Annotated in this window: 215 protein-coding genes, 1 tRNA gene, 1 other RNA gene, 6 pseudogenes and 1 other annotated feature (1 of these 224 only partly in view); of the genes and pseudogenes, 119 read left to right on the top strand and 104 right to left on the bottom strand. The window is 55.1% G+C overall.

The window, feature by feature from the left end; translation table 11 throughout:
• Window positions 1-229 precede the first annotated feature (229 nt).
• From ykfI to KK102_RS08200, 7 genes and pseudogenes are all read right to left on the bottom strand, one after another.
• A complete protein-coding gene (gene ykfI, locus KK102_RS08230; RefSeq protein ID WP_126543877.1) occupies window positions 230-571 on the bottom strand; it encodes a type IV toxin-antitoxin system toxin YkfI in 342 nt (113 codons plus the stop codon).
• Window positions 572-591: 20 nt separating this feature from the next.
• Window positions 592-909, bottom strand: a complete 318-nt coding sequence (yafW, locus tag KK102_RS08225) for a type IV toxin-antitoxin system antitoxin YafW (RefSeq protein ID WP_126543878.1) — start codon at window positions 907-909, stop codon at window positions 592-594.
• An 18-nt stretch (window positions 910-927) separates the two neighbouring features.
• On the bottom strand, window positions 928-1,149 hold the full coding sequence (locus tag KK102_RS08220) for a DUF987 domain-containing protein (RefSeq protein ID WP_007893437.1): 222 nt from the start codon (window positions 1,147-1,149) through the stop codon (window positions 928-930).
• An 8-nt stretch (window positions 1,150-1,157) separates the two neighbouring features.
• Complete coding sequence (locus KK102_RS08215; protein WP_126543879.1) at window positions 1,158-1,634, bottom strand: JAB domain-containing protein; 477 nt, start codon at window positions 1,632-1,634, stop codon at window positions 1,158-1,160.
• 15 nt (window positions 1,635-1,649) lie between these two features.
• Entirely contained in the window at window positions 1,650-2,111 is a 462-nt protein-coding gene (locus KK102_RS08210) for an antirestriction protein (protein WP_216357338.1), read from the bottom strand.
• Window positions 2,112-2,204: 93 nt separating this feature from the next.
• Window positions 2,205-2,300 (bottom strand): annotated as a pseudogene (locus tag KK102_RS22380) (DUF905 family protein); the annotation flags it as partial.
• Between the two features lie 422 nt (window positions 2,301-2,722).
• On the bottom strand, window positions 2,723-3,508 hold the full coding sequence (locus KK102_RS08200) for an IclR family transcriptional regulator (protein ID WP_126543881.1): 786 nt from the start codon (window positions 3,506-3,508) through the stop codon (window positions 2,723-2,725).
• Window positions 3,509-3,657: 149 nt separating this feature from the next.
• Between KK102_RS08200 and KK102_RS08195 the strand changes: the two genes are divergently transcribed.
• Window positions 3,658-5,250: an MFS transporter gene (locus KK102_RS08195; RefSeq protein ID WP_216357337.1), complete on the top strand. Its 1,593-nt coding sequence runs from the start codon at window positions 3,658-3,660 to the stop codon at window positions 5,248-5,250.
• Window positions 5,251-5,260: 10 nt separating this feature from the next.
• Window positions 5,261-6,289, top strand: coding sequence for an HlyD family secretion protein (locus KK102_RS08190; protein WP_126543883.1), 1,029 nt, complete (start codon window positions 5,261-5,263; stop codon window positions 6,287-6,289).
• A 254-nt stretch (window positions 6,290-6,543) separates the two neighbouring features.
• Here the strand turns inward: KK102_RS08190 and pdxR (KK102_RS08185) are convergent, their stop codons facing one another.
• Window positions 6,544-7,923, bottom strand: a complete 1,380-nt coding sequence (pdxR, locus tag KK102_RS08185) for a MocR-like pyridoxine biosynthesis transcription factor PdxR (protein ID WP_126543884.1) — start codon at window positions 7,921-7,923, stop codon at window positions 6,544-6,546.
• Window positions 7,924-8,032: 109 nt separating this feature from the next.
• On the opposite strand from pdxR (KK102_RS08185), the gene KK102_RS08180 reads away from it, so the two are divergent.
• From KK102_RS08180 to KK102_RS08170, 3 genes are read left to right on the top strand one after another with little or no spacing between them, the layout of a single operon-like run.
• Window positions 8,033-8,458, top strand: coding sequence for a GNAT family N-acetyltransferase (locus tag KK102_RS08180; protein ID WP_126543885.1), 426 nt, complete (start codon window positions 8,033-8,035; stop codon window positions 8,456-8,458).
• A gap of 8 nt (window positions 8,459-8,466) precedes the next feature.
• Window positions 8,467-9,075 carry an FMN-dependent NADH-azoreductase gene (locus KK102_RS08175; RefSeq protein ID WP_244991859.1) on the top strand — a complete coding sequence of 203 codons (609 nt, stop codon included), beginning with the start codon at window positions 8,467-8,469 and terminating at the stop codon, window positions 9,073-9,075.
• A gap of 15 nt (window positions 9,076-9,090) precedes the next feature.
• On the top strand, window positions 9,091-9,570 hold the full coding sequence (locus KK102_RS08170; protein WP_059308010.1) for a carboxymuconolactone decarboxylase family protein: 480 nt from the start codon (window positions 9,091-9,093) through the stop codon (window positions 9,568-9,570).
• Window positions 9,571-9,816: 246 nt separating this feature from the next.
• On the opposite strand, the gene KK102_RS08165 is transcribed toward KK102_RS08170, so the two are convergent.
• On the bottom strand, window positions 9,817-10,266 hold the full coding sequence (locus KK102_RS08165) for a carboxymuconolactone decarboxylase family protein (protein ID WP_021314443.1): 450 nt from the start codon (window positions 10,264-10,266) through the stop codon (window positions 9,817-9,819).
• 540 nt (window positions 10,267-10,806) lie between these two features.
• Window positions 10,807-12,195 (bottom strand): MFS transporter, encoded by a 1,389-nt coding sequence (locus KK102_RS08160; RefSeq protein ID WP_216357336.1) that lies wholly within the window; start codon window positions 12,193-12,195, stop codon window positions 10,807-10,809.
• A 237-nt stretch (window positions 12,196-12,432) separates the two neighbouring features.
• Between KK102_RS08160 and KK102_RS08155 the strand changes: the two genes are divergently transcribed.
• Both KK102_RS08155 and KK102_RS08150 read left to right on the top strand, forming a co-directional pair.
• Complete coding sequence (locus KK102_RS08155) at window positions 12,433-12,834, top strand: MarR family winged helix-turn-helix transcriptional regulator (protein ID WP_024906927.1); 402 nt, start codon at window positions 12,433-12,435, stop codon at window positions 12,832-12,834.
• Between the two features lie 110 nt (window positions 12,835-12,944).
• Window positions 12,945-13,955: an aldo/keto reductase gene (locus KK102_RS08150; protein ID WP_024906928.1), complete on the top strand. Its 1,011-nt coding sequence runs from the start codon at window positions 12,945-12,947 to the stop codon at window positions 13,953-13,955.
• 99 nt (window positions 13,956-14,054) lie between these two features.
• Here KK102_RS08150 and eamB read toward each other — a convergent pair whose 3' ends face one another.
• Entirely contained in the window at window positions 14,055-14,642 is a 588-nt protein-coding gene (eamB, locus tag KK102_RS08145; RefSeq protein WP_195377831.1) for a cysteine/O-acetylserine transporter, read from the bottom strand.
• 104 nt (window positions 14,643-14,746) lie between these two features.
• Here eamB and KK102_RS08140 point away from each other — a divergent pair, with 104 nt between their 5' ends.
• Window positions 14,747-15,625 (top strand): LysR family transcriptional regulator, encoded by an 879-nt coding sequence (locus KK102_RS08140; protein ID WP_216357335.1) that lies wholly within the window; start codon window positions 14,747-14,749, stop codon window positions 15,623-15,625.
• An 800-nt stretch (window positions 15,626-16,425) separates the two neighbouring features.
• Here the strand turns inward: KK102_RS08140 and yfjT are convergent.
• The 10 genes and pseudogenes from yfjT to KK102_RS08090 all read right to left on the bottom strand — a co-directional run.
• Window positions 16,426-16,893 carry a protein YfjT gene (gene yfjT / locus KK102_RS08135; RefSeq protein ID WP_126543888.1) on the bottom strand — a complete coding sequence of 156 codons (468 nt, stop codon included), beginning with the start codon at window positions 16,891-16,893 and terminating at the stop codon, window positions 16,426-16,428.
• A 23-nt stretch (window positions 16,894-16,916) separates the two neighbouring features.
• Window positions 16,917-17,357, bottom strand: a complete 441-nt coding sequence (locus KK102_RS08130; RefSeq protein WP_126543889.1) for a YfjS/YafY family lipoprotein — start codon at window positions 17,355-17,357, stop codon at window positions 16,917-16,919.
• Entirely contained in the window at window positions 17,357-17,593 is a 237-nt protein-coding gene (gene ypjK, locus KK102_RS22285) for a protein YpjK (RefSeq protein WP_126543890.1), read from the bottom strand. Before ypjK ends, KK102_RS08130 begins: the two co-directional genes overlap by 1 nt.
• A 40-nt stretch (window positions 17,594-17,633) precedes the next feature.
• A complete protein-coding gene (locus tag KK102_RS08120; protein WP_126543891.1) occupies window positions 17,634-18,335 on the bottom strand; it encodes a WYL domain-containing protein in 702 nt (233 codons plus the stop codon).
• Between the two features lie 216 nt (window positions 18,336-18,551).
• Complete coding sequence (locus KK102_RS08115; protein WP_126543892.1) at window positions 18,552-19,373, bottom strand: DUF932 domain-containing protein; 822 nt, start codon at window positions 19,371-19,373, stop codon at window positions 18,552-18,554.
• 91 nt (window positions 19,374-19,464) lie between these two features.
• On the bottom strand, window positions 19,465-20,328 hold the full coding sequence (locus tag KK102_RS08110; protein ID WP_126543893.1) for a GTPase family protein: 864 nt from the start codon (window positions 20,326-20,328) through the stop codon (window positions 19,465-19,467).
• A 363-nt stretch (window positions 20,329-20,691) separates the two neighbouring features.
• Window positions 20,692-20,892, bottom strand: a pseudogene (locus KK102_RS08105) (LysR substrate-binding domain-containing protein); the annotation flags it as partial.
• 24 nt (window positions 20,893-20,916) lie between these two features.
• A protein-coding gene (locus KK102_RS08100) for an IS3 family transposase (RefSeq protein WP_126543894.1) occupies window positions 20,917-22,037 on the bottom strand; the annotation gives its coding sequence in 2 pieces (ribosomal slippage) (window positions 20,917-21,779 and window positions 21,779-22,037; 1,122 coding nt in all).
• 61 nt (window positions 22,038-22,098) lie between these two features.
• A pseudogene (locus KK102_RS08095) lies at window positions 22,099-22,446 on the bottom strand (LysR substrate-binding domain-containing protein); the annotation flags it as partial.
• 214 nt (window positions 22,447-22,660) lie between these two features.
• A pseudogene (locus KK102_RS08090) lies at window positions 22,661-23,000 on the bottom strand (transposase); the annotation flags it as partial.
• A gap of 206 nt (window positions 23,001-23,206) precedes the next feature.
• Here KK102_RS08090 and KK102_RS08085 point away from each other — a divergent pair.
• Window positions 23,207-23,575 (top strand): hypothetical protein, encoded by a 369-nt coding sequence (locus tag KK102_RS08085; RefSeq protein ID WP_047355108.1) that lies wholly within the window; start codon window positions 23,207-23,209, stop codon window positions 23,573-23,575.
• A 30-nt stretch (window positions 23,576-23,605) separates the two neighbouring features.
• Window positions 23,606-23,887: a hypothetical protein gene (locus KK102_RS08080; protein WP_072051705.1), complete on the top strand. Its 282-nt coding sequence runs from the start codon at window positions 23,606-23,608 to the stop codon at window positions 23,885-23,887.
• 473 nt (window positions 23,888-24,360) lie between these two features.
• Here the strand turns inward: KK102_RS08080 and KK102_RS08075 are convergent, their stop codons facing one another.
• Window positions 24,361-24,957, bottom strand: a complete 597-nt coding sequence (locus KK102_RS08075) for a hypothetical protein (RefSeq protein WP_126543896.1) — start codon at window positions 24,955-24,957, stop codon at window positions 24,361-24,363.
• Window positions 24,958-25,399: 442 nt separating this feature from the next.
• Here KK102_RS08075 and KK102_RS08070 point away from each other — a divergent pair.
• Together KK102_RS08070 and KK102_RS08065 are read left to right on the top strand one after the other, a co-directional pair.
• A protein-coding gene (locus KK102_RS08070; RefSeq protein WP_216357334.1) for an IS3 family transposase occupies window positions 25,400-26,547 on the top strand; the annotation gives its coding sequence in 2 pieces (ribosomal slippage) (window positions 25,400-25,637 and window positions 25,637-26,547; 1,149 coding nt in all).
• Between the two features lie 101 nt (window positions 26,548-26,648).
• Complete coding sequence (locus KK102_RS08065) at window positions 26,649-26,948, top strand: DUF6966 domain-containing protein (protein ID WP_126543898.1); 300 nt, start codon at window positions 26,649-26,651, stop codon at window positions 26,946-26,948.
• A 328-nt stretch (window positions 26,949-27,276) separates the two neighbouring features.
• On the opposite strand, the gene catA is transcribed toward KK102_RS08065, so the two are convergent.
• From catA to KK102_RS08040, 5 genes are all read right to left on the bottom strand, one after another.
• The gene (gene catA / locus KK102_RS08060; RefSeq protein WP_216357333.1) at window positions 27,277-27,954 is read right to left on the bottom strand and encodes a type A chloramphenicol O-acetyltransferase; all 678 of its coding nucleotides are present in this window, start codon (window positions 27,952-27,954) and stop codon (window positions 27,277-27,279) included.
• A 56-nt stretch (window positions 27,955-28,010) separates the two neighbouring features.
• Window positions 28,011-29,942, bottom strand: coding sequence for a bifunctional diguanylate cyclase/phosphodiesterase (locus KK102_RS08055; protein WP_126543900.1), 1,932 nt, complete (start codon window positions 29,940-29,942; stop codon window positions 28,011-28,013).
• 17 nt (window positions 29,943-29,959) lie between these two features.
• On the bottom strand, window positions 29,960-30,454 hold the full coding sequence (locus tag KK102_RS08050; RefSeq protein WP_126543901.1) for a putative pterin-binding protein: 495 nt from the start codon (window positions 30,452-30,454) through the stop codon (window positions 29,960-29,962).
• 503 nt (window positions 30,455-30,957) lie between these two features.
• Window positions 30,958-32,742, bottom strand: coding sequence for a diguanylate cyclase (locus tag KK102_RS08045; protein ID WP_216357332.1), 1,785 nt, complete (start codon window positions 32,740-32,742; stop codon window positions 30,958-30,960).
• A 112-nt stretch (window positions 32,743-32,854) separates the two neighbouring features.
• Window positions 32,855-33,964 carry an AI-2E family transporter gene (locus tag KK102_RS08040; protein ID WP_126543903.1) on the bottom strand — a complete coding sequence of 370 codons (1,110 nt, stop codon included), beginning with the start codon at window positions 33,962-33,964 and terminating at the stop codon, window positions 32,855-32,857.
• Window positions 33,965-34,131: 167 nt separating this feature from the next.
• On the opposite strand from KK102_RS08040, the gene KK102_RS08035 reads away from it, so the two are divergent.
• The 3 genes from KK102_RS08035 to mmuM all read left to right on the top strand — a co-directional run bounded on the left by KK102_RS08035 (window position 34,132) and on the right by mmuM (window position 37,088).
• Window positions 34,132-34,515: a GFA family protein gene (locus tag KK102_RS08035; protein ID WP_126543904.1), complete on the top strand. Its 384-nt coding sequence runs from the start codon at window positions 34,132-34,134 to the stop codon at window positions 34,513-34,515.
• Window positions 34,516-34,768: 253 nt separating this feature from the next.
• Window positions 34,769-36,169 carry an S-methylmethionine permease gene (gene mmuP / locus KK102_RS08030; protein ID WP_216357331.1) on the top strand — a complete coding sequence of 467 codons (1,401 nt, stop codon included), beginning with the start codon at window positions 34,769-34,771 and terminating at the stop codon, window positions 36,167-36,169.
• The gene (gene mmuM, locus KK102_RS08025) at window positions 36,156-37,088 is read left to right on the top strand and encodes a homocysteine S-methyltransferase (RefSeq protein ID WP_126543906.1); all 933 of its coding nucleotides are present in this window, start codon (window positions 36,156-36,158) and stop codon (window positions 37,086-37,088) included. The genes mmuP and mmuM overlap by 14 nt, the downstream gene beginning before the upstream one ends.
• Before the next feature lie 40 nt (window positions 37,089-37,128).
• Here the strand turns inward: mmuM and fbpC are convergent, their stop codons facing one another.
• The 6 genes from fbpC to KK102_RS07995 all read right to left on the bottom strand — a co-directional run bounded on the left by fbpC (window position 37,129) and on the right by KK102_RS07995 (window position 44,926).
• Entirely contained in the window at window positions 37,129-38,175 is a 1,047-nt protein-coding gene (fbpC, locus tag KK102_RS08020; protein WP_126543907.1) for a ferric ABC transporter ATP-binding protein, read from the bottom strand.
• 4 nt (window positions 38,176-38,179) lie between these two features.
• Window positions 38,180-40,258 carry an ABC transporter permease gene (locus KK102_RS08015; RefSeq protein ID WP_216357330.1) on the bottom strand — a complete coding sequence of 693 codons (2,079 nt, stop codon included), beginning with the start codon at window positions 40,256-40,258 and terminating at the stop codon, window positions 38,180-38,182.
• A 65-nt stretch (window positions 40,259-40,323) separates the two neighbouring features.
• Complete coding sequence (locus tag KK102_RS08010; RefSeq protein WP_033487712.1) at window positions 40,324-41,355, bottom strand: ABC transporter substrate-binding protein; 1,032 nt, start codon at window positions 41,353-41,355, stop codon at window positions 40,324-40,326.
• A 13-nt stretch (window positions 41,356-41,368) separates the two neighbouring features.
• Entirely contained in the window at window positions 41,369-42,670 is a 1,302-nt protein-coding gene (uhpC, locus tag KK102_RS08005) for an MFS transporter family glucose-6-phosphate receptor UhpC (protein ID WP_126543909.1), read from the bottom strand.
• 85 nt (window positions 42,671-42,755) lie between these two features.
• A complete protein-coding gene (locus KK102_RS08000) occupies window positions 42,756-44,297 on the bottom strand; it encodes an MASE1 domain-containing sensor histidine kinase (RefSeq protein WP_216357329.1) in 1,542 nt (513 codons plus the stop codon).
• Window positions 44,297-44,926: a response regulator transcription factor gene (locus tag KK102_RS07995; RefSeq protein ID WP_126543911.1), complete on the bottom strand. Its 630-nt coding sequence runs from the start codon at window positions 44,924-44,926 to the stop codon at window positions 44,297-44,299. Before KK102_RS07995 ends, KK102_RS08000 begins: the two co-directional genes overlap by 1 nt.
• Before the next feature lie 240 nt (window positions 44,927-45,166).
• Here KK102_RS07995 and tauA point away from each other — a divergent pair, with 240 nt between their 5' ends.
• The 4 genes from tauA to tauD are packed head-to-tail and all read left to right on the top strand — an operon-like array spanning window position 45,167 to window position 48,579.
• On the top strand, window positions 45,167-46,129 hold the full coding sequence (gene tauA / locus KK102_RS07990; protein WP_001018397.1) for a taurine ABC transporter substrate-binding protein: 963 nt from the start codon (window positions 45,167-45,169) through the stop codon (window positions 46,127-46,129).
• 10 nt (window positions 46,130-46,139) lie between these two features.
• Window positions 46,140-46,907: a taurine ABC transporter ATP-binding subunit gene (tauB, locus tag KK102_RS07985; RefSeq protein ID WP_126543912.1), complete on the top strand. Its 768-nt coding sequence runs from the start codon at window positions 46,140-46,142 to the stop codon at window positions 46,905-46,907.
• Window positions 46,904-47,731, top strand: coding sequence for a taurine ABC transporter permease TauC (tauC, locus tag KK102_RS07980; RefSeq protein WP_010427972.1), 828 nt, complete (start codon window positions 46,904-46,906; stop codon window positions 47,729-47,731). Before tauB ends, tauC begins: the two co-directional genes overlap by 4 nt.
• Entirely contained in the window at window positions 47,728-48,579 is an 852-nt protein-coding gene (tauD, locus tag KK102_RS07975; protein ID WP_216357328.1) for a taurine dioxygenase, read from the top strand. The genes tauC and tauD overlap by 4 nt, the downstream gene beginning before the upstream one ends.
• 69 nt (window positions 48,580-48,648) lie before the next feature.
• Here tauD and olsF read toward each other — a convergent pair whose 3' ends face one another.
• Both olsF and hemB read right to left on the bottom strand, forming a co-directional pair.
• Window positions 48,649-50,373, bottom strand: coding sequence for a bifunctional ornithine lipid synthase OlsF (gene olsF, locus KK102_RS07970; RefSeq protein WP_216357327.1), 1,725 nt, complete (start codon window positions 50,371-50,373; stop codon window positions 48,649-48,651).
• Window positions 50,374-50,500: 127 nt separating this feature from the next.
• Window positions 50,501-51,475 carry a porphobilinogen synthase gene (gene hemB, locus KK102_RS07965; protein WP_025756233.1) on the bottom strand — a complete coding sequence of 325 codons (975 nt, stop codon included), beginning with the start codon at window positions 51,473-51,475 and terminating at the stop codon, window positions 50,501-50,503.
• A gap of 451 nt (window positions 51,476-51,926) precedes the next feature.
• On the opposite strand from hemB, the gene KK102_RS07960 reads away from it, so the two are divergent.
• Window positions 51,927-54,701: an autotransporter outer membrane beta-barrel domain-containing protein gene (locus KK102_RS07960; RefSeq protein WP_216357326.1), complete on the top strand. Its 2,775-nt coding sequence runs from the start codon at window positions 51,927-51,929 to the stop codon at window positions 54,699-54,701.
• 92 nt (window positions 54,702-54,793) lie between these two features.
• Window positions 54,794-55,423, top strand: a complete 630-nt coding sequence (locus tag KK102_RS07955) for a helix-turn-helix domain-containing protein (RefSeq protein WP_126543917.1) — start codon at window positions 54,794-54,796, stop codon at window positions 55,421-55,423.
• 1 nt (window position 55,424) lies between these two features.
• Here the strand turns inward: KK102_RS07955 and ampH are convergent, their stop codons facing one another.
• Window positions 55,425-56,585, bottom strand: coding sequence for a D-alanyl-D-alanine-carboxypeptidase/endopeptidase AmpH (gene ampH / locus KK102_RS07950; protein ID WP_126543918.1), 1,161 nt, complete (start codon window positions 56,583-56,585; stop codon window positions 55,425-55,427).
• 204 nt (window positions 56,586-56,789) lie between these two features.
• Between ampH and KK102_RS07945 the strand changes: the two genes are divergently transcribed.
• From KK102_RS07945 to KK102_RS07935, 3 genes are all read left to right on the top strand, one after another.
• Window positions 56,790-57,323 (top strand): isochorismatase family protein, encoded by a 534-nt coding sequence (locus KK102_RS07945; protein ID WP_216357325.1) that lies wholly within the window; start codon window positions 56,790-56,792, stop codon window positions 57,321-57,323.
• A 114-nt stretch (window positions 57,324-57,437) separates the two neighbouring features.
• Window positions 57,438-58,658 carry a peptide antibiotic transporter SbmA gene (gene sbmA / locus KK102_RS07940; RefSeq protein WP_126543920.1) on the top strand — a complete coding sequence of 407 codons (1,221 nt, stop codon included), beginning with the start codon at window positions 57,438-57,440 and terminating at the stop codon, window positions 58,656-58,658.
• A 14-nt stretch (window positions 58,659-58,672) separates the two neighbouring features.
• Window positions 58,673-59,770, top strand: a complete 1,098-nt coding sequence (locus KK102_RS07935; RefSeq protein ID WP_126543921.1) for a DUF1615 domain-containing protein — start codon at window positions 58,673-58,675, stop codon at window positions 59,768-59,770.
• Here the strand turns inward: KK102_RS07935 and KK102_RS07930 are convergent.
• The gene (locus KK102_RS07930) at window positions 59,767-60,069 is read right to left on the bottom strand and encodes a DUF2755 family protein (protein ID WP_108415685.1); all 303 of its coding nucleotides are present in this window, start codon (window positions 60,067-60,069) and stop codon (window positions 59,767-59,769) included. The two genes, KK102_RS07935 and KK102_RS07930, sit on opposite strands and share 4 nt — an antisense overlap.
• Before the next feature lie 248 nt (window positions 60,070-60,317).
• Here KK102_RS07930 and KK102_RS07925 point away from each other — a divergent pair, with 248 nt between their 5' ends.
• Entirely contained in the window at window positions 60,318-60,554 is a 237-nt protein-coding gene (locus KK102_RS07925) for a DUF2754 family protein (protein WP_126543922.1), read from the top strand.
• Here KK102_RS07925 and ddlA read toward each other — a convergent pair.
• Window positions 60,551-61,651, bottom strand: a complete 1,101-nt coding sequence (gene ddlA / locus KK102_RS07920; RefSeq protein ID WP_126543923.1) for a D-alanine--D-alanine ligase — start codon at window positions 61,649-61,651, stop codon at window positions 60,551-60,553. The two genes, KK102_RS07925 and ddlA, sit on opposite strands and share 4 nt — an antisense overlap.
• 102 nt (window positions 61,652-61,753) lie before the next feature.
• Here ddlA and KK102_RS07915 point away from each other — a divergent pair, with 102 nt between their 5' ends.
• From KK102_RS07915 to adrA, 6 genes are all read left to right on the top strand, one after another.
• Window positions 61,754-62,437, top strand: a complete 684-nt coding sequence (locus tag KK102_RS07915; RefSeq protein WP_126543924.1) for an extensin-like domain-containing protein — start codon at window positions 61,754-61,756, stop codon at window positions 62,435-62,437.
• Between the two features lie 168 nt (window positions 62,438-62,605).
• Entirely contained in the window at window positions 62,606-63,820 is a 1,215-nt protein-coding gene (locus KK102_RS07910) for a multidrug efflux MFS transporter (protein ID WP_216357324.1), read from the top strand.
• 206 nt (window positions 63,821-64,026) lie between these two features.
• Window positions 64,027-64,287 (top strand): anti-adapter protein IraP, encoded by a 261-nt coding sequence (iraP, locus tag KK102_RS07905; protein WP_042716702.1) that lies wholly within the window; start codon window positions 64,027-64,029, stop codon window positions 64,285-64,287.
• A 99-nt stretch (window positions 64,288-64,386) separates the two neighbouring features.
• Window positions 64,387-65,802, top strand: a complete 1,416-nt coding sequence (gene phoA / locus KK102_RS07900) for an alkaline phosphatase (protein WP_216357323.1) — start codon at window positions 64,387-64,389, stop codon at window positions 65,800-65,802.
• Between the two features lie 92 nt (window positions 65,803-65,894).
• On the top strand, window positions 65,895-66,215 hold the full coding sequence (psiF, locus tag KK102_RS07895; protein ID WP_126543927.1) for a phosphate starvation-inducible protein PsiF: 321 nt from the start codon (window positions 65,895-65,897) through the stop codon (window positions 66,213-66,215).
• A gap of 102 nt (window positions 66,216-66,317) precedes the next feature.
• Window positions 66,318-67,421: a diguanylate cyclase AdrA gene (gene adrA / locus KK102_RS07890; RefSeq protein ID WP_216357322.1), complete on the top strand. Its 1,104-nt coding sequence runs from the start codon at window positions 66,318-66,320 to the stop codon at window positions 67,419-67,421.
• 16 nt (window positions 67,422-67,437) lie between these two features.
• Here adrA and proC read toward each other — a convergent pair whose 3' ends face one another.
• Window positions 67,438-68,247 carry a pyrroline-5-carboxylate reductase gene (proC, locus tag KK102_RS07885; RefSeq protein ID WP_126543929.1) on the bottom strand — a complete coding sequence of 270 codons (810 nt, stop codon included), beginning with the start codon at window positions 68,245-68,247 and terminating at the stop codon, window positions 67,438-67,440.
• 105 nt (window positions 68,248-68,352) lie between these two features.
• On the opposite strand from proC, the gene KK102_RS07880 reads away from it, so the two are divergent.
• The 5 genes from KK102_RS07880 to ppnP all read left to right on the top strand — a co-directional run bounded on the left by KK102_RS07880 (window position 68,353) and on the right by ppnP (window position 70,991).
• Entirely contained in the window at window positions 68,353-68,811 is a 459-nt protein-coding gene (locus KK102_RS07880) for a YaiI/YqxD family protein (protein ID WP_126543930.1), read from the top strand.
• A gap of 145 nt (window positions 68,812-68,956) precedes the next feature.
• Window positions 68,957-69,481 carry a shikimate kinase AroL gene (gene aroL, locus KK102_RS07875; protein WP_216357321.1) on the top strand — a complete coding sequence of 175 codons (525 nt, stop codon included), beginning with the start codon at window positions 68,957-68,959 and terminating at the stop codon, window positions 69,479-69,481.
• 44 nt (window positions 69,482-69,525) lie between these two features.
• Window positions 69,526-69,717 carry a protein YaiA gene (gene yaiA, locus KK102_RS07870; RefSeq protein WP_010428011.1) on the top strand — a complete coding sequence of 64 codons (192 nt, stop codon included), beginning with the start codon at window positions 69,526-69,528 and terminating at the stop codon, window positions 69,715-69,717.
• 237 nt (window positions 69,718-69,954) lie between these two features.
• Window positions 69,955-70,632 (top strand): AroM family protein, encoded by a 678-nt coding sequence (locus tag KK102_RS07865; RefSeq protein ID WP_126543932.1) that lies wholly within the window; start codon window positions 69,955-69,957, stop codon window positions 70,630-70,632.
• Window positions 70,633-70,703: 71 nt separating this feature from the next.
• Window positions 70,704-70,991 (top strand): pyrimidine/purine nucleoside phosphorylase, encoded by a 288-nt coding sequence (ppnP, locus tag KK102_RS07860; RefSeq protein WP_042716688.1) that lies wholly within the window; start codon window positions 70,704-70,706, stop codon window positions 70,989-70,991.
• Between the two features lie 48 nt (window positions 70,992-71,039).
• Here the strand turns inward: ppnP and rdgC are convergent, their stop codons facing one another.
• Window positions 71,040-71,954, bottom strand: a complete 915-nt coding sequence (gene rdgC, locus KK102_RS07855; RefSeq protein WP_013095820.1) for a recombination-associated protein RdgC — start codon at window positions 71,952-71,954, stop codon at window positions 71,040-71,042.
• A 123-nt stretch (window positions 71,955-72,077) separates the two neighbouring features.
• Between rdgC and mak the strand changes: the two genes are divergently transcribed.
• Window positions 72,078-72,983: a fructokinase gene (mak, locus tag KK102_RS07850; protein WP_126543933.1), complete on the top strand. Its 906-nt coding sequence runs from the start codon at window positions 72,078-72,080 to the stop codon at window positions 72,981-72,983.
• Between the two features lie 96 nt (window positions 72,984-73,079).
• Here mak and sbcC read toward each other — a convergent pair whose 3' ends face one another.
• Both sbcC and sbcD read right to left on the bottom strand, forming a co-directional pair.
• Window positions 73,080-76,211 (bottom strand): exonuclease subunit SbcC, encoded by a 3,132-nt coding sequence (sbcC, locus tag KK102_RS07845; RefSeq protein ID WP_216357320.1) that lies wholly within the window; start codon window positions 76,209-76,211, stop codon window positions 73,080-73,082.
• Window positions 76,208-77,413 (bottom strand): exonuclease subunit SbcD, encoded by a 1,206-nt coding sequence (gene sbcD / locus KK102_RS07840; RefSeq protein WP_126543935.1) that lies wholly within the window; start codon window positions 77,411-77,413, stop codon window positions 76,208-76,210. Before sbcD ends, sbcC begins: the two co-directional genes overlap by 4 nt.
• A gap of 187 nt (window positions 77,414-77,600) precedes the next feature.
• On the opposite strand from sbcD, the gene phoB reads away from it, so the two are divergent.
• The 7 genes from phoB to KK102_RS07805 all read left to right on the top strand — a co-directional run bounded on the left by phoB (window position 77,601) and on the right by KK102_RS07805 (window position 89,229).
• Window positions 77,601-78,290: a phosphate response regulator transcription factor PhoB gene (gene phoB, locus KK102_RS07835; protein WP_008503265.1), complete on the top strand. Its 690-nt coding sequence runs from the start codon at window positions 77,601-77,603 to the stop codon at window positions 78,288-78,290.
• A 21-nt stretch (window positions 78,291-78,311) separates the two neighbouring features.
• Entirely contained in the window at window positions 78,312-79,607 is a 1,296-nt protein-coding gene (gene phoR / locus KK102_RS07830) for a phosphate regulon sensor histidine kinase PhoR (protein WP_010428028.1), read from the top strand.
• A 409-nt stretch (window positions 79,608-80,016) separates the two neighbouring features.
• The gene (gene brnQ, locus KK102_RS07825; protein ID WP_063955298.1) at window positions 80,017-81,336 is read left to right on the top strand and encodes a branched-chain amino acid transporter carrier protein BrnQ; all 1,320 of its coding nucleotides are present in this window, start codon (window positions 80,017-80,019) and stop codon (window positions 81,334-81,336) included.
• 81 nt (window positions 81,337-81,417) lie between these two features.
• Window positions 81,418-82,791, top strand: a complete 1,374-nt coding sequence (gene proY, locus KK102_RS07820) for a proline-specific permease ProY (protein ID WP_008503261.1) — start codon at window positions 81,418-81,420, stop codon at window positions 82,789-82,791.
• A 534-nt stretch (window positions 82,792-83,325) separates the two neighbouring features.
• A complete protein-coding gene (gene malZ, locus KK102_RS07815; protein ID WP_216357319.1) occupies window positions 83,326-85,143 on the top strand; it encodes a maltodextrin glucosidase in 1,818 nt (605 codons plus the stop codon).
• Window positions 85,144-85,231: 88 nt separating this feature from the next.
• The gene (locus KK102_RS07810) at window positions 85,232-87,847 is read left to right on the top strand and encodes a DUF2339 domain-containing protein (RefSeq protein ID WP_216357318.1); all 2,616 of its coding nucleotides are present in this window, start codon (window positions 85,232-85,234) and stop codon (window positions 87,845-87,847) included.
• A complete protein-coding gene (locus tag KK102_RS07805; RefSeq protein WP_216357317.1) occupies window positions 87,844-89,229 on the top strand; it encodes a DUF3999 domain-containing protein in 1,386 nt (461 codons plus the stop codon). Before KK102_RS07810 ends, KK102_RS07805 begins: the two co-directional genes overlap by 4 nt.
• A 43-nt stretch (window positions 89,230-89,272) precedes the next feature.
• On the opposite strand, the gene KK102_RS07800 is transcribed toward KK102_RS07805, so the two are convergent.
• Both KK102_RS07800 and acpH read right to left on the bottom strand, forming a co-directional pair.
• Window positions 89,273-89,875 (bottom strand): peroxiredoxin C, encoded by a 603-nt coding sequence (locus tag KK102_RS07800; RefSeq protein WP_003859113.1) that lies wholly within the window; start codon window positions 89,873-89,875, stop codon window positions 89,273-89,275.
• Between the two features lie 127 nt (window positions 89,876-90,002).
• Entirely contained in the window at window positions 90,003-90,584 is a 582-nt protein-coding gene (gene acpH, locus KK102_RS07795; RefSeq protein WP_216357316.1) for an ACP phosphodiesterase, read from the bottom strand.
• A 92-nt stretch (window positions 90,585-90,676) separates the two neighbouring features.
• Here acpH and queA point away from each other — a divergent pair, with 92 nt between their 5' ends.
• The 7 genes from queA to KK102_RS07760 all read left to right on the top strand — a co-directional run bounded on the left by queA (window position 90,677) and on the right by KK102_RS07760 (window position 97,341).
• Window positions 90,677-91,747, top strand: a complete 1,071-nt coding sequence (queA, locus tag KK102_RS07790) for a tRNA preQ1(34) S-adenosylmethionine ribosyltransferase-isomerase QueA (protein ID WP_126543941.1) — start codon at window positions 90,677-90,679, stop codon at window positions 91,745-91,747.
• A 53-nt stretch (window positions 91,748-91,800) separates the two neighbouring features.
• Window positions 91,801-92,928 carry a tRNA guanosine(34) transglycosylase Tgt gene (tgt, locus tag KK102_RS07785; protein WP_089599266.1) on the top strand — a complete coding sequence of 376 codons (1,128 nt, stop codon included), beginning with the start codon at window positions 91,801-91,803 and terminating at the stop codon, window positions 92,926-92,928.
• 22 nt (window positions 92,929-92,950) lie between these two features.
• Window positions 92,951-93,283 (top strand): preprotein translocase subunit YajC, encoded by a 333-nt coding sequence (yajC, locus tag KK102_RS07780; RefSeq protein ID WP_003859109.1) that lies wholly within the window; start codon window positions 92,951-92,953, stop codon window positions 93,281-93,283.
• 27 nt (window positions 93,284-93,310) lie between these two features.
• A complete protein-coding gene (gene secD, locus KK102_RS07775) occupies window positions 93,311-95,158 on the top strand; it encodes a protein translocase subunit SecD (RefSeq protein WP_126543942.1) in 1,848 nt (615 codons plus the stop codon).
• 10 nt (window positions 95,159-95,168) lie between these two features.
• Window positions 95,169-96,140 (top strand): protein translocase subunit SecF, encoded by a 972-nt coding sequence (gene secF, locus KK102_RS07770; protein WP_089599268.1) that lies wholly within the window; start codon window positions 95,169-95,171, stop codon window positions 96,138-96,140.
• A gap of 140 nt (window positions 96,141-96,280) precedes the next feature.
• Entirely contained in the window at window positions 96,281-96,646 is a 366-nt protein-coding gene (locus KK102_RS07765) for a VOC family protein (RefSeq protein WP_089599269.1), read from the top strand.
• Window positions 96,647-96,660: 14 nt separating this feature from the next.
• Entirely contained in the window at window positions 96,661-97,341 is a 681-nt protein-coding gene (locus KK102_RS07760) for a helix-turn-helix transcriptional regulator (RefSeq protein WP_216357315.1), read from the top strand.
• 123 nt (window positions 97,342-97,464) lie between these two features.
• On the opposite strand, the gene KK102_RS07755 is transcribed toward KK102_RS07760, so the two are convergent.
• Both KK102_RS07755 and KK102_RS07750 read right to left on the bottom strand, forming a co-directional pair.
• Window positions 97,465-98,349 carry a nucleoside-specific channel-forming protein Tsx gene (locus KK102_RS07755; protein ID WP_010428066.1) on the bottom strand — a complete coding sequence of 295 codons (885 nt, stop codon included), beginning with the start codon at window positions 98,347-98,349 and terminating at the stop codon, window positions 97,465-97,467.
• Between the two features lie 268 nt (window positions 98,350-98,617).
• Window positions 98,618-99,157 carry a SadB/YajI family lipoprotein gene (locus KK102_RS07750; protein WP_216357314.1) on the bottom strand — a complete coding sequence of 180 codons (540 nt, stop codon included), beginning with the start codon at window positions 99,155-99,157 and terminating at the stop codon, window positions 98,618-98,620.
• A gap of 152 nt (window positions 99,158-99,309) precedes the next feature.
• Between KK102_RS07750 and nrdR the strand changes: the two genes are divergently transcribed.
• The 5 genes from nrdR to thiL all read left to right on the top strand — a co-directional run bounded on the left by nrdR (window position 99,310) and on the right by thiL (window position 102,915).
• Window positions 99,310-99,759: a transcriptional regulator NrdR gene (nrdR, locus tag KK102_RS07745; RefSeq protein ID WP_006176872.1), complete on the top strand. Its 450-nt coding sequence runs from the start codon at window positions 99,310-99,312 to the stop codon at window positions 99,757-99,759.
• A 4-nt stretch (window positions 99,760-99,763) separates the two neighbouring features.
• Window positions 99,764-100,867, top strand: a complete 1,104-nt coding sequence (ribD, locus tag KK102_RS07740; RefSeq protein ID WP_126543945.1) for a bifunctional diaminohydroxyphosphoribosylaminopyrimidine deaminase/5-amino-6-(5-phosphoribosylamino)uracil reductase RibD — start codon at window positions 99,764-99,766, stop codon at window positions 100,865-100,867.
• A gap of 87 nt (window positions 100,868-100,954) precedes the next feature.
• Complete coding sequence (ribH, locus tag KK102_RS07735) at window positions 100,955-101,425, top strand: 6,7-dimethyl-8-ribityllumazine synthase (protein ID WP_006176874.1); 471 nt, start codon at window positions 100,955-100,957, stop codon at window positions 101,423-101,425.
• A gap of 21 nt (window positions 101,426-101,446) precedes the next feature.
• The gene (gene nusB, locus KK102_RS07730; RefSeq protein ID WP_024906809.1) at window positions 101,447-101,866 is read left to right on the top strand and encodes a transcription antitermination factor NusB; all 420 of its coding nucleotides are present in this window, start codon (window positions 101,447-101,449) and stop codon (window positions 101,864-101,866) included.
• 77 nt (window positions 101,867-101,943) lie between these two features.
• A complete protein-coding gene (gene thiL / locus KK102_RS07725; protein WP_216357313.1) occupies window positions 101,944-102,915 on the top strand; it encodes a thiamine-phosphate kinase in 972 nt (323 codons plus the stop codon).
• Between the two features lie 61 nt (window positions 102,916-102,976).
• Here thiL and KK102_RS07720 read toward each other — a convergent pair whose 3' ends face one another.
• The 4 genes from KK102_RS07720 to xseB form a co-directional block, all read right to left on the bottom strand.
• A complete protein-coding gene (locus tag KK102_RS07720) occupies window positions 102,977-103,951 on the bottom strand; it encodes an aldo/keto reductase (protein WP_023293167.1) in 975 nt (324 codons plus the stop codon).
• Between the two features lie 62 nt (window positions 103,952-104,013).
• A complete protein-coding gene (dxs, locus tag KK102_RS07715; RefSeq protein WP_216357312.1) occupies window positions 104,014-105,876 on the bottom strand; it encodes a 1-deoxy-D-xylulose-5-phosphate synthase in 1,863 nt (620 codons plus the stop codon).
• A 24-nt stretch (window positions 105,877-105,900) separates the two neighbouring features.
• The gene (gene ispA / locus KK102_RS07710) at window positions 105,901-106,800 is read right to left on the bottom strand and encodes a (2E,6E)-farnesyl diphosphate synthase (protein WP_126543949.1); all 900 of its coding nucleotides are present in this window, start codon (window positions 106,798-106,800) and stop codon (window positions 105,901-105,903) included.
• Window positions 106,801-107,043, bottom strand: a complete 243-nt coding sequence (gene xseB, locus KK102_RS07705) for an exodeoxyribonuclease VII small subunit (RefSeq protein WP_008503331.1) — start codon at window positions 107,041-107,043, stop codon at window positions 106,801-106,803.
• Window positions 107,044-107,221: 178 nt separating this feature from the next.
• On the opposite strand from xseB, the gene thiI reads away from it, so the two are divergent.
• A complete protein-coding gene (thiI, locus tag KK102_RS07700; protein ID WP_126543950.1) occupies window positions 107,222-108,670 on the top strand; it encodes a tRNA uracil 4-sulfurtransferase ThiI in 1,449 nt (482 codons plus the stop codon).
• 69 nt (window positions 108,671-108,739) lie between these two features.
• Here thiI and yajL read toward each other — a convergent pair whose 3' ends face one another.
• A complete protein-coding gene (gene yajL, locus KK102_RS07695; RefSeq protein ID WP_216357311.1) occupies window positions 108,740-109,330 on the bottom strand; it encodes a protein deglycase YajL in 591 nt (196 codons plus the stop codon).
• A complete protein-coding gene (gene panE / locus KK102_RS07690; RefSeq protein WP_126543951.1) occupies window positions 109,293-110,204 on the bottom strand; it encodes a 2-dehydropantoate 2-reductase in 912 nt (303 codons plus the stop codon). Before panE ends, yajL begins: the two co-directional genes overlap by 38 nt.
• Before the next feature lie 125 nt (window positions 110,205-110,329).
• Here panE and KK102_RS07685 point away from each other — a divergent pair, with 125 nt between their 5' ends.
• Window positions 110,330-110,821, top strand: coding sequence for a YajQ family cyclic di-GMP-binding protein (locus KK102_RS07685; RefSeq protein ID WP_040076922.1), 492 nt, complete (start codon window positions 110,330-110,332; stop codon window positions 110,819-110,821).
• Between the two features lie 33 nt (window positions 110,822-110,854).
• Here KK102_RS07685 and KK102_RS07680 read toward each other — a convergent pair whose 3' ends face one another.
• The 8 genes from KK102_RS07680 to KK102_RS07645 form a co-directional block, all read right to left on the bottom strand.
• A complete protein-coding gene (locus tag KK102_RS07680; protein ID WP_126543953.1) occupies window positions 110,855-112,216 on the bottom strand; it encodes an MFS transporter in 1,362 nt (453 codons plus the stop codon).
• Between the two features lie 149 nt (window positions 112,217-112,365).
• Window positions 112,366-113,253, bottom strand: coding sequence for a heme o synthase (gene cyoE, locus KK102_RS07675; protein WP_010428092.1), 888 nt, complete (start codon window positions 113,251-113,253; stop codon window positions 112,366-112,368).
• An 11-nt stretch (window positions 113,254-113,264) separates the two neighbouring features.
• Window positions 113,265-113,591 carry a cytochrome o ubiquinol oxidase subunit IV gene (locus KK102_RS07670; protein WP_006809888.1) on the bottom strand — a complete coding sequence of 109 codons (327 nt, stop codon included), beginning with the start codon at window positions 113,589-113,591 and terminating at the stop codon, window positions 113,265-113,267.
• On the bottom strand, window positions 113,591-114,205 hold the full coding sequence (locus tag KK102_RS07665) for a cytochrome o ubiquinol oxidase subunit III (protein ID WP_006176900.1): 615 nt from the start codon (window positions 114,203-114,205) through the stop codon (window positions 113,591-113,593). Before KK102_RS07665 ends, KK102_RS07670 begins: the two co-directional genes overlap by 1 nt.
• Window positions 114,195-116,186, bottom strand: a complete 1,992-nt coding sequence (gene cyoB, locus KK102_RS07660) for a cytochrome o ubiquinol oxidase subunit I (protein ID WP_109082406.1) — start codon at window positions 116,184-116,186, stop codon at window positions 114,195-114,197. Before cyoB ends, KK102_RS07665 begins: the two co-directional genes overlap by 11 nt.
• A 16-nt stretch (window positions 116,187-116,202) precedes the next feature.
• Window positions 116,203-117,150: a cytochrome o ubiquinol oxidase subunit II gene (gene cyoA / locus KK102_RS07655; RefSeq protein WP_089600911.1), complete on the bottom strand. Its 948-nt coding sequence runs from the start codon at window positions 117,148-117,150 to the stop codon at window positions 116,203-116,205.
• A 477-nt stretch (window positions 117,151-117,627) separates the two neighbouring features.
• Entirely contained in the window at window positions 117,628-119,103 is a 1,476-nt protein-coding gene (ampG, locus tag KK102_RS07650) for a muropeptide MFS transporter AmpG (RefSeq protein ID WP_126543954.1), read from the bottom strand.
• 47 nt (window positions 119,104-119,150) lie between these two features.
• A complete protein-coding gene (locus KK102_RS07645) occupies window positions 119,151-119,729 on the bottom strand; it encodes a lipoprotein (protein WP_010428101.1) in 579 nt (192 codons plus the stop codon).
• Window positions 119,730-120,034: 305 nt separating this feature from the next.
• Between KK102_RS07645 and bolA the strand changes: the two genes are divergently transcribed.
• The 11 genes from bolA (at window position 120,035) to KK102_RS07590 (ending at window position 131,112) form a co-directional block, all read left to right on the top strand.
• Window positions 120,035-120,352: a transcriptional regulator BolA gene (gene bolA, locus KK102_RS07640; RefSeq protein ID WP_010428102.1), complete on the top strand. Its 318-nt coding sequence runs from the start codon at window positions 120,035-120,037 to the stop codon at window positions 120,350-120,352.
• A 330-nt stretch (window positions 120,353-120,682) separates the two neighbouring features.
• Window positions 120,683-121,981 (top strand): trigger factor, encoded by a 1,299-nt coding sequence (tig, locus tag KK102_RS07635; RefSeq protein ID WP_089599339.1) that lies wholly within the window; start codon window positions 120,683-120,685, stop codon window positions 121,979-121,981.
• A gap of 259 nt (window positions 121,982-122,240) precedes the next feature.
• A complete protein-coding gene (gene clpP / locus KK102_RS07630; protein WP_010428105.1) occupies window positions 122,241-122,864 on the top strand; it encodes an ATP-dependent Clp endopeptidase proteolytic subunit ClpP in 624 nt (207 codons plus the stop codon).
• 126 nt (window positions 122,865-122,990) lie between these two features.
• Window positions 122,991-124,265: an ATP-dependent protease ATP-binding subunit ClpX gene (clpX, locus tag KK102_RS07625; RefSeq protein ID WP_126543957.1), complete on the top strand. Its 1,275-nt coding sequence runs from the start codon at window positions 122,991-122,993 to the stop codon at window positions 124,263-124,265.
• 183 nt (window positions 124,266-124,448) lie between these two features.
• On the top strand, window positions 124,449-126,803 hold the full coding sequence (gene lon, locus KK102_RS07620) for an endopeptidase La (protein WP_126543958.1): 2,355 nt from the start codon (window positions 124,449-124,451) through the stop codon (window positions 126,801-126,803).
• Between the two features lie 210 nt (window positions 126,804-127,013).
• Window positions 127,014-127,286: a nucleoid-associated protein HU-beta gene (hupB, locus tag KK102_RS07615; protein WP_010428111.1), complete on the top strand. Its 273-nt coding sequence runs from the start codon at window positions 127,014-127,016 to the stop codon at window positions 127,284-127,286.
• A gap of 212 nt (window positions 127,287-127,498) precedes the next feature.
• Entirely contained in the window at window positions 127,499-129,370 is a 1,872-nt protein-coding gene (ppiD, locus tag KK102_RS07610) for a peptidylprolyl isomerase (protein WP_216357310.1), read from the top strand.
• 148 nt (window positions 129,371-129,518) lie between these two features.
• A complete protein-coding gene (locus KK102_RS07605; protein ID WP_216357309.1) occupies window positions 129,519-129,899 on the top strand; it encodes a helix-hairpin-helix domain-containing protein in 381 nt (126 codons plus the stop codon).
• 99 nt (window positions 129,900-129,998) lie between these two features.
• Window positions 129,999-130,397: a YbgC/FadM family acyl-CoA thioesterase gene (locus tag KK102_RS07600; protein WP_025756175.1), complete on the top strand. Its 399-nt coding sequence runs from the start codon at window positions 129,999-130,001 to the stop codon at window positions 130,395-130,397.
• Window positions 130,398-130,445: 48 nt separating this feature from the next.
• The gene (locus KK102_RS07595; RefSeq protein WP_216357308.1) at window positions 130,446-130,811 is read left to right on the top strand and encodes a type II toxin-antitoxin system RelE/ParE family toxin; all 366 of its coding nucleotides are present in this window, start codon (window positions 130,446-130,448) and stop codon (window positions 130,809-130,811) included.
• On the top strand, window positions 130,783-131,112 hold the full coding sequence (locus KK102_RS07590) for an addiction module antidote protein (RefSeq protein ID WP_126543962.1): 330 nt from the start codon (window positions 130,783-130,785) through the stop codon (window positions 131,110-131,112). The genes KK102_RS07595 and KK102_RS07590 overlap by 29 nt, the downstream gene beginning before the upstream one ends.
• A 2-nt stretch (window positions 131,113-131,114) precedes the next feature.
• On the opposite strand, the gene queC is transcribed toward KK102_RS07590, so the two are convergent.
• Window positions 131,115-131,810: a 7-cyano-7-deazaguanine synthase QueC gene (gene queC, locus KK102_RS07585; protein WP_089599334.1), complete on the bottom strand. Its 696-nt coding sequence runs from the start codon at window positions 131,808-131,810 to the stop codon at window positions 131,115-131,117.
• Window positions 131,811-131,876: 66 nt separating this feature from the next.
• The gene (locus KK102_RS07580) at window positions 131,877-133,577 is read right to left on the bottom strand and encodes an SgrR family transcriptional regulator (RefSeq protein ID WP_216357307.1); all 1,701 of its coding nucleotides are present in this window, start codon (window positions 133,575-133,577) and stop codon (window positions 131,877-131,879) included.
• Between the two features lie 101 nt (window positions 133,578-133,678).
• Between KK102_RS07580 and cof the strand changes: the two genes are divergently transcribed.
• Window positions 133,679-134,497: an HMP-PP phosphatase gene (cof, locus tag KK102_RS07575; RefSeq protein WP_216357306.1), complete on the top strand. Its 819-nt coding sequence runs from the start codon at window positions 133,679-133,681 to the stop codon at window positions 134,495-134,497.
• 40 nt (window positions 134,498-134,537) lie between these two features.
• Here cof and KK102_RS07570 read toward each other — a convergent pair whose 3' ends face one another.
• Complete coding sequence (locus KK102_RS07570) at window positions 134,538-135,584, bottom strand: PLP-dependent cysteine synthase family protein (RefSeq protein WP_216357305.1); 1,047 nt, start codon at window positions 135,582-135,584, stop codon at window positions 134,538-134,540.
• A 115-nt stretch (window positions 135,585-135,699) separates the two neighbouring features.
• Between KK102_RS07570 and KK102_RS07565 the strand changes: the two genes are divergently transcribed.
• The 5 genes from KK102_RS07565 to amtB all read left to right on the top strand — a co-directional run bounded on the left by KK102_RS07565 (window position 135,700) and on the right by amtB (window position 141,600).
• The gene (locus KK102_RS07565) at window positions 135,700-136,158 is read left to right on the top strand and encodes an Lrp/AsnC family transcriptional regulator (protein WP_010428130.1); all 459 of its coding nucleotides are present in this window, start codon (window positions 135,700-135,702) and stop codon (window positions 136,156-136,158) included.
• A gap of 30 nt (window positions 136,159-136,188) precedes the next feature.
• Entirely contained in the window at window positions 136,189-137,943 is a 1,755-nt protein-coding gene (locus KK102_RS07560) for a SmdA family multidrug ABC transporter permease/ATP-binding protein (protein WP_216357304.1), read from the top strand.
• Window positions 137,936-139,717 carry a SmdB family multidrug efflux ABC transporter permease/ATP-binding protein gene (locus tag KK102_RS07555; protein ID WP_126543968.1) on the top strand — a complete coding sequence of 594 codons (1,782 nt, stop codon included), beginning with the start codon at window positions 137,936-137,938 and terminating at the stop codon, window positions 139,715-139,717. The genes KK102_RS07560 and KK102_RS07555 overlap by 8 nt, the downstream gene beginning before the upstream one ends.
• Before the next feature lie 222 nt (window positions 139,718-139,939).
• On the top strand, window positions 139,940-140,278 hold the full coding sequence (gene glnK, locus KK102_RS07550; protein ID WP_008503304.1) for a P-II family nitrogen regulator: 339 nt from the start codon (window positions 139,940-139,942) through the stop codon (window positions 140,276-140,278).
• A 35-nt stretch (window positions 140,279-140,313) separates the two neighbouring features.
• On the top strand, window positions 140,314-141,600 hold the full coding sequence (gene amtB, locus KK102_RS07545) for an ammonium transporter AmtB (protein ID WP_042714776.1): 1,287 nt from the start codon (window positions 140,314-140,316) through the stop codon (window positions 141,598-141,600).
• 188 nt (window positions 141,601-141,788) lie between these two features.
• Here amtB and tesB read toward each other — a convergent pair whose 3' ends face one another.
• Window positions 141,789-142,649 (bottom strand): acyl-CoA thioesterase II, encoded by an 861-nt coding sequence (gene tesB / locus KK102_RS07540; RefSeq protein ID WP_089599328.1) that lies wholly within the window; start codon window positions 142,647-142,649, stop codon window positions 141,789-141,791.
• A gap of 203 nt (window positions 142,650-142,852) precedes the next feature.
• Between tesB and KK102_RS07535 the strand changes: the two genes are divergently transcribed.
• Window positions 142,853-143,380 (top strand): YbaY family lipoprotein, encoded by a 528-nt coding sequence (locus KK102_RS07535; protein WP_010428141.1) that lies wholly within the window; start codon window positions 142,853-142,855, stop codon window positions 143,378-143,380.
• A gap of 33 nt (window positions 143,381-143,413) precedes the next feature.
• Here KK102_RS07535 and KK102_RS07530 read toward each other — a convergent pair whose 3' ends face one another.
• Window positions 143,414-143,725: an MGMT family protein gene (locus KK102_RS07530; RefSeq protein ID WP_126543970.1), complete on the bottom strand. Its 312-nt coding sequence runs from the start codon at window positions 143,723-143,725 to the stop codon at window positions 143,414-143,416.
• A gap of 170 nt (window positions 143,726-143,895) precedes the next feature.
• Between KK102_RS07530 and ffs the strand changes: the two genes are divergently transcribed.
• The 3 genes from ffs to KK102_RS07515 all read left to right on the top strand — a co-directional run bounded on the left by ffs (window position 143,896) and on the right by KK102_RS07515 (window position 144,722).
• Window positions 143,896-143,992: signal recognition particle sRNA small type (gene ffs / locus KK102_RS07525), an RNA gene on the top strand.
• Window positions 143,993-144,258: 266 nt separating this feature from the next.
• Window positions 144,259-144,510: a hypothetical protein gene (locus KK102_RS07520; protein ID WP_006176926.1), complete on the top strand. Its 252-nt coding sequence runs from the start codon at window positions 144,259-144,261 to the stop codon at window positions 144,508-144,510.
• Window positions 144,507-144,722, top strand: coding sequence for a hypothetical protein (locus KK102_RS07515; RefSeq protein WP_010428144.1), 216 nt, complete (start codon window positions 144,507-144,509; stop codon window positions 144,720-144,722). Before KK102_RS07520 ends, KK102_RS07515 begins: the two co-directional genes overlap by 4 nt.
• Before the next feature lie 68 nt (window positions 144,723-144,790).
• Here the strand turns inward: KK102_RS07515 and yczR are convergent, their stop codons facing one another.
• Window positions 144,791-146,212, bottom strand: a complete 1,422-nt coding sequence (yczR, locus tag KK102_RS07510) for a MocR-like transcription factor YczR (protein WP_216357303.1) — start codon at window positions 146,210-146,212, stop codon at window positions 144,791-144,793.
• A gap of 87 nt (window positions 146,213-146,299) precedes the next feature.
• Here yczR and yczE point away from each other — a divergent pair, with 87 nt between their 5' ends.
• The 3 genes from yczE to KK102_RS07495 all read left to right on the top strand — a co-directional run bounded on the left by yczE (window position 146,300) and on the right by KK102_RS07495 (window position 151,255).
• Entirely contained in the window at window positions 146,300-146,911 is a 612-nt protein-coding gene (gene yczE, locus KK102_RS07505; RefSeq protein WP_010428145.1) for a membrane protein YczE, read from the top strand.
• A 77-nt stretch (window positions 146,912-146,988) separates the two neighbouring features.
• Window positions 146,989-148,059 carry a LacI family DNA-binding transcriptional regulator gene (locus KK102_RS07500; RefSeq protein ID WP_126543972.1) on the top strand — a complete coding sequence of 357 codons (1,071 nt, stop codon included), beginning with the start codon at window positions 146,989-146,991 and terminating at the stop codon, window positions 148,057-148,059.
• 103 nt (window positions 148,060-148,162) lie between these two features.
• Window positions 148,163-151,255: a beta-galactosidase gene (locus tag KK102_RS07495; RefSeq protein WP_126543973.1), complete on the top strand. Its 3,093-nt coding sequence runs from the start codon at window positions 148,163-148,165 to the stop codon at window positions 151,253-151,255.
• Between the two features lie 36 nt (window positions 151,256-151,291).
• Here the strand turns inward: KK102_RS07495 and KK102_RS07490 are convergent, their stop codons facing one another.
• On the bottom strand, window positions 151,292-152,110 hold the full coding sequence (locus KK102_RS07490; RefSeq protein ID WP_216357302.1) for a nickel/cobalt efflux protein RcnA: 819 nt from the start codon (window positions 152,108-152,110) through the stop codon (window positions 151,292-151,294).
• Window positions 152,111-152,242: 132 nt separating this feature from the next.
• On the opposite strand from KK102_RS07490, the gene KK102_RS07485 reads away from it, so the two are divergent.
• A complete protein-coding gene (locus KK102_RS07485; RefSeq protein WP_010428149.1) occupies window positions 152,243-152,515 on the top strand; it encodes a metal/formaldehyde-sensitive transcriptional repressor in 273 nt (90 codons plus the stop codon).
• On the opposite strand, the gene KK102_RS07480 is transcribed toward KK102_RS07485, so the two are convergent.
• Complete coding sequence (locus KK102_RS07480; protein ID WP_126543975.1) at window positions 152,508-154,073, bottom strand: EAL domain-containing protein; 1,566 nt, start codon at window positions 154,071-154,073, stop codon at window positions 152,508-152,510. The genes KK102_RS07485 and KK102_RS07480 overlap by 8 nt on opposite strands.
• A gap of 231 nt (window positions 154,074-154,304) precedes the next feature.
• Between KK102_RS07480 and KK102_RS07475 the strand changes: the two genes are divergently transcribed.
• Window positions 154,305-154,565, top strand: a complete 261-nt coding sequence (locus tag KK102_RS07475) for a type B 50S ribosomal protein L31 (RefSeq protein ID WP_006176933.1) — start codon at window positions 154,305-154,307, stop codon at window positions 154,563-154,565.
• A 2-nt stretch (window positions 154,566-154,567) separates the two neighbouring features.
• Window positions 154,568-154,708, top strand: coding sequence for a type B 50S ribosomal protein L36 (gene ykgO / locus KK102_RS07470; RefSeq protein WP_003859006.1), 141 nt, complete (start codon window positions 154,568-154,570; stop codon window positions 154,706-154,708).
• On the opposite strand, the gene KK102_RS07465 is transcribed toward ykgO, so the two are convergent.
• Window positions 154,705-155,415 carry a GNAT family N-acetyltransferase gene (locus KK102_RS07465; protein ID WP_216357301.1) on the bottom strand — a complete coding sequence of 237 codons (711 nt, stop codon included), beginning with the start codon at window positions 155,413-155,415 and terminating at the stop codon, window positions 154,705-154,707. The genes ykgO and KK102_RS07465 overlap by 4 nt on opposite strands.
• A 101-nt stretch (window positions 155,416-155,516) precedes the next feature.
• Here KK102_RS07465 and pdxR (KK102_RS07460) point away from each other — a divergent pair, with 101 nt between their 5' ends.
• Window positions 155,517-156,977, top strand: a complete 1,461-nt coding sequence (gene pdxR, locus KK102_RS07460; RefSeq protein WP_126543977.1) for a MocR-like pyridoxine biosynthesis transcription factor PdxR — start codon at window positions 155,517-155,519, stop codon at window positions 156,975-156,977.
• On the opposite strand, the gene KK102_RS07455 is transcribed toward pdxR (KK102_RS07460), so the two are convergent.
• The 6 genes from KK102_RS07455 to acrA all read right to left on the bottom strand — a co-directional run bounded on the left by KK102_RS07455 (window position 156,949) and on the right by acrA (window position 163,787).
• Entirely contained in the window at window positions 156,949-157,416 is a 468-nt protein-coding gene (locus KK102_RS07455; protein WP_126543978.1) for a YlaC family protein, read from the bottom strand. The two genes, pdxR (KK102_RS07460) and KK102_RS07455, sit on opposite strands and share 29 nt — an antisense overlap.
• Before the next feature lie 118 nt (window positions 157,417-157,534).
• Complete coding sequence (gene maa / locus KK102_RS07450) at window positions 157,535-158,086, bottom strand: maltose O-acetyltransferase (RefSeq protein WP_126543979.1); 552 nt, start codon at window positions 158,084-158,086, stop codon at window positions 157,535-157,537.
• A gap of 209 nt (window positions 158,087-158,295) precedes the next feature.
• The gene (locus KK102_RS07445; protein WP_010428174.1) at window positions 158,296-158,514 is read right to left on the bottom strand and encodes an HHA domain-containing protein; all 219 of its coding nucleotides are present in this window, start codon (window positions 158,512-158,514) and stop codon (window positions 158,296-158,298) included.
• Between the two features lie 27 nt (window positions 158,515-158,541).
• Window positions 158,542-158,916 (bottom strand): Hha toxicity modulator TomB, encoded by a 375-nt coding sequence (tomB, locus tag KK102_RS07440; protein WP_008499288.1) that lies wholly within the window; start codon window positions 158,914-158,916, stop codon window positions 158,542-158,544.
• Between the two features lie 508 nt (window positions 158,917-159,424).
• Window positions 159,425-162,571 (bottom strand): multidrug efflux RND transporter permease subunit AcrB, encoded by a 3,147-nt coding sequence (acrB, locus tag KK102_RS07435; protein WP_172701375.1) that lies wholly within the window; start codon window positions 162,569-162,571, stop codon window positions 159,425-159,427.
• Between the two features lie 22 nt (window positions 162,572-162,593).
• On the bottom strand, window positions 162,594-163,787 hold the full coding sequence (gene acrA, locus KK102_RS07430) for a multidrug efflux RND transporter periplasmic adaptor subunit AcrA (RefSeq protein ID WP_042716154.1): 1,194 nt from the start codon (window positions 163,785-163,787) through the stop codon (window positions 162,594-162,596).
• A gap of 141 nt (window positions 163,788-163,928) precedes the next feature.
• Between acrA and acrR the strand changes: the two genes are divergently transcribed.
• On the top strand, window positions 163,929-164,582 hold the full coding sequence (acrR, locus tag KK102_RS07425) for a multidrug efflux transporter transcriptional repressor AcrR (RefSeq protein ID WP_126543981.1): 654 nt from the start codon (window positions 163,929-163,931) through the stop codon (window positions 164,580-164,582).
• 113 nt (window positions 164,583-164,695) lie between these two features.
• Complete coding sequence (gene mscK, locus KK102_RS07420; protein ID WP_216357300.1) at window positions 164,696-168,043, top strand: mechanosensitive channel MscK; 3,348 nt, start codon at window positions 164,696-164,698, stop codon at window positions 168,041-168,043.
• Here the strand turns inward: mscK and rsmS are convergent.
• Both rsmS and priC read right to left on the bottom strand, forming a co-directional pair.
• A pseudogene (gene rsmS / locus KK102_RS07415) lies at window positions 168,040-168,229 on the bottom strand (pleiotropic regulatory protein RsmS). The gene mscK and the pseudogene rsmS sit on opposite strands and share 4 nt — an antisense overlap.
• Window positions 168,230-168,243: 14 nt before the next feature.
• Complete coding sequence (gene priC, locus KK102_RS07410) at window positions 168,244-168,771, bottom strand: primosomal replication protein N'' (RefSeq protein ID WP_216357299.1); 528 nt, start codon at window positions 168,769-168,771, stop codon at window positions 168,244-168,246.
• A 50-nt stretch (window positions 168,772-168,821) separates the two neighbouring features.
• On the opposite strand from priC, the gene KK102_RS07405 reads away from it, so the two are divergent.
• The 9 genes from KK102_RS07405 to KK102_RS07365 all read left to right on the top strand — a co-directional run bounded on the left by KK102_RS07405 (window position 168,822) and on the right by KK102_RS07365 (window position 178,223).
• Window positions 168,822-169,199 (top strand): DUF454 family protein, encoded by a 378-nt coding sequence (locus KK102_RS07405; protein WP_126543985.1) that lies wholly within the window; start codon window positions 168,822-168,824, stop codon window positions 169,197-169,199.
• 151 nt (window positions 169,200-169,350) lie between these two features.
• Window positions 169,351-169,902: an adenine phosphoribosyltransferase gene (gene apt, locus KK102_RS07400; protein WP_010428187.1), complete on the top strand. Its 552-nt coding sequence runs from the start codon at window positions 169,351-169,353 to the stop codon at window positions 169,900-169,902.
• 88 nt (window positions 169,903-169,990) lie between these two features.
• Window positions 169,991-171,919: a DNA polymerase III subunit gamma/tau gene (gene dnaX / locus KK102_RS07395; protein WP_216357298.1), complete on the top strand. Its 1,929-nt coding sequence runs from the start codon at window positions 169,991-169,993 to the stop codon at window positions 171,917-171,919.
• Window positions 171,249-171,313 (top strand) — a sequence feature (DnaX frameshifting element). It overlaps the preceding gene by 65 nt.
• Before the next feature lie 53 nt (window positions 171,920-171,972).
• Window positions 171,973-172,305, top strand: coding sequence for a YbaB/EbfC family nucleoid-associated protein (locus KK102_RS07390; protein ID WP_003858972.1), 333 nt, complete (start codon window positions 171,973-171,975; stop codon window positions 172,303-172,305).
• Window positions 172,305-172,910, top strand: coding sequence for a recombination mediator RecR (gene recR, locus KK102_RS07385; protein WP_008499298.1), 606 nt, complete (start codon window positions 172,305-172,307; stop codon window positions 172,908-172,910). Before KK102_RS07390 ends, recR begins: the two co-directional genes overlap by 1 nt.
• 110 nt (window positions 172,911-173,020) lie before the next feature.
• Window positions 173,021-174,895, top strand: a complete 1,875-nt coding sequence (gene htpG, locus KK102_RS07380; RefSeq protein WP_045909747.1) for a molecular chaperone HtpG — start codon at window positions 173,021-173,023, stop codon at window positions 174,893-174,895.
• 228 nt (window positions 174,896-175,123) lie between these two features.
• On the top strand, window positions 175,124-175,768 hold the full coding sequence (gene adk / locus KK102_RS07375; protein ID WP_010428200.1) for an adenylate kinase: 645 nt from the start codon (window positions 175,124-175,126) through the stop codon (window positions 175,766-175,768).
• Between the two features lie 125 nt (window positions 175,769-175,893).
• Entirely contained in the window at window positions 175,894-176,856 is a 963-nt protein-coding gene (hemH, locus tag KK102_RS07370) for a ferrochelatase (RefSeq protein ID WP_216357297.1), read from the top strand.
• A gap of 62 nt (window positions 176,857-176,918) precedes the next feature.
• Window positions 176,919-178,223: an inosine/guanosine kinase gene (locus tag KK102_RS07365; RefSeq protein WP_216357296.1), complete on the top strand. Its 1,305-nt coding sequence runs from the start codon at window positions 176,919-176,921 to the stop codon at window positions 178,221-178,223.
• A 106-nt stretch (window positions 178,224-178,329) separates the two neighbouring features.
• Here the strand turns inward: KK102_RS07365 and ybaL are convergent, their stop codons facing one another.
• Window positions 178,330-180,006, bottom strand: coding sequence for a YbaL family putative K(+) efflux transporter (ybaL, locus tag KK102_RS07360; RefSeq protein WP_216357295.1), 1,677 nt, complete (start codon window positions 180,004-180,006; stop codon window positions 178,330-178,332).
• A gap of 232 nt (window positions 180,007-180,238) precedes the next feature.
• Window positions 180,239-181,459 (bottom strand): MFS transporter, encoded by a 1,221-nt coding sequence (locus KK102_RS07355; protein ID WP_216357294.1) that lies wholly within the window; start codon window positions 181,457-181,459, stop codon window positions 180,239-180,241.
• Window positions 181,460-181,623: 164 nt separating this feature from the next.
• Here KK102_RS07355 and ushA point away from each other — a divergent pair, with 164 nt between their 5' ends.
• Window positions 181,624-183,276, top strand: coding sequence for a bifunctional UDP-sugar hydrolase/5'-nucleotidase UshA (gene ushA, locus KK102_RS07350; protein WP_216357366.1), 1,653 nt, complete (start codon window positions 181,624-181,626; stop codon window positions 183,274-183,276).
• A gap of 92 nt (window positions 183,277-183,368) precedes the next feature.
• Here the strand turns inward: ushA and ybaK are convergent, their stop codons facing one another.
• The 3 genes from ybaK to copA all read right to left on the bottom strand — a co-directional run bounded on the left by ybaK (window position 183,369) and on the right by copA (window position 187,390).
• A complete protein-coding gene (gene ybaK, locus KK102_RS07345; RefSeq protein WP_126543991.1) occupies window positions 183,369-183,848 on the bottom strand; it encodes a Cys-tRNA(Pro)/Cys-tRNA(Cys) deacylase YbaK in 480 nt (159 codons plus the stop codon).
• A 199-nt stretch (window positions 183,849-184,047) separates the two neighbouring features.
• The gene (locus tag KK102_RS07340) at window positions 184,048-184,842 is read right to left on the bottom strand and encodes a TraB/GumN family protein (RefSeq protein WP_126543992.1); all 795 of its coding nucleotides are present in this window, start codon (window positions 184,840-184,842) and stop codon (window positions 184,048-184,050) included.
• A 49-nt stretch (window positions 184,843-184,891) separates the two neighbouring features.
• Complete coding sequence (copA, locus tag KK102_RS07335) at window positions 184,892-187,390, bottom strand: copper-exporting P-type ATPase CopA (protein ID WP_216357293.1); 2,499 nt, start codon at window positions 187,388-187,390, stop codon at window positions 184,892-184,894.
• Between the two features lie 108 nt (window positions 187,391-187,498).
• On the opposite strand from copA, the gene cueR reads away from it, so the two are divergent.
• Window positions 187,499-187,909: a Cu(I)-responsive transcriptional regulator gene (gene cueR, locus KK102_RS07330; protein ID WP_126543994.1), complete on the top strand. Its 411-nt coding sequence runs from the start codon at window positions 187,499-187,501 to the stop codon at window positions 187,907-187,909.
• Here cueR and KK102_RS07325 read toward each other — a convergent pair.
• Genes KK102_RS07325 through KK102_RS07315 form a run of 3 tightly spaced genes read right to left on the bottom strand, consistent with a single transcriptional unit; the run spans window position 187,906 to window position 190,163 of the window.
• Window positions 187,906-188,358 (bottom strand): NfeD family protein, encoded by a 453-nt coding sequence (locus tag KK102_RS07325; RefSeq protein ID WP_216357292.1) that lies wholly within the window; start codon window positions 188,356-188,358, stop codon window positions 187,906-187,908. The two genes, cueR and KK102_RS07325, sit on opposite strands and share 4 nt — an antisense overlap.
• The gene (locus KK102_RS07320; protein WP_008499312.1) at window positions 188,355-189,269 is read right to left on the bottom strand and encodes an SPFH domain-containing protein; all 915 of its coding nucleotides are present in this window, start codon (window positions 189,267-189,269) and stop codon (window positions 188,355-188,357) included. The genes KK102_RS07325 and KK102_RS07320 overlap by 4 nt, the downstream gene beginning before the upstream one ends.
• Window positions 189,270-189,311: 42 nt before the next feature.
• Complete coding sequence (locus KK102_RS07315; protein WP_126543996.1) at window positions 189,312-190,163, bottom strand: hypothetical protein; 852 nt, start codon at window positions 190,161-190,163, stop codon at window positions 189,312-189,314.
• A gap of 141 nt (window positions 190,164-190,304) precedes the next feature.
• On the opposite strand from KK102_RS07315, the gene fetA reads away from it, so the two are divergent.
• Together fetA and fetB are read left to right on the top strand one after the other, a co-directional pair.
• On the top strand, window positions 190,305-190,976 hold the full coding sequence (fetA, locus tag KK102_RS07310) for an iron efflux ABC transporter ATP-binding subunit FetA (protein ID WP_126543997.1): 672 nt from the start codon (window positions 190,305-190,307) through the stop codon (window positions 190,974-190,976).
• Window positions 190,969-191,751 carry an iron efflux ABC transporter permease subunit FetB gene (gene fetB / locus KK102_RS07305; RefSeq protein WP_126543998.1) on the top strand — a complete coding sequence of 261 codons (783 nt, stop codon included), beginning with the start codon at window positions 190,969-190,971 and terminating at the stop codon, window positions 191,749-191,751. Before fetA ends, fetB begins: the two co-directional genes overlap by 8 nt.
• 50 nt (window positions 191,752-191,801) lie before the next feature.
• Here fetB and KK102_RS07300 read toward each other — a convergent pair whose 3' ends face one another.
• The 3 genes from KK102_RS07300 to tesA are packed head-to-tail and all read right to left on the bottom strand — an operon-like array spanning window position 191,802 to window position 194,137.
• On the bottom strand, window positions 191,802-192,656 hold the full coding sequence (locus KK102_RS07300) for a co-chaperone YbbN (protein ID WP_023310624.1): 855 nt from the start codon (window positions 192,654-192,656) through the stop codon (window positions 191,802-191,804).
• Window positions 192,657-192,714: 58 nt separating this feature from the next.
• Window positions 192,715-193,524 carry an SDR family oxidoreductase gene (locus KK102_RS07295; RefSeq protein ID WP_085928900.1) on the bottom strand — a complete coding sequence of 270 codons (810 nt, stop codon included), beginning with the start codon at window positions 193,522-193,524 and terminating at the stop codon, window positions 192,715-192,717.
• A complete protein-coding gene (gene tesA, locus KK102_RS07290; RefSeq protein ID WP_126544000.1) occupies window positions 193,514-194,137 on the bottom strand; it encodes a multifunctional acyl-CoA thioesterase I/protease I/lysophospholipase L1 in 624 nt (207 codons plus the stop codon). Before tesA ends, KK102_RS07295 begins: the two co-directional genes overlap by 11 nt.
• Between tesA and ybbA the strand changes: the two genes are divergently transcribed.
• From ybbA to KK102_RS07275, 3 genes are all read left to right on the top strand, one after another.
• On the top strand, window positions 194,108-194,794 hold the full coding sequence (gene ybbA, locus KK102_RS07285) for a putative ABC transporter ATP-binding protein YbbA (RefSeq protein ID WP_216357291.1): 687 nt from the start codon (window positions 194,108-194,110) through the stop codon (window positions 194,792-194,794). The two genes, tesA and ybbA, sit on opposite strands and share 30 nt — an antisense overlap.
• Window positions 194,791-197,205: a putative ABC transporter permease subunit YbbP gene (gene ybbP, locus KK102_RS07280; RefSeq protein WP_216357290.1), complete on the top strand. Its 2,415-nt coding sequence runs from the start codon at window positions 194,791-194,793 to the stop codon at window positions 197,203-197,205. Before ybbA ends, ybbP begins: the two co-directional genes overlap by 4 nt.
• A 182-nt stretch (window positions 197,206-197,387) precedes the next feature.
• Window positions 197,388-198,533 carry a porin gene (locus KK102_RS07275; RefSeq protein ID WP_216357289.1) on the top strand — a complete coding sequence of 382 codons (1,146 nt, stop codon included), beginning with the start codon at window positions 197,388-197,390 and terminating at the stop codon, window positions 198,531-198,533.
• 87 nt (window positions 198,534-198,620) lie between these two features.
• Here KK102_RS07275 and mnmH read toward each other — a convergent pair whose 3' ends face one another.
• The 5 genes from mnmH to ppiB all read right to left on the bottom strand — a co-directional run bounded on the left by mnmH (window position 198,621) and on the right by ppiB (window position 202,689).
• Entirely contained in the window at window positions 198,621-199,691 is a 1,071-nt protein-coding gene (gene mnmH / locus KK102_RS07270; protein WP_216357288.1) for a tRNA 2-selenouridine(34) synthase MnmH, read from the bottom strand.
• Window positions 199,692-199,775: 84 nt separating this feature from the next.
• Entirely contained in the window at window positions 199,776-200,843 is a 1,068-nt protein-coding gene (gene purK, locus KK102_RS07265; protein ID WP_216357287.1) for a 5-(carboxyamino)imidazole ribonucleotide synthase, read from the bottom strand.
• Window positions 200,840-201,349 carry a 5-(carboxyamino)imidazole ribonucleotide mutase gene (gene purE / locus KK102_RS07260; RefSeq protein WP_006809824.1) on the bottom strand — a complete coding sequence of 170 codons (510 nt, stop codon included), beginning with the start codon at window positions 201,347-201,349 and terminating at the stop codon, window positions 200,840-200,842. Before purE ends, purK begins: the two co-directional genes overlap by 4 nt.
• A gap of 119 nt (window positions 201,350-201,468) precedes the next feature.
• Entirely contained in the window at window positions 201,469-202,191 is a 723-nt protein-coding gene (lpxH, locus tag KK102_RS07255) for a UDP-2,3-diacylglucosamine diphosphatase (protein WP_216357286.1), read from the bottom strand.
• Between the two features lie 3 nt (window positions 202,192-202,194).
• The gene (ppiB, locus tag KK102_RS07250; RefSeq protein WP_008499327.1) at window positions 202,195-202,689 is read right to left on the bottom strand and encodes a peptidylprolyl isomerase B; all 495 of its coding nucleotides are present in this window, start codon (window positions 202,687-202,689) and stop codon (window positions 202,195-202,197) included.
• A gap of 174 nt (window positions 202,690-202,863) precedes the next feature.
• Between ppiB and cysS the strand changes: the two genes are divergently transcribed.
• Entirely contained in the window at window positions 202,864-204,249 is a 1,386-nt protein-coding gene (gene cysS, locus KK102_RS07245; RefSeq protein WP_216357285.1) for a cysteine--tRNA ligase, read from the top strand.
• A gap of 86 nt (window positions 204,250-204,335) precedes the next feature.
• Here cysS and KK102_RS07240 read toward each other — a convergent pair whose 3' ends face one another.
• The 5 genes from KK102_RS07240 to folD all read right to left on the bottom strand — a co-directional run bounded on the left by KK102_RS07240 (window position 204,336) and on the right by folD (window position 208,843).
• Complete coding sequence (locus tag KK102_RS07240; protein ID WP_216357284.1) at window positions 204,336-204,857, bottom strand: metal-dependent hydrolase; 522 nt, start codon at window positions 204,855-204,857, stop codon at window positions 204,336-204,338.
• A 73-nt stretch (window positions 204,858-204,930) separates the two neighbouring features.
• A complete protein-coding gene (gene malI, locus KK102_RS07235; protein WP_010428250.1) occupies window positions 204,931-205,947 on the bottom strand; it encodes a Mal regulon transcriptional regulator MalI in 1,017 nt (338 codons plus the stop codon).
• 83 nt (window positions 205,948-206,030) lie between these two features.
• On the bottom strand, window positions 206,031-207,530 hold the full coding sequence (locus tag KK102_RS07230) for a PTS transporter subunit EIIC (RefSeq protein WP_089599406.1): 1,500 nt from the start codon (window positions 207,528-207,530) through the stop codon (window positions 206,031-206,033).
• A gap of 232 nt (window positions 207,531-207,762) precedes the next feature.
• On the bottom strand, window positions 207,763-207,975 hold the full coding sequence (ybcJ, locus tag KK102_RS07225; RefSeq protein WP_116341500.1) for a ribosome-associated protein YbcJ: 213 nt from the start codon (window positions 207,973-207,975) through the stop codon (window positions 207,763-207,765).
• Between the two features lies 1 nt (window position 207,976).
• Window positions 207,977-208,843, bottom strand: coding sequence for a bifunctional methylenetetrahydrofolate dehydrogenase/methenyltetrahydrofolate cyclohydrolase FolD (gene folD, locus KK102_RS07220; protein ID WP_010428257.1), 867 nt, complete (start codon window positions 208,841-208,843; stop codon window positions 207,977-207,979).
• Between the two features lie 310 nt (window positions 208,844-209,153).
• Between folD and fimA the strand changes: the two genes are divergently transcribed.
• From fimA to sfmF, 6 genes are all read left to right on the top strand, one after another.
• A complete protein-coding gene (gene fimA, locus KK102_RS07215) occupies window positions 209,154-209,717 on the top strand; it encodes a type 1 fimbrial major subunit FimA (RefSeq protein WP_010428258.1) in 564 nt (187 codons plus the stop codon).
• Window positions 209,718-209,786: 69 nt separating this feature from the next.
• Window positions 209,787-210,329 carry a type 1 fimbrial protein subunit FimI gene (gene fimI, locus KK102_RS07210; protein ID WP_010428261.1) on the top strand — a complete coding sequence of 181 codons (543 nt, stop codon included), beginning with the start codon at window positions 209,787-209,789 and terminating at the stop codon, window positions 210,327-210,329.
• Window positions 210,330-210,363: 34 nt separating this feature from the next.
• Entirely contained in the window at window positions 210,364-211,056 is a 693-nt protein-coding gene (gene fimC / locus KK102_RS07205) for a type 1 fimbria chaperone FimC (RefSeq protein WP_010428263.1), read from the top strand.
• A 14-nt stretch (window positions 211,057-211,070) separates the two neighbouring features.
• The gene (locus KK102_RS07200; protein WP_216357283.1) at window positions 211,071-213,632 is read left to right on the top strand and encodes a fimbrial biogenesis usher protein; all 2,562 of its coding nucleotides are present in this window, start codon (window positions 211,071-211,073) and stop codon (window positions 213,630-213,632) included.
• 13 nt (window positions 213,633-213,645) lie between these two features.
• Window positions 213,646-214,650 carry a type 1 fimbria D-mannose specific adhesin FimH gene (gene fimH, locus KK102_RS07195; protein ID WP_216357282.1) on the top strand — a complete coding sequence of 335 codons (1,005 nt, stop codon included), beginning with the start codon at window positions 213,646-213,648 and terminating at the stop codon, window positions 214,648-214,650.
• 9 nt (window positions 214,651-214,659) lie between these two features.
• The gene (gene sfmF / locus KK102_RS07190; protein WP_010428269.1) at window positions 214,660-215,184 is read left to right on the top strand and encodes a fimbria assembly protein; all 525 of its coding nucleotides are present in this window, start codon (window positions 214,660-214,662) and stop codon (window positions 215,182-215,184) included.
• Between the two features lie 51 nt (window positions 215,185-215,235).
• On the opposite strand, the gene fimZ is transcribed toward sfmF, so the two are convergent.
• The 3 genes from fimZ to KK102_RS07175 all read right to left on the bottom strand — a co-directional run bounded on the left by fimZ (window position 215,236) and on the right by KK102_RS07175 (window position 218,118).
• Window positions 215,236-215,868 carry a fimbria biosynthesis transcriptional regulator FimZ gene (gene fimZ / locus KK102_RS07185; RefSeq protein WP_010428271.1) on the bottom strand — a complete coding sequence of 211 codons (633 nt, stop codon included), beginning with the start codon at window positions 215,866-215,868 and terminating at the stop codon, window positions 215,236-215,238.
• Window positions 215,869-216,678: 810 nt separating this feature from the next.
• Window positions 216,679-217,395, bottom strand: coding sequence for a helix-turn-helix transcriptional regulator (locus KK102_RS07180; RefSeq protein WP_216357281.1), 717 nt, complete (start codon window positions 217,393-217,395; stop codon window positions 216,679-216,681).
• Window positions 217,396-217,419: 24 nt separating this feature from the next.
• The gene (locus tag KK102_RS07175) at window positions 217,420-218,118 is read right to left on the bottom strand and encodes an EAL domain-containing protein (protein ID WP_126544014.1); all 699 of its coding nucleotides are present in this window, start codon (window positions 218,116-218,118) and stop codon (window positions 217,420-217,422) included.
• A 278-nt stretch (window positions 218,119-218,396) separates the two neighbouring features.
• Here KK102_RS07175 and KK102_RS07170 point away from each other — a divergent pair.
• Window positions 218,397-218,473, top strand: a tRNA-Arg gene (locus KK102_RS07170).
• A gap of 15 nt (window positions 218,474-218,488) precedes the next feature.
• Here KK102_RS07170 and KK102_RS07160 read toward each other — a convergent pair.
• Window positions 218,489-219,390 (bottom strand): annotated as a pseudogene (locus tag KK102_RS07160) (IS3 family transposase).
• Window positions 219,391-219,522: 132 nt separating this feature from the next.
• Here KK102_RS07160 and KK102_RS07155 point away from each other — a divergent pair.
• Entirely contained in the window at window positions 219,523-219,948 is a 426-nt protein-coding gene (locus KK102_RS07155) for a hypothetical protein (RefSeq protein WP_216357280.1), read from the top strand.
• A gap of 37 nt (window positions 219,949-219,985) precedes the next feature.
• Here KK102_RS07155 and KK102_RS07150 read toward each other — a convergent pair whose 3' ends face one another.
• Both KK102_RS07150 and KK102_RS07145 read right to left on the bottom strand, forming a co-directional pair.
• Window positions 219,986-221,101: an alginate O-acetyltransferase AlgX-related protein gene (locus KK102_RS07150; protein ID WP_216357279.1), complete on the bottom strand. Its 1,116-nt coding sequence runs from the start codon at window positions 221,099-221,101 to the stop codon at window positions 219,986-219,988.
• 11 nt (window positions 221,102-221,112) lie between these two features.
• On the bottom strand, window positions 221,113-222,594 hold the full coding sequence (locus tag KK102_RS07145) for an MBOAT family O-acyltransferase (RefSeq protein ID WP_216357278.1): 1,482 nt from the start codon (window positions 222,592-222,594) through the stop codon (window positions 221,113-221,115).
• A 137-nt stretch (window positions 222,595-222,731) separates the two neighbouring features.
• Between KK102_RS07145 and KK102_RS07140 the strand changes: the two genes are divergently transcribed.
• The 6 genes from KK102_RS07140 to KK102_RS07115 all read left to right on the top strand — a co-directional run.
• Window positions 222,732-223,118 (top strand): HumD family translesion DNA polymerase, encoded by a 387-nt coding sequence (locus KK102_RS07140; protein ID WP_216357277.1) that lies wholly within the window; start codon window positions 222,732-222,734, stop codon window positions 223,116-223,118.
• A 400-nt stretch (window positions 223,119-223,518) separates the two neighbouring features.
• Window positions 223,519-224,535, top strand: a complete 1,017-nt coding sequence (locus KK102_RS07135) for an iron ABC transporter substrate-binding protein (RefSeq protein WP_216357276.1) — start codon at window positions 223,519-223,521, stop codon at window positions 224,533-224,535.
• 24 nt (window positions 224,536-224,559) lie between these two features.
• Window positions 224,560-226,134 carry an ABC transporter permease gene (locus KK102_RS07130; protein WP_216357275.1) on the top strand — a complete coding sequence of 525 codons (1,575 nt, stop codon included), beginning with the start codon at window positions 224,560-224,562 and terminating at the stop codon, window positions 226,132-226,134.
• A 1-nt stretch (window position 226,135) separates the two neighbouring features.
• A complete protein-coding gene (locus KK102_RS07125; RefSeq protein WP_216357274.1) occupies window positions 226,136-227,167 on the top strand; it encodes an ABC transporter ATP-binding protein in 1,032 nt (343 codons plus the stop codon).
• A 150-nt stretch (window positions 227,168-227,317) separates the two neighbouring features.
• Window positions 227,318-227,593, top strand: a complete 276-nt coding sequence (yahO, locus tag KK102_RS07120; protein ID WP_010428286.1) for a DUF1471 family periplasmic protein YahO — start codon at window positions 227,318-227,320, stop codon at window positions 227,591-227,593.
• A 215-nt stretch (window positions 227,594-227,808) separates the two neighbouring features.
• On the top strand, window positions 227,809-229,152 hold the 5' portion of the coding sequence (locus KK102_RS07115; RefSeq protein ID WP_216357273.1) for a TonB-dependent receptor. 840 nt of this gene lie beyond the right edge of the window; 1,344 of the gene's 2,184 nt are visible here — the first part of the coding sequence; its start codon is at window positions 227,809-227,811; its stop codon lies off the right edge, out of view.

Raw genomic sequence — 229,152 nt, 5'->3', positions numbered from 1 at the left:
TTTAGTTGTCCATGTCTACACCACTCCTAAATTTAATGTGTTGGCAATGTGTTCAATAAAGCTCGAACAAATTAGCTCATTATGATCGGTTAATACTTCAACTTCTGGTTGCATGATTGTTTGTCCGTAAAAAGATAACGCGCCCGCCGGGTAGTAGCAGGCGCATTATGCAATAGGTAAACAAGGGAGGAAGTTCAGAAATGTAAATCGGGAAGGTTGTACGCAATGTTCATCGTACTACGTTGTTACGGCTTTGCCGCAACAAGCCAGTTGCCTGCCGCGCTCGCAGAATGTCTACAGCCCGGAGATAAGGAGATTGTTCCTGCCAGCTAAATCCCTTCCTGTCGATACGAACCAGCTCGTATTTTTCTACCAGAAAATTCACGGCATCGGCAAGGGTGATACCGGCATCGATGTGTTCCTTAATCACAGCCTCATTGCAGAATGGCGTGTCGTTTATTGTCAGACCATAGTGCTGTTCCAGCAGACGTGTCAGTAACATTTGCCAGACAGCCACAGATGACAGGCAGGGCTTCACCGCCCGCTGAGTTGTTGCAGGTAAAGTTTTCATGTTTGCTCTCGTGAAGGTAATTAACGCTGAGTGGGGTAAATGGCGATGTATACGTAGCCGCAACTGCCAAGGGTGTCGGCTTCGCAGGTTAAATCGTTGTGGTACAGGGTAACGCAGTGGGCATGGTGAGGGCTGAGTTCGCCGGTGGTCAGCATCGATTCCATCTGGCGGATAAAGTGCGGGAATGTTTCATCCAGCTTCCGGCATTCGATGTCACTGAACTTGCCGGTGATGCTGGCCCGGTCAGCCAGATAATGCAGTCGGTTGCCTTCCTGCACCAGACGGGCTCCCAGGCGCGGTATAATCTCCCGGTGCTGGCCCCTGGTAGGGTTGCTCATTACAGTTCTCCACTATTGTCAGTTCAGGGTGATGCTCATCAGGCAGGTATAGGGCCCATTGCGGTCCTGGCGGCGTTCGGCGTATACCGCGAGGACTCCGGTGATATCCGGAACGTCCCTGCCGGTGTAATGACAGACGCTACCGTGCCACTGATATTTTCCGCTGCAGTAGCGAAAGATTCGGGACTCAGGATGCTGGCGGTATATCGTCATTGCCCGGCGTTTACTAATAATTTTCATGTCATACCTCACAGCAGACCGTGTTCTGCGAACGAATAGATTTGCCTGCCACCGACAATCAGATGGTCAGGGACGCGGATATCCACCAACTGAAGCACCTGTACCAGTCGCTGCGTGAGAGCTTTATCAGCCTGGCTGGGCGTCGTCTCGCCGGAAGGATGGTTATGCGCCAGTATTACCGCTGCGGCATTGAAATACAGGGCGCGCTTAACCACCTCCCGGGGATGGACTTCAGTGCGATTAATCGTGCCGCTAAAGAGCGTCTCATGGGCAATAAGCTGATTCTGGTTGTCCAGATACAACACCCGGAACTCTTCCCGCTCAAGCGCGGTCATATGCAGTCGCAGCCACTGCCGGACGGCGTGGGTGGAGGTGAAGGCTACCCCGGGCTCATGCAGATGCCGGTCCAGAACCCTGAGGGCGCGCTGGATGAGACGCCGGTCCTGTGGCGTTATCTCGCCGGGTAAAAAGGAAAGCTGTTTCATTCGTTGTTCCTCTGGTCAGTCGATAATACGTAGGATGGTGTGGGCTTCTGTATGCTGCAGGGCATAGTCCCGCAGGCGGTAATAGTACGCGGTCATTGCATCACACTCTGTACGGCAGGCGTGATGGTTGTATTCAATCAGGCAGACAGCTATACCTGCGGCTTTCGCGCTCATTTCCGCACCATTACCGTTCATGCTGTTGAAAAGATGCCATTTATCGTCACTGTCAGCATCAGGGGCCATAAACGCGCCGCCATTGCTGAGCGTGTAAAAGGACCAGATACCACTGTTGTACTCGTCACATAAGCGGTCCATCCAGGCGAAAATGCGGGGTTCCAGCGTTATCCATTGTGGGATAGAGCCAAAGTACTGCGGCCAGAAGCAGATACGCTGTTCGTCGGGTATCTGCGTTACGGTCAGTTCAAATTCGGATTCGTTAGCAGCAGATGCGAGGTTGTTTTTTGTCGCTGTTGTCATGGGTATGTCTCCGTCAATAAAAAAATTCCAGCGGCGATGGCTGGCGTATGCGGTAATAATGAGTGTTCGGGAGGATTAAATGTTGCTGGTAAATCATGCGGAGCCAGCAGATGGATACGTCCGTACAGATGCCTGCTTGCGGGTATAGCGGTTAAGACCTTCACCGGCATCCGGTTCAAAGTTCCATGCCTGCCCTAGTCGTCTTCAATGTTAATGCCGGTGATACCGGCAGGAACCAATAGCCCTGCTGCGCAATCAGCTGATACCCACTACGGTAGGTCATAAAGCGATTAGTGAAACGACTTCAAACCTTCAGAATTATTCATTACTACCCCCCTGAAAAAAATAAAAAAGCGGCAGCATCGTGAGATTCTGCCGTTAGTTGTGTATGTTCAGAGGAATGATATATATCTGAATATTTTTATAATACTGATAGGCCGTTCTGTGCCAAAAGTGGAAGTAGCTAACAGTACTTAGTGTTGATCAACGGGAAGCTGGTCAACTCCATTACTAACTGATCGTTGTATCTAATACTGAGGGCAGGTCGGGCCGGGCCGGGCTGTGCAAGCGGCCTAACAAATTTCGTTGAGAACACTTATTCCTGTTGTTAGTTATTCTCCTACTGAAATTATTCTTCCAATTTCATTAACTATCGCCTCCTTGCATTGCATGAGTTCTTGCCGATAAAAGGTTTCATGTTTATGGAAACGTGCCGCCGGAACTAACAATGAGATAGAAAAGCGACCAAAAAGTGTGTCTAGCGCTACTGCTATCGTGCAGACGCCCTCGATAGTTTCACCCAGATCGATTGCCAGCCCATTGGCACGAACATCGGCGATCAGCTCCAGAAGCTGTGGAAGAGTTTTAACTGTCACTCCGGTTAAATCTTCATAGGCTTCGCCTACCAGTATGCGGACATCTTCATCACTTTCCATAGCCAGTAACACACGACCGCCGGAAGTACTGTAGAGCGGCAAATTAAGTCCAATACGAGGTACAACACGTAATTCACGTGATGCTACAACGTAATGGACGATTGCCAGCTGGGTACCACTGGCACGTGCCAGGGTCACTGTTTCATTAATATTGGCCGAAAGCTGCTCCAGGAAGGGACGAACAAGATCCACTACATCGCTATGCACGCTGGAAATAAGTTTGAGTAGCGCAGGTCCCAGACGCAGGCCACCTGCACCGCTGCTACGCACAAGTTGAGCGCTATCTAAAGCCGCGACAATACGTTGCACCGTTGAACGAGGGAGAGCAACCTCCTGCGCAATTTCTCCCAGACTCATGCCGCCAGGGTGTTTACCCAGCACATTCAAAATTGCAGCTGCGCGGGCGATAACCTGAATCCCCGCGGGTTTTTCATCCTCAAAGCTTGAAGCATTTACGGCCATATAGAGCTCCTTATTGTCCGGCGGCGGACAGCCTGTTACCTCAGTTCATGTATTAATTATCACATTGCAATGGCCGCTACCGCAATGTAAGATGCCGCAATGTACCACAATACGGTACATCGTATCGATTTTATGCACGAGAAATTTGTATGAATGCACAGCGTTCTACCCCACCCTCGCCCCCCTTTACCTGGCGCCTTGCAATGGGGTTTGTGGGGGTACTGATTGCAGCCTTGACCTCCGGCCTTAATGGCCGGGTTATAGATATAGCGCTTGTAGATGTGCGTGCCGGAATTGGCGTGAGTTATGATCAAGCCAGCTGGTTTACATCTGCCTACCAGGCCGCGGAAGTAGTGGCGATGATGATCGCACCATGGTTTGCTGTAACTTTTTCGCTGCGTAAATTGGCGCTTGGTTGCGCTGGCGGTTTTATGGTTTGCGGCATACTTTTACCCTTACTACCGAATGCGCAGTTGTTTATTCTCTTGCGAACGATACAGGGCCTGTTTAGCGGCGCACTCCCTCCCTTGCTCATGACTGTAGCGCTGCGTTTTCTGCCACCATCTATAAAACTTTATGGACTTGGAGCTTATGCTCTGACTGCGACTTTTGGTCCAAATGTGGCGCCTTCACTGGCGGCATTCTGGACGGATGATGTGAGCTGGATGTTCATGTTCTGGCAAGTGGTCCCCGCCATTTTGATTTCGATGCTATTTATTGGGTGGGGTTTGCCGCAGGACCCGCTTCACCTCGACCGGTTTAAACAGATCGACCTGTTCGGTATGCTTACCGGCTGTTCTGGTATGGCGTTTTTAATAATCGCCATCACTCAGGGTGGACGTCTGGACTGGTTTGAATCGCCGTTATTTAATGGTCTGTTATCCGGCGCCATCGTCTGCCTGGCGATTTTTCTGATTAATGAATGGTTTCATCCCTTCCCTTTGTTCAAATTACAGATGCTGGAGAGAAGTAACTTTTCATATGGCCTGATAGCGCTTGCTGTAGTGCTGGTACTGGCGCTGGCTGGCTCGGCTTTGCCGTCCAATTTCTTTGGCAAAGTAGAGGGCTTTCGAACAGCGCAATTTGCGCCGCTGGCTTTGACCATTGGGCTCCCGCAGTTAATTATCACCCCGCTTGTTGCCGCATTGCTTAGTCTGCGCTGGGTTGATTGTCGCTGGATGATAGCTTTCGGGATTGCTCTGATGATTTCCGCCAGCCTGATGGGTATGCAGATAACCAGCGACTGGGCACGCCAGAATTTCTGGGCCATACAGGTTTTGCAGGCGATTGGATTACCGTCAATTATTTTACCGTTGCTTATGAGCGCAACCAGCGTTGTGACGCCCCCGGAAGGACATTATGCCTCTGCTATGTTCAATACCGTGCGGGATTTTTCAAGCATCGCTGCTGGCGTTTTAGTGGAATGGTTTATAAACCACAGAGAACAATTTCATTCTAATGTTCTGGTCAATAACGTAGCCAACCGCCCATGGTTGATATCGACACCGGTCAGCGAGCAGGCCAGTAGCAGCATCCCGTTATTACAAGACGGCAGCATCAGCAACGCCGAGAATATCGCTGGATTTATCACCTTATTAAAACATCAGGCAATTGTTCTGAGTCTGGCCGACAGCTACCTGATGATGACTGGCTTTGCCGTCCTGTTGTTATTACTCACCGTCTGGCTGCCAAAACGTGTCTGGCCGCCCCAGACACGTTTTCAACCTGCCATGACAAAATAGAGGTGGTTAAATGAAATTTCCTGTATCCAGAAGAACGATTCTGCTCAGCGCATTATTAATCCTGATGTTGACGATGATATTTTTCGTCTGGTCGACAATGCTTAATAATGATACCCGTACCAATGATGCCTATGTGAATGCGGATTACACACTGGTAGCACCAAAAGTATCGGGTTATATCAAAAATATCTATGTCGCAGATAACCAACGCGTTAAAGCAGGACAAACACTGGCCACGCTGGATGACCGTGACTACAGAATAGCGCTTGAAATGGCGCAAGCTAATTTGCAGCTTAGTGAGGCAAAACACCTGAGCAGCCTTGCGCAACTGGAGCAGCAACAATCCATTATTGCTCAGACAAAAGCGACCCTTTTAGCCAGTCAGGCATCGGCGCAGTACGCCAGTCAGAACGCTGAACGCTTTAACAAGCTTTATCAAAGAGGTACCGTCGCTGCGGACGATCAACAAAAAGCCCATTCAACGCAGCGTTCTGCATCCGCAGTCGTTCGTCAGAACGAAGCTGCTCTGACCTCAGCAGAAAAACAGGTAGGCGTGTTGAGGGCTGCATTACGTCAGGCGGAGGCCGATGTTGCAGTCGCGCAGGCAAAGGTCAGTCAGGCGAGGGTTAATCTTTCTTATACGCGTATTGTTGCACCAGTCGATGGGATGGTAGGCCAGCGTTCGGTGCGCCTCGGTGCTTACGTTAACGCAGGGACACGTCTGCTGGCCGTGGTTCCGCTTCATCAAACTTACATCACTGCCAATTATCTTGAAACACAGCTGGCAAATGTTCAGCAGGGGCAGAAGGTTTTAATTAAAATTGATGCCATGCCTGGCAAAAAGTTTACTGGACATGTCGATAGTATCGCTCCTGCAACCGGCGCAACGTTTTCAGCCATCCAGCCAGACAATGCAACGGGTAACTTTACTAAAGTCGTCCAGCGTTTACCGGTGAAAATAGTGCTGGATGGTAATCAACCCGATGCAAAATTATTGCGCGTCGGGATGTCAGCCGTTCCTGAAATTGAGATCCGCTAATATTCCAGATATACTCAAAAAACCGCTCTATTTTTGAACGCTTGGCTTATAAACGGTATTCCCGTTATCTCTACATAATTTCCTGTAGGAAATAAAGGGCACTGACACCAGGCTAACTTCATGTTACAAAAACGCATGTACCATCACGATCATATTTAGTCGACCCTCATTTACAGAGAGTGATCGACTAAATTTTTTCAGGCAACAATACTGGTAAACAATAGGTTATTCTTCACACCTGGCTATCAAAATAGTTAATGCTGCATAAGCGCCAGTGTTTTTTCCTTAACCCGCTGCAAAATTTTCTGCGCCTCTTCGGTTGAACGAATATTGGTGTATCCAATGACTAATCCATAACGTTTCTGTGTCTGCGTATACCAGCTCGAGAGTGGCCGGACGTAAAGCTCGTGCTGTGTCCATAATGCAGCTAATGCAGTGTCTTCAATGCCACGTTGCAGGAAGGCAACAATATGCATCCCGCCATCTGTAAGCTCAAATTCAAATAACCCTGGAAAGCTCGTTTCAATTGCTTCAAGCACCATGCGACGCCGCTGTTGATAGAGTAAGCGCATCTTTTTTATATGACGGTAGAAGTGCCCTTCGCTAAGGAATTGCGCAAGTATTTTTTGCGGCAGTAATGGCAGACCCGTTTCAAGGATTTCGCCCAGTTCACTGAAACGGGCTACCGTCTCCTGTGGTATTACCATATAGCCGATACGCATAGCTGGCATTATCGTTTTACTAAACGTACCGGTATAAATAACCCGGTCATGCATATCGAGGCTTTTCAACGCCGGGATGACTTTTCGTGTGTAATGAAACTCTCCGTCGTAGTCATCTTCGATTATCCAGCTACTGTTTTGCTGTGCCCAGGCCAGCAGCTGATGCTTACGCGGTAATGAAAGGCTAACTGCGAGCGGACTTTGATGAGTGGGTGTAACGATAGCGAAGCGTGCATCGTTGTGATAGCGCTGAAGATAATCAACATCCATGCCTTGCCGATCAACAGGTATATAGTGCAGGTTGGATGCCATTCGCTTCAATAATTGCTGACCATAAAAGTAGCCAGGATCTTCAAACAGCACCTTATCGTCAGGCTGTGCAAGTACCGACAGAATTAACCGTAAGTTGGCCCGATAGCCGCTGGTAACAAAGATTTGCTCCGGTCGGCAATTTAGTCCTCTTGAAATATTGAGATAACTTGAAATGGCCTCACGTAGCGGCTGAAAGCCCATTACCGGGGGCATGAGCATTTCTTCTGGACGAAGACTTCGCGCCGCTTTTCCCGATATTAGTAACCATTTTTTATGGGGAAATTCATCCAGGGCAGGGATTCCGAGCCTCAGATCACCCTTCCTTTCATTAACCGGCGTGTTAAGTGAACAAGACGATACAGCGTTGTCTGCGCTGACCGTTGAAGTAAGCCTGAGCTCCGGATTTATATAGGTCCCCTTTGCCCCCAGACTCACGAAATAGCCTTCTCCAGTAAGAATTTCATACGCGGTTTCTACCGTTTTTCGCGCTACCTGCAACTCGCTTGCTAGCGAACGAATCGAGGGAACGCGCGCTCCCGGTTTCAGAAGACCGTCCTGAATCTGCTGACGATAGCGGGCATAAATCTCTTTGTACCCCATGAAATGCACCTTTAGATGTCCTGCCAACTAAGTCCAATAATGACCCTTTTTAATCAGACATACAAGATTAAGATATGGCTATTAACTAAGCCACTCACTATGAGGCGTCATGAAGATTGAACATTACGACACCGCTACTGACCTTGCCCGTTGCTTTGCGCTGATGCGGGAACTACGCAGCAAACTGACGAATGAGAAACAATTTATCGCCCAGGTACAGCGCCAGCAGGCGCAAGGCTATCGGCTTGCAGGACTGGAGCAAGATGGCAAACCAATAGTGCTGGCCGGTTATCGACTACTCGAAAATTTTATTCACGGGCAATTCTGTTACGTCGACGATCTGGTAACAGTGAGCGAGGCTCGCGGTCAGGGGATGGGTGCAACGCTGTTGAATCACTTAGCGGTAATCGCACGTGAATACGGTTGTGGTCAGATGGTCCTTGATACCGCCATGAGTAATTCAGGAGCCCAGACATTTTATCAGCGTGTCGGATACACCGCCCTCGGCCTGCACTTTTATCGCGATCTCACCTGAGGAAAAAAATGATGAAACTGCTTCACATTAAAGTCAGTCCGGATTTATCAGGATCGTCATCCCGCGCGGCGTCTGAACGCCTGGTAGAAAAATTACGCGCGTATCATGCCGGGCTTGAAGAATCAGTTCTGGACCTGGCTCAACGGCCGCTACCACATCTTGATGCATTTACCATTGCTGGTTTTTTTACCCCACCAGACCTACGCAGTGAAGCTCAGCTCACCGCTATTAAGACTTCGGAACAACTGGTAGATCAGCTTTTTGATTGTGACACACTGGTTATCTCATCACCGATGTGGAACCTCGGCCTGCCTTCCGTGCTAAAGGCCTGGTTCGATCATATAACCCGCGCCGGACGAACTTTCGCCTTTACGCCAGAGGGTAAAAAAATAGGGCTAGTCAGCGGCAAAAAAGTGTATTGCGTTGTCGCCAGCGGCAGCGTATTTGCCCACGGTCCATTTGTAGCGGATGACCAGTTCACGCCATACATTCGCGTAGCGCTTGAATATATTGGCATTACCGACGTGCAATTTATTCGGGTAGACGGCACGCATGACCCCGTAACTCGTACTACAGCATTATCCCATGCACTGCAAACCATTGATCGTTTATTTTAAAAAGAGGATTACAATATGTCGTCACGTGTGAATCATTTTAAAACCATTCCTGCACTGGCTAAAACACTTGCCGATGCTTCTATGGCATTAGGAAAAATCTCGCTGGATAAAAAACTTAAGCACTTAGTGGATATCCGTGCCTCACAGTTGAATCATTGTGCGTTTTGTCTGGATATGCATGTTAAAGAAGCAAAAATGCATGGGGAGCGTGAACTGCGTCTTTATCACGTTGCAATCTGGCGGGAATCGCCATTGTTCAGCGCCAAAGAGAAAGCTGCTCTGGCACTGACTGAAGCGTTGACACGCATTGGTGATAATGGTGTAAGCGAAGCGCTTTACAGCGAATTGCGCGAACATTTCTCTGAAGTGGAAGTATCAGAGTTAACATTCACCATTGCTGTAATCAACGCCTGGAATCGTCTCCAGATTTTATCACAGATGGCACCAGGATCGATGGATAGTGCTTACGGTCTGGATCGTGCTGAATTACATTAATAAATGTCCGCCAACAACACTTCTTGTTGGCGGCTTTATTTTTTAATTATAAGCTTACATAGGTTGTAATAATCCCACACGAATAGTATTCATAGTGTATTTTTAACCTAATATTATACATGCTTAAAAGAATATTAAGATCGATTATATTCATCGCTAGCTGTTAAAAAAGTAAAAACCGCCTTTCGGCGGTTTTTACTTTGGGGGTAATGAGTAACCAATCGCGAGAAGAAAACGAATGGTAATTTATGCCCTGGCCAGCGGCTTCATTCGAAAGCTGACGCCCATACGATTAAGTGCATTCATTGTTGCAATAACGATGGTCAAATCGACCAAATCTTTTTCACCAAATACTGAAAGCGCTGCAGAATACGCTTCATCCGAAGCATGTGTCTCACTTACTCGGGTAACTTCTTCAGCCCATGCCAGTGCCGCTTGCTCCAGATCCGAGAATAAATATGTAGCCTCCTCCCATACGGGAATCAGAACTATTTTCTCTACTGACATGCCACACTTCATAAGATCGCGGGTGTGAATATCAATACAATGCGCGCAGCCATTAATCTGAGATACTCTTAAAAAAACCAAATGTATTAACTCTTCCGGGAGATTTGTTCCTGTTGTGGCGAAATGATGCAGCGTTCCCAGTGCTTTTGAGCCTTCTGCAGATACCTGGAACCAATTTGGACGTTTCATTTGCTTTCCTTTAGAAAGTTTCAGTTGATTGATTTATATGCGGAAATATGTATCACCTTCTTCAGAAGGGTTACTGATGGATACTTCAGTGTTAAGTCATCATAATCAAAATTGACATATAAAAAAGACACAAAGGAGAGGAAAACGCGTAGGACATGATAAAAATGGAATGCCATGAAACTAATATGGGTTTAACTTTGATTCAACAATGATGATTGTTTGAATGGCCAGTTTTAGTCTTTATGCAGAAATGGCACCTGAGGATGTGACTTGGTGAAGGCCTTCATCATTATGGTAAAAAAGGTGCAGGATACATTGTCGGAACACTCTTTCTTCTGGCTGAACTGACGATTACCAGCAGGCTAAAGCCTGGCTATCCCAAACGACAATCGACGTTCCCAGGGAAGAAATGTTTAATTCATATGTAATGAAATTCGTTCTGTACGTCCACCTCTCGCTCACAGCGGACCTTCAGCGCAGTCAGAATGTCCGCCCTGTGCCAGGAGCGGACATTGACTTGCTCCCGTGTTGCTGAGGCATTTACTTTTTCGGGGAAATTTTGCGGCGCAGGTAATTCGCCGACAGCGCCGCAATAAGGCCACACAGGCTCATCAGCAGCCAGGCTGCATGGAAGGATTCGGGTGCAGCAGCTTTACCGCTTAGAGCAACAAAAAGCGCAACGCCGATCGCCGCACCAATCTGGCGTGAGGTGTTGATCAGCCCTGTTCCTGTCGAATACATATGGGCCGGAAGCCCGGAAACCGCACCTGCCATAAAGCCCGTCTGCGCGATACCCGCACCGAGTCCGGTCATAATCAGTCCGGGCAAATAGTTCAGTAACCAGGCATTATCGGTATGGTCGCTGAGCGTTAAAAACCACCAGAGTCCACTCAGGAAGTACAGTACGGAGCCTGCGACAGCAAGGTTCTGTGGAGTGGCCTTTACCCTCCCTATAAGCAGCGAGGCGACAACGGCGGTGCCGGGTCCCGCAGCAAAAGCAAGACCTGCCTGTGCGGCGGTCAGGTGCCATGCCTGGGTCAGAAACATCGTGCCGCCAAGTAACATAACGGCAAAACTCATATAAAAACATCCCATGCCTATTGTTGCCGTTGTGAAAGCCCGGGAATGGAACAGACTCAGGTCGAGAAGAGGACGGGAGGATTTCAGGCAGTGGTACACAAATACCGTCAGAACGACGATGGCTCCCATACTTCCCGCGAAAATAGCGGCTTTGTGGGTGGCCCATTCCGAAGTATGAGCTATGGTGGCGGTGAGGAGAGCTATTCCTGACGTCAGGAGTACGCTTCCAGCAATATCGGGGGCAGGCCCGGTATGCGGTGCACTTTCTTTCAGGTATCGGGTACAGATGAGAGCCCCAATCACGATGGGCACGTTGATGAAGAAAATCAGATGCCAGTCCGCCTGAACCAGAAAGCCACCCAGGACAGGGCCCGCCGCGGCCGCAACCGAGCCGGTGGCTGCCCAGAACCCGATCATCTGCTTATGCTTCTCCTGAGGATATGCACCCAGTAGTAGCCCAAGGCTTGTCGGGATGAGCATGGCCGCAGCAACCCCCTGTATTGCCCGCGCGGCGATGAGTATCCAGAGCGTGGGCGCCAGCCCGCAGAACAGGCTCGACAGACCAAACAGGGCCAGACCTACCGAGAAAATAGTCCGTCGGCCGTACCGGTCAGCAAAACGGCCGCTCAGCACCAGAGTGGAGGCAAAACAGACTGAGAAGATCGTCAGAATCAGTGACAGTGTGGCCTCGGGGTGTTCGGGAAAACTTCGGCTGATCGACGGGAAGGCAAGATTGACGACAAATAAGTCCAGTGAGCTCAGGATGCTGCCCAGCCCGATTGAAAGCAGGCCAGCCGGGTGAATACGTGACGGTGAACTCGATGCTATGGTTGATGAATTAATGGCCATGTTTCCTCTCTGAACAAAGCGCTGTCCGCTGACTACGGGTATAACAATATACGTGTATATACCCACATATTGCGATCAGCGTCAACGCTTTCCAGCAGGTCAATAAACCTTCGGGTTCAGCCAGGGAGTCACTGCACCAAATGTTTATTTTCCGGTGTCGCATTCTGGACTCAGATCTAATGCGGGTATACGCTCTTAAATCCCTTTTGTTATCTGATCTTGATATGGGCACTGGATATGAGTTCTCCCTGCTACTGTAAAAATCTGCGTGATTTCACACGTAAGATGACCGCGATTTACGATGCCGAGCTGGATGCCTATGGCATCAATATTGCTCAGTATTCGTTGATGAGGCTGGTGATAAACAATAATCCCGTAAGCCTTACCCGGCTCGGTGATATCGCCGGGCTGGATCGTTCTACGGTAGGACGAAACGTCACCGTTCTGGCGCGTCAGGGGTGGTTGCAGGTTGACCGTGATGGTATGGACAAAAGGCAGCAGCAGGTCTCTATCACCCCTGAAGGTGAAGCGCTTATCAGAGACGCGTTTCCGTCCTGGCAGCGCTGCCAGCACATCATTGAAGAACGTCTTGGCGCGGACAACGTCATGGCGCTGCAGAACATTTTTCACCAAATCTGAATTGCAGGTTGTCAGCGTAAAAGAATAAGATGATATATGGGCATATACCCGCTAATCCGGGTCTCCTTCAAAGACATGGTAAATTATAAACATAAGCAAGAGGTGACAATGTGAAATATCAGATCCTTGGCAATACAGGCGTTCGAGTCTCTTCAGTAGCCCTGGGAACGGCAAATTTTGGCATGCGGTGGGGATACGGCGCATCGTTAGACGAAAGTCGGGCGATTTTAGATGCTTTTGCAGAGGATGGCGGTAACTTTATAGATACGGCTGATGTGTATCAGTTCGGTGAATCAGAAGAGTTTCTGGGGGCCCTCCTTCAGGGACGCAGAGAGAATTTCTTTCTTGCGACAAAATATTCGAGCGGCGCATCTAAAGCAGCTGGCGGGCTGGTTACAGGCAACAGTCGCCGGGCGATGGTGTCTTCGGTGGAGTCGAGTCTGAAGCGGCTTAAAACCGATCGTATCGATTTATACTGGGTTCATCATCCTGACGATATTACGCCGTCAGAAGAACTGGTACGGGGGCTTGAAGATCTGTCCAGAGCCGGAAAAATTCTTTACGCCGGTTTGTCCAATTTTTCGGCCTGGCGGCTGGCACGCGCAGCAACGCTTGCCGAGCTGTCTCGCGCGGTGCCGATTGTCGCCTCTCAGTTCCAGTACAGTCTGGTTTCACGTCAGCCCGAACGTGACATGCTGAAAGCCTGTCAGGCGCTGCAGATAACACCCATAACCTGGTCCCCGCTGGGCGGTGGAATGCTCACAGGCAAATACCGCGCCGGTGAAAAAGGCAGGGCAGAAGGGATGGGCGGAAAGGTATTCCAGGCGGAAAACAACGAACAGCGGAGCGCCATTCTTGACGAGGTTCTGGCTATAGCCACTGAAAACGGGGCAAGCCCGGACCAGGTAGCTATTGCCTGGGTTGCTGCACAGGAATGTATCCCTATTATTGGCCCCCGGACCCAGGCGCAGTACGTCAGTAATGTGGGGTTTTCAGGGGCGAATCTCACAGAGGCACAAATCGACAGGCTGAACAGCGTCAGCCAGTTTGACAATGACATTAAAACTGCCCCCGTGCAGGCATTACTGGGGCATGTTATACCGGGTAAACCCGTGGCATAACATTAGGGCTATAGCCCTGGGGGATAAACTGACATCAGAACTGTTGTCAGTTTATCCGACTGAAATGACGGGAACAGGATCAAGCGAACTGTATGTGTTTCACAACAACATATCCACTGCGACCAGTACCAGTGCCCCTGCAAGGATCCTATTGACCAGGCGACCGTGCTGGCGAAGAAGCGCCTGAAAAAGGTGTCCTGCTGCCGCCCAGCAGAGGTTGCCAAAAACACCGATCAAAGCCAGCAGAACGCTGATCAGAATAATCCAGGCCTGACTGCTGGTATAGGGAATGACGAAAGTAGAGAGCGCCGTTACTCCATAAAGGATGATTTTTACATTCGCAAACTGCAGTAAAAAACTGGTTCTGAAGCTCAGTGGGACGTCAGAACGGGTGTTATTTGCAGGCTGGCTTCGGGCTATTTTCAGTGCCAGCCAGAGAATATAAATCACGCCTAACCAGGTCAGCCAGTGGGTTACGGAAGGCAGTGTCCGGGTTATCGCCACGGTAAATAAGGCGCACAGGAGCATAATAATGAGAAATCCAGCCCCCATGCCAGCCAGTGGACGTAGGCTTTTATGAAACCCGTGAGTATGCACGCAGCTCAGAGCCAGAATGTTATTAGGACCTGGGGTAAGTGCAGTGATGAAAGTATAAGCCAGAAAAGCGCCAGCAATTGAAAGTGACATAATAACTCCTCTTTTTTTTTAATTTAGAGGATGCCAATAAGAAAAAATATTGAATGTTTTCGCATTCATGATTCAACATTATGAATACTTCACAGGAGACAATCTTGGACTTACGTCGTTTGTTAACCCTCAGGACCATTCTGGAAGAAGGATCGTTTGCCAAAGCAGCCAGTAAACTTTGCTGTACGCAGTCAACGGTTACATTTCAGATCAGACAACTTGAGGCCGAATACGGCGTTCAGCTGTTTGAAAAAATTGGTCGCCGCATGGTGCCAACGGATGCCGCCAAGAATATGATGCCCCATATTCATGAAATGATGGTCGTTATAAATAGCATTAAGCAGGCTGTCCAGCGAAACGATGAACCGGAAGGTGAATTGCGCCTTGCCGTGGGCGAGACCCTGCTCTCCTACAAGATCCCGCAGGTGCTGAAGAGTTTTAAGAAAAGAGCGCCGAATGTGTTGCTGTCTCTGCAATCCCAGAACTGTTATACAATCCGTGACAGCTTGCTGGCCAATGAAATTGATTTGGGGATTTTCTATCGTGTGGGCAATGATGCTTCTCTCATTATGGAAAACTATGGCGAACATCCTCTCGTGCTCGTTGCCTCTCCCGAATTAGCACTGGTTGATTTCACTCGGGGAAATCAGCATATCCCCGTTAGTTTCATTATTAATGAAAAACAATGTGTATTCCGTCTGATGTTTGAATCTGTCCTCAGACAAAGAAAAATAACGATTGACTCCACCATTGAACTCATCAGCATTGAAAGCATTAAGCAGTGCGTGATGGCTAATACAGGCGTGACGTACTTACCGCGATTCACGGTGGAGAAAGAGCTGCGTGCCGGACTGTTGCAAGAACTTCCTCTGTCACCACGCCCTGAAACCCTTTCTGCAGTGTGTGCTCATCACTCAGGTAAGGTCATTACGCCAGCAATGGAGCTGTTTATTCAGTCCTTACGGGAGAGTCTGGATGCCTGATCGCTGCCCTCGTATTGCTTTGCAGGATTGCCCTGTCGGTTTTAGCAGTAGACAGGGCTGACAATGATTAACGGCCAAAGGATGTCACGTTGGGCCGGCTCCCCGGAAGTCCAGGTACGGCTGATGACACTAGGTCAATTTTGCCTTTCATTTTCAGGTATGCGCGGCGTGCTCTGACCTGCTTCCGGTTGATTATCAGATGCCAATTTTAGTCATGGATCCCGGCTGTTATGACAAATGCGAACTTCCGCTGTCCGCTCACAGCGGACCTTCAATCCAGTAAGTATGTCCGCTTCGTGCTGTGAGTCCAGCGATTATTGCAAGAATCGAAATAAACTAACCAACTGGGATCGGGGTACGTCGGCAATCGAAGCTGCGGGCAGGTAGCTCCTGCAGCCAGTATTGTTAACATTTTAACAGCAGCACTCTGCTTCTTTTTCACTACATTCTTCACAAATTCTGCAAGAGCAGAAGTCCTCAAGGTTATTGCACTGGCTACATTTTTTGCAGGTACAGTCCGACTCTTTCTCGTCACAGTTCTCACAAGTTCCACAAGTACATGCACTCATCATGTGTGCACACTTATCACAAATTTTACCCATAGTTTCTCTCAACCGTTAAATAAACAATCTCAACATAACACGTGATTATTTTATCATTTCTATATGGTCAACTAAAACTGGCCACTGCGCTCATTATTCGGAAGTGCCTGGATTAATCGGTGGAAATAAAAAGGAAAAAAATAAGCCCTGGCTGCCTCTGGCAGCCAGGTATGTTGTTATGTATGGAAAGCACAACAGTCACTCGTTCGTGCAGTCTGCTAATGTTGGCAGTGCCTTCGTAGCGTTTGTCAGGTCAACGCTGAAGGTCTCCGCTTTGCGGTCATTAACGTAGACGTCGAACTGACTGGCCTTACGAATATCCATGATGAAACTAAACCAGGCATTATCTCCGTTACGCCAGCCAAGGGTTGAGGGAATGGCATATTGCTTATGGTCCATCACCACGGTGATCTCGGTACTGTCATCATGCGAGCTGATCGTTTTATCTCCTGCGAGGGTCAGAAAAACCGAGTGCTGATAAATACCTTTCTGGTCCGGATTTTCCGTGCAGTTGATGGTAAACATATTTCCGCTGCCATCCGTCACACTGTATTCCGCATTGCCCTGACCGTATCCCTGTTGCCAGAAACCCGAAACCGCGGAGGCATTAAAGCTGGTAAGCAGCACGCCTGAGAGCACATACCGGCTTAGTGAACGCACTTTCATTTCCGTCTCCTTTGTCTTTGTATTTATTCCCGGTTATCAGGATTTGAGGGTATCAGCAGCCGTCCCATCAGTTTGCCGTCATGGGAATATTCAAGGAAACGCTCCCGGGTGCGCGGGTCAGTTTTCTCGTGGTATTCCAGGCTGATGTTGTCGGCAATACATAGCGCATTCATCAGCGGCTGGACGGTTTTTTCCTCCATATCCACCAGATAGTAGTAACTGCCACCCTCGCAACCATCGGGTGACTGGCGGGTGCGTAAGACCTGCAGAGTGGGGCCAGAAAGAGCAATCTGCGACCACTCTTCCCTGACATCATCCTGACGGCTCACCACATCGCTGAAGCGCGGAGGCGTGAGGTCCTTAAATTTACTGATAGCTTTGAGGTCATCACTCCTGTCATCGCAGGCGCTCAGAAACAGAGTGGCGGCAACCAGCGCCAGCAGAGGTTGTGTTTTACGTTTCATTATTTTTTTCCTGAAATCAGACGAACCACTTTGGAAAAGACATAAATCCCTACAAAAATACCCACCGGCATGCCGACGAACGGCGTCAGCGCGACACTGGCAGCACCGGCTACGCCACCTCCCGTCAGTAGTGCGGCAACGGTGGCAAGTGTCAGCGCCGTGAGGCTGTCGGACACTCCGGTTTTGTTCAGAATGATGACGATGATAACAATGGCGATAATGGCAATAACGGGCACTGGGTTCCTCCCTGTTGCCGGGTTGATAACAACGCCTGCGCTATTCCGGTGGGCTGTCAGCCGGAACAAACGTAAGCAGTGACTGCTGGATAAAGCGAAAATGGGGTAAGGCCTGAATGAAGACCGGGTCTTCAGTCAGACGGCACAGACAGTCATTGCGGCGAAAAGTCTCCTGCAAAGGCTGAATCAGATGGATTTCATCAAGTGTGAATACGGCGATATGCCCTTCGTGTTCAGCCACCAGATACCAGGTCTGCTGGTGGATGAGTAACCGGCAGGGAGCCAGGCGCTCACAGCGTCGCCCCTCCGCAATCAGCGTCACCCGCCTGCGCCCGGTAATGGCCTGAATCAGTCTCCAGAAAGATAATGCTCCTGAAGGCGAAGGAACCGGATTGGCTGGTGCTATCACGCAGGGAGACTCATCGCACATCAGCAGTGCATTCACCAGACGGCGGTCAAGGCCGGGAAAAAGCCCGGCCAGCCCGCTGCGGTGGGCAAAGATAAGCACGTCGGGCACCATCTGCATCTCACTGCCAGCAGTGCGTAAGCGGCAGTATCCGGACTGATACTCTAGGTCCAGATACATCAGTCGTTCACGAAAATCTCGCCGCAGCGTGCGCACTGACACGCCAAACTCAGCCGCCAGTTTGCGCACGCTCAACGTTTCACCCACAACCAGACGGCTGATTATAAGTGACAGCCTGACAGCCAGCCGGTCATGGCGGCGTTCTGCCTGTGTCATGAGAGGTTCTCCAGGAAAGTTAACTGACTGAAAATGATGTGATTACTTTAAAGAGGGGGGCGGACAGGGTATGGACAACGCAGAAACTATTTTTTATTTCTGCAAAAGCCAGATGTAACGGGGGTTAAAAGCTATAACCCGGGGATTGAGGCACACGAGCACATAGCGATGCGGACAGGTGGTGTCCGATATTAACAACGTGGCAACATGAAACGTCTACTGCAGTTGCGTGAGCAGTGTTTCTGCCATCACCCACAGCGCACGGTTAAGCTTCACGTCCCCGTCAATGCCACGTACGGCACGGGTATGCGTTCGTCCGCCTTTAGCATTACGCCCGCTGAGTCCGCCCTTAATCAGGTTTTCCTGAATCCGCTGATAGATGATCCAAAGGTCATTGCTCTCATCCTGCCAGCGGCGCGGGGAGAGTATCTGTGATTCAGTAACCGGCTGGTGATCCTCACCAAAGCGATACGTTAGCGCAGCTTTTGCCAGTGCCTGCTGCGCAGGCGGAGGCAACATCAATGACTGCATGGCATCCCGCTTTTCTTCCACACGGTCAAAAATCCCCAGCACTTCATACGCCCCCTCAATAACCTGACTTACCACGTCCCCCTTGTGTGGCACCCGTACCTCGCCAAACGACTCACCACAGACGAGGCCGTTCTGACACACAGCCCTGAACAAGCCCGGTAACATCTGGTACGAGCTGGTGCCATCATGGGAGTTGAGCAGGATAATTTCCGGCACCTGCTTACCGGTAATCTGCCCCTCCCTACGCAGACGCAGCATATGCTTCGTATGTTCACGACGGCCAGGATCACGTACCCGGGTCTGACAGGCAAAGAATGGCTGGAAGCCTTCCCGCTGTAGACTGTCCAGCAGGGAAATTGTGGGTATATACGTGTAGCGTTCACTGCGGGATTCGTGTTTGTCCTCGCTGAATACGCTGGGCACCACCCGTAACAGCTCCTCACGGGTTAAAGGGCTGTCGCGACGGATAAGATTTGCTGCGACAAAGCGCGAAGCCAGACGGGTCATAAGCAGACTCCTCATAACGGGAAAACAAATAAAAGGGATCCCCGTCGCATCGGCGACAGGGTCAGGGAAATAGCAGGAATGGGTTAAATACTCAGAAGAAGAAATCCCAGACGGCGCGGGCCACTGAGACCACGGTGGTGCGCACGGCCTGAATGACGGCCCGCACAGGTGCGGGTATCAGAGGAAAGGCACTGATGCTATCGAGTAGAGCACCGACGGTTTCACCAAAATCGCTTCGAGCCTGTTTCCGGACTACCGTCGTGCGAAAGGAAGGCTGGAGGTGCGACACCACCGGGCTGGTGACCTCACGTGGCAGGCACTTAATCATCCGCTCGGCCATCACCCTAAGCCCCCATTGTAGACGGACCGACACAGCACACACCGGATGTACGGGCTGGAACAGCTCATGCAGCAGGCAGATTTTGCGGCTGATATTCTGCTTCTGCGCGGTGGACAACGGTCCCCCACCGCTGGTGGGTTCGGCCTTGTCCGACTGGCTTATAACAAACAGCACCTTATGCCGGTATGCCTCCCCAATCACCTGATGATAAAAGTGCTCATCCACTGCCAGCGCCCGGTCATCGGCCTTAATCAGCCACAGCACCAGGTCGAGGCGAGAAAGCTGTTCTCGGTACAGCGCAGCATACTCGGTATCGCGAGCACCACTTTCGCCCACGCCGGGTAGATCCATCAGCGTCATATAGCGGTCGCCGACTTGCAGGCGAAAGCGTAAAGGTTCACGGGTGCAGGCAGCCACATCGCTGACCGGTGATACCTCACTGGCAAACAGGGCATTGCACAGACTGCTCTTCCCAACACCGGTTTTACCCATAATGCCGATCACTGGCTCGTAATGGGTTAACTGATTTATCTGCTGCAATATACGTTCAGACACCCACAGTGGCAGATCAGCAAGCGATTGCCGAAACGACTTCAAACTTTCAGAATTATCCATCACTACTCCTCTGAAAAATAATAAAAAAACGGCAGAATCGTGAGATTCTGCCGTTAATTGCGTATGTTCAGAGTGATGATATATATCTGAAGATTTTTTCAATCCTCTGCGCTTGAGTTAGCTGCGCGACTGCTGGCTCAGGCAATGAATGAGTTATAACAGCAGCATTTACTAGCAGGGATTTATTGAGAGTATGAGCCGCCTACTAGCAGGGATTTATTGAGAGTATGAGCCGCCGCGATACACCTTAAAATCTCAACCCAGCAAAGTTTCGGAGCCGCGAGCAAAAGTGAGAGCCTTCACAAAATGATGCTTAGTAATAAAGTTACTTTGAATTCAGAGCCCAGATTAATGTGAACATGATCAACGAATTTTACCCAGATAGAGTTCATTCAGTAGCCAGGTTTTGAACACATCAAGCGCAAAATGCTGGTGCTGGAGGAAAACCAAATAATGACCGATGTAATGTATTTTGCTGGTACTGTTTACAAGTGGGCATACCAGTTTACCGCTAGCGATTTCACGTTCAGCCAGAATTTTTGATTCAAGCACAACTCCCTGACCCGCCCCCAGGATTAGATACAACCTTCAGTTAGTAATGTCGGTTGGTTTTTCTTCATATTTCCCGTTTCGCCAGCCCGCCGCAAATTCAGCCGGAGTCTGGTAGTTCAGCGATGAATGTGGACGACACTCGTTATAATCCTGCCGCCAGTCATTAATAGTTTTCCTGGCGTGAACGATATCGCTGAACCAGTGCTCATTGAGGCACTCATCCCTGAATCGTCCGTTAAAACTTTCAATAAATCCGTTCTGTGTTGGCTTGCCCGGCTGGATAAGCCGCAGCTCCACCCCATAGTCATAAGCCCACTGGTCAAGTGCTCTGCAGGTAAACTCCGGCCCCTGGTCAGTTCTTATCGTCGCCGGATAGCCGCGAAACAGTGCAATGCTGTCCAGAATTCGCGTGACCTGAACGCCTGAAATCCCGAAGGCGGTGGTCATTATCAGACACTCCTTCGCAAAGTCGTCCACGCAGGTCAGGCACTTGATCCTGCGACCGGTGGCCAGCGCGTCCATGACAAAATCCATCGACCAGGTCAGGTTGGGCGCCTCCGGGCGGAGCAGCGGCAGACGTTCTGTTGCCAGCCCTTTACGACGTCGTCTGCGTTTTACGCCCAGCCCGTTAAGGTGGTAAAGACGGTACACGCGCTTGTGATTAACATGAAGGCCTTCACGGCACAGTAACTGCCAGATGCGTCGGTAGCCAAAACGCCCGCGCTCCAGTGCCAGCTCAGTGATGCGCCCTGATAAATGCGCATCAGCCGCCGGGCGCTGAGCATCATAGCGGCAGGTCGACAGGGACAAACCTATGAGTCTGCAGGCACGACGTTGCGACAGACCGGTCGCATCACACATCAACACCACGACTTCGCGCTTCTGGTCCGTCGTCAGTACTTTCGCCCAAGAGCCACCTGAAGCGCCTCCTTATCCAGCATGGTCTCGGCGAGCAGTTTCTTGAGTCTGGCGTTCTCTTCCTCAAGTGACTTCAGGCGCTTAACCACAGGCACCTCCATGCCGCCATACTTCTTACGCCAGGTATAAAACATGGCGTCGGAAATGGCGTGCTTACGGCAGAGCTCACGGGCAGAAACCCCGGCTTCGGCCTCGCGGAGGATACTGATGATCTGTTCGTCGGAAAAACGCTTCTTCATGGGGATGTCCTCATGTGGCTTATGAAAACATTACTAACATCGCGGTGTATTAATCAACGGGGAGCAGGTCACCCAAGCCGTCAACTGCGGCAGCAATCGCCATAAAGCTACGGTCAAATCGAAGGCCATAATTATTGGGTGGCGTCATCTTATTCGCCTCAAACCATCCTTTCCACTGGTACAACTGCACATCGCACTGAATCAATGTCAACGCATAGAGATCCTCTGGTTTCTTTAGCCGCTCAGCCAGTTGGGGAGAACACAGTGGCGTAAGTTCTTCAACCGCAAGCAGGATCTTCTCATAGGGTGATGGGCAGGGTTCACCGTAGACTATATCGAGATCAAAATCATCCTGTTCAAAACGTGCATATTCTGTGCTGGCTGAAAGTCGCAGCTCGATGCTTGGGTTTCCAGATCCGTTCAAGCGCATGAACAGCGGCACGGATAATGTCACGGGTATCAAACGTAGGTATATCGACGGCTTTGTTGAATAAATCGAACTTTTGCCGAGTTACAGGATCAGATCTGCATCACCCTGAAAACGCAGGCAGCCCCATGGCAAAGCAAAAGTCCAAAGTCACCAACAGGAAAAACTATATCCACGCGCTCTGTCATCGGGGCTAATAGCGATAGCAACTTTCGCTGACAGAAAACAACTGGCAGGCAAAACGCACGCTGACATTTCGGTTTCTGACCGCATCCTCTGCCATCTGCTTTTGGCGCGATGGCTTTACCACTTTTTTGCCATGGCTTCTGAATGATCTCGGCTTTGAGCCGTTCTTCGGCATACATCGTTTTGAGGCGGCGATTTTCGTCTTCCAGTTCTTTGAGACGGGACATCATGGAGGCATCCATCCCGCCAAAGCGTGAACGCCACTTGTAGAAACTGGCACTGCTTATGCCATGCACGCGACACAGTTCAGTTACCGGCGTTCCGGCCTCGGCCTGCTTGAGGATGGCCATGATCTGGCTGTCAGTAAAACGTGATTTTTACATAGAGATCTCCCCGGTTCAGATTACGAGAAAATTCTACTTATGAACACGTTGGTTTTTCGCGAGGATTACCTTTGCCGCATCTCAAAAATGATTTATTCATTAACGCCTTGAAAACCTTAAAAAACACGTTAAGATTAATCTGAGGCTTTTGTTTATCTATCAATGGGACTGATATGAAAATAATTCACGCACTGAAAATCGGAATGCTTACACTACTCATTGTAGGTTGCAACGACAACGGTTTTAAATCACGCACAATTACTATTGAAGGTCGCAAACTAGAACTATCCGCAAACAAGTTTGCAGGGGGGTTTGAGGATAAAAATAAAACTTGCGATGTAGACACCTACAAATCAGACAGAGAAGGTGATGAAAAAATATGGTCCGAATATATTATATATAAGTGCGGGGAGCACTTGTTTTTCAGATTTGATTTCAAATACCCAGTAACTAGCGCTGAACCAATGCCAATGAGGTTTGGCAGCGCAAATAATCGCTTCCAAGAACCCAAGCTCTTCACATGGAACGATGTGAAAATGTAACTGTTCCAATTATACAAAGTGAAGCATATGATGAAAAAAACATTGATAGTTATAGTCCTGCTCGGATTGAGTGCATCGGCGACAGCTGGGGATGCACATGTTTGTCACTCCCCTGAATATCCCGTATTAGAAAGTCATAATGTTAATGACAGTACTGTTTTTACGTGCGGAAGTGGAATCAAAGCAACGCTGCCTGAACTGGCAAAACAGGGCTGGAAAGTTGTGCAAATGTTCGATGTGAGTGCGTCGACATCTTTGTCTGACCCGAGTAAAAACACAGCCTTTTCGCAGTTGATAATACAGAAAGATTGATAATATAAATAGCATTCTGAATAGCCAAGCCCCGCAAGCTGGACTGCACCCCAAAAGTTGGACACGCAACTGAGTAAGGTGCAGTTTTTTATAGTAAAGCCAAAATATCCCCTCGAAACCAGATTAGTAGTAGTTAATCACTACCTTGCAGGAAAAGATGGAACACATCGTAAATCTGAACGCTTTGGTATCGAGAGAAAATCAGTACAACGCAGGGTACGACATCGCTGACGCTAAAAGTCGAGGTATAACCTTTGCGTTACGCCGATACAGCTATCACCACAGCCCTGATGCTCAAGAGCGTCTTCAGCCTCTCGTTGTCAGCGAGCGTATTGCCTTATAGATGGTGACGAGGGCATTGTCGTATCTCAAAACTGATTTATTCAACAACGCCGACCTCACTATAAAAACGAACCATTTTTTAGATAATAAAACATTATTTATCTGATAAGTATAATGGTCTGTTCTCTAACTCAAAGGTTCGGGAACATTTGAAATTGTGACCATAGATCCGCATTGGTCGCAACCAATCCGACTGATACACATGTACAGATAGCGAGAAATCCCAGAGTGGAAACAATCGGTTTTTTTACGTTTTTTCTGAATTTAAAAATGATGCCTGATACAACGGCCATCACTACTGCTTGCGTTATATAATGTGTCCCTGGATCATACGGCGAAACGATACCCGCAACCATCATTGGAACGGTGAGTAATGTAAATGCAGCTTTAAAGATAATCCAAATAATTTGACCAACAATGCCTAGAATACCACCATTATAAATTAACATCCCGGCGGAGTTCAGCCCGGGAATGAGAATTAAATAAAAAATCGCGGCCCAAAGAAAGCAAATTAGCATGACGATGCCGATAAATCTACTAATAGCTAGGTTCCCTTCAAACTCCGCCTGCCGACGACTTGGATCACTTTTCAAACGGTGTGTGTCTTCCGAAATGTAAGCATCTGTTATATTGCGATGTGATTCAGTAGGATTTTCCGTTGTTACATAATTACCTTGACGATCTCTATATACACCCATAACAAACCCTTTGATATTTAAGTGTTGCATATGTTTAATTCATTGAATGGAGGAATTAAAGTACTTCCTCAACTCATCTGTTTATTACTATATACTGAGCAAGTTTGATATTAAGACAGCACATGTTTGAAACCAGTTCTCTAATCATTCTTGATTGACTTCTAATTAAAAAGGCTCCAGTTTTCCAGAGTATACGCCAGAGGTAACGATAGTCAATTGACGGGAACCCCGCCGGGCAACATTCGAGGAATAAGGGAAGGGGCAGGCGGTCGGGGTTGTGTAAGGGAATCAAAAGCATAGGCAGAAATCCGGGCAACAAAATAACTGTACATAAATGGGTCTTCCCTTGTTGTGGTGGCTGAATGCATGATAATGGCGTCTTAAATCGCCAGAGGTCACCACCATGGATGGATTTGCCCCTATATTTCCAGACACCTCAGAGTCATTTAAGATGACTTAAAGAGAGGTGCCCATGAGCGGTAAGCGTTATCCCGAAGAGTTTAAAATTGAAGCAGTCAAACAGGTTGTTGATCGCGGTTATTCTGTTGCCAGCGTTGCAACGCGTCGCGATATCACCACCCACAGCCTTTACGCCTGGATAAAGAACTACGGTCCGGATTCTTCCACTAATAAAGAACAGTCAGATGCTCAGGCCGAGATCCGCCGTCTCCAGAAAGAGCTGAAGCGGGTTACCGACGAACGGGACATATTAAAAAAAGCCGCGGCGTACTTCGCAAAGCTGTCCGACTGAGGTACGCCTTTATCCGTGACAACACCTGTTGCTGGCCTGTTCGCCTGCTCTGTCGGGTGCTGGATGTACATCCCAGTGTTTTTTACGCCTGGCTTCAGCAGCCGCATTCACAACGCCATCAGGCAGACCTGAGACTGACAGGACAGATTAAACAGTTCTGGCTGGAATCGGGATGCGTCTATGGTTATCGGAAAATCCATCTGGATCTGCGGGACAGCGGGCAACGGTGCGGAGTGAACAGAGTCTGGCGACATATGAAACGTGTCGGGATAAAGGCTCAGGTCGGATACCGGAGCCCGCGGGCACGTAAAGGCGATGCCAGTATCGTGTCGCCCAACAGGCTCCAACGACAGTTCAATCCGGATGCTCCGGATGAGCGTTGGGTAACGGACATAACCTACATCAGGACCCACGAAGGCTGGCTGTATCTTGCCGTGGTTGTTGATCTGTTCTCACGCAAAATTATCGGCTGGTCCATGCAATTCCGGATGACAAAGGACATTGTCCTGAGCGCACTGCTGATGGCTGTATGGCGGCGTAATCCCCAAAAACAGGTGCTGGTTCATTCGGATCAGGGCAGTCAGTACACAAGCCATGAATGGCAGTCGTTCCTGAAATCACACGGCCTGGAGGGCAGCATGAGCCGTCGCGGTAACTGCCATGATAATGCGGTTGCAGAAAGCTTTTTCCAGTTGTTGAAACGCGAACGGATAAAGAAAAAGATCTACGGAACGCGGGAAGAAGCCCGCAGCGATATTTTTGATTACATCGAAATGTTTTATAACAGTAAGCGTCGGCATGGTTCTAGCGATCAAATGTCACTGACAGAATATGAAAACCAGTATTATCAACGGCTCGGAAGTGTCTAGATTATCCGTGGCGATTCATACTCCGGTGGCTCAGAGCAAGTTGTAATACCTACCCCGTGGAAAATACCTGGCGTTAAGATACTTGAAAGTGGTGGTTTGAAATGAAAAATGAAATAAAGAAAACGGTAACTGATATCATCAAAATCCTCTCTTCAAATGATGAGGATTCATGGGCAAAAACATTTGAAAAACTAGCCATCGAGCTCGATGTTGATTGTGAGTCATCCATTTACTCCTTGAAAAAACTCTACGGCGGGATGGGATCATTTAACGATATTGTTCTTCATAAAAATGGCCTACCTCTAATTCGGGAAAATGACGAGTTAGACGATTTGAGACACAAACTCTACAAGCAGCTTGACCATGCAATCGTTCTCTTAAAAGCAGGTGATTTACCATAGCGTTAGTTTCCGGCGCCGCTAGGAAATTATTGGGTACGCCTCCAGCCTGGCAGGCGAAGCGCAGAACATTACAACAGGCTCCTGTGTGCTCGTCTCGTCAGCATCGATGCCCCCGAAAAGAACCTGCCCTTTGGGCAGCGTTTCTGGCAAACGCTCTCATCGATAGTGGCGCAGCGTGCCGTCTCCATAACGGACAGTCACACGGATTGCTAAGGCCGTCTGCTGGGTACGGTATGGCCTCACATGGAAAGCGCATAAAATAATGAAAGGCCGGTAGGCTTCTCACACCCACTCCCGACAGAAGGAAACCATCAACACTTCTTACGCATCATGCGCCAGGTTCTTCTGACAGCTCCGGCAACCCATCACACATCTCCTGCAACTCATTAAACATCCTTGCCACATGGAAGCCATCGCACACGGAATGATGTACCTGCACCGCCATAGGCAACAGCACTTTTCCATCCTGTTCGTAGTATTTTCCAAACGTGAACATAGGCGAAAAGAAGTTCTTCATGTGTGCAATGTTCATATTAAAGTTCGTAAACGTTACCCACGGAATCGACGACACGAAAAAGATATTCTCTCGTGACGCTTCCTTCGGCCAGTAAGAAAGGTTATTGCCATAGCGCGCAACGTCTTCTGCATAGGTGTTCTGGAAGTGATGAATGTCACCGTCATAGTGACTCCACAGTGACGAAAACGTCTCCGTTTCGGGATGGAAAATGGTATAGCTTGGATGGATTTCATTCCATATGACCAGCTCATCGTCCTTCATGGCCATACGGAATTCTGGATGCCGGTTCATGATTTTAGAAAGGAGGAAAATAATCGTCGGGTAAAACTTCCAGCCGACCTCTTTGATATGTTTTCGCAGCACGGTGATGTCGATCAGAACCGTTTGGTTAATTGTACATTCGGCAAATGACTGGAATACCTCAAAATGTTCTTTCCTTGCCCAACGAGATAAATCAACAGGCGTATATTCCGGCATTGTCTTTTTCATTTTTAACCCTTTGATTATTAAAATGGATTTAGGTCATAAACAGCCCTAACACCCATTCAACTGCACCTGATTACCTCGTTAACCTCAGGCTGAGGTTTTCCGAACAGGTATCCCTGCACGAGATCGCAGCCAAGCACCTGAAGACGTTCAAGCTGCTCTTCGGTTTCAACGCCTTCAGCAATGACCCGCATATTGAGGCTCTTGGCCATACCGGTAATCAATTTAACGATATTCAGTGCTTCATTTTGCGTGGATATAGAATTCACAAAGGATTTGTCTATTTTGATTTTGTCAAAATTCAGTTCACTCAGTCTTGAGAGTGAAGAATATCCCGTCCCGAAATCATCAATAGAAATTTTTACGCCCAACGATCTCAGCTTTTTAAGAATACTGATCGGCATGTTGCTGTCGCTGAAGAGCGAAGACTCGGTAACCTCTAGCTCAAGGCGGTTAGCCGGTAGTCCTGTCTCTTTCAGAATGGACTGCACCATCGTCGTAAACGATTTGCTGCCCAACTGAATCGGTGAGACATTCACAGAAATTCTCGCCGGAACGGCCCAGGAAACCGCTTCACGGCAGGCAATCTCGAGCACAATTTTGCCAATTTCATTGATCTTGCCGGTTTTTTCGGCGACAGAGATGAAGCTATCTGGCGACAGAATTCCCCTCACAGGATGTTTCCAGCGAATAAGCGCTTCATAGCCGTAAATTTCATTACTGAATGAATCGACAATAGGCTGGTAATAAACAACGAATTCATTGTTATCGAGCGCCAGCGCCATATCATGTTCGAGGGTTCTGCTTTCCTGTAATTTTTGCAGCATCCACTGACGGAAGACTTTTATCTGCTGTGAACCCTCCTTTTTGGCCTCGTAGAGTGCCAGATCGGCAAATTTATAAAGATAATCAGAACGCCGTTCATTATCAGATAAAACGATACCCACACAGGTGGCAATTTTTATCAGTTGGTTATTAATGGTATAGGGCTGGCTGATATGATTACTGATTTCTTTTGCGCGCGAAACGGCTGCCGTTTCGGTGAGGCCACTCGACAGAAGGGCAAATTCGTCTCCGCCCAAACGGTAAAACGTATCGGTGGCGCTGCTCATTGAGGTGAGCCGTCTGGATACCTGATTCAAAAGTAAATCACCGGCATCATGGCCATAGGTATCGTTTACCTCTTTGAACCGATCTAAATCAAATAACATCACCGTGACAGGGATGTGGTTTTTGTCTGCCTGAAGATTAATTTTGCTGAGATCGTCCCAGAAGAAAAGGCGGTTTTTCATGCCGGTCAGGGAGTCATGATAAACATCATACTCCAGCTTCGCGTTCTGAATTTGCAGCTTTTCTTTTGATATCTGAAGTTCGTCAGCAAGGCTTTTAACCTGCATGTGTGCTTTGAGAATGTTTTTATTCTGGTAGATCATTAAGAACCCCAGAATAAAGCTTAATATCACCAGAAGTAACGAAAGTGCGGAATAGATATAATAGAGTATTTGTATTTTTCTATTGGATTCATTAATCGTATTAATATCTTTTGTTAACGCACTTGATGAGAGTTGGCTGAGTGGCGCGTCGAGCAGATGCATATTAGCTAAATATTTTTTTAACTCTGCATGGCTCATTTTTTCCAGATGACTATCCAGATAAGAAAGCATTTCTTCCAGGCGTGCAGCGAGCGCCTGATGCGTTTTATCGCTTTCAATATAGCGACCTAAATCACCCCCCTTCATTAATTCACTCTGGCTGAGCATAATTTCGAGGCGCATGCGGGCCTGGTCTACCGTAACCTCATCGGTATCGGTTGCGTACAGACCAAGCCAGGATTCAAATCGGTAATACTCTGATACCAGTTGAGCCACGGACCAGGACTCAGTGTAGTGAGTCAGTTTTTGCAATTCTTGCTGACGATCGTAAACAAGAAATGCAATATATCCTGTCGTGATAAAAAGAGAAAAAATGATACCAACCAGTATCCTGTTCATTATGTTCTCCTGAACTGCTACTCAATCTTCATTTTGCTTACCTGCCATGCCGAGCGCGAGTAATAAATCTGATTATTCAATTCAGGAAGACTGTCATAAGGGTAAACAATGAATGAAGGGCCTTTATCGCGAATGCGCATATATTCGCCATTGACCTTCAAGGCCAGAATGGCATTGTATTTTTTGAAGTCACTAAGCGGAATGGCGGTAGCATAATCGTTGAGCGCAATAACGTTAACGACAGAACCCTTTGCACCCACATAATTCATGAGTTTGTTCATTGGAACACCCTCAAACTTAGTCCGGCCGGTATACCAGGGGGACGTCGTCTGAAAACTCACCATGCCCAGTTTTTCAAGGCTGGCAAGATCAAACACGGCTTTTCCATTTTCATTCGTATTTTCTATATTACCGCTGATCGTTAAAATGGGTTTACCGACAGGTTTTGGCAGTTCGCCAGCCCAGGCTAAACTTTGTCCCAGAAAGCATAACAGCATTAGGGTTAATCGCATTTTGGCCTCCACTTTTTTACAGAAGTATAAGAATTATAATTTAGATATCATACTAGTTGATATATTTTGTTGGGTAGCAAGGGTTTTTATAATTCACATTTAAAAATATCAATAAAATCAATTTGTTAGACTTTGTGGTGCCAAGGTGTACGATGGCCGAATGCGGATTCATTTTTTTGAAGTATGCAGTGGGCTCATGAGTAAACGTTATTCCGCTTAAAAAACGTTCGTTTCACATCTTTTTTTGGCGAGAAAGAGCAAGGTAAGTTGTTCCGGAAGAGACAAAACCGATCTCGAAAAGCGAGCCGCCTTCCAGGATGGTTTGTTCTGGATCAGATCATTCCAGACCGACCGCTTTTATTCTGCACGCAAATTCCTTTTATTCGGATCACCTCAATGAGCGTTACGCCTTTTGCGAAGGTGTTTTTTGCGCCACGCTGTCTGTTTTCAGCAAGTAATGCTCTGGCTAAGAATTCTGCAATATCCAATTAAAAAAATAAAAGCTAACCTGCCTCCAGCATCCCAAAGCTCACAATCCGCGAGCGGCCCAGCTCCTTCGCCCGATACAAGGCCACGTCCGCGGCGCGCAGCAGGCTGTCACTCTGGGCATGTTGCGGATAGCTGGCGATCCCAATGGATACATCTACCGGACCAATCTCGGTCAGCCCATAGCGAAGCGACAGCTCATGCACGCCATTGTAAATTTTCTGCGCACAGGCATGCGCTTGTTCTTCATCGGCACCGGAAAGCAGAACCAGGAACTCTTCGCCACCGTAGCGGAAGGCCATACCCGTATTATGCACGGCGCGCTGGACAACCGACGCCACGCTTTTAATGACCTGGTCACCCGCCTCATGACCAAAGCGGTCATTAATGCTCTTGAAGTGATCGATGTCGATCATCAGGCAGCTTACCGGTTGCTCGCTTCGCATGGCCTGCGCCATTTGCGTCCGCAACGTATTTTCCAGGTGATGACGGTTACGCAGACCCGTGAGCGGGTCGAAGAGCGCTTTTTCCAGTAGAGCATCGCGTAGCTTCTGGTTGGCCAGCGCCAGCCCCAGCGCTTCGGCCATAAGTTCAAGATAAGCGCGGGACGGCGCGGTTTCAGGCGTGATGTTCTGGAAAGAGAGCAGGCCGATGGCTTCGCCCTGCGCAATGAGCGGGACGCACAGGGACGTGTGTGCCTGCGATTCTGGCAGGTGATAACAACCAATGTCCGGCTCACCGTTCACCGGGGGATGGCTTTGCCCGCGCCGGACGGCCCAGCATTCATCCGGATGGAAAGCGGGTGTGTCACCCTCCGGGGACAACCATTCTGCTGCGCAGCGCATCTGCCAGGGTTCGCGATCAAAAATATATAACCGCCCGGAAACGCCCGGCGCAATATTGGGCGCAAACAGCTCCGCCACATTAATAACGTCGGCGAGGTTTTCACAGCCCTGCAGCCGCTGGGTCATACGAGCCAGCAGCTCGCGTATCGCCCAGTCGGCATCGCGCTCTTTTTCCAGCTGCTGTCGCACCAGCCCGTTCTCGCGGAAGATGCGGATGGCCTGGGCCATATCGCCTATTTCATCAATCTGGGTAAAGTTCGGCGTTTCAACGGCATAGTCCTGCGAAGCCAGCCGGTGTACGACGTCGCTCAGCCGAACCACCGGGTGAAGCACACGACGCTTGAGAATAAAGCCCATCACGAACAGGAAGAGCAGGGCCGTGAGGCCGACCATCACTTCCGACACCGTGCGCAGTGCTTTCGATGTTTTGGTGGCCGCCTGTACGTCGGCAATGATGCGCTTATCCAGTATCTGGCGGAAATGATCAATCTGGCTCTGCGCGCGCTCCATCTCTTGTTCGTAGACAGGGCCATAAAGCAGGGCTACGGCCTGCTGTTGATCGCCACGGGCTATGCTGTCGAGTGCGGTTTGCTGCTCGTCCTGCAGTTCATCAATGATTTTTAATCCTTCCTGAAGCAGCATGAGCTCTTCGCCGGAGGCGCCGTTATCTTTTAACTGCACCAGATGATGCTCAATGCTTTTTAATTCGCTCTCTTTTTGCCGATATTCTTCCCGAATAGAGGGTTCTTTTTTGATGACGAACAGGCGCGCTAAATCAGAGAGCATCCAGGTATTTGTCTCGATCTCTTCCGTAAGCTGATCAAACACCTGCCGTTGCTTAACGGCCTGACGTTCAACGTTATCAGCGTTGGATGCCATGAGCATAACGATGCCAGAAGCGAGGGTCAGGCACACCGTGGCACCGTAGGCCCAGTTTGTGATCGTGGCGATTCGCACCTGTGGGATCCTTCTACGATAAGAGTGGGGAAGCGTTTTTCAAATTATAGAAAATGTTTGATTTAGCGTGAAAAGAAAGGCGGCAAAGAGCCGCCTGGAATGAAGAGAAACATCATAGATCTGGCCGGTTTTTTCCTTCTTCGATGAAGTCTGCGTCCAGCTCTTCGGCGTTACCTTCGTGATCGCGCCCCGAGAAAAGGTTCCAGCAGGCGATAAACAGCGCGGCAATCAGCGGCCCGATGACAAAGCCGTTAATGCCGTACAGCTCCATGCCGCCGAGGGTGGAGATCAGAATCAGGTAGTCCGGCATTTTGGTGTCTTTGCCCACCAGCAGCGGGCGCAGAATATTGTCCACCAGCCCGACGATAATCACGAAGAAGCCGACAATAAACAGCCCTTGCCACAGCTGATGGGTGGCGAACAGGAAGATGGCCGCAGGCACCCAGACTATCGCCGAGCCGACGGCTGGCACCAGCGAGAGGAAGGCCATCAGCGCGCCCCAAAGTACGCTGCCATCAATGCCAACAATGGCAAACGCAATACCGCCGAGCGTGCCCTGCACCACCGCGACCACCGCCGTGCCTTTTACCGTCGCCCGAGAGACGCCGACGAATTTGGCGAACAGGTGCTGTTTAGCGAAATCAGACAGCGGCAGGGAATCAAGGATCTGATGCACCAGAAAGGGGCCGTCCTTGAGCAGGAAGAACAGCAGATAGAGCATGATGCCGAAGCTGATGGCAAAACCGAACGTCCCCTTACCGATCAGGAACGCGCTGCCTGCCAGATACTGACCCCCCTGCAACGCCACGTCAGAGAGTTTTTTCTGGATTTGCGCGGCGTTAGTCAGGTTGTGGTCCGCCAGAAAACCGCTGGCCCAGTCCGGCAGGCGGTTAAAGATGCTCGCGATCACTTCCGGGAATTGCGTGTTGTTCGCTTGCAGCTTGGTGTACACCACGTTCAGCTCAATGGCGAGTGAGGAGAGGATCACCATCAGCGGGATAAAGACGATCAGGCAGATAATGCACAGCGTCAGGAACGAGGCCAGCCCGTTGCGATCGCCAAGCGCAGCGCGCAGTTTGTTTTTCACCGGGTTAAAGATGATAGTCAGGATGGCGGCCCACAAAATCGCGGAGAAGTAGGGCGACAGCACATCGAAGAAGGCCCAGGTGACGAGGGCGAGAATAAAAATGAAGAAACCTTTGGTCAGTCCATTAAAGCGCATAGTGATTCCTGGTAACGAATAAGCAGTGTCGACTATAGAACTGATTTGAGGATTTACCAATAATTCTGCGGCTGGTGTGCCGGGCGATGGCTTCGCCTGACCCGGACTATAAAATCTCAATAATGTGTTATGTTTTGATGAGATTTTAAACGGCTCAGGACGACAGCATGGAAAAGATCTTATCAGGCGGGTGCTTATGCGGCGCGGTTCGCTTTACCGCTGCGAACGGGGGCAATGTGCACACCTGTTCGTGCGATATCTGTCAGAAACACACTGGCGCACAAACGGTCGTATGGATTGAGTTCCCGGCGGAAAACGTGCAGTGGACCGGTCCGGGTGGGCGTCCGGCGACATGGCGATCGTCGGACTACTCCAGCCGTGCGTTTTGCCCCACCTGCGGCAGTTCTATCGGCGCGATTGATGATTCACCCACCGTTGCCTTATTTACTGGCGTGTTTGACGATCCGGACCAGCCGGAGTTTGCCCCGGAAAATCACTCCTTCGACGACATGATGCCTGCCTGGTGGCGACATACCATGAGGGAAGCGTAAAAGTATGATCCGAGGGTTCGTCGATACCACTTTCGCCTGACCGAGAATCTCAGTTATTCACGCCATGCTGTAAGCATCTGCTTGCGGAGGTGCTTATGGCCTGGCGTCCGATTCTCTATGTGATCCTCACAACTCATCCCCGACTCAGCGCGCGGCGTGCCCGTCTGCGTCTGGTCATCTAGCTTTTTATTAACAATCGCGGTATAACACACCTTCTTTGGATGTTTAGATGTCCATACGTTTAGAAGGTAATATGCAAACACAACAAGAAAATGGGCAGCTTAAGCGCACCATGAAAACACGCCACCTCATTATGCTTTCGCTGGGTGGCGTGATTGGCACAGGGTTATTTTTCAATACGGGTTATATCATTTCGACGACCGGGGCGGCGGGCACGCTGCTGGCGTACCTGATTGGCGCGCTGGTGGTCTGGCTGGTGATGCAGTGTCTGGGCGAACTTTCCGTGGCGATGCCGGAAACCGGCGCGTTCCACGTCTACGCCGCCCGCTATCTTGGCCCGGCCACGGGCTACACCGTGGCGTGGCTCTACTGGCTCACCTGGACGGTGGCGCTTGGGTCGAGCTTTACCGCCGCCGGGTTCTGCATGCAGTACTGGTTCCCGCAGGTGCCCGTCTGGGCCTGGTGTGTGGTCTTCTGCGCAGTGATTTTTGGCCTCAACGTCATCTCGACGCGCTTCTTTGCTGAAGGTGAGTTCTGGTTCTCGCTGGTGAAAGTCGTCACCATCATTGCCTTTATTATTCTCGGCGGTGCGGCGATCTTTGGTTTTATCCCGATGCAGGACGGTGCACCCGCGCCGGGATTAAGCAACATCACCGCCGAAGGCTGGTTCCCGCACGGCGGCCTGCCGATCCTGATGACCATGGTGGCGGTGAACTTTGCCTTCTCCGGCACCGAGCTTATCGGCATTGCGGCGGGTGAAACCGAAAACCCGCACAAGGTCATTCCGGTGGCGATCCGCACCACCATTGCACGCCTGATTATCTTCTTTATCGGAACCGTGTTTGTACTGGCGGCGCTGATCCCGATGCAGCAGGCCGGGGTAGAAAAAAGCCCGTTCGTGCTGGTGTTCGAAAAGGTCGGTATTCCTTATGCGGCTGATATCTTTAACTTTGTGATCCTGACGGCGATCCTCTCGGCGGCGAACTCCGGTCTGTACGCGTCCGGGCGCATGCTGTGGTCGCTCTCAAATGAGAAAACGCTGCCGCGCTGCTTTGCCCGCGTCAACAAAAACGGCGTGCCGCTGACGGCGCTCTCGGTCTCTATGCTCGGCGGCGTGCTGGCGCTGTTCTCAAGCGTCGTGGCGCCGGACACGGTGTTTGTCGCGCTCTCGGCAATTTCTGGCTTTGCGGTGGTGGCCGTCTGGATCAGCATCTGCGCGTCGCACTTCGTTTTCCGTCGTCGTCATCTGCAGTCCGGGCAGCCACTCTCTGCGCTGCAGTACCGTGCGCCGTGGTATCCGCTGGTGCCGGTGCTCGGCTTTGTCCTCTGCGTAGTGGCCTGCGTCGGCCTGTGGTTTGACTCGAGCCAGCGCATTGCCCTTTATTGCGGGATCCCGTTTGTCGCCCTGTGTTATGGTGCCTACTACCTGACCCGAAATCTGACATCGCAGGAGCCTGAACATGTCGCAGAATAATCCGCTTACCGCCCTCCTTGAAAAGCAGCCGTTTGTGGTGCTGGATGGCGCGATGGCGACGGAGCTGGAAGCGCGCGGCTGTAACCTGGCAGATAGCCTCTGGTCTGCCAAAGTGCTGATGGAAAACCCTGAGCTTATCCGCGAAGTGCATCTTGATTATTACCGTGCGGGCGCGCAGGTGGCGATCACCGCCAGCTATCAGGCTACGCCTGCGGGTTTTGCGGCGCGCGGCCTGGACGAAGCGCAGTCTCGCGCGCTGATCGGCAGAAGCGTGGAGCTGGCGCGTAAGGCGCGCGAAGCGTATCTGGCTGAAAATCCGCATGCGGGCACGCTGCTGGTGGCGGGATCCGTCGGGCCATACGGAGCCTATCTGGCGGATGGCTCAGAGTATCGCGGCGACTACGTGCGCAGTGCGCAAGAATTCACCACCTTCCATCGTCCTCGAGTGGAAGCGCTGCTGGATGCGGGCGCTGACCTGCTGGCCTGCGAAACCCTACCGTCCTTTGAGGAGATTAAGGCGCTGGCGGCGTTGCTGTCTGAATATCCCCGCGCCCGGGCGTGGTTCTCCTTTACCCTGCGCGACAGCGAGCACCTGAGCGACGGTACGCCCTTGCGTGACGTGGTCAGCGTGCTGGCAAACTCTCCGCACATTGTTGCGCTGGGCATTAACTGCATCGCCCTGGAAAATACCACCGCGGCGCTGAAGCATCTGCAAAGCCTGACGGCGCTGCCGCTGGTGGTCTACCCGAACTCGGGCGAGCACTATGACGCGGTAACCAAAACCTGGCACCACCACGGTGAAGCGTGCGAGACGCTGGCAGGGTATCTGCCGCAGTGGCTGGCTGCCGGGGCGAAGCTGATTGGCGGATGCTGTCGCACCACGCCGAAAGACATTGCTGAGCTTAACGCGCAGCGCTGAGTTTTTTGCCGGGTGGCGGCTGCGCCTCACCCGGCACACATCATGCCGCCTCCGCCAATACAAACATCCCGTACGGGTGGATCTCAAGATAGTACGCATCGCCCACGTCCGGCTGCAGGCGCGTGGCGTTCACCTGCAGTAAAATCTCCTGTCCGTGCCAGTCGACAATCACCTCATACTGCGGACCCATATAGGCGACGTGGCGGATAGTGCAGCGCTGGCTCGCCTCGCCGTGCTGGCTGAGCGTAATCGCCTCCGGACGCACGCCGACGGTGCCTTCGCCCTGGGCTGTAAAGTGCAGCGGACGCGGCAGACGATAGCCGTGGATTTCCACAACATCCTCGCTGAAGCGGGCCGGGAAGAGGTTGGCATCACCCATAAAACTCGCCATAAAGCGAGACGCCGGCTGTCGATAGAGATCCTGAGGCGAGCCAATCTGCATAATGTTGCCCTTGTTCATCACCAGCACGGTGTCGGAGACCGCAAACGCCTCGCTTTGATCGTGCGTCACGTACAGCGAGGTGATGTTGAACTGCTTTTGCAGCTCGCGGATTTTGTCCCGCATGCTGCGCCTGAGGTTCGCATCGAGGTTGCTCAGCGGCTCATCGAACAGCAACACTTTGGGTTTGAGGATCAGAGCGCGGGCCAGCGCCACGCGCTGCTGCTGGCCGCCGGAAATCTGATCCACGTAACGATCTTCAAACCCCTCAAGATCAACCATCGCCAGGGCTTCTTTGACCCGCGCTTTAATCTCTGCGCGCGAAACGCCCAGCATCTTCAGACCGTAGCCCACGTTCTCGCCCAGCGACATATGCGGGAAGAGCGCGTAGGACTGGAACACCATACAGATATCGCGCTGCTGAATGGAGCGGTGGGTCACATCCTCACCATCGATGTAAATCTGCCCTTCGGTCGGTTTTTCCAGCCCGGCAACCAGGCGCAGCACGGTGGTTTTACCGCAGCCGGACGGGCCGAGCAGCGTGACCATTTGTCCCTGCGGGATCGCCAGGTTGATGTTTTCAATTACCGTGTTTGCGCCAAAGCGTTTGGTCACGTTACGCAGTTCAACAAAATGTTTCTCAGTCATAGTGTTACGCCTGGTTTTTGGCTTTTGAACGGGAGATACGCGCCTCGCCGATCAGCCAGTCAAAGAGGAAAATGATCGCCAGCATGACCACAATCAGGATCGAGCCGTAGGCAATCGCCACGCCGTATTCGCCGTCTTCCACGCGGTTCAGAATGTAGGCCGTTGCCACGCGGGTGTCCGGCGTGACGAGGAACACAATGGCGCTGACGGTGGTAATGGCGCGCACAAAGCTGTAAATCAGCGCCGATAAAATGGCCGGACGCAGCAGCGGCAGCAGGATGTGGGTGATGGTGCGCAGGCTTCCGGCACGCAGGCTTAGCGAGGCCTCGTCCAGCGACTTGTCGATCTGCCCTAATCCCGCGATCCCGGCGCGAATCCCTACCGGTACGTTACGCATTACCATGGAGATAATCACGATGGCGGCGGTGCCCGTGAGGTACACCGGCGCGCTGTTAAAGGCCAGAATGTACGACACGCCCGCCACGGTACCCGGTACGGCAAAGCACAGCATGGTGGTGAACTCGATGGTCTTTTTACCCCGGAACTGCTGGCGCACCACAACCCAGGCAATCAGCAGGCCGAAGGCGGCGGTGATCGGCGCGGCAATTCCGGCGTAGAGCAGAGTATCGAGCAGCGAAGGCCACGCGCCGTCGCTCATCCCCTGGCCGAACAGCTTGATAAAGTTATCCAGCGTCAGGGTGTAATCCACGCCCCAGTTGACGGTAAAGCTGCCGTAGAAAATGCTGCCGTAGAGCAGGGCGTTAAAGGCGATCCACACCGCCAGCAGGGCGATCACGCTCCACACCAGCGTCACCGGCAGCGGCTGCACGTCGCCGCGGTACGATTTACCGGACACGGTGACGTAGGAGCGCTTGCCGATCCACATGTACTGGATGCAGAACACCAGCAGCGAGAACAGCAGCAGGAAGGCCCCAAGGGTACTCGCTGCCTGATAATCCAGCTGTGAGCCGGTAATGTAGAAGTAGATCTGCGTGGCCAGCACGTCGAAGTTCCCGCCCAGCACCAGCGGGTTACTGAAGTCGGCCAGCGACTGCACAATCACGATTAAGAACGCATTCGCCAGCGCCGGTTTCAGCAGCGGCACGAAGACGCCGTTAAAGGTCTGCCAGCGGCTGGCGCGCAGGGTGTACGAGGCCTCTTCCAGCGACGGGTGGATGGTTTTGATCGCGCCGTCGAGGATCATAAAGGCCATCGGCGTGAAGGCCAGCACCTGCGCCAGCCAGATGCCGGTGAAGCCGTACAGCCAGTTGGTATTGGTTAACCCAAACCAGTCCACCATCAGCTCCGTCATATAGCCAGAGCGCCCCATCATCAGCGTAACGCCCAACCCCACCACAAACGGCGGGGTCACGATGGGGAGAATCGAGAAGATACGTCCAATGATGGCGCTGCGTTTAGCGATGCGCGTGGTGTAGATCGCCAGCACCAGGCCAAAGAAGGTGCAGCCGACCCCGACGGCTATCGACAGCAGAATCGAGTTGATGATGACCTGGATAATGTGCGCCTGCGACAGCACGTTCATAAAGGCCAGCGGGGCGAATTCACCTGCGTCGTTGGTGAACATCGGAATGAAAATGGCGATGCTCGGCCAGACGATAAAAATGCCGATCAGCGCCACGATGGTAATCAGCGAGCCGATGACAAAGCGATCGCCGCCCAGCCACTCCAGGCGGGTGAGGGCCAGCGTCATGATGGCGCCCAGGGCAACAAACAGCACGATGGTGGCATAGCCTAAACCGCGTCCTTCCACGGTGGCGCTGATGACCACGAACGCCATACACAGCAGCGCCCAGCCCGCATCAAGATAGTGGCGGCTGCGCTGCTCGCGCTTTGCTTCGTTAAACGGGCGCACCAGCAGCAGGCTCGGCAGCAGGTACCACAGCCAGCTGACGTTGACATGGGACCAACCGTATGCGTCGAGGATCTCATCCCCGGTAGACTCCAGCAGGCCGTAATCAAGGCTCCAGCTCGGCAGCAGGGCAAAGGCCAGCCAGCCGAGTAAAACCCACAGGAATACCGCATCCCGTTTTGTGGCGGGATGAAGAGCAAGTGTCTGTGACATAAGTTTTCCGGGTGTTGGATGCCCGGCAAAGGAATGCTGCCGGGCGATGACCACTGTTCGCGGGCTTATTTACCCATCTTCACATCGCTGACCCATTTATTGATCAGCGCTTTACGCACGTCCGTGGAGCCGTACTTGTCCATGTCATAGCTGATGAGCTTCAGGTCATCGAGCTTGAGCGAGTTCGGCGAGGTTTCCGCCGTGGTGTTGGTCAGGATTTGGTAGGATTTGCCCTTCTTCCACGCCAGCTCCTGCGCTTCTTTCGAGAGCACCCAGTCTACGAACAGCTTCGCGTTCTCTTCGTTGCGCGCGCCCTTCAGAATGCTCACGCCGCCAATTTCATACCCGGTGCCTTCGCACGGAGAGATCAGCTCCAGCGGCGCACCCTGCTCTTTTTCCAGCGAGTAGTCGTGCAGGAAGCCGATGCCGATGGCGGTTTCACCGCGCGCGGCGTTACGTGCCGGGGCAATGCCGGATTTGGTGTACTGAGACACGTTGCCGTTCAGCTGTTTCAGGTAGTCGAAGGCCTGGTCTTCCCCCCACAACTGGACAAAGGTTGCCAGCGCGGTATAGGCGGTGCCGGAGCTTTGCGGATCGGCGATCTGGATCTCGCCCTTGTATTCCGGTTTGGTCAGATCCTTCCAGCATTTGGGGACCGGCAGGTTTTTCTCTTTCAGGCGCTGGGTGTTGACGCCAAAACCTAAGATCCCGACGTAGACCGCAGAGGAGAGGTTGCCCTTCACCTTGGCCGGATCGCGGAATTTCTCCATGATCTGTTCCAGGTTTTTCGATTTATAGGGCTGGAGTAGCCCCATTTCACCGGCCTGGGACTGCGGATCGAGCGTGCCGCCGTACCAGACATCGGCCTGCGGGTTTTTCTTCTCGGCATCCACCTTCGCCAGCGTGCTGCCGGAGCCGTTGCGGATAAACGAGGTTTTAACATCGTACTTTTCACCGAACGCTTTGGTTTCGACTTCGCACATTTCGTTGGTGGCGCTGCAGTACACCACCAGACGGCCTTTGGCCTGTGCGGCACCGGTTAAGGTAGCCAGCGCGATCCCGGAAGCAATGAGGGTAGAGAGAAGCGTTGTTTTCATTATTCAGCCCTTTTTATGACGTTATGTGACTGCGAGAAGCGGTGATGCCCGCCATCAGCAAGGGCATCAGTAATAAACCCATCAGGACGGCGGCAATCGAGAGCAAACTGAACATCCCCGACCAGCCGTAGCGTTCAATCACCTGCGACAGCGGCCACCCGGCCAGCGAGGCGCCCAGATAGGCAAATACGCCGAGAAAGCCGGTAATCGAGCCTGCCGCCTGTTTATGTCCACACTCAACGGCGGCAAGGCCAATGAGCATCTGCGGACCGAAGACGAAAAATCCGACCGTAAAAAAGCACATCGCCAGCAGGGCGTAGTGGTGAACCGGTGCCAGCCACAGCGCGGCGACAGACACCATCAGCCCCAGCGTGAACAGCAAAATCATCGGTGCACGCTGGCCGCTGAACAGCAGGTCTGACCCCCATCCGGCAAACAATGCGCCCAGTAAGCCGCCCACTTCGAAGAGCATCACCGTGGCGTTGGCGCTGAGCAGGTTCACGCCGTGGCTTTCTGCCAGCCAGATGTTGCCCCAGTCGTTCAGGGCGATACGGATGAGATACACCAGCACATACGACGCCCCGAGCAGCCAGATCATCGGATTTTGCAGCATGGTGGTGCGCAACATCTGCCATAGCCCCATCGGCGGGCTTTGCTGCTGCTGGCGCAGCTCCAGCGGATCGCTCCGCCACTCCCCGACCGTGGGCAGACCCTCTTCCTGCGGTGTGCCCCGCAGCTGTGTTGTCAGCCACAGGCCGAGCACGATGCTGATGATCCCCGGTGTCAGCATCGCCGCCTGCCAGCCCCATCGGTGGGCGGCAACGGCGCAAATCAACGGAATAATCGCGCCACCGATATTGATGGAGGTATTCCAGCAGCCCCACCAGAAGCCGCGCTCGTTACGCGAATACCAGTGGGTCAGCAGCCTGGCGCAGGGCGGCCAGCCCCAGCCCTGAAAGAAGCCGTTCAGCGTCCAGATAAACAGCAGCAGCGGGAACGCATCGCTAAAGCTGAACAGCACGTTCAGCACGCCCGTTGCCATCAGCCCGATGCCCATAAAGGCGCGCTGTCCGTGGCTGTCGTGCCAGAGCCCGGCGGCGAATTTGGACAGCCCGTAGCTGAGATAAAACAGCGAGCCGATAAGTCCGATATCGCCCTTGCTGAGCCCCAAATCCAGCTGCAGCGCGGGTAAAACGTAATTCAGACTTTTTCGCGTCAGGTAAAACGCGGCGTAGCCAATCACCATACAAAGGAGCAGCCTGGGGCGCAGCGCCCGGTAACGTTGTGAAACCTCTTCAGCAGACAGTGCGTGCATGGCGTTCTCCGTTTGAGATGACTGTAGGGAAGTGCGGCATAAATGGGATGAGACAAAGTCTGGAGTGACTAAGACTTTTTCCTGGTCAGCGCGGCGTTTGTTGCAAATTTGTGGGCAGGTTAACAATTACGCGCGTCCCGAGACGGGATTCCAGCGTCAGTTCGCCGCCGAGCGCCGAGACGCGTTCGCGCATGCCCTGAATGCCGAAGCCGGGCTGCTGCTGCGGGCTGATGCCGCGGCCGTTATCGTGCACCTCGAGGTAGAGCCGCGCGTGACGCTGGCAGAGCAGAATCGTGACTTCGCTGGCGTTGGCGTGTTTGCAGACGTTGTTGAGCAGCTCCTGGAGCAGGCGATACAGCGTAAAGACCAGCGTTTCGCTTTCCGGCGGCGTGGGAAGCCGGTAGTCAAAACGGCAGCGGATCCCGCGTTCAGCAAAGGCGAACTCGTTGACCAGGTGGTGCAGAGCCTCGTGGAGCGACAGCTCGTCCAGCACGGGGGGGCGGAGCTGGCGCAGCAGCTGGCGCGTAGAGTGGTGAATACGCCGCGCGAGGTCGTTGATCTGTCCGGCTGCCTCAATGGCGAGCGGCGTATCGCTCGCCCGCTTCACCAGCTGAGACTGGATCTGGATAGCGGTGATGTTCTGGCCGATTTCGTCGTGAAGCTCGCGCGCCAGATGCTTGCGGGTGTCCTCTTCGGAATGGATCAGTTTTTCCGCAAGCGCCCGTCTGGCCTGAAGTTCACTCTCAAGCCGATGGCGATAGCGTTCGAGGTTCATCGCCAGATGCTGCTGGCGGCTGATGGCGATGCCCAGGCCAATCCCCAGCAGCGACTGGGTAGAGAGAAAAATTTCCAGTTCGAGAAGGTCGCTAAACCCGACGCCCACCTGGCGGGCAATGGTGATCATCATGCTGCCGAGCAGCCCGGAAAGGACACCGCCCTGCCAGCCGAATTTCCACGCCATCACCACGTTCGGCAGGAACACGACAATCAGCAGCAGTCGCTCCAGCGCCGGGGAGAGCACCATCTGCGTGCCGATGCCGATAATGAAAAACAGGCTGCACCAGATAATCAGCGAGGTGCGCAGCGGCGGATTGCTGGTGTCCAGCCCAAGCAGATGGTAACGATGCTGCTGGCGTAAAAATTCGAAGACCAGATAGACGAACGGCGTAAGCAGCACGCCACCGGTAAAGGAGCCGAGCAAAAGCAGCGTGGCCGGGCTGTCCAGAAAGGGCGACAGGACCAGGGTTTGCAGCAGGGCATTTACCGTCACCGCCGCAATCAGCGTCGACAGCCGCTGCCAGTAGAGCGGGAAGCGGTGCCAGTACCGCTGCGCCAGCCAGGCGCTGACGATGCCGATAAGCGGCACGGCCAGCATCAGATAACGCGTGAGGAGCTGCTCACCGTGCAGCCACAGAATGGCGGCAAGGGGGGGAAGAATTAATGCAGGCCAGTAGCGGCGGGAAAGTAAAATCATCAGCGCCAGCCACACGCCCTGCGCCAGAAACAGCACCGCCTGCTGGCCGTTGTGGGTAAGGTAAAAGCTCAGCGTCCACAGCATCAGCCAGCCGGTTCCCCAGGCCAGCATAATGAACAGGGACAGGATCAGATGCCGGACAGCGCGCCGCATCAGTGGCCCGTGAGCAGTTGGTTATCAAGCGCGAAGTGCACCAGGTCGATGGTGCTGCTGCACTGAAGCTTGCCCAGCACGTTGGCACGATGGACGTGAACGGTTTTATGGCTCAGCGAAAGCGTATAGGCAATCTCCTTCACGCTTTCGCCTTTCACCAGCAGCTCAAACACTTCGCGCTCGCGCGGAGTGAGCGCCTCAAGGGCTTTTGGCATCGGCTCGCCGCCGCGCAGCGCTTTTAGCGCATCGGCACACAGGTAATGCCCGCCCATGCCGACGGCGCGCACGGCCTGCACCAGCTCCTCCGGGCCGCAGCGCTTGGTCAGATAGCCGCTTGCACCCGCGTCGAGGGCGCTTTGCACAAAGGCCGGTGTGTCGTAGATGCTCAGGATGATGGCGCGAAACGTCGGCCGCTGCTGGCGCAGGCGCTTGAGCAGGCTAAGACCGTTTTCGTCCGGCATCGCGACGTCCATCACCGCCACGTCGATATCGTTGCGCGACAGGGCGGGCCATGCCTGCGCCGCGCTGCTAAACTGGCCCTCAACGATCACATCCTCTTCCAGATTTAACAGCTGGGCGAAACCGGAACGCACCACCACGTGATCGTCCACCAGCACCACTTTAATCATCTCGACACCTTTTGCTCATTCGTTGACCTATGATGCCCGTTGCCGGCAGGCTGGCAATCCTGCGGCTGCGGTTATGTAACCGATGTAACAAAATTGCAATAAAGCCACAGCCCACTTTTTAACTATCCTTTCCCGCTTTTTATCTAAAAACGAATCGTTATGAGCGATTCATTTTTATTCCTTTATCAAAATTCTCGCGTTGGAAATACTGCCCTCATAACAACAAGGGGAGCAGGCACTATGGCAATTTCATCGCGAATCACACTTCTCGGCGCACTGGCGCTGTGGGCATTTCAGGCGCAGGCGGTGGACGTCACCGTCGCATATCAAACTTCTGCGGAACCGGCGAAAGTCGCGCAGGCGGACAACACCTTTGCCAAAGAGAGCGGCGCGAAAGTCGACTGGCGCAAGTTCGACAGCGGGGCGTCCGTGGTGCGTGCGTTAGCCTCCGGTGACGTGCAGATCGGCAATATCGGCTCCAGCCCGCTGGCGGTTGCGGCCAGCCAGCAGGTGCCGATTGAGGTGTTCCTGCTCGCCTCGCAGCTCGGTAACTCTGAAGCGCTGGTGGTGAAGAAAAACATCACCAAGCCGGAAGATCTGATCGGCAAACGCATCGCCGTACCGTTTATTTCGACCACTCACTACAGCCTGCTGGCGGCGCTCAAACACTGGGGCATCAAGCCGGGGCAGGTGCAAATTATCAACCTGCAGCCGCCGGCGATCATCGCGGCCTGGCAGCGCGGCGACATTGACGGGGCCTATGTGTGGGCGCCTGCCGTGAACGAGCTGGAAAAAGACGGTACCGTGCTGACCGACTCCGAAAAGGTGGGCCAGTGGGGCGCGCCAACCCTCGACGTGTGGGTCGTGCGTAAAGACTTCGCCGAGAAACATCCTGAGGTGGTGAAAGCCTTCGCGAAAAGCGCGATAGACGCCCAGCAGCCGTACATCAGTAACCCGGATGAATGGCTGAAGCAGCCCGCCAACCTGGAAAAACTCTCCCGCCTGAGCGGCGTGCCGGAAGCGGACGTGCCGGGGCTGGTGAAGGGCAATACCTATCTGACCCCCGCGCAGCAGGTGCAGCAGCTGACCGGGCCGGTAAACAAAGCGATTGTGGATACCGCCACCTTCCTGAAAGAGCAGGGCAAAGTGCCCGCGGTAGCGACGGATTACAGCCAGTACGTGACCGATCGTTTTGTGAAATAAGGAGTCCGCCATGCTGAATATTACAAATCTGTCTGCTGATTACGGTGGCAAACCCGCGCTGGAGGAGATCAACCTGACGCTGGACAGCGGTGAACTGCTGGTGGTGCTGGGTCCGTCCGGGTGCGGAAAAACCACGCTGCTGAATCTGATCGCCGGGTTTGTCCCTTATCAGCATGGCACCATTCAACTGGAAGGCAAAAAGGTGGAAGGCCCCGGCGCCGAGCGCGGCGTGGTCTTCCAGAATGAAGGATTGCTTCCCTGGCGCAACGTGCAGGAAAACGTGGCGTTTGGGCTGCAGCTGGCGGGTGTTAATCGTGAACTGCGGCTGGAAACGGCGCGGGCGATGCTGAAAAAAGTGGGGCTGGAAGGGGCGGAAAAACGCTTTATCTGGCAGCTTTCCGGCGGCCAGCGGCAGCGCGTAGGCATTGCCCGCGCGCTGGCCGCAAATCCGCAGCTGTTGCTGCTGGACGAGCCGTTCGGGGCGCTCGACGCCTTCACCCGCGAGCAGATGCAAACCCTGCTTCTGCGCCTGTGGCATGAGACGGGCAAGCAGGTGCTGTTGATTACCCACGATATCGAAGAGGCGGTATTTATGGCCACCGAGCTGGTGCTGCTCTCGCCGGGGCCGGGCCGCGTGCTGGAGCGCTTGCCGCTGGATTTCGCCCGCCGCTACGTCGCGGGGGAACCCGTGCGCAGCATCAAATCCGATCCGCTGTTTATCGAACAGCGTGAGTACGTTTTAAGCCGCGTGTTTGAACAGCGGGAGGCCTTCTCATGAGCATCGTCTTCAGTGAAAAAACGCGCCGCACGCGTCTGGCGCTGCGCTGGCCTTTCTCGCGCCAAATCACCTTGAGCGTCGGTACGCTGCTGGTCTTACTGGCGGTGTGGTGGGCAGTTGCTGCCCAGCAGTGGGTCAGCCCGCTGTTTCTGCCGCCGCCGGGACAGGTGCTGGCCAAACTCATTACCATCGCCGGGCCGCAGGGCTTTATGGATGCCACGCTCTGGCAGCACTTAGGTGCCAGCCTGGCGCGCATTCTGGTGGCGCTGCTGGCGGCGGTGATTATCGGGATACCGGTCGGGATCGCGATGGGCTTAAGCCCGACGGTGCGCGGCATCCTCGACCCGCTGATTGAGCTTTACCGCCCGGTGCCGCCGCTGGCCTATCTGCCGCTGATGGTGATCTGGTTCGGCATCGGGGAAACGTCAAAAATCCTGCTGATCTATCTGGCGATTTTCGCCCCGGTTGCCATGTCGGCGCTGGCGGGCGTGAAGAGCGCCCAGCAGGTGCGGATCCGCGCGGCGCAGTCGCTGGGAGCCAGCCGTACGCAGGTGCTGCTGTTCGTGATTTTACCGGGCGCACTGCCGGAGATTTTAACCGGGCTGCGCATCGGCCTTGGCGTGGGCTGGTCCACGCTGGTGGCGGCGGAGCTGATTGCGGCCACGCGCGGCCTTGGGTTTATGGTGCAGTCGGCGGGAGAGTTCCTGGCGACTGACGTGGTGCTGGCAGGGATCGCGGTGATCGCCGCGATCGCCTTTGGATTAGAACTGGGGCTGCGCGCGTTACAGCGCCGCCTGACGCCCTGGCATGGAGAAATACAATGAGTGAACGTCTGACCATTACCCCGCTGGGGCCGTACATTGGTGCACAGGTGTCGGGCCTGGATGTGACCCGTCCGCTGAGCGATAACCAGTTCGAGCAGCTGTACCACGCGGTGCTGCGCCATCAGGTGGTGTTCCTGCGCGAGCAGGCGATCGCCCCGCAGCAGCAGCGCGCGCTGGCCCTGCGCTTTGGCGATCTGCATATCCACCCGGTCTATCCGCATGCGGAAGGGGTGGAGGAGATTATCGTCCTGGACACCCACAACGATAACCCGCCGGATAACGACAACTGGCACACCGACGTGACCTTTATCGAGACGCCGCCTGCCGGAGCCATTCTGGCGGCGAAGCTGCTGCCGGAAACCGGCGGCGATACGCTGTGGACCAGCGGGATTGCGGCGTATGAGGCGCTGTCAGAGCCGTTCAGGACGCTGCTGAGCGGGCTGCGGGCGGAGCACGACTTCAAAAAATCTTTCCCTGAGTACAAGTACCGTAAAACGAAAGAGGAACATCAGCGCTGGCAGGAGGCTGTGGCGAAACATCCTCCGCTGCTGCACCCGGTGGTGCGGACCCATCCGGTGACGGGCAAACAGGCGCTGTTTGTGAACGAAGGGTTCACAACGCGCATCGTGGATGTGTCTGAGAAAGAGAGTGAGGCGCTGCTGGGATTCCTGTTCGCGCATATCACCAAGCCGGAGTTTCAGGTGCGCTGGCGCTGGCAGGAGAACGACCTGGCGATCTGGGATAACCGGGTAACGCAGCACTATGCCAATGCGGACTATCTTCCGCAGCGCAGGATTATGCAGCGGGCGACGATTTTGGGGGATAAGCCTTTCTTTCGTGCGGGTTGATCCCCTCACCCTAACCCTCTCCCCAAAGGGGCGAGGGGACCGCCCGGTACGGTTTTCACCCTCTCCCTTTTAGGGAGAGGGCTGGGGTGAGGGTATTAAATGCGCCTCAATATACCGCTGATAGCGGTTTGCCTTCAGGTAACACAAATCCACCAGCACCAGCCCGTCGACGCAGTCGTTAAATGCCGGGTCGCTGCCAAAATCAATAAACTGCACGCCGCCGGGTTCGCACAGCTCGGAATACTGCTTGTAGAGCGGCGGAATGCCGCAGCCCAGATTGCCGAGCAGGGACTTCAGCTTCGTCAGATCGTCCACATAATCCACGCCGCCAAACTGTGCAAGCACGTCCGGCAGCGAGGCGGGATACGGCTGGCGCGAGGCGGCAAGCGGATGCGTCGCCGGGAACCACAGGCGGTAAAAGGCGACCAGCAGATCCCGAGCGGCAGGCGGTAAGCCACCGGAAATGGAGACCGGGCCAAACAGGTAGCGGTAGTGCGGATAGCGCGCCAGATAGGCCCCAATGCCGGACCATAAATAGTCCAGGCCGCGGCGCCCCCAGTAGCGCGGCTGAATAAAGCTGCGCCCCAGCTCAATGCCGTGCTCCAGCACGTCCTGCATTTTGTCGTCGTAGTGGAAGAGGCTATAGCTGTACAACCCCTCAACGCCGCGCTTTTCGATCTGCATGGCCGTCGGCATAAAGCGATACGCCCCGACGATCTCCAGATCGTCCTCATCCCACAGGATCAGGTGCAGATAATCATCGTCGTAGCTGTCGGTATCCCGGCGTTTGCCGCTCCCTTCCTCCACCGCGCGAAAGGCAATCTCGCGCAGGCGGCCCAGCTCGCGCAGCAGTGGGACGTCTTCCTGACCGTTTCGCTGCCACAGATAGATGGTTTTACCGTCGCTGGTTTTGCCCAGACATTCGGCCTGCGCCAGCGCGCGCTTCAGGGTGGCCCGGTCTTCCGGACGGGCAATCGCGCACTGGGTTTTAAAGACGCCGGGCACTCCCTTGCCAAGACGCATCACGTGCTGACGGCACTGCTCGGCCATCTCACGCGACGAAAGGGTGGCGCTGTGCCAGTGATGCCACGCAATCTGCTGGCCGATTTTGATCGGCAGCTGGCTGTGGCGGCGGCGGAACATCTGCTGCATCAACAGCAGCATCGACAGCGTCGGGGAGACCAGCGTGCTGGCATAAAAGAGCAGGCTGTTGTGCGCCTGAATATGCACCGGCAGCAGCGGGGCGCGCAGCTTGCTGGCGAGTTTGATAAAGCCGGAGTGCCACTTTTTGTCCCGAATGCCTTTGCGCGTGGGGCGGGACACTTCGCCTGCCGGGAAGAAGATCAGCACGCCCGCGTTTTGCAGATGCTGTTCCATCTGCACCAGGGATGTTTTCGCCGTCCTGCCGCCCATATTGTCCACCGGAATAAACAGCGAGCTGAGGGGCTCAAGGTGGGTCAGCATCCGGTTGGTCACGACTTTAACGTCGCGCCGCACGCGGGAGACGGCATACAGCAGCGCCAGCCCGTCCAGCGTACCCGTCGGGTGGTTGGCAATAATGACCAGCGGGCCATGTTCGGGGATTTGTTCAAGATCGCGGGCGGAAACGGTGCAGAGAATATCCAGGTGTTCCAGAACTTGCTCCACCATATCCAGGCCTTTCAGGTGGCGGTGTGCTGCGGCAAATTGCTGAAATTCGTCTTCGTAGAACAGTCTTTTTAACAGACTTTTTTGCCAGGGTGCAGGCCTCGCCTGAGGCCAAAGATCGTCGAGAACGCTATCGAGGCTAAACATGGTCACTCCTCCTGCCGTCTTGCGAAGACAGTAGAAGGCGCAGATGTCGGTTGTATTGCAGTTGGGTGAAGATTTGAGCAGAGCGTAGGCCGGGTAAGGCGAAGCCGCCACCCGGCGCTAAAGCGGATTAACGCAGAATTTTCTTCTCGGCCAGATCCAGCGCGAAGTAGCTGAAGATCAGATCCGCGCCCGCGCGTTTGATCGCCCCCAGGCTTTCCAGGATCACTTTCTCTTCATCAATGGCACCCGCCAGGGCGGCGAATTTGATCATCGCGTACTCGCCGCTCACCTGATAAGCGCCCAGCGGCAGCTCGGTGCGCTCGCGAATGTCTCGCAGAATATCAAGGTACGCGCCAGCGGGTTTTACCATCAGGCAGTCTGCGCCCTGAGCTTCATCCAGCAGAGATTCACGAATCGCTTCCCGACGGTTCAGCGGGTTCATCTGATAGGTTTTACGATCGCCCTTCAGCGCCGTACCCGCCGCTTCACGGAACGGGCCGTAGAAGGAGGAGGCAAATTTGGTGGAGTAGGACATGATGGCGGTGTCGGTGAAACCAGCCGCGTCCAGGGCCTGGCGAATCGCCTGAACCTGTCCGTCCATTGCCGCAGATGGGGCGATGAAATCTGCGCCTGCTGCGGCCGCGACCACAGCCTGTTTGCCGAGGTTAAGCAGGGTGGCATCGTTATCCACGCCGTGATCGCACAGCACGCCGCAGTGGCCGTGAGACGTGTATTCGCAGAAGCAGGTGTCGGACATTACCACCATTTCCGGCACGGTCTCTTTGCAGATGCGGGACATGCGGGCGACGAGGCCATCTTCTTTCCACGCGTCGCTGCCGGTGGCGTCGGTATGGTGAGAGATGCCGAAGGTCATCACCGAGCGGATCCCCGCGTTGGCGATGCGTTCAATCTCACGCGCCAGATGTTTTTCCGGAATGCGCATAACGCCCGGCATGGCTTCGATGGCTTTGTAGTCATCGATCTCTTCTTCGACAAAAATCGGCAACACCAGATCGTTTAAGGTCAGGGTTGTCTCTTCAAACATAGCGCGCAGTGCAGGTGACTTGCGCAGGCGGCGGGGACGTGCAATTAAATCGGTCATGGTATGCCTGATGTTTGTGGAACAAAGAAGACTAGTGTACATGAAAGTGAAGAGAGGTGTTTTACGAAATTGGGCATTTTGATTTTGCGAAATGCGCCAAAACAAGCCGCATAAAATGTCGATATTATAGAAAGAATGATGGCTTTTTAGGTGGGGTGAAATATTGGTATGAGTTTTCAATTGAATGGGAGGTATAATTATTAGTGATTTATTACTTTTTATTATATTGGCTGGATCAATAAAATAGGATTGTAATTTACTGATTTTATAATATTTATTCAAGGTGATGCTTATTGTTTCGTTTTTTAGACGTGAGTTGTCTGGATACGGACTTAATTGAATCATTCATTGAACCTTTTGGAAATGAAATTGCATAATTCCCTCCGCAATTAAACATTGCAAAATGATTTGACGGACAAACTTGCTTACGTCCCTGAGGAGGGATGACCCAATGCAAACATGGAAAAAGAAACTGGTTGTATCTCAACTTGCATTAGCCTGCACCCTGGCTATCGCTTCTCAGGCTAATGCGAAGGATATTTCCGGCACGACGTATAATACTTTTGGATATGATAATACCGCCTCTACCCCCTGGTATTATGGTTATGCAGACTGGGATTACTCGGATGCCACCCATGATGGTGATATTTATCCGGTGATTAACAAATCCACGGTAAACGGTGTTATTTCAACATACTATCTGGATGATGGCGTTAATGGCCGGGCGAATGCGTTGAGTATTTCCAACAGCACCATCAACGGCATGATCACGTCAGAGTGTATGACCACGACGTGTGCCGATGGCACGGAGACGGATGGTACTGCACATACACAATATGACCGTTTTAGCCTGACCGTAGATAACAGCACCATCAATGACGCCTACGAGCATTATGCTTATGACGTTGTGAATGGTGACGCTACCGAAACCCATTATCTGGACACCTACGGTCTGGGTAACGCCATTACGCTGGATGTCGAGTCTGATATCGTTATTCAGAATAACTCCCACGTAGCCGGTATCACGCTGACGCAGGGTTATCAGGAGCTGGATAATACCCCGTATGACGGTGTGGAAGGCGTTGCCAATAGCAGCAATGTCTTTACCGATACCCTGGTGGTGAAAGATTCCGTGCTGACCTCCGGCGCATACAGCGATCTGGGCACCAGCGGTTTCTATGGTCAAACGGCCAAGCCGAGCGACTACGGTGAAACCAACGCGACGGCGGCGGATGATGCAGCGCTGATCGTGGCTGCCAGCGCGTCTGACAACGCGATGCAGACGACAGCGACGTTCGACCACTCCACCGTTACGGGTGACATTCTGTTCGCCAGCACCTTCGACAATAACTTCTACGAGAATGGCGACCCGGCAACCGATACCACCGATGACGGTGTGTATAACCCAACCACCAACGGCTGGGATGGCACCGATACACTGGATATTACGCTGACTAACGGCAGCAAGTGGGTGGGGGCTGCACAGTCCAGCGTTGAAGCCATCGGCACCGCGCAAATGTACGGTGAAGGATACAGCGACGTCGACTGGAGTGCCCTGACTCCAAACAGCATCTGGCCGGGTTCCACCTACGACAGCAACGGTCACGTTGCGGGTGAAGAGGTTTATCAGAGCGGTCTGTTCAACGTGGCGTTGGATAACGGTTCCGAGTGGGATACCCGTAAAGTCTCTAATATCGACACGCTGACGGTGAATAATCAGTCGCAGGTCAATGTTGAAAACTCTGGCCTGCTGGCGGACACCATCACGCTGACCAATGCTTCAACGCTGAATATCGGCGACAGCGGCGCCGTCGCGACCGACAGCCTGTACCTGGACAGCTACAGCCGAGCAGCGCTGACTGAAGAGACCGCTGAGCTATATGCCAACACCATTACCCTAGACAACGGTGCCGAGCTGGCGCTGGGTATGGGTCAGGTTGATACGCACAACATGGTGCTGACCGACGGCGGCGTGCTGAACGTGGCCAGCCGCGATTACGTGCTGAACAGCGATCTGAACAACGCGCGCTATATCACCAATGACAATAGCAAAGCAGACTACGACTATGGCGTCGTCGCACTCAACTCTGACGGTCATCTGTCGGTAAACGGTGATGTGGCGGGCAACTACAAAGTACGTATCGATGATGCCACCGGTGCGGGCTCCGTTGCTGACTACGAGAATAAAGAGATTGTCCGCGTTTATGACAACAACACGGATACAGCAGCCAGCTTTACTGCCGCGAACAAAGCTGATTTAGGTGCCTACACCTATCAGGCGCAGCAGAAAGGTGACACCGTTGTTCTGCAGCAGAAAGCGCTGACTGACTATGCCAACATGGCGCTGAGCATCCCGTCTGCCAACAGCAACATCTGGAACCTGCAGCAGGATACCGTCGGCACGCGTTTGACCAACAGCCGCCACGGCCTGGCGGATAACGGCGGAGCGTGGGTGAGCTACTTCGGTGGTAACTTCGACGCTGATAATGGCAACGTTAGTTACGATCAGGACGTGAGCGGCATTATGGTCGGTCTGGATACCCAGATTGATGGCAACAATGCGAAATGGATCGTCGGTGGTGCCGCAGGCTTCGCGAAGGGCGATATCAGCGATCGTACCGGTCAGGTTGATCAGGACAGTCAGACTGCGATGGTCTACGCGTCAGCGAAGTTCATGAACGATCTGTTCCTCGACAGCTCCCTGAGCTACACCCGCTTCAACAACGATCTCTCCGCCACCATGAGCAACGGTCAGTATGTTGACGGTGACACCACGACCGATGCGGTCGGCTTTGGGATGAAGCTGGGCTACGACTGGAAACCAAACCTGTCTGGCTACATCACGCCTTACGCGGCGGTATCCGGCCTGTTCCAGTCCGGGGATGATTACCGGCTGAGCAACGACATGCGAATTGATGGGCAGTCATACGACAGCCTGCGTTATGAGCTTGGCGTAGATGCGGGTTACACCTTCAATTACGGCGGAGAGCAGGCGTTGACGCCTTACTTCAAGCTGGCTTACGTGTATGACGATGCCGACAACAGTGCTGATGTGAACAACGACAGCATCGACAACGGTGTTGAAGGTTCCGCGGTTCGCGTGGGTCTGGGCACGCAGTTCAGCTTCACGAAGAACTTCAGCGCATATACTGATGCAACTTATCTCGGTGGCGGTGACGTTGACCAGAACTGGGGTGCAAATCTGGGTGTGAAATATACCTGGTAAAATATAAAAAGCGGGGGAATATTTCCCCCGCTTTTTTATATAACAATTAAAAATAATCGAGAACCGACAGATACAGATGACTTGAGGTCTGCATGAATGTTAATGCTAAGCCACTTTCTGAATTAAGCCGGATCGTACAGTGCCTGGAAGTCGCCAGCACCCCTTTTAAGACCGCGCCACAGAAACTTATTTCAACCGCTAATAATGAGGATAGTGTTCCATACACATTTGTAATACAAACCGGCGTTGTTGCCATCCACAGAAAGTCAGATGAACTTCTCGTAGGTATTGCGAAGGCTCCCTATATTTATGGTTTAAGCGCGTGGGTAAATAATAGTCATCAGGAATATGTGATGGTGGCGCATACACATTGCACAGGTTTTTATTTACCGGCCTCTTCTCTGTACCAACGGCTTCAGCAAGCCTCACTCTGGCAAGACGCATTTTGTTGGCTCTCGTGGATCAACCATCATCTGGGTAAACGTGACATGCAGCTGGTGGGGAATAATTCTTACAGCCAGATCCGGGCCATGCTGATTAATATGGCCGAGTGGGATGAAACGCTGCGCTCAAAAATTGGCGTTATGAATCATATTCAGCGCAGCACAGGGATCTCACGCTCGGTGGTCGCGGAAGTTCTGGCCGCGCTGCGGCAGGGTAATTATATTACGATGAGCCGGGGCAAACTGGTTAGCATCAACCGTTTGCCCGCGGACTATTAGGTCAGTTAGACGCCGTCAGCACCTGCGCTTTATTCGCACTCAGCTCAGCAACCAGATTATTGATGCCATCGCTCATGTTGACGAAGCGCGTGTTCGGCGAGCGGGTAACGACCACAAACGCCCCTACGTTGGACTGCGGGATCATCGCCATATAGGTGATGAATCCGCCACCGCCGCCGGTTTTCTGAATAATGCCCGGGCGGCCGTCTTTCGGCGCCATGTACACCCAGCCCAAACCAAGGGCGTCGGCTTTACCCGGTACGTCCATGCCGATAACGCGGGTCAGTTGGGCACGTTGGTAAATCAGCGTTTGCATGCGATCGGCCTGGTGGGTGCGAGAGTAGAAATCCGAAGAGAGGAACTGCTGCATCCAGCGCATCATGTCGCCAGGCGTGGAATACACGCCACCGCTGCCGATCGCCGCCAGGGTGTTATTACACGGGCTGGCACCTTTTTCAGCGACCATCAGGCGACGGCACTGGTCCGGGGAAGGGGTAAAGGTGGTGTCCTTCATCCCCAGCGGACGCGTAATCTGCTCTTCAAACAGCTGAGGATAGGGCTTACCCGATGCGGTCGATAACGCATCGGCCAGCAGATCAAACGCGAGATTTGAATAGGAGGCCTGCGAACCCGGCGTGGTTTTTAGCGTCGCGGTGCTCAGGTAATTCCAGCGCTGTTCGCGCGTCGGCCAGACAAAGACGGGACGATGTGCCGCGCCGCCAGGCTGTTCTCGCGGCAGGGCACTGGTGTGGGTCGCCAGATTGACCAGTCTGATGGGTGCACCCTGATAAGTTGGAACGCGAGCGCCGGGTGGCGCGTATTTGCTGAGCGGGTCGTCGAGCTTAACCACGCCCTGGTCGAGAAGCTTCACCAGCATTTCGCTGGTCATCAGCTTGGTGATGGAGGCAATACGGATCACCGAATCCAGCTGTGGGTGAATGTTATTCCCCGGGCGCGTTTCACCAAAGCTGCGAAACACGCGCTGGTTACCGTCAATGACCACCAGCGCCATTCCCGTCGCGCCGCTGCCGTAATAGATCAGGTTCGCGTAGCGATCGGCGATATCAGAGGCTAAAACCGGGGCCGTCAGCGGCTGCGCTGCCTGGGCGGTGGAAAAGCTCACCGCACATAGCGCGGCGAAAGAGAGCAGACAACGTTTCAACGAAAAGCATCCATCAAGTAAATAAGGAAAGTTAGGGGTATTTATACTACTAATCGGTAAGCTGCAAAGGCCCGAATTGCATAACGATAGCGAGAAAAACGTAACCATGGGTAAATATGAACAATTTACTTGCGGCCTGGATCCCATTTTGTGACATCGGGCTTATGATAGGCACCAGTGCGACTCAATCTTGCGGAGAACGGTATGTCTGATAAGCGTGTGGTTATGGTGGTTGATATGCAGAACGGGGTATTCGAGACGCCGCGTCATCAGCACGAGAAATGCGTCTCTCTGATCAACCAGCTTACGCAGGCAGCCGACAGGGTGGTTTTTATACAGCATACCGAAGCCGGGGGCCTGGAAGAGGGAAGCGAAGGGTTTGCGTTGCTTCCTGAGCTAAACCAGCCAGCAGGTGCGCTTTACGTCACCAAAACCGCCTGTGATGCCTTCTATAACACCGCGCTTGAGACGCTGCTGCGTGAACAGGGCATTCGCGAGTTTGTCATTTGCGGCTGTGCCACCGATTACTGTGTCGATGCGACGATTAAGAACGGCGTCAGTCGGGGTTATCACATCACCGTAGCAGAAGATGCCCACACCACGGCCAATCGCCCGGCGGCGGAAGCCCAGGTTCTGATTGCCCACTACAACGATGTCTGGCGTCACTTTATCGCCCCTGCCAATCCACCTTCGGTGAAACGCACCGAAACAATTCTCGAAAACTGGAAAGCGAACTAATAATAAACCCACGGGTCTGACCTTTTTGCCTGCGCCACCAGCGGGTTCAGGTCAGATTTTCGTGTGGCGATGTGTTGAGCACAGCAACAGCCAGAACAACAAGAAGGAAGCACAATGTTTAAGTCTTTTTTCCCAAAGCCGGGGCCTTTTTTCCTGTCGGCATTTATTTGGGCACTGATTGCTGTCATTTTCTGGCAGGCGGGCGGCGGCGCATGGCTGACGCGTATTACGGGCGCAACGGGAGAGGTGCCCATTAGCGCCGCGCGCTTCTGGTCGCTCAGCTACCTGCTGTTTTACGCCTACTATACGGTCTGCGTGGGGCTGTTTGCGGTTTTCTGGTTTATCTACTCTCCACACCGCTGGCAATACTGGTCGATTCTGGGCACCTCGCTGATCATCTTTGTGACCTGGTTCCTGGTCGAAGTCGGCGTGGCGGTGAACGCCTGGTATGCCCCCTTCTACGATCTGATCCAGACGGCGCTGAGTTCCCCGCACAAGGTGACGATTAATCAGTTCTACCATGAGGTGGGTATCTTCCTCGGCATCGCCCTGATTGCGGTCATCATTGGCGTGATGAACAATTTCTTCGTCAGTCACTACGTCTTCCGCTGGCGTACCGCCATGAACGAACACTATATGGCGCACTGGCAGCACCTGCGCCATATCGAAGGTGCCGCGCAGCGTGTGCAGGAAGACACCATGCGTTTTGCCTCTACGCTTGAAGACATGGGGGTCAGTTTTATCAACGCCATTATGACGCTGATCGCCTTCCTGCCGGTGCTGGTGACGCTCTCCGCGCACGTGCCGGATCTGCCTATTGTCGGTCATCTTCCGTATGGTCTGGTGATTGCCGCGATCGTCTGGTCGCTGATGGGAACGGGCCTGCTGGCGGTGGTGGGGATCAAACTGCCGGGTCTGGAGTTTAAAAATCAACGCGTGGAAGCCGCTTACCGTAAAGAGCTGGTTTACGGCGAAGATGATGCTAACCGCGCCTCGCCACCGACCGTTCGCGAGCTGTTTGGCGCCGTGCGTCGCAACTATTTCCGCCTCTATTTCCACTATATGTATTTCAACATTGCGCGCATTCTGTATCTGCAGGTTGATAACGTTTTCGGTTTGTTCCTGCTGTTCCCGTCGATTGTTGCGGGTACGATTACGCTGGGCCTGATGACGCAGATCACCAACGTCTTTGGTCAGGTGCGCGGTTCGTTCCAGTATCTGATCAGCTCCTGGACCACGCTGGTGGAGCTGATGTCCATCTACAAACGTTTACGCAGTTTCGAGCGTGAGCTGGACGATAAAGATCTGCAGGAAGTCACCAACACATTTAGCTAATACAGGGAGTTGCTATGTCTTTTGCCGTACCGCGCGCGTTACCGTTGTCCTTGCTGGCCGCTCTTGTGCTGGCAGGCTGTGCCGAGAAGGGGGCCGCGCCACTCAAAAAAGGGGAAAAGCCCGTGGACGTGGCGAGCGTTGTCCGGCAAAAAATGCCCTCCAGCGTGAAGGATCGCAATGCGTGGGCGGACGCGCTGGCAAAGACCTTTGAAAGCCAGAAAATTGCCCCTACCGAGGAGAATATCTGCTCGGTGCTGGCGGTGGCGCAGCAGGAATCCATGTACCAGTCAGACCCGGTCGTGCCGGGGCTGAACAAAATTGCCTGGAAAGAGATCGACCGCCGCGCGGAATCGATGCATATCCCGGTGTTCCTGGTCCATACCGCGCTTAAAATCACCTCGCCAAACGGCAAAAGCTACAGCGATCGGCTGGATACGGTAAAAACCGAGAAACAGCTAAGCGCCATTTTTGATGACTTCATCAACATGGTGCCGATGGGGCAAAAACTGTTTGGCTCGCTTAATCCGGTGCACACCGGCGGTCCGATGCAGGTCAGCATCGCGTTTGCAGAAAAACATACCGACGGTTATCCCTGGAAAATCGACGGTACGGTGCGTCAGGAGGTCTTCTCCCTGCGCGGCGGGCTCTGGTTTGGCACTTATCACCTTCTTAACTACCCGGCGAATTACAGCGAGCCGCTGTACCGCTTTGCAGACTTTAACGCGGGCTGGTATGCCAGCCGGAACGCAGCCTTCCAGAATGCCGTGAGCCGGGCATCCGGAGTGAAACTGGCGCTGGATGGCGATCTGATTGCCTACGGCAGCAGCGAAGCGGGGACAACCGAACGTGCAGTGCGCAAACTGGCGACAAAGCTGGATATGAGCAATAGCGACATTCGCCGTCAGCTGGAGAAGGGCGACAGTCTGGCGTTTGAGAAAACGGATTTGTATCAGCAGGTCTTTGCGCTGGCAGAGAAGAAAAGTGGAAAAGCGTTACCGAGGGCTATCCTGCCCGGCATTCAGCTCGAGAGCCCGAAGATCACGCGTAACCTGACTACCGCATGGTTCGCGAAACGCGTCGATGACCGCCGGGCTCGCTGTATGGGGCTTTAGAAACGACGACGCAGGCGAAGCACCAGGGCAATGACGCCAAGAATCATGCACCCGACGAGGAAGGGGACCAGGCCAAACAGGGTGCTGACCCCAAAACCGATCTCAACTCGCGGGCGTCCGCTGTCCTGGACCTGCATCAGGTGTTCATAAACGCCAGGCGCATGAACCAGCATGTTGAGAAGCTGTGAGCCTGCCCAGAAGCAAAACAGCACAAACAGGGCATAGGCGATATTACCCGCCGTGGAGGTTTTGGGTTGTTTGCCGCCAAAAATCGGTTTCGACAATGTAAAATCAGCCATAAAGACCTCCCGAAATGTCACTCTGTTTTATACGTTTCGTATAGGGTGAGTTTGACAGGTCATCGCATTTGTCAATATCAGAATCGTGGTAATTTACCCTCAGGAATGCTCCTGGATTGATGATTTCTGCATCACATCACAATTTGATCACTTAAGTGAAATTGCGTCGCGTTTCAGAATTTCCGCATTCGCCACAGACCCGGCCACAAAACTGTGAGAGGATGTCTTTTTTTCCTGCCGGAGTTGTTATGAAGCTCACGTCCAAACTACGCCGTGACTGGCATTACTACGCCTTTGCTATCGGGCTGATCTTTATTCTTAACGGTGTTGTGGGGCTATTGGGGTTTGAGGCAAAAGGCTGGCAAACCTATGCCGTGGGGCTGGTCACCTGGGTCATCAGTTTCTGGCTGGCGGGGTTGATTATCCGCCGCCGTCCTGAAGAGACGACAGCGGAAGAGACGGAAACGGTGAAGAAAGCCGATTAACCGTTTACGGAGCTTTTAAGGGCGCTGTCAGCGGCGTGACGCTCCAGCGCCAGTTCGATCAGGCGGGTAATGAGTGCCTGATAGCTCATTCCGCTGGCCTGCCACAGCTTCGGATACATGCTGATGTTGGTGAAGCCTGGCAGCGTGTTGATCTCGTTAATGACCACGTCATTTTCCGGCGTCAGGAACACATCAACGCGAGCCATGCCGCAGCAGCCCAGCGCCTGATAGGCTTCTACGGCGATCGCGCGGATCTTATCGTTGATGACCGGATCGATAACCGCAGGTACCACAACCTGCGCGCCTTTATCATCAATGTATTTGGTATCGTAAGAGTAGAAATCGCTGTTCAACACCACTTCACCACAGGTGCTCGCCTGTGGGAAATCATTCCCCAGCACGGCGCACTCAATTTCGCGGCCTTTGATACCCTGTTCAACCACCACCTTATGGTCAAACTCGAACGCCAGACGCACGGCGTCGGTAAACTGCGCTTCGGTGGTAACTTTGCTGACGCCAACCGAGGAGCCCTGATTCGCCGGTTTGACGAACAGCGGCAGGCCGAGCTGGCCGGAAAGACGCGCAAAATCGAATTTCTCGCGGTTGGCGCGGGTGAGCGTGACGAACGGCGCAATATTCAACCCGGCATCGCGCAGCAGACGCTTGGTAACGTCTTTATCCATACAGGCGGCGGAGCCCAGCACGTCGGAGCCGACAAACGGCAGGTTCGCCATGCGCAGCATCCCCTGCAAAGAGCCGTCTTCGCCCAGCGTGCCGTGCACGATAGGGAAAATAACGTCAATCTGAGCCAGCGCCTGCGCATTACCGGCGTCGATAAATTGCCCCTGAACCAGGCCTGGTACGGTCGCGACGCTGGTTTCTGAAGGATTGAGGGCGATGTGCGCCGGATCGTTGGCATTGATCAGGTACTGGCTGGCATCGTTGACGTGCCACTGACCCTGTTTATCAATCCCCAGCAGCACCACGTCGAAACGGCTTTTATCGATCGCATCGACAATATTTTTGGCCGATTGCAATGACACCTCGTGCTCTGCTGATTTTCCCCCAAAGACAATACCTACGCGCTGCTTTGCCATCTCACTCTCTTCCAGTCTGTCGAAAAGCCAATAACATACCACGATGCCCTGCGGGTTTCGCGGCCTTCTGCCATAATGTTTTGGGGTTATCGTGGGGGGCGCGTGAAAGGAAAAAGTCTGCTAACCGTTTTCATTATTGTGGCTGTCGCAACGGCGGGTTATCGCTGGTTGCCGTCTCATTACAACCCTTTTACGCCGCTTACCCTTGACGATCCTCCCGGAAAAATCACCCAGTTTAAGCTACGGCGCTTAACGCCGGAGGCCTGCGAAAGCCTGTTAACCGAGGCAAATCAAAGAGCACTTATCCGCACGCAGCCGGTGGCTGACAGCGCGGGAGCATGCCCGCTCAGTAACGTGGTGCGCGTGAGTAACTTCGGTCCGGTCAGCCTGAACAGCAGTTTTCTGGCCAGCTGTCCACTGGCATTAAGCTCTGCGCTGTTTGTCAGCCAGCAGGCACGGCCGCTGACGAAAAGCTGGATGGGCAGCGAGCTTACGCGCATCGACCATCTGGGAAGCTATGCCTGTCGTAATATTTACGGCCGCCCGGATGCGCGTCGCAGTGAACATGCCACGGCAGAGGCGCTGGACATCAGCGCATTTCGGCTGGCAAACGGTGAGCGGATCACCATTCTGACGGGCTGGCCATCGGCTAGAACCCAGCCCTGGCTTCAGGCCCTGCTGGCGGCAAGCTGTGGGTATTACGGTAACGGTCTGGGGCCAGAATATAACGCGGCCCACGCTAATCATTTCCATCTAGGGATGCGCGGCTTCGGCCTGTGTCGCTGAAGCATAATCTTTCGTCAGAAAGTGGATAGTTTGTGACTTGTTTCACAAATATGATGACTGGGAAGATAAAACACCAAAGTCAGTAAGGCCGCATCTCTGGTGCGACGTCAACGCGCGTAACTTGCTAATCTGTCGGCGAATTCGCCTAAAAATGAAGACTATTCTGTTATGGAATCCTGGAAAGTTAACCTCATCTCGGTCTGGTTCGGCTGTTTCTTTACCGGACTGGCCATTAGCCAGATTTTACCCTTTCTGCCGCTGTACGTGTCTCAGCTGGGGGTGACCTCCCATGAAGCCCTTTCTATGTGGTCAGGATTGACGTTCAGCGTCACGTTTCTGGTTTCGGCCATCGTCTCGCCGATGTGGGGGAGCCTGGCGGACAGAAAAGGCCGCAAGCTGATGCTGCTGCGTGCATCCCTCGGGATGGCGATCGCCATTTTGCTTCAGGCTTTTGCCACCAACGTCTGGCAGCTGTTTATCCTGCGGGCAATCATGGGGCTGACTTCCGGGTATATTCCCAACGCGATGGCGCTGGTGGCCTCGCAGGTGCCGCGTGAACGTAGCGGCTGGGCGCTGAGTACGCTCTCTACCGCGCAGATCAGCGGCGTCATCGGCGGTCCGCTGCTGGGGGGCTTCCTCGCGGATCATGTGGGGCTGCGCGCGGTATTTTTCATCACCGCGATACTGCTGGTGATCAGTTTTCTGGTGACGCTTTTCCTGATCAAAGAAGGGGGCCGTCCCGCTGTCAGCAAATCAGAACGCCTGAGCGGCAGGGCGGTCTTTGCCTCGCTGCCTTATCCCGGTCTGATGATCAGCCTTTTTGTCACCACCATGGTGATCCAGCTGTGTAATGGTTCCGTCGGGCCTATTCTGGCGCTGTTTATCAAGTCGATGGAGCCAGACAGCAACAATATCGCTTTTCTCGCGGGGTTGATTGCGGCGGTGCCCGGCGTGTCGGCGCTGATCTCTGCGCCGCGGCTTGGCAAACTGGGCGACAGGATTGGCACGGCGCGCATCCTGATGGCCACGCTGATATTTGCGGTCATTCTCTTTTTCGCTATGTCGTTCGTCACGACCCCGCTTCAGCTTGGCGTACTGCGCTTCTTGCTTGGCTTTGCCGATGGGGCCATGTTGCCCGCCGTGCAAACACTGCTGGTGAAATATTCCAGTGACCAGGTCACCGGGCGTATTTTTGGTTACAACCAGTCGTTTATGTATTTGGGCAACGTCGCAGGTCCGCTTATTGGTGCATCCGTTTCCGCGATGGCCGGTTTCCGTTGGGTATTTGCCGCGACGGCAGTGGTGGTATTGATAAATATTATCCAGCTGGCTATTGCACTGCGTCGTCGCAGACAATTAGCGGAGGCAAAAGGAGCCCGTTAACACTGTGGATGTATTATATATTTTTATGGCTGCCGCTTTTTTATATAACAAAAAGCGGCCTGTTGTTATAGAAAAACGTTTCGCTGCGGTGCGCGCTACGCTATTTTTGACGTAACGTCACTTTTGCATAAGATAATACTTTTCTCCTCTTTGCATAAATCATTGAGAGTGCTAATTTCAGGAAAAACCCACAAGGAAATAGCACCATGAAGAATCTCATTACTGAGTTGTTGGTTAAGCTTGCACAAAAGGAAGAAGAGTCAAAAGAATTGGTCGCCCAGGTTGAGGCGCTGGAAATAGTCGTCACCGCGCTACTCAGACATATGGCTGCCCAGGATCAACAGGCGTTAATTGACAGCATTGAAAGCGCGCTGGACAACGCCAAACCTGATTCACAGGTTCCACCTGAGGACGCCGAAATGCTCCATCAATACATAAAAAAGCTGTTAAGGCATCCGCGCAGCTAAACTGTCACAATGCGTGACGGGCTGTCATAGAAATGTCATGCCGGTTGCCTATAGTCGCTCTGTTTTTATTTTTATGTATTTGTACATGGAGAAAATAAAGTGAAACAGAGCGCGCTTTTTATCGCATTAATCCCACTGTTATTTGCCCCCGCTATTCACGCTGAAACCGCGAATATGAACGTCCTTGAACATCGTGCTGCGCAGGGAGATATCACCCAGCCCGGTGGTGCTCGCCGTCTCTCCGAGGATCAGACTGCCGCCATTCGAGCTTCTCTGAATGGAAACCCCGCTAAAAATATTATTCTGCTGATTGGCGACGGAATGGGGGATTCCGAAATTACGGCGGCGAGAAATTATGCCGAAGGGGCGGGCGGCTATTTTAAAGGCATCGATGCGCTGCCTCTGACGGGACAATATACCCATTACTCGCTGGATAAAAAAACCGGTAAACCGGATTACGTCACGGATTCAGCCGCATCAGCAACGGCGTGGGCAACCGGTGTGAAAACCTATAATGGTGCGCTGGGCGTCGATATCCACGAGAAAGATCATCAAACTATTCTGGAAATGGCGAAAGCGGCGGGGCTGGCAACCGGCAACGTCTCTACCGCCGAGCTTCAGGATGCCACCCCGGCCGCGTTGATGTCGCACGTGACCTCGCGTAAATGCTATGGCCCGTCGGTGACCAGCGAAAAATGTCCAACCAATGCGCTGGAAAAAGGCGGTAAAGGCTCGATTACCGAACAGATGCTGAACGCGCGCCCTGACGTGACGCTGGGCGGCGGCGCGAAAACCTTTGCCGAAACGGCGACGGCAGGCGAGTGGCAGGGCAAAACGCTGCGCGAGCAGGCGCAGGCGCGCGGCTATCAGCTGGTGAGCGATGCGGCTTCTCTGGCGGCGATTACCGAAGCAAACCAGGACAAGCCGCTGCTGGGGCTGTTCTCTGACGGCAACATGCCGGTGCGCTGGGAAGGGCCAAAAGCCTCGTACCACGGCAATATCGATAAACCGGCGGTGACCTGTACGCCAAACCCGAAACGGAATGACAGCGTTCCAACGCTGGCGGCGATGACGGACAAAGCCATCTCTCTGCTGAGCAAGAGCGAAAAAGGCTTCTTCCTGCAGGTAGAAGGGGCGTCAATCGATAAGCAAGACCATGCGGCGAACCCGTGCGGACAGATTGGCGAAACGGTGGATCTCGACGAAGCGGTGCAAAAAGCGCTCGAGTTCGCGAAGAAAGACGGTAACACGCTGGTGGTGGTCACCGCTGACCACGCGCACTCCAGCCAGATTATCCCTCCCGATACCAAAGCACCCGGTCTGACGCAGGCGCTGACGACCAAAGACGGTGCCGTGATGGTGATGAGCTATGGCAATTCTGAAGAAGAGTCTATGGAACATACCGGCACACAGCTGCGCATCGCGGCGTACGGTCCACATGCTGCGAACGTGGTGGGTTTGACTGACCAGACCGATCTGTTCTACACCATGAAGGCCGCGCTGGGACTGAAATAAGTTCGTCACCCGGCGGAAATCGTGGCTGCCGGGTGGTATTTTTCCCGTCACGAACCAGACTTAGAGTGGAAATTCACATAAAGGATAGTGCAATGAAAACGACAATACTGGTTACCTTACTCTCCGGCGTGTTCTTAATGGCTTCTGCGAATGCGGAAGAAAAGACCTTAACGCCCCAACAGCAGCGTATGACAACCTGCAATCAACAGGCGACCTCACAATCTCTGAAGGGCGATGCCCGTAAGACCTACATGAGCGACTGCCTTAAAAACGGTGCCTCGAAACCGAACGAAAAAAGCCTGACGCCGCAGCAGCAAAAAATGCGCGAGTGTAATGCGCAGGCAACAGAGCAGTCCCTGAAAGGGGATGACCGCAGTAAGTTCATGAGCGCCTGTCTGAAGAAAAAAGCGTAGTTCTAACGGGTGAGTTGCCGTCGCGGCTCACCCGAAATTTCATACTTTCCCCGACATCCCCCTCTCTATAATTTGGGAAAATGTTTCAGAATATTCCCAAAAATGATGAATGATGAAATCTATTACAACAAAGCGAGCATTCAGGAAGAGTGGAATAAACATCTTTCTCAGGATGACTCACACCGCTCCGGGATACGATTCTGCCGGCGGATCCGGCTGGCGCGCGTGGTGGGGCTGGCAGCCATGTTTTTCCCGATTGCGGGTGTGCTGGTTACCCATTTTCTCCCGGGCGGCTGGTGGCTATTACTGGTGGGGTGGGCCTTCGTCTGGCCGCATCTCGCCTGGCAACTTGCCTGCCGTTCACCCAAACCGTTTTGCAGTGAAATCGTTAACCTGAAGGTAGATGCAATCATTGCCGGGGTCTGGATTGGCCTGATGGGTCTGAATGCGCTGCCCACGGCGGCGCTGGTTATGATGATCGGCATGAATATGATGGGATCGGGCGGTTTTCGGCTGTTTATTGCCGGTATTATCATTATCCTGTTTTCCGCGTTGGTCACGCTGCAGCTGAACGGCAGCATGATTACGCTTTACTCTGAGCCGCTGGAGTGGTGGCTGACGCTACCGGTTCTGATGCTGTACCCGATGCTGTTTGCCTGGGTCAGTCACCGGACGGCGGTTCGGCTGGCTGAGCATAAGCGGCGGCTTGAGCTAATGAGCACGCGCGACGGGATGACGGGGGTGTTCAATCGCCGCCACTGGGAAACGCTTTTACGCAATGAATATGAGCAATGCCGTCGCAGCCATCAAACGGCGACGATATTGCTCATCGACATCGATCACTTTAAGAGCATTAACGATACATGGGGCCATGACGTCGGCGATGAAGCGATAGTGGCTATCACCCGCCAGCTGCAGTTGACGCTACGCTCGCGTGATTTTATTGGCCGTTTCGGTGGGGATGAATTTGCCGTGATTATGTCCGGCACGCCTGCGGAAAGCGCCATTGCCGCGATGTCCCGCGTACATGAACGTCTGGTGAACATGCCGCTACCCGGAGCACCGTCAGAGAGGATCCGTATTAGCGTCGGGGTTGCCCCCTGGGGACCGCAATTCGGCCACTACCGCGAATGGTTAAAAGCAGCAGATGTTGCCCTCTATAAAGCTAAAAATGCCGGACGAAGCCGCACCGAAGTGGCAGCCTGACGCCCGGCTCTGTTTATCAGGATTTACTCAGCTTCTCTGATTTTTCCATGCATTTTGCCATCGCCTCGATGACGGCAGCACGGAATCCGCGCTCTTCCAGCACGCGCACGGCTTCAATCGTTGTGCCGCCCGGAGAGCAGACCATATCCTTCAGTTCACCCGGGTGTTTACCCGTCTCCAGCACCATTTTGGCAGAGCCCATGACGGCCTGCGCGGCAAATTTATACGCCTGCGCGCGCGGCATACCGCCCAGCACCGCGGCATCCGCCATCGCTTCAATAAACATAAAGACATACGCGGGGGCTGAACCGCTTACGCCGACCACCGGATGGATCATTGATTCAGAAATGACTTCGGCCTCACCGAAGCAGCGGAAAATATTCAGGACATCCGCCACGTCTTCGGCGGTGACCAGCGCGTTAGGGGTGATAGATGTCATCCCGGCGTTGACCAGAGAAGGGGTATTCGGCATCGCGCGGACGATTTTACGGTCGTGACCGAGTGCGCGAGCCAGCTGGTCGAGCGTCACACCGGCGGCTATGGACACCACCAGCGTCTCTTTATTCAGGCTGGAGGTGATATCGCTCAGCACTTTGATCATGATGTTCGGCTTCACGGCACCAAAGACGATATCCGCGACCTGGGCGACGTCCTGTGCGCTTTCGGCGGCGTTGATACCGTACTCATCACGCAACGCCGCGACTTTATCCGGTGATGGGGTGTAGACCCAAATCTGTCCCGGCAGTACCTGCCCGCTGGCGATCAGGCCACCCAGGATGGCTTTGCCCATGTTACCGCAGCCGATAAACCCGATTTTCTTGTCCATCACGTCTCTCCGTTATTATGCGTTGTTATCTCTGATTGATAGGCTTATAGCTTAACAACGAAAAGCAGGCGACAATAGCCGTCAATGCGATACAAGGGTGACAATATGGCAATTTGGGTTGATGCGGATGCCTGTCCGAATGTGATTAAAGAGATTTTGTTCCGCGCCGCCGAGCGCGTGCAGATGCCATTAACGCTGGTGGCGAACCAGAATATCCGCGTGCCGCCTTCCCGGTTCATCCGCTCTTTGCGCGTACCGGCCGGGTTCGACGTGGCGGATAATGAGATTGTGCGCCTGTGCAGCGCCGAGGATTTGGTGATCACGGCGGATATTCCCCTGGCCGCAGAGGTGCTGGAGAAAGGGGCGGCAGCGCTGAACCCGCGCGGTGAACGTTATTCGCCGTCGACCATTCGCGAAAAGCTCACCCTGCGCGATTTTATGGACACCATGCGCGCCAGCGGCGTGCAGACCGGCGGGCCGGATAGCCTGTCCCAGCGTGACCGCCAGCAGTTTGCTGCCGAGCTGGATAAATGGCTGCTGGAAGTGAAGCGCCGCACGGCGTAATGATAACCATTGTCAAAATGTGGTACAGTGTGGCCTCCACAGGGTTGTCATCCCGTACCGCTTTGCAGTAAAGTAAACGCAACATCTTCTGCAATCATTTCTTTACAGTTTTCAGCCTTCCGGCATCAAGGGGAAACACCTGGTTATGAACCCACCCATCTTTTTAGTTGGCCCTCGCGGCTGTGGGAAAACCACCGTTGGCCTGGAACTGGCGCGCGTGTGCCAGAGTCAATTTGTTGATACCGATCGCTGGCTTCAGGAACATGCGGCTCAAAGCATCGCAGAGATTGTCGAAAAAGAGGGCTGGGAGAGCTTTCGCGCGCGTGAAACCGCCGCGCTGGAAGCAGTAACGTCGCCTGCGACTATCATTGCAACGGGAGGGGGCATCATTCTGGCGGAGTACAACCGGCAGTTTATGCGCGAAAAAGGGATTGTGATTTATCTCTGCGCAGCGGTCTCTACCCTGGTTGGACGTCTTGAAGCGTTTCCGGAAGAGGGGCAGCGCCCTGCGCTGACCGCGAAGCCGCTCAGGGAAGAGGTGAGCGAGGTGCTGGCGGAACGCGATGCGCTATACCGCGAGGCGGCACACCACGTTGTGGATGCCTCTGCTTCACCTGAAGAGGTTGTTATTCAGATTATTACCGCCCTTCGTTTGGCCTGCGCCAGCTAACTGCCGTCTATACTCATAGCTCAGACATAAAAAAAGGATGAGCTATGCCAACCAGACCTCCCTATCCGCGTGAAGCACGCATTGTCACCGTCGAAAAAGGTCATGCCGACCACACCGTGACCTGGTATCAGCTGCGTGCCGATCACCCCAAACCCGATTCGCTGATCAGCGAACATGAAACCGAACAAGAAGCGCTGGATGCGAAACGGCGCTACGAAGATCCCGATAAGTCCTGATTAAATTCCTAAACCACGCAAAACCGTGCCTGAATCACACTTTTAACGCATCGTGAATGTTAAGCACGGGTTAATATTTAGTTATTACAGGGTGATTCAACATGGGCCTGGGATCTTTACATTTCGGTGCAGAGATCCCCTGCTACGCTTGGTGCTGTTTTGTTGAAAAAACGAACGGTGCAGCGTAGTGAGCCTGTACCTGTGTAACGGTTGTGGTAGTAATGGAAGGCGATCAAAATGAAGGCGACCTTGGCGATCCTCACTATTGGTGTGGTCCCTGTAAGCGAAGTATTACCGCTCTTAACCGAGCATGTCTCTGAACAACAGATCGCTCATCTTAGCCTGTTGGGTAAGATGAGTCGTGAAGAGGTCATGGAAGACTACGCGGTGGATGAAGGGGAGGATCCCCTGGCGACGTTATTAAGTGACGGTAAACTGGCGCATGTGTCACGCCAGAAAATCGAGCGCGCGCTTCAGGGGGTTATTGAAGTGCTCGATAATCAGGGTTATGACGTCATTTTATTAATGAGCACCGCTCCGATAACAGGACTGGTTGCGCGTAATGCGATTTTGCTGGAACCGATGAGAATTATTCCGCCGCTGGTGGCCTCGATTGTCGACGGTCATCAGGTGGGAGTCATTGTTCCCATCGAGGAACTCATGGACAACCAGGAGGCAAAATGGCACGTGCTGGAAAAAGTCCCGCTCTATGCGCTGGCTAATCCGTTCTGGGACAGTGAAGAAGCGCTCATTGCCGCAGGGCGAGAGCTTATGGAGAGAGGCGCGGATGTGTTGATTCTGGACTGTCTCGGCTTTCATCAGCACCATCGCGATTTGCTGCAAAGAGCACTCGATATACCGGTGCTGTTGTCTAATGTTCTGATGGCGCGTCTGGCGTCTGAATTACTGGTGTAATGATTTTGCGTGACAGGCCATGAGCATGGCCCCTATAGTGGATTTTTATCTATAAATATAAGGGCCAGTTCATGCTTCAAAGTAACGAATACTTTTCCGGTAAAGTGAAATCCATTGGTTTTACCAGCAGCAGCACTGGCCGCGCCAGTGTCGGCGTTATGGCGGAAGGGGAATACACCTTTGGCACTGCGGAAGCAGAAGAGATGACGGTTGTTAGCGGCGCGCTGAACGTCTTACTGCCGGGTGAAACGGAATGGAAAGTTTACGCTGCCGGGCAAGTGTTCAACGTCCCTGCCCACAGTGAATTCCATCTGCAGGTTGCTGAACCTACCTCTTATCTGTGCCGCTACCTGAAATAAAAAATAAGCCGGGTGGCGCTCACGCTTACCCGGCCTGCGTTTTGCCTGTTATCTCTGCGCTTCGCCGCCGAGACCTTCCACCAGATTCTGGATCAGCGCGGCCAGCTCGCCGGTCATCAGGATAAAGTCCGCGTCAAAACGCTGGGCGTAATCTTCCCGGTCGATATCTTCGTTCTGATCGCGCAGCTCGTCGCAGAACTTCAGACGCTTCACCGAGCCGTCGTCGCACATTACGAACTGAATACGCTGCTGCCAGTCGAGCGCCAGTTTAGTGACGACTTTCCCTGCCTCGATGTGTACGGCGATCTCGTCGCTCACCAGATCCTGCTTTTTCGCGCGGATCACGCCGCCATCTTCCAGCAGGGCTTTCAGCTCCGCTTCATCCAGGATCTGGAAACCTTGCGCGGCAGTCCCGCTGCGTACCCACTCGGTCAGGGTCAGCTCAATCGGCGTTTCCAGCGCCAGCGGAACGACCGGTAAAGAGCCGATGCTTTTGCGCAGCAGGGCCAGCGTGTCTTCTGCTTTCTTGGCGCTGGCGCAGTCCACCATGATCAGCCCGTTTACGGTGTCGATCCACATCATGGTCTGGCTGAAGCGGCTGAACGCGCGCGGCAGCAGGGAGTGCAGCACTTCGTCTTTCAGCGAATCTTTTTCGGTCTTTTTCAGCTTGCGGCCCTGTTCGGCTTCCAGCTTGAATATTTTCGCTTCGAGCGCCTGCTTGACGACCGGCGTAGGGAGGATTTTTTCCTCTTTACGCGCACAAACGATGATTTGACCGGTGCTGCTGGCGTGGGTCAGGGCATCGCTTTGTGAACCCATTGGCGGAACCCAACCGGTTTTTGCCATATCCTGGCTACCGCAAGGGGAAAAGGTGTAAGCGGCTAACTGTTTTTCCATCTCTTCTGCACGCAGCGAAACGTCGCGGCTGAGACGGTAAACCATCAAATTTTTGAACCACAGCATGATAATTTCCACGGCCTTGTCGTTAAATCAGCGGGCATGATAACGAATTGTCGCATCGCTTGCATTGCTAATCGGGTAGGCGGCTTCTACTCTGTTGATAATCAAAATAATGAGGAGTCTCTTGTGCGTATTGGGATCGATTTGGGCGGCACCAAAACTGAAGTGATTGCGTTGAGCGAGCAGGGGGAGCAGCTGTTTCGCCACCGCTTGCCTACCCCGCGTGATGATTATCACCAGACTATCGAGACGATTGCCCGGCTGGTCGAGATGGCCGAGCAGGCAACAGGGCAGACGGGCAGCGTTGGTATGGGGATCCCCGGGTCGATCTCGCCGTACACCGGCGTGGTGAAAAATGCCAACTCTACGTGGCTCAACGGCCAGCCGTTTGATAAAGATTTGAGTGCGCGTCTTAAACGCGATGTGCGTCTGGCTAACGATGCCAACTGTCTGGCGGTATCGGAAGCTATCGACGGTGCAGCTGCAGGCGCCCAGACCGTTTTTGCGGTGATTATCGGTACGGGCTGCGGCGCAGGTGTGGCCTTCGGCGGTCGCGCCCACATTGGTGGCAACGGCACGGCGGGCGAGTGGGGGCATAATCCATTACCGTGGATGGACGAAGACGAACTTAAATATCGCGCGGAAGTGCCGTGCTACTGCGGAAAGCAGGGCTGTATCGAGACTTTTATTTCCGGTACAGGGTTTGCTACGGACTACCATCGCCTGAGCGGGCAGCCGCTGAAGGGGAATGAGATTATGCGTCTGGTTGAAGAGCAGGATCCGGTGGCGGAGCTGGCCCTGAGCCGCTACGAAATGCGGCTGGCGAAATCGCTGGCCCACGTGGTGAATATTCTCGATCCTGATGTGATAGTGCTGGGTGGCGGCATGAGCAACGTCGATCGGCTTTACGCCACGGTGCCGAACCTGATGAAGCAGTGGGTCTTCGGCGGTGAATGCGAAACCCCGATCCGCAAAGCGGTGCACGGGGATTCCAGCGGCGTGCGCGGCGCGGCGTGGTTATGGCCCGAATAAACGCAAAACGGCAACTTGCGTTGCCGTTTTTAATGTTTGTACCCTCTCCCTGTGGGAGGGGGTCAGGGTGAGGGCACCAGACCGCACCGCCCCCATTTATTCCACCGCAAACACCTTATCCAGCCTGCTATACCCCAGGCCGTTGATCTTCTTCACCTTGATCTGCACCGGAATGCGCTCTTTCATCGCCTCAACGTGGCTGATCACGCCGATGGTTTTGCCGGTGGCGTTCAGCGCGTCGAGCGCATCCAGCGCGGTATCCAGCGTTTCGCTGTCCAGCGTGCCGAATCCTTCGTCGAGGAACAGGGAATCGATCCGCGTCTTGTGACTCACTAAATCCGACAGCGCCAGGGCCAGCGCCAGGCTCACCAGGAAGCTTTCGCCGCCCGAGAGCGTACGGGTATCGCGCACCGCATCCGCCTGCCAGGTATCGACCACTTCCAGCTCCAGCGCGTCGCTGGCCTTACGCTGCAGCAGATAACGCCCGTGCAGACGGTTAAGCTGCTGATTAGCGAGCCAGACCAGATTATCCAGCGTCAGCCCCTGAGCGAATTTACGGAATCGGTCGCCGGTGCTGGAGCCAATCAGGGAATTCAGGTAGCCCCAGTCGTCCGCCAGGCGCGCGGCCTCTTCTATTTGCTGCATCAGCGCCTGCTGGTGCTGACGGTTATCGCTGTCCTGCTTGAGCTGCTGGCGGATCTCACCCTGATGCGTGGTGTTCTCACGAAGTTGATGTGCCAGTTGCTGCAATTGCGTTTGTAATGTTTGAACATCGGCGTCCAGCCCTTCCGGGCGCAGCGCCTGATGGTCCTCTCGCTGCCGGGTCGCCTGCGCGAAGAGCACTGTCGCCTGCTGCACCTGGTTTTCCAGCGTCTGCTTCTGCTGCTCAAGGCGTCGAACGGTGTCGGCATCCAGCAGCGCAGAAAGGAACGCGTCTTGATCCTCAAAACAACTTGCCGCCAGCGCCGTGTTGAATTGCGCCTGTGACTGCTGCAAACGTTCGTTCTCCAGCGCCTCCTGCTGCTGGTGCGCGGTAAGCTGACTTTGCAGCGACACGCATTCGTCGTGTATTTCGCGCCAGTTCGCGGGGATCGCCGTTTCGGCTTCAGTGGCCTCCGTTGCCGGAAGGGTGTCGAGCAGCGGCGTCAGGGCGTTAATACGTTCCAGCGTTGCGCCATGCTGGGTCTGTTTCTCCTGCCACTGCGCGTATTCGCTTTCACGTGAGGCGAGCCAGACGGATTCAGTGCCTGCATCCGGAATTCCCAGCGACAGCGTACGCAGGGATGTTTCCACTGCCTGGCGCGTCGCCGCCAGCTGCTGCTGGTACTGACGCTCCTGTTCTTCCTGCTCGCTAAGCTGGGTTTGTAGGGTCAAACTCTGGCTGAGCTGATAAAGCTGCTGCTCGTAGTGCTCCTGCTCGCTCATCCAGGGGGCAATATCCTCCTGAATATTCAGCGTAATCTTCAGAGAGGCGCACACCTCCAGCCACTCTTTAGTTAGCGCTTGCTCTTCCTGAGAGAGCGCCTGCGCTTCGTCTGTCTCACGTTGGATCTGCTGTGACAGAGCGTTAACCTGGCCGAGAACTAACAAACCTTCATCTTTAAGTGCGGCAACCTCTTTTGCTAACTGGTCGCGGCGGCGTTGATTTTCACTGAGCTCCAGCGCCTGGTATGCCGTCACGGCGGGATGGGTAGGGGAGCCGCACAGCGGGCAAGGTAGCCCGGCCTGGAGTTGAGCACGCTCCGCCTCAAGGCTTTTGATTTTCTCTTCCTGCCTGCAGAGTGTTTCAACGTCCAGATAATGCTGGTTTTTTTCTTTATACTGCTGGCGGCGCTGTGCCAGCGTTTCGTTAAGCGCGATCAGCCCGGTCTGTGCTTTTTGTACGCTTTCGGCATTCTGGCGCTGACGTTTTTGCAGCGGTTGATAGCGGGCATGGAGGGAGGTCAGGCGCTGGCGCGTCGAGCGGGTTTGCGCCTGTTGCTCCATCGCCGATGCGACCTCGTCAGCCGTTAGCGTGAGGGAATTTTCTGGCAGACCGGTCAGCTTATGGCGTAATTCAGCGATGCGCGCAGCAAGCGTAGTCAGCTGATTTTTATCGCGATTAAGCTGAAAGAAGTGGGCCCGCCAGCCTGCAATCTCCTGGCCCCACAGGCGGTACCGATCGTGGTCTGTCAGCCACTGTGCCAGTGTCGCCAGTTCTGTCTGTAGCTGCGTATGAGTATGTAAAGCGCCGTTGCGGATCCGCGAGCGCAAGGCGGTTTTTTCCAGTAAGCGAGTATTTACTTCAACAATACGCTGCTTCGTTTGCGCCAGGCGTGATGCCTGTTCTTGCTGATGTTCCCACAGCGGGCGGAGCTGGGACGCGGGTTGCGCGAGCTGGAGTTTTGCCAGGTCGGGGGCTGCATCAGTCAGCGCCTGTTGCGTCTGCTGCTGTAAGGTCGCGGCGCGCTGCTGTTCGCGGATAAGCTCTTCGCTGCGCGTAAGCCACTGAAATGCTTTCTGATGGTTCTGCTGCTGCGCCAGCAGGGTTTTCTCTTCGTCAGTAAGTGCCTGCAAACTTTGCTGCAACTGCTGCTGCTGTTCTTCACTCAACAGGACAACGCCCGCCGCTTGCGCTTCGCACATCTCAAGCGCATTGCGCGCGGCTTTGTGTTTTTCAAACACCATGGCGGAAATCTGGCCGTAGATCTCGGTGCCGGTAAGTTCCTCGAGTAGCTCCGCGCGATCGCTCGGTTTGGCATTCAGGAAGGCGGCAAACTGTCCCTGAGAGAGCAGCATCGAGCGGGTAAAACGGCCGTAGTCCAGCCCGGTAAGTGCTGCCGTTTGTTCCAGTTTATCCGTCACTTTGTCGGCGAGGATTTTTCCGTCCTCACAGCGAGCCAGCTCCACGCGCGGGGCCTGCAGGTTCCCGTCAGGCTGATTGCGCGCGCGGTTCTGGCTCCAGAACGCGCGATAGGCGATGCCTTTTACCTCAAACTCCACTTCCGCCAGGCACTCGGCGGTGTCGCGCGTCATCAGGTCGTTTTGCGCCTGAGAGACCTTTTGCAGCCGCGGCGTTTCGTGGTAAAGCGCCAGGCAGATGGCGTCGAGCAGGGTGGTTTTCCCGGCACCGGTCGCGCCGGTGATGGCAAACAGACCGTTGCTGGCAAACGGCTCAGCGGTAAAGTCGATTTTCCACTCGCCCTTGAGAGAGTTTAGGTTTTTCAGACGCAGGCTGAGAATTTTCATGCGTTTTCTTCCTCATCATTGAGCGCATGCAGGGTATGCGTGAACAGCTCGTTGAGCCTTACTCGCTTCGCGTCGTCAATCTCTTCCTGAGACAACCGGCGCTCAAACACCTCTTCCACCCGCAGTTCACTGAGCGTTTCACGCTGTGCACCTGACAGAATTTTCTCGCGCTGCTCCCGGCTGCGGCGCACCAGCAAGACCTCTACCGGCAAATCTTCGGTCAGCGCCTGGATTTTTCGCTGCATATCGTGCAGATAGTCATCGGTGGTGATTTCGATATCCAGCCAGACGGGCGGAGTCTGCTCGACGCCACGCCACTGCTCAAGCCGTTCAGTGATGGCCGCCAGATCGCCTTTTAGCACCGCCAGCGGCTGGGTAACGGGCACGTCCAGCGTCTCGACAGCGCTGAGTTTACCGTCGGTAAAACTGACCAGATGCACGGATTTGGCTTTGCCTGTTTCATCGAAGCTGAGTGAAATGGGCGAGCCGCAGTAGCGGATATGCTCGCAGCCGCCGACGATCTGCGCGCGGTGAATGTGCCCGAGCGCGATGTAGTCGGCTGGCGGGAAGTTCTGCGCCGGGAAGGCATCCAGCGTGCCGATATAGATGTCACGTACGGCGTCACTTTTACTGGCACCAACGGTGGTGAGATGCCCGGTCGCAATCACCGGGATTGCCGTTTCGCCGCGCAGGGCGCAGGCATCGGTATGCTGCTGGTGATAATAATCGGTGATAGCCTGTAATAAATGTTGTTGCTTTTCGCCGCCGGAAAGTCCCGCCTGGCTTTGCACGATATCGCGCGGACGCAAAAACGGGATGGGGCACAGCACCGCGCCCGGCGTGCCGTCACGTTTTTTCAGGATCTGCGGGGCGTGCCCGGCGCTGGCCACCACGGTGGTATTGAGAAACGCCAGAATATCGCGGGACTCATTCAGCGTGGCCACAGAATCGTGGTTTCCGGCGACAATCACCAGATGACAGCCGGTCCGCTGCAGGTTTACCACGAAACGGTTATAGAGCTCACGCGCATAGCTTGGAGGAGATCCGGTATCGAAGATATCACCCGCGACAATAATCGCATCGACGTCATGCGATCGTGCCGTCTCCAGCAGCCAGTTCAGGAAGGCTTCGTGCTCCGCCGCCCGGCTTTTGCTGTAAAAGTTTTGACCCAGATGCCAGTCTGAAGTGTGAAGTATGCGCATAGCTGATCCGTGGCGAAAAGAGTTGATGGCGATTATAAACGCTCAGGAAGTGGAAAATAACCGCTGTAATAAAACAACAGTTTGCCATTTATGGTGGTATGGTTTTTCATAAATCTGTCATAAATCTGACGCATAATGACGCCGCATTACAAACTTGTAACTTAAATAAGATAAGACAGGGCAAAGTATGGCGAGACGTATTCTGGTCGTAGAAGATGAAGCTCCAATTCGCGAAATGGTGTGCTTCGTGCTCGAGCAAAACGGCTTCCAGCCGGTTGAAGCGGAAGATTATGACAGCGCGGTGAACCAGCTGAATGAACCCTGGCCCGATCTGATTCTGCTGGACTGGATGTTGCCTGGCGGCTCCGGACTGCAGTTTATCAAACACCTGAAGCGTGAAGCGCTGACCCGCGATATTCCGGTGGTCATGCTGACTGCGCGCGGTGAAGAAGAGGATCGCGTGCGCGGTCTGGAAACCGGCGCGGACGACTACATCACCAAGCCCTTCTCCCCCAAAGAGCTGGTGGCCCGCATTAAAGCCGTAATGCGCCGCATCTCGCCGATGGCGGTAGAAGAGGTGATTGAGATGCAGGGGCTGAGCCTTGACCCCACCTCACACCGCGTGATGACGGGCGAAAATCCCCTCGACATGGGGCCTACCGAATTCAAACTCCTGCACTTCTTTATGACCCACCCGGAACGCGTCTACAGCCGCGAGCAGTTGCTGAATAACGTCTGGGGAACTAACGTGTATGTGGAAGACCGGACGGTTGATGTGCATATTCGCCGCCTGCGTAAAGCGCTGGAGCTGAGCGGTCACGATCGCATGGTGCAGACGGTCCGCGGCACGGGTTATCGTTTTTCGACCCGTTTCTGAACAGTGACAGGAGTGTGACGCGTGCTGGAACGTCTGTCATGGAAAAGGCTCGTCTTTGAACTGATCTTATGCTGTATCCCGGCCTTCATTCTGGGGGCCATCGTAGGGCATCTGCCGTGGTTTTTGCTGGCGGCAGTGACCGGGTTATTAGTCTGGCATTTCTGGAACTTACTTCGCCTCTCCTGGTGGCTGTGGGTGGACAGAAGCATGACCCCTCCGCCGGGAAGCGGCAGCTGGGAGCCGCTGCTGTATGGCCTTCATCAGATGCAGATGCGTAATAAAAAACGTCGTCGCGAGCTGGGAAGCTTAATCAAACGCTTTCGCAGCGGTGCCGAGTCGCTGCCGGATGCCGTCATTCTGACCACTGAAGAAGGCACGATCTTCTGGTGTAACGGCCTGGCGCAACAGCTGCTCGGCCTGCGCTGGCCGGACGATAATGGGCAAAATATCCTTAACCTGCTGCGTTATCCGGAGTTCACGCTGTATCTGAAAAAGCGTGACTTTACGGGGCCGCACAATCTGAGGCTCAACAACGGGCGTCATCTGGAAATTCGCGTGATGCCCTACAGCGATCGGCAGTGGCTGATGGTGGCGCGGGACGTCACCCAGATGCACCAGCTGGAAGGGGCGAGACGCAACTTCTTCGCGAACGTGAGCCACGAATTACGCACCCCGCTGACCGTGCTTCAGGGCTACCTGGAGATGATGCAGGAGCAAACGCTCGAAGGCGCGCCGCGTGAAAAAGCGCTGCATACCATGCGCGAGCAAACGCACCGTATGGAAGGCCTGGTCAAGCAGCTGCTGACGCTCTCGAAGATTGAAGCCGCACCTTCACTGGCGCTGAATGACACCATCGATGTGCCGATGATGCTGCGGGTGGTGGAGCGGGAAGCGCAAACGTTAAGCCATAAAAAACATCACATTAGCTTTGAGGTCGACAGCACCCTGAAGGTGCTCGGCAGTGAAGATGAACTGCGCAGCGCCATCTCCAACCTGGTGTATAACGCGGTGAATCATACGCCGGAAGGGACCCATATCGTGGTGCGCTGGCAGCGTGTTACCGCGGGCGCTGAGTTTAGCGTTGAGGACAACGGGCCGGGGATTGCCCCTGAGCACATACCGCGTCTGACCGAGCGATTCTACCGTGTGGATAAAGCGCGCTCGCGGCAGACCGGGGGAAGCGGCCTGGGGCTGGCAATTGTGAAACACGCGGTGAATCACCATGAAAGCCGCCTCGATATTCAGAGCACGCTGGGTAAAGGTACCCGTTTCAGCTTTGTTATTCCGGAACGATTAATTGCCAAAAAAATCGCCTGACGGCAGACGTGTCATTTTACCTTTCCACGGGCCAGCATTTGCTGGCCCGTTTGCTTTGCAGTCAAGCGAAACGCGTGTGAATATTATACGTTTGATGCTTTTTTGTTCGCATGATTAGCCATGTGTTTTTCTTATAATTAGTGCATTGTGCTGGTCGGTTTTTTCATACTGGCATATTGTTCTGGTTTTACGATCCCTCCTTGCCTTTAAACGTTATAAGCGTTTAAATTGCCCCCCAGATACTGTCAGACCGACTGTATTTGCGTGGTAAATCGAAAAACTATTCTTCTCCACGCCTGGGTGGGAGCATTTCCCGCTGAAATTGAGCAAATTTTCCGCTGTATCGTCCCGTCAGGGATAGCGAAAATCTCAACGTTTTCAACACCACATCCACAGGCAGTAAGGTTTTATGACCCATCACTTAAAATCGCGTGACATCATCGCGCTGGGCTTTATGACATTTGCGCTGTTCGTTGGCGCAGGTAACATCATTTTCCCTCCAATGGTTGGCTTACAGGCGGGTGAACACGTCTGGACGGCCGCGTTTGGTTTCCTGATTACTGCCGTGGGTCTACCGGTCCTCACCGTTGTCGCGCTGGCGAAAGTCGGTGGCGGCGTGGACAGCCTCAGCACCCCGATTGGCAAAGTGGCGGGCGTTCTGCTGGCAACCGTCTGCTATCTGGCCGTTGGCCCGCTGTTTGCGACCCCGCGTACGGCGACCGTGTCCTTCGAAGTGGGTATTGCTCCCCTGACGGGTGACGGCGCGATGCCGCTGTTTATCTACAGCCTGATCTACTTCGCGATCGTGATTCTGGTTTCCCTCTATCCGGGCAAACTGCTGGATACCGTGGGTAACTTCCTGGCGCCGCTGAAAATTGTGGCCCTGATCGTGCTGGCGGTAGCCGCTATCGTCTGGCCTGCAGGCCCGATTAGCGACGCGATGGACGCCTATAAAAACGCCGCGTTCTCTAACGGCTTTGTGAACGGCTATCTGACGATGGATACGCTGGGCGCGATGGTGTTTGGTATCGTTATCGTCAATGCCGCGCGTTCCCGCGGCGTGACCGAAGCGCGCCTGCTGACCCGCTATACCATCTGGGCTGGCCTGATGGCCGGTGTGGGTCTGACGCTGCTGTATCTGGCGCTGTTCCGTCTGGGCTCCGACAGCGCCATGCTGGTCGATCAGAACGCCAACGGTGCGGCTATCCTGCACGCTTACGTTCAGCACACCTTCGGCGGTGCAGGCAGCATGCTGCTGGCGGCACTGATTTTCCTGGCGTGTCTGGTGACGGCGGTTGGCCTGACCTGTGCCTGCGCAGAGTTCTTTGCACAGTATCTGCCGCTCTCTTACCGTACCCTGGTGTTTATCCTCGGCATCTTCTCTATGGCGGTGTCCAACCTCGGCCTGAGCCACCTGATTCAGGTCTCGATTCCGGTGCTGACGGCGATTTACCCGCCGTGCATCGTGCTGGTAGTGCTGAGCTTTACTCGCCCGTGGTGGAACAACTCGTCGCGAATTATTGCGCCAGCCATGTTTATCAGCCTGATTTTTGGTATCCTTGACGGGATTAAAGCATCAGCTTTCGCAGAGATTCTGCCTGCATGGACACAGCGTCTGCCGCTGTCTGAGCAAGGCCTGGCCTGGCTGATGCCTACCGTTGTTGCGCTGGTTCTGGCGATTATCTGGGACCGTGCTGCAGGGCGTCAGGTCGCATCGAACGCCCATTAATCAACGGCAACAAACTGTTTAACCACGGGGCTTTAGGCCCCGTGGTTTTTTGTTTTTTTCGTGTTGAATGGCAAGATTTAAATGGAAAGCACTAACAAACTTAAACGTGGATTGAGCACGCGCCACATCCGCTTTATGGCGCTGGGCTCGGCTATCGGCACCGGTCTTTTTTATGGCTCGGCAGATGCCATCAAAATGGCCGGTCCCAGCGTGCTGCTGGCGTACATCATCGGCGGCGTGGCGGCGTATATCATCATGCGCGCCCTCGGCGAAATGTCGGTTCACAACCCGTCTGCCAGCTCCTTCTCGCGCTACGCGCAGGAAAACCTCGGCCCGCTGGCCGGGTTTATCACCGGCTGGACCTACTGCTTTGAAATCCTGATTGTGGCCATTGCCGACGTGACCGCGTTTGGCATCTATATGGGCGTCTGGTTCCCGGCGGTGCCGCACTGGATATGGGTGCTGAGCGTGGTGCTGATCATCTGCGCCGTCAACCTGATGAGCGTGAAGGTGTTCGGCGAGCTGGAGTTCTGGTTCTCCTTCTTCAAGGTCGCCACCATCATCATCATGATTGTGGCCGGTTTTGGCATCATCATCTGGGGTATCGGTAATGGCGGTCAGCCGACCGGCATCCATAACCTGTGGAGCAACGGCGGCTTCTTCAGCAACGGCTGGCTCGGCATGGTGATGTCGCTCCAGATGGTCATGTTTGCCTACGGCGGCATCGAGATTATCGGTATTACCGCGGGTGAAGCGAAAGACCCGGAGAAGTCTATTCCGCGCGCCATCAACTCGGTGCCGATGCGTATTCTGGTGTTCTATGTGGGCACCCTGTTTGTGATCATGTCCATTTACCCGTGGAACCAGGTGGGCACCAACGGTAGCCCGTTTGTCCTGACCTTCCAGCACATGGGCATCGCCTTTGCTGCCAGCATTCTGAACTTTGTGGTGCTGACCGCGTCGCTTTCCGCGATCAACAGTGACGTCTTCGGCGTGGGCCGTATGCTGCACGGTATGGCGGAGCAGGGCAGCGCGCCGAAGGTGTTCGCCAAAACCTCACGCCGCGGCACGCCGTGGGTGACCGTCGTGGTCATGACCGTGGCGCTGCTGTTTTCGGTTTACCTGAACTACATCATGCCGGAAAACGTCTTCCTGGTGATCGCGTCGCTCGCGACCTTCGCGACGGTGTGGGTGTGGATCATGATCCTGCTGTCGCAGATTGCGTTCCGCCGTCGCCTGTCGCCGGATGAGGCGAAAGCGCTGAAGTTCAAAGTACCGGGCGGGGTGGCAACCACCGTCGTTGGGCTGATCTTCCTGGTGTTTATTATTGGCCTGATTGGCTACCACCCGGATACCCGTATTTCCCTGTACGTGGGCTGCGCGTGGATTGTCCTGCTGTTGGTGGGCTGGGTGTTCAAATGCCGCCGCGACCGTCAGCTGGCGGAAGCACAGTAACATTTGTATTCCCTGTTCCGTGGAAGGGGATTGCCGGGCAATTTTTAACCTGAAGCGATGCTTGTGGTTTCAGGAAAATGAATGGCTTACAGCGATGCCCTGGTCCGGCTGTAAATCGCCGAAGCGTTTCCGTAAGGCCGGGGCGAGGCGCAGGGATGCGCCGAGAGGGCGTGGCCTGCAGGGATGCAGGCTCATGCCCGACCCGATAGCCTGAAGGAATTAGCTGAGGGCACCGCGAAGCGGCGATTTACCGCCGGGAGCCCGGGTCGCCAGGATGGCGGCGACTGAGCCACCCTGGCACGTTCACAGGCCATGGCATTACAGAGTAGCAGGGAACATGAAGTGAACGGAATTACCCCAATAGCCGCATGTTTCCCCCTCACCCCAGCCCTCTCCCTCAAGGGAGAGGGGGCCGTCCGTGCAGGCATAATTACCTCCTCCCCCGTCCTCCTCCCCCAATAAATCACGTCATGGTGAGCTATCCTTAATCACCCTGTGGCAAGGTGACGTCAATTTCATCAAAGGGGATTCGTGATGTTAAACGCCTGGCACCTTCCGGTTGCCCCATTTGTTAAGCAAAACAAAGACAACCTTGTGATTACGCTCTGGCTGGCGGGGGAAAATCAGCCCGATCGCGTGACGCTCCGCGCTGAAATCGATAACGAAGAGACCGGGCTGAAGATGCACAAGCTGCGCAGCCAGCCGCAGCCGGGGATCACCGCCTGGCGGGCAAATATCGACCTGAATAGCGGGCAGCCGCGCCGCCGTTACAGCTTCAAACTGCTGTGGAATAACCGCCAGCTGTGGTTTACCCCACAGGGGTTTAGCCGTTTCCCGCCCGCACGGCTGGAGCAGTTTGCAGTCGATTATCCGGATAACGGCCCGCAGTGGGTTAACGACCAGGTCTTTTACCAGATTTTCCCGGACCGTTTTGCGCGCAGCGAAAAGCGCACCGCGCAGCAGGATAAGGTTTATTACCACCACGCGGCGGGTCACGACGTCATTATGAAAGCGTGGGATGACCCGGTGACGGCTCAGGCGGGCGGATCGACCTTCTACGGCGGCGATCTCGACGGCATCAGCGAAAAGCTACCGTACCTGAAAAAGCTTGGCGTAACGGCGCTATACCTGAACCCGGTGTTTAAAGCCCCAAGCGTGCACAAATACGATACGCAGGATTATCGCCGCGTTGACGAACAGTTTGGCGGTGACGAGGCGCTGCTGCGCCTGCGTAAGAACACCCAAAAAGAAGGTATGCGCCTCATTCTTGACGGCGTGTTCAACCACAGCGGAGATTCCCACGCCTGGTTTGACCGTCATAATCAGTCGATGGGCGGGGCATGTCATAACCCGGATTCGCCGCAGCGCGACTGGTACAGCTTTAACGAGGAGGGCCGTGCGCTGGACTGGCTGGGCTACCCGAGCCTGCCAAAGCTGGATTTCCAGTCGCCAACGCTTGTGAACGAGATTTACGGCGGGGAAGACAGCATCGTGCGCCACTGGCTGAAGGCGCCGTGGAATATGGACGGCTGGCGTCTGGACGTGGTGCATATGCTCGGCGAAGCGGGCGGGGCGCGGAATAACCTTCAGCACGTCGCCGGGATTACGCGCTCGGCAAAAGTGGCCCAGCCGGAGGCGTTCGTCTTTGGCGAGCACTTTGGCGACGCGCGCCAGTGGCTGCAGAACGATGCGGAAGATGCGGCGATGAACTATCGCGGCTTTACCTTCCCGCTGTGGGGATTCCTCGCCAACACCGATATCTCCTACGATCCGAATCATATCGACGCTGAAACCTGCATGGCGTGGATGGAGAACTACCGCGCTGGTCTATCGCATCAGCAGCAGCTGCGGATGTTTAACCAGCTCGATAGCCACGACACCGCGCGTTTTAAATCCCTGCTGGGCAAGGATGTCGCGCGTCTGCCGCTGGCGGTCACTTGGCTCTTCACCTGGCCGGGCGTGCCGTGCATCTACTACGGAGACGAGGTGGGGCTGGACGGCAACAACGATCCGTTCTGCCGCAAAACCTTCCCGTGGGCACCAGAGAAACAGGACAAAGTGCTGTTCAGCCTGTATCAGCGGCTGGCGAAGCTGCGTAAACAGAATCAGGCTCTTCGCTACGGCGGCTGTCAGGTGGTGTACGCGCACGATAACGTGGTGGTGTTTGCTCGCGTCTATAACCAGCAGCGCGTGCTGGTGGCCATCAACCGGGGTGAGGCCTGCGAAGTGGTGCTGGATGATTCACCGCTGCTGAAGGTGGCGACGTGGAAGAATAAAGAGGGCAAGGCGACGATACAGGACGGCGTGCTGGCGCTGCCTGCGGTATCCGCGACGATCTGGTTCGGCAGCTAAGACCTGCTAATGTTTCCACCTTTTAAGATGGCGTAAATGCAACTATTTGTGTCAATCTTAACGGATCGTTTACGGTGAAGGTGGAAACATGGACGAGCTTTACATCCTTGGCTGTTTGTTCCTGGTTTTTGCGCTGGTGGTGGCACCCGTGCTGGCGGTTATAGGCTTTAATCGCAGCACGGCGGCGCGCCAGGAGATCGCCCGGCTGCGCCAGCGCATTGAGGCGCTTGAGCAGCGCGGCGTGCCTGAAAGCGCGACGGAGCCGGTGCAGGCCACCGCGCCGGTGACTGTGACCGAGCCGGTGGTTGTGGACGCTCCCGCGCCTGTCGCCCCCTGGCGGCCCGATACTCTCGCTGCCGTGGCAGAACCCGCTCCGGCCACTGCGCCTGCGGCAAAACAGCCTTCTGCCTTTGGCGGCATCCTGACGTCGCTGGCGCGCTGGTTCATGCAGGGTAATCCGCTGGCGAAGCTTGGGATCCTGCTGCTCTTCCTCGGTCTTTCATTCCTGCTGCGCTATACCATGGAACATTCCCTGTTCCCGCTTGAGCTGCGCCTCGTGGCAACCGCGCTGTTTGCCATTGTCCTGCAGGCTGTTGGATGGCGGCTGCGGCACAGACAGCGCGTCTATGCGCTGATCCTCCAGGGCGGGGCGACCGGCGTGCTCTACCTGACGGTGTTTGGTGCATTCCGGCTCTGGCAAATGCTGCCGATGACGCTGGCCTTTGCGCTTCTGGTGGTGATATGCGCGGCGAGCGTTGGGCTGGCGGTGCTGCAGAAGGCACTGAGCCTCGCCATGCTGGCGAGCCTCGGCGGGTATCTTGCGCCGCTGCTGTTGTCCACCGGAGGCGGCAGCTTTGTCGCGCTGTTCTCTTTCTATCTCCTGCTGTCTATCGGCATTCTCGCTATCAGCATCTGGCAGCACTGGCGCGAGCTGAACCTGCTCGGGCTGCTGTTCACGTTCGGCGTGGGCGGCCTGTGGGGGCTGAATGACTACCAGCCTGAAGACTATTGGGTCTGCCAGCTGTTCCTGATTGCCAATACGCTGATATTCGGCGTCCTGAGCGTGGCGCTGTCGCTGCGGGCGCAGGAGAAAGGGAAGCAAATTATTGACGGCGTGCTGCTGTTTGCCCCGCCGCTGATCGGTTTCGGGATGCAGTACGGCATGACCCGGCACTGGGAATATGGCCCGGCCCTGAGCGCGCTGGGATACGGCGCATTTTATCTTACCCTCGCGTTCCTTGCGCTGCGGCGCTATCCCTCCCTCGGACGACCGCTGGTCATGGCGGCGCTGGCCATCGGCGGCGGGTTCGCGACGCTCGCGATTCCGCTGGCGCTGTCGGCGCGCTGGACGGCGATGGCCTGGGCGCTGGAAGGGCTGGGTATCCTCTGGCTGGGCGTGCAGCAGCACCAGCGTCGCATGAGCTATAGCGGGACGGCGCTGCTGGTGCTGGCGCTCGGCAGCGCGCTGTGGGCACAAACGAACGGCGTTACGCCGCTGAGCCTGCTGCTGATCTTCGCCATCCTCAGCCTTTGCTGGCTGGCGGCTGGCTGGCAGTGGCGGACTCTCTTCCTGCCGGTCAGCTGGGCGCTGCTGGCAGGCGGCCTGCTGTTCTGGCTCGTGGCGCTATTGGGCGCATCGCGGCTGGCGCTGACGAAGGAATTACCGATTCTGGCGGGCGTGCTGGCGCTGACGGCGGCATCGGTCTGGGGCTGGCGGCATGTGGCTGCGCGTTTAGCGTGGCGGGAGTTGGACGCCAGCAAATGGCTGCTGTGGCCGGTTATGCTGCTGATGGTGGGCTATCAGCTCTGGCACCAGCAGATCGTCTCCGCCGGCTGGTCAAATCTGGCCTGGTGCGTTGCGCTTCCTGCCGCGCTGATGCTGCTGCGGCGCGACGGTGAAAGACTCCTGCCGCGCATCGCGATGGGGCTGCATCTGTCGCTGTTCTGGATGATTTTACTGGCGCTGGCCGCCGAGCTTTACTGGTTTGCCCGGTCTCTGCCGTGGGGAATGGCGGCCTGGGGCAGCGGATTAGCGATGGCCGCAGGCGGCGGGGTGATTATGACGCTCTCTGCTGCGGTACGGCGTCGCGTATGGCCGTTCCGGGAGTGGCCTGCGCTCTACGCCTGCCTGGCACCGATCCCCGTGGTCGTGGCGCTGCTGGTATTGCTGGCGGTGACCAATTTCCAGGACGGCGTGGTCTATCGCCAGACCTGGCTGCCGCTGGTGAACCCGCTTGAGGAAGGTGCGGCGTTCGCGTTGCTGGGGCTGGTGGTCTTTTATCGGGCTGTGGATCGCTACTACCCGGCGTGGCTTGCGCAAGCGCACCCGTGGCCTGCCGTCGCGCTCATGGCGTTTGGCTTCTGGTGGCTAAACGGCGCGCTGATGCGCGCCCTGGCCTGGTACGGCGACGTGGCCTGGAATATGGCATCGCTGTGGGATTCGCGGCTTATCCAGACCAGCTTTGCCCTGTTCTGGATGTTGAGCGCGCTGGTGGTCATGATCCATGCCACCCGTCGGGCTTCCCGGCAGGAGTGGCTCTGCGGTGCCGCGCTGCTGGGTGTGGTGATGGTTAAGCTGATGCTGGTGGACAGCGCGGGCGGAGGCGGTCTGTCGCGCGCGGTGGCGTTTATCGGCGTGGCGATACTGGTGCTGATAGTGGGCTATTTCTCGCCCCTACCGCCAAAAACAGGAGATGAAAAATGAAATGGATGAAAGCGGTAGCCTGTACCGCGCTGCTGGCGCTTTCCGGCCCGGCGTTCTGCGACGAGGTACCCGCGGAATCGCCCCGGGACTATGCCTTTGGTCGTTCACTCGACACGTCCGTTCCTTCCCGGTGGTATAGGGTGATGCTGCCGCTCGCCGTCTATGAGCAGAGCACGTCGCCAGATCTGCATGATGTTCGCGTCTTTAACCAGTCGGGCGAGCAGGTTCCCTTTAGCCTGATCGCCGCAACGCGCCCGCAGGACACAGCGCACTCCACGGCGCTGCGTCTCTTTCCGCTGGACGCCTCGCCGCTCGCGGCTGGCTCAGACGCCGGTGACAGCGATAAGATCCTGCTCCGTTCCCGAAACGGCGTTGAGATTGTGCTGGAGGGGCAAAAAGCCGCCGCAGCCGGGCAGCATTACCTGCTGACCCTGCCGGAGCAGGCTACGGGTGAGCTGGCCATATCCCAGCTGCAGCTGCTCTGGAATTCCCCTCAGACGCCCTGGCAGGGAACGGCGTCGGTCTATTACAGCGAGGATCTTAAGCGCTGGTATACCCTGCGCGAGGATATGCCATTGCTTGACGCCGTCAGCGGCCAGGATCGTCTTAAGCTCGATCGGATCGATACCGATACGGTTTTATCTCCCGATGCGAATCGCTATCTCATGGTGGTGCTGAACGCGCAGAGCCAGGGGATAACCCTGACCGGCGTTAACGCAATCAGCGCACCTGCGCAGGCTGCCCCGGAAGCGGTCGACCTTCAGGGGGAAGGGGAAATGTTATCGACAAGCGAAGCGCAGTGGCGCTGGGCGCGCCCGCAGCCGCTGAGTGCTGTCAGCATCTCGCTGAATGGCGATGGCGTCCTTCCCGTGGAGATAGCGTGGCGGAGTACGGAAAAAGACGCATGGCACCCCCTGAAGAAAGAGCTCCTTTACCGTCTGGAGGGAAAAGCGTCGCCACCGGTTTCGCTTCACGGGGGCCTGGTGCAGGCAGTGAAAATCACGACGCTGAACGCGCGTCTGCCAGAATACCTGCCGGGCGTCACGGGGCATCGCGACCGCTACGATCTGGTGTTTAACGCGCAGGGGAAAGCGCCGTACGTGCTCGCCTGGGGTAACGGTGCCGCAAAGCCTGCCAGCGTGGAGCCCGGCATGCTGATCCCAGCCGACCTGCGCAAGAGCTACGATATGGCGAACCTGCCGCAGGCGGATATTCAGGCTGACGTCGCATTAGGCGGCGAGGGGCGTCTGACCGCCACCTCTGCGGCCGAGCGGGAGAGCAGGATGAACACCCTGCTGGTGTGGGGCGTGCTGATTGCGGGCGTGATCCTGCTGGCGGGCATGGCCTGGCGCATCTGGCGTGAGACGCAGCGTAAGGCATAAAAAAAGGCCCGCATAAGCGGGCCTTTTTCGTAAACCGTGCCGATTACAGGCTGGATACGTTCTCAGACAGGTATTTAGCCACGCCGTCTGGGGAAGCAGCCATACCTTCTTTACCTTTTTCCCACTGAGCCGGGCACACTTCGCCGTGCTCTTCGTGGAACTGCAGCGCGTCAACCATGCGCAGCATTTCGTCGATGTTACGACCCAGCGGCAGATCGTTCACAACCTGGTGACGAACGATGCCGTTTGCGTCGATCAGGAAGGAACCGCGCAGCGCAACGCCAGCGTCCGGATGTTCGATACCGTAAGCCTGCTGGATTTCGCGTTTGATGTCCGCAACCATTGCGTATTTCACCGCACCGATGCCGCCATTTTCGACAGGGGTGTTACGCCATGCGTTGTGTACAAATTCAGAGTCGAAGGAGACGCCAACCACTTCCACGCCACGCTTCTGGAATTCTTCATAACGTTTGTCGAACGCGATCAGCTCAGACGGGCAAACGAAAGTGAAGTCCATTGGCCAGAAGAACAGAACGGTCGCTTTACCGTTGGTGTGCTGTTTGAAGTTGAAGTTTTCAACGATTTCACCGTTGCCCAGAACTGCTGCAGCTGTAAAATCCGGAGCCGGACGAGTTACCAGAACCATATGATTCTCCTGTAGATACTAAGGTTATTTGGAACGCAACGCGGGCCAGTATAGAGAGTGTTCGGGAATAAGACAAAGAGGTGGTGACAATCGTTCCGCCAGCTTTTACCTATCAATGCGAATTCTGTTACAGCTGTTTGTTTTTCGCCTGCGCCATCATGCGTGGATAGAATTGCCAGAATCGGGCCTCCAGCGCGTCGTAATGTTCATCCAGGTCATACCAGGAATCCCGCAGCGCATCCAGACGCGGTCGCCGGCTCGCCATCCCGTTCAGCACGTTCTGGATGAAATCCATCTCGCCGTAGCGCTCCAGCCAGCGTTCCGACCACAGGTAGTTATTCAGGTTCACGAAGCGCGGCGGTGAGTCCGGTAGAATAATTGACACCTGCTGGTGGGCATAGCGCACAAATTCGGGCAGCGGCATCTCCGGCGACAGCTGTTCCCAGTGGCGGGACAGGAAGTGATCCCACATCACATCAAGCGTGATCGGCGCAACGCGGCGCGTCTCGGGGCGAAACCACGCTTTGGCTTCCGTCACTTCCGGCAGGTTATCGGTCAGCACGTCGATGCGGCGGTGCATAAAAATTCCGTCGACAACCTCAGGGGAATACTCCTCTGCGGGGTTGCCGCGTACAAAATCGGCCAGCAAATTGCCGGAAAGGGAGCTGTCAGCGAGGTGGGCGAGATGCAGGTGAGCGAGAAAATTCATGCGTTTTATTTGTCCGGGGGCGGCTAGTTGTTGCAGCAAAAGGGTGTGAGCACTAGACTATGCCGCCTGTTTTTAAGTCACGAGTATACGTCATGCGCGTCGCCGATTTCTCCTTTGAACTACCTGAATCCCTGATTGCTCACTATCCCATGCCTGAGCGAAGCAGCTGTCGCTTACTGTCACTGGATGGGCCAACGGGCGAGCTGACGCACGGTACTTTCACCGATTTGCTCGATAAGCTCAACCCTGGCGATCTGCTGGTCTTTAACAACACCCGCGTGATCCCGGCGCGCCTGTTTGGCCGTAAAGCCAGCGGCGGCAAGATTGAAGTGCTGGTCGAACGTATGCTCGATGATAAACGTATTCTGGCACATATTCGCGCCTCCAAAGCGCCGAAGCCGGGCGCGGAGCTGCTGCTGGGCGATGACGAGAGCATCAAAGCAACCATGACCGCGCGCCACGACGCGCTGTTTGAGGTGGCGTTTGACGACGAGCGCACGGTGCTCGATATCCTGAACGCCATCGGCCACATGCCGCTGCCGCCGTACATTGAGCGTCCGGACGAAGAGGCCGACCGCGAGCTGTATCAGACCGTCTACAGCCAGAAGCCAGGCGCCGTAGCCGCACCAACCGCGGGCCTGCACTTTGATGAGCCGCTGCTGGAAAAACTGCGCGCGAAGGGCGTTCAGATGGCGTTCGTGACGCTGCACGTCGGCGCGGGCACCTTCCAGCCGGTGCGCGTGGACAGCATTGAAGACCACATCATGCACTCTGAGTATGCTGAAGTGCCTCAGGATGTGGTGGACGCGGTGCTGGCGGCCAAAGCGCGCGGTAGCCGCGTCGTGGCGGTCGGTACGACGTCTGTGCGTTCGCTTGAGAGCGCCGCGCAGGCAGCGAAACACGATCTAATCGAGCCGTTCTTTGGCGATACGCAGATCTTTATCTACCCGGGCTATCAGTACAAAGTGATCGATGCGCTGGTGACCAACTTCCATCTGCCTGAATCGACGCTGATTATGCTGGTTTCCGCGTTTGCCGGTTATCAGCATACGATGAACGCCTACAAGTCTGCGGTAGAACAAAAATATCGCTTTTTTAGCTACGGGGACGCGATGTTTATCACGTACAATCCGCTGGCTTTGAATGAGCGTGTCGGGGAATAAGTCCGCGGCACCGTGTTACAACGTTGGACTGTTTTTCTGACGTCGGAGAAAAAATGAAATTTGAACTCGATACCACCGACGGTCGCGCGCGTCGCGGTCGCCTGGTGTTTGATCGCGGCGTGGTGGAAACCCCCGCGTTTATGCCTGTGGGCACGTACGGCACCGTTAAAGGGATGACGCCGGAAGAAGTTGAAGCCACTGGCGCACAGATTATCCTCGGCAACACCTTCCACCTGTGGCTGCGTCCGGGTCAGGAGATCATGAAGCTGCACGGCGACCTGCATGACTTCATGCAGTGGAAAGGCCCCATCCTGACCGACTCCGGCGGCTTCCAGGTATTCAGCCTGGGCGATATCCGCAAGATCACCGAAAAGGGCGTTCATTTCCGTAACCCGATCAACGGCGATCCGATTTTCCTCGATCCCGAAAAATCGATGGAGATTCAGTACGATCTCGGCTCCGACATCGTAATGATCTTCGACGAATGTACGCCGTACCCGGCGGACTGGGACTACGCCAAGCGCTCCATGGAAATGTCCCTGCGCTGGGCGCAGCGCAGCCGCGACCGTTTTGACTCCCTGCAGAACAAAAATGCGCTGTTCGGCATTATCCAGGGCAGCGTTTACGAAGATTTACGCGATATCTCCGTTAAAGGTCTGGTAGAGATAGGTTTTGATGGCTACGCTGTCGGCGGTTTGGCTGTGGGTGAACCGAAGGAAGACATGCACCGCATTCTGGAACATGTCTGCCCGCAAATCCCGGCGGATAAACCACGATACCTGATGGGGGTGGGTAAACCAGAAGACCTGGTTGAAGGCGTTCGTCGCGGCATTGATATGTTCGACTGCGTGATGCCAACCCGTAACGCGCGTAACGGCCATCTGTTCGTGACCGATGGCGTGGTGAAAATCCGTAACGCGAAGCATAAGAGTGACACCAGCCCGCTCGATTCCGAGTGCGATTGCTATACCTGTCGCAATTATTCTCGCGCGTATCTGCATCATCTCGATCGTTGTAACGAGATTTTGGGCGCGCGTCTCAATACCATTCATAATCTTCGTTATTATCAGCGCTTAATGGCTGGTTTACGTAAGGCTATCGAAGAGGGTAAATTAGAGAGCTTCGTGACCGATTTCTACCAACGTCAGGGCCGGGATGTCCCACCTTTGAACGTTGATTAATTTTAATAATGAGGGAATTTGAATGAGCTTTTTTATTTCTGATGCGGTAGCGGCAACAGGTGCTCCAGCGCAGGGCAGCCCGATGTCTCTGATTCTGATGCTGGTTGTGTTCGGTCTGATCTTCTACTTCATGATCCTGCGTCCACAGCAGAAGCGCACCAAAGAGCACAAAAACCTGATGAACTCCATTGCGAAAGGCGATGAAGTGCTGACCAACGGTGGCCTGGTCGGTCGCGTAACCAAAGTGGCTGAAAACGGCTACATTGCAATCGCGCTGAACGACACCACTGAAGTGGTTATCAAACGTGACTTCGTAGCTGCCGTTCTGCCGAAAGGCACCATGAAGGCGCTGTAATCCCAACTTTTCCCAAAGGGAACTGCCGTGTTAAACCGTTATCCTTTGTGGAAGTACATCATGCTGGTCGTCGTGATTATCGTCGGCCTGCTGTACGCGCTTCCCAACCTGTATGGTGAGGATCCGGCCGTTCAAATCACTGGCGCGCGCGGTGTCGCCGCCAGTGAGCAAACGCTGATCCAGGTCCAGAAAACGTTACAAGAAGAAAAAATTACCGCTAAGTCTGTGGCACTGGAAGAGGGCGCAATTCTTGCTCGCTTCGACACCACCGACACGCAGCTCCGCGCCCGTGAAGCGCTGATGGGCGTGCTGGGTGATAAGTATGTCGTGGCGCTTAACCTTGCTCCTGCAACCCCGCGTTGGCTGGCTGCGCTGAACGCAGAGCCAATGAAACTCGGTCTTGACCTGCGTGGCGGCGTTCACTTCCTGATGGAAGTGGATATGGATACCGCGCTTGGCAAGCTGCAGGAACAGAACATCGACAGCCTGCGCAGCGATCTGCGTGAGAAAGGCATTGCGTACACTACCGTGCGTAAAGAAGATAACTACGGCTTGAGCATCACGTTCCGCGACAGCGCGGCGCGCGACCAGGCTGTAACTTACCTGTCTCAACGTCACCGCGATCTGGTCATCACCTCTCAGGGCAGCAGTCAGCTGCGCGCGGTGATGACGGATGCACGTCTGAGCGAAGCGCGTGAATACGCCGTTCAGCAGAACATCAACATTCTGCGTAACCGTGTAAACCAGCTGGGCGTGGCCGAGCCGCTGGTACAGCGTCAGGGTGCTGACCGCATTGTGGTTGAACTGCCGGGTATCCAGGATACCGCGCGTGCGAAAGAGATTCTGGGTGCAACTGCAACCCTGGAATTCCGCCTGGTTAACTCCAACGTCGATCAGTCCGCCGCTGCCTCTGGCCGTATCCCGGGCGACTCCGAAGTGAAACAGACCCGCGAAGGTCAGCCGGTTGTGCTGTACAAACGCGTGATCCTGACCGGTGACCACATCACCGACTCCACTTCCAGCCAGGATGAATACAACCAGCCGCAGGTTAATATCTCGCTGGATAGCGCGGGTGGTAACATCATGTCTAACTTCACCAAGGACAACATCGGCAAACCGATGGCGACCCTGTTCGTGGAGTACAAAGACAGCGGTAAGAAAGATGCCAACGGTCGTGCCGTGCTGGTGAAAGAGGAAGAGGTGATTAACATCGCCAACATCCAGTCTCGCCTGGGTAACAGCTTCCGTATCACCGGTATTAGCAACCCGAACGAAGCGCGTCAGCTCTCGCTGCTGCTGCGTGCCGGTGCGCTGATTGCGCCAATTCAGATTGTTGAAGAGCGTACCATTGGTCCAACCCTGGGTATGCAGAACATCAAGCAGGGTCTGGAAGCGTGTCTGGCCGGTCTGGTGGTTTCCATCATCTTCATGATCTTCTTCTACAAGAAGTTTGGTCTGATTGCGACAAGCGCGCTGCTGGCGAACCTGGTGCTGATTATCGGTATTATGTCTCTGCTCCCAGGGGCCACGCTGACCATGCCGGGTATTGCGGGTATCGTTCTTACCCTTGCGGTGGCGGTCGACGCCAACGTACTGATAAACGAACGTATTAAAGAAGAGCTGAGCAACGGTCGCTCTGTGCAGCAGGCGATCGAAGAAGGCTATAAAGGGGCGTTCAGCTCTATCTTCGATGCGAACGTAACAACACTGATTAAGGTTCTTATCCTGTATGCAGTGGGTACTGGCGCGATCAAAGGCTTTGCGATTACTACCGGTATCGGTGTCGCGACGTCAATGTTTACCGCTATTGTCGGCACCCGTGCCATCGTGAACCTGCTGTACGGCGGCAAGCGCGTCAAAAAGCTGTCTATCTGAGGAGTGCGTTGTGGCACAGGAATATACTGTTGAACAATTGAACCACGGCCGTAAAGTCTGGGACTTTATGCGCTGGGACTACTGGGCCTTCGGCATTTCAGGTTTCCTGCTGATTCTGTCCATCGTCATTATGGGCGTGAAAGGCTTTAACTGGGGTCTCGATTTCACCGGTGGTACGGTCATCGAGATCTCCCTGGAAAAACCGGTCGATATGGACCAGATGCGCGAATCGCTGCAGAAAGCGGGCTTTGAAGAGCCGCTGCTGCAGAACTTCGGCAGCAGCCGCGACATCATGGTGCGTATGCCTCCGGTACACGACGCCAACGGCAGCCAGGAGCTCGGTAGCAAGGTTCTGAAGGTCATAAACGAATCGACCAGCCAGAATGCGGCGGTGAAGCGTATTGAGTTCGTTGGCCCGAGCGTGGGTGCGGACCTGGCGCAAACCGGCGCGATGGCGCTGATGGTGGCGCTGATTTCCATCCTGATCTACGTTGGCTTCCGCTTCGAGTGGCGACTGGCGGCAGGTGTGGTTATCGCGCTGGCGCACGACGTGGTCATCACCATGGGCGTACTGTCGCTGTTTCACATTGAGATTGACCTGACGATTGTGGCATCCCTGATGTCCGTTATCGGTTACTCACTGAACGACAGTATCGTGGTATCTGACCGTATTCGTGAAAACTTCCGTAAGATCCGTCGCGGTACGCCGTACGAAATCTTCAACGTGTCGTTGACCCAGACGCTGCACCGTACCTTGATCACATCCGGAACGACCTTAATGGTTATCCTGATGCTGTATCTCTTCGGTGGTCCGGTGCTTGAAGGTTTCTCGCTGACCATGCTGATCGGTGTGTCTATCGGTACGGCGTCGTCCATTTACGTCGCGTCCGCACTGGCACTGAAACTCGGCATGAAGCGCGAGCACCTGCTCCAGCAGAAAGTCGAAAAAGAAGGGGCGGATCAGCCGTCCATTCTGCCGTAAGACAGCGTCTTAGGTGTTATCGAAATCCCGGTCGATTGGCCGGGATTTTTTTGCCTGCTCCTGACAAACACTCCTGACAGTATGCTGTCAGGAGCCCTGTCGTAGACTCCTTCTGAACCCAACAACAGGCAGGAGGAAGTATGAAAAGTGTGATTAACTGGTTTGAAATTCCGGTCGCCGATATGGATCGCGCCATCAAATTTTATGAACCGGTAATGCAGGTTACGCTGAAGCGCGAGAAAATGGACGTGGCAGAGCTGGCGATTTTCCCGCATGAAGACCCGGCAACCGGCGGCGCGCTGGCGAAATTTGACGGCGTTACGCCGTCGCAGCAGGGCGCTATTATTTATCTGCATACTGACAATCTGGCGGCCACGCTCGATCGCATTGCCTCTGCGGGCGGTGCATGCGTCTTTGGTCCTCTGGAATTGCCGCGAGGCATTGGCACCATTGCCCTGTTCACCGACAGCGAAGGTAATCGCGTCGGCCTTCATCAACCGGCCTGAGAGCAAAAAAGACGATGACCCGACGCGCTGACCGTTTGTTTCAGATTGTGCAGATCCTGCGGGGCAGGCGTCTGACAACGGCAGCGCATCTGGCGGAGAGGCTCGGCGTCTCCGAGCGCACGGTCTACCGCGATATCCGCGACCTGTCGCTTTCCGGCGTGCCGGTAGAGGGCGAGGCAGGAAGCGGATACCGGCTACTGTCGGGCTTTGACCTGCCGCCGCTGATGCTGACAAATAAGGAGTCCGAGGCGCTGATGGTGGCAATTCGCCTGCTGAAAACCTGGGGCGGAGAGTCGTTGTCTCGCGCGCTGGAGTCGGCACAGGAGAAGGTGCTGGCGATCTTGCCCGAGGAGAGCCGACGCAAGGCGGAGCAGACGCGGATTTATGCGCCGGATATTGCGCTTCAGCCCCATTCCCGCAGCGGATTTGATGTGATTCATCAGGCGATTTCCGCCCAGCGAGTGCTGGCGCTGCATTACCGTGATGAAGCAGGCCAGTTATCATGGCGTGAAGTGCAACCTCTGGGGCTGTTCTTCTGGGGTGAGCACTGGCTGCTGGCCGCGTGGTGCGAACGGCGCGATGATTACCGTTGCTTCCGACTCGACCGGTGCCTCAATATTGTGCAGACGGAGAGGCGGTTTAGCGAGAGTGCGGACAGGTCATTGGCAGATTTTCTGCGCAAGGTGAAGCAGTAAAAAGCCAGCACTTGCGCTGGCTTATGCGCCGGGTGGCGCTTCGCTTACCCGGCCTACGGTTTGTGCCGTTATCGGGTTTGTAGGCCGGGTAAGGCGTAGCCGCCACCCGGCGCAGTCACAGGATTAGAAGTTGTAACCCACCACCAGGTAACCACCCCAACCGGTAGAGCGGACGCTGAAATCGCCGTTACCGAAGTTCAGGCTCGCGTCGTCATTCCACTGACCGCCGTTGTGCCAGTAACGCGCCACAACAGAGTAGTGCCAGTGATCGTAGTTCAGCGCCAGGATGTGGCTGGAAGCGATGGAGTCGTTGGTGCGCGCTTTCTTACCGTTCAGATCGCGGAAGTCGTTGTCGCCCAGGTCTGAGCCCCAGTCAAAGTTGGTGAAGCCGATGTAGCTCAGGTTGCCGCCCCACAGCTGGGTGATTGGCACAAAGTATTTCACTTTGAAACGGTAGCCGTCCCACTCGTTTTCGTTCGCAGCACCGTAGTTCTGCCACTGGTACTTCGCGTACACGTTCATGGACAGGCTCATTGGCAGACCGGTATCGATGTCCGTACCCAGACCCATGTACCAGGTGCTCTGACGACCGGACTTGTTACGGCCCATGTCGTAGATATAGTTGTTTGCGAAGTACCACTCTTTGAACGGACCAAACGCCAGGCTGGTGCCCGTCAGCTTATCAATAGAGAAGCGCGGCTCGATCTCCATGAACAGCGGAGAACCGTGGTTCCAGATACCTTTCGCGTCGGTGTTACCACCGAAGAAGACCGGGGCATCCATATAACCATAGAAATCAAACCAGTCTTTCTTGGCGAACGCTTCGTATTCCAGATAGGTATCGTTGCGGATCTGAGGTCCGAAACGGGTGTGGTAGCTTCCCACCACGTTAACGCTCTGGTGCCACCAGTCGGAGAGGTATTGTGGTTTATCGTTTTCCGCTGCGTTAACAGTGAAAGAGGAGGAGAGTGCCAGTACAGCACCGGCTGCGAGTAATGTTTTTTTCATAATCATGCCACTGATTGAAATTCCCTTCCGGGAGTGAAAAATGCGCGATTTGCGTATCAAAATATTTCGTGTTTCTGCGGAGCCTATTATAGGAATCCTTGCTCACAAAAATATGTGTTGTTTCACATATCTCTCACATGCGTAATCGATTGCGTTCACGTTTGCGTACTTTAAACGGCCGGGATTGTAACGGCAAACATTTATGTTGCCAATCCATACGAAATGTAAATGTTAGCGGAGTGACATTTCACTCCGCTAAAAGAGGAGGTTATTGCGCGGCAGGTTGAATGTCGTGAATGCGGATAAAGCCCAGCTGTTCTGGCGTGAGTCCGCTCAGCTGTAGCGGGATATCAACATCGCTCGGGGCAAGCGTGCTGGCGGGGGCGGTGAAAAGCTGGTTCTTCACGTTCACTTCCTGGTAGCTTTCCGTGGTGCCCTGAATTTGGCCCCACTCTACGGTGCCGCTGAACGCGGGAAGCGGATCGTTGGATTCACCCTGAATGCGTAATGTTGCGCGAGTACCATCGGCATTCGCTGCAACATTCACCAGAGACATCTTTAACGTGCCAAGCTGGCTGTTCAGGCGCGCGGGCGTTTTGGCACCCGGCAGCAGATAAACGCCGCTGTTGGATTTTGCATTCAGCGCATTTTGCTGGGTGATCTTCACGGTCTCTTTGTTCAGCTTGTCCATGGCCGCATTGAGCGTGTTCACGCTTTGTTTCATTTCGCGGACTTCAGTTTGCTGTGCACAGGCGCTAAGGGTAAAGAGGCTCCCCACCAGCAGAATTCTCAGGTAACGTCTTGTCATTGCGTTTATTTCCTTGAAATAACGGATCGCCTTTATGGTAGCCAGCTTCATTGTGTCTGACATAGATCCATTGTCTCAAAAAGCTCTTCCTTTGTTGTCAGGCCAGATCAGGGTAAAATGAAAATCAGTTAACCGGATTACAGGGATACCGTATGCATTGCCCATTCTGCTCCGCTGTGGATACCAAAGTCATCGACTCTCGCCTGGTGGGTGAAGGGTCTTCCGTACGCCGTCGCCGACAGTGTCTGGTGTGCAACGAGCGTTTCACGACCTTTGAAGTTGCAGAGCTGGTAATGCCGCGCGTGGTGAAAAGTAACGACGTGCGCGAGCCGTTCAATGAAGAAAAGCTGCGCAGCGGAATGCTGAAAGCTCTCGAAAAACGGCCCGTCAGCGCAGACGATGTCGAAATGGCGTTAAATCACATCAAGTCTCATCTTCGTGGCTTAGGTGAGCGCGAGGTGCCGAGCAAAATGATCGGCAACCTGGTGATGGAGCAGCTGAAAAAGCTCGATAAAGTCGCCTATATCCGCTTCGCCTCGGTCTACCGCAGTTTCGAAGATATCAAAGAGTTTGGCGAAGAGATCGCCCGCTTACAGGATTAAGCCCATGCAGGACGAGATGTACATGGCACGAGCCATGAAGCTGGCGCAGCGTGGTCGTTTTACTACCCACCCGAACCCGAACGTGGGGTGCGTTATTGTCAAAGAGGGTGAGATCGTGGGCGAAGGTTATCACCTTCGCGCGGGCGAGCCGCATGCGGAAGTTCATGCGTTGCGCATGGCGGGCGAGAAAGCGCGCGGCGCAACGGCCTACGTCACGCTTGAACCCTGCAGCCATCACGGGCGTACGCCGCCGTGCTGCGAAGCGCTGATTGCGGCAGGTGTGTCGCGCGTTGTTGCATCAATGCAGGATCCCAACCCGCAGGTAGCCGGACGCGGGCTGTATCGACTCCAGCAGGAAGGCATTGACGTCAGCCACGGGCTGATGATGCAGGATGCGGAAGCGATTAACAAAGGCTTCCTGAAGCGTATGCGTACCGGGTTCCCGTATATTCAGCTCAAGCTGGGCGCCTCGCTGGACGGTCGTACGGCGATGGCAAACGGCGAAAGCCAGTGGATCACCTCCCCGCAGGCAAGGCGCGATGTGCAACGTCTGCGCGCACAAAGCCATGCTATTCTCACCAGCAGTGAAACCGTTTTGGCTGACGATCCGGCCATGACCGTGCGCTGGGACGAACTGAATGCCGATACCCAGGCGCTTTATCCGCAGGAGAACCTGCGTCAGCCGCTGCGCATTATTATTGATAGCCAGAACCGCGTGACGCCGAATCACCGCATCGTGCAGCAGCCGGGAGAAACCTGGATTGCCCGCACGAAGGAAGATACGCGTGAATGGCCGGAAGGCGTGCGCAGCATCATGGTGCCGGAGCATAACGGGCATCTGGATTTAGTGGTGCTGATGATGCTGCTCGGCAAGCAGCAGGTGAACAGCATCTGGGTCGAAGCCGGGCCAACGCTCGCCGGTGCGCTCTTACAGGCCGGACTGGTGGATGAACTGATTGTCTACGTTGCGCCTAAACTGTTAGGGCACGACGCGCGCGGCCTGTTTGTGCTGCCTGGCCTTGAAAAACTGGCCGACGCACCGCAACTCAGATTCAGCGAGATGCGTCCGGTGGGTCCGGATGTCTGCCTCCACTTAACGACAGCGTAATTGCTCCTGAAATAGGGAAGCAGTGCGCAAAGTATTATGATAAAATCCGCCCCCCTGCGGGGCCAAATGAACCCGTAAAGGAAGAGTATGAACATTATTGAAGCTGCTGTAGCTACCCCGGACGCTCGCGTCGCCATCACCATTGCGCGTTTCAACAACTTCATCAACGACAGCCTGCTGGAAGGTGCCATTGACGCCCTGAAACGTATCGGCCAGGTTAAAGATGACAACATTACCGTTGTTTGGGTTCCAGGCGCTTACGAACTGCCACTGGCGGCGGGCGCGCTGGCGAAAACCGGTAAATATGACGCGGTGATTGCGCTGGGTACCGTTATTCGTGGCGGCACTGCGCACTTCGAATACGTTGCGGGCGGTGCAAGCAACGGTCTGGCACACGTTGCGCAGGATGCTGAAATTCCTGTCGCGTTCGGTGTGCTGACCACCGAAAGTATTGAACAAGCCATCGAACGTGCTGGCACCAAAGCCGGTAACAAAGGTGCAGAAGCTGCACTGACCGCGCTTGAAATGATCAATGTATTGAAAGCCATCAAGGCCTGATTTTTTTGTAAGGGGAATTCCGTGAAACCTGCTGCTCGTCGCCGCGCCCGTGAATGTGCCGTCCAGGCACTTTACTCCTGGCAGTTGTCCCAGAACGACATCTCTGATGTTGAATACCAGTTCCTGTCAGAACAGGACGTGAAAGACGTTGACGTTCTGTACTTCCGTGAACTGCTGTCGGGAGTGGCGACTAATAGCGCGTATCTCGATGGCCTGATGAAGCCATACCTGTCCCGCCTGCTCGAAGAGCTGGGCCAGGTGGAAAAAGCAGTGTTGCGTATCGCGCTGTTTGAGCTGTCTAAACGTGATGATGTGCCGTATAAAGTGGCCATCAACGAAGCGATCGAACTGGCGAAAACCTTCGGCGCTGAAGACAGCCACAAGTTTGTAAACGGCGTACTTGATAAAGCAGCACCTGCGATCCGTCCCCACAAAAAGTGATCCGCAAACCGGAGTCCTGCATTGCCTGACGGGCAGTGCAGCTCCGGTTTTTTCTTTTATTTGCTGAGGCATAACGTATGGCATGCGGCGAATTCTCCCTGATTGCCCGTTATTTCGACCGTGTCAGAACCTCTCGTCTTGATGTTGAAACCGGCATTGGCGATGACTGTGCACTTCTCAATATTCCCGAAAAACAGACGCTGGCAATCAGCACCGACACCTTAGTGTGCGGCCGTCATTTCTTACCGGATATCGATCCTGCCGATCTGGCGTATAAAGCGCTGGCGGTGAACGTCAGCGATCTGGCGGCGATGGGTGCCGATCCTGCCTGGCTGACGCTGGCTCTGACCCTGCCAGAGGTGGATGAAGCCTGGCTGGAAGCCTTTAGCGATACGCTGTTTGAGCAGCTTAGCTACTACGATATGCAGCTGATTGGCGGTGATACCACCGCCGGGCCGCTGTCGATGACGCTGGCGATCCACGGCTACGTGCCGCTCGGCCGCGCGCTGAAGCGCTCGGGCGCAAAACCCGGTGACTGGATCTACGTGACCGGTACGCCGGGCGACAGCGCGGCAGGGCTGGCGATCCTTCAGAACCGTTTAGCGGTTGAAGATGCTGACGACGCGGCGTATCTGGTGAAGCGCCATCTGCGGCCAACGCCGCGTATCTTGCACGGCCAGGCGCTGCGCGAACGGGCGAGCTCGGCTATCGATCTCTCTGACGGGCTGATCTCGGACCTCGGCCATATTCTGAAGGCCAGCGGCGTCGGCGCGCGCGTTGACCTGGACCTGTTCCCGCTGTCGGAGCAGCTGCTTCGCCATGTCGAACCTGAGCAGGCGCTGCGCTGGGCGCTGTCCGGGGGTGAAGACTACGAACTGTGCTTCACCGTACCGGAGCTGAACCGTGGAACGCTCGACGTGGCGTTAGCGCATCTTGGCGCGAAATTCACCTGTATCGGGCAGATCATGCCGGAGAGTGAAGGGCTGAAGTTTGTGAAAGACGGTGCGCCGGTTACGTTGGACTGGAAAGGGTACGATCACTTCGCGTGAGTTTGTACACTCTGTATTGCCGGGTGGCGGCTCCGCCTTACCCGGCCTACAAAAGAGGGGCTTATTTAAACCCCACCACCGGATGCTGCTGATACGGCGTCTCCAGCTCGGCAACCTGTTCGGGCGTCAGCGTGATATCCACCGCGTTTAACAGTTCGTCCAACTGCTCTTCCCGGGACGTGCCGATAATGGGAGCCGCGACGCCGCGTTTACCCAGCAGCCATGCCAGCGCTACCTGGGCGCGGGTTGCGCCGGTATCGTCGGCAATCCCGGCCAGGCGTTCGGCAATCAGCGCATCGCTGGCTTCTGTTCCGCCGTACAGATTTTTCCCCACCTCATCGGATACCAGCCGGGCCGTGGTTTCCCCCCACGGACGGGTCAGACGTCCGCGCGCCAGCGGGCTCCAGGGGATGACCGCCACGCCCTCCTGATGGCACAGCGGCAACATCTCACGCTCTTCTTCACGATAGATCAGATTGTAGTGATCCTGCATGGTGACAAAGCGCGCCCAGCCGTGCTGCGCCTGCAGATCCAGCGCCTGAGCGAACTGCGACGCGTGCATCGACGATGCGCCGATGTAGCGTGCTTTACCGGCTTTGACGACGTCGTTGAGCGCCTCAAGCGTCTCCTCGATCGGTGTGTTGTAATCCCAGCGGTGAATTTGCAGCAGGTCGACGTAATCCATGTTCAGGCGCCTGAGGCTGTCGTCAATGGAACGCAGGATCTGCGCGCGAGAAAGGCCCTGCGGCAGGTCCCCCACCGGGTAGTACACCTTGGTGGCGACGACGATGTCATCCCGACGGGCAAAATCGCGCAGGGCGCGGCCAACAATCTCCTCGCTGCTGCCGTCGGAGTAGCTGTTGGCGGTGTCAAAGAAGTTAATGCCGCCCTCGATGGCGCGTTTGATAATCGGACGGCTGCTCTCTTCCGGCAGCGTCCAGGCGTGGTTTCCCCGGTCGGGTTCGCCAAAGGTCATGCATCCCAGACAAAGTCGGGAAACCTTAAGGTCCGTTTTTCCTAATGTTGTGTATTGCACGGTTCCGCTCCTGCTGTTTAAACACCAGGTTTAAGCATAGCAGGAGCGGAAAAGGGGAGGGGTTATGCCAGCCAGCTGCGGATTTTGGCTTCGATACCTGCGGCATCCAGACCAATTGCCGCGCGGGCTTCGTCCTGCGTGCCTTGTGGAATGAAGTAATCGGGCAATCCAAGATTCAGCACCGGCACGGCTTTACGGTTTGCCATCAGTACCTCGTTTACGCCGCTGCCCGCGCCGCCCATGATGGCGTTTTCTTCCAGCGTGACCAGCACGTCGTGGCTTTCCGCCATGCTCAGGATCAGGGACTCATCGAGCGGCTTAACGAAACGCATATCCACCAGCGTGGCGTTCAGCGTTTCGGCTACTTTTGCCGCTTCCGGCATCAGCGTGCCGAAGTTCAGGATCGCCACTTTTTCACCGCGACGCTTCACCAGGCCTTTACCGATCGGCAGTTTCTCCAGCGGCTGCAGCTCAACGCCCACCGCATTGCCGCGCGGGTAGCGAACGGCGCTCGGACCGTCCTGATAGTGATAGCCGGTAAACAGCATCTGGCGACATTCGTTCTCGTCGCTCGGCGTCATGATCACCATGTCCGGGATGCAGCGCAGGAAAGAGAGATCAAATGCACCCTGGTGCGTCTGGCCGTCGGCACCCACAATGCCCGCGCGGTCGATAGCAAACAGCACCGGCAGCTTCTGAATCGCCACGTCGTGGATCACCTGATCGTAGGCGCGCTGCAGGAAGGTGGAATAGATCGCGACAACCGGCTTGTAGCCGCCAATGGCCAGGCCCGCTGCAAACGTTACCGCGTGCTGCTCGGCGATGGCGACGTCGAAATACTGGTCCGGGTATTTTTTGGAAAACTCGACCATGCCGGAGCCTTCACGCATGGCGGGCGTTACAGCCATCAGCTTGTTGTCTTTGGCCGCGGTTTCACACAGCCAGTCGCCAAAGATTTTCGAATAACTCGGCATGCCGCCGCTGCTTTTTGGCAGACAGCCGCTGGTATGGTCAAATTTCGGCACCGCGTGGAAGGTGATCGGATCTTTTTCCGCCGGTTCGTAGCCACGCCCTTTTTTGGTCATGATGTGCAGGAACTGCGGGCCTTTCAGGTCGCGCATGTTCTTGAGCGTGGTCACCAGACCGAGCACATCATGGCCGTCAACCGGGCCGATATAGTTAAAGCCCAGCTCTTCAAACAGGGTGCCCGGCACGACCATGCCTTTGATGTGCTCTTCGGTACGCTTGAGCAGCTCTTTGATCGGCGGTACGCCGGAGAAGACTTTCTTGCCGCCTTCACGCAGCGAGGAGTAAAGCTTGCCGGAGAGCAGCTGCGCCAGATGGTTATTCAGCGCACCCACGTTCTCGGAGATCGACATTTCGTTGTCGTTAAGGATAACCAGCATGTCCGGCTTGATGTCGCCTGCATGGTTCATGGCTTCGAAGGCCATACCCGCGGTGATGGCACCGTCGCCAATCACGCAGACGGTGCGGCGCTGCTTGTTCTCTTTTTCGGCGGCAACGGCAATCCCGATGCCCGCTGAGATGGAGGTGGAGGAGTGACCGACGCTCAGCACGTCATACTCGCTCTCACCGCGCCACGGGAACGGGTGCAGGCCGCCTTTCTGACGAATGGTGCCAATTTTATCGCGACGACCGGTCAGAATTTTGTGCGGATAAGCCTGATGGCCCACGTCCCAGATGAGCTGATCGAACGGCGTGTTATAGACATAGTGCAGCGCCACGGTCAGCTCTACCGTGCCAAGCCCGGAGGCGAAATGGCCGCTGGAGCGGCTAACGCTGTCGAGCAGGTAGCGACGCAGTTCGTCGCACAGCTTCGGCAGGCTCTCTTTCGGCAACAGGCGTAGCTCCTGGGTGGAGTCAACTAACGCCAGTGTCGGGTATTTGGCAATATCAAAACTCATCAAAGGCTCATCGAGATATATAGTTTATTTATCACGCTGGATTATATAGTCCGCTAGCGCTTCCAGTGCCGAGGTATCCAGCGATTGCGCGGCCAGTTGGTTCAGCGACTGGCGGGCATCCTCTATCAGGTCCCGGGCTTTACGTTGGGCTTGCTCAAGACCCAGCAGGGCGGGGTAGGTACTTTTGCCAAGCTGCTGGTCCGCACCCTGACGTTTACCCAATGTTGCAGTATCGCCCACCACATCCAGAATGTCATCCTGAACCTGGAATGCCAGACCGATACTTTCTGCGTATCTGTCCAGAATCGGCAGGGCGTTGCGCCCGCGTTCACCTGCGCTCAGCGCGCCCAGGCGAACGGCTGCACGAATGAGCGCACCCGTCTTATGACGGTGAATGCGCTCCAGCTGTTCCAGATTAACCTGACGACCTTCCGCCTCTAAATCCAGCGCCTGACCGCCGCACATCCCGGCGACGCCGCTGGCCATTGCCAGTTCGGAGACCATCGCCAGACGGTCGCGATCGGCCACTTCCGCCATCGGCGCGTCGCTCAGAATCGAGAACGCCAGCGTTTGCAGGGCATCCCCCGCCAGAATGGCATTCGCCTCGCCAAACTTAATGTGGCAGGTTGGCTGACCGCGACGCAGATCGTCGTCGTCCATGGCCGGAAGATCGTCGTGGATCAGCGAGTAAGCATGGATGCACTCAACGGCGGCTGCCGGGGCATCCAGCGTGTTATCGCTGATGCCGAACATATTCCCCGTGGCGTACACCAGGAACGGGCGCAGGCGCTTTCCACCCAAGAGTGCGCCATAGTGCATGGCTTCAACCAGTGGAGTGTTCTGAAAAGGCTGCGGTTCAATGAAACGGCGCAGGGCATCATTGGCGCGAACAACGCGCGCCTGAAGCGCGTTAGCAAAATCCATTTACTCGGCGTCCGGTGTGAATGGCGTGGTTTTCGCGTCTTCGCTGTCGGAAAGCAGGATCTGCACGCGCTGCTCGGCCTGCTGCAGCTTGACCTGCCCCTGACGCGCCAACTGCACGCCACGTTCGAATTCGTTGAGCGCTTCTTCCAGTGGGAGATCGCCGCTCTCAAGACGGGTAACTATCTGCTCCAGCTCACTCAGCGCAGTTTCAAAACTGGCCGGTGCGTCGTTCTTCTTCGGCATAGTGAATTAACTCTTATATTCTTCGCCCCATCATGGTAACGGACTCGGGGCAATTATCAAATAACGCGAGCGGCGCGATGGTGGTATACTTGCGCGCCTGGATGCAGCCACGGGTGTGGGCTGCTGTATCATTTTCCATTACAAGCCTTAATACGCTTGCCTAAGAAACATTGCCGCCATGAAGTTTATCATTAAATTGTTCCCTGAAATCACCATCAAAAGCCAATCTGTGCGTTTGCGCTTTATTAAAATTCTCACCGGGAACATTCGTAACGTATTAAAGCACTACGACGAAACGCTCGCCGTGGTGCGCCACTGGGACCACGTGGAAGTGCGTGCGAAAGACGAAAACAAACGTCAGGATATTCGCGACGCCCTGACGCGTATTCCGGGTATTCACCATATTCTGGAAGTGGAAGACGTTCCTTTCACCTCTATGCACGACATCTTCGAAAAAGCGCTGGTTCAGTATCGCGATCAGATCGAAGGCAAAACCTTCTGCGTGCGCGTGAAGCGTCGCGGCAAGCACGAGTTCAGCTCCATTGAAGTGGAGCGCTACGTGGGCGGCGGTCTGAACCAGCACGTCGAAACGGCGCGCGTGCGCCTGACCAACCCGGACGTGACCGTCAATCTGGAGATCGAAAACGATCGCCTGCTGCTGGTAAAAGGCCGCTATGAAGGCATCGGCGGCTTCCCGATCGGTACCCAGGAAGACGTCCTGTCCCTGATCTCCGGCGGCTTTGACTCCGGCGTCTCCAGCTATATGCTGATGCGCCGCGGCTGCCGCGTGCACTACTGCTTCTTCAACCTGGGCGGCGCGGCGCACGAGATCGGCGTACGTCAGGTGGCGCATTACCTGTGGAACCGCTTCGGCAGCTCTCACCGCGTGCGTTTCGTGGCCATTAATTTCGAACCAGTGGTTGGCGAGATTCTGGAGAAAGTAGACGACGGCCAGATGGGCGTCATCCTGAAGCGCATGATGGTGCGCGCGGCGTCCAAAGTGGCTGAACGCTACGGCGTGCAGGCGCTGGTGACCGGTGAAGCGCTGGGCCAGGTTTCCAGCCAGACGCTGACCAACCTGCGTCTGATCGACAACGTGTCTGATACGCTGATCCTGCGTCCGCTGATCTCCCACGACAAAGAGCACATCATCGACCTGGCGCGCGAAATCGGCACCGAAGATTTTGCCCGTACCATGCCGGAATACTGCGGCGTGATCTCAAAAAGCCCAACGGTGAAAGCGGTGAAGGCGAAGATCGAAGCGGAAGAAGAGAACTTCGATTTCAGCATTCTGGAAAAAGTGGTGGCGGAAGCGTCCAACATTGATATCCGCGAGATCGCTCAGCAGACCGAGCAGGACGTGGTTGAAGTGGAAACCGTGAGCGGTTTCGGCGCTAACGATGCGATTCTGGATATCCGCTCCATTGACGAGCAGGATGACAAACCGCTGCAGGTTGAAGGCGTGGACGTGGTTTCTCTGCCGTTCTACAAGCTGAGCACCAAGTTTGGCGATCTCGACCAGAGCAAAACGTATCTGCTGTGGTGTGAGCGCGGGGTGATGAGCCGCCTGCAGGCGCTGTATCTGCGCGAGCAGGGCTTTGCGAATGTGAAGGTGTATCGCCCGTAGTTTCTCGCCGGGGAGTGCGGCCTGATGCCCTCACCCCGGCCCTCTCCCACAGGGAGAGGGAGAAAACACCTATTCGTAATAATTATAAATCCCCGCCGGCATCACCAGCGACGATGCCACTTCGTACGCCTTCTCGCGCCCGACCAGCAGATCGATAATCTTTAAGCCAAAATCAATCGCGGTGCCGGGCCCCTGGCTGGTCAGCAGGTTGACGCGAGGATCCCAGACGACGCGTTTATCCACCCAATGCGCTTCCGGGATCGTATCCTTAAGCCCCGGGAAGCCGGTCATGTTGCCGACGGGAAAGATATCGTGCGGCACCAGAACCGTTCCTGCTGCGGCACAGATAGCCGCGACGATGCGGCCGGATAAATGAAACTGACGCACGGTCTCGACCAGCAGCGGGCTGTCGCGAAAATATTCCGCGCCTTTCAGGCCGCCGGGCAGCACGATGATGTCGTAATCTCCGTCAGCCACCTGAACCAGCGGCGCATCTGCCAGGATTTTCACCCCGCGTGAACAGGTGATTGCCAGATTACCGTCGCTGGCGACGCTGGCGGTAGTGACCTTAATGCCGCCACGCACCATCAGGTCGATAGTGGTGACGGCTTCCATCTCTTCGCTACCAGGGGCGAGGCAGATCAGTGCCGACGCGCTCATATTCACTCTCCTTACGTTTAACCAGGTCATACAGGCGGGCGTTTTCCGGCACGGCGATGCCGTGCGCGCGGGCGCGTTTTAGCAGATAGCCCGTGATGTAGTCGATCTCCGTGTGGCGTAATGCCCGAACGTCCTGCAGCATCGAGGAGATATTTTCTGCAGTACTATCAATAACCTGCTCGACATAATAGCGTAAATCATCCGCCGAGGTATGCAGGCCTTCACGTTCAATCACCGAGGCGACTTCTTCACACAGCGCGGTAATCTCATGAGGATGGTTTTTCAGCTCACCGTTCGGGCAGTCCCACAGCGCCGTCAGCGGGTTGATCACGCAGTTCACCGCCAGTTTGCGCCACAGCTGAGGGCGGATGTTGTTATGCCAGGCGACGTCTGGCAGCACTTTCTGTAACACGTCCGCCAGATAACTGTAGTCGCCGTCCTGCTCGCGGCCCGGACCGATATGGGTTACGCCGCTCGCAACGTGCACGATGATATTGCCATCGCGCCGCGCCGCCTGAGTCGTGGTGGCCATCAGCAGCGGCTGCGTGATGCTCTTGAGTTCATCAAGGGTTCCCATGCCGTTATGCAGCAGCAAAATGGGTGCTGTGGGGGGGAGCTGCGCGGCCAGCGCTTTTACCGCATCGGAAACCTGCCACGCCTTGAGCGTCACCAGCAGCAGGTCGCTTTGCGCCAGGAAATCAGGATCGTTGGCGGTAAGGGATTCATTAAAGATACTTCCGTCTTCATCAATCAGGTTTACACTGCAATAGGGCTGAGGCACGCGCAGCCAGCCCTGTACTTCGTGTCCGTGCTTACATAGCGCGGTCAGCCACAGCTGACCCAGGGCGCCGCATCCGAGCACTGTAATTTTCATTGTTCCTCCTCACCTGCACTTACGCCAGGTGTTACGGCCTAAGTATAGCGCCGTCGACTATGCTTTTGAGTTATGCCTTGTTGCGGGTATTATGCAACGCAACAAAAATGAAGGGAGAAGAAAAGATGCCATCTTTCGATATTGTTTCCGAAGTTGATATCCAGGAAGTTCGCAACGGCGTGGATAACGCAAGCCGTGAAGTTGAGTCACGTTTTGATTTTCGTGGCGTTGAGGCGACGTTTGAGCTGAACGACGCCAATAAGACCATTAAGGTGCTGAGCGAGTCAGATTTCCAGGTTAACCAGCTGCTCGACATTCTGCGCGCCAAGCTGCTGAAACGCGGCATCGAAGGTACCTCACTGGACGTGCCGGAAGAGTTTGTCCACAGCGGCAAAACCTGGTTCGTGGAAGCGAAGCTGAAACAGGGTATTGAGAGCGCGGTGCAGAAGAAGATCGTGAAGCTCATCAAAGACAGCAAGCTGAAGGTGCAGGCGCAAATCCAGGGCGAAGAGATTCGCGTCACCGGGAAATCACGCGACGACCTCCAGTCGGTGATGGCGCTGGTGCGTGGCGGCGATCTGGGACAGCCGTTCCAGTTCAAAAACTTCCGCGATTAAGACAAAAATGCCCGGTTCAACCGGGCATTTTTTTTAAGCTTTCAGGGCCTGCTCCACCTCGAAGCGGTTGGTTACCTTGCTGTCTATTTTAACGTAAGCGCTACGTTCCTCCGGAACAATCAGCACTTCCGTCACGCCTTCTTTTTCTTCCAGACGCTGTTTGAGCGCATCACTGACGTCGATCTCTTCCGGAATTTCCACGCGCAGGCTGCTCACGTAGCGCGGCTCTTTCATGGTGCTGGCAACCAGCAGCCAGACCGTTGCCAGCAGCGCACCGGCCAGGAACACGGTTTGCGAATCAAACAGGCCGTCAACCCAGCCGCCGAGCGAGCCGCCAATGGCCACACCGAGGAACTGGCTGGTGGAGTAAATGCCCATTGCCGTACCCTTATAGCCCGCAGGAGATTCTTTGCTAATAAGTGACGGCAGCAGCGCTTCCATCAGGTTAAACGCCAGGAAGAACAGCTGTACGCCAGCAACCAGTTCCCAGAAGTGCGGTCCGGAGCCCCAGAGCACGATCTCGGCAACCAGCAGCAACGCCACGCAGCCCACGAAAACGCGCTTCATCTTGCGCTTCACTTCGGCATAGATGATAAACGGCACCACGGAGACGAATGAGATCAGCATCGTCACCAGATAGATTTTCCAGTGCTCGGCGGCAGGAAAGCCCGCAGCGGCAAGCTGGCCGGGCAGGGCGACAAATGTAGACATCAGCAGAATGTGCAGGCACATAATACCGAAGTTCAGCTTCAGCAGTCGCGGCTCGACAATCACTTTGCTAAAGCAACCTTTCACCATTCCGGATTCACGGTTCAGAACGTGGTTTTTACTATCAGGCACCACCCACAGCGTAAGCGCGATCCCGATGGTCGCCAGCACGGCAATCATCCAGAACAGCGCGTGCAGACCCAATGTGTGCGTTATGATGGGGCCCAGCACCATCGCAATCGCAAACGTCACGCCAAAGCTGACGCCGATAAAGGCCATCGCTTTAGTGCGGTTCTGCTCGCGGGTGAGATCTGACAGCAGCGCCATCACCGCGGCAGCAATCGCGCCGGAGCCCTGCAGGGCGCGGCCAAGAATAATTCCCCAGATGGAGTGGGAGAGGGCGGCAATGACGCTACCGAGTACAAAGACCAGCAGACCGCCGACAATCAGCGGCTTACGGCCAACGCGGTCTGAGAGCAGACCAAAGGGGATCTGAAATACCGCCTGCGCCAGTCCGTAGATGCCAATGGCCAGACCAATCAGCGCTTCGCTGGCTCCCTGCAGCGCCATGCCGTACGTGGTCAGAACAGGCAGGACCATAAACATGCCAAGCATCCGTAGCGAGAAAACAGTCCCTAAACCCCAGGTCGCGCGTAGCTCGCCCGGCGTCATTTTATAATCGTTCATTGCCACCTCAGTTCAAAAGCAGGCCATAGTGTAGTGCGGGGAAGGGGCGGGGTAAATAAAGGGTTATTTAACAAATATTACATGCGTTATTAATGGATTCAGTGAATAAAAAAGGGTGCCGAAGCACCCCTTTATTCACCTGTTGTGGCTTACCAGACGTAAGTCAGCAGGTTGTGTGAATCCGGCACCATGAAGTCCACGGACATCATCACGGACAGCGAGGTGATGGCCACAATCGAGAACACAAACAGCTTGCGCGCCCAGACTTTGTCATCTTCCACTTTGTAACCGCGCAGCGCCATACCGAGCCACCAGACGCTCACCGCAGCCGCCACCACCAGATATTTATATCCGGCGTAGCCGCCCAGAGAGAGCATCAGCGTTGCCACGGCAAAGGCGATGATATACAACGTGATGTGGTTCTTGGCAACCGAAATGCCCTTCACGACCGGCAGAACCGGGATGTTCGCTGCCTGATAATCCTTAAAGCGGAAAATCGCGATGGCATAGGAGTGCGGCATCTGCCACAGGCTAAAGATAGCCAGCAGGATCAGCGCACCGCTGTCGAACTCGTTCGTGACCGCGCAGTAGCCAATCACCGGCGGCGCAGCGCCGGAGAGAGAACCAATCAGCGTGCCGTAGACGGAGTGGCGTTTCATATACAGGCTGTAAACGCCCACATACACCACGAACCCCATCACCCCCAGCCAGCAGGCCAGCGGGTTAGCACCAAACCACAGCAGCATAAAGCCAGCAATACCCAGCAAGGTGGCGTACACCAGCGAGACGGAAGGGGCGATCAGGCCTTTCACCAGCACCCGATTTTTGGTCCTTTCCATCTTCTTGTCGATATCCATGTCGATGTAGTTGTTAAATACACAACCGGACGCAACAACCAGTGACACACCGACCAGCGTGTAGATAAAGAGGGTGTAATCAATGCTGCCCTTAGAGGCCAGCAGGAACCCTCCGATCACGGAGATCAGGTTGCCAAAGATGATGCCTGGTTTCGTTACTTGCAGGTATTGCTTAAACATACTCGCCGCTCTTAGTGAACCATCATGTTGTAGTTAAGGTTCCACATAATCCAGATGGAACCGACTACCAGGATAGCGATGATAATCACGGTAAAGATAAAGGCCGTCATATTCCAGCCTTCATCGGACTTGGTGTTCATGTGCAGGAAGCAAACCAGATGCACCAGAATCTGAATCACAGCGGTTACCAGGATTGCGCCCAGGATAACCGGCTTAGAAGCAGAACCGTTCATCACCATCCAGAACGGGATCACCGTCAGGATGATCGACAGGATGAAACCTGTCATGTAGGTTTTTACGCTACCGTGGGAAGCGCCATGATCGTTTGAATGACTCATTACATCGCCCCCATCAGATAGACAACAGAGAACACACAGATCCATACCACGTCCAGGAAGTGCCAGAACAGGCTCAGGCACATGATACGGGTACGGTTAGTGCTGGTCAGGCCGCGACGGGATACCTGGAACATCAGTACCGCCATCCAGATCAGACCAGAGGTGACGTGCAGACCGTGGGTACCGACCAGCGCGAAGAACGCTGACAGGAAGCCACTGCGATCCGGACCGAAACCTTCCATGATCAGGTGATGGAATTCATAGATTTCCATCCCGATAAATCCAGCACCAAACAACCAGGTCAACGCCAGCCAGGAGACAACCTGGCTCTTGTTGTTTTTGTACATGGCGATAGCCGCCATGCCGTAGGTGATGGAGCTGAATAACAGCAGTGCGGTTTCAACCAGAACGAACGGCAGTTCAAAGATGTCCTTACCGGTCGGGCCGCCCGCTGTGCCGTTCACCAGAACGGCATAGGTTGCGAACAGACAGCAGAACAGAATGCAGTCGCTCATCAGGTAGATCCAGAAACCGAAGACTTTCATCGGTCCTGTATCGTGGTGCGCATGTTCATGCGCGTGGGCAGTTGAGTGCGCCAGAGTATCAGTTGCCATTTTTCAGCCCCGCTTTAGAAATCTCGTCGAAATGCTGATTTTCCAGCTTTTCAACTTCACGGACTGGCACGTAGTAGTCCACGTCCTCGTCAAAGCTCTTCACAATCCAGCTGATTACGATGCCGGCGAAGCCAACAATCGCCATCCACCAGATGTGCCAGATCATTGCGAAACCAAATACCGTTGCGAATGCGGCAATTACGATGCCCGCGCCGCTGTTTTTCGGCATGTGGATCTCTTCGTAATGCGCAGGTTGCTTGTACGCTTCACCTTTTTCTTTCATTTCCCAGAATGCGTCGCGTTCATGGATCTGCGGCACAACGGCGAAGTTATAGAACGGTGGTGGAGAAGAGGTCGCCCACTCCAGCGTACGGCCACCCCATGGGTCACCGGTCAGGTCACGGTTCTGGTCGCGGTCGCGAATAGACACGTAGAACTGAATCAGCTGAGACGCGATACCACAGGCAATCAGCACTGCACCGCCCGCTGCAATCATCAGCATTGGGTGGAACTGTGGATCGATCTGCTGGCTCAGACGACGGGTCATACCCATGAAGCCCAGCACGTACAGCGGCATAAATGCTACGAAGAAGCCGATGATCCAGAACCAGAACGCGCGTTTACCCCATTTTTCGTTCAGCGTGAAGCCGAACGCTTTTGGCCACCAGTAGGTTACGCCAGCGAAGCAGCCGAAGACCACGCCACCGATGATAACGTTATGGAAGTGCGCAATCAGGAACAGACTGTTGTGCAGCACGAAGTCAGCACCCGGTACCGCCAGCAGTACGCCGGTCATCCCACCTACGGAGAAGGTCACGATGAAGCCGATGGTCCACAGCATCGCTGAGTGGAACACGATACGGCCCTGGTACATGGTGAACAGCCAGTTGAAGATCTTAACCCCGGTTGGGATGGCGATAATCATGGTCGTAATACCGAAGAAGGCGTTCACGTTTGCGCCCGCACCCATGGTGAAGAAGTGGTGCAGCCAGACGATGAACGACAGAACGGTAATACAGACGGTTGCCCACACCAGAGAGGTGTAACCAAACAGACGTTTACGCGAGAAGGTTGCCGCGATTTCGGAGAACACACCGAAGACCGGCAGAACCAGGATGTACACTTCCGGGTGACCCCAGGCCCAAATCAGGTTGATGTACATCATCATGTTGCCACCCATATCATTCGTGAAGAAATGGGTGCCCAGGTAGCGGTCCAGGGTCAGCAGCGCGATGGTGACGGTCAGAATTGGGAAGGACGCAATGATCAGGATGTTGGCGCACAGAGATGCCCAGGTAAATACCGGCATCTTGAACATGGTCATGCCAGGGGCACGCATCTTGATAATGGTCACGAAGAAGTTGATACCGGTCAGGGTCGTACCGACACCGGAGAGCTGAAGCGCCCAAATCCAGTAGTCGACGCCCACGCCCGGACTGTACTCAATTCCCGACAGCGGCGGGTACGCCAGCCAGCCGGTCTGAGCAAATTCGCCCACACCCAGTGACAGGTTAACCAGGATAACGCCGACAACCGTGAACCAGAAGCTCAGGTTGTTCAGGAACGGGAACGCAACGTCGCGCGCGCCGATTTGCAGCGGAACGACAACGTTCATCAGACCGATAACCAGCGGCATTGCCACGAAGAAGATCATGATAACGCCGTGGGCGGTAAAGATCTGATCGTAGTGGTGCGGCGGCAGGAAGCCGGCTTCGCCCGCCGAGGCGAGTGCCTGCTGGCTACGCATCATGATTGCATCCGCAAAGCCACGAATTAACATGACGATACCGACGATGCAGTACATGATGCCGAGTTTTTTGTGGTCAACCGAAGTCAGCCACTCATTCCACAGGTAGCTCCACTTACCGAAGTACGTGATCAAGCCCAGTAAGGCTGCGCCACCGATGATAATTGCAGCCACCGTAACCACGATAATGGGTTCGTGGTAGGGCACTGCATCCAGTGTCAATTTTCCGAACATTTTCTTCCTCGGCCCCTTAGTGAGCGGTTTCCGCGTGGCTCATGTCCATGCCTTCCATACCTTCGTGCGCGCTGTGCTCGCCTTCAGGCTGGGTCATGTCCATGCTCTTGCCGTGATCCATAAATTTGCCAATGACGTCTTTAAACAAATCAGGTTTCACGTTAGAGAAGTACTCCACCTTGTTGTATTCGCTAGGCGTAGCCACTTTTTCGAACGCCGCCATGTCAGACATGGTGTTAGTAGACTGCTTCGCTTTTTCAACCCACTGGTCGAAAGCGGCACGGTCTGGCGTTGCGATAGCTTTGAACTTCATACCTGAGAAGCCCGGGCCGCTATAGCTGGCAGAGATACCATCATAGGTGCCTGCTTCATTCGCGATCAGGTGCAGGTTAGTCTGCATACCGGCCATCGCGTAAATCTGGCTACCCAGACGTGGGATGAAGAAGGAGTTCATTACGGAGTTGGAGGTCACTTTGAACTGAACCGGAGTGTTCGCCGGGAAGGCGATTTCATTCACGGTAGCAATGCCCTGCTCTGGATAGATGAAGAACCATTTCCAGTCCATGGAGACCACTTCAATGGTAATAGGTTTCTCATCGTGAACCAGCGGTTTGCTTGGCTCAAGTGCGTGAGTGGTTTTCCAGGTCAGAACGGCAAGGAACAGGATGATCAGAATAGGTACCGTCCAGACCACAGCTTCCACTTTATTGGAGTGTGACCAGTTAGGGCTATACTTCGCATCTTTATTGCTCGCACGATACTTCCAGGCGAAACCAACTGCCATCAAAATGGCTGGAATAACCACAATCATCATCAGGCCAAATGCCGTCAGAATCAGTGAACGTTGTTCCAGTCCAATCTGTCCTTTGGGGTCTAGAAGTGCAGAATCGCAGCCACTGAGTAATACAGTGCCCGCGAATAATGACAACCATCCCAAACTTTTATTGTATTTCCCGAGTCTCATTTAACGACCTCAATTCCACGGAGTCTGGTGGCGTTTAAAGTGTGGGGGCATTTTACGGGAAGGTTACATTACTGTAAACATCATTAGGCCTGTGTCAGGAAGGTGTTACTGGGTTCTGCCGCACATGTCACAAGTGTTGCAAATTATGTCGCTTTTTAAGACATAAGCCGCATGGTGCGGGCTTTATAACGAAAGGACCCCCAAGCATACCCTAAAAGGGGCAATTGGTATAACCATTGTTGAAAATAAACAAAAAATTAACAATTAATTATCAATAAAAAGACAACTAAAAAACGAAAATTCAATGTTTCAAATGCTGAATCGTTTAATGAGAAAATAGAGTTTGGAATTGACTCCAATAATTTCCAGAAGCTATCCCGCACAAAACAACAAATATTTTTTTCGCGACTGGCGGTTATTCCACCGTTATAATTTCACTTCGTGATTACAACGGGAAATAACCTTTCGTTTTTTTCTTCAGCTCATCTGCGTTTTGCGTAATGCCAGAAAATCGAGAAGTCCGCCGATCAGGATCCCGGCGATGGCGAGCAGGGCACCCACGTCCAGCAGGAGCGTTTCGAGCGGGAGCGTCAGAGAGGTGATTGCATTAAGGATGAGTACGACAAGCCACAATCCCAGCGTAAGGCATCCCACCGTTAACAACCGTAAGGCAAAACGGTAGGCGCGGTGATACTCGGTACGCGGTATAAAGCGTTCAGTACGCTGGGTATATTCCAGCGTCTGGCGACACACCAGCAGCAATAAAATCCCCGGCACTGCGGCAACCACCGAGAAGAGATAAAATGCCGGCCAGCCGTGGGCTTCAACGAACCAGCCTGCAATAGGGCCGACGTATACGCGGCCCACGGCGGAAAGTGCTGAAAGCAGGGCAAACTGCGTGGCGGAAAATGATTTATTGCACAGGGTCATCAGCAGGGCGACAAAGGCTGCCGTTCCCATTCCGCCGCAAAGGTTTTCAAAGAACACGGCCGCCGCCATGCTGATCGTATGTTTATCGGAAATCGACAGCAGCCAGTAGCCCGCGTTCGACGCCCCTTGCAGGATGCCGAAGATCAGCAGGGCGCGGAACAGCGTCAGCCGCTGCATCAACACGCCGCCGTACAAGGCGCCGACGATGGTGGCAAACAGTCCCAGCGTTTTATTCACCACGCCAACTTCACCGGCATCAAAGCCCACGCCGCGGATCAGGAAGGTGGTGGTCAGGCTCATGGCAAAGGCATCGCCGAGCTTATACAGGACTATCAGCAGCAGAATCAGCCAGGCGTTGTTGCGGCCAAAGAAATCACGCAATGGTTCCGCGACAGCCTGCTCCAGCGAGCGTGGAACCGGGATCACATCGCTCGGTTCAGGCGCGAACAGGGTGGCAATTATGCAGGGGATCAGCAGTGCGGCCATCAGCCAGTACATGCCCTGCCAGCCGAGATAGCGGTCAGCAAGCCACAGTGCGAGTCCACCGGAAACCAGCATGCCCAGTCGATAGCCCAGCACGCTGATGGCGGCACCCGCACCACGCTCTTCTGCAGGCAACACGTCCGTTTTCCAGGCATCGAACACGATATCCTGCGACGCGGAACAGAAGGCAATCACCACCGCAAGCGCCGCCATCCAGCGCAATTGCGTGGAGGGGTCGAGGAAGCCCATGGCGGCAATGGCCAGCAGTAACAGCACCTGCGTCATGACCAGCCAGCCGCGACGCCGCCCGAGGAACGGCGGCGTATAACGGTCCATCACCGGCGACCAGAGGAACTTAAAGACGTAAGCCTGGCCGACAAGCGAGAAGAAGCCGATGGTTTTGAGATCGATATCCTCGACGGTCATCCACGCCTGTAAAGTGCCGGAGGTGAGCGCGAGGGGTAAACCGGAGGCGAAACCAAGGATCAGCAGAACGGCTGATTTCGGTTGCTGGAAAATGCGTAAGTAGTGACTGGACATGTTTTTATTGAAACTGACCCGGCTAAGCGCCGGGTCAGTGCGCAGAATTAACGAGCGTTCTGCTTGATGAAGTCATGAATGCTGGTGTCCTGCGCCATATCGGCAATGGTATCAGTCAGCACGCTGTTTACCGCGTTAGCAATATTCTGGTTGGATGCCTGGAATGCACCTTCAACAGAGTAGCTGGCGCGGTAATTTTTGGTCATCTTGTTGCCGTTTTTCGCGGTAGCAATGATGGCGATATCCGCTTTGGTTGCGATGTTGTAGCGTACGTTACCCTGGGAAACGTCAGCGTACAGGTTGTTCACAATGATCTGCAGATCAACCGCGCCGCTTGGCCCAATCATATAACCGCGAGAGGTCATCTGCTTCTCAAGCACTTCCTGCAGCAGGAAGCGCAGGTCGCGGGAGGCGGTCAGCGTAACCTGCTGGTTATCGCGGGTCACTTTTGCCAACGCCTGGTCCTGACGCTGATCGGCACCGTTAATGCTCACGGTCACACCCATCAGGCTTGGATCCTGCTGAGGCAGGGTAATTTTTGGTGACACATCAATAGTTGTTGGCGGGGTTGCGCAGCCTGCCAGCATAAAAAGTGCTACCAACGGAAAGAAGAGTTTTTTTAACATTTTCAGGTTCTCAACGAATCGTAAGCATATAAAGAGAAAAATTGCCGCCATCATAACATCGCTAACGGCGAGGGGAAGTGGTCAACGCATGTAAATTCATCGCCTTGTCCGAAAACTGACCAGTTCACCGTTTTTCTCAATCCGTGTATGACAAAACGTATGAGCCTCACAGTGAACTTCATTCGTTTGAATGAGAAAATCAGACGAAAGCTAAATATTTGTTGTCAACGTGTAATGGAAACGGTAAAAGCGGCTAACATTTAAAGGGATGGGTGACATCCTGGCGTTGTCGGAGGAGTAATTTCATGATGATACGTGAGCAGATAGAAGATAAATTAAGGGCAGCTTTTAACCCTGTGTTTCTCGAAGTTGTCGACGAAAGCTATCGTCATAACGTACCGGCGGGTTCTGAAAGCCACTTTAAAGTGGTTCTGGTCAGCGATCGTTTCCTGGGAGAGCGTTTCCTGAACCGACATCGCCTGATCTACAGCACCCTGACGGAAGAACTCTCCACAACCGTACACGCGCTGGCGCTGCATACCTACACCATTAAGGAATGGGAAGGCCTGCAGGATACGGTATTCGCGTCACCGCCTTGTCGCGGTGCAGGCACCATAGCCTGATAAATCGGATTTGCAACGGCTGGAGCTTTTCCAGTATGTTGCTTGCAGATTTCCTCAAAACGGCCTCCGGGCCGTTTTGTTTTGTCTGAGTTTTGAGCGGATGGTGCGATTTTAAGGCTAAAAATAGCCTTAAAGTGTGAAAAAAGCCGCAGCAACATGCCCCAACCGTTCTCGACTCACCTAAGTGATGCCGCTATAATGCCGCGTCTTATTGAATGTCTTCGGGATGATTCTGGCGACAGGGAATGTGAATCTGCACTAAGAGAGCATCCCGGTAAAACAGACAGATTCAGAGTTGACCGAGCACTGTGATTTTTTTGAGGTAACAAGATGCAAGTTTCAGTTGAAACCACTCAAGGCCTTGGCCGCCGTGTAACGATTACTATCGCTGCTGACAGCATCGAAACTGCTGTGAAAAGCGAGCTGGTCAACGTAGCAAAAAAAGTACGTATTGACGGCTTCCGCAAGGGCAAAGTACCAATGAATGTTGTTGCTCAGCGTTATGGCGCTTCCGTGCGTCAGGATGTGCTGGGTGAACTGATGAGCCGTAACTTTATTGATGCGATCATCAAAGAAAAAATCAATCCGGCCGGCGCGCCGAACTACGTTCCAGGCGAATACAAACTGGGCGAAGACTTCACCTACTCCGTAGAGTTCGAAGTGTACCCAGAAGTTGAGCTGAAAGGTCTGGAGTCTATCGAAGTTGAGAAACCTGTTGTTTCCGTGACTGACGAAGACGTTGACGGCATGCTGGACACCCTGCGCAAGCAGCAGGCGAACTGGAAAGAGAAAGAAGGCGCTGTTGACGCTGAAGACCGCGTTACCATCGACTTCACCGGTTCTGTAGACGGCGAAGAGTTCGAAGGCGGCAAAGCGTCTGACTTCGTACTGGCAATGGGTCAGGGTCGTATGATCCCAGGCTTCGAAGACGGTATCAAAGGCCACAAGGCTGGCGAAGAGTTCACTATCGACGTGACCTTCCCGGAAGAATACCACGCTGAAAACCTGAAAGGTAAAGCAGCGAAGTTCGTCATCAACCTGAAGAAAGTGGAAGAGCGCGAACTGCCAGAACTGACGGAAGAATTCATCAAGCGTTTCGGCGTGGAAGATGGTTCTGTTGCTGGCCTGCGTACCGAAGTGCGTAAGAACATGGAGCGCGAGCTGAACGGCGCTGTGCGTAACCGTGTGAAATCTCAGGCGATTGACGGTCTGGTGAAAGCGAACGACATCGACGTTCCTGCTGCCCTGATCGACAGCGAAATCGACGTACTGCGCCGTCAGGCTGCACAGCGTTTCGGTGGCAACCAGCAGCAAGCGATGGAACTGCCACGCGAGCTGTTCGAAGAGCAGGCGAAACGCCGCGTTGTTGTTGGCCTGCTGCTGGGCGAAGTGATTCGTACCCACGAGCTGAAAGCTGACGAAGAGCGTGTGAAAGGCCTGATCGAAGAGATGGCTTCTGCATACGAAGATCCATCAGAAGTGATCGAGTTCTACGGTAAGAACAAAGAGCTGATGGACAACATGCGCAACGTCGCACTGGAAGAGCAGGCTGTTGAAGCGGTACTGGCGAAAGCTAAAGTGTCCGAAAAAGCGACCTCTTTCAACGAACTGATGAACCAGCAGGCGTAATTTCGCCCCAACGGTTTAAAGTTTGAACAAAAACCCGTTGCCTTTTGGCGACGGGTTTTTTTTATCACACCAATAGCCCAGGAAGAGTGCTAAAACGCCCTTTCAGTGTTAGCGTAACAACAAAAGGTTGTTATGCTTGAAATAGGGCAATGTGAACCCCATAAGTATGGAATCACGATGAATGAGACTGGCTGATAATCCGTCCATAAGGTTACAATCAGTACAGCAGGTGTTTTCAATTTAGATCCAGGAGACGGAAATGTCATACAGTGGCGAACGAGATAACTTTGCACCCCATATGGCTCTGGTGCCAATGGTTATTGAACAGACCTCACGTGGTGAGCGTTCTTTTGATATCTATTCCCGTCTGCTCAAGGAACGCGTTATCTTTCTGACCGGCCAGGTGGAAGACCACATGGCTAACCTGATCGTGGCGCAGATGCTGTTTCTGGAAGCGGAAAACCCGGAAAAAGACATTTACCTGTACATTAACTCCCCTGGTGGCGTGATTACCGCAGGTATGTCCATTTATGACACCATGCAATTCATCAAGCCTGATGTAAGCACTATCTGTATGGGTCAGGCTGCATCTATGGGCGCGTTCCTGTTAACTGCAGGGGCGAAGGGTAAGCGTTTCTGCCTGCCTAATTCCCGCGTGATGATTCACCAGCCGCTGGGTGGTTACCAGGGCCAGGCGACGGATATCGAAATCCACGCCCGAGAAATTCTGAAAGTTAAAGCGCGCATGAATGAACTTATGGCGCAGCATACGGGTCAACCCCTCGAGCAGATCGAGCGCGATACCGAGCGCGATCGCTTCCTCTCTGCCCCAGAGGCAGTTGAGTACGGCTTAGTCGACTCCGTGTTAACCCATCGTAATTGATGCCCGCGACGCGAGTGTGCCGCTATACTAAAGTAGGGCGGCACGCTGCTTTAAGCAGCTTGCGTCTGAGATTGGCATTTGCGTCGTCATGTGCGGCACAAAGAACTTAAAAAGAGGTTTGGACTCATGACAGATAAACGCAAAGATGGTTCGGGCAAACTGCTGTACTGCTCTTTTTGCGGCAAAAGCCAGCATGAAGTGCGTAAACTGATTGCCGGGCCGTCCGTGTATATCTGCGATGAATGTGTCGATTTATGTAACGACATCATTCGCGAAGAGATTAAAGAAGTTGCGCCACACCGTGAGCGTAGCGCGTTGCCAACGCCGCATGAAATTCGTCATCACCTTGACGACTACGTCATCGGCCAGGAGCAGGCCAAGAAAGTGCTGGCAGTGGCGGTATACAACCACTACAAACGTCTGCGTAACGGCGATACCAGTAACGGCGTGGAACTGGGCAAAAGTAACATTCTGCTGATTGGCCCAACCGGCTCCGGTAAAACGCTGCTGGCCGAAACGCTGGCGCGCCTGCTGGATGTTCCGTTCACCATGGCGGATGCCACCACCCTGACCGAAGCCGGCTATGTGGGTGAAGACGTTGAAAACATCATCCAGAAACTGCTGCAGAAGTGCGACTACGACGTACAGAAAGCGCAGCGCGGGATTGTCTACATCGATGAGATTGACAAGATCTCCCGTAAGTCTGACAACCCGTCCATCACCCGTGACGTGTCGGGCGAAGGCGTGCAGCAGGCGCTGTTGAAACTGATCGAAGGTACGGTTGCCGCTGTTCCTCCGCAGGGCGGTCGTAAACATCCGCAGCAGGAGTTCCTGCAGGTTGATACCTCCAAAATCCTGTTTATTTGCGGCGGTGCGTTTGCCGGCCTCGATAAAGTGATCTCTCACCGTGTTGAAACCGGCTCCGGCATTGGTTTTGGCGCAACGGTGAAATCGACGGCCGAAAAACCAAACGAAGGTGAGCTGCTGTCACAGGTTGAGCCGGAAGATCTGATCAAATTTGGTCTGATCCCTGAGTTCATTGGTCGTCTGCCGGTTGTGGCGACGCTGAATGAACTGAGCGAAGACGCGCTGATCCAAATCCTGAAAGAGCCGAAAAACGCGCTGACCAAGCAGTATCAGGCGCTGTTTAATCTGGAAGGCGTTGAGCTGGAATTCCGTGACGAAGCGCTGGACGCGATCGCCAAGAAAGCAATGGTCCGTAAAACCGGCGCGCGTGGCCTGCGTTCTATCGTTGAAGCGGCACTGCTCGACACCATGTACGATCTGCCGTCCATGGAAGATGTCGAAAAAGTGGTTATCGACGAGTCCGTCATCGGCGGGCAGACCAAGCCGCTGCTGATTTACGGCAAACCGGAAGCTCAGCAGGCATCTGGCGAATAATTCACCAAATCATACAAGCAGTTATTCAAAAAGGGGGGATTTTATCTCCCCTTTACTTTTTCCGTATTCATGGCGTTGAATGTGTGGGAAACATCCCCATATACTGGTTACATGTTAATGGTTGTGTGAAGCACAGTGACATAACCAGTTTACCTGGCGGACACTAAACTAAGAGAGAGCTCTATGAATCCTGAGCGTTCTGAACGCATTGAAATCCCCGTATTGCCGTTGCGCGATGTGGTGGTTTATCCGCACATGGTCATACCCTTATTTGTAGGGCGGGAAAAATCTATCCGTTGCCTCGAAGCCGCCATGGATCATGATAAAAAAATCATGCTGGTGGCGCAGAAAGAAGCATCAACGGATGAGCCGGGTGTAAACGATCTTTTCACCGTCGGGACCGTGGCCTCTATTTTGCAGATGCTGAAGCTGCCTGACGGCACCGTGAAGGTGCTGGTAGAAGGCCTGCAGCGTGCGCGTATTACCACTCTGTCAGACGACGGCGAACACTTCTCTGCCAAGGCAGAGTACCTTGATTCGCCTGAGCTTGATGAGCGCGAGCAGGAAGTGCTGGTGCGCACCGCGATTAGCCAGTTTGAAGGCTATATCAAGCTGAACAAGAAAATCCCACCAGAAGTGCTGACGTCGCTGAACAGCATCGACGATCCTGCGCGTCTGGCGGACACCATCGCTGCCCATATGCCGCTGAAGCTGGCTGACAAACAGTCCGTGCTGGAAATGTCCGACGTTAATGAACGTCTTGAATACCTGATGGCGATGATGGAATCTGAAATCGATCTGCTGCAGGTTGAGAAGCGCATTCGCAACCGCGTGAAAAAGCAGATGGAGAAATCTCAGCGTGAGTACTATCTGAATGAGCAAATGAAGGCCATTCAGAAAGAGCTGGGCGAGATGGACGACGCGCCGGACGAAAACGAAGCGCTGAAGCGTAAGATCGACGCGGCGAAGATGCCGAAAGAGGCAAAAGAGAAAGCGGAAGCCGAGCTGCAGAAGCTGAAAATGATGTCTCCCATGTCGGCTGAAGCGACCGTCGTGCGCGGCTACATTGAGTGGATGGTGCAGGTTCCGTGGAACGCCCGCAGCAAGGTCAAAAAAGATCTGCGTCAGGCGCAGGAGATCCTGGATACCGACCACTACGGCCTGGAGCGCGTGAAAGACCGCATTCTTGAGTACCTCGCGGTACAAAGCCGTGTGAATAAAATCAAAGGCCCAATCCTGTGTCTGGTAGGGCCGCCAGGGGTGGGTAAAACCTCTCTGGGTCAGTCCATCGCCAAAGCGACCGGACGTAAGTATATCCGTATGGCGCTGGGTGGCGTACGCGATGAAGCGGAAATCCGCGGCCACCGCCGTACCTACATCGGCTCTATGCCGGGTAAGCTGATCCAGAAGATGGCGAAAGTGGGCGTTAAAAACCCGCTGTTCCTGCTCGATGAGATCGACAAAATGTCGTCAGACATGCGTGGCGATCCGGCATCTGCACTGCTGGAAGTGCTCGATCCAGAACAGAACGTGGCGTTCAGCGATCACTACCTGGAGGTGGACTACGACCTGAGCGATGTGATGTTCGTGGCGACGTCCAACTCCATGAACATTCCGGCCCCGCTGCTGGACCGTATGGAAGTGATCCGTCTCTCCGGCTATACCGAAGACGAGAAGCTGAATATTGCGAAACAGCACCTGCTGCCGAAGCAGATTGAGCGTAACGCGCTGAAAGCCAACGAGCTGACCGTTGAGGACAGCGCGATTGTTGGCATCATTCGCTACTACACCCGTGAAGCGGGCGTGCGTAGCCTTGAGCGTGAAATCTCTAAACTGTGCCGTAAGGCGGTGAAACAGCTGCTGCTGGATAAGAGCCTGAAGCACATCGTGATTAACGGCGACAATCTGCACGCCTACCTGGGTGTACAGCGCTTTGATTACGGTCGCGCAGACAACGAAAATCGCGTTGGTCAGGTGACCGGTCTGGCATGGACGGAAGTGGGTGGCGATCTGCTGACCATCGAAACCGCCTGCGTGCCGGGTAAAGGCAAGCTGACCTACACAGGCTCGCTGGGTGAAGTGATGCAGGAGTCCATTCAGGCTGCATTGACCGTGGTGCGCGCGCGCGCGGAAAAACTGGGTATTAACCCGGATTTCTACGAAAAACGCGACATCCACGTGCACGTACCGGAAGGGGCGACGCCGAAAGATGGCCCAAGCGCGGGTATTGCTATGTGTACCGCGCTGGTCTCCTGCCTGACGGGCAACCCGGTGCGTGCCGACGTGGCGATGACCGGGGAAATTACCCTTCGCGGTCAGGTACTGCCAATCGGTGGACTGAAAGAAAAACTGCTGGCGGCACATCGTGGTGGGATCAAAACCGTATTGATTCCTTACGAAAATAAACGCGATCTGGAAGAGATTCCGGACAACGTGATTGCCGATCTGCAGATCCATCCGGTGAAACGCATTGAGGAAGTTCTTAGTCTCGCACTGCAGAATGAACCCTCAGGAATGCAGGTTGTAACCGCAAAATAGTGACCTCGCGCAAAGAGCGTCAATAAAAACAAGGCTGGTAAGTCATTTCGCACTTGCCAGCCTTTTTTTGTATAGCTAATTTAGATTGCTGATTAGGTCAGCCATCAACAACGGGTGTTGTAAGGTCATGGCAGGCCTGATATAACTGCTGCGCGGTCGCGCTGTGAAGGATTCAGGCGCGATATAAATTATAAAGAGAGGAAGAGAACAGTGAATAAATCTCAACTGATTGACAAAATTGCTGCTGGTGCTGATATTTCTAAAGCTGCAGCTGGACGTGCGTTAGATGCATTAATTGCTTCTGTTACTGAATCTCTGCAGTCTGGGGACGACGTTGCGCTGGTAGGCTTCGGTACTTTTGCTGTTAAAGAGCGTGCTGCCCGTACTGGCCGCAACCCTCAAACCGGTAAAGAGATCACCATTGCTGCCGCTAAAGTGCCGGGTTTCCGTGCAGGTAAAGCGCTGAAAGACGCAGTAAACTGATTGCTTTCCCGCTTCAGGGAAGCCGAAAAGTACAAGGGCGCATCATTTGATGTGCCTTTTTTGTTTGTCCAGACCTGATTTGTGCGAGTTTATGCGAGTTGTGGGCTGACAATCGCCCCGTTTTCTTGTCACAATACGCCTTTACGCGCGACGGTAAGGATTTTCCGTCAGCGTCAGGTAACCAGTCACCTACAGCGGAGTGTTGTTACACCATGATGGACAGCTTACGCACGGCTGCTAACAGTCTCGTGCTCAAGATTATTTTCGGTATCATTATCGTGTCGTTCATTTTGACCGGCGTGAGCAGTTACCTTATCGGCGGTGGCGCGAACTATGCCGCAAAAGTGAACGGCCAGGAGATCAGCCGTGGGCAGTTCGAGAACGCTTTCGCCGGTGAACGCAACCGTATGCAGCAACAGCTGGGCGATCAATTCTCTGAACTGGCAGCGAACGAAGGCTACATGAAAACCCTGCGTCAACAGACGCTTAATCGCCTTATCGATGAAGCGTTGCTGGACCAGTATGCGAAAGGGCTGGGTCTGGGCATTAGCGATGAGCAGGTTAAAAAAGCCATCTTCTCAACTCCGGCATTCCAGTCTAACGGCAAGTTCGACAACGCCCGTTATAACAGCATCGTAAACCAGATGGGCATGACTGCCGATCAGTACGCGCAGGCGCTGCGTAACCAGCTGACCACTCAGCAGCTCATCAATGCCGTTGTCGGCACCGATTTCATGCTCAAAGGTGAAACCGACGAACTGGCTGCGCTGGTGGCTCAGCAGCGTGTCGTGCGTGAAGCGACAATCGATGTGAATGCACTGGCGGCAAAGCAGCAGGTGAGCGACGCAGAAGTTAACGCTTACTACGAGCAGAACAAGAACACTTTCGTTGCGCCTGAGCAGTTCCGCGTGAGCTACATCAAGCTGGATGCGGCTGCGCTGCAGGAAACCGCGTCTGACGCGGAAATCCAGTCTTACTACGATCAGCATCAGGATCAGTTCACTCAGCCGCAGCGTAACCGCTACAGCGTGATCCAAACCAAGACCGAGGCAGACGCCAAAGCCGTGCTGGACGAGCTGAACAAAGGCGCTGATTTCGCGGCCGTCGCGAAAGCAAAATCCACCGACATTATCTCTGCGAAAAACGGCGGTGATATGGGCTGGCTGGAAGACGCGACCACGCCGGACGAGCTGAAAAATGCCGGTCTGAAAGAGAAAGGCCAGCTGTCAGGTGTCGTTAAATCTTCCGTTGGTTACCTGGTCGTTCGTCTGGACGACATTACCGCGGCGAAAACCAAGCCGCTGGCTGACGTTCGCGATGATATCGCGGCGAAAGTGAAACAGGAAAAAGCGCTGGATGCCTATTACGCACTGCAGCAGAAAGTGAGCGATGCGGCGAGCAACGACAACGAATCTCTGGCGGGTGCTGAGCAGGCGGCGGGTGTGAAGGCGGTTGAGACGGGCTGGTTTGGACGCGACAACCTGCCGGAAGAGCTGAACTTCAAGCCGGTTTCTGACGCCATCTTCAACGGTGGGCTGGTAGGCGAGAACGGCACGCCGGGAAGCAACTCTGACATCATTACCGTTGACGGTGACCGCGCATTCGTTCTGCGCGTCAGCGAGCACAAGCCAGAAGCGGTCAAACCGCTGGCGGAAGTGAAGGATCAGGTTGTTGCGCAGGTTAAGCACAACAAAGCTGAGCAGCAGGCAAAACTGGATGCTGAGAAGATCCTGGTTGACCTGAAAGCAGGTAAAGAGGACGCGCTGAAAGCCGCTGGCCTGAGCTTCGGTGAGGCGAAAACGCTGAGCCGTACCGGTCAGGACCCAATCAGCCAGGCCGCGTTTGGTCTGACGCTGCCAGCGAAGGATAAACCAAGCTTTGGCACCACGACCGATATGCAGGGTAACGTCGTTCTGCTGGCGCTGGATGAAGTGAAAGCGGGCACGCTGCCAGACGCGCAGAAGAAAGCGATGGTTCAGGGGATCACCCAGAACAACGCCCAGATTGCTTTCGAAGCTATGATGAGCAACCTGCGTAAAGACGCCAAAATTAAGCTGGGCGACATCATCACTCAGCAGCAATAATTACGTATCTGCTCGCAGATTTTCGTAACGCTCTGCAATAACTAAAGGCCGCTTTCGCGGCCTTTTCCATTTCTGCAATCTGCTGTTTGTGCCGGTTTTTCCCGACGGCTATCGTGACGTGGCTGTCAACAAACAAGGAGATAACAGCATGAAACGTGGAATCAAAGCACTGTTAATTACGCTGGCTATTGCCACCACCGGGATGAGCGCGGGCGCGCTGGCGGCGACGCCCGCCGCCAAACCACAGGCTACGCAGAGCAAGTCCGATGCGACAGCGCCGGTGCAAGGGCAAACCAAAGCGGCTGACGCTGGTAAAAATACCGATGATGACGGTACGCGGGTCAGCATCAATTCGGCCTCTGCGGAAGATCTCGCCCGCGTCATGAACGGCGTCGGCCTGAAAAAAGCGCAGGCTATCGTCAGCTACCGCGAAGAGTACGGTCCTTTCAAAACGGTCGACGATCTCAAACAGGTACCGGGCATGGGCAGCGCGCTGGTTGAGCGCAACCTCTCACACCTGACGTTGTAATTACGCAATTTCTTGCACTGCGGCCAAATTTTGCCAGGATAAAGAGGTCATACCAGTTATGACCTCTCATCCTACAATAACAGTAAAGGCTATTGCGCTATGCAGACAAAAATCAAAGTACGCGGTTTCCATCTCGACGTTTACCAGCACGTGAACAACGCCCGCTATCTTGAGTTTCTTGAAGAGGCGCGCTGGGACGGGCTGGAAAACAGCGAAAGCTTTCAGTGGCTGACCGCGCATAACATCGCGTTCGTGGTCGTCAATATCAACATTAACTACCGCCGTCCGGCCGTGCTGGGGGATGTGCTGACCGTCACCAGTCAGGTTCAGCAGCTAAACGGTAAAAGCGGCGTGTTAAGCCAGGTGGTGACGCTCGATCCTGAAGGGCAGGTGGTGGCTGATGCGCTGATCACCTTTGTCTGTATCGATCTGAAAACGCAAAAGGCGCTGCCGCTGGAAGGAGAGTTGCGCGAAAAGCTGGAGCTGATGATCGCGTAGAAAATTTGTCTTTTATAAAAGACAAAAGGATTTTTCAGGGATAGAATAATGGACAGGGACTACGTTGTTGCACGCTACCGGACCCGTGACGGGAAGGTGCCGTTTGAGGAGTGGGTAGCGAAGATGAAGCGAAAGGATCCGGAGTTAGCGTTTCGGATCCTTCTGAGAATTGACCGTGCTGAGAAAGGGAATTTCGGCGATTACCGATATCTCAGAGAGGGGATCTGGGAACTGAAAATTGATTGTGGTCCCGGCTATCGAATCTATTTTGCGGTACAACATCGGAAGATCCTGTTGTTGCTGATCGGCGGTGACAAAAAGAGTCAAAAGACTGATGTGAAACTGGCAATAGATTACTGGAAAGAACATCAAAAGGATAAACCGGATGAGCAAGAGCCAACGAAAATTATCTAGTTCCGTCAGCCACGATGAAGCCGTCGTAAAAATGCTTCGCGAAAACCCTTCTTACGCTCAGCTATATCTGCAGGTTGCATTGGATGAGATTTATGAAGACCAGGGGATCCCAGCATACCTAATCGCGTTAAGACGTGTTATCGAATCCCGCGGCGGCATAGGTGAAATCGCTGCCAAAGCAGGTCTGTCCCGTCAGCAGCTATACCGAACCCTGTCAGACAACGGCAACCCAACGCTGACAACGCTGATGAAGGTCACCCGTGCTGCCGGTGTGAAACTGTTCGACAGCACGGTCAAGTAGCCCTATTTAAGCCCGGTTTTTTTCTGCATCGCGGTCATCACGCCGACTTTATCGGCAAGATAATGGTTCAGCCCATTCGCACGCAGATTACAGGCTGCGCACTGGCCACAACCGTCGCCTTTGATGCCGTTATAGCAGGTGAGCGTCTCGCTGCGAACGAGGTCCAGCTTGCCCCAGTAGTCTGCCAGCGCCCAGGTTTCGGCCTTATCCAGCCACATGAGCGGGGTTTCAAAGCGTGTCTCTTTTGCCATGCCCAGATTGACGGCGTGGTTGAGCGCTTTCACGAACTCATCGCGACAGTCCGGATAACCGGAGAAGTCGGTCTCGCACACGCCCGTGATCACCGCTTCGGCTTGCACCTGATAGGCGTAGATTGCGGTCAGCGTCAGGAACAGAATATTGCGGCCCGGCACAAAGGTATTAGGAATACCGCTGGCATCGGGTTCGTAGTCAGGTACCGGGATACTGTCCCGGGTGAGGCTACTGACGGCCAGTTCATTTAACAGCGTAACGTCCAGCACCTTGTGCGCGCGTGCGCCCAGTTTCAGAGCCAGTTCACGGGCCACGTCGATTTCGGCGCGGTGACGCTGACCATAATCGAAAGTCACACAGTGAACCTCATCGTACTGATGAAGAGCCTGAACCAGGCAGGTAGTGGAATCTTGTCCTCCGCTGAACACGACGACGGCACGTTTCATAAATCATCTCGACAGTTACGGTAAAAACAGTATGTTACCGCCTGACTTCAGCGCCGACCAGCTTCTTCACGATTTGGGGGCGGGAAGCCAGGCTTCGGTGAAATCAAACCAGCCGCGGGTATTAAGCCGGATACCGTTAACGCCCGGTGGGGCGCTGATTTGATACTGGTAGTTAAATAGCGGGGTAATGACCGCATTTTCCATAAGCTGACTAAAAATGGCTTTCAGGCCAGCATGCCGCGCCTGCTCGCCGGCCTGGCTCTGAACCGCATCCAGCGTGGCTTGTAGATGAGCAAACTGCGGTGCGCTTAACAGGTGCGGCCAAAGCGCATCACAGCGTAGCCACTGCTCAAGCGTATACTCTGGCGCTTCCCCAATCAGCCTGTCGCCCATCATGATATCCGCCTCTGCCAGTTGCTGGCATCCGTCCCATGTTTTGGCATCGTGAAAAATGACCCTAAGCTCACAGCCTTGTTGTGCAAGGTACTGTTTCAGCTGGTTTGCCATGGTGTGGAGTTCAACCGGCAGATGATAAATCAGCGTTAATGTTTCAGGCAGACGAACGTTCGTTAAATCAGGCCACTGGGGTATACCCCAGCCGGGCAGGAGTTCTTCCGTTGGCGTGATCAGCCCTTCATTCAACGGCAGCGTGTGCAGCAGCGTTGAGAGATGGATGATATTGATCAGCCGTCGTGCCTGCATTTGGTTCAGGCGTGGGCTGTGCTTCAGCGTGAGATAGCAAAACCCCAGGCTGGTGCTGCTGCTCACCAGCCGCAGGTTTTCCAGTTCATCAAGCTCGCCAATGGCGATTTGTACCGGATGACGACAGCTGGTGCCAAGCCCGTAGTCAAACAGCGTCGGCGTGATCCAGTATTCAATCGCTTTTAGCAGCGGGTGGCTAAGATGGTACTGCTCGTGGCTTTCCAGACGAACCAATTCAGCATCGAACACGCTCAGTTTGAAAGGGCCGCTGCCCGTCATGGGCTGGTCGGGATGGACGAGACGACTGCAGTATGTCGCCAGGCGGTGCGCAAGCCAATGATCCGGCTGATGCAGGGTAAATGTCAGACACTGGGGGTGGGTGACGTCAATGCGTAATACGCTCTGAAACAGCTTACGCAGGGCTGGCAGCGCCAGCAGCGCCGTCAGGCTTCGCTGAAGCTGTGCCGTATCGATTTTATCGCCGTTATGCCAGTGCAGGGTGGAACGGATGTAAAAGTGCCAGCGCAGGCCGTCCGCCGAGACCTCCCAGTGGTGCGCCAGATCCCCCGTTGGTTCGCTGCTGCTGCCGTGAAAGCGCGTCAGCCCGGAGAAAACGTGCCCGGCCAGATGCTGCTCCGCCCGGCCGGGGAGGAAACCGGGATGAAGGGGATCCAGCGAGCGGTAGTAGGGGATACGCAGCGTCGGCGTATCGTTTTGCCAGTGGCCACCCAGAAATGGATGCAACAGCGCACGTAAATCCTCAGGCGCAAGCTGTGCCAGCTCGAGGACGTTATGCTGCTGCCCGCTCTTCAGCGCCTCCTCCATCATCGCATTGCGCAGTGACTCCGGCGTGACATGGAACGTAAGCTCACCCCGCTTACCGCGGCCAGACTGCGCGCGCCAGCTCAGCCACCCCGACTCCTGAGCCTGACGCAGCAGCGTTCGGACATGCCGCTCGCTACAAAAACAGCGGGCGGCCAGTTCGCTGATGGTGACCTGTTGCGTTGCCCCCTCGGAAGGTTGCCACAGCCGCTGGTACTGATTAAGGCGATTGAGCTGGCGCATAATAAACCCGGAACAATAATTATCATCTATTCACTATTACTTCCGTATATCTCACACGATACTGATACACAAGTTAATCGCATCACATTTCAGGAGTAATCATGGCCAGGCTCGCTGCATTTGATATGGACGGCACGCTGTTAATGCCGGATCACCGTCTGGGGGAGAAAACCTTGAGTACCCTGAAGCGCCTGCGCGAGCGTGATGTCACCCTGACGTTTGCCACCGGCCGTCATGTGCTGGAAATGCGCCATTTGCTGGGCGCGTTTTCCCTCGACGCCTTTCTGATCACCGGCAACGGGACGCGAATTCACTCCGTAGAAGGCGATGTGCTGCACCGACAGGATCTCAACCCGGAAGTGGCGGATATCGTGTTGCACAGTACGTGGGACACGCAGGCCAGCATCCACGTTTTTAACGATGGGGGCTGGTTTACCGGCAGCGAAATCCCGGAATTATTGCACGCGCACGTTTACAGCGGCTTTAAATACCAGCTTATCGATCTGCGTCGGATCCCCGCCCATGCGGTAACGAAGATCTGTTTCTGCGGCGATCATGACGATCTCTGTCGCTTACGGATTCAGCTGAATGAGGCGCTGGGCGACCGGGCGCACCTGACCTTCTCGGCGGTGGATTGCCTGGAAGTGCTGCCGGTAGGCTGTAACAAAGGTTCAGCCCTGGCGGTTCTGAGCGACCACCTGGGCTTAACGTTGCAGGATTGTATGGCGTTTGGCGACGCCATGAACGACCGCGAGATGTTGGGCAGCGTCGGTCGCGGTCTGATTATGGGGAATGCGATGGCGCAGCTAAAAGCGGAACTTCCCCATCTGCCGGTTATCGGACACTGCGGCAATGAAGCGGTGTCCCATTTTTTGACGCATTGGCTGGACAACAACAACCTCCCGTATTCCCCCGAATAGTGAGACCCTTCCAGCAAGCCAGACTTCGGTCTGGCTTTTTTTATTTCACCAGCTCTGCAATCCGCGCTTTCCACGGGGCGATATCGCCGATGTTGGCCTGCACCCACTCCGCGTTGTAATAGGTTTCAAGGTAACGTTCGCCGCTGTCGCAGAGCAGCGTGACGATGGAACCGGTGCGGCTCTCTTCGCGCATGCGCGCGGCAAGCTGCAGTGCGCCCCACATATTTGTGCCCGTGGAGGCACCCACCTTGCGCCCCAGCTGCGTCTCCAGCCAGTGCGCCGTTGCCACGCTTGCGGCATCCGGCACGCGCATCATCTCATCCACGACGTCGGGGATGAAAGAGGGCTCCACGCGCGGACGACCAATCCCTTCTATTTTACTCCCCACCGGGCTTCGCAGCTCGGCGTTACGGTTTTGCCAGTAGTCGAGGAACACGGAGTTCTGGGGGTCAACCACCATCAGCTGGGTATCGTAGCCCTGACAGCGGATGTAGCGGCCGATAGTGGCAGACGTGCCGCCCGTACCGGCGCTCATTACAATGTACGACGGAACCGGGTGCGGCTCGTGGGTCATCTGGCGGAAAATACTGTCGGCAATGTTGTTATTGCCGCGCCAGTCGGTGGCTCGCTCGGCGAAGGTGAACTGGTCCATATAGTGGCCGTTCAGCTCGCGCGCCAGCATTTCAGAGGCGGCGTAGATTTCGCAGGCGCTTTCCACAAAGTGGCAGCGTCCGCCGTAAAATTCGATCTGTTCGATTTTGCGTTTTGCAGTGCAGGACGGCATCACGGCAATAAACGGCAGGCCCAGCAGGCGGGCGAAATAGGCTTCGGACACCGCTGTGGAACCGGACGAGGATTCAATAATCGTCGTGCCTTCTTTAATCCAGCCGTTACATAAACCGTATAAGAACAGGGAACGTGCCAGACGATGCTTCAGGCTACCGGTAGGATGAGTGCTTTCGTCTTTCAGATAGAGCTGAATGCCGTCAAATCCCGGCAGAGAAAGGCGGATCAGGTGCGTATCCGCCGAGCGCTGATAGTCGGCATTGATTTCGCTGATCGCATGTTTAACCCAGGTGCTATTCATCGTCGTTATCCGTTTGTCATTTTGTGCCTAGCATAGCGAAAAGCACAGAAAAAATTGTTGCTATCTGGCCTTTAAAATAGAATGTAAGGAGAAAAATTTTCTCTGCGAGGTGGGTATGCTAGATAAAATTGACCGGAAGCTGCTTTCATTGTTGCAAACGGACTGCACCCTCTCTTTGCAGGCGTTAGCAGATGCCGTTAATCTGACCACCACACCGTGCTGGAAACGCCTCAAGAAGCTGGAAGATGACGGCGTGCTGCTGGGTCGCGTGGCGTTATTAGATCCCGAAAAACTGGGGCTTGGACTCACGGCCTTTGTCCTGATAAAAACGCAGCACCACAGCAGCGAATGGTATTGCCGCTTTGTCACTCAGGTGTCTGAGATGCCCGAGGTGCTGGGCTTCTGGCGTATGGCGGGAGAATACGATTACCTGATGCGCGTCCAGGTGGCCGACATGAAGCGCTATGATGATTTCTACAAGCGGCTGGTCAACAGCGTGCCGGGCTTGTCGGACGTCACCTCAAGCTTCGCGATGGAACAGATAAAATACACCACAGCATTACCCATTGAATAACTTCGAAAAATATCTTCAGGAACAAACCGCGTGCGATTATTTGCCCAATTAAGCTGGTACTTTCGTCGGGAGTGGCAACGCTACTTCGGCGCGGTATGCCTGCTTATTATCATTGCCATCCTGCAGCTGATCCCGCCGAAAGTGGTGGGGTACGTCGTGGATGGCGTCACCGAACAGCATTACACCACCGCACGGGTGTTGATGTGGGTCGGCACGCTGGTGCTGACCGCTGTGATTGTATACCTGCTGCGCTACGTCTGGCGCGTGCTCTTATTCGGTGCGTCCTATCAGCTGGCCGTTGAGCTGCGTGAAGATTTTTACCGCCAGCTGAGCCGCCAGCATCCTGAATTTTATCTGCGCCACCGGACCGGTGACCTCATTGCCCGCGCCACCAACGACGTGGATCGCGTGGTCTTTGCCGCCGGGGAAGGGGTGCTGACGCTGGTGGATTCACTGGTCATGGGCTGCGCGGTGTTGATCGTGATGTCGACCCAGATTAGCTGGCAACTGACCCTGCTGGCGCTGCTGCCAATGCCGCTGATGGCGCTGGCGATCAACCGCTACGGTGAAAAGCTCCACGAGCGTTTCAGGCTGGCGCAGGCGGCGTTTTCATCGCTCAACGATCGCACCCAGGAGAGTATGACCAGCATCCGCATGATCAAAGCCTTCGGCCTGGAAGACCGGCAGTCCGCGCTGTTTGCCGCCGATGCGGCGGATACCGGCGCGAAAAACATGCGCGTGGCGCGTATTGACGCCCGGTTTGACCCGACGATCTATATCGCCATCGGCATGGCGAATATGCTGGCGATCGGCGGCGGGAGTTGGATGGTGGTGCAGGGTTCCATGACCCTCGGTCAGTTGACCAGCTTTGCCATGTATTTGGGGCTGATGATCTGGCCGATGCTGGCGCTGGCGTGGATGTTTAACATCGTTGAGCGCGGCAGCGCTGCGTACAGCCGTATTCGCGCGATGCTGGCGGAAGCGCCGGTGGTGAAGGACGGCAGCGAAGCCGTGCCCGATGGGCGCGGTACCCTGAAAGCCGATATTCAGTCGTTTAGCTATCCGCAGACGACGCATCCGGTGCTCGAAAACGTGAACTTCACGCTGCAGCCCGGACAGATGCTGGGAATTTGCGGCCCAACGGGAGCTGGAAAAAGCACCGTTCTCTCTCTGCTGCAGCGCCACTTTGACGTGACGCAGGGCGATATTCGTTTTCATGACATTCCCTTGTCGAACCTGCTGCTGGATGGCTGGCGTAGCCGCCTGGCGGTGGTGAGCCAGACGCCGTTTTTATTCTCCGATACCATCGCGAACAATATCGCCCTCGGTCATCCTTCGGCAACACAGGACGAGATTGAACATGTGGCGCGCTTAGCCAGCGTCCATGAGGATATTTTGCGTCTGCCGCAGGGCTATGAAACGGAAGTCGGCGAGCGCGGGGTGATGCTCTCCGGCGGGCAAAAGCAGCGTATTTCGATCGCGCGTGCGCTGCTGCTGAATGCCGAAATCCTGATCCTGGACGATGCGCTTTCCGCCGTTGATGGCCGCACTGAACATCAGATCCTGCACAACCTTCGCCAGTGGGGAGAAGGACGCACGGTGATCATCAGCGCCCACCGCCTGTCGGCGCTGACGGAAGCCAGTGAAATTCTGGTGTTGCAGCACGGGCATATCGCCCAGCGCGGGCAGCACGAGCAGCTGGCGGAACAGCCGGGCTGGTATCGCGATATGTATCGATATCAGCAGCTGGAAGCGGCGCTGGATGAGGAGGCGACCCATGCGTAAGCTTGGAACAATGTGGCCGACGCTCAAACGCCTTCTGGCCTACGGTTCGCCATGGCGTAAACCGCTTTCGGTTGCCGTGCTTCTGCTGTGGATTGCGGCGATTGCCGAAGTCAGCGGCCCCCTGCTGATCAGCTATTTTATCGACAATATGGTGGCGAAAAGCTATCTGCCGTGGGGGCTGGTCGCAGGCTTAGGCGTGGCATACGTTGGGCTACAGTTAACGGCGGCAGGGCTGCACTATGCCCAGTCGCTGCTCTTTAACCGGGCAGCCGTGGGCGTGGTGCAGCAGCTGCGTACGGATGTCATGGATGCCGCGCTGCGCCAGCCGCTGAGCGAGTTTGACACCCAGCCGGTCGGGCAGGTGATTTCGCGCGTGACCAACGATACTGAAGTGATCCGCGATCTCTACGTCACCGTAGTGGCGACCGTGTTGCGCAGCGCAGCGCTGATCGGTGCGATGCTGGTCGCCATGTTCAGCCTCGACTGGCGCATGGCGCTGGTGGCGATCACTATCTTCCCGGCGGTGCTGATCGTGATGGTGATCTACCAGCGCTACAGCACGCCGATTGTTCGCCGGGTGCGCGCTTATCTGGCCGACATCAATGATGGCTTCAACGAAGTGATCAACGGCATGAGCGTCATCCAGCAGTTCCGCCAGCAGGCGCGCTTTGGCGAACGAATGGGCGAAGCCAGCCGTTCGCACTATATGGCGCGTATGCAGACGTTACGCCTGGACGGCTTCCTGCTGCGTCCATTGCTTAGCCTGTTCTCGGCGCTGGTCCTCTGTGGCCTGCTGATGCTGTTTGGGCTGACAACGCGTGGAACCATTGAGGTTGGGGTGCTCTATGCCTTCATCAGCTATCTGGGGCGTCTTAACGAACCCCTGATTGAGCTCACTACCCAGCAATCGATGCTGCAACAGGCGGTGGTCGCCGGTGAACGCGTGTTCGAGCTGATGGACAGACCGCGTCAGACCTATGGCGATGATGAACGTCCTCTGCAAAGCGGTTCGATTGCCTTTGATAAGGTCTCGTTTGCCTATCGCGATGACCAGCTTGTCTTACAGGACATCAATCTTGAGGTACCGTCGCGCGGCTTCGTGGCGCTGGTGGGACATACCGGCAGCGGTAAGAGTACGCTCGCCAGTCTGTTAATGGGCTACTACCCGTTAACGCAAGGTGAGATCCGCCTCGATGGACGCCCGCTGGCATCACTCAGCCACAATGTGCTGCGTAAGGGCGTCGCTATGGTGCAACAGGACCCGGTCGTACTGGCCGATACCTTCTACGCTAACGTCACGCTGGGTCGGCCTTTTACCGAGGAACAGGTCTGGCAGGTGCTGGAGCAAGTGCAGCTGGCCGATCTGGCGCGCGGGTTCAGTGAGGGTATCAATACGAAACTTGGCGAGCAGGGGAATAACCTCTCCGTAGGGCAGAAACAGCTGCTGGCCCTCGCGCGCGTGCTGATTGAAACGCCGCAGGTGCTGATTCTCGATGAGGCGACGGCCAGCATTGACTCCGGTACCGAGCAGGCCATCCAGCAGGCGCTGGCCGCTGTCCGGGATCACACCACGCTGGTGGTCATCGCGCATCGCCTCTCAACCATTGTCGATGCCGATACCATCCTGGTGCTGCATCGTGGACAGGCCGTTGAGCGAGGTACCCACAGACAACTGCTGGAGGAGAAAGGACGCTACTGGCAGATGTACCAGCTGCAGCTGGCAGGTGAAGAGCTGGCAGCCAGCGCGCGCGAAGAAGAGTCGCTGAGCGCCTGATGCACCAAAAACAGGCAAGCTGCTAACAGTCATTCCTGTTGGTGCAAAACTGAAACGCACCCTGCACTGCCATGGTGCGTTTTTTTTCACCCGTTCGGTATTGAACCCCATTCCTGGCTCATCGCCCGCCGTTTTATCACTGTTTTCAATTCTGGCACACCCCTTGCAATGTCCCTTACGTGTTAGCTGCGGCCATTACCGAATTCTGACTGGAGGGGATTTATGAAGCTGGTTACGGTTGTAATCAAACCATTCAAACTCGAAGACGTGCGCGAAGCATTGTCTTCAATGGGTATTCAGGGACTGACTGTCACCGAAGTGAAAGGCTTTGGTCGTCAGAAGGGTCATGCCGAGCTTTATCGCGGTGCGGAATACAGCGTGAATTTCCTGCCAAAAGTAAAAATCGATGTCGCGATTGCGGACGATCAGCTTGATGAAGTCATTGACGTCATCAGCAAAGCGGCCTACACCGGCAAAATTGGCGACGGCAAAATTTTCGTTGCCGAACTGCAGCGCGTCATTCGCATTCGTACCGGCGAATCTGACGAAGCGGCTCTGTAAGTAACTCCTGGCACACAGTGATAGGGATCGAGAAAATGAAGATAGCAACACTCAAAACGGCTCTGGGGTCGCTGGCACTGCTGCCGGGCCTGGCACTGGCTGCGCCTGCCGTGGCAGACAAAGCCGATAACGCCTTTATGATGATTAGCACCGCGCTGGTGCTGTTCATGTCCATTCCGGGCATTGCGCTGTTCTACGGCGGCCTGATCCGCGGCAAGAACGTGCTCTCCATGCTGACGCAGGTTGCGGTGACGTTCGCCCTGGTCTGCGTGCTGTGGGTAGTTTACGGATACTCGCTGGCGTTCGGCACGGGCAATGCGTTCTTTGGTAACTTCGACTGGGTGATGCTGAAAAATATCGAGCTGACCGCGCTGATGGGCAGCTTCTATCAGTACATCCACGTGGCTTTCCAGGGATCGTTTGCCTGCATCACCGTCGGGCTGATTGTGGGTGCGCTTGCTGAGCGTATTCGTTTCTCTGCCGTCCTGATCTTCGTGGTGGTCTGGCTGACGCTCTCCTATGTGCCTATCGCGCATATGGTATGGGGCGGCGGTCTGCTGGCGAGCCATGGTGCGCTGGACTTTGCGGGCGGCACCGTTGTACACATCAACGCCGCGGTCGCGGGCCTGGTGGGTGCCTACCTGATTGGCAAACGCGTGGGCTTCGGGAAAGAAGCGTTCAAGCCGCACAACCTGCCGATGGTGTTTACCGGTACGGCGATTCTCTACTTTGGCTGGTTTGGCTTCAACGCAGGCTCTGCAAGTGCCGCTAACGAAATCGCCGCGCTGGCCTTCGTGAACACCGTTGTCGCAACGGCGGGTGCAATCCTCTCCTGGGTCTTTGGCGAGTGGGCCGTTCGCGGTAAACCGTCTCTGCTGGGTGCCTGTTCGGGTGCTATCGCCGGTCTGGTCGGTATCACGCCAGCCTGTGGTTACGTGGGTGTAGGCGGTGCGCTGCTGGTGGGGTTGGTTGCAGGCCTTGCGGGTCTGTGGGGCGTTACCGCTCTGAAACGTGTTCTGCGCGTTGACGACCCTTGCGATGTATTTGGCGTCCACGGCGTCTGCGGCATCGTCGGCTGCATCATGACCGGTATCTTTGCAGCTAAATCACTGGGCGGCGTGGGTTATGCGGAAGGCGTCACCATGGTTCACCAGGTGCTGGTACAGCTGGAAAGTATTGCCATCACCGTTGTGTGGTCTGCTGTCGTGGCCTTTATTGGCTATAAGCTGGCGGACATGACTGTCGGCCTGCGCGTACCGGAAGAGCAGGAGCGCGAGGGTCTGGACGTCAACAGCCACGGCGAGAATGCGTATAACGCGTAATAAACAGCAAAACGGCAACTTCGGTTGCCGTTTTAGTGTGTATTCTCTCTCCCCGTGGGAGAGGGGCAGGGTGAGGGCATCAGGCCGCATAAGGTTAAAGCAAAACGGCAACTTCGGTTGCCGTTTTTAGTATGTATTCCCTCTCCCCGTGGGAGAGGGTCAGGGTGAGGGCATCAGGCCGCACATAATCACCCGCGATTACGCATCACCCCTTCCTGCACCGTCGAGGCCACCAGCACGCCATCCTGCGTATAAAACTCCCCGCGCACAAAGCCGCGCGCGCTTGATGCCGACGTACTTTCCACGCTGTAGAGCAACCACTCATTCATGTTGAATGGACGGTGGAACCACATCGAGTGGTCGATGGTGGCGACCTGCATCCCTTTTTCCAGGAACCCCACGCCGTGCGGCTGCAGCGCAACCGGCAGGAAGTTAAAGTCAGACGCATAGCCCAGCAGGTACTGATGAACGCGGAGATCTTCCGGCACTGTACCGTTGGCACGCATCCAGACCTGACGTTTCGGTTCTGCAGTGTGGCCTTTCATCGGGTTATGGAATTCAACGGGGCGGATCTCAAGCGGCTTATCGCAGAGGAACTTCTCCTTTACCTGCGGCGGAAGCAGATGCGCCAGCGCGCGGGCGATATCGGTTTCCGATTTGAGATCGTCAGGCGAAGGGGCTGGCGGCATCACTTTTTGATGCTCATAGCCCGGTTCAGGCGCCTGGAAAGAGGCGGTCATGTAAAAGATCGGTTTGCCATGTTGAATGGCTGCCACGCGGCGAGCACTAAAACTGTTGCCATCTCTCAGCACTTCAACGTCATAGACAATGGGTTTTGCGCTATCGCCAGGGCGCAGGAAGTAACTGTGAAAGGAGTGCACCAGACGGTCAGTCGGGACGGTTTCCTTGGCTGCGTACAGCGCTTGTCCCACGACCTGCCCACCGAAGACCTGGCGTAAACCCAAATCTTCGCTCTGTCCGCGAAAGAGTCCTTCCTCAATTTTTTCCAGATTCAGTAATGTCAGCAGATTGTTCAGTGCCTGACTCATAGTCGTCCTCAATAAACGCCGTAGCGAAAGATACGCAGAGTATAACGCAGAAATGAAAGTGGTCCGATGGGTAGATTAGTCTGAATATCGGGGAGAATTCAGGCGTTAATCATTGATTTGTGCCACACTTGAATACGTTATGTGAATGAAACGACATCGGATGGGATCGATCCCGCTGGTGCATTGATGATAAGGAGACTTCAATGAAACTCGTGCCTATGCTAAGTGGTATAGCTATTGCGGTGGCGTTGTCCGCCTGTGCAGGTAAGAGCGCTCAGGTGCCGGTGCCAGCAGCTGACCCGAACGGGATTAATACACTTTCACAGCAGTCAATTCAGCAGCCAAATGTGTCCGGTACGATCTGGATCAAACAAAGAGTGGCTCTGCCGCCGGATGCGGTATTAACGGTAACGCTGTCTGATGCTTCACTGGCCGATGCACCGTCGAAAGTGCTGGCGCAGCGTGCGGTTCGCACCGAGGGTAAACAGGCGCCATTTAGCTTCGTACTGCCTTACAACCCAGCAGATGTGCAGCCAAATGCGCGTATCCTGCTGAGTGCTGCGGTAACGATCAACGATAAACTGGTCTTTATTACCGACACGGTGCACGAAGCGATCAACAACGGTGGAACCAAGGTTGACCTGAATCTGGTCCCGGTGCAGCAAACGGAAGTTCCGCTTGCGCCTCAGACGAACCAGCCGGCCGTCGCAACCCCGCCTACGCAGCTGTAATTCCTGCCTTAACCCTCTCCTGCGGGAGAGGGTTCAGTACACCCAACGGTATTTCTGCAAATCGACCTGTCCCGAACCTGACACCTGCACACCTTCTGACAATAACGCCTGACGCTGGCGCTGCAAATCCGGCCCGGTAAGCGAAATGGCACCGTGACGATTCACCACGCGATGCCACGGCAAAGCACTTCCTTCCGGGAGCCGCTTCAGAACGCCACCCACCTGACGCGCCGCGCGCGGAGAGCCTGCAAGACGCGCTACCTCACCGTAGGTGGTGACAACCCCTTCCGGGATGGAGGCCACGATTTGCCACACGCGTTGCGGGAAAGAGTCATGTTCGTCCATTTATCACTCCAGTGGGTCGTAATGAAGTGTGATGGTAAACGAAGATGAAGGCGATTGCCGCTTTAGTTTGCGCAATAATCCAGCATCCAGATGTCCATGGCTTGCAATTGACGGGCGGCATAGGGATAATGCGCCAGCGCGTTGGTTAACAACGCTCTCAATGGGGGCTCTGTTGGTTCTCCCGCAACGCTACTCTGTTCACCAGGTCAGGTCCGGAAGGAAGCAGCCAGGGCAGACGACGTGTGTGCCGGGATGTAGCTGGCAGGGCCCCCACCCATTTCTCCCCCTGAAAAACCGTCTTCTTTAGATTCCCCTGCTCTCAGGCTATTAATCCTTATAGATAAAGCGGTCTTTATAAGCCGGAAATATATCTTTCATTCAAATGAAATAATATTGTCATAAACCTGTAATAATAGACTGTCATTTTATTATCGGGTGTCTTTTTTCCGTCATAAGCAAAAAATATATATCTGGATTAGAAAGTTAACTTCGTGTATTAAATTAAACACGTTTTCCGAAGGGAAGTGACAATCATGGCTACTGCGGTTTTAAATGTTAAGATTGATGAAGCGCTAAAAGAAAGACTTCGCCACTATGCCGAAGTTAATAATGAGAATTTAAGCGTGACCACAGAGAAACTGCTGCTGCTGGCGTTTGAAGCAGTAGAAGAGGCGGGAGTATCGGAAGAGGATATTGATAATCAGCATACGGAAGAAGAGAGCGTTTCTCCATTTACTCCTAAAGAAATCAAGGCACTACGTAAACTTCTGAAGAAGAGAAAATGAAACAACAACTGTCAACCGCCCATGACTACAAAGAGGCCTGCGATCTGTTGCGTTCAGGCTACGTTAAACATGTACGTCTTGGCTGGAATGTAGGAAGTGATGAGTTCTTTCGTATTGCGTCTGACTGGTGTGATACCGGCGCAAAAATAAAGAAAGAGGGTGAAGATTTTGTTATTTCACTGAAAGGTTTCCCGATTCCTCCTCAGCACTAATTCCTGATCGATGAAAACAGCTGACTGCCTGCATGACAGTCAGCTGTTTTTATTATTTACGAAAAAAGTTACACCAGGCTCCGTTTAATCGAGGGCGTGGTTTTGTTCAGGGCGAGCCACAACGGCTTGATTCTCAATAACGCTTGCTCGAGTTCTTCCGGTTCAAGTGAGAAAGGCATACGCAAATAGCGATCAAATGCCCCTGAAAGACCGAACCGCGTGCCGGTTCCCATGTTGATCCCAATCGTCTCAGCCCGTGCGGCAAGCTGCGTTGCCAGCATCCCCGGCAGTTCAATCCAGTATGAAAGCCCGCCTTCGGCTTCATGGAAGGTCCAGTCCGGAAAATGCTCGCGCAGGAGTTCCCCGCACCTGTTCCGTCGCTCCACCAGCATTTTCCGGCGAGCGGGCAAAAATGTGTCGCTGTTTTCGATAAGCCACAGCGTTGCAAGCTGTTCCAGCAGAGGAGAGCCGAGATCCAGCGTATCGCGCGCCTGAGCGAGCGCCGAGATGGTGCGTGAAGAGGCGCGGATCCAGCCGAGGCGAAGTCCTCCCCAGAAGCTTTTCCCGGCAGAGCCCAGCGTAATCACTGCCGCCCCAGGATTAAACGCTGCCAGAGGGGGCGGCGGCGGCGCATCAAACCAGAGATCGAGCATGGTTTCGTCCACGACCAGCGTAGTACGAGTCTGCGCGGCGATGTCGGTTATCGTCTGACGCGTTGCAGCGTCCATACAGCGTCCCGTTGGATTATGAAAATCCGGCATCAGGTAGGCCAGGCGCGGGGCCGTTTGGGCAAGCGTTGCCGCGAAACCGTCGGTATCCCAGCCGCTTTCAGGCAGTGATACGCCTACCGGTCGGCAGAGTGCCCCCTGAATAGCGGCGATCGCCAGCGGGTAGGTTGGATGGTCGACGACGATGCGATCGCCTGGCCCGGTCATCATGCGCAATACCAGCGCAAAGCCGCTGACGGCGCCATTTACGACCATCACTTCGTCTGCCCGCGTTGGCAGCCCGCGCGCGGTATAGCGTGCGGCAATGGCTTCCCGTAGCGCGGGCAACCCGAGCTGGTCATAGCCCGTCAGCGCAAGGTGCTGGGTTATCGCCGTCAGCGCATGGGTATACGCCTGATGAATTTCGGGCCCGGCGTTGAGCGCGGCGGTGGACAGGTCGAGCGCCGCGCTGGCCGCGGAAAGGGTGGGTACCGCGCGGGTATCCGGCAGGATCACGCGTGAGCCGCTGCCGTGGCGGCTTTCCAGATACCCCTCTTCCCGCAGATGGGCGAGCGCGCTGCCAACTGTGGTGCGGCTGACGTTAAGCGTACTGGCTAACTCCCTCTCACCCGGTAGCCGCGTATTCAGCGCCAGTCTGCCATCAAGAATCAGCAGACGTAACGCATCGGCCAGCTGACGCCAGAGCGGCGTACGCGACGAGGATTGTTGCCAGTGGCCTAAAAGGCGTGCCAGAGACTGGCTTCCGAAACGACGAGATGACATATGCAGTCCACTATTTACAAACTGGACATTAATCATAGAGCCATTTTCGCCCAATATAAAACTCTGGTTCACTGGAGAAGATAAAAAATGGTACGTCGTCTGCTACAGCTTTATGTCGGTTTAGGGCTTTATGGCCTTTCCACCGCGATGTTTATTCGTGCGGATCTGGGCGTCGATCCCTGGGACGTGTTTCACCTTGGGGTGGCCTTACAAACGGGGATGACCATTGGCACGGTCATCATTGTGACCGGTGCGGCGGTGCTTCTGCTGTGGATCCCGCTGCGTCAGATGCCCGGGCTGGGCACCCTCAGCAACGTTATCTGTATTGGCCTGGCGGCAGATGCTTCAATGGCCTTAATCCCTGAGTTGAGTTCGCTGCCTGTCCGCATCGCGCTGCTGGTGTCCGGGATCGTCGCGAACGCCATAGCTACCGGAATGTATATCGGTGCAGGTTTTGGGTCAGGTCCGCGCGACGGTCTGATGACCGGGATCCACGCCCGGTTAGGCTGGTCAATCCGCAGCGTGCGCACCTCCATTGAAGTCTCCGTTCTGATTATCGGTTGCCTGCTTGGCGGTTCATTTGGTGTGGGGACAGTGATTTACGCCCTGACCATCGGCCCGCTTATCCAGCTCTGTTTGCCGTGGTTCCGTCAAAAGCCGCGTATCGAGACGGTTCCTCAGCCAGAGCGGGTTGTTTAATTTTGCGAAGCGCTCACATGTTTTGATGGCGTCGCTGTGCCAGAATAGCGGCTTGTTATCAAGCGATGCCGGACTGCATGAAAGCGATCACACTTTATGACGTTGCCCTCCTCGCGGGGGTGTCTTACCAGACCGTGTCCCGCGTGATTAATGACGCGGAGCACGTCTCCACCCGCACGCGGGAAAAGGTGCAGCAGGCGATGGCCGAACTGCACTACGTGCCTAATCGGGGCGCACAGCAGCTGGCGGGGAAACGGACCCGCACCCTGGGGCTGATCACCACCGATCTTGCCCTGCATGCGCCCTCGCAAATTGTCTCAGCGGTAAAATCCCGGGCGGCAGAGCAGGGGGCAAGCGTCTTAATTTCAATGGTGGAACATGCTCAGCAATGCCAGGCTGCGGTGCAGGAACTGCTGGCTCAGCGTGTGGAAGCCTTACTGGTCAACGTCCCGCTGGACGATCCTGACGCAGAGCAGCTTCAGAAAATGGCTTCGTCTGTGCCCGTCCTGTTTCTCGATGTTTCCCCTTCGGCGCAGGTCAACAGTCTGGTATTTAACGCCGGACAGGGGGCCGCGCTGGGCGTGGAACATCTGATTTCTCTTGGGCATCAGCGCATCGCTCTTCTCAGTGGACCTGAGAGTTCCGTTTCAGCGCGTGCGCGTCTGGCGGGGTGGAAAACGACCCTGGCGCAAGCCGGTCTTGAAGCCGCTGACGAGGTTCACGGCGACTGGAGCGCCGCCTCCGGATATGAAAAAGGCCACCGGCTTTTATCCGGGTCGCAGCGACCTGACGCCATTCTGGTGGCGAACGATCAAATGGCACTGGGCGTGATGCGCGCCTGCGCCGAGAAGGGCATTGCTATACCGGGCCAGATATCGATTGTCGGGTTTGATGACACGGCTGACAGCGCCTGGTTTTCACCGCCGCTGACCACCGTTCGCCAGGCCTTTCGTGAGGCGGGCGAGCGCAGCGTTGAGTGGCTGCTGACGCCGACGAGGGGAGAAAAATGCTGGCAAGAGCAGCTTCCCGTCACGCTGATCGTGCGTCATTCGAGCGCCCGTCGCGCAGCCGATCGGGTTGATCGGGAAGAGCTTGCACATCAACTGAGAAATCTGGCGCTGATGGCAGAAAAAATCGCGCGGGGATAAATCTTTTGTGATCCGGCTCGCTACGTGCGGATCCCACACTTTACCCTTCCGTGTTGCCAGGGCATGTTAACTAAAATTGTGAGCGCTTCGCAAAGAGGTTATTATGTCTGACACATCATCGCTGACCCTCAGCGCACTTCTGGCTCGTCGGGACTGGGAAAACCCCGGGGTGACACAGTGGAATCGCCTGGCGGCCCACGCGCCGTTTCACAGCTGGCGTGACGAAGCCTCTGCCAGAGAAGAGGCGAAAACCCCGAATAAACGTTCTCTCAACGGTGTGTGGCAGTTTAGCTTTTTTGCAGCACCAGAACAGGTTACGCAGGCATGGGTAGAAGAGGATTATACAGATGCCGTCGCGATGCCCGTTCCTTCGAACTGGCAGATGCAGGGCTTTGATACGCCGATCTACACCAATGTGACCTATCCGATCCCCGTCAATCCGCCCTGCGTTCCGACAGAGAATCCTACCGGTTGTTACTCGCTCACATTTGAGATGGATGACGCCTGGCTGCACGGCGGGCAAACCCGCATTATCTTCGACGGTGTAAACTCAGCATTCCATCTCTGGTGCAACGGCCAGTGGATTGGCTATTCACAGGACAGTCGCCTGCCCGCCGAGTTTGATCTCACGGCAGCGCTACGTTCAGGCCAGAACCGTCTGGCGGTCATGGTGCTGCGCTGGTGCGACGGAAGCTATCTTGAAGATCAGGACATGTGGCGCATGAGCGGTATTTTCCGTGACGTATCGCTGCTGCATAAGCCTGAGACGCAGATTGCGGATTACCACGTTGTGACCGATCTCAACGCGGAGTGTGACCGCGCAATGCTTAACGTCGACGTCGCGCTGGCCGGGTCCTGCTATTCAGCCTGCGAAGTGGCCATCACCCTGTGGCGAAACGGTGAAAAATGCGCCCGCGTCGCGCAACGCCCCGGCTCTGCGGTGGTTGACGAGCGAGGGCGTTGGGCGGAGCGGTTAGCGGTGGCGATCCCCGTCAAAGAGCCCTTGCTGTGGAGTGCGGAAACGCCTGAACTCTACCGCCTGACAATTACGCTTTTGGACGCACAGGGTAATGTGCTGGACGTCGAGGCATGCGACGTCGGCTTTCGCCGGGTCGAAATCAGCCATGGTCTGCTGAAGCTCAACGGAAAACCGCTGCTGATTCGGGGCGTGAACCGCCATGAGCATCATCCGGAAAACGGGCAGGTGATGGATGAAGCGACGATGCGCCGCGATATCGAGCTGATGAAGCAGCACAACTTTAACGCCGTCCGTTGCTCGCATTATCCGAATCATCCGCTGTGGTACAGGCTTTGCGATCGCTACGGTCTGTACGTTGTGGACGAGGCCAATATTGAAACCCACGGCATGGTGCCAATGAGCCGTCTTGCTGACGATCCCCGCTGGCTGCCAGCCATGAGCGAACGCGTGACCCGCATGGTGCAGCGCGATCGTAACCATCCGTCCATTATTATCTGGTCGCTGGGGAATGAGTCCGGACACGGTGCTAACCATGATGCGCTTTACCGCTGGCTGAAAACCACCGATCCAACGCGCCCTGTGCAGTACGAAGGCGGTGGGGCGAATACGGCGGCAACCGATATTGTCTGTCCGATGTATGCTCGTGTTGATCAGGACCAGCCGTTCCCGGCGGTGCCGAAATGGGCGATCAAAAAATGGATCGGCATGCCGGATGAAACTCGCCCGCTGATCCTCTGTGAATATGCCCACGCGATGGGCAACAGCTTTGGCGGGTTCGCCAAATACTGGCAGGCATTTCGCAGTCATCCGCGCCTGCAGGGCGGGTTCGTCTGGGACTGGGTCGACCAGGCGCTGACGAAGAAAGACGAAAACGGCAAACCCTTCTGGGCTTACGGGGGGGACTTCGGCGATAAACCGAATGACCGACAGTTCTGCCTGAATGGTCTGGTCTTTCCGGATCGCACGCCGCATCCGGCGCTGTATGAAGCGCAGCGCGCGCAGCAGTTTTTCACCTTTACGCGGGTGAGTACCTCTCCACTGGTGGTTGAGGTGAAAAGCGATTACCTGTTCCGCCACACCGACAACGACGTGGCGAGATGGTCGGTTACCCGCGACGGGGAGGTGCTGGCTCAGGGTGAGGTTGCGCTTTCCATTCCCCCTCAGCGGCAGCAGCGTCTGGAAATCGCGCTGCCGACACTGACGGCCGAGCCGGGGGAGGTCTGGCTTAATGTGGAGGTTATCCAGCCGCAGGCAACAGCCTGGTCACCGGCGAATCATCGCTGCGCGTGGGATCAGTGGCTGCTACCGACGCCGCTGTACGTTACGCCACCGCGGGCAGTCGGGATCCCGCCGGTATTCACAGAGCAGGATGATGTGCTGGACATTACCCATGGAGAGCAACGCTGGCGGTTCGATCGCGCCTCGGGAAATCTGACGCAGTGGTGGAACAAGGGTGTTGAAACGCTGCGCTCGCCGCTGACGGATAACTTTACCCGTGCGCCACTGGATAATGACATTGGCGTGAGCGAAGCCACGCAAATCGATCCGAATGCCTGGGTTGAACGCTGGAAAGCGGCCGGAATGATTGAGATGTCTGCGCGCCTGCTTATGTGTGAAGCGGAACCGCATGCCAATGACGTGGTCGTGACCACGCGACACGTCTGGGAGTATCGCGGTAAGGCGCTGTTTTTGAGCCATAAGGTCTGGCGAATTGACGATTGCGGCGTGCTGCATGGCGATGTGCAGGTGCAGGTGGCGTCCGATATTCCCGAGCCCGCGCGTATCGGCCTGAGCGTCCAGTTTGCTCAGGTACCGGATACGGTGCGCTGGCTGGGGCTGGGGCCGTTCGAGAACTATCCGGACAGGAGGCTGGCGGCGCAGCAGGGGCGCTGGACTTTGCCGCTCGATGCGATGCAGACCCCCTACATTTTCCCGACAGAAAATGGTCTGCGCTGTGACACCCGAGAACTCGTCTGCGGGACGCACGTGCTTCAGGGACATTTCCATTTCTCAGTCAGCCGCCACGGCCAACAGCAGCTTCGTGAGACAACGCATCAGCACTTGCTGCGCGATGAGCCGGGCTGCTGGCTCAATCTGGATGCATTCCATATGGGCGTTGGCGGCGATGATTCCTGGAGCCCAAGCGTTTCACCGGAATTCATCCTGCAACATCGTCAGCTTCGCTACGCCTTTAGCTGGCATCAGAACGCACCCTAGCGCGCCAGTCGCGGCCACCGCGGGTGGCCGCGTCGCTCAGGATAAAATTCCGCTCAGCCCGTGAAGGCTCATAGCGATCCCGACGAGGGTAATCAGTGCCGCAGATATCCATGGGGCTTTTCGCGAAAACTCGCTGAAACCCGGCCAGCGCTTCGTCGCGTGCTTAAGGCTTAAGGCGGCAATCGCGCCTGAAGCTACCAGGGTCACTGCGAGGCCAATACTGAAGCTGAACACCAGCGTTGCGCCGAGTGCGAAGTGTTTGAGCTGCAGGCAAATCAGCAGCACCGTGATGGACGCCGGGCAGGGAATAAGCCCGCCCGTCAGGCCAAACAGGGCGATCTGCCCGGTCGTGACGTTTTGTCCGTTGAAACGACGGTTGATATCCTGGGCGTGCGCGCGCTGGTGGGCGTCTTGCCACTCTTCTTCAACCAGTTGATGACCGTGGTTGTGATGGTGATCATGATGATGGTCATGGTCATGGTCATGGTCGTGGTGATGATGATGCTCGTGCGGCTGGCTCTCTTTCCATGTGCGCCAGGCCATCCAGAGCGCGATCGCAACGATCAACACGCCGGAGATCAGCTGGAACCAGGGCTCAGACGTATGAGCATCCCAGCCCCGACCAAACCATAATCCCGCCACCGCAATGATCCAGACCACCGCCGTGTGGGACAGGGTTGCGGCAAGCCCGAGAAGGATCGCCTGCTTAAGCGTTCCGCGGATCGCCACGATAAAAGCGGCCATCATCGTTTTTGAGTGGCCCGGCTCAAGGCCATGCAGCGCACCGAGCAAAATAGCGCTGGGCACAAACAGCCAGGCGTTGCCCTGTTGAAGGAGAGAAGCAAAATCGTTCATTGCACATTCCGGGAGAAAAAGCGTGTGGAAATACTACTCCCCCCCAGTAGACAAATACTACCCCCCAGTAGAAAAATACTCAGGGGGAGTAGGGCGTGATATGCTTAAAATGTCAAAATTAGGGGGAAAGAGATGTCACATACGGTTCGCGACAAGAAGATGTTATTAACCCGCCTGAAAAAAATTCAGGGGCAGAGCAACGCGCTGGAAAAAATGCTTAATAGCGACCACGAATGCGCCGATGTTCTCCAGCAGCTGGCGGCGATCCGCGGGGCGGTCAACGGCATGATGATGCAGGTGATCGAAGGCCATTTAACCGACCACGTGGTGAAAGAGCCCGAAGAAGAGCAGCGTGAAGCCGATCTCGGCGTGGTTTTAAAGGTGATCAAATCCTACCTTAAGTAGAATGTGTCTCGAGGTTTTTTTCCGCCCAGAGAATAAATTCCTCCCCTGGCAGCGCCTTACTGTAATACCACCCCTGTCCATACTGCACCCCGTGAAGGTGCAGCCAGCGGAGCTGCCCGTCGGTCTCTATTCCCTCCGCCACCATGGCCAGATTGAGCGATTTCGCCATTTCAATAATGTGCGGGGTGACGTTTTTGTACTCCAGCGCGTCCACAAACGACTTATCAATCTTTAACGTGTCGACGTCCAGATCCTGAAGGTAGCTCAGGCTGGAATAACCGGTACCAAAATCATCGATATAGATGGCATGACCCGAACGGCGGAATGCCGCGATGGCCGGTGCGCTGATGTTAGGATCGGCAAAGCCGCGCTCGGTTAACTCCAGGGCGATCTGTCTGGGATGGATTTTCCACTTATTGAGCAAATGGCTCAGCAAAGGCGGCAATTTGCCGGAGAGTAAATCGGCAGGCGCAAGGTTAATGGAAATATGCTGATCGCCATGCAGATGTAGCCAGTGGCCCATATCCTCAAACACTTTTTCGACGACTAGCTGCGTCAGTTGCGAAATAAGGCCCGTCTGTTCCGCTAGCGGAACGAAAATATCCGGTGAGAGATAGCTCCCGTCAGGCTGAGGCCAGCGGGCAAGCGCCTCTGCACCGACAATTCTGCCGCTGCAGAGCGCCACAATAGGCTGGTAGTTAACCACAAATTCGCGGTTATTAATCGCATCAAGCAGCCTGTAGCGTGGGGATTGAATACGTCGCAGGATGCGCAGAACAAAAAGTGCGGCAAGCAGGCTTATCAACATGCCAAACGGCAGCCAGAAGAGAAGTTGCCGATGCCAGGTTTCAGCCAGCGGTTGTAACGCCGCCCAGGCGACGATATTAAACCCCAGCTCAGGAACAGGCTTAATAATATACATTGAGCCGTTGTACTGAACGCGGGTCATTTCCCGATCGACAATCATGTTGCGGATATGGGGAGCAAGCGCGTTGCTGCTGGCAAAAACGAGGTGTGTTGAGCTGCCTACCAGCGCGGCATCAATTGCGATCTCACCGAAAGGGATCACGTCCACCAGCGAGGCTGGATCGATCAGCACAAGGTAATGGCCTTTGCCCAGCACGGCCATATAGCGATTAAAACCAAGATCGTTTTGCGTGCTCAGCCAGGCACTGTAACCATCTGCAGTAATACGCATCGGGGGCGGGAAAGCGGCAGCGTCGCTGTCTTGTTCCAGCGAGGAGCAGAGGGGCTTCAGGTTGTCGATGTAGATCACTTCCTGAACATAACGCCATGAGAAGGCAACCCGACGCATCTCCCGTAAATGCAAATAACTACAGGGAGGCCCCTCAAAGGCCTGAAGCCGGGTCAGCGCTTCTTTTGCCTGATCGACTACCCTGTCTGTACGAAGCAGTACGCGGGAGGCGTAGCTATCAAGCACATCAACAAATTTATCCTCCGCCTGGCGATGCGCCAGCCAGATACTGAGGCAAATCGGTACCAGCACAGAAAAGATCAGTATGCCTGTGACCAGGCTGACCAGATGTCGGGTTTTCATGCTGCTGTTTCCTTTCTCATATGCCCATTTCCTGGCACAGAGTCGCTTGTCGGAGGCGAAAGATTTTACCGCGAAATGATATAGTTATAGCACGCGGGTGTCATGATATTCATTTTGACGCTGACCTTTAAGGACGTTTTGCGAGGAAGAAGGGGCATTTTCAGGGGTTGTTTTTTCAACGGAGCCTGGATATTATTTTGTTATGTTATAACAAAACATAAAGAGCGTATGATGAAACCTAATATCCATCCAGCCTATCGCACCGTGGTGTTTCACGACACCAGTGCCAACGAATACTTTAAAGTCGGATCGACCATCAAGACCGACCGTGAAATTGAGCTCGACGGTGAGACGTATCCGTACATCACCATCGAAGTCTCTTCAAAATCACACCCGTTTTATACCGGTAAGCAGAAAACGTTCTCGACGGATGGCAGCGCGGCGCGCTTCCGCAAACGTTTTGGCGGCTTTCTTAACGCGAAGCGGGGTTAACCATGCAGGTACTTAACTCGCTGCGCAGCGCGAAACAGCGTCACCCGGATTGCCAGATCGTCAAACGCAAGGGACGCTTGTACGTCATTTGCAAATCTAACCCACGCTTTAAAGCCGTTCAGGGTCGTAAAAAAAGACGCTAAACGCGCGTTTCACGCCAGCTTTCCAGGGATCTAATCTGTTTGCCATCGACGGTAAAATTGTCGGTGGCAAGCCAGTTTTCAAACGCTTTCGCCAGCACCGGCCACTCGCTGTCGATGATTGAGAACCAGTCCGTATCCCGGTTATGGCCTTTCGTCACCAGAGCCTGACGAAAGCGCCCTTCAAACTGAAATCCCAGACGGAGCGCCGCCTTGCGGGAAGGTTCGTTCAGGCTGTTACATTTCCATTCATAGCGTCGGTATCCCAGCACGTCGAACGCATACTGCATCAGAAGATATTGCGCTTCTGTGGACATCGGCGTGCGGCTAAGAAGGGGGGAGAAATGAACGTGTCCCACCTCCATAACACCGTTTGCCGGATCGATGCGCATCAGCGCCAGCGTACCGACCGGTGCCTGAGTCTGATTATCAATGACGGTGAAATGTATCGGATCCGGTAATTCGCACACGCTTGCCACCCACGCGGCAAATTCGCCTGCGGTGGCATCAGGTTCGCGCAGCAGCCACGTCCAGCTGCGGGTATCTTCTGCCAGAAGATAGGCGGAAAAGAGGGCGTTGGCATGATCTACCCGCAGCGGCTCCAGCCGACAGTAGCGGCCATGAAGGTTCACGCGGGAAGGGGGCTGGCGGGGTTGCCAGTCGATAAGTTCATCGCCAATGGGTTGTCCGAACTGATTGAATGTGCTCATGTTATTTTCCGCTCTGCTGTAAGTGATCCCAGAGTAAATAAACGCTGGTTCCTTAAAAAGAACCAGTGAGGTATGTTCTGGTGGTACCACGGAGAGAGAAAATGAATATACCTGGCGAAGAATTTTATTCCCTGATCGCTGCTGCGTTGAAAAAGCGTGGTGAAGAGACCTTGCAGCGCACGCTGTATCTTGCCATGCGTGAAGCTGTCCTGCAGGGAAGGCTGCAGGCTGAAAGCCGCTTACCGGGCTCCCGTGTCATTGCGCAGCAGCTTTCCGTATCCCGCAACACCGTCAATGCGGCGCTTGAGCAACTCTCGCTCGAAGGGTATCTGCTGCGCAGCCGTCAGGGTACGCGCGTGGCGCAACTGGCGCAGCGCGGAAATCGACAGGATTTTCCCGAGCCGAACGTCGCGCTGGCTAAGCGGGTGATGCAGCTGCCAGAGCCGACGCCGAGGGAGACGCCGGTACTCGCTTTCACGCCCGGCACGCCAGCCATCAATTATTTTCCACTTCCGCTCTGGCGGCGCTTGTACGATCGCGTTTTACGCGAGGAGGGGAGCGCATTGCTTGGCTATGGCGATCCCGCCGGGGAATACTCGTTACGTCAGGCGATTGCCCGCCATCTTGCCCTGTCGCGGGGGATCGTTTGCGATGCCAGCCAGATAGTTATTACCGAGGGGGCTCTGGAAGGGGTAAATCTCTGCACACAGCTATTGAGCGAGCCGGGGGATATCGCGTGGATTGAAGATCCCGGCTATGCGGGGGCAAAAAGCGCGTTTGCGAAATCGGGATTAACGATGATAGGCATGCCTGTGGACGACGAGGGAATGGACTGGGAAGGCCTACATGCAGCGCGCCCTTCACTGATCTTTACTTCGCCTTCACATCAGTTTCCCTACGGGAGCGTGCTGAGCGCGCGTCGGCGTTTGTCATTGCTGACGCTGGCGCTTCAGCATAAGGCCTGGATTATCGAGGACGACTACGACAGCGAGTTTCGGTATTCCGGAGAGCCGGTGCCAGCAATGCTGGGAATGGTCAACAACGCGCCGGTGGTTTATCTGGGAACATTCAGTAAAACGCTGTTCCCGTCGCTCAGAATGGGGTTTATGGTCATTCCCCCGTCGCTGGCAAACGCGGCGCGTTCTGCCATTGGGGCGCTATTGCGTGGGGGACATCGTGCGGAACAGCGTACGCTGGCGCTGTTTATTGAAGAGGGCCATTACGCTCGTCATCTTGCCTCTATGCGTCGGCTCTATCGGAAACGCTACCGGCAGCTGCGCGACGTGCTCAACGCCGAGCTACATGTCGCGCATCGTGTGCTGGCGGCGGAGGGCGGCATGCACCTGACCGTGGCGATTGACGGGATAAATGACAAGGCAATTGTTCAGCAGGCGAGAGCTTTTCAGCTGGCCCCCGCGGCGTTAAGCGGGTATTACCTGACGCCGACGCAGGGGCAAACCGGTCTGGTGCTGGGGTATGGTAATACCTCTGCTTCTCAGTTTGCGTCAGGTATCCGACGCCTACAGGCGCTGATTACACAGCAGCAGGACGGGAAAGCGTAAAGACGTCATAGAATGAGAGCTGGCCTTTGGTTGAAACCATTTTCTGCAGCTTCTCTTTCTGCCCGGTCTCAACCGCGGGTGAGTGTAAAATGCTGTCGATCAATTCTGTCGGCACAAAGCGCGTGTTGTACCACTCGCCGTTATAGCAGACCCGGAAATCAAGCACGTCGATATCTTCGTAGCGGTAGCGGGGATTAACGTCGAAAAAGAAAAACGCGTTAAATGCCACAAACAGCACAACGAGCAGCCAGACGGAGTCCACCAGGGTTTCGGATGTCAGCATCACCACCAGCGTTGCCAGCCAGGCAGCGTACATGGCGACAAACAGTCCAGGATGCTTGCGGATGAAGCTAATGCTAAAACGCGGGCGATTGTCGCGCTTTTCGCGGTGGTTAAGATCGTCGATGGTGGCGGTGAGCAGGCGCTGTATCTCGGTCATTTTCTGCCTTCATGATTGTTGAAAATACAGGGGATCTGCCTATTTTAGGGGAGCAACCAGGCTGAAAAAAGTAACAGTCATCTGCTAAAAGACCATAACAGTTGGCTCCCCCGATACCTTAGAGCATCTTGATAATTTTTGCCGGGTTGCCGCCAACAACAGCATTGGCCGGTACATCTTTTGTCACCACCGCGCCGGAAGCCACCACCACATTATCACCCAGCGTGACGCCAGGATTAATGACGGCGCGACCGCCAATCCAGACGTTATTGCCGATAGTCACGGGCTTGCCAAACTCGACGCCGCTGTTGCGTTCATTGGGATCCAGTGGATGAGTTGCCGTGTAGATATGCACACCCGGTGCCAGCATGCAGTTGTCGCCAATATGAATAGGGCAGACATCCAGCATTACGCAATCGAAATTAGCGTAAAATTCTTTACCCAGGTAAATGTTGTAGCCGTAGTCACATCGGAAGCTCGGCTCGATATACGCGCCTGCGCTTTGTCCTAAAAGTTCCGCCAGGATGTTCTGGCGTTCAGTTTTCGCGTCGGGGGCGGTGTGGTTATAGCGGTGGATCAGATGACGGGCCCGCAGCCGATCGCCCCGGAGCGTCTCATCACCAGGGCAGTAATGTTCACCTGCTATCATCTTCTGTTTTTCTGTGCTCATACAGGAACCTCTCTGGATATCGTTACTGCAGAGTAATAGGAATAGGCCAGTAAGGGAACGTTCCCGAAAAACCTGTGTGATAACAGTCACAACAATGTTGCGGATGAGCACGTTTTACACGGAGACCTGCTTTCGCACAGGGAGCGTAACTCGAAAGGTGTATACAAATCAGATCGTGACGTAGAACCTCTACAGACACAGGTTAAAGATTAACGAACAAATTTCCATACGGACGTTGGGATTTTGTCATACAGCTTATTCATGGTCAGCTCAGCAAGCCGATGGTCAGCGGCTGAATAAAATACAGCCAGTTCATTATCAGACAGCTCGTATTTATTTTTTTCGATGACACGTTCGAGTGTGTCAATTGACTGACAACGTCGCAAGCGCATCAAATAATCGACTTTTGTTAATGGTTTATCAGACATAAATTCACCTTAGTAATTGTAATAATTTTAACAGGAAAGACTAACCGGGTTTGCTCTGCTCACGTTGACGAAGCAGCGGAATAGCCGATTTCCCGATTTACGCCATTTTTGCAAATCCTGGGCGTTAATGCCGTAGCTGCTGAACAACATAAAGGTGTCGTCCAGGTATTCGTCAATTTGCTCAATGAGCTTATTATCTTCATTGTACTTAATTTTATAATTAAGTGCGAAGGTTGCAATATGCTCTATCAGCTCGTTCAACTGTAAATTGATCGCAGACGTTGGGTCATTCACCCAGCCATGGTTACTTTCATCAAGATTGGCAAGGCAGTCATGGTACAAGGATTCGCAGAGAAATTTCAACTGCGCGATATCATGCCTTTTTGGCGAGTACTCGTCCATAGCGCATCCCCTTCTGAGTGATTTCTTACTCACCGAACATCATGTCGGGATGGATACAACATACTTAGCCGCACGGGTGCTGTGTTCCTGATAACTCTAACTATAAGCCACTCTGATCGAGATTTCACCGCGCTATTACGAAAAATTACAATTAAAACCTGATAGTGCGAGCGCTTACGCAATTGCCCGGCCTGCACAGAACGTTTTTATCCGAATTAACACGGATTTTTATCGCTTCCTTACGTTTCATTGATTTAGCGTAAACAGTCAGATGAAAACCAGATTCGGACTTTTCTTTGTACGATAGCGGTGCTAGGAATATTCCTAATAATTTAAGCAGCGAATTGGAATTAAAAAAATCATCAATTCGCCGATTAAGTTTTCAGTTAATTATGATACGTCTTATTAAGATGACAGAAAATAAATGGCAGCACAATAAGCGTAATTTATGATTTTTTTGAAATGAAAAAGGCCGCAAATGCGGCCTTTTTATCATATGAAACCGGTATCAGTGAGGTTCTACCGAATGACTGTGCTCAACGTCTTCATTTTTACGGCTGAAGCGGCGGCGAACCACCACGAAGAACACCGGTACGAAGAAGATCGCAAGAACGGTCGCGGTTACCATCCCACCCATTACGCCGGTACCTACTGCGTTCTGCGCGCCGGAGCCCGCACCGGAGCTGATAACCAGCGGCATTACGCCGAGGATAAATGCCAGAGACGTCATCAGGATTGGACGCAGACGCATACGAACGGCTTCGAGCGTCGCCTCAATCAGACCTTTGCCTTCTTTCTCCATCAGATCTTTGGCGAATTCCACGATAAGTATCGCGTTCTTCGCCGACAAGCCAATGGTTGTCAGCAGGCCCACCTGGAAGTAAACGTCGTTGGTCAATCCACGGAAGGTTGCGGCAAGCAGCGCGCCTATAACCCCCAGCGGAACAACCAGCATAACGGAGAACGGAATTGACCAGCTCTCATACAGTGCCGCCAGACACAGGAAGACCACAATCAGTGAAATGGCGTACAGGGCAGGGGCCTGGTTCCCGGACAGACGTTCCTGATAGGACATACCGGTCCAGTCATAGCCGATACCTGCAGGCAGTTTACTGGCGAGTTCTTCCATCAGGTTCATCGCCTCACCGGTGCTTCGACCCGGCGCAGCCTGACCCAGGATTTCCATTGATGGCAAGCCGTTATAGCGTTCCAGACGCGGTGAACCGTATTCCCAACGCGAGGTTGAGAAGGCGGAGAACGGCACCATCTGCCCATCGCTGCCGCGAACGTACCAGTTGTTGATGTCGTTCGGCAACATACGGTACTGCGCTTCGGACATCACGTACACCTTCTTCACACGACCGCGGTCGATGAAGTCGTTGACGTAGCTACCGCCCCAGGCCGCGCCCAGTGTGGTATTGATGTCGCTGATGGACACGCCCAGCGCCTGGGCTTTCTCCTGGTCGATGTCGATTTTATACTGCGGCGTATCTTCCAGACCGTTTGGACGCACGCCGACCAGCAGGTCAGGGTGTTTAGCCACTTCACCAAACAGCTGGTTACGCGCCTGAGTCAGTTTCTCGTGACCCAAACCACCCTGGTCAATCAGCTGGAAGTCGAAGCCGGTCGCCGTACCCAGTTCAACAATCGCTGGCAGGTTAAAGGCGAAGACCATCGCATCTTTAATCTGCGAGAAGGTGCCCATGGCACGGCCAGTGATCGCTTCAACTTTATTCTCTTCGCCCGGACGTTCAGACCAGTCTTTCAGAGAAACGAAGGCGATACCGGTGTTCTGACCACGACCCGCAAAGCCAAAGCCGTTAACCGCAAACACGGATTCAACGTTGTCTTTCTCTTTGGTGAGGTAGTAGTCCGTCACTTCGTCCAGCACTTTCTGGGTACGCTCTTGCGATGCACCCGCCGGGAGCTGTGCCATCGTCAGGAACACGCCCTGGTCTTCATCCGGCAGGAACGAGCTTGGCAGACGAACAAACAGGAAAGCCATGCCCACCACGATGATGATATAGAGCAGCAGATAACGACCGGTGCTGCGCAGGATGTTGCCCACGCTGTCGGTGTAATGGTGCGTGCTCTTATCAAACATGCGGTTAAACCAGCCGAAGAACCCTTTGTGCTCGCCGTGACCGCCTTTCTGAATCGGCTTCAGCATGGTGGCACACAGGGCAGGCGTCAGGATCAACGCCACCAGCACGGACAGCGCCATCGCGGAAACGATGGTAATAGAGAACTGACGGTAAATCGCACCGGTTGAACCCCCGAAGAAGGCCATCGGGATAAATACCGCAGACAGCACCATCGCGATACCGACCAGCGCGCCCTGGATTTGTCCCATCGATTTACGGGTTGCTTCCTTCGGTGGCAGGCCTTCCTCCGCCATCACACGCTCGACGTTCTCTACCACAACGATGGCGTCATCCACCAGCAGGCCGATGGCGAGCACCATCCCGAACATTGTCAGGGTGTTTATCGAGTAGCCGAATATCGACAGGATTGCGAAGGTCCCGAGCAGCACGACCGGAACGGCGATGGTTGGGATCAGCGTCGCACGGAAGTTTTGCAGGAACAGGTACATGACCAGGAAGACGAGGATGATCGCCTCAACCAGGGTTTTTACCACTTCGTGAATCGAGATTTTAACGAACGGCGTGGTGTCATACGGATATACGATTTTCAGACCTGACGGGAAGAAAGGTTCCATCTTCTTCAGCTCTGCACGGATAGCCGTGGCGGTGTCCAGGGCGTTAGCGCCTGTCGCCAGTTTGATACCCAGACCGGAAGCCGGTTTGCCGTTGAACTTCGCGATGATGTCGTAGTTCTCACCGCCCAGCTCAACTTTCGCCACGTCGCGCAGGCGAACCTGAGAACCGTCCTGATTCACTTTCAGCAGAATTTTGCTGAACTCATCGGCGGACGTCAGACGCGTCTGTGCGATGATCGAGGCGTTAAGCTGCTGGCCTTTCACCGGCGGCGTACCGCCTAGCTGACCGGCTGCCACCTGGGCGTTCTGTGCTTTGATCGCGCTGATTACGTCAACCGGCGTCAGCTGGAAGTTGTTCAGCTTGTTCGGATCCATCCAGATACGCATCGCGTACTGGGAACCAAACAGCTGCACGTCACCCACACCGGAAGTACGGCTGATGGCGTCTTTCATGTTGGCGCCCACGTAGTCGGAAATATCCTCCTGCGTCATGGTGCCGTTGGTGTTGATAACGCCGACAACCATCAGGAAGCTACTGGACGATTTCTCGACGCTCACACCCTGCTGTTGTACTTCCTGCGGCAGCAGCGGCATCGCCAGCTGCAGTTTGTTCTGCACCTGAACCTGCGCGATGTCAGCATCGGTACCTGACTCGAAGGTCAGGGTGATCTGAACCGTACCGGTTGAGTCACTGTTAGAGGACATGTACATCAGGTTATCGATACCGTTCATGTTCTGTTCGATAACCTGAGTCACGGTGTCCTGCACCGTTTTTGCATCAGCCCCTGGGTAGGTTGCGGAGATCGTCACCGCCGGTGGCGCAATCGTTGGATATTGCGCGACGGGCAGCTTCAGGATCGCAAGTCCCCCAGCTAGCATGATGATTATGGCGATCACCCACGCAAATATGGGGCGATCGATAAAGAAATTAGGCATGTCTTAACGGCTCCTGTTTAAGTTAAGACTTGGTTTGTTCTGACTGACCAGCGGCTGAAGCTTGTTGTTTATCGTCAGACTTCACTTCCTGTGCTTTAACCTGCGCGCCAGGACGAACTTTTTGCAAACCAGTGATAATCACGCGATCGCCATCTTTCAGACCTTCCGTCACCAGCCATTTATCGCCAATCGCCTGCGTAGCAGTGATATTGCGGGTTTCGACTTTGTCATCAGCCCCGACAACCAGTGCGCTCGCATCGCCGCGTGGCGTACGGGTCACACCCTGCTGTGGAACCAGAAGTGCGGTTGGATTCGTCCCTTCTTCCAGACGCGCGCGAACGAACATACCAGGCAACAGCGTGTTGTCCGGATTCGGGAAAATTGCACGTAAGGTGATGGAACCGGTGGTCTGGTCGACCGTCACATCAGAGAATTCCAGTGTGCCTGACTGTGGGTATTTGATACCGTCATTGGTCACAAGCTCCACTTTGGCTTTGCCGTTTTCCTGTTGCAGCTTGCCGCTTGCGAGCTCTTGCTTCAGACGCAGGAAATCATTGCTGGACTGTGTGACGTCAACGTAGATCGGATCAAGCTGCTGCACGGTGGCCAGCGCCGTGGCCTGACCGTTCTGCACCAGCGCCCCTTCCGTCACGGAAGATTTACCAATACGACCGCTGATAGGGGAGGTCACTTTGGTGTAGGCCAGGTTAATACGCGCGGTTTCGACGGCGGCTTTCGCGGCAACGACGGCAGCGTTGGTCTGCTGTGCATCTGCCAGCGCAGTATCGTAATCCTGTTGACTGATGTACTGCGTACCGAGCAGTTTTTTATAGCGGCTCAGCGTGAGCTGGGAGATTTTGGCTGCAGCTTCTGCTTTGGCCAGATCGCCTTTCGCGCTTTCATAAGACGCCTGATAGGTTGCTGGATCAATCTGATACAGAGACTCACCGGCTTTCACATCACCGCCTTCCGTGAAGTTACGTTTCAGGATAATACCGCTCACCTGAGGACGCACTTCCGCAATGCGGTAAGCACTTGTACGGCCTGGTAATTCTGTGGTGATTTGTAGAGGTTCAGATTTGAGCGTCACAACGCCTACTTCTGGCGCCTGCTGAGCTCCTTGTTGAGCCGGTTTGTCGTCACATCCTGTTAGCGCTAAGCTGCCTGAGAGCATCAGAACGACCGCCAGAGGCGTTAACCCTCTGTTTTTGTTCATATGTAAACCTCGAGTGTCCGATTTCAAATTGATCAAGGGTCCTGAGTCTAAAAACCCGTTGCTGCGTTTATATTATCGTCATGCTATGGTACATACATTCATAAATGTATGTAAATCTGACTCCTGTAAATTCACTGACATATGGCACGAAAAACCAAACAACAAGCGCTGGAAACCCGACAACACATTCTGGATGTGGCGATTCGTTTGTTCTCTCAGCAGGGTGTGTCATCAACCTCGCTGGCGCAGATTGCTCAGGCCGCGGGCGTCACGCGGGGAGCGATTTACTGGCATTTTAAAGACAAGTCAGATCTGTTTGGTGAAATCTGGGAGCTTTCAGAATCCAACATTAGCGATCTAGAGACTGAGTATCGGGCAAAATTCCCCGACGATCCACTCTCAGTATTAAGAGAAATTCTAGTATATATCCTTGAAGCAACGGTAGTTGAAGAACGTCGCAGGCTAATGATGGAAATTATTTTTCATAAATGCGAGTTCGTGGGCGAAATGGCGGTCGTCCAGCAGGCGCAGCGTAGCCTGTGTCTGGAGAGCTATGACCGTATCGAACAGACGCTAACGCAATGTATTCAGGCAAAAACGTTACCGGCCAACCTGCTGACGCGCCGCGCCGCCATCCTGTTACGTAGCTATGTCTCCGGGCTGATGGAGAACTGGCTTTTTGCGCCACAATCTTTTGATCTTAAAAACGAAGCCCGTAGCTACGTCGCCATTTTGCTGGAGATGTTGCAATTCTGCCCGACGCTGCGTGACGAAACCCACTCCCTTCCTGCCTGACCGTCGACAGGATTTATCCTGGAGGTTCATGTTCTTGCTATTCTGCTTTCAGCGGGCGTGATATTCTTCACGCCGGACTATTTTCGGTCATTTCTCACATCATACTCACGACTATGCTGCTCACCAAACGCTCGCAACATCCTGTTCTTGCATTATTTTTTGCTATGCTGTTTTTCCTGGCTTCCGCGCCGCTTTCGTTTGCTCGCGCAGATAACGCCAGCGATATCCCTTCGCGTGCCGATGTTCAGGCGCAGCTTGATACGCTGAATAAACAAAAAGAGCTGTCGCCTCAGGAGAAACTCGTCCAGCAGGATCTGACGGAAACGCTGGAAACGCTGGATAAAATTGAACGCGTAAAAGCAGAAACGGCTCAGCTTCGCCAGAAGGTCGCGCAGGCCCCGGACAACATGCGCAAGGCGACAGAGGCGCTGAGCGCGCTGAGCGACGTCGATAACGATGACGAAACCCGCAAAACGCTTGCGACGCTCTCGCTGCGTCAGCTGGAGTCGCGTGTGGCGCAGTTGCTGGACGATCTCCAGACCGCGCAGTCCGATCTCGCCACCTATAACAGCCAGCTTGTCTCGCTGCAAACGCAGCCTGAGCGCGTGCAAAACGCGATGTACACCGCCTCTCAGCAGCTTCAGCAGATCCGCAACCGCCTGAATGGGACCGCTGTAGGAGATGGCGCGCTACGCGCTACGCAGCAAACGTTGTTGTTGATTCAGCAGACGTTGCTCAATGCGGAAATTGAACAGCAGCGCAAGAGCCTTGAAGGCAATACGGTGCTGCAGGATACGCTGCAAAAACAGCGTGATTACGTTACCGCCAACATTAATCGTCTTGAACACCAGCTCCAGCTGCTGCAGGAGGCGGTAAACAGTAAACGCCTGACGCTGACGGAAAAAACTGCTCAGGAAGCCGTATCGCCAGACGAAACCGCCCGCATTCAGGCCAACCCGCTGGTGAAGCAGGAGCTTGAGATCAACCATCAGTTAAGTGAGCGTCTGATTCAGGCCACCGAAAGCGGTAACTCGCTGGTGCAGCAGAATATTAAAGTCAAAAACTGGCTGGATCGCGCGCTGCAGGCGGAACGTAACATTAAAGAGCAGATTGCGGTTCTGAAAGGGAGCCTTCTGCTGTCGCGAATTTTGTACCAGCAGCAGCAGACGCTGCCGTCGGCCGACGAGCTGGAGGACATGACCAACCGCATCGCGGATTTACGTCTGGAGCAGTTTGACGTCAACCAGCAGCGCGATGCGCTTTTCCAGAGCGATAACTTTGTCGCGAAAGTGGAAGAGGGCCACTCCAGCGAGGTGAACCCGGAGGTTCACGACGCGCTGCTGCAGGTCGTCGATATGCGTCGCGAGCTGCTCGACCAGCTCAACAAACAGCTGGGCAATCAGCTGATGATGGCCATTAACCTGCAGATCAACCAGCAGCAGCTGGTGAGCGTCTCGAAAAGCCTGCAGGAGATTTTGACCCAGCAGATTTTCTGGGTGAACAGCAACAAGCCGATGGACTGGGACTGGGTCAAATCCTTCCCGGAGACGCTGAAGTCGCAAATCAAGAGCATGAAAATCACCGTCAACTGGGAAAAAGCCTGGCCTGCGGTGATGGTCGCCTTCCTCGCGGGCCTGCCGCTGTTGCTGATTGCGGGCCTGATCCGCTGGCGCCTGAAATGGCTGAAACAGTATCAGGCCAGGCTGGCGTCAGAAGTGGGGCAGCTGCGTAACGACAGCCAGCTGCACACGCCGAAAGCGATCCTGATTGACCTGATCCGCGCGCTGCCGGTCTGTCTGCTGATTCTTGCCGCCGGGCTGATTCTGCTCACGATGCAGCTCAACGTCAGCGACCTGCTCTGGGCGTTCAGCAAAAAGCTGGCGCTGTTCTGGCTGGTGTTTGGTCTCTGCTGGAAAGTGCTGGAAAAAGACGGCGTGGCGGTGCGCCACTTCAACATGCCTGAACAGCTTACCAGCCACTGGCGCCGCCAGATTGTGCGCATCAGCCTTGCGCTGCTGCCGCTGCACTTCTGGTCTGTCGTCTCTGAACTCTCACCGCTGCATTTGATGGATGATGTGCTGGGGCAGTTGGTCATTCTGCTGAACCTGCTGCTGATTGCCGTTCTGATGTGGCCGATGTGCCGCGACAGCTGGCGTGACAAAGAGTCCCACAACCTTCGTCTGGCGACCGTAACGGTGCTGGCGATCATTCCACTGGCGCTGATGGTGCTGACGGCAACGGGCTACTTCTATACCACGCTGCGCCTGTCAGGCCGCTGGATCGAAACGGTTTATCTGGTGATTGTCTGGAATCTGCTGTTCCAGACCGTGCTGCGCGGGTTGAGCGTGGCGGCGCGGCGTATCGCCTATCGCCGTGCGATCGCGCGCCGTCAGCATCAGGTGAAAGAGGGGGCAGAAGGCGCGGAGCCGCAGGAGGAGCCGACCATTGCGCTGGAGCAGGTCAACCAGCAAACCATGCGTATCACGATGCTGGTGATGGTAGCGCTGTTTGGCGTGATGTTCTGGGCCATCTGGTCTGATTTAATCACCGTCTTTGCGTATCTCGACAGCGTCAAGCTCTGGCAGTACAGCGGCACCGAGGCGGGCGTGACGGTGATGAAAAGCGTGACCATGGGCAGCCTGCTCTTTGCACTGGTCTCGTCGATGGTCGCCTGGGCGCTGATCCGCAACCTGCCGGGGCTGCTGGAAGTGCTGGTGCTGTCCCGACTTAACCTTCGTCAGGGGGCGTCGTACGCCATCACCACTATTCTGAACTACGTGATCATTATTGCGGGTGCGATGACGGTCTTTGGCTCGCTGGGCGTTTCATGGGACAAACTGCAGTGGCTGGCCGCAGCGCTCTCGGTAGGTCTTGGTTTCGGCCTGCAGGAGATCTTCGGTAACTTCGTTTCCGGCCTGATCATCCTGTTTGAACGTCCGGTGCGTATCGGCGATACCGTCACCATCGGGACCTTCTCCGGCACCGTCAGCAAGATCCGTATTCGCGCGACCACCATTACCGACTTTGACCGGAAAGAGGTGATTATTCCGAACAAAGCGTTCGTGACCGAGCGCCTGATCAACTGGTCGCTCTCCGATACGACCACCCGCGTGGTGATCCGCCTCGGCGTGGCCTACGGCTCCGATCTGGACAAGGTGAAAGAGGTGCTGCTGAAGGCGGCGTCTGAACATCCGAAAGTGATGCACGATCCGGCGCCTGCGGTGTTCTTCACCACTTTTGGCCCGAGCACGCTGGACCACGAGCTGCGCCTGTACGTGCGTGAGCTGCGCGATCGCAGCTACACCGTCGATGAACTGAACCGCGCGATCGACCGCCTGTGCCGTGAAAATGACATTAACATCGCCTTCAACCAGCTTGAGGTTCACCTGCGTAACGAAAAAGGTGAAGAGCATACGGAAGTGAAGCGCGAGATTAAGGGTGACGACCCCACTCCCGCTTAACATCCGCGGATGTTTTCCCCCTCTCCCTCAGGGAGAGGGCCGGGGTGAGGGTAATTTTGCTTCAAAATCCCGTCGCACAATCTCCAGCGCCTTCAGCACCGTCTCCGTCGGGATGGCATGATTCTCCAGCAGCATAATCAAATCTACGGCCAGCTTGACCTCATCGGGTGCATTTTCCAGTGACATGGGTGTGGCTCCTGTTAACGGGTCAAACGTTCTATGACGCGTTCAATTTCATCCAGCGCCTGACGGCAGCGGGCAATACGGCCTTCGAGGGCGCTTATCTCACGCATTAATAGCTGCTGCTCTTCCAGCGTTTCGCTGTTGTTCAGGCGCAGCTCGCGTTCGCGCTTCATCTCAAACAGTCGGCGTTCAAACTCCTGGTTCTCCAGCCGCTTGCGCTGCCATTTACCGAGTCCCGGCGAGGCGCTGTCCCAGGCGCGCAGCGGCCAGGCGGCGATTTCGCGATGTAAAGCAGTAATCTGCTCGGCGAGATGCTCCGCCAGCCAGGCCACCTGTTCCTGCTGTCCGTTCTCAACCGCATGGCGCAACTCATCAAGATTCGTTTGCGCCTCCGCAAGATAGTCCTGAATTAACGTGCTGCGGGTCCGAAAAAGCTGCCGGTCAAAGCGCGGTTTCAGCGTGGCGTGCCCCATCAGCGGCGTGGCCTGCGCGCGCAAGGCGATCAGCTGATTTTGCAGCGTCTCAAGAAGCAGTGCTGTTTTCAAGGCGCTCTCCAGTGGTAAAGTAGCCGTTCAGTTTGATAACGATTCGCATTATGCAGCGTACTATTTTAATCATCATTGGCTGGCTCGCGGTAGTGCTTGGCACGCTGGGCGTGGTTTTACCCTTGCTGCCGACCACGCCGTTTATTCTTCTGGCGGCCTGGTGCTTCGCCCGCTCGTCGCCGCGCTTTCACCACTGGCTGCTCTACCGCTCGTGGTTCGGCGGCTATCTGCGGCACTGGCAAAAACACCGGGCCATGCCGCCTGGGGCCAAGCCGCGCGCGATCGCGGTGATCCTCCTCACCTTCGCTATTTCATTATGGCTGGTGAAAATGATGTGGGTACGCATTCTGCTGCTGGCGATCCTGACCTGTCTGCTTATTTTTATGTGGCGGATCCCCGTGGTTGATGAAAAGCAACAAAAGCACTGAAGCCTCATCATGGCTGTTGCAATTATCGCGTACAGCCAGTAAATTCGACCGTTTTCGAGCACAGGTGCGCCTGGTTAAAGGTTAAGCAATTGTTACCTTTACCGACTGGTTGCGCGCCGTGAGTAACACTGTTTCACTTAGGCACAAACCGATGACCGCAACTGCACAGCAGCTTGAATTTCTGAAAAACAGCATCAAAAGCATCCAGGACTATCCAAAGCCTGGCATTCTTTTCCGTGATGTCACCAGCTTGCTGGAAGACCCGAAAGCGTACGCGCTCAGCATTGAACTGCTGGTCGAGCGTTACAAAAACGCCGGGATCACCAAAGTAGTAGGTACCGAAGCCCGTGGCTTCCTGTTTGGCGCACCGGTTGCGCTGGCGATGGGCGTAGGTTTTGTGCCGGTGCGTAAGCCGCGCAAGCTGCCGCGTGAAACCATTGCCGAAAGCTACGAGCTGGAGTACGGCACCGATCAGCTGGAGATCCACGTTGATGCGATCAAGCCTGGCGACAAAGTGCTGGTGGTGGACGATCTGCTGGCGACCGGCGGCACCATTGAAGCGACCGTGAAGCTGATCCGCCGTCTGGGTGGCGAAGTGACCGACGCGGCCTTCATCATCAACCTGTTCGATCTCGGCGGTGAACAGCGCCTGGAAAAACAGGGTATTACCAGCTACAGCCTGGTGCCTTTCCCGGGTCACTAATCCCGGTTTTCACAACCTCGCTCAATGGGTGAGGTTGTGATAGCATTCCCCTCCATAAATTCACCTTCCAGCGTTGCAGAGCCTGCCCATGAGTTATCAGGTGTTAGCCCGTAAATGGCGACCACAAACCTTTGCTGACGTTGTCGGTCAGGAACATGTGCTGACGGCCCTGGCGAACGGCTTGTCGCTAGGTCGCATCCATCACGCCTATCTTTTTTCCGGCACCCGCGGCGTCGGTAAGACCTCTATTGCCCGTTTGCTGGCAAAAGGTCTCAACTGCGAAACCGGGATCACCGCCACGCCGTGCGGCGTGTGCGATAACTGTCGGGAGATCGAGCAGGGGCGTTTTGTCGATCTGATCGAGATCGATGCCGCTTCGCGCACCAAAGTGGAAGATACCCGCGATCTGCTCGATAACGTGCAGTACGCCCCGGCGCGCGGCCGCTTCAAGGTCTACCTGATCGATGAAGTGCACATGCTGTCGCGCCACAGCTTTAACGCCCTGCTGAAGACGCTGGAAGAGCCGCCCGCGCACGTGAAGTTCCTGCTGGCGACCACCGATCCGCAAAAGCTGCCGGTCACGATCTTGTCGCGCTGCCTGCAGTTCCACCTGAAGGCACTGGACGTCGAGCAGATCCGCGCGCAGCTTGAACACATTCTTGATGAAGAAAAAATTGTCCACGAACCGCGCGCCCTGCAATTGCTGGCCCGCGCGGCGGACGGCAGCCTGCGCGATGCGCTCAGCCTGACCGACCAGGCGATTGCCAGCGGTGACGGCAAGCTCTCCACCGAGGCGGTCAGCACCATGCTCGGCACGCTGGATGACGATCAGGCGCTGTCGCTTATCGAAGCGATGATTGCCGCCAACGGCGAACGCGTGATGTCGCTGGTAAACGCGGCTGCCGCCCGAGGCGTGGAGTGGGAGGGGCTGCTGGTTGAAATGCTTAGCCTGCTGCACCGCGTGGCGATGCTGCAGCTTTCTCCCTCCGTCATTGGTGCGGATATGGCGACCATTGAACAGCGGATGCGTGAACTTGCCCGCACCGTGCCGCCTGCCGACGTGCAGCTGTACTACCAGACGCTGCTGATTGGCCGCAAAGAGTTACCGTTCGCGCCGGATCCGCGGATGGGCGTTGAAATGACGCTGCTGCGCGCGCTGGCGTTCCACCCGCGCATGCCATTGCCTGAGCCGGAAGTGCCGCGACAGTCTTTCGCGCCGGTCGCCCCTACGGCGGTGATGTCGCCGCAGCAGGTGCCGCCGCAGCCGACGCCGCCACCGCAGCAAAACGTGCCGCTGTCGGATGCCACCAGTTCGGTGCTTGCCGCACGCAGCCAGCTGCAGCGTGCCCAGGGAGTAACCAAACCAAAAAAGAGTGAACCGGCAGCGCCAGGAAGAGCGCGGCCGGTGAACAACGCCGCGCTTGAACGACTGGCCTCGGTAACGGAGCGCGTACAGTCGCGTCCGGCACCGTCCGCGCTCGAGCAGAAAGCCCCGGTGAAAGAAGAGGCTTACCGCTGGAAGGCGACCACCGTTGTGGAAACGGTGAAGCAAGAGGTCGCCACGCCGAAAGCGCTGAAAAAGGCGCTGGAGCATGAAAAAACGCCGGAGCTTTCAGCGAAGCTTGCCGAAGAGTCCATTGCGCGCGACGCCTGGGCCGCCGAGGTCAGCAAACTCCAGCTGCCGAAGCTGGTGGAGCAGGTCGCGCTGAACGCCTGGAAAGAGCAGGACGGCAATCAGGTGCGTCTGCACCTGCGTCCGGGCCAGCGACACCTCAATTCTCCTGGCGCGCAAAAGGCGCTGGCCGAGGCGCTTGCCGCTTTACAGGGCGCGCCGGTTGAATTGACTATCATTGAAGATGATAATCCGGCAGTGAAAACGCCGCTCGAGTGGCGCCAGGCCATTTATGAAGAAAAGCTCGCGCAGGCGCGCGAGGCGATTATTGCGGATAACAACATTCAGACCCTGCGCCGGTTCTTCGACGCCGATCTGGATGAAGAGAGTATTCGCCCCATTTGATCGTGAGTCTGACTTACGGTTGTAATCCTTAAACGTGAAAAAGAGAGAAGCCTATGTTTGGTGGAAAAGGCGGTCTGGGTGGCCTGATGAAGCAGGCTCAGCAGATGCAGGAAAAAATGCAGAAGATGCAGGAAGAGATCGCTCAGCTGGAAGTCACGGGTGAATCCGGTGCCGGCCTGGTCAAGGTGACCATCAACGGCGCGCACAACTGCCGTCGCGTGGAAATCGACCCAAGCCTGCTCGAAGACGACAAAGAGATGCTGGAAGATCTGGTTGCAGCCGCGTTTAACGATGCCGCGCGCCGTATCGACGAAACTCAGAAAGAGAAAATGGCCTCCGTTTCCAGCGGCATGCAGCTGCCGCCTGGCTTCAAGATGCCATTCTGATGCAAACCAGTCCGCTGCTCACGCAGTTAATGGAAGCACTGCGCTGCCTGCCGGGCGTTGGCCCGAAGTCGGCGCAGCGCATGGCGTTTACGCTATTGCAGCGCGACCGCAGCGGCGGGATGCGCCTGGCGCAGGCTTTAACCCGCGCCATGTCAGAAATTGGTCACTGTGCGGACTGCCGCACCTTTACCGAGCAGGACGTGTGTAACATCTGCACGAACCCGCGTCGTCAGGAAAACGGTCAGATTTGCGTGGTGGAGAGTCCGGCGGATATCTACGCTATCGAACAAACCGGGCAGTTTTCCGGCCGCTACTTCGTGCTGATGGGGCATCTCTCCCCGCTGGACGGTATTGGCCCGGATGATATCGGTCTCGACCGCCTTGAACAGCGTCTTGAGTCCGAAACCATCAAAGAGGTGATCCTCGCCACCAACCCGACGGTGGAAGGGGAGGCAACCGCCAACTACATCGCCGAGCTGTGCTCGCAGTACGGCGTTGACGCCAGCCGCATCGCCCACGGCGTGCCGGTGGGCGGCGAGCTGGAGATGGTGGACGGCACCACGCTGTCGCACTCTCTGGCCGGGCGTCACAAGATTATTTTCTGACCAAACGGAGGCTGCGCGCGCGGCCTCCGCTTGAAAATTTCCCCCCGTATCCCCATCTCTCACTCAACGTTTTACAACCCCATTAAATGGCATTGTTGAGGTCGACATAGATGAAAGGACAAGAAACCCGCGGTTTCCAGTCAGAAGTAAAACAGCTTCTGCACCTGATGATCCATTCCCTGTATTCCAACAAAGAAATTTTCCTGCGTGAGCTGATTTCCAACGCCTCGGATGCGGCGGACAAGCTGCGCTTCCGCGCGCTGTCTAACCCGGATCTGTACGAAGGCGACGGCGAGCTGCGCGTGCGCGTCTCGTTTAATAAAGAGAACCGCACCCTGACTATCGCCGATAACGGCATCGGGATGAACCGCGACGAGGTGATCGACCACCTCGGGACCATCGCGAAATCCGGCACTAAGGCGTTCCTGGAGTCCATGGGCTCTGACCAGGCGAAAGACAGTCAGCTGATCGGCCAGTTCGGCGTCGGTTTCTACTCGGCGTTCATCGTGGCGGACAAAGTCACCGTGCGCACCCGTGCGGCGGGTGACAGCGCTGAAAACGGCGTGCTGTGGGAATCCAAAGGGGAAGGCGAATACACCGTTGATGACATCACCAAAGCGGACCGCGGCACCGAAATCACCCTGCACCTGCGTGAAGGGGAAGATGATTTCCTGAACGACTGGCGCGTGCGCTCCATCATCAGCAAATATTCCGACCACATCGCCCTGCCGGTCGAGATTGAAAAACAGGAAGAGAAAGACGGTGAAACCGTGGTTTCCTGGGAGAAAATCAACAAGGCGCAGGCGCTGTGGACGCGCAACAAGTCTGAAATTAAAGACGACGAGTACAACGAATTCTACAAGCACATCGCCCACGACTTTACCGACCCGCTGACCTGGAGCCACAACCGTGTGGAAGGTAAGCAGGAGTACACCAGCCTGCTGTACATCCCGGCACAGGCGCCGTGGGACATGTGGAACCGCGATCACAAGCACGGCCTGAAGCTGTACGTGCAGCGCGTCTTCATCATGGACGACGCCGAGCAGTTCATGCCGAACTACCTGCGCTTTGTCCGCGGCCTGATCGATTCCAACGACCTGCCGCTGAACGTCTCCCGTGAAATTCTGCAGGACAGCACTGTCACCCGTAACCTGCGCAACGCCCTGACCAAACGTGCGCTGCAGATGCTGGAAAAACTGGCGAAAGACGATGCGGAAAAATATCAGACCTTCTGGAAACAGTTCGGCCTGGTGCTGAAAGAAGGCCCGGCAGAAGACACCGCGAACGTTGAAACCATCGCTAAACTGCTGCGCTTCGCCTCAACGCATACTGACTCCTCCGCGCAGACAGTGTCGCTGGAAGAGTACGTCTCCCGCATGAAAGAAGGGCAGGAGAAGATCTACTACATCACCGCCGACAGCTACGCGGCGGCGAAGAGCAGCCCGCACCTGGAGCTGTTGCGCAAGAAAGGCATCGAAGTGCTGCTGCTTTCAGACCGCATCGACGAGTGGATGATGAACTACCTGACTGAGTTCGACGGTAAGGCGTTCCAGTCCGTTGCCAAAGCCGACGAGTCCATCGACAAGCTGGCGGATGAAGTGGATGAGAACGCGAAAGAAGCCGAGAAGGCGCTGGAGCCGTTCGTTGAGCGCGTGAAAACGCTGCTGGGCGACCGCGTGAAAGAGGTGCGTTTCACCCACCGTCTGACCGACACCCCGGCCATCGTCACCACCGATGCCGACGAAATGAGCACCCAGATGGCGAAACTGTTCGCTGCGGCGGGACAGGCCGTGCCGGAAGTGAAATATATCTTTGAGCTTAATCCGGATCATCCGCTGGTGAAACGCGCGGCGGATACCCAGGACGACGCCCGCTTTGCGGAGTGGGTTGAACTGCTGCTGGATCAGTCCCTGCTGGCCGAGCGCGGTACGCTGGAAGATCCTAACCTGTTCATTAAACGTGTGAATGCGCTGCTGCTGGCGTAATTAAACACCTGCCCCTCACCCTACCCTCTCCCCAAAGGGGAGAGGGTGTTCAAGTTCCCTCTCCCCTTTGGGGAGAGGGTTAGGGTGAGGGGGATCCCTCGCACCCTCCCAAATAATCTCCCCCCGTTAACCGTTTCAGCCTTCCTGCCTTCCTTGAGCCACGCCCGTTCTGGTGGTATTGTTTAGCGCTTTTGAAAAATTGAAACGACTTTTGAGGGGATTTTCGCAATGCGTATTATTCTGCTTGGCGCTCCGGGCGCGGGTAAAGGAACTCAGGCTCAGTTCATCATGGAGAAATACGGTATTCCGCAAATCTCCACCGGTGATATGCTGCGCGCCGCTGTTAAATCTGGCTCCGAGCTGGGTAAACAGGCGAAAGACATCATGGACGCAGGCAAGCTGGTAACCGACGAGCTGGTGATTGCTCTGGTCAAGGAGCGCATTGCTCAGGAAGACTGCCGTAACGGTTTCCTGCTGGACGGCTTCCCACGCACCATTCCTCAGGCTGACGCCATGAAAGAAGCGGGCATCAACGTGGACTACGTTCTGGAGTTCGACGTACCGGACGAGCTGATTGTTGACCGCATCGTTGGCCGTCGCGTACACGCTGCTTCTGGCCGCGTTTACCACATCAAATTCAACCCGCCTAAGGTTGAAGGCAAAGACGACGTGACCGGCGAAGAGCTGACCACCCGTAAAGACGATCAGGAAGAGACCGTGCGTAAACGCCTGGTGGAATACCATCAGATGACCGCGCCGCTGATCGGCTACTACACCAAAGAAGCGCAGGCGGGTAACACCCAATACGCCAAAGTCGACGGTACCAAAGCCGTGGCTGACGTACGTGCAGAGCTGGAAAAAATCCTCGGCTAATTGCACCGCTCTCACCCGGGTTCTCCGGGTGAGAAATATTCTCATCTCACCTATTACAGCAATGGGTTTCGTTTAAACGCATTTCCGCTACAATTGACAACCTATCAAATGGTTAAGAGGCGTGAATGAGTCAGGCGAAAACCGGCATCCTGCTTGCCAATCTGGGCACCCCAGAAGCACCTACATCAGACGCGGTAAAACGCTACCTGCGACAGTTTTTAAGCGACACGCGCGTTGTGGATACCCCAAGACTGCTGTGGTGGCCGCTGCTGCGTGGCGTCATTCTGCCGATTCGTTCTCCGCGCGTCGCCAAACTCTATCAGTCCGTGTGGATGGAAGAGGGTTCGCCGCTGATGGTCTACAGCCGTCGTCAGGAAAAAGCGCTGGCTGCCCGCCTGCCGGAGATGCCCGTTGCGCTCGGCATGAGCTACGGCAAACCCTCCCTGGAAAGCGCGGTAGAATCCCTGCTGGCGCAGGGCGTGGACCATATCGTCGTGCTGGCGCTCTACCCGCAGTACTCCTGCTCGACGGTTGCCGCCGTCTGGGACGAGCTGGCGCGCATACTGGCGACCCGCCGCCGCATTCCGGGCGTGACCTTTATTCGCGACTACGCGGATAACGAGCTCTACATCAAGGCGCTTGCTAACAGTGCGCGCGCGTCGTTTGAAAAGCACGGCGAGCCGGATCTGCTGCTGCTTTCCTATCACGGGATCCCGCAGCGTTTCGCTAACGAGGGGGATGACTACCCCCAGCGTTGCCGCGATACCACCCGCGAGCTGGTCTCCGCCCTTGGCCTGCCGCCGGAGAAGGTAATGATGACCTTCCAGTCGCGCTTCGGCCGCGAGCCGTGGCTGACGCCGTACACCGATGAAACCCTCAAAATGCTGGGCGAGAAGGGCGTGAAGCACATTCAGGTGATGTCGCCGGGCTTCTCGGCCGACTGTCTGGAAACGCTGGAGGAGATTGCGGTACAAAACCGGGAATTTTTCCTTGAGGCTGGCGGCGAAAAGTACGAGTACATTCCGGCGCTTAACGACTCCCCAGAGCATATCGACATGATGGTCTCGCTGGTGACGAACAGCCGCTGATCGCGCTTGAGGCCGGGTTTGTGCTACCATTCCCGGCTTCTATTCCTTGCACAGTTCAGACCATGAAATTTCCCGGTAAACGTAAATCAAAACACTACTTCCCCGTTAACGCTCGCGATCCGCTCCTGCAGCAAATCCAGCCTGAAAATGAAACCAGCGCCGCATGGGTGGTGGGTATCGATCAGACGCTGGTGGATATTGAAGCCAAAGTGGATGATGCGTTTGTTGCGCGTTACGGTCTGAGCGCCGGTCACTCGCTGGTGATTGAAGACGACGTTGCCGAAGCGCTGTACCAGGAGCTGGTGCGCGAAAACCTGATTACCCATCAGTTTGCCGGTGGCACCATCGGCAATACCATGCACAACTACTCCGTCCTGGCAGACGACCGCTCGGTGCTGCTCGGCGTGATGTGCAGCAATATCGAAATTGGTGGCTATGCCTACCGCTATCTCTGCAACACCTCCAGCCGTACCGATCTGAACTACCTGCAGGGCGTTGACGGGCCGATTGGCCGCTGCTTCACGCTGATCGGCGAATCCGGCGAGCGGACCTTTGCCATCAGCCCTGGGCATATGAACAAGCTGCGCGCGGAAAGCATCCCCGAAGAGGTGATTGCGGGCGCCTCGGCGCTGGTGCTGACCTCCTACCTGGTGCGATGCAAGCCGGGCGAGCCGATGCCGGAAGCGACCATGAAGGCGATTGAGTACGCGAAGAAGTACGATGTCCCGGTCGTCCTGACGCTGGGGACCAAATTCGTGATTGCCGATAACCCCGAATGGTGGCAGGCGTTCCTGAAAGAGCACGTTTCGATTCTGGCGATGAACGAAGAAGAAGCCGAAGCGCTGACCGGCGAAAGCGATCCGCTGCTGGCATCTGACAAAGCGCTGGACTGGGTGGATCTGGTGCTCTGCACCGCTGGCCCGGTTGGGCTGTACATGGCGGGCTTCACGGAGGAAGAGAGCAAGCGCAAGACCCAGCACCCGCTGCTGCCCGGCGCGATTGCCGAGTTCAACCAGTACGAGTTCAGCCGCGGCATGCGTTATAAAGATTGCATTAACCCGCTGCGCATCTACTCTCACATCGCGCCATATATGGGCGGACCGGAGAAGATCATGAACACCAACGGCGCGGGCGACGGCGCGCTGGCCGCGCTGCTGCACGACATTACCGCCAATGCCTACCACAAAACCAACGTGCCGAACTCCAGCAAGCATAAGTTCAGCTGGCTGACCTATTCCTCGCTGGCGCAGGTATGCAAGTACGCCAACCGCGTAAGCTATCAGGTGCTGAACCAGCACTCGCCGCGCTTAACGCGTGGCCTGCCGGAACGGGAAGACAGCCTCGAAGAGGCGTATTGGGATCGGTAAAAGAAAACCCCTCACCCTAACCCTCTCCCCATAGGGGAGAGGGAACTTGAACACCCTCTCCCCTATGGGGAGAGGGCTGGGGTGAGGGGACCAGGCCGCACAACACTCAGCCTGTAACAGCCTCTTCAACCGGCGCTTTCTCCAGCAGCGTCAGCATCGTATTCGCAATCTCACGTTCGCCCATTACCACCTTATTCGCGCCGCGCTCGGTGATGTACTCCACCTCATCGTCATAATGCGCGCGGGCAATAATTTCGATGGTCGGACACTTCGCGCGCGCGGACGCGACAATCTCACCTGCCTCGTAGCCATTCGGAATGGTCAGCAGCAGCCAGCGGGCGCAGTCCAGATGCGCCAGATTCATGATCTCTTCGTTCGCCGCATTGCCCAGCACCGCACGAATGCCGCGCTCGCGCAGCTCGTCGACGCGGGTGCGTGAGGTTTCAATCACCACCAGCGGAATGCCCTGCGCCATCAGCTTCTCACCGAGCAGGCTGCCCACGCGGCCAAAGCCGACCAGCAGAGCGTGGTTGCAAATATCAACCGGGATCTGCTTCTCTTCTTCGATGGCCTCTTCCAGCGTCTGCTCTTCCAGGGTTTCCGTTTTATCGAGGTATTTTTCCAACAGGGCAAACAGCACCGGGTTCAGCATGATGGAGAGGATCGCCCCCGCCAGCACCAGATTCTGACCGGCCTGCGGGAGTAGATTAAGCGCCATGCCCAGACCGGCCAGAATAAACGCGAACTCACCAATCTGCGCCAGGCTGGCGGCAATGGTCAGCGCCGTCCGCGGCGAGTGGCCAAACACCCGCACCAGGAAGAAGGCGGCAACGGACTTACCAAAGATAATGATCGCCAGCGTGCCCAGCACCGCCAGCGGCTGCTGGATCAAAACCAGCGGGTCAAACAGCATCCCGACGGAGACGAAGAACAGCACGGCGAAGGCATCGCGCAGCGGCAGCGTGTCGTGCGCCGCGCGGTGGCTTAATTCGGATTCGTTCAGCACCATACCGGCGAAGAACGCGCCCAGCGCAAACGAAACGTCGAACAACTCTACGGCACCAAAGGCGATACCCAGCGCCAGAGCAAGTACCGAAAGGGTGAACAGCTCGCGGGAACCTGTCGCCGCAGTGCGGGACATGATCCACGGCACCAGACGGCGGCCCACCAGCATCATGATGGCGATAAAGGCCACAACCTTACCGATGGTGATACTCATATCCAACGCCAGCGAGGCTAAGCCGACGTTGTCTTTTTCCATCATCCCGGCGACGGCAGGCAGCAGCACCAGCGTTAACACCATCACCAGATCTTCAACGATCAGCCAGCCTATCGCGATTTGCCCGCGCTGGCTGTCGATCAGCTGTCTCTCTTCAAGCGCGCGCAGCAGCACCACGGTACTGGCGGTTGAAAGACACAGCCCAAATACGATGCCGGTCATCAGCGACCAGCCGAGTACCGCTGAAAGCGCCATCCCCAGCAGCGTCGCCACCCCTATCTGGGCGATCGCTCCCGGTATGGCGATAGACTTTACCGCCATCAGGTCCTTCAGGGAAAAATGCAGACCGACGCCAAACATCAGCAGAATCACGCCTAATTCCGCCAGTTCGGGAGCCAGTTTGGTATCCGCCACGAAACCCGGCGTAAAGGGACCCGCCAGTACACCCGCTAACAGATAGCCGACAAGAGGAGAAATACGCAGTTTATTGGCAATCATGCCAAGGATAAAAGCGAGCACAAGTCCACCAACAATGGTGGTAATAAGCGGTGTGGCGTGGTGCATTCCGTCTCCTTTTGCGGTGAGTGTTCCATTTTTGGCATGAATACCAAAAGACCAGGTAATAGTTTATGACAATTTTTACCCTTATGTTTATGAATAATTGTTGAAGTTTGAATAAAAGAGCAATAAGCGTGAAAAAAAGCCCTTTTGGACAAGTTTGATGGGGAAGGTGAGAAGAAACCCTTATGGCATAAGGGGGCAAGGTCGCCAGAGTTTAACTTTGGCGACCCCTAAACTACACTTTGTGACGGTTATCAGGCAGGAATATGGTCAGTATCCCCAGAAGTGGCAGGAAAGCACAGATTTTATAAACCAGGAAGATGCTGGTGTGATCCGCAACCATGCCCAATACCGCCGCACCAAGGCCGCCCATGCCGAAGGCAAATCCGAAAAAGAGCCCGGAAACCATGCCGATCCGCCCCGGCAGCAGCTCTTGGGCGTAGACCAGAATGGCCGAGAAGGCAGAAGCCAGAATAAAACCGATAATGACGGTCAAAATCCCCGTCCACTCCAGGCTTGCGTAGGGCAAAATAAGCGTGAAGGGCGCAACGCCGAGGATTGAGCCCCAAATCACATATTTACGCCCGATTTTATCGCCGACAGGCCCGCCAATCACCGTCCCCGCTGCCACTGCAAACAGGAAGGCAAACAGGTGGAACTGCGCGTTTTGTACCGATAATCCGAATTTTTGCATCAGATAAAAGGTGTAATAGCTGCTGATGCTCGCCATATAGAAGTATTTCGAGAAAATCAGCACCAGCAGCACGCTTACGGCCAGGATAACCTTGTTACGGGGAAGGGGATTGATAACCTTTGCTACAGGTTTGCCCTTGTTCACGCGATGCTGCGCGGCATACCAGCGGCTGATTTGCGCCAGTACCACAATCGCCAGCAGCGCGGCCAGCACAAACCACGCCACGTTGCCTTTGCCGTATGGGGCGATAATCACCGCGGCCAGCAGTGGGCCGAGGGAACTGCCAAAGTTACCGCCTACCTGGAACAGGGACTGCGCCAGGCCGTGACGACCACCGGAGGCCATACGCGCCACGCGGGAGGATTCCGGATGGAAGACGGACGAACCTGTCCCCACCAGCGCGGCGGCGATAAGCACCGCTTCAAAGCTGCCCGCTATTGCCAGCAGCACCAGCCCGCTCAAGGTGAAGCACATGCCAATGGGGAGCGACCACGGCATTGGGTATTTATCCGTCCAGTAACCGACCACCGGCTGCAGCAACGAAGAGGCCATCTGGAAGGTGAGGGTGATCATCCCGATCTGTACGAAGGTTAACGAGAACTCGGACTGCAGCAGCGGGTAGATTGCCAGGATCAGCGACTGGATCATGTCGTTGAGCAGGTGCGAGAGACTGATTGCGCCTAAAACTTTAAAGGAAGTGCGCGATTTTGGCGGCGACGCCGGAGCGCCCGGGACGGGCTGGGTTGATTCACTGATTGCCATAAATACCACGTCGATTTGTTATGAGAAATGCAGGGTGTAATTATTATCCAACTAACATACCCGTCCGTGACATTTGAAGAAAGTCGCAATTCTGAAAACTTATTTGTCTATTCTTGTGAGTCACTGTAATTTTTGCGTTTGTCTATTGGTCAGGGAGAGAGATGATGAAGTTAATGAAGCGTGGCGTCGCGCTGGCGTTGATAGCGGCCTGGGGGCTGACAAGCCTGCCCGCACAGGCATATGAAAAAGACAAAACCTATAAAATTACCATTTTGCATACCAACGATCACCACGGTCATTTCTGGCGCAGTGAATACGGGGAATATGGCCTGTCGGCGCAAAAAACGCTGGTTGACGGTATTCGCAAAGAGGTCGCCGCAGAAGGCGGTAGCGTGCTGCTGCTCTCGGGCGGGGATATCAATACCGGCGTGCCTGAATCTGATTTACAGGATGCCGAGCCTGACTTTCGCGGCATGAATCTGATTGGCTACGACGCGATGGCCGTGGGTAACCATGAATTCGATAACCCGCTGAGCGTGCTGCGCCAGCAGGAGAAGTGGTCTAAATTCCCGTTCCTCTCTGCCAATATTTATCAGAAAAGCACCGGCGAACGCCTGTTTAAACCCTGGGCGCTGTTTAAGCGTCAGGACTTAAAAATTGCGGTCATTGGTCTCACTACCGACGACACGGCCAAAATTGGTAACCCTGAGTTCTTCACTGATATCGAATTCCGTAAACCGGCAGACGAAGCGAAGCTGGTGATTCAGGAATTGCAGCAGAACGAAAAACCGGACGTGATTATCGCCACCACCCACATGGGGCACTACGACAACGGCGCGCACGGCTCCAATGCGCCGGGCGACGTCGAGATGGCGCGCAGCCTGCCGGCAGGCTCGCTGGCAATGATTGTGGGCGGTCACTCACAGGATCCGGTGTGTATGGCGTCCGAGAATAAAAAGCAGGTGGACTACGTGCCGGGCACGCCGTGCGCGCCGGACCGTCAGAACGGTATCTGGATCGTACAGGCGCACGAGTGGGGTAAATACGTGGGTCGTGCAGATTTTGAGTTCCGTAACGGCGAGATGAAGCTGGTCCACTATCAGCTCATTCCGGTCAACCTGAAGAAGAAGGTCACCTACCCGGACGGGAAAAGTGAGCGCGTACTTTACACGCCTGAGATTGCAGAGAACCAGCAGATGCTCTCCCTGCTGACGCCGTTCCAGAACAAAGGCAAGGCGCAGCTGGACGTGAAGATTGGTACGCTCAATGGCCGCCTGGAAGGGGACCGCAGCAAAGTCCGCTTCGTGCAGACCAACATGGGCCATCTGGTGCTGGCGGCGCAAATAGCACGCACCGGCGCTGACTTTGGCGTAATGAGCGGCGGCGGCATTCGTGATTCCATCGAAGGCGGAAACATCACCTATAAAGACGTGCTGAAGGTACAGCCGTTCGGCAACGTGGTGGTGTATGCGGATATGAGCGGGAAAGAGGTGATTGACTACCTCACCGCCGTGGCGCAGATGAAGCCGGACTCGGGCGCCTACCCGCAGTTTGCAAACGTGAGTTTCGTCGCGAAAGACGGCAAGCTTAACGATCTGAAGATCAAGGGCGAACCGGTTGACCCGGCCAAAACGTACCGTCTGGCGACGCTAAGCTTTAACGCCACGGGGGGCGACGGCTATCCGCATATTGATACTAAACCGGGCTACGTGAACACCGGCTTTATCGACGCGGAAGTGCTGAAGCAGTTCATCGAGCAGAATTCACCGATTGACGTGAATGCGTATGAGCCGAAAGGCGAGGTGAGCTGGCAGTAGTGCGAGGATTTTGTGCCGGGTGGCGGCTTCGCCTTACCCGGCCTACATCCGAACCGTAGGCCCGGTAAGCGCAGCGCCACCGGGCAATTTCCTCAATCCCGGCGGGCAATATCCGCAAACTTCGCGTCCAGCATTTTCGCCAGATCGTCCGCCGCCAGCTCAATGTCCAGCCCGCGTTTGCCGCCGGAGATAAAGATGGTGTCAAACTCCTGTGAAGGCGCATCGATCAGCGTCGGCAGCCGCTTTTTCTGCCCGAGCGGGCTGATGCCGCCCACCAGATATCCGGTAGTGCGTTGCGCAACCATCGGATCCGCCATATCGACCTTTTTTGCCCCCAGCGCTTTGGCGACCTTTTTCAGATCCAGCTGCCCGGCGACGGGCGTTACCGCCACGGCGAGATGTTTCATATCACCGTTTACCGCGACCAGCAGCGTTTTATAGACCTGGTCAGCGTTTAGCCCTAGCTTGCGCACCACTTCATCACCAAAATTGGTTTCATTCGGATCGTGATCGTAAGTGTGGATCCGGAAAGATATTTTGTTTTTTTCGAGTAATTTAACGGCGGGAGTCATAGCTATCCTTCTGACGACAGACATTATATGCCCATAGCATACGCCTGACGTTTGTCTAAAAAATAGCACCATCTTGCGCAATAGTATTGGCAGTGATGGTCACTTTGAGCGACAATCGGCTCAGCCGAAGGTCTCCTTCGGTATAATAAAAACGATGAAATTCCTCTTTGACGGGCCAATAGAAATATTGGCCATTTTTTTATTTTAGCAGTGAAGGCAGGTTCCCTTCCCCATACAAATGCAGCGCGCCAACCGCGACGACATACCGCCCGGCAGGCAGGGCATGCAGCGTTTCTCGCCACGCCTGATTGCGCGCGTTCATTAACACATCATACAGCGATTCACTGAACGTAGACGGCAACACAAGCTTACTGTCCGCCGGCGGAGCATCAAGCCACCAGCCAATCATGGTTTGCAGCAGACGGGCATTGGTGTGCCAGTGGGTTAGGGTGTCATCCAGCAGGATCAGACCGTCATCGGGAAGCTGCCGCAGCAGACCGATCTGGCTGTCCGTGCCTTCCAGTTCAACGATCGGGAGATTGCGCGCTCTTGCCGTATTCAGCAGCTGATAATCAATGCCGTAATCACCGCGCAGCCCCAGACGCTGCGCCTGCGTCGCCTGCAGCACCATGGCAATTTGCCAGAGCGGAAGGGTGTCCAGCATGGCGAGCGATAGACCGGTTTCATCCGCGAGCCGCGTCAGTTCGGTAAGCTGGGCTTCGCTGAGACGCTCCGCAAGAGGACGATCGCTCTCCAGACCCGCAAAGGGGGATTCATGGCCCGAAATATCCGCCTCGACGACCAGCGCGTCGGCATTCTTCAGCAGTTTTATCAGGCCAGCGGGCAGCGGGGACATATCCTGCGTGCCCATATGGATGCTTCCTACAAGGTGCAGGTGTTGCCCGCCCGGAAGTGAGATATCCATACCGGGCCAGGCATAACGTCGGGGGAAGAGGGCGCGAAACGATGCTTTTATACGATTAAACAGACTCATACGCGCTCCATGACCGAAAGGATCATGCTAGCGCGTACGAGAACAAGGTTCAATCTTTCGGTTTAAACCGCAGCAGACGGTTGGCGTTGCTCACCACGGTAATGGAGGATAGCGCCATTGCCGCCCCGGCAACCACCGGGTTCAGCAGCGCGCCCGTCAGCGGCCATAAAATCCCGGCGGCAATCGGAATGCCGAAGACGTTATAAATAAATGCCCCGAGCAGGTTCTGCTTCATGTTGCGCAACGTGGCCTTCGAAATCGCCAGCGCATCCGCAACGCCCATCAGGCTGTGGCGCATCAGGGTAATGGCCGCCGTTTCAATCGCGACATCGCTCCCGCCGCCCATGGCAATACCCACTTCTGCCTGCGCCAGCGCCGGTGCGTCGTTAATACCGTCACCGATCATGGCCACCTGACGGCCCTGACTTTGCAGGTTCTTGATGGCATCCGCTTTGCCATCCGGCAGTACGCCCGCAATGACGTCATCAATACCCGCCTCTTTGGCGATGGCGTTGGCCGTTGTTGGGTTATCCCCGGTCAGCATCACCAGACGATAGCCCGCACGGTGCAGACGTTTTAACGCATCCACGCTGTCCTGGCGCAGGGGATCGCGCACCGACAACATGGCGACAGCTTTACCGTCTACAGCGAGCAGTACGGGCGTTGCGCCCTGTGATGCCTGAGCAATCAGTTCGCCTTCCAGCGATGAAGTATCAATTCCGTTTTCATTGAGCAGCGCCTGATTCCCCAGCAGCAGCGTGTGGCCGTCGGCTTCGCCGCTCACCCCGAGCCCGCGCAGGGTGCGGAAGTTACTGACCTGCGGCAGGGTAGCGTCACTGGCTTTATCGAGAATGGCGCGGGCCAGCGGGTGGCTGGACCCTTGCTCCAGCGCGGCGGCGAGACGCAGCGCGTCAGCCTCTGAGAAGCCAAGAGTATGCACCGCCACGACCTGCGGTTTCCCTTCGGTCAGCGTACCGGTTTTGTCAAAGACCAGCGTGTCCAGGGTGCTCGCACGCTGCAGGGCATCGGCATCACGCACCAGCACGCCAAACTCGGCGGCACGTCCGACGCCGGAGATAATCGACATCGGCGTCGCCAGGCCAAGGGCGCAAGGACAGGCGATGATCAGCACCGTGGTGGCAATCACCAGGGTATAGACGATTTGCGGTGCTGGCCCAAAGAAATACCAGATTGCCGCGCTCAGCAGGGCAATACAGACCACCACCGGAACAAAAACGGCGGAGATCCTGTCGGCAAGTTTGCCGATTTCGGGTTTACTACTCTGCGCCTGACGCACCATGCGGATAATACGCGACAGCGTGGTGTGGCTACCGACCGCGCTGGCGCGGAACAGCACGCTGCCGTCCTGGACGACCGTGCCTGCGTGCACGCTATCGTCCCGGGATTTTTGCTGCGGGATAGGTTCCCCGGTCAGCATGGCCTCATCGAACCAGGCTTCGCCCTGGAGAATTGCGCCGTCAACCGGAACGCGATCGCCCGTCGTCAGGCGCAGCGTCATGCCGGGCTGAACCTCGGCCAGCGGAACGCTTTTTTCACCCTCGTCGGTCACCACGCGTGCCGTCGGCGGCGTTAAATCAAGCAATCTTTCCAGCGCCTTCGAGGAGCGCTGGCGGGCGCGGGCTTCCAGCATATGGCCTAAGTTAATCAGGCCGATAATCATCGCGCTCGCTTCGTAGTAAAGATGCCGCGCCTCCATCGGGAACCACTGGGGCCAGACGTTCACGCTCATCGAATAGAGCCAGGCCGCGCCGGTCCCGAGCGCGACCAGCGTATCCATCGTCGCGGTGCGGTTTTTCAGGCTCTTCCAGGCGCTGGTATAGAAATGTCCGCCTGCAAAGACCATCACGGCGAGCGTGATCGCACCAATCCCCAGCCACAGCGTGCGGTTGTCGTCAGTGACCATCATGTTGTCACCGATCATGCCCCACACCATCACCGGGATACCCACCAGCAGCGCGACGATGGCCTGCCAGCGGAAGCGTTTCATGGTGGCGACAGCCGTTTCCTGCTGGCGCTCGCGGCGTTTGATGTCATCTTCAATCGCTTCCGCGCCGTAGCCCGCTTTCTCTACGGCCTGGACTAAATCTGCGGCGGAGGCGCTGCCCATCACCAGCGCAGTGCGCTCCGCGAGGTTTACCCGTGCCTGTGCGACGCCCGGTACGGCCTGCAATGCATTTTGTACCCGGGAGACGCAGCTGGCGCAGCTCATGCCGTTGATCAGCAGCTGTTGGCTGTCATCAATATCATCCGCTACCGGAAGCTCAGGAGTGGCCGCTGTCAGTGCTTCCGACGGGGATGATGACTCTGCCAGCGGTTTAGCCTTTGGGTGGCTTAACTCCGCCCCGTAACCGGCCTGCTTGATGGTATCGATCAGCGCATCCGCGCTGGCGCTGCCGATCACGGCGGCATGATCGATAGTCACGTCAGCGCTTTCAACGTCAGGGCGCTGTTCCAGGCTTTCTTTAACGCGTTTGACGCAGTGGCCGCAGGAGAGGCCGTCCAGCGTCAGGTCGATAGTGTGAGACATAACAAAACTCCCGTATAATGTTCTGGTCAATTGTTGACCTTCACTCTGCTTTTCGCTAACTGTTATCAAGGTTAAACCTTCCATCAAGGGGAAGGTCAAGGGGGAAATGTGAATATCAGTGACGTTGCGAAAAAAACCGGCTTAACCAGCAAAGCGATTCGCTTTTACGAAGAGAAAGGGCTGGTCACGCCGCCGCTGCGCAGTGAAAACGGCTACCGCAGCTACACGCAGCTGCATCTTGATGAACTGACGCTGCTGCGCCAGGCAAGACAGGTGGGGTTTAATCTGGAAGAGTGCGGCGAGCTGGTTAACCTGTTCAACGATCCGAAGCGCCACAGCGCCGACGTGAAAAAACGCACGCTGGAAAAAGTGGCGGAGATTGAACGCCACATTGTAGAGCTGCAGGCGATGCGCGAACAGCTGCTGCAGCTCGCGGAGTCCTGTCCGGGGGATGACAGCGCCGACTGCCCGATTATCGATAACCTTGCCGGCTGCTGCCACCGCAAAACTCACGCTTAGCAGGCTTTCACCCGCAGGGTAATGCCTTCCACCGCAATGACCTCGACCTGGGTACCGGCGCTGAGGTCATCGTCGGCCACCACCGGCCACGAGCTGTCGCCCACCCGCATGTGCCCGCGTCCGTTCACCAGTGCGCTGTCGAGCGTAAAACGCTTGCCGACAATCTGCTGCCCGCGTTGATTAAGGTGGGCGTCTGCCGGTTTCTGCTCTTTCACCTGCCGGTTCAGCCAGCGCCACCACAGCCACGCGGCCACCAGCGTGAGCAGTGCAAACAGCGCGCCCTGCCACTCCCAGCCGACAGGCAGCAGCCAGACGACCAGCCCGGTAATGACCGCGGCAACGCCGCTCCAGAGCAGGTAGCCGTTGCCGCCCAGCATCTCCGCCGCCAGCAGTAAGCCGCCGAGGCTTAGCCAGAAGGCATGAGGATGCGCAACGATCAGCTCAATCATTTTTTACGCTCGTTTCCACTGTCTTTGATCAGTTCGGCAATACCGGCGATAGAGCCCATCAGGCTGCTCGCATCCAGCGGCATCATCACCACTTTACTGTTGTTCGCCGAGCCAATTTCTTTCAGCGCATCGGTATATTTTTGCGCGACAAAGTAGTTCACGGCCTGGATATCACCGGCGGCAATCGCCTCGGACACCATCTGCGTCGCACGGGCTTCCGCTTCTGCCGAACGTTCGCGCGCTTCCGCCTGTAAAAATGCGGACTGACGATCGCCTTCCGCTTTCAGGATCTGCGACTGTTTTTCCCCTTCCGCTTTGAGGATCTCCGCCTGGCGTACCCCTTCGGCTTCCAGAATATAGGCGCGCTTGGTTCGCTCGGCTTTCATCTGGGCGTTCATGGAGGCGATCAGTTCAGCCGGTGGGCGCACGTCGCGGATCTCAATACGGGTGACCTTGATCCCCCACGGGTTCGTTGCCTCGTCGACAATGTGCAGCAGGCGGGTATTAATGCTGTCGCGCTGAGAGAGCATCTCGTCCAGCTCCATCGAGCCGAGCACGGTACGGATGTTGGTCATCGTCAGGTTGACGATCGCCAGCTCCAGGTTGCTGACCTCATAGGCCGCTTTTGGCGCATCTATCACCTGAATAAAACAGACGGCGTCGATGGTGACGTTGGCGTTATCCTTGGAGATCACTTCCTGGGACGGAATGTCCAGCACCTGCTCCATCATGTTGATCTTACGACCAATGCGGTCCATGAAGGGGACAATCAGGCTTAGGCCCGGCTGGAGCGTGTTGGTATAGCGGCCGAAGCGCTCTACTGTCCACTGATAACCCTGAGGAACTATTTTGACGCCAGCGCCCACAATGACCAGCGCAACAAAAATAAGGACGGGAACAACGATGAGCATAAAACCTCCTGTTTTGAATGCTGTGATGAGAAAACGGCGTGTTTATTGTTCGTAAGTATAGGTAAAGTCAGAAATGAAGCCATCACCCGCAGCGGCAATCGCTTTGGATAATCCCTGATAGTAATTCGCCAGGCCAACCGTCTCTATCTGCTGAATGTGTTCGCGGATCGGGGCGCAGAACAAAACCGCATTTCCCGCTTCAACACGCTTGTTGTTTGGCGGGAGATCCCCGGTAATTGCCTTAAACCAGGTTCGAATACCTTGCTTTAGGTTATGTGGCGCTTTTGCCATGTTATCCATTCCGGTCAGTACCTGCAGGGTTGGGAACTCATCGGCCAGTACGGCGGTTTTCATACGCGCAAAGAACTGGCTAAACAATTCAAACGATCCCAGATCGGTCACGCGCGGTTTGGTGGTTTTGCCGTTTTTATTGCCGATTCTGCCCGCCTTTGACGCTGCTGCCGGAACCGCATTCACCTTTTCCAGCTCCAGCCCGAATAACAAATTACAGTGCGCGCGGCGCTCCTTCAGCGGGTAGGACATCAGCACGTCAATGAACTGGGTTGCCTTTACGTCAGCAAGATCGTGGTTGATAAGCCACTGAGTACGAGAAAATTCAGCCGGAGAGACGAACCAGTTGGGCACGTCGTTGAAGCGTTTCGACTTTCCCTTGCCATCAAATTCAAGGAAGTGGGTGCCATTGTCGAAGGCGAAATAGCAATTTTTGAAACTGCCTATCGTGGTATTCACGATGAGAGCCTTTTTAACAAAATCGACAACCTCTGCACCGATGACAAAACTTGTGAGTTCCGAAGATTTGATGACTTCCATTAATGTTTCGACATCGGGAACACCAGGCTTCAGGGAAGGGAACTCATAAAAGATATGTGTCATGCGGCTTACTTCCTGTAGTGATAGGTGACAATTAGCGTGCGAAAAGTTTAACACTTGCTATAGATTAAGGCTATTCGCACTGTGCAGGTGAAAGGATTATGCTACAGGCAGTAATGACAAAAATCTGTTAACGGAAGCGGAATGAACGATCAAAAAAAACTTTTGCATATCAGGGATGTTGGGTTCGGCGTGGGGGGAAACACCATCCTTCGACATGTCGATTTTTGTCTTTCACCAGGTGAATTCAAACTGATCGCCGGTCCGTCAGGCTGTGGCAAAAGTACGTTGCTGAAAATAGTGGCTTCGCTGTTGAGCCCAACGGAGGGTGCAATACTTTTTGAAGGGAAGGATATTGCCACACTTTCACCGGAAAGGTATCGGCAGCAGGTCTCTTATTGCGTGCAAACGCCAACGCTGTTTGGTGATACGGTTTACGACAACCTGATTTTCCCGTGGAAAATACGCAGCATGAGCCCGGAGCCTGAAAAATTTATCACCGATTTGGCGCAGTTTGGGTTGCCGCCGGAGACCCTGACGAAATCTATTAACACCTTGTCCGGCGGGGAAAAACAGCGCGTGTCGCTGATCCGCAATCTGCAGTTCTTGCCGAAGGTGTTGCTGCTCGACGAGATCACCAGCGCGCTGGATGACGCGAACAAACGCAACGTCAACGACATTATTCATCGCTACGCCCGCGAGCAGAATATTGGCGTGCTGTGGGTAACGCATGATGCTAACGAAATAAGCCATGCGGATGATGTCATCACGCTTCAGCCGCACGGCGGGAAAATGCAGGAGGCAAACCGTGGGTGAACATAACATTACCAATGAATCGCTGGCGTTTTCGATGGTGCTGGTATTGATTGCGATTGTTGTCAGCTACCGGGAAAAGCTGGGACTGGAAAAAGACATTCTGTGGAGCATCTGCCGCGCGGTAATTCAGCTCATCATCGTTGGCTATGTGCTGAAGTACATTTTCAACGTCAACCATGCGGTACTGACCCTGCTGATGGTGCTGTTTATCTGCTTCAATGCCGCGTGGAATGCGCAAAAGCGCAGCAAGTATATCGATAAAGCGTTTGTCTCTTCGTTTATTGCCATCACGACCGGTACGGCGCTCACGCTGGCGGTTCTGGTGCTGTCGGGTTCCATTGAATTCACACCAATGCAGGTGATCCCCATTTCCGGGATGATTGCGGGGAACGCCATGGTCGCCGTGGGGCTGTGTTACAACAACCTCGGACAGCGATTCAGCAGCGAACAGCAGCAGCTGCAGGAGAAACTAAGCCTGGGGGCAACGCCAAAAGTGGCCTCGGCGCGGCTGATTCGTGAGAGCATTCGTTCATCGCTGATCCCAACGGTAGATTCCGCCAAAACGGTGGGGCTGGTGAGCCTGCCGGGCATGATGTCGGGGCTGATTTTTGCCGGTATCGATCCGGTAAAAGCGATTAAGTATCAGATCATGGTGACCTTTATGCTGCTCTCAACGGCAAGCCTGTCCACCATCATTGCCTGCTACCTGACCTATCGGAAGTTCTACAACGCGCGTCACCAGCTGGTGGTGACGCAGTTGAAAAAATCGGAATAAACCGTCTTTTGTAGGCCCGGTAAGCGTTAGCGCCACCGGGGATTTTTTTGCTAGTAGAGCAACGCGTACAGCTGACGACGATACTTCGACGCCAGCGCGTCTCCGGTGCCCAGCGCGGCCAGGATCTCCTGGAACATCTTACGCGCCTGACCGTCTGCGGCAGCGAGATCCTTTTGCAGATGGCTGAACAGCAGCTCCAGCGCCTCTTCGTTACGCCCCACCTGGTGCAGCTGCAGCGCCAGCTGGCTTGCCAGCGCGGCGTCCGCCGGGTTGTCGGCAACCTGCTGCTGCAGCTGCTGAATTTCCGGGGTGTCCGCCGCCTGTTTCAGCAGCTCAATCTGTGCGACCAGCCCCTGATAGCGGGTGTCCTGATCCTGGAGCGGAACGGTCTTGAGTACGGCTTCCGCGTCCTCTGAACGGTGCAGGGCGATCTGCGTTTCCGCCAGCAGCAGGCCAATCTGGCTGTTCTGATTCGACAGCTGCCACGCCTCTTTGAGCAGCGGCAGCGCCTCGTCGTATTTGCCTTCCTGCATCAGCGCCATGCCTTCCTGCGCTTTCAGCTCTTCTTCGCGCGGCAGGACTTTATCCAGCAGGGCGCGGATCGCCTCTTCCGGCTGCGGCCCCTGGAAGCCATCAACAGGCTGGCCGTTCTGGAACAGATAGACGGTGGGAATGGCGCGCAGGCCAAACTGAGACGCCACCATCGGCTCGGCGTCACAGTCCAGCTTAGCGAGAATGAACTGACCATTGTATTGCGCGGCAAGGCTCTCCAGTACCGGCGTCAGCTGCAGACAGTGTTGGCTGCGTTCAGACCAGAAGTAGAACAGCACCGGTTTGGTCATCGACTGTTCCAGCGTCTGTTGCAGGTTTGCTTCAGTAATATTGACGATATTCTGTACGGACATGCGGCTTTCTCTTTTGTCGGTTTGTTCTTTACATGGGGATGAGCGGCGATGCTTCAACTCAGCCGTGTAAAATTTTGTCCATCATCCGGCCCGGCAGAAGGCGTTTTAGCCAGCCAACGGCATGGGTCACCAGTGTGACCGGATAACGCAGTTTGGGGTTATCGCTCTCAAAAGCATGGCGCACTTTGGCGACAACCGCTTCAGGACCTAACGTAAAGCGTGCGGCAATGCCGGGGTTTTCGACCGGTTTGTCCGACTGGGTCTGGTTGACGTTTTCGGTGAAGCGGGTGCGGATCGGGCCGGGTTCAATCAGGCTGACCTTGATGCCGCTGTGGCGCAGTTCCATGCGCAGGGCATCGGACCAGGCCTCCAGCGCATATTTGCTGGCCGCGTAGGCACCGCGGCCCGGGGTGGAAATCAGCCCCATTACCGAGGAGGTCATGACGATGCGTCCTTCACCGTGCGGCAGCATGGCGGGAAGCAGGCGCATGGTGAGCTGATGTACGCCGAAAAAGTTCGCGGAAAACTGTTGTTCAAGCTGTTCGCGCGTGATGGTCTCCAGCGGGCCGTACACGCCGAATCCAGCATTATTGAACAGGCCGAACAGACGGTTATCGGTCAGGGCGATGACCTCATCCGCCGCGCGTTCAACGCTTTCCGGTGAGTCCAGATCCAGCAACACGCCGGTGAAGCCCATGCCGTTCATGCGTTCAACATCTTCAGGTTTGCGGCAGGCCGCCAGCACCCGAAATCCCTGACGCTTCAACTCGAGCGCGCTTTCAAAGCCAATTCCGCTGGAACATCCTGTTATTAAGACCGATTTTTGCATAACTTTACCTGTCAGGAACTCCGCTGAATTACGAGTCATGTTTAACTAAAGGAGCCAGCCGGGTTGCCATCCAGTCGGCAATAAACGGCTGTGCATCGCGATTGGGATGAATACCGTCGTCTTGCATCCATTGGGGTTTCAGATAGACCTCTTCCATGAAAAATGGCAGCAGGGGAATATCAAACTCTTTGGCAAGCTTAGGGTAAATCGCGCTAAAGGCTTCATTATACCGACGGCCGTAGTTAGCCGGCAGGCGAATTTGCATCAGCAGCGGCTGGGCGTTCGCTGCTTTGATCTCCTGCAAAATGGTACGCAGGGTTTGCTCGGTTTGCTGAGGCTGGAAGCCGCGCAGGCCATCATTACCCCCCAGTTCGACCAGCACCCAGCGCGGCTGATGCTGTTTGAGCAGTGCGGGAAGGCGCGAAAGCCCCTGCTGTGAGGTATCACCGCTGATGCTACCGTTGACGACGGACGTTTGGGTCTGCCATTTGTCATTGAGTAATGCAGGCCACGCCGCGCTGGCCGCCATGCGATAGCCTGCGCTCAGGCTGTCGCCCAGAATCAGTAACGTGTCCGCAGCCGCCGCGCGGAAGGTCATCAGAATCAAAAACAGGAAGGGCAAATGCCAGCGGAAAACAGTGTTGAAGTTCATCGTCTTAAGAAGTCCGTCGGTCAGGGAGAACACGAGCTGTCCATCCTCACCGGAGTTGAACTCGTTGTCAAACGCGCCGAAACCATCGCGCTGATCGGTGAGTCCGGCTCCGGGAAGTCCACGCTGCTGGCGATTCTGGCCGGACTGGACGACGGCAGCAGTGGGGAGGTCCACCTGGTCGGGCAGCCGCTGCACCAGCTGGATGAAGAGGCGCGCGCCGCGCTGCGCGCTCGCCATATCGGCTTTGTCTTCCAGTCCTTCATGCTGATCCCGACGCTGAACGCGCTGGAAAACGTGGAGCTGCCGGGGCTGCTGCGCGGTGAAAATACGCGTGAAAGTCGCGAACACGCCAAAGCCCTGCTGGAGCAGCTGGGGCTGGGCAAACGCCTTGGCCACCTTCCGGCGCAGCTTTCGGGCGGCGAGCAGCAGCGCGTGGCGCTGGCGCGCGCGTTTAACGGTCGCCCGGAAGTGCTGTTTGCCGATGAACCCACCGGTAACCTTGACCGTAAAACCGGGGACAAGATTGCCGATCTGCTGTTTTCGCTCAACCGCGAGCACGGCACCACGCTGATTCTGGTGACGCACGATCCGCAGCTGGCCGCCCGCTGCGACCGCCGCCTGCGCCTGGTGAACGGTATTCTTCAGGAGGAAGCATGATTGCCCGCTGGTTCTGGCGCGAGTGGCGCTCGCCCTCGCTGCTGATTGTCTGGCTGGCGTTAAGCCTGGCGGTGGCCTGCGTGCTGGCGCTCGGCAGCGTCAGTGACAGGATGGAAAAAGGGCTCAGCCAGCAGAGCCGGGAATTTATGGCGGGGGACAGGGCGCTGCAAAGTTCGCGCGCCGTTCCGCCCGGCTGGATTGAGGAAGCGCGCAAGACCGGGCTGAAGGTGGGCGAGCAGATAAGCTTCCAGACCATGACCTTCGCAGGCGACACGCCGCAGCTGGCCAGCGTTAAAGCCGTCGATGATATCTACCCAATGTACGGTGAACTGGAGACCCGCCCGGCGGGATTAAAACCCGCGCCTGGCACGGTCCTGCTGGCACCGCGTCTGATGGCGCTGCTGAACCTGAAAACGGGTGACAGCATCGACGTCGGCGACGCGACGTTCAGGATTGCGGGAGAAGTGGTACAGGAGCCGGACTCCGGCTTTAACCCGTTCCAGCTTGCGCCACGTTTGATGATGAATACCGCTGACGTGGCGAAAACCAACGCCGTGCAGCCGGGCAGCCGCGTCACCTGGCGCTACAAGTTTGGCGGCACGCCTGCGCAGCTTGATGCGTATGAAAAATGGCTTCTGCCGCAGCTCAAGCCGGAACACCGCTGGTACGGGCTGGAACAGGATGAAGGGGCGCTCGGCAAATCCCTTGAACGTTCTCAGCAGTTCCTGCTGCTGTCGGCTCTGTTGACCCTGCTGCTGGCGGTGGCGGCGGTGGCCGTGGCGATGGGGCACTACTGCCGCAGTCGTTACGACCTTGTGGCGATCCTCAAAACCCTCGGCGCGGGTCGGGCGCAGCTGCGCAAGCTGATCGTCGGCCAGTGGCTGATGGTGCTGGCGCTGTCTGCTATCACCGGTGGGGCTATCGGGCTGCTGTTTGAGAAGCTGCTGATGGTGCTGCTAAAGCCGGTGCTCCCGTCCGCCTTGCCGCCCGCCAGCCTCTGGCCGTGGCTATGGGCAATTGGCGCGATGACGGTGATTTCGCTGCTGGTAGGGCTACGTCCGTACCGGCTGCTGCTCGCGACGCAGCCGCTGCGCGTGCTGCGTCAGGACGTGGTTGCCAGCGTCTGGCCGCTGAAGTTTTATCTGCCGATCATTTTCGCCGTGGCGGTTGGGCTGCTGGCCTGGCTGATGGGGGGCAGCACGCTGCTGTGGGCCGTACTGGCGGGGGCCGTGGTGCTGGCGCTGCTGTGCGGCGTGCTCGGCTGGCTGTTGCTCAACGTGCTGAGAAAGCTGACGGTGAAATCACTGCCCGTGCGGCTGGCGGTCAACCGTCTGCTGCATCAGCCGTGGTCTACGCTCAGCCAGCTGTCGGCGTTTTCGCTGTCGTTTATGCTTCTTGCGCTGCTTTTAGTGCTGCGCGGCGATCTGCTGGATCGCTGGCAGCAGCAGCTTCCTCCAGAAAGCCCGAACTATTTCCTGATCAACATTGCCCCGGAACAGGTGACGCCGCTGAAGGGCTTCCTGTCGGAACACCACATTATTCCTGAGTCGTTCTATCCCATCGTGCGCGCGCGCCTGACGCAGATCAACGGCCAGCCGACGGAGGGAAATAAAGATGAGTCGCTTAACCGCGAGCTGAACCTGACCTGGCAGGATAAACGTCCTGACCATAACCCGATTACCGCCGGAACCTGGCCGCCAAAAGCGGGGGAGGTGTCGATGGAAGAGGGGCTGGCGACGCGCCTGAACGTGAAGCTCGGGGACCGCGTGACGTTTACCGGCGATACGCAGGACTTCAGCGCCAAAGTGACCAGCCTGCGCAAGGTGGACTGGGAGAGCCTGCGGCCGAACTTCTTCTTCATCTTCCCGGCTGGTGCGCTGGACGGCCAGCCGCAGAGCTGGCTCACCAGCTTCCGCTGGGAAAACGGCAACGGCATGCTGACCCAGCTTAACCGGGAGTTTCCGACGGTGAGCCTGCTGGACATCGGCGCGATCCTGAAGCAGGTGGGGCAGGTGCTGGAGCAGGTGAGCCGCGCGCTGGAAGTCATGGTGGTGCTGGTGACGATCTGCGGCGTGCTGCTGTTGCTGGCGCAGGTGCAGGTGGGCATGCGCCAGCGGCATCAGGAACTGGTGGTTTACCGCACGCTGGGGGCAAGCAAGCGGCTGCTGCGCGCCACGCTCTGGAGTGAATTTGCTCTGCTAGGGCTGGTGGCCGGTCTGGTGGCGGCGATAGGCGCGGAGACCGCGCTGGCGGTGCTGCAGACAAAGGTGTTCGACTTCCCGTGGGAGCCTGACTGGCGGCTGTGGTTGACGCTACCCCTCTGCGGCGCAGTGCTGCTTTCACTCTGTGGCGGCTGGCTCGGTACGCGGTTATTAAAGGGCAAAGCCCTGTTCCGCCAGTTTGCCAGTTAGTTCACTTCCGTAATGATTGCGCACCGGTTTATATGCTGGTGTGCAATCACTTAATAGCACAAAACGAGAATAACCATCTGTTTAGTAGCACAAAACATTAAAAACCCGCCGACACAGCCCGATTATTTCCAGTTAATATTCACCAGCTAAATATTTAGCAGCGTGTCTATTAAGGAAAAATAATGACTATAAAAAAATCAGCGCTGGCGGCAACGATCGGCGCGGCAGTGGCATTGACTACCTTCGCTTCTCAGGCGGAAATCACCGTTCTTAAGCAAGACCCACAGGCAGGTAACCCGCTGAGCCGTCTGAACTTCACCGTTGGCGGCAGTATTCGTCCTCAGTTCCAGAACATGACCGGCGACGACGGTAAAAACAGCTACAAGCGTAACGGTTTTGACGGCGGCACCCGTTTCCGTTTCGCAGCAGACTACTATCTGTTTGATGACATCAGCTGGATCAGCTACTACGAGCTGGGTGTGAACATTCCCGCGCAGTTCAACTGGGACAACCACTACGCCGATGGTGCGCACGACACCTCCCGTCGTATGCTCTATACCGGTCTGAAGAGCGACACCTGGGGTACGCTGACCTTCGGTCAACAGAACAGCGTTTACTATGATGTGGTTGGCGCGAAAACCGATATCTGGGACTACGACATGATCGGCCAGGCACCGGGTAACGGTATCAACGGCGATTACGACGGTTCTTATCGTTCACGCCAGATGCTGAAATATAAGAAAACCGTGGGCGATGCTGACATCTACGCATCCTACCTGTTTGAAGACAGCGAATACCTGCCGGGCAACGGCCTGCGCTACAAGCGTAAAGGCGGCGGTTCACTGGGTCTGGATTACCACCTGACCACCGATCTGACCTGGGGCGCCGCGTGGAACTACACCCGTGCGGATATGCGTAACCCGGACAACGGCGACAGCAAAACCTACGACCAGAACATTCTCGGTACCGCGCTGAGCTGGACGCCGGACAACTGGACCTTCTCCGCGGGCGGCGGCTGGTACCAGAACTTCCTGACCACCAAAAAAGTATCTGTTAACGACTACTTTGCGGGCGACGCGTGGGGTATTGAGTACTTCGCAGGGTACAAATTCCCAATCGGTCAGTATGCGGTTAAATCCATCCAGCCTTACTTCATGGGCGACCGCATTGAGTACGTGAACGGTCGTAACTACCAGCGCATCGATAACGGCGTGGGTATCAGCTTCCAGCTGGATTACGGTTTCCGCGTGGATTACGAACACGTGTTCACCTCCAGCACCGACAACCTGGGCGACATGAACCTGGTGCGTCTGCGTTACGACTTCTAAGTCGTCTGTTCCCCGGTGGCGCTGCGCTTACCGGGGCTACAAATGCACGCGTAGGCCGGGTAAGGCGTAGCTGCCACCCGGCTTTTTTCAGCGATTAAGCCAGTCAGCAACCTCGTCGTACGTCCCGCGATAGACAATCTTCTCCGCCTTTTTCTCCAGCTGATAGCCGTACATCGGGTCGTAATAGTCCTTCAGCAGCGGCGCAAGCCAGCTGAAGTGCGCATCCGTGCTGCCAGTACGTTGTTGTTTGACAAGCGCGGCGTCCAGTAAGACGGTAAATTCCGCAAAGCGCTGCAGCCCCAGACGGCGGCGTATGGCGAACAGGCCGTGATGCAGGTACTCGCTGTATTCTTTCCAGCCCGCTTCCTCGCCGTAGGCGGCAGAAAAATCCGCCCACATATGGTCGAAATACTCTTCGCGCAGGCGTTCAAGACGGATCTCAAACGGATCCTCTACCACCACGATAGGCGCTTCAACCATGCGGTCGCGCAGGCACTCCGGCAGGTGGTTGGAGCCAATCATCCGGCCCTCGTCTTCCAGCACCCAGCGCGCGGCGTCTTTTTTCAACAGCTCAACCGCAAGGTGGTTTTCAAAGCTGGCCTGGGAAAGCTGTGGCGTCAGCGTGCGGCCAAACGACGAGCCGCGATGGTGCGCCAGCCCTTCCAGATCGATACCCTGCGCGTGCTGCTTCACCAGCAGGGTTTTACCGTTCCCGGTACAGCCACCGATAAGCACCATCGGCTTTTGCGACTGCTCAATGGTCACCTGAATCGCCGTCTGACGCAGGGCCTTATAGCCGCCGCGGATCAGCGGGTAGTCGATGCCCGCCTCTTTCAGCCAGGCCTGTGAGATATGCGAGCGCTGGCCGCCGCGCGCGCAGCAGAGAAAGCCCTCAGGATGGGCAAGGCTGGCTTCACGCCAGGCGTTGATGCGTGTCTCACGCGTCTCGCCGTTCACCAGGCTATGGCCAAGCGCCAGCGCGGCCTCGGGGCCCTGCCGTTTATAGCAGGTGCCGACGGCGGCGCGCTCGTCGTCGTTCATTAAGGGCAGGTTGAACGCCGCAGGCATCGCGCCCTGGGCGAATTCGATCGGCGCGCGAACGTCGATTAAAGGGGTATCAGACGCGAGGATCGCGCGATAGTCCGTTCCATCGTTCATGGTTATTCCAGAAGAAAACTCAGCAGCAATGGGCGGGGATTGTACGCCGGGGAAGGGGAAGGTCAACTCCCCGGCGTAGATGTCTTACTTCAGCTTTGACTGTGCCCAGACAATACCGCTCGCGTATTCCGGCGGCAGGAGAGGGATCATCGCTTCCAGGGTGGCGCTCAGGCGATCGGTATCGCAGTCGTTCAGGTTCAGGTGACCGACCTTACGCCCTGCGCGAACCTCTTTGTCATACCAGTGCAGATGCACCAGCGGCAGCTTCAGCCAGTCGTAGTTCAGATCGGTGCCGATCAGGTTGATCATCACCGACGGGCTGTTCACCACCGGCTGCGGCAGCGGCAGGTCGGCGATCGCGCGCAGGTGCAGCTCGAACTGGCTGATGGACGCGCCGTTTTGCGTCCAGTGGCCGCTGTTGTGCACGCGCGGTGCCAGCTCGTTAATCAGCAGGCCGGACGGGGTGATAAAGCACTCCATCGCCATGACGCCGACATAGCCCAGTTCGTGCATGATGGCTGAGAGCATCTCTTCCGCCTGCGCCTGCTGGTCAGCATTGGCGTGCGGGAAGGCGACGCTGGTGCGCAGAATGCCGTCCTGATGCAGGTTATGCGTTAGCGGGTAAAAAACGGTGTGCCCGTCATGCCCGCGCGCGCCCACCAGGGACACTTCACCGCTGAAGTTAATGCCCTGCTCGACGATGCACTCGCCGTAGCAGTCGTCCGGCAGCTCGGCGGTGTCGTCTGCGCGTAAACGCCACTGGCCGCGGCCGTCGTAGCCGCCCACGCGGCGCTTCACGATGGCCAGCTCGCCCAGCATCGCGAAAACATCATTCCACTCGCTTTTACCGGACAGGAGCTGCCACGGTGCGGTCGGCAGACCGAGCTTGTCGAACAGCTGCTTTTGCGTCAGACGGTCGGCAATGATCGGGAACACGTCGCGGTTCACGAAGGCGTTATGGCGCGCCAGTTCGCGGGTCAGCGCGGTTTCCGGCCAGCGTTCGATCTCGGCGGTGATCACGCTCTGGTGGAACGGTACGGCTTCAGGTTCAGCGTCCAGCCCGACGGGCCAGACGGCAATACCCAGCGGCTCACCGGCCTGACGCAGCATGCGGCCTAACTGGCCGTTACCGAGAACGCAAACCTGCTTCATGCCGCACCTCGCGGGTCCGGGTTATCCAGCACCTCGTCGGTCTGGGCTTTACGCCATTCGGCCAGACGCTGGTGCAGATCTTTATCGTGAGTCGCCAGGATTTGGGCAGCAAGCAGGGCTGCGTTTGCCGCGCCCGCTTTGCCAATCGCCAGCGTGCCGACGGGAATACCGCGCGGCATCTGAACGATGGAATAGAGGCTGTCCACACCGCTTAACGCGGCGCTTTGTACCGGGACGCCCAGCACCGGCACCAGGGTTTTGGCGGCAATCATGCCCGGCAGGTGTGCTGCGCCGCCCGCACCGGCAATGATCACCTCATAACCGTTCTCTTCGGCGCTTTCGGCGAAGCTGAACAGTTTATCCGGGGTACGGTGCGCGGAGACCACTTCAACGTGGTGCGGAACATTCAGGATTTCAAAGATTTCGGCGGCGAACTGCATGGTAGCCCAGTCGCTTTTGGACCCCATCACGATGGCGACACGCGCCGGATTATTGCGGGAAGACATGCGTCTTAAAACTCCTGTGGTGCGAAACACACTGCTTTCGAGGGCACAGAGAATAGCATGTTATACGGGCAAGGAAAACGGTTGCGTGGCTGAGAAATAAGCGAAACGACGAGAAAAGGTTAAAACGGAAACGCGATCAGTTCGACACCTTCTGGGGTGACTTTGACCATCGATCCCTCAGTGTGCCAGGCACCTAATACCACGCGGTGGGCGGGTTCGCCGTTGGCGGTAAGGGAATGCACGTCAGGACGATGGGTATGGCCGTGGATAAGCCACTGGACGTGATGCTTCTCCATCACGTTCACGACCGCCTGCGGGTTCACGTCCATGATGGTCATGGATTTGCTGCTGTTGGCGGCCTTGCTGCCCGCGCGCATTCTGGCGGCGATGCGGTTGCGGATAAACAGCGGCAGCGCGAGGAATAGCGTCTGGATCCACGGTGTATGGACCTTAGCGCGAAACGCCAGGTAGCCGGTATCGTCAGTGCAGAGCGTGTCGCCGTGCATGATCAGCACCTTGCGGCCGTAGAGGTCGAGCACCTGCTCTTCAGGCAGCAGCGTCATGCCGCTTTCGCGGGCGTAGCGCTGGCCTATCAGGAAATCACGGTTGCCGTGAATGAAGTAGCAGGGGACGCCGGAATCCACCAGCGTTTTAATGGCCGAGGCTATTTCACGATGCAGCGGGTTGGGATCGTCGTCGCCAATCCAGGCTTCAAACAGATCGCCCAGGATGTACAGCGCATCGGCGCTTTTCGCTTCACCGCGTAAAAAACGCAGAAAACCGGCGGTGATCGCCGGTTCTTCCGTTTGCAGATGCAGATCCGCAATAAAGAGTGTCGCCACGAATTACTCGCTGACGGTCACGCTTGTAATCACAACGTCTTCTTTAGGAACGTCCTGGTGCATACCGCTGCGGCCAGTAGAGACGGCTTTGATCTTGTCAACCACGTCCATACCTTCAACCACTTCTGCGAAGACGCAGTAGCCCCAACCCTGCAGGCTTTCGCCGGAGAAGTTCAGGAAGTCGTTGTCAGCCACGTTGATGAAGAACTGCGCGGTTGCAGAGTGTGGTGCCTGAGTACGGGCCATCGCCAGCGTACCGCGGGTGTTTTTCAGACCGTTGTTCGCTTCGTTTTTGATCGGCTCTTTAGTGGCTTTCTGGTTCATGCCAGGTTCGAAACCGCCGCCCTGGATCATAAAGCCGTTGATCACGCGGTGGAAAATGGTGTTGTTGTAGAAACCTTCGCGGCAGTAGTCCAGGAAGTTTTTAACTGTTTCAGGCGCTTTGTCATCAAAGGTCTTGATTACGATATCGCCATGATTAGTGTGGAAAGTAACCATTTTTGCATCCTGTTCCGTTATTGTGGTACGTCGACCCGCGTTCGGGTCATCTATAGGGGCTTGTTATAGCATAACCACAGGATGCGATCACCTTGCATTGTGTGCTGCTTCGGGTTTGAATTACGGGTAGAATACCCGGTTTTCGTCCACACACGTGTTTACATGGAATCTTCGATGTTAAAAATCTTTAATACAATGACGCGCCAAAAAGAGGAATTTAAACCTATCCATGCCGGGGAAGTTGGCATGTACGTGTGTGGTATTACGGTTTACGATCTCTGTCACATCGGCCATGGCCGTACCTTCGTCGCTTTCGACGTGGTGTCACGCTACCTGCGTTTTCTGGGGTACAACCTGAAATACGTGCGCAACATCACCGACATCGACGATAAGATCATCAAGCGCGCGAATGAAAACGGCGAAAGCTTTGTGGCGCTGGTGGACCGCATGATCGTTGAGATGCACAAAGACTTCGACGCCCTGAATATTCAGCGCCCGAACAGCGAGCCGCGCGCGACCCACCATATTCACGAAATCATCGAGATCACCGAAAAGCTGATCGCACGCGGTCACGCCTACGTTGCTGATAACGGTGACGTGATGTTCTCGGTGCCGACGGACCCAGCCTACGGCGCGCTTTCCCGTCAGGATCTGGATCAGCTCCAGGCCGGTGCCCGCGTCGACGTGGTTGACGTGAAGCGTAACCCGATGGACTTCGTGCTGTGGAAGATGTCCAAAGAGGGCGAACCAAGCTGGCCATCCCCGTGGGGCGAAGGCCGCCCGGGCTGGCACATTGAATGTTCGGCGATGAACTGCAAGCAGCTGGGCAAACATTTCGACATTCACGGCGGCGGTTCAGACCTGATGTTCCCGCACCACGAAAACGAAATCGCGCAGTCCACCTGCGCCCACGGCGGCGAGTACGTTAACTACTGGATGCACTCCGGGATGGTCATGGTTGACCGCGAGAAGATGTCGAAATCGCTGGGCAACTTCTTCACCGTGCGCGACGTGCTGAAGTATTACGACGCGGAAACCGTGCGCTACTTCCTGATGTCCGGCCACTATCGCAGCCAGCTGAACTACAGCGAAGAGAACCTGAAGCAGGCGCGCTCGGCGCTGGAGCGTCTGTACACCGCGCTGCGCGGTACCGACAGGTCTGTTCCTGCTGCAGGCGGCGAGGCGTTCGAAGCGCGCTTCGTTGAGGTGATGAACGACGACTTCAACACCCCGGAAGCCTACTCGGTGCTGTTCGACATGGCGCGCGAAGTGAACCGCCTGAAGTCAGAAGATATGGCGGCAGCGAATGCGCTGGCGTCTCATCTGCGCAAGCTCTCTTCCGTACTCGGCCTGCTGGAGCAGGAGCCGGACGCGTTCCTGCAGAGCGGCGCGCAGGCGGACGACGGTGAAGTGGCGGAAATTGAAGCGTTGATCAAAGCGCGTCTGGAAGCTCGTCAGGCGAAAGACTGGGCGGCGGCCGATGCGGCGCGTAACCGTCTGACCGAGATGGGCATCATTCTGGAAGACGGCCCGCAGGGCACCACCTGGCGTCGTAAGTAAGTCTGTAACGCCCGGTGGCGCTCATGCTTACCGGGCCTACGGGTAAAAGTAGGCCGGGTAAGGCGCAGCCGCCACCCGGCTTTTTTTTACCTTCTTCTCCACCACAACATCCCCATCAGCACGACCCCCGGCAGCCACACCCACAGCAGTTCTGAAATAATCACCTGATGCCCGTACGGCGTGGTATAGCGCGACAGCGCAAACGGCGCGACCTTAATGACCTGCCACGGCGCAAAGAAACGTTCATCTGACCACGGCCACAGCCAGCCGACGCCTTTCCCGCCGGTGGTGATCGAATCCAGCAGGCTGTGCGACAGCAATGACACCGTTAAAAACAGCCAGCATCGCGTCAGGCTGGCCCTGAACCATCGTCGTCCAGTCAGCACGCAAAGTATCGGCACCACAAAGGCGAACAGCAGGGAGTGGGTAAAGCCGCGATGGCCAAAAATATTCCCGTAGGCGACGCCGTACTTAAACGCCAGCACGTCGGCGTCGGGCAGCATGGCGAGCACGATACCGGCAAACAGCAGGCGGGGAGGGATGACCTTAGTGCCGAGGCCTAAGCCCAGGCAAAGCGGAACAGCGGCGTGCGTAATAACGGTAGGCATTGCGATTATCCAAAACAAATCATGGAAATATAGCAGCGAATTCGCTTTTGCAAACCTGTGCTACATTCTGATTTTACGCCGATTCGCGCGCGATAAGCTGCCCGGAGAGGGTAATGCGCTGGGTTTGCAGATCTGGCTCTTTCAGCTTGCGGATAATCAGCCCCGCCGCCTGACGCCCGGTTTCGTCACTGGCCGAGGAGACATAGGTGAATGACGGTGACGTGAGGTTTACGTGCAGCATATCTTCAAAGCCGATCAGCGCCACCTGCTGAGTTAAGAACACATCTTTCCCCACGGTGCGACCCACCTGATGAATGCCGGAAATTGAGCCGATCATCGCATCCGGCGAATGGCAGAGCAGGGCGGTGATGGCGTTATTTTTTTCCAGCAGCTGGCGAGTCGCCATCGCGGCGGCCTGCGTGTCGTCGCTGCAGGCCGGTGAATAGTCATCGCGCCAGACCAGTCCGCTTTGCGTCATCGCGCTGCGAAAACCGAGCAGGCGCTGCTCGCGGATGAGGCAGCCCTCGCGCCCGCCAATGTAGGCGATCGTGCGGTGCCCGCGCTCGATAAGATAGCGCGCGGCCAGGTTCGCCGCCTGGCGGTTGTCGCGCATCACCAGATTGCATTTTTCATCGAGCAGAGACTGCGAGACGACCACCAGCGGCAGAGGACACTGGCGTATCTGCTCCGGCAGGGCAGAAGTACGGGTGTCAGACGCGAGATAAATGACGCCAGCGACACCCTGCTGCTTAAACGACAGCAGCGTACGTTCCAGATGTTCACGGTCGTTCAGCGGCTGGCCGAGAAAAACCATGTATCCCTGCTTCTCCAGCTCCTGAACAATACTTGCCATCACCTTGATGGAAAAGCTGTCGCTGAAGTCACGCAGGATCAGGCCAATCAGATTGGACGTATTGGCGCGGAGGTTGGCAGCGGCGACGTTATGAACATAGCCCAGCGTCGTGATGGCGGCATTGACCTTCCCGATCGTCGCCTCTGAGATTTTCCCTTTCTGGCGTAGCACCAGCGAGACGGTTGAGACCGACACGCCCGCGTGCTTTGCGACATCAATGATGCTGACTTTCTTCAAAACCGCTCCCTGAAATTTACCGATAATCAGCCAGATAAAACACGTCTCCCAGCGTACAGGAGACGTGTCGTTCAGGCATCTTATTATTTGCCGATCATGGTGGACATGGTCTGGGCGATAAACTGTGCTCTGGCACCGAAAATCACCTGTATACCGTTGTCGCCGACGAAGACCACGCCGCGCGCACCGAGTCCGTTAAGACCGTCTTTATCTACCGCGTCGCTTTTTGCCACTTCCAGACGCAGGCGGGTGATACAGGAGCCAACCGAATCGATATTCTGCGCGCCCCCCAGCAGGCTGATGATTTCGGTCGCAAGTTCGGAATCGGACTTGTCATTCGCACTGGCGGTCACTTCGGTACGGCCCGGCGTTTTCACGTCGAAACGGCGGATCACAAAGCGGAAGGTAAAGTAGTAAATCAGCCCCATAGGGATACCGATGATAACGGCGCTCAGGAAGTTGGTCTGGTAACCGTTAAACGACGGCAGGATCCCGAACGACAGGTAGTCGATAAAGCCCGCTGAGAACGACTTGGCGATATGCGCATGCAGCAGGTACATGGTCATGTACGCCAGGCCCGCCATGATGGCGTTGAAGACGTACAGGATCGGCGCCACGAAGATAAAGGTGAACTCAACCGGTTCCGTAATACCCGTCAGGAAGCAGGTCAGCGCCGCAGAGAACAGAATACCGGCCGCGATTTTCTTATTCTTCGTGTGCGCTTCGTGGTACATCGCCAGGCACGCCGCGGGTAGCGCGAACAGCATCAGCGGGAACTCGCCCTGCATGAACTTGCCGGCGTTCTGGTAGGTGTCGCTGCTGAAGGATTTCACCCCTTCTTCCAGCATCTTGAACCAGATGGTCTGGTCGCCGTGGATCACCTGGCCCGCCTGGGTGGTGTAATCCCCGAACGAATACCAGAAGGAGGGATACCAGATGTGGTGCAGGCCGAGCGGGATCAGCGCGCGCTCTACCAGACCGAAGATAAAGGTCGAAGCCGCCTGGTTGTCGCCGTTCACCACCACGGACAGGGCGTCGATCCCGGCCTGGATATGCTGCCACACGTAAGGCAGCAGCAGACCGAGCAGGAACGACAGTAACGCCGTCGCAATCGCCACAAAGCGCTTGCCGGAGAAGAAGCCGAGGAACTCCGGCAGCTGCATGGTGTGGAAGCGGTTATAGCACCAGGCCGCGAGAATACCGCAGATCAGGCCGCCGAAGACGCCCATCTGCAGCGTCGGGATGCCGACCACCATGGCGTATTTCCCGCCCTGAGAGGCCATTTCCGGCGTAATGCTCAGCACGGTGCTGATGGTGATGTTGGTGACAAACACGGAGACCGCCGCAGAGAGCGCCGCGATGCCGGATTCCGACGCCAGACCGACGGCAGAGCCGATGGCGAACAGCATCGGCAGGTTATCAAAGATAACCCCGCCGGCGTTCATCATCAGCGGCAGATGGAACTTATCGCCGAAGGCCAGCAGCAGGCCCGCAGCGGGAAGCAGTGAAATTGGCAGCATTAAGGCGCGACCAATCATCGATAACTTAGACAGCGATTTAACAAACCCTGATATCAGACTCATGCTGATTTCCCCCGAGTAGCGCTTTTTCGCGCTGTTATTGTAAGTAGAACGTTTTAGTAGAACGTTCTACTTATCGTGAGGAAAGAGTGAAAAACGCGCAACTGAAATCTCACCTTTCAACAGATGAAATAGTGATTATTTGAAGTTGATCGATAATTAACCGCGATGGGTGTGAGGGGATTTCTATCCCCTCTCCCTGTGGGAGAGGGTTAGGGTGAGGGCATCAGACGGCTCAGGCCGTCACGGTTACGCTCTGTCCTTCAAAGCTCACGGTCTGGCCTGCGACAATCTTGCAGCGCTTGCGGGTTTCCACCGCGCCGTCGACTAACACCCGCCCGTCGGCGATAACGATTTTGGCCTGCGCACCGCTTTCGCTCCAGCCTTCCAGCTTGAGCAGATCGCACAGCTCTACGTGCGGGTGTTTGCCTAATGAAAATGTGGCCATCTTATGCTTCCTCTACGTCGTGGTACTCTTCGCATGCCTGCAAAGTATTCTGAATCAGGGTTGCAACGGTCATCGGGCCCACGCCGCCCGGGACCGGCGTAATGTATGAGGCACGCGCCGCGGCATCTTCGTACACCACGTCGCCGACCACTTTGCCGCTTTCCAGACGGTTGATGCCCACGTCCACAACAATCGCCCCCTCTTTAATCCACTCGCCCGGAATAAAGCCCGGCTTGCCGACCGCGACGATCAGCAGATCGGCATTTTCGACGTGGTGACGCAGGTTCTTGGTGAAGCGGTGGGTCACGGTGGTGGTGCAGCCCGCCAGCAGCAGCTCCATGCTCATCGGACGGCCCACGATGTTAGAGGCGCCAATCACCACGGCGTTCAGGCCGTAGGTGTCGATGTTATAGCGCTCCAGCAGCGTCACAATGCCGCGTGGCGTGCACGGGCGCAGACGCGGCGCGCGCTGGCACAGGCGGCCCACGTTGTACGGATGGAAACCGTCCACGTCTTTGTCCGGTGCGATACGCTCCAGCACCTTCACGTTGTCGATACCCGCAGGCAGCGGCAGCTGTACCAGAATGCCGTCGATCTCGTTATCGGCATTCAGGGTGTCAATAAGTTCCAGCAGTTCCGCTTCGCTGGTGGTTTCAGGCAAATCGTAAGAGCGGGAGACGAACCCCACCTCTTCACACGCTTTGCGTTTGCTGCCGACATAAATCTGCGACGCCGGGTTGCTGCCAACCAGCACAACGGCCAGCCCGGGGGCGCGTTTTCCGGCGGCTTTACGCGCCTTCACTTTTTCAGCGACCTCAGAGCGCACCTGCTGCGCAATCGTTTTACCGTCAATAATCTTTGCTGCCATCAGAGAGAAGATTCCGTCTGTAACGTTTGAAAGGGGGGATTGCCTATATTTTGTCAGAAGCGAGCGCCGCTGTCAGTCACCCTTTGCGAGATTTCATCACGGGGGCCGCATAACCTTGTGGAGCGCATGGTCAATTTCCTAGATGGGAATAGGATGTGACCTGGTAAAATGGCAGTGTTTTGACATATTTTAAAATAGTTTCCTGAGCTACTTTGTCTCCTCCGAAATAAGCTTTCAATTAATCAATTGAACGTATTTCTTATTCCCGATTATCCGCGGGAAGGGTTATTTACATTTTAAAGGAATAGACATGAAACTCAGCAACATTGCTTCTACTGTTATTGCAACTTTGGCCCTGGTCGCGGGTGCCGCTCATGCAGAAGATACCACAACGCCTGTTTCCGTTAATGGCGGTACCGTGCATTTTAAAGGTGAATTAGTGAATGCTGCGTGTTCAGTAAATACTGATTCTTCCGAGCAGACGGTTAATCTCGGTCAGTACCGTACCGCGAAATTCACCAAAGTGGGTGACACCACCTCCAATATTCCGTTCACCATCGAACTGAACGATTGCGATCCGCTGGTTGCGAAAACCGCTGCGGTGGCATTCACCGGTCAGATCGACGCGACGGATAAAACCCTGCTGGCGGTCACCTCTGGCAGCAACGACAACACCGCGAAAGGCGTGGGTATCGAGATCCTCGACAGTAAATCCAGCGTTCTGACCCCAGACGGTGCCACCTTCTCTGCCGCGCAGAACCTGATTGAAGGCACGAACACCCTGAACTTCACCGCGCGTTATAAAGCCACTGCTGCGACCACCGAGCCAGGTCAGGCGAACGCTGACGCAACCTTCGTAATGAAATACGAGTAATGCCTGAGTACAGGGATGTGGTCGACCTCAGGGAGGAGGTCTTTTAATCGCTAATGCCGGGAACGAAGGATGACAAGGACTGGGATACTGTTTTTTGCCCTTGCGATTGCCTCAGCGGTAAACGCACATACCGTGGTAATCGACGGCGGCAAGGTTCACCTGAGAGGGGAACTGGTCAACGGCGGCTGCGCCGTGGCGCCTGATAGCCAGAATATGCGCGTGGATATGGGGCAGTACCGCACCAACTCATTTTCCGGCGTCGGCAGTTTTTCCACGGTAAACGTGCCTTTCACCGTACGGCTGCTCGACTGCAGCGTGGACGTTTCTCGTACCGTGGGGATCCAGTTTCAGGGCGCAACCCCTGCAGAAGATCCGCAGGTTTTCCTGGCGACATCGCGGCCAGGTGAAGCCCCTGTCAGCAGCGGCGTTGGGCTGGCGCTTTTCGACGAACAACAACGTCAGATTATCCCGAACGCCACGGCGGTCAGCTGGCTGCCCATTGATACCCGAGAGCTGGCGTTTCATTTCAGCGCTCGCTACCGGGCGATTTCCGAACACCTCGTGCCAGGCAATATTCAGTCGGATGTCTGGTTTACGTTGATTTATCCCTGACGCCTGCGAACACATTATTAAAGGTACGGTTGTGATGAACACCCTGATTAAACCCGGACTGTTTTTATCTTTTATTTTGATGATGGTTTCTGCCTGTGCAAATGCATCCGGCGGAATTGCGCTGGGCGCGACGCGCGTGATTTATCCGGCAGATGCAAAACAGACATCGCTGGCGATCACCAACAGTAACAAGCAGGAGCGTTATTTAATTAACGCGTGGATTGAAAACGCCAGCGGGCAAAAAGAAAAAACCTTTGCCGTCACGCCGCCGCTGTTTGTGAGCGAGCCGGACAGTGAAAACACGCTGCGCATTATTTATGCCGGGCCGACCCTGCCCGCCGATCGCGAATCGCTTTTTTACATGAACGTGAAGGCCATTCCGTCAGTGAGTAAGGCGAAAACAGAGAACAATAACGTGCTGCAGCTGGCCATTCTGTCACGCATCAAGCTGTTTGTGCGCCCGGCTAACCTGTCGATGCCGCCGGAAGAGGCGCTCTCCCAGCTGCGCTTTGAGCGCGTCGGGAACCACCTGAAGGTGAGCAATGCTTCGCCCTACTACGTCACGCTGGTCAACCTGAAGCTTGGCGGTCAGACGCTTGAAAACCTGATGGTCGCGCCGAAAAACTCCGCGCAGCAGGTGCTGCCAACCGCGGCCAGCGGCACGCTCTCCTGGCAGAGCGTCAATGATTACGGCGCTATCACTCCGGCGCGTAGCGTTAATCTGTGAACAGAGTCAGGGCGATGAACACTCAATGGCGTTACTGCCCGGTTGCACTGGCATTGATGACAACGCTCTGGCCGCACGCCGGCTGGAGCGAAAGCTACTTCAACCCGGCTTTTTTGTCCGACGACGCCGCCAGCGTGGCGGATTTGTCGCGTTTTGAACAAGGACACCAGCAGGCACCGGGCGTCTATCGCGTAGACATCTGGCGCAACGATGAGTTTATCGGCACGCAGGACGTGCGTTTTGAACAAGCCGAAAACACGCCACCCGTCGCGGGCGGGTTAGCGCCGTGCATTACGCGCGCGATGCTCGACCGTTTCGGCGTCAACATTGCGGCGTTCCCGGAACTGGCAAACATGCAGGGGGAGAACTGCGTTCCGATGACGACGGCTATTCCCGGCAGCGAAACGGCCTTCAACTTTGCGTCACTGCGCCTGAACGTGAGCCTGCCGCAGGTGGCCATGCAAAACAGCGCCCGGGGCTACATTCCGCCTGAACAGTGGGATGAAGGCATTCCCGCCGCCCTGTTGAATTACAGCTTTACCGGCAACCGCGGCAGCGATGACGACAGCTATTATCTGAACCTGCAGAGCGGGCTGAACTATGGTGCCTGGCGATTACGCAATAACGGCGCGTGGCGCTATACCCAAAGTAACGGTCAGCGTCACAGCACCTGGCAGAATATTGGCACCTGGGCGCAGCGCACCGTCATTCCGCTGAAAAGCGAGCTGGTGCTGGGCGACAGCAATACCGGTAACGATGTTTTCGACAGCGTCGGTTTTCGCGGCGGGCGGCTCTTTTCCTCCGACAGCATGTACCCGGACAGCATGCAGGGCTACGCGCCAACCGTGCGCGGGATTGCCCGCACGCCAGCCAGGGTAGCGATCCGCCAGAACGGTTATGTCATTTACCAGAGCTATGTCCAGCCTGGGGCGTTTGCCATTACCGACCTTAACCCAACCTCATCAAGCGGCGATCTTGAGGTAACGGTAGAAGAGAAGGACGGTAGCCAGCAGCGTTACACCGTGCCTTACTCCACCGTGCCGTTGCTGCAGCGTGAAGGACGCTGGAAATATGACCTGGTGGCAGGGGATTACCGCAGCGGCAACAGCGAGCAGGACACGCCGTTCTTCGCTCAGGGGACGCTCATTACCGGCCTGGCCGACGGCTATACGCTGTACGGCGGCACGCAGCTGGCGTCACGCTATACCGCGATTGCCCTCGGGGCCGGGAAAAACTTCGGGGACTGGGGGGCGGTCTCGCTCGATCTCACCCATGCCCGCAGCCAGCTCGCGGATGACAGCCGCCATGAAGGGCAGTCCCTGCGCTTCCTCTATGCGAAATCCCTTAACGGCTTCGGCACCAACTTCCAGCTGCTGGGCTATCGCTACTCTACCAAAGGGTTCTACACCCTGGACGATGTGGCGTGGCGCTCAATGGAAGGCTACCAGTATGGCGAAGGTCAGGACGATGACGGCGTGCCGGACGTGCAGAGTTATCACAACCTGACGTGGAACAAAAAGGGGCGCTTCCAGCTCAACATTTCCCAGTCGCTGGGGGACTACGGCTCGGTTTACCTCTCCGGTAGCCAGCAGAGCTACTGGGGTACCAGCGAATCGAACGTCTGGTACCAGCTGGGCTATGCGGGCGGCGTGAAGGGGATCAACTACTCCGTGTCATGGTCGTGGAACAAGGCCGTTGGGATCGACGGTACGGACCGGATTGCGTCGTTTAACGTCTCCGTGCCGTTCAGCCTGTTTACCCGTCACGGCTATCGCCGCGATAGCGCCATCGACAGAGCCTACGCCACCGCTTCTGCCAGCCGTAACAGCGATGGCGATACCAGCTGGCAGACCGGCGTGAGCGGAACACTGCTCGAAGACCGCAACCTGAACTACAGCGTCACCCAGGGACATACCAGCAATAACGGTGCCAGCGGCAGCGCCAGCGCCAACTGGCAGGCGACCTACGGCACGCTGGGGGTGGGCTACAACTACGCCCGCGACCAGCACGATCTCAACTGGCAGCTTTCCGGCGGCGTGGTGGGGCATTCAGACGGGGTGACCTTCAGCCAGCCGCTGGGCGACACCAACGTGCTGATCAAAGCGCCGGGCGCCTCCGGGGTGAGCGTGGAAAACCAGACCGGGGTGAAAACCGACTGGCGAGGCTATGCGGTGATGCCGTATGCCACCGTCTACCGCTACAACCGCGTGGCGTTGGACACCAACACGATGAGCAACAACACCGACATCGAAAATAACGTGAGCAGCGTGGTGCCGACCAAAGGGGCGCTGGTGCGCGCCAGCTTCGATACCCGTATTGGCGTGCGCGCTCTGCTGACCGTCAAGCGCGGCGACCAGCCCGTGCCGTTTGGCGCGGTGGTACGTGAAACGCAAAGCGGCGTCACCAGCATGGTGGGGGATGACGGGCAGATTTACCTCAGCGGGCTGCCGCTGGAAGGTGAGCTACTTATCCAGTGGGGCGACGGAAAGCAGTCCCAGTGCCGTGCAAGCTATCACTTACCACCGGAAAGCCTGAACCAGGCCATTACGCTGGCGGGGGCACGCTGTGAACGCTAACAGGAACCCAATCATGACCATTATCCGTAGCATATTTGGCGCGGCAGTGTTGTGCAGCGTACTGCCCGCATGCGCCACGGTGTGCCAGAACTCCACCGGCGTGGCGAAGGATATTTCCTACGATCTCTCCAACGTGTTTAACAGCTCTAACAACAGGCCGGGGGAGATTGTCACCCTGGCGCAAAAATCTGGGCTGGTGGGGGTGAATGCCATTTGTCCCCGCGGGACAACCGGTAAATCAACCATGCGCAGCTATGTCACCGACTTGCCCATTACCACGGTGATCGACAGCTATAAATATGTAAAGCTGAATGAGTACCTCGACGGCGCCATGCAGATCCACGATGACTTTGCGGGCACGTTCTACCCTCCCGCGAATTATATTCAGATGGGGCAGCACCCCAACGTACCGAATAACAAGGCTTTTCCGGTAACCGATTCCAAGCTGGTTTTCCGTCTGAGGGTAACGCGGCGCTTTATCAATATGGTGGTGATCCCGCAGCAGACCATGTTCAGGGTCTATGTCACGACGACAACCGCCGATCCGCTTAATACGCCGGTTTATACCATCAGCTACAGCGGAACGATTCAGGTACCGCAAAGCTGTGCGATCAACGCAGGCCAGGTCGTGGAGTTTGATTTTGGCGATATTGGTGCGTCGTTGTTTAGCCAGGCCGGTGCCGGGAATCGACCGCAGAAGGTTACGCCTCAAAGCAAAACCATTGCCATTAAATGCACAAACGTTGAAGCCAATGCGTATCTGACGATGCGTATCGAAGCGGAGAAAGTGTCCGGTAACGCGCTGGTTTCTAATAATCCCGATCTGGGGTTTGTGGTCGCTAACGAAAGCGGTACGCCGCTGACGCCTAACACGCTCACCAGCAAAATTCCGTTCCGCCTGGACGACAGCGCTCAGGCGCAGGTCGGTATTCGGGTCTGGCCCGTGAGCGTGACGGGCAACAAGCCTGCCGAGGGCCGTTTCACCTCGCGCGGCTATCTTCGCGTGGATTACGATTAAGGAGGCGCAATGGGACACTGGAGCAGGTACATTGCTGCGGGAGTACTGATGATGCTTCACGCTGGCGCTCAGGCCGCCACGGCGCTGGGGGAAATCAATATTGAGATGTCCGGCAACATCGTCGATTTTACCTGCGTGGCCGAAGGCAACGACAGCGATAAGGTCGTCACGCTGGGCACCTGGCCGACGAAACAGCTAAGAACCACGGGGAGCCGCACGCAGCCCATGCCGTTTACGCTGAAGCTGACCGGCTGTCCTCCCGGCGCAGCCTCGATTACCTTTTCGGGCAAAGCCGACGGCAGCGACAGCGGTTTGCTGGCGCTCAATGATGGCAGTACGGCGGGTCAGGTTGCCGTGGAGATCCGCGATGCGGATAAAACACGGCTGGATCTTCAGCAGGCCAGCCAGCCGGTGACGGTCGATGCAGAAGGTAATGCGGTACTGTCGTTTTATGCCAATTATATTGCCACAGCGGATAACCCTCAGCCGGGACGGGCTGATGCGGATGCCACGTTTATGATCAATTATAATTAGCGCTGACCGCACTCCCTGCAACTCACTTAAGTTGCGGGGAGTGAATTCAGTTTATAGCAGTTCGTGTGCTTTCGCGTAATCTATTAATTCCACAATGCTCTGTACGCCGAGCTTGGAATAAATATTGGATTTATGCGCGCTAATGGTTTTGTTGCTTAAAAGCAACTGCTCCGCAATCTCCTTATTGGATAATCCATTCGCCAGATAGCGTAACACCGTCACTTCGCGATTCGATAACGGCATATCCGGTGTGATACCTTTCCCGGAGCCCAGATGATTTATAAAGTTCAGGGTTTCTGACGGGAAAAAAGAATAGCCCATCAGTATCATTTCCACCGCGTTGTAGATCTCACCCAAATCTTTTCGCTTGCTGACAAAGCCATTGGCCCCTGCACGAATGGCGCGTCCCGCGTAAAACGACTCGGATTTTGACGAGAGGAACAGAACCTTGATGTCTTTGTTTAGGTTTCTGATTCTCTTAAGTAATGAAAACCCATCGGTTCCCGTCAGTTCAATGTCCAGGATAACCAGATCGATGGGATGGTTGCGAATACAATCAAGCACTTCATGGCTATCGCCAGACTTGAGTTTGACTATGATATTTTTATTTTTCTGTAGCAGGACTTCTATCGACATTCTGACAATAGGGTGTTCGTCCATAATGATAACGGATGCCGGTTTCATTTTTAATGCCTCAGATTGTTAAAAGCGTTATGCGGAGTTTTGTTCAAACTCTCGAAATGCCGGAAGGATATAGATGGTGATCCTTATACGGTAGTAATTCCCTGGAAAGAGCGAAAGCATCCTTGTTAACGTAGCGAGTAAATTAATGCCTCAGCGCGGTTATCTCATTTGGCTGGTGTGGCAAAAAGGTTTTTCTTATTCATATTTGCAACGCATCTTATTATACCGTGTAAGTTTTCTCCGAAAACCCTGTAAATTAATCCTGGTCCATTGCTTTGTATTATATTCTGGATCTGAATCGCTATTATTTTAAATTTAGCGCAATTGTCCTGCTATTCCATTTACTACATTTTTTCATCTTTATGTAATAACAAAAAATGACATATATCACTTTGTGTTAATTTATTGTTAACAAAACGAGATGGGGAAAGTGGTACGGTGAATGCACAACAAGCGCAAAAAACAGGGGGGATCGGGCGTGGAATCTTCATCTGAAAGCCAGGGGGACCCGCAACCTAAACCTGAAATTGAACAGCAGGATATGCTGTAACCTGCGCCTACTGCTCCTGGCCCGTACAGATCAGTCGCTTGTTTTTACATCATTATCATCTTTTTAACGGACTCCCTTATCGCTTAACGGATGGTGGAAAGTGCTGAGATAGGCATTTTCAGTGATATTTCACGTGGTTTAAGGAGGTAAATTAGGAATAGTTGCAAATTCGAAGAAAATGTTAAATTAAAACAAAAAATTAACATTATTAGTAGGTTATTTCTTAAAGATCTTTAGGAATGAAAGGGTTAATGCTTAAGTTAAAACGTGCAGTCTGAGAGGTTGTTGAGAAGGTGCAGTAATTCCTGGCGATGGTTTAATCCCAGTTTGGCCAGAATACAGCCGAGACGATAAATAATGCGGCTGTAAGGGCGGTTTTGTATCAGGGCAATCTGACGTAACGTTCTGCCACGAGACAGCTCCTGTAAAATGGGCCATTCGCTGCGCGTGAACCACTCTTTCACCGAGCCTTGCGGCGGCTTTGTCTCGAGCAGGTACTGCTGCAGTGCCGCAGCGGGCAACTGACGTTCAAGCACATGAAAGGGCCCCGCCGCTTTGCAGAACAGGCGGGTATCGTAATCATCTGCCCTGACAAGCAGATGGGGGGTTAGAAAAGGCGGGTAGAGGCTATATCGTCTTAGCCGATCCAGTTTGTCGATCAGCGCCGTGGCGCGGCTGTCGATATCGACCACCAGACGCGCGGATGGCCACTGATTCAGCGCGCTTAAGGCATCTTCCAGCACCGGATATTCAGAGCAACTGCTTAGCGGGAAATTCCCGTTCAGCATTCCGGTGCGCAGGTAATGATCTTCCGTGACCAGAATGATAAACGGGGCGTCAGTTTTATGGGTCAGGTTGGTGGACTGGCTCAAAAATTCGAGTCGGTCAAAGAAGGGGGGAGCAAAAGGCGAGCGTGTAAATCCCAGTGCGTCACTTCCTGTACGACGCCGACGGTAACGGCGCACTGTCATTCCCATGGCCTCCCTCCTGGAGATGGCTGTTTAATCCTCCGGCCATGTCCAGGATGGCCAGTAATACCCCTGGCCGAGTTGTGCCCCTGCCTGGCGTGCGCAGGAACGATCCCGTTCAGTCTCAATACCTTCGATAAGCACCTTCCCGGCGAGCCGAAAACAGCGGGAAACCAGTTCCCCCAGCGCGGGGGTGGCGCGCATACGCCAGAAGGTTTCTTTATCGATTTTTATGCCGCCGAGCGGCAGCGGCCAGGATAAGAAGGGCTGGACCACGCTGTCGTCAACGTCATCCAGCCAGATGCGGTGACCCTTCATGGTCAACTGCTTCAGGCGCTGGGCCACGACTTGCCGCTGTGTATCGGAGAGTGTGAAAAAGTCGATTGGGTCGACAATCTCAATATTAAGCGGCGGGCTTCGCAGCTGCAGCAGGCGCTGAAAAAGTTCTGGCACCGTGAATACGGTTATCGGCAGATTGATGAAAATATTGTGACAGGCGAGCGCGTTTTTTAGCACACTGAGCTGCACTTCCAGCAGCATAAGCGACTGTTCTGCCGACTGTTCGCGGAAAAAATCTTCACTTTGCAGCGTGGGTGACAGAACGCTAAGCACCTCTACGCCGATCCTGTGCGAAGAGGCGAGGGCAACGATGGGCTCAAGTTTGATGCCGGTGATGCCATGCGAAATGTGCTTTAGCCGGGGAGGCGTATAGGTCAGGTTTTGCGCTGTCACTCCATTGTCCTGTTGTCTGTCAGCCTCCAGGCGGCCGGGATACCTTGCACCAGTGTGACGAGCTGGCCTACAGGAAAACAGCAGGCGTTACTTAAAAGCAGCTAAGCCTTTTCGCAGCGGTAAATTCTACCTGGGATGTAGTGATAATGTTGAAAAAACAGCCGTATTTACAATCAGCTAGCCGTTATCGATACAGATCGGGGAAAAGGCATTGACTCACCTGCCATTGACCGTATAATTCCACGCGTTTCACCACCGCGAAGTTCATGCTTCTCCGTGCGCCCTTAGCTCAGTTGGATAGAGCAACGGCCTTCTAAGCCGTAGGTCGTAGGTTCGAATCCTACAGGGCGTGCCATTATGAATTATGTACTTACGCCTCCTTCAATTCCTCCTTATTTCCGGCGTGGGAGATATTTGGGACATCAAACCCAAAAATTGAGTCAATTTGCTTCGCATGCTCAGTTAAATGGTTAGGTGCCAAGTGGGCATATCCGCGGTTTGCCACAATCCTGTCCAGCAATCTGACAACCCGCTGCGCCGGGATATTCAGGTCAATTTCGATCGCCAGCGCTTCCCGGTTATAATCATCCACCACGTTGAAGGTCCTGAAACGTCTGCCACATACCAGCGCATCGTGCATAAAATCGATGGACCAGCTCTGGTTCATCGCCTCTGGTTTTGCCAGCGGAGCCGGATTGCGCACCGGCAGGCGCTGTTTTCCCTTACGGCGAAAATTCAGTTTCAGCAGGCAGTAAATCCGGTGAACGCGCTTATGGTTCCAGGCGTTGCCCTGCCTGCGAAGGTCCTGAAAAAGCTTTTTAAATCCGTATCGCGGATAGCGTTCAGCCGCCACGGTCAGCGCCATAATTACCGGCTCATCCCGTCGCGTATCCGGCTGATAACGAAATACCGTCCTGCTCAGCGACAATGTCCTGCATGCCTGACGTAAGCTCATGGCAAACTCTGCGGTCAGATAGCTGACCAGCTCACGCTTTATCGCTGGTTTTAAAGCTTTTTTTCAATAACGTCTTTCAGGGCGCGGCATTCGAGGCTCAGGTCCGCAAACATCTGTTTCAGCCGGCGGTTTTCATCCTCAAGGTCCTTCATCTTTTTGATATCAGAGGCTTCCATACCGCCGAACTTCGCTTTCCAGTTGTAATAGCTGGCTTCGGAAATACCGGCTTCGCGGCAGACATCCTTAACGGTACGTCCGGCTTCGACAGACTTCAGAAAGGCGATGATGTGGTGTTCGGTGAATCGGGCTTTGCGCATGGCGATCTCCTCCAAGGATATATTCAGTATGCCGGAAGATCTCTAAATGTGAATGGTCCGGTTTACCGGGATGCTTACACCGGTACCGGGTGGATTATTCAAGGATCCAGTAATGTAAGGTTACACAATGTTGTGGCTGATAGCATTGGAACAGCATTTCTTTCAACAGATGCAAGTTCTATTGAATTATTCAACCCAATAATTCTAAGGTATACAGGGCAAATAACTCCACTCAATGGTGGTACAGTTACAGTCATGCCGGGGCAGAGAGTATTGCAGGTATCTTCTACCACTACACCGGGAGGAATTGCAGATGAAGTCCAGTACAATGCAATATCTGCGGTTGGAAATGTGATTTTACCATCAGCATCGAGTTATCCATCTAAGCTTATAAGGGTGGTAAAAACAGATAGCTCATCAAATATTGTAGGGATATATCCGGCAACTGGATCCGGTCAATTAATAAATGGCAGCAGCTTTTATAATTTGATATCACAGTATCAGTCTGTTCAGTTGAGGTCTACAGGAGCAAACTGGATTATTGTTTCAAAATCATAACGAGTGGGCCAGTAATCTGGCCCACGTATCTTTTATATTAATCTGGGCTGCCTAAAAATACTGAAGGAATTAGTATTTGTCTTTCTACCGCAGTAACTATGACTATGTCAGGATGAAAATCATCAATGACCTTCTTAAACTTCTTCTTGTCTGCCATCAACGTCAGATAATGCTGCTCATTTATTGTGGAAAAGGTTGCATGCATATATTGCTTCATTCCTCCTCCGAATGAATCAATTAGCCATAAAACCTTCATATCATTAAGAGCATTTTTATTATAATACAAGTCATTGGCTTTCAATGATGATGACTTATATAGATAGGCTAACTCATTTCTATCCTTACCATCTTTTGGGGCTGCATGTTCAGGCTTCACATTATAAAGATACTGAACATCAGATATTGTGTACTGTAGGCGAAGAAAATTGCTTAAATCACCACCAGGCCTAGGCGTTTTATTAAACGTTATATCATCATTGGACAGCCATTTCACTTCAGGAATGACTTTTCCTAACACTGAGGCAAGATTTTTATATGCATGCCATGCGCCGTTCTGGTTCCAGTGGGAGTCAGTTTTATAATAAATAATATCACTATCATTCTTTAGCGAGCTGAAATTTTCACCAAGGTTGATGAATGTCTTATCATTTCTGGAATGATCAAGAAGGTATCTGATATTCTTACTTCCACCGCTTTCCACTACCCATCCTGGTGCTTCTTCACTATATACAGAGTGCTTATCAGGTGCCATCGTGAGAACGTAACCAATGCCGCCATATGACTTCACATAAGCATCCCAGGCATGCCGTGCGCTGATCATTTTTTTTATATCACTTTCTGATAGAGGCTTGAGGTTTCTGTTTTCAGATAGCGTCTTGTTGTACTTGTCACCCAGAAAGAGCCATCCATCCTTCCCTACAACAGTATCATTAGGGTACAAAGAAATTCCCATCTTATACAACGTATATGATAATGCCGGAATGGCAAAATCCATCTTATAGAAAGACGTAAAGTCAACCCATTCATGAACCTGTTTCTTCGAGGTATCAATCACCTTCTTTCCTGCATCAAGTTCATTTTTGACATTGACTACTGGAGCTATTGCCAGGATCGCAACGGAGGATATGAGGAATCCATATATATACTTTTTCATTTCCGTTCCCGTCAGAAGTTGAAGTAAAGGAATACTGTGTTAGTTGATTGAATCGTCGCATAAACGGCACAAGTAAACAGCACGACCATCCAAGCTGTTTTTATTCCGTGATTACCTTTTGAAACTGTCATTTCATATGCATTTTTGAAAGGTGTGATGATGAAACCGACGACGATAAGGCTATAGCATAGGAAGTTTGCAACCATTCCAGCCGGAAGTATTCCGGTTAAGGTATCGATAAAATAACCGCCCCACGCGATCATATTGGTTGGAACATCAGACATAGTGACAGAGTTTATTGACTTAATATCAACCATTCCTGCCAGTATTCTCAACGCGTCATCAACTGAATGTGCGCGGAAGAAAACCCATGCCACGTTAATGAACATGAAGGTAATGAACCAGGCCAGCACTTTTGGCATCTCAAACCCTCGCTGCTTCCACCATCTATGAATAACTAGCGCACCGCCATGCATTGCCCCCCAAATGATGAACATCCAGCTTGCACCATGCCACAGACCGCCAAGAACGAAGGTAGCAAAGAGGTTGAAATAAATTCTTGCGCTTGAGCAACGATTTCCACCGAGCGGGATATAGACGTAATCACGTAAATAACGGCCTAAAGTTATATGCCATCTACGCCAGAAGTCCTGAATGTCTAGGGATTTATATGGTGAATTAAAGTTAAGTGGCAGCCAAATGTTGAATAGTAAGGCGGCTCCAATTGCCATGTCGCAATAGCCACTGAAATCGAAGTACAACTGGAAAGTGTACGAAAGACTGGTAGCCCACGAACTGAAGAAATCGTGCTGTGCGCCAGGGGCAAAGCCCTCATTAGCGAAGACTGCAAAATTATCAGCTATAACAACTTTTTTAAACAGACCGATGCAGAAGATAAAAAGACCCATAAATATGTTTCTGTACCTGACTGCGCATGTCCATTTGGACTGGAACTGCGTCATCATCTCCCTGTGATGGAGAATTGGGCCGGCTATTAGATGCGGGAAGAAAGTGACGAAAAGAGCGTAGTTAACGAAGTCATACTCTTTAGCGCTACCACGATAACTGTCAACTAAGAATGCGGTCTGCGTGAAGGTGTAGAAGCTGATGCCAAGCGGCAGAATTATGTTTCTGAATGTCAGTTCATAACCAATTAAGTTGTTAAGGTTTTCAATAAAGAAATTGGTGTATTTGTAGTAACCAAGTAACGAAAGGTTGGCTATGATCGCAAAAGTTAAAAGTGCTTTTCTTGTGGCTGGCAACCGAAGACCTTTTGTATGAGGAGAGACTGCCCATCCGAGCGTGAAGTTAAACAGTATCGACCCTAGAAGCAAAGGTAGATAGCTCACGTCCCAATATCCATAGAAGAAAAGACTGCAAGCTACAAGCCATACTTTCCCTGCATAAACCATTCTGATTTTATTGAGGAAAAAGTATACAAAAAATGATATTGGTAGAAATAAGAATATGAACACCGGAGAACTGAAAAGCATCGCATGTCCCTGTTAATAAAATTGCTGGTAAATCAGTAAACTCTTAAGATTGTAAAGTCTAACACTGACTTTCAACTTGATCGACACCTTCGATAGGTCATTCTGTATGCATATACAGTAATTATTGGAGGTGAGTTATGGGATTCCCGAGTCCGGCACAGGACTACGTAGAAGAGCGCATATCGCTCGACAAGCGCATCATAGCCAGGCCAGCGGCAACATACTTCATGAGAGCGGGAACAACGCACTACCGAGAAGGCATTCTCAATGGTGCTTTGCTGGTAGTGGATGCATCGCTATCTCCATGCGACGGCTCACTGCTGGTATGCAGAATGGAGGATGAACTGAGGATTAAGCGATACCGCAAATCACCCAAACCTCACCTTGAAGATTTGCAGACCGGAAGGCGCGAAGAGATACCTGTTCACGATGACGGCACGAGCCCGGATGCGATATTTGGTGTGATTACCTACATCACCAACGATGCACGTTCTGGCGAGTTTGATGATTGCCCGGTCATGTGAGACAGAAATGAGACACACAAAGCTTTGCATCGGTTTGCAAGGTCTTGCATTACTTTCTTTCCAGAATGTGCATTTTCGTCTGTTTTCGCGCTTAACCCTCTTCTCCTCCCTGAGCCTGTATCTATCGTTTCTTATCCCTGATACGTTCCTTTAAATAACGAAATAATAAATAGAAGGCTAATTAAGTACGGCTGTTTTCAGTCTTAAGGTTTTCTTAATCTTTTAGCCGGCTAGCTTTTTAAAATAGATTTTTATCACCTTAAACCCCGGCGTGAACATATTTTCCACTTTTACGTCTAAACTGGATTGATACTAATTATCATTAGCGTTGTTGTATGATTTAATCCCGTCCCACAAAGCTATGAGTGATTACTCCCGTTGGTCTATTAAGGATATGTTCATGAATTCTCGCCTGCTGTCATGCTTCTCGCTTGCCTTGTTGTCTTCATCACTTTTCCTTTCTACACAATCAGTTGCTGCTGATAATAATCAGGGTATCGTTGTCTATAACGCACAGCATGAAAACCTGGTGCAGTCATGGGTTGATGGCTTTACGAAAGAAACGGGAATTAACGTCACTCTGCGAAACGGCGGTGACAGCGAGCTGGGCAACCAGCTGGTTCAGGAAGGCAGCGCATCGCCTGCGGACGTATTTCTGACGGAAAACTCGCCGTCCATGGTATTGGTTGATAACGCTAAATTATTTGCGCCTTTAGATGCCGATACGTTAAAGCAGGTACCAGCGGAATTTCGTCCAGCGCACGGTCGCTGGATAGGCATCGCCGCGCGTAGCACCGTGTTTGTCTATAACCCGCAAAAATTAAATGAGACTCAGCTGCCAGCATCGCTGATGGATCTGGCGAAACCTGAGTGGAAAGGGCGCTGGGCCGCTTCTCCGTCAGGTGCGGATTTCCAGGCGATCGTTAGCGCAATGCTGGCGCTGAAGGGCGAGCAGGCCACGCTGGACTGGCTCAAGGCGATGAAAACCAATTTCGTTGCTTACAAAGGTAACAGCACCGTGATGAAAGCGGTCAACGCGGGCCAGATTGATGGCGGCGTGATCTATCACTACTACCGTTTTGTCGATCAGTCCAAAACGGGTGAAAACAGCAAAAATACCCAGCTCTACTATTTCAAACACCAGGATCCGGGCGCATTTGTCAGCCTCTCTGGCGGTGGCGTGCTGGCATCCAGCAAGCATAAAGCGCAGGCGCAGGCCTTCATCAAATACATCACCGGCAACGAAGGTCAGGAAAGCCTGCGTACCAACAACGCCTTTGAATATGCCGTCGGCGTGAATGCCGCGTCCAACCCGAAACTGGTTCCGCTGAAGGATCTGGATGCGCCAAAAGTGGAACCTTCCACGCTCAACAGTAAGAAAGTTATCGAGCTGATGACGCAAGCTGGCCTGCTGTGATCCTGAACGTAAAGTGAATGTCTTATGTCTGGTTTGAGTCTCGACATCGGTAAAAACCGCGTGCGGAAGCCTGTTCGCAGGCGTCCCGCGCTGCCGATGGTTGCGTTAGCGGTCTTGTTTTCATTACTGGCGCTTCTGCCTTTGGGCTTTATCATTGCCATCGGCATTGAGACCGGCTGGGAAACGATTAAGGCGCTGGTGTTCCGCCCGCGGGTGGCTGAGCTGCTCAGCAACACGCTGTGGCTCATGGCGTTAGCGGTTCCGCTGTGCATTGTGTTGGGCGTGGCGATAGCCTGGCTGACGGAGCGCACGATGCTTGCGGGACGAGGCGTATGGTCAGCGCTGGCGGTGGCCCCGCTGGCGATCCCCGCGTTTGTGCAAAGCTATGCCTGGGTAAGCGTGGTGCCGGGCATGCACGGCCTCTCTGCGGGGGTGTTCCTCTCCGTTCTGGCCTACTATCCGTTTATCTACATGCCGGTTGCGGCAGTGCTGCGCCGTCTCGATCCCACGCTTGAAGATGTCGCCGCTTCGCTCGGCTCGCCTCCCTGGCGGGTCTTTTTCCGCGTGGTGCTGCCTCAGCTTAAACTGGCGATCTGCGGCGGCGCGCTGCTGGTGGCGCTGCACCTGCTGGTGGAGTATGGCCTGTACGTCATGATCCGCTTCGACACCTTCACCACGGCCATTTATGACCAGTTCCAGTCTACGTTCAGCGGCCCGGCCGCGAACATGCTGGCGGGCGTGCTGGCCTTATGCTGTCTGGCTATCCTGATGCTCGAAGCCGTCACGCGCGGAAAAACACGCTATGCGCGGATTGGCGCAGGCGCCGCGCGCGAGCAGAAGCGCTGGCCGCTTGAGCCTGCTATGGCGTGGCTGGGACAGCTGCTTTTTCTGACGCTGGTGCTGCTGGCGCTGGGCGTCCCCTTAATCGTGTTGTGTCGCTGGATCTGGCTGGGTGGCGTGGAAAACTGGATGAGCGCCGATCTCTGGCACTCGCTGCGCCAGACGCTGATGCTCGGCGTGGGCGGAGCGCTGCTGACGACGGCGTGCGTGATCCCCATCGCGTGGCTCGGGATCCGTTATCCACACCGTATTTTCCGTATGCTGGAAGGGTGCATTTATATTACCAGCTCGCTGCCGGGTATTGTGACCGCGCTGGCGCTGGTCACGGTGACTATCCACTATGCCCGTCCGATTTATCAGACGGAAGTGACGCTGTTCCTCGCCTACCTCCTGCTGTTTATGCCCCGCGCGCTCGTTAACCTCCGGGCCGGCATTGCGCAGGCGCCGGTTGAGCTGGAAAACGTGGCGCGCAGCCTTGGCAGCACGCCCGCTGAAGCATTATGGCGCGTCACCCTGCGGCTGGCCGCTCCGGGCGCCGCGGCGGGCGCGGCGCTGGTTTTCCTCGGCGTCAGCAATGAACTGACCGCGACGCTGCTGCTGTCGCCATTGGGAACGCGTACGCTCTCCACCGGCTTCTGGGCTCTCACCAGCGAGATCGATTATGTGGCTGCGGCCCCTTACGCCATGCTGATGATCCTTATCTCTCTGCCGCTAACCGCCATTCTTTATATGCAGTCTAAAAAAATTGCAGGGCTATGACATGCTTGAATTAACGTCCATTTCGAAATCGTTTTCCGATGCGCGGGTGCTTGATAATGTGAACCTGAGCGTTGCACCGGGGAGCCGAACGGCGATTGTCGGGCCGTCAGGGTCGGGAAAAACCACGCTGCTGCGTATTCTTGCCGGATTCGAAACGCCGGACAGCGGGCGCATTGTCATGCAGGGACGCACGCTGTTTGATGAACACAATTTTGTGCCCGCCCATCTGCGTGGGATCGGTTTTGTCCCGCAGGAAGGGGCGCTGTTCCCGCACCTTAATGTGGCTGACAACATCGCCTGGGGGCTGGACGGCACGCGCGATGAAAAACGTCAGCGGGTGGACGCGCTGATGGAGAAAGTCTCTCTGGACAGGCAGCTGGCAACGCACTGGCCGCATGAGATTTCCGGCGGGCAGCAGCAGCGCGTTGCGCTGGCCCGCGCGCTGGCCCAGCGTCCGTCAGTCATGCTGCTCGACGAACCCTTTTCTGCGCTGGATACCGGGCTGCGCGCCATGACGCGCAAAGCGACCGCCGACCTGCTGGCGGAAGCTGGCGTGGCCTCGATTCTGGTGACGCACGACCAAAACGAAGCGTTGTCCTTTGCCACCCAGGTTGCAGTGATGCGCGACGGGCGCTTCAGCCAGGTGGGCACGCCTTACGAGGTCTACTCCCGGCCCGTAGATGAAGAGACCGCGCTGTTTCTTGGCGATGCGGTGATCCTGCCCGCTCAGCTCTCCAGCGGGTACGCGATGTGCGCGCTGGGTGAAGTGCCCACGGACAATGCCCGTGCGACAGGAGAGGGCAGAGTGATGATGCGCCCGGAACAGCTGCGCGTAACGGCATGCGCCCCGCATGAAAGCCCGGTCTCGATTATTGAGGTCGATTTCACGGGCCATTTGTCCACGCTCACCCTTGCCTTAGCCGGGCAGCAGGAGCCTGTTGTTCTGAAAACGGTCAGCCAGGCTGGGTGGAACCCCGGTACGGCGGTGCGCATTGATATCGCGGGCGTCGCACGCGTTTTTGAATATTCTTAATATTCGTTAGTTATTTCATGCAATGGGTTGTTATAAAAGAATTTTCCTGAACGTGTGGAATTTCCTGAGATTCTCTACCATGCTCAATACACCTCATCATCGTGTGTGAGGCTTTTCGTAGTTGCTGATTAATCTCAAGGAAAAAAGGTTATGAAAAAAACGACTGCTATTTTGTTGGGAACCGCGTTTCTGTTTACCACTAATGCCTTTGCTGCAGAACTGCTGACGAAAAATGAATTTGAGAAAGTAGAATCACAGTATGAAAAAATCGGTACTGTTAATACTTCAAATGAAGTATCGATTGATGATGCGAAGAAAGAGCTGATTGAGAAAGCAGACAAGCAGGGCGCTGATGTGCTGGTACTGACTTCCGGTAATACCAACAACAAAATTCACGGCACCGCCGATATCTACAAGAAAAAATAACGTTATTGCAGCCACCCCCAACGCGGGGTGGCTGTTCTCGTCCTGCTCCTCGTCATCACCCCTCCATCCTGATTAACCTCTTTTCGCGACCAGAAATGCGCGGTTACACTTGATAACGCATAGATAATGCGTATAGTTCTCATTTGCATTGCATTTACACCATTCTAAGGCCCGATCACGGGTCATTTTTGCGCGCACATTTAAACGAGTTAATTATGAACAACACCACAATGCATAAAACGCTGCTGGCGCTTGCCATTGGCGCGGTGACGCATTCCGCTCTGGCGGCGGATGAGAAAAAAGAGGATACCCTCGTCGTCCAGGCTACGGCGGAGAGTGATTTTACCCCCGGCGGTGACCAGCTGGTGCCCGCCTTCCTCGACGGGCAGGTAGCAAATGGCGGACGCATGGGGATGCTCGGTCAGCAGAACGCCATGGACGTGCCGTTCAACATCATCAGCTACACCTCGAAGCTGGTGGAAGATCAGCAGGCCAAGACCATTGCCGATGTCGTCGCCAACGACGCGGGCGTGCAGTATGTACAGGGTTACGGCAACAGCGCGGAAACGTTCCGCATTCGTGGCCTGAAGTTCGACGGCGACGACATGACCTTCGGTGGCCTGTCCGGCGTGCTGCCGCGTCAGGTGGTGGATGCCCAGATGGTCGACCGCATCGAGATCTTCAAAGGTGCCAACTCGCTGATGAACGGTGCGGCAAGCTCCGGCGTGGGCGGGATGATCAACCTTGAGCCAAAACACGCGGGCGAGACGCCGCAGGCAAAAGTTGGGGTTGACTACACCTCGGATTCCCAGATTGGCACCACGCTGGACGCGGGCCGTCGCTTTGGTGATAACGACCAGTTTGGCGCGCGCGTGAACCTCGTCCATCGCGAAGGGGAAACCGGCGTACCGAACGACCGCCGCCGCACCACGCTGCTTTCCACCGGCCTGGACTACAAAGGCGACCGCTTCCGTACCTCACTGGACATGGGCTATCAGAAGAAAACCTTCCACGGCAGCCCTACCAGCGTCAATATTTCAGCGGTGGATTTCGTTCCTGAGCCGCCGAAAAATGATCGTAACTTCTCGCAGAAGTGGGCCTACAGCAATATCGAAAACGAATTCGGGATGTGGCGCAGCGAGTACGACATCACCGACGGCTGGACCGCCTATACCGGTCTGGGCGCGCAGCACGCGCACGAGGAAGGGATCTACAGCGCGCCGAAGCTGATGGACAAAAGCGGTAATGCGGTGGTCAGCCGCCTCGACACCAACCGCATCAGCGACTCCGTCAGCGGCATGGCGGGCATTCGCGGCAACTTCAATACAGGATTCGTTTCGCACAAGGTCAACATCGGGTATTCGGCGATGACCAAAAACGAAAAGATCGCGTGGAAAATGTCGGCGGCGGCGGATAACCCGACCACCAACATCTACCACAACACCGGCGTTGAGATGCCGGACAGCACCAACCTCAACGGTTCAGGCGGGAAATACAGCGATCCGCTGACCAGCGGGCGCACCCGTACTCAGGGCTGGCTGCTGAGCGATACGCTGGGC

It is taken from the genome of Enterobacter quasimori, from assembly GCF_018597345.1.
GTDB classification, from domain to species: domain Bacteria; phylum Pseudomonadota; class Gammaproteobacteria; order Enterobacterales; family Enterobacteriaceae; genus Enterobacter; species Enterobacter mori.
The sequence above is the reverse complement of the archived record's forward strand: the minus strand, read 5'-3'. Positions and strand labels throughout refer to the sequence as shown.

Excerpts from the sequence above, each read along its gene's own strand:
- ykfI (WP_126543877.1), bottom strand. The coding sequence starts at position 571 with ATGAAAACTTTACCTGCAACAACTCAGCGGGCGGTGAAGCCCTGCCTG.
- yafW (WP_126543878.1), bottom strand. The coding sequence starts at position 909 with ATGAGCAACCCTACCAGGGGCCAGCACCGGGAGATTATACCGCGCCTG.
- KK102_RS08220 (WP_007893437.1), bottom strand. The coding sequence starts at position 1,149 with ATGAAAATTATTAGTAAACGCCGGGCAATGACGATATACCGCCAGCAT.
- KK102_RS08215 (WP_126543879.1), bottom strand. The coding sequence starts at position 1,634 with ATGAAACAGCTTTCCTTTTTACCCGGCGAGATAACGCCACAGGACCGG.
- KK102_RS08210 (WP_216357338.1), bottom strand. The coding sequence starts at position 2,111 with ATGACAACAGCGACAAAAAACAACCTCGCATCTGCTGCTAACGAATCC.
- KK102_RS08200 (WP_126543881.1), bottom strand. The coding sequence starts at position 3,508 with ATGGCCGTAAATGCTTCAAGCTTTGAGGATGAAAAACCCGCGGGGATT.
- KK102_RS08195 (WP_216357337.1), top strand. The coding sequence starts at position 3,658 with ATGAATGCACAGCGTTCTACCCCACCCTCGCCCCCCTTTACCTGGCGC.
- KK102_RS08190 (WP_126543883.1), top strand. The coding sequence starts at position 5,261 with ATGAAATTTCCTGTATCCAGAAGAACGATTCTGCTCAGCGCATTATTA.
- pdxR (WP_126543884.1), bottom strand. The coding sequence starts at position 7,923 with ATGGGGTACAAAGAGATTTATGCCCGCTATCGTCAGCAGATTCAGGAC.
- KK102_RS08180 (WP_126543885.1), top strand. The coding sequence starts at position 8,033 with ATGAAGATTGAACATTACGACACCGCTACTGACCTTGCCCGTTGCTTT.
- KK102_RS08175 (WP_244991859.1), top strand. The coding sequence starts at position 8,467 with ATGATGAAACTGCTTCACATTAAAGTCAGTCCGGATTTATCAGGATCG.
- KK102_RS08170 (WP_059308010.1), top strand. The coding sequence starts at position 9,091 with ATGTCGTCACGTGTGAATCATTTTAAAACCATTCCTGCACTGGCTAAA.
- KK102_RS08165 (WP_021314443.1), bottom strand. The coding sequence starts at position 10,266 with ATGAAACGTCCAAATTGGTTCCAGGTATCTGCAGAAGGCTCAAAAGCA.
- KK102_RS08160 (WP_216357336.1), bottom strand. The coding sequence starts at position 12,195 with ATGGCCATTAATTCATCAACCATAGCATCGAGTTCACCGTCACGTATT.
- KK102_RS08155 (WP_024906927.1), top strand. The coding sequence starts at position 12,433 with ATGAGTTCTCCCTGCTACTGTAAAAATCTGCGTGATTTCACACGTAAG.
- eamB (WP_195377831.1), bottom strand. The coding sequence starts at position 14,642 with ATGTCACTTTCAATTGCTGGCGCTTTTCTGGCTTATACTTTCATCACT.
- yfjT (WP_126543888.1), bottom strand. The coding sequence starts at position 16,893 with ATGAAAGTGCGTTCACTAAGCCGGTATGTGCTCTCAGGCGTGCTGCTT.
- KK102_RS08130 (WP_126543889.1), bottom strand. The coding sequence starts at position 17,357 with ATGAAACGTAAAACACAACCTCTGCTGGCGCTGGTTGCCGCCACTCTG.
- KK102_RS08120 (WP_126543891.1), bottom strand. The coding sequence starts at position 18,335 with ATGACACAGGCAGAACGCCGCCATGACCGGCTGGCTGTCAGGCTGTCA.
- KK102_RS08115 (WP_126543892.1), bottom strand. The coding sequence starts at position 19,373 with ATGACCCGTCTGGCTTCGCGCTTTGTCGCAGCAAATCTTATCCGTCGC.
- KK102_RS08110 (WP_126543893.1), bottom strand. The coding sequence starts at position 20,328 with ATGGATAATTCTGAAAGTTTGAAGTCGTTTCGGCAATCGCTTGCTGAT.
- KK102_RS08085 (WP_047355108.1), top strand. The coding sequence starts at position 23,207 with ATGAAAATAATTCACGCACTGAAAATCGGAATGCTTACACTACTCATT.
- KK102_RS08080 (WP_072051705.1), top strand. The coding sequence starts at position 23,606 with ATGAAAAAAACATTGATAGTTATAGTCCTGCTCGGATTGAGTGCATCG.
- KK102_RS08075 (WP_126543896.1), bottom strand. The coding sequence starts at position 24,957 with ATGCAACACTTAAATATCAAAGGGTTTGTTATGGGTGTATATAGAGAT.
- KK102_RS08065 (WP_126543898.1), top strand. The coding sequence starts at position 26,649 with ATGAAAAATGAAATAAAGAAAACGGTAACTGATATCATCAAAATCCTC.
- catA (WP_216357333.1), bottom strand. The coding sequence starts at position 27,954 with ATGAAAAAGACAATGCCGGAATATACGCCTGTTGATTTATCTCGTTGG.
- KK102_RS08055 (WP_126543900.1), bottom strand. The coding sequence starts at position 29,942 with ATGAACAGGATACTGGTTGGTATCATTTTTTCTCTTTTTATCACGACA.
- KK102_RS08050 (WP_126543901.1), bottom strand. The coding sequence starts at position 30,454 with ATGCGATTAACCCTAATGCTGTTATGCTTTCTGGGACAAAGTTTAGCC.
- KK102_RS08040 (WP_126543903.1), bottom strand. The coding sequence starts at position 33,964 with ATGCGCTTTAATGGACTGACCAAAGGTTTCTTCATTTTTATTCTCGCC.
- KK102_RS08035 (WP_126543904.1), top strand. The coding sequence starts at position 34,132 with ATGGAAAAGATCTTATCAGGCGGGTGCTTATGCGGCGCGGTTCGCTTT.
- mmuP (WP_216357331.1), top strand. The coding sequence starts at position 34,769 with ATGCAAACACAACAAGAAAATGGGCAGCTTAAGCGCACCATGAAAACA.
- mmuM (WP_126543906.1), top strand. The coding sequence starts at position 36,156 with ATGTCGCAGAATAATCCGCTTACCGCCCTCCTTGAAAAGCAGCCGTTT.
- fbpC (WP_126543907.1), bottom strand. The coding sequence starts at position 38,175 with ATGACTGAGAAACATTTTGTTGAACTGCGTAACGTGACCAAACGCTTT.
- KK102_RS08015 (WP_216357330.1), bottom strand. The coding sequence starts at position 40,258 with ATGTCACAGACACTTGCTCTTCATCCCGCCACAAAACGGGATGCGGTA.
- KK102_RS08010 (WP_033487712.1), bottom strand. The coding sequence starts at position 41,355 with ATGAAAACAACGCTTCTCTCTACCCTCATTGCTTCCGGGATCGCGCTG.
- uhpC (WP_126543909.1), bottom strand. The coding sequence starts at position 42,670 with ATGCACGCACTGTCTGCTGAAGAGGTTTCACAACGTTACCGGGCGCTG.
- KK102_RS08000 (WP_216357329.1), bottom strand. The coding sequence starts at position 44,297 with ATGCGGCGCGCTGTCCGGCATCTGATCCTGTCCCTGTTCATTATGCTG.
- KK102_RS07995 (WP_126543911.1), bottom strand. The coding sequence starts at position 44,926 with ATGATTAAAGTGGTGCTGGTGGACGATCACGTGGTGGTGCGTTCCGGT.
- tauA (WP_001018397.1), top strand. The coding sequence starts at position 45,167 with ATGGCAATTTCATCGCGAATCACACTTCTCGGCGCACTGGCGCTGTGG.
- tauB (WP_126543912.1), top strand. The coding sequence starts at position 46,140 with ATGCTGAATATTACAAATCTGTCTGCTGATTACGGTGGCAAACCCGCG.
- tauC (WP_010427972.1), top strand. The coding sequence starts at position 46,904 with ATGAGCATCGTCTTCAGTGAAAAAACGCGCCGCACGCGTCTGGCGCTG.
- tauD (WP_216357328.1), top strand. The coding sequence starts at position 47,728 with ATGAGTGAACGTCTGACCATTACCCCGCTGGGGCCGTACATTGGTGCA.
- olsF (WP_216357327.1), bottom strand. The coding sequence starts at position 50,373 with ATGTTTAGCCTCGATAGCGTTCTCGACGATCTTTGGCCTCAGGCGAGG.
- hemB (WP_025756233.1), bottom strand. The coding sequence starts at position 51,475 with ATGACCGATTTAATTGCACGTCCCCGCCGCCTGCGCAAGTCACCTGCA.
- KK102_RS07960 (WP_216357326.1), top strand. The coding sequence starts at position 51,927 with ATGCAAACATGGAAAAAGAAACTGGTTGTATCTCAACTTGCATTAGCC.
- KK102_RS07955 (WP_126543917.1), top strand. The coding sequence starts at position 54,794 with ATGAATGTTAATGCTAAGCCACTTTCTGAATTAAGCCGGATCGTACAG.
- KK102_RS07945 (WP_216357325.1), top strand. The coding sequence starts at position 56,790 with ATGTCTGATAAGCGTGTGGTTATGGTGGTTGATATGCAGAACGGGGTA.
- sbmA (WP_126543920.1), top strand. The coding sequence starts at position 57,438 with ATGTTTAAGTCTTTTTTCCCAAAGCCGGGGCCTTTTTTCCTGTCGGCA.
- KK102_RS07935 (WP_126543921.1), top strand. The coding sequence starts at position 58,673 with ATGTCTTTTGCCGTACCGCGCGCGTTACCGTTGTCCTTGCTGGCCGCT.
- KK102_RS07930 (WP_108415685.1), bottom strand. The coding sequence starts at position 60,069 with ATGGCTGATTTTACATTGTCGAAACCGATTTTTGGCGGCAAACAACCC.
- KK102_RS07925 (WP_126543922.1), top strand. The coding sequence starts at position 60,318 with ATGAAGCTCACGTCCAAACTACGCCGTGACTGGCATTACTACGCCTTT.
- ddlA (WP_126543923.1), bottom strand. The coding sequence starts at position 61,651 with ATGGCAAAGCAGCGCGTAGGTATTGTCTTTGGGGGAAAATCAGCAGAG.
- KK102_RS07910 (WP_216357324.1), top strand. The coding sequence starts at position 62,606 with ATGGAATCCTGGAAAGTTAACCTCATCTCGGTCTGGTTCGGCTGTTTC.
- iraP (WP_042716702.1), top strand. The coding sequence starts at position 64,027 with ATGAAGAATCTCATTACTGAGTTGTTGGTTAAGCTTGCACAAAAGGAA.
- psiF (WP_126543927.1), top strand. The coding sequence starts at position 65,895 with ATGAAAACGACAATACTGGTTACCTTACTCTCCGGCGTGTTCTTAATG.
- adrA (WP_216357322.1), top strand. The coding sequence starts at position 66,318 with ATGATGAATGATGAAATCTATTACAACAAAGCGAGCATTCAGGAAGAG.
- proC (WP_126543929.1), bottom strand. The coding sequence starts at position 68,247 with ATGGACAAGAAAATCGGGTTTATCGGCTGCGGTAACATGGGCAAAGCC.
- KK102_RS07880 (WP_126543930.1), top strand. The coding sequence starts at position 68,353 with ATGGCAATTTGGGTTGATGCGGATGCCTGTCCGAATGTGATTAAAGAG.
- aroL (WP_216357321.1), top strand. The coding sequence starts at position 68,957 with ATGAACCCACCCATCTTTTTAGTTGGCCCTCGCGGCTGTGGGAAAACC.
- yaiA (WP_010428011.1), top strand. The coding sequence starts at position 69,526 with ATGCCAACCAGACCTCCCTATCCGCGTGAAGCACGCATTGTCACCGTC.
- KK102_RS07865 (WP_126543932.1), top strand. The coding sequence starts at position 69,955 with ATGAAGGCGACCTTGGCGATCCTCACTATTGGTGTGGTCCCTGTAAGC.
- ppnP (WP_042716688.1), top strand. The coding sequence starts at position 70,704 with ATGCTTCAAAGTAACGAATACTTTTCCGGTAAAGTGAAATCCATTGGT.
- rdgC (WP_013095820.1), bottom strand. The coding sequence starts at position 71,954 with ATGCTGTGGTTCAAAAATTTGATGGTTTACCGTCTCAGCCGCGACGTT.
- sbcC (WP_216357320.1), bottom strand. The coding sequence starts at position 76,211 with ATGAAAATTCTCAGCCTGCGTCTGAAAAACCTAAACTCTCTCAAGGGC.
- sbcD (WP_126543935.1), bottom strand. The coding sequence starts at position 77,413 with ATGCGCATACTTCACACTTCAGACTGGCATCTGGGTCAAAACTTTTAC.
- phoB (WP_008503265.1), top strand. The coding sequence starts at position 77,601 with ATGGCGAGACGTATTCTGGTCGTAGAAGATGAAGCTCCAATTCGCGAA.
- brnQ (WP_063955298.1), top strand. The coding sequence starts at position 80,017 with ATGACCCATCACTTAAAATCGCGTGACATCATCGCGCTGGGCTTTATG.
- proY (WP_008503261.1), top strand. The coding sequence starts at position 81,418 with ATGGAAAGCACTAACAAACTTAAACGTGGATTGAGCACGCGCCACATC.
- malZ (WP_216357319.1), top strand. The coding sequence starts at position 83,326 with ATGTTAAACGCCTGGCACCTTCCGGTTGCCCCATTTGTTAAGCAAAAC.
- KK102_RS07810 (WP_216357318.1), top strand. The coding sequence starts at position 85,232 with ATGGACGAGCTTTACATCCTTGGCTGTTTGTTCCTGGTTTTTGCGCTG.
- KK102_RS07805 (WP_216357317.1), top strand. The coding sequence starts at position 87,844 with ATGAAATGGATGAAAGCGGTAGCCTGTACCGCGCTGCTGGCGCTTTCC.
- KK102_RS07800 (WP_003859113.1), bottom strand. The coding sequence starts at position 89,875 with ATGGTTCTGGTAACTCGTCCGGCTCCGGATTTTACAGCTGCAGCAGTT.
- acpH (WP_216357316.1), bottom strand. The coding sequence starts at position 90,584 with ATGAATTTTCTCGCTCACCTGCATCTCGCCCACCTCGCTGACAGCTCC.
- queA (WP_126543941.1), top strand. The coding sequence starts at position 90,677 with ATGCGCGTCGCCGATTTCTCCTTTGAACTACCTGAATCCCTGATTGCT.
- tgt (WP_089599266.1), top strand. The coding sequence starts at position 91,801 with ATGAAATTTGAACTCGATACCACCGACGGTCGCGCGCGTCGCGGTCGC.
- yajC (WP_003859109.1), top strand. The coding sequence starts at position 92,951 with ATGAGCTTTTTTATTTCTGATGCGGTAGCGGCAACAGGTGCTCCAGCG.
- KK102_RS07765 (WP_089599269.1), top strand. The coding sequence starts at position 96,281 with ATGAAAAGTGTGATTAACTGGTTTGAAATTCCGGTCGCCGATATGGAT.
- KK102_RS07760 (WP_216357315.1), top strand. The coding sequence starts at position 96,661 with ATGACCCGACGCGCTGACCGTTTGTTTCAGATTGTGCAGATCCTGCGG.
- KK102_RS07755 (WP_010428066.1), bottom strand. The coding sequence starts at position 98,349 with ATGAAAAAAACATTACTCGCAGCCGGTGCTGTACTGGCACTCTCCTCC.
- KK102_RS07750 (WP_216357314.1), bottom strand. The coding sequence starts at position 99,157 with ATGACAAGACGTTACCTGAGAATTCTGCTGGTGGGGAGCCTCTTTACC.
- nrdR (WP_006176872.1), top strand. The coding sequence starts at position 99,310 with ATGCATTGCCCATTCTGCTCCGCTGTGGATACCAAAGTCATCGACTCT.
- ribD (WP_126543945.1), top strand. The coding sequence starts at position 99,764 with ATGCAGGACGAGATGTACATGGCACGAGCCATGAAGCTGGCGCAGCGT.
- ribH (WP_006176874.1), top strand. The coding sequence starts at position 100,955 with ATGAACATTATTGAAGCTGCTGTAGCTACCCCGGACGCTCGCGTCGCC.
- thiL (WP_216357313.1), top strand. The coding sequence starts at position 101,944 with ATGGCATGCGGCGAATTCTCCCTGATTGCCCGTTATTTCGACCGTGTC.
- dxs (WP_216357312.1), bottom strand. The coding sequence starts at position 105,876 with ATGAGTTTTGATATTGCCAAATACCCGACACTGGCGTTAGTTGACTCC.
- ispA (WP_126543949.1), bottom strand. The coding sequence starts at position 106,800 with ATGGATTTTGCTAACGCGCTTCAGGCGCGCGTTGTTCGCGCCAATGAT.
- xseB (WP_008503331.1), bottom strand. The coding sequence starts at position 107,043 with ATGCCGAAGAAGAACGACGCACCGGCCAGTTTTGAAACTGCGCTGAGT.
- thiI (WP_126543950.1), top strand. The coding sequence starts at position 107,222 with ATGAAGTTTATCATTAAATTGTTCCCTGAAATCACCATCAAAAGCCAA.
- yajL (WP_216357311.1), bottom strand. The coding sequence starts at position 109,330 with ATGAGCGCGTCGGCACTGATCTGCCTCGCCCCTGGTAGCGAAGAGATG.
- panE (WP_126543951.1), bottom strand. The coding sequence starts at position 110,204 with ATGAAAATTACAGTGCTCGGATGCGGCGCCCTGGGTCAGCTGTGGCTG.
- KK102_RS07685 (WP_040076922.1), top strand. The coding sequence starts at position 110,330 with ATGCCATCTTTCGATATTGTTTCCGAAGTTGATATCCAGGAAGTTCGC.
- KK102_RS07680 (WP_126543953.1), bottom strand. The coding sequence starts at position 112,216 with ATGAACGATTATAAAATGACGCCGGGCGAGCTACGCGCGACCTGGGGT.
- cyoE (WP_010428092.1), bottom strand. The coding sequence starts at position 113,253 with ATGTTTAAGCAATACCTGCAAGTAACGAAACCAGGCATCATCTTTGGC.
- KK102_RS07670 (WP_006809888.1), bottom strand. The coding sequence starts at position 113,591 with ATGAGTCATTCAAACGATCATGGCGCTTCCCACGGTAGCGTAAAAACC.
- KK102_RS07665 (WP_006176900.1), bottom strand. The coding sequence starts at position 114,205 with ATGGCAACTGATACTCTGGCGCACTCAACTGCCCACGCGCATGAACAT.
- cyoB (WP_109082406.1), bottom strand. The coding sequence starts at position 116,186 with ATGTTCGGAAAATTGACACTGGATGCAGTGCCCTACCACGAACCCATT.
- cyoA (WP_089600911.1), bottom strand. The coding sequence starts at position 117,150 with ATGAGACTCGGGAAATACAATAAAAGTTTGGGATGGTTGTCATTATTC.
- ampG (WP_126543954.1), bottom strand. The coding sequence starts at position 119,103 with ATGTCCAGTCACTACTTACGCATTTTCCAGCAACCGAAATCAGCCGTT.
- KK102_RS07645 (WP_010428101.1), bottom strand. The coding sequence starts at position 119,729 with ATGTTAAAAAAACTCTTCTTTCCGTTGGTAGCACTTTTTATGCTGGCA.
- bolA (WP_010428102.1), top strand. The coding sequence starts at position 120,035 with ATGATGATACGTGAGCAGATAGAAGATAAATTAAGGGCAGCTTTTAAC.
- tig (WP_089599339.1), top strand. The coding sequence starts at position 120,683 with ATGCAAGTTTCAGTTGAAACCACTCAAGGCCTTGGCCGCCGTGTAACG.
- clpP (WP_010428105.1), top strand. The coding sequence starts at position 122,241 with ATGTCATACAGTGGCGAACGAGATAACTTTGCACCCCATATGGCTCTG.
- clpX (WP_126543957.1), top strand. The coding sequence starts at position 122,991 with ATGACAGATAAACGCAAAGATGGTTCGGGCAAACTGCTGTACTGCTCT.
- lon (WP_126543958.1), top strand. The coding sequence starts at position 124,449 with ATGAATCCTGAGCGTTCTGAACGCATTGAAATCCCCGTATTGCCGTTG.
- ppiD (WP_216357310.1), top strand. The coding sequence starts at position 127,499 with ATGATGGACAGCTTACGCACGGCTGCTAACAGTCTCGTGCTCAAGATT.
- KK102_RS07605 (WP_216357309.1), top strand. The coding sequence starts at position 129,519 with ATGAAACGTGGAATCAAAGCACTGTTAATTACGCTGGCTATTGCCACC.
- KK102_RS07600 (WP_025756175.1), top strand. The coding sequence starts at position 129,999 with ATGCAGACAAAAATCAAAGTACGCGGTTTCCATCTCGACGTTTACCAG.
- KK102_RS07595 (WP_216357308.1), top strand. The coding sequence starts at position 130,446 with ATGGACAGGGACTACGTTGTTGCACGCTACCGGACCCGTGACGGGAAG.
- KK102_RS07590 (WP_126543962.1), top strand. The coding sequence starts at position 130,783 with ATGAGCAAGAGCCAACGAAAATTATCTAGTTCCGTCAGCCACGATGAA.
- queC (WP_089599334.1), bottom strand. The coding sequence starts at position 131,810 with ATGAAACGTGCCGTCGTCGTGTTCAGCGGAGGACAAGATTCCACTACC.
- KK102_RS07580 (WP_216357307.1), bottom strand. The coding sequence starts at position 133,577 with ATGCGCCAGCTCAATCGCCTTAATCAGTACCAGCGGCTGTGGCAACCT.
- cof (WP_216357306.1), top strand. The coding sequence starts at position 133,679 with ATGGCCAGGCTCGCTGCATTTGATATGGACGGCACGCTGTTAATGCCG.
- KK102_RS07570 (WP_216357305.1), bottom strand. The coding sequence starts at position 135,584 with ATGAATAGCACCTGGGTTAAACATGCGATCAGCGAAATCAATGCCGAC.
- KK102_RS07565 (WP_010428130.1), top strand. The coding sequence starts at position 135,700 with ATGCTAGATAAAATTGACCGGAAGCTGCTTTCATTGTTGCAAACGGAC.
- KK102_RS07555 (WP_126543968.1), top strand. The coding sequence starts at position 137,936 with ATGCGTAAGCTTGGAACAATGTGGCCGACGCTCAAACGCCTTCTGGCC.
- glnK (WP_008503304.1), top strand. The coding sequence starts at position 139,940 with ATGAAGCTGGTTACGGTTGTAATCAAACCATTCAAACTCGAAGACGTG.
- amtB (WP_042714776.1), top strand. The coding sequence starts at position 140,314 with ATGAAGATAGCAACACTCAAAACGGCTCTGGGGTCGCTGGCACTGCTG.
- tesB (WP_089599328.1), bottom strand. The coding sequence starts at position 142,649 with ATGAGTCAGGCACTGAACAATCTGCTGACATTACTGAATCTGGAAAAA.
- KK102_RS07535 (WP_010428141.1), top strand. The coding sequence starts at position 142,853 with ATGAAACTCGTGCCTATGCTAAGTGGTATAGCTATTGCGGTGGCGTTG.
- KK102_RS07530 (WP_126543970.1), bottom strand. The coding sequence starts at position 143,725 with ATGGACGAACATGACTCTTTCCCGCAACGCGTGTGGCAAATCGTGGCC.
- KK102_RS07520 (WP_006176926.1), top strand. The coding sequence starts at position 144,259 with ATGGCTACTGCGGTTTTAAATGTTAAGATTGATGAAGCGCTAAAAGAA.
- KK102_RS07515 (WP_010428144.1), top strand. The coding sequence starts at position 144,507 with ATGAAACAACAACTGTCAACCGCCCATGACTACAAAGAGGCCTGCGAT.
- yczR (WP_216357303.1), bottom strand. The coding sequence starts at position 146,212 with ATGTCATCTCGTCGTTTCGGAAGCCAGTCTCTGGCACGCCTTTTAGGC.
- yczE (WP_010428145.1), top strand. The coding sequence starts at position 146,300 with ATGGTACGTCGTCTGCTACAGCTTTATGTCGGTTTAGGGCTTTATGGC.
- KK102_RS07500 (WP_126543972.1), top strand. The coding sequence starts at position 146,989 with ATGAAAGCGATCACACTTTATGACGTTGCCCTCCTCGCGGGGGTGTCT.
- KK102_RS07495 (WP_126543973.1), top strand. The coding sequence starts at position 148,163 with ATGTCTGACACATCATCGCTGACCCTCAGCGCACTTCTGGCTCGTCGG.
- KK102_RS07490 (WP_216357302.1), bottom strand. The coding sequence starts at position 152,110 with ATGAACGATTTTGCTTCTCTCCTTCAACAGGGCAACGCCTGGCTGTTT.
- KK102_RS07485 (WP_010428149.1), top strand. The coding sequence starts at position 152,243 with ATGTCACATACGGTTCGCGACAAGAAGATGTTATTAACCCGCCTGAAA.
- KK102_RS07480 (WP_126543975.1), bottom strand. The coding sequence starts at position 154,073 with ATGAAAACCCGACATCTGGTCAGCCTGGTCACAGGCATACTGATCTTT.
- KK102_RS07475 (WP_006176933.1), top strand. The coding sequence starts at position 154,305 with ATGAAACCTAATATCCATCCAGCCTATCGCACCGTGGTGTTTCACGAC.
- ykgO (WP_003859006.1), top strand. The coding sequence starts at position 154,568 with ATGCAGGTACTTAACTCGCTGCGCAGCGCGAAACAGCGTCACCCGGAT.
- KK102_RS07465 (WP_216357301.1), bottom strand. The coding sequence starts at position 155,415 with ATGAGCACATTCAATCAGTTCGGACAACCCATTGGCGATGAACTTATC.
- pdxR (WP_126543977.1), top strand. The coding sequence starts at position 155,517 with ATGAATATACCTGGCGAAGAATTTTATTCCCTGATCGCTGCTGCGTTG.
- KK102_RS07455 (WP_126543978.1), bottom strand. The coding sequence starts at position 157,416 with ATGACCGAGATACAGCGCCTGCTCACCGCCACCATCGACGATCTTAAC.
- maa (WP_126543979.1), bottom strand. The coding sequence starts at position 158,086 with ATGAGCACAGAAAAACAGAAGATGATAGCAGGTGAACATTACTGCCCT.
- KK102_RS07445 (WP_010428174.1), bottom strand. The coding sequence starts at position 158,514 with ATGTCTGATAAACCATTAACAAAAGTCGATTATTTGATGCGCTTGCGA.
- tomB (WP_008499288.1), bottom strand. The coding sequence starts at position 158,916 with ATGGACGAGTACTCGCCAAAAAGGCATGATATCGCGCAGTTGAAATTT.
- acrB (WP_172701375.1), bottom strand. The coding sequence starts at position 162,571 with ATGCCTAATTTCTTTATCGATCGCCCCATATTTGCGTGGGTGATCGCC.
- acrA (WP_042716154.1), bottom strand. The coding sequence starts at position 163,787 with ATGAACAAAAACAGAGGGTTAACGCCTCTGGCGGTCGTTCTGATGCTC.
- acrR (WP_126543981.1), top strand. The coding sequence starts at position 163,929 with ATGGCACGAAAAACCAAACAACAAGCGCTGGAAACCCGACAACACATT.
- mscK (WP_216357300.1), top strand. The coding sequence starts at position 164,696 with ATGCTGCTCACCAAACGCTCGCAACATCCTGTTCTTGCATTATTTTTT.
- KK102_RS07405 (WP_126543985.1), top strand. The coding sequence starts at position 168,822 with ATGCAGCGTACTATTTTAATCATCATTGGCTGGCTCGCGGTAGTGCTT.
- apt (WP_010428187.1), top strand. The coding sequence starts at position 169,351 with ATGACCGCAACTGCACAGCAGCTTGAATTTCTGAAAAACAGCATCAAA.
- dnaX (WP_216357298.1), top strand. The coding sequence starts at position 169,991 with ATGAGTTATCAGGTGTTAGCCCGTAAATGGCGACCACAAACCTTTGCT.
- KK102_RS07390 (WP_003858972.1), top strand. The coding sequence starts at position 171,973 with ATGTTTGGTGGAAAAGGCGGTCTGGGTGGCCTGATGAAGCAGGCTCAG.
- recR (WP_008499298.1), top strand. The coding sequence starts at position 172,305 with ATGCAAACCAGTCCGCTGCTCACGCAGTTAATGGAAGCACTGCGCTGC.
- htpG (WP_045909747.1), top strand. The coding sequence starts at position 173,021 with ATGAAAGGACAAGAAACCCGCGGTTTCCAGTCAGAAGTAAAACAGCTT.
- adk (WP_010428200.1), top strand. The coding sequence starts at position 175,124 with ATGCGTATTATTCTGCTTGGCGCTCCGGGCGCGGGTAAAGGAACTCAG.
- hemH (WP_216357297.1), top strand. The coding sequence starts at position 175,894 with ATGAGTCAGGCGAAAACCGGCATCCTGCTTGCCAATCTGGGCACCCCA.
- KK102_RS07365 (WP_216357296.1), top strand. The coding sequence starts at position 176,919 with ATGAAATTTCCCGGTAAACGTAAATCAAAACACTACTTCCCCGTTAAC.
- ybaL (WP_216357295.1), bottom strand. The coding sequence starts at position 180,006 with ATGCACCACGCCACACCGCTTATTACCACCATTGTTGGTGGACTTGTG.
- KK102_RS07355 (WP_216357294.1), bottom strand. The coding sequence starts at position 181,459 with ATGGCAATCAGTGAATCAACCCAGCCCGTCCCGGGCGCTCCGGCGTCG.
- ushA (WP_216357366.1), top strand. The coding sequence starts at position 181,624 with ATGAAGTTAATGAAGCGTGGCGTCGCGCTGGCGTTGATAGCGGCCTGG.
- ybaK (WP_126543991.1), bottom strand. The coding sequence starts at position 183,848 with ATGACTCCCGCCGTTAAATTACTCGAAAAAAACAAAATATCTTTCCGG.
- KK102_RS07340 (WP_126543992.1), bottom strand. The coding sequence starts at position 184,842 with ATGAGTCTGTTTAATCGTATAAAAGCATCGTTTCGCGCCCTCTTCCCC.
- copA (WP_216357293.1), bottom strand. The coding sequence starts at position 187,390 with ATGTCTCACACTATCGACCTGACGCTGGACGGCCTCTCCTGCGGCCAC.
- KK102_RS07325 (WP_216357292.1), bottom strand. The coding sequence starts at position 188,358 with ATGATTGAGCTGATCGTTGCGCATCCTCATGCCTTCTGGCTAAGCCTC.
- KK102_RS07320 (WP_008499312.1), bottom strand. The coding sequence starts at position 189,269 with ATGCTCATCGTTGTTCCCGTCCTTATTTTTGTTGCGCTGGTCATTGTG.
- KK102_RS07315 (WP_126543996.1), bottom strand. The coding sequence starts at position 190,163 with ATGACACATATCTTTTATGAGTTCCCTTCCCTGAAGCCTGGTGTTCCC.
- fetA (WP_126543997.1), top strand. The coding sequence starts at position 190,305 with ATGAACGATCAAAAAAAACTTTTGCATATCAGGGATGTTGGGTTCGGC.
- KK102_RS07300 (WP_023310624.1), bottom strand. The coding sequence starts at position 192,656 with ATGTCCGTACAGAATATCGTCAATATTACTGAAGCAAACCTGCAACAG.
- KK102_RS07295 (WP_085928900.1), bottom strand. The coding sequence starts at position 193,524 with ATGACTCGTAATTCAGCGGAGTTCCTGACAGGTAAAGTTATGCAAAAA.
- ybbA (WP_216357291.1), top strand. The coding sequence starts at position 194,108 with ATGCCAGCGGAAAACAGTGTTGAAGTTCATCGTCTTAAGAAGTCCGTC.
- tesA (WP_126544000.1), bottom strand. The coding sequence starts at position 194,137 with ATGAACTTCAACACTGTTTTCCGCTGGCATTTGCCCTTCCTGTTTTTG.
- ybbP (WP_216357290.1), top strand. The coding sequence starts at position 194,791 with ATGATTGCCCGCTGGTTCTGGCGCGAGTGGCGCTCGCCCTCGCTGCTG.
- KK102_RS07275 (WP_216357289.1), top strand. The coding sequence starts at position 197,388 with ATGACTATAAAAAAATCAGCGCTGGCGGCAACGATCGGCGCGGCAGTG.
- mnmH (WP_216357288.1), bottom strand. The coding sequence starts at position 199,691 with ATGAACGATGGAACGGACTATCGCGCGATCCTCGCGTCTGATACCCCT.
- purK (WP_216357287.1), bottom strand. The coding sequence starts at position 200,843 with ATGAAGCAGGTTTGCGTTCTCGGTAACGGCCAGTTAGGCCGCATGCTG.
- purE (WP_006809824.1), bottom strand. The coding sequence starts at position 201,349 with ATGTCTTCCCGCAATAATCCGGCGCGTGTCGCCATCGTGATGGGGTCC.
- ppiB (WP_008499327.1), bottom strand. The coding sequence starts at position 202,689 with ATGGTTACTTTCCACACTAATCATGGCGATATCGTAATCAAGACCTTT.
- cysS (WP_216357285.1), top strand. The coding sequence starts at position 202,864 with ATGTTAAAAATCTTTAATACAATGACGCGCCAAAAAGAGGAATTTAAA.
- KK102_RS07240 (WP_216357284.1), bottom strand. The coding sequence starts at position 204,857 with ATGCCTACCGTTATTACGCACGCCGCTGTTCCGCTTTGCCTGGGCTTA.
- KK102_RS07230 (WP_089599406.1), bottom strand. The coding sequence starts at position 207,530 with ATGAGTCTGATATCAGGGTTTGTTAAATCGCTGTCTAAGTTATCGATG.
- ybcJ (WP_116341500.1), bottom strand. The coding sequence starts at position 207,975 with ATGGCCACATTTTCATTAGGCAAACACCCGCACGTAGAGCTGTGCGAT.
- folD (WP_010428257.1), bottom strand. The coding sequence starts at position 208,843 with ATGGCAGCAAAGATTATTGACGGTAAAACGATTGCGCAGCAGGTGCGC.
- fimA (WP_010428258.1), top strand. The coding sequence starts at position 209,154 with ATGAAACTCAGCAACATTGCTTCTACTGTTATTGCAACTTTGGCCCTG.
- fimI (WP_010428261.1), top strand. The coding sequence starts at position 209,787 with ATGACAAGGACTGGGATACTGTTTTTTGCCCTTGCGATTGCCTCAGCG.
- fimC (WP_010428263.1), top strand. The coding sequence starts at position 210,364 with ATGAACACCCTGATTAAACCCGGACTGTTTTTATCTTTTATTTTGATG.
- KK102_RS07200 (WP_216357283.1), top strand. The coding sequence starts at position 211,071 with ATGAACACTCAATGGCGTTACTGCCCGGTTGCACTGGCATTGATGACA.
- fimH (WP_216357282.1), top strand. The coding sequence starts at position 213,646 with ATGACCATTATCCGTAGCATATTTGGCGCGGCAGTGTTGTGCAGCGTA.
- sfmF (WP_010428269.1), top strand. The coding sequence starts at position 214,660 with ATGGGACACTGGAGCAGGTACATTGCTGCGGGAGTACTGATGATGCTT.
- fimZ (WP_010428271.1), bottom strand. The coding sequence starts at position 215,868 with ATGAAACCGGCATCCGTTATCATTATGGACGAACACCCTATTGTCAGA.
- KK102_RS07180 (WP_216357281.1), bottom strand. The coding sequence starts at position 217,395 with ATGGGAATGACAGTGCGCCGTTACCGTCGGCGTCGTACAGGAAGTGAC.
- KK102_RS07150 (WP_216357279.1), bottom strand. The coding sequence starts at position 221,101 with ATGAAAAAGTATATATATGGATTCCTCATATCCTCCGTTGCGATCCTG.
- KK102_RS07145 (WP_216357278.1), bottom strand. The coding sequence starts at position 222,594 with ATGCTTTTCAGTTCTCCGGTGTTCATATTCTTATTTCTACCAATATCA.
- KK102_RS07140 (WP_216357277.1), top strand. The coding sequence starts at position 222,732 with ATGGGATTCCCGAGTCCGGCACAGGACTACGTAGAAGAGCGCATATCG.
- KK102_RS07135 (WP_216357276.1), top strand. The coding sequence starts at position 223,519 with ATGAATTCTCGCCTGCTGTCATGCTTCTCGCTTGCCTTGTTGTCTTCA.
- KK102_RS07130 (WP_216357275.1), top strand. The coding sequence starts at position 224,560 with ATGTCTGGTTTGAGTCTCGACATCGGTAAAAACCGCGTGCGGAAGCCT.
- KK102_RS07125 (WP_216357274.1), top strand. The coding sequence starts at position 226,136 with ATGCTTGAATTAACGTCCATTTCGAAATCGTTTTCCGATGCGCGGGTG.
- yahO (WP_010428286.1), top strand. The coding sequence starts at position 227,318 with ATGAAAAAAACGACTGCTATTTTGTTGGGAACCGCGTTTCTGTTTACC.